Annotated in this window: 176 protein-coding genes, 6 tRNA genes, 9 rRNA genes, 1 other RNA gene, 1 pseudogene and 1 riboswitch (2 of these 194 running past the window's edge); of the genes and pseudogenes, 128 read left to right on the plus strand and 65 right to left on the minus strand. The window is 44.4% G+C overall.

The window, feature by feature from the left end:
• On the minus strand, positions 1-550 hold the 5' portion of the coding sequence (locus OCU90_RS01395; RefSeq protein ID WP_029224282.1) for an amidohydrolase. It extends 860 nt beyond the left edge of the window; 550 of the gene's 1,410 nt are visible here — the first part of the coding sequence; it begins with the start codon at positions 548-550; its stop codon lies beyond the left edge, outside the window.
• A gap of 248 nt (positions 551-798) precedes the next feature.
• Between OCU90_RS01395 and rnr the strand changes: the two genes are divergently transcribed.
• The 5 genes from rnr to rplI all read left to right on the plus strand — a co-directional run bounded on the left by rnr (position 799) and on the right by rplI (position 5,798).
• A complete protein-coding gene (gene rnr, locus OCU90_RS01400) occupies positions 799-3,297 on the plus strand; it encodes a ribonuclease R (protein ID WP_017078239.1) in 2,499 nt (832 codons plus the stop codon).
• Between the two features lie 203 nt (positions 3,298-3,500).
• Positions 3,501-4,241, plus strand: coding sequence for a 23S rRNA (guanosine(2251)-2'-O)-methyltransferase RlmB (gene rlmB / locus OCU90_RS01405; RefSeq protein WP_004735856.1), 741 nt, complete (start codon positions 3,501-3,503; stop codon positions 4,239-4,241).
• Between the two features lie 292 nt (positions 4,242-4,533).
• Positions 4,534-4,947, plus strand: coding sequence for a 30S ribosomal protein S6 (rpsF, locus tag OCU90_RS01410; protein WP_004735855.1), 414 nt, complete (start codon positions 4,534-4,536; stop codon positions 4,945-4,947).
• Positions 4,948-5,079: 132 nt separating this feature from the next.
• Positions 5,080-5,307, plus strand: coding sequence for a 30S ribosomal protein S18 (gene rpsR, locus OCU90_RS01415; RefSeq protein ID WP_000090472.1), 228 nt, complete (start codon positions 5,080-5,082; stop codon positions 5,305-5,307).
• 38 nt (positions 5,308-5,345) lie between these two features.
• A complete protein-coding gene (gene rplI / locus OCU90_RS01420; protein ID WP_004735854.1) occupies positions 5,346-5,798 on the plus strand; it encodes a 50S ribosomal protein L9 in 453 nt (150 codons plus the stop codon).
• 254 nt (positions 5,799-6,052) lie between these two features.
• Here the strand turns inward: rplI and OCU90_RS01425 are convergent, their stop codons facing one another.
• Positions 6,053-6,949, minus strand: coding sequence for a DUF481 domain-containing protein (locus tag OCU90_RS01425; RefSeq protein ID WP_061023877.1), 897 nt, complete (start codon positions 6,947-6,949; stop codon positions 6,053-6,055).
• Between the two features lie 176 nt (positions 6,950-7,125).
• Between OCU90_RS01425 and OCU90_RS01430 the strand changes: the two genes are divergently transcribed.
• From OCU90_RS01430 to OCU90_RS01440, 3 genes are read left to right on the plus strand one after another with little or no spacing between them, the layout of a single operon-like run.
• The gene (locus tag OCU90_RS01430) at positions 7,126-8,517 is read left to right on the plus strand and encodes a replicative DNA helicase (protein WP_004735852.1); all 1,392 of its coding nucleotides are present in this window, start codon (positions 7,126-7,128) and stop codon (positions 8,515-8,517) included.
• 6 nt (positions 8,518-8,523) lie between these two features.
• Positions 8,524-9,609, plus strand: a complete 1,086-nt coding sequence (alr, locus tag OCU90_RS01435; protein ID WP_017080826.1) for an alanine racemase — start codon at positions 8,524-8,526, stop codon at positions 9,607-9,609.
• A gap of 23 nt (positions 9,610-9,632) precedes the next feature.
• Positions 9,633-10,838, plus strand: coding sequence for a BamA/TamA family outer membrane protein (locus OCU90_RS01440; RefSeq protein WP_061023894.1), 1,206 nt, complete (start codon positions 9,633-9,635; stop codon positions 10,836-10,838).
• Between the two features lie 116 nt (positions 10,839-10,954).
• Here OCU90_RS01440 and OCU90_RS01445 read toward each other — a convergent pair whose 3' ends face one another.
• The gene (locus OCU90_RS01445; RefSeq protein WP_004735849.1) at positions 10,955-11,374 is read right to left on the minus strand and encodes a secondary thiamine-phosphate synthase enzyme YjbQ; all 420 of its coding nucleotides are present in this window, start codon (positions 11,372-11,374) and stop codon (positions 10,955-10,957) included.
• Positions 11,375-11,700: 326 nt separating this feature from the next.
• Between OCU90_RS01445 and pgi the strand changes: the two genes are divergently transcribed.
• Complete coding sequence (pgi, locus tag OCU90_RS01450) at positions 11,701-13,353, plus strand: glucose-6-phosphate isomerase (RefSeq protein ID WP_061023878.1); 1,653 nt, start codon at positions 11,701-11,703, stop codon at positions 13,351-13,353.
• 132 nt (positions 13,354-13,485) lie between these two features.
• Entirely contained in the window at positions 13,486-14,808 is a 1,323-nt protein-coding gene (locus tag OCU90_RS01455) for an IS4-like element ISVbsp1 family transposase (RefSeq protein ID WP_009845967.1), read from the plus strand.
• Positions 14,809-14,928: 120 nt separating this feature from the next.
• On the opposite strand, the gene OCU90_RS01460 is transcribed toward OCU90_RS01455, so the two are convergent.
• Together OCU90_RS01460 and zur are read right to left on the minus strand one after the other, a co-directional pair.
• Positions 14,929-15,390 carry a chemotaxis protein CheX gene (locus OCU90_RS01460; RefSeq protein WP_004735847.1) on the minus strand — a complete coding sequence of 154 codons (462 nt, stop codon included), beginning with the start codon at positions 15,388-15,390 and terminating at the stop codon, positions 14,929-14,931.
• A 17-nt stretch (positions 15,391-15,407) separates the two neighbouring features.
• On the minus strand, positions 15,408-15,866 hold the full coding sequence (zur, locus tag OCU90_RS01465) for a zinc uptake transcriptional repressor Zur (RefSeq protein WP_017078243.1): 459 nt from the start codon (positions 15,864-15,866) through the stop codon (positions 15,408-15,410).
• 247 nt (positions 15,867-16,113) lie between these two features.
• On the opposite strand from zur, the gene OCU90_RS01470 reads away from it, so the two are divergent.
• On the plus strand, positions 16,114-16,293 hold the full coding sequence (locus OCU90_RS01470) for a hypothetical protein (protein ID WP_061026058.1): 180 nt from the start codon (positions 16,114-16,116) through the stop codon (positions 16,291-16,293).
• A complete protein-coding gene (locus OCU90_RS01475) occupies positions 16,293-16,451 on the plus strand; it encodes a hypothetical protein (protein WP_167853064.1) in 159 nt (52 codons plus the stop codon). The genes OCU90_RS01470 and OCU90_RS01475 overlap by 1 nt, the downstream gene beginning before the upstream one ends.
• Positions 16,452-16,489: 38 nt before the next feature.
• Here the strand turns inward: OCU90_RS01475 and OCU90_RS01480 are convergent, their stop codons facing one another.
• Both OCU90_RS01480 and OCU90_RS01485 read right to left on the minus strand, forming a co-directional pair.
• A complete protein-coding gene (locus tag OCU90_RS01480; protein WP_061026056.1) occupies positions 16,490-17,497 on the minus strand; it encodes a DUF2806 domain-containing protein in 1,008 nt (335 codons plus the stop codon).
• A gap of 101 nt (positions 17,498-17,598) precedes the next feature.
• A complete protein-coding gene (locus tag OCU90_RS01485; RefSeq protein WP_061026053.1) occupies positions 17,599-17,907 on the minus strand; it encodes a tyrosine-type recombinase/integrase in 309 nt (102 codons plus the stop codon).
• 165 nt (positions 17,908-18,072) lie between these two features.
• On the opposite strand from OCU90_RS01485, the gene dusA reads away from it, so the two are divergent.
• The 22 genes from dusA to OCU90_RS01595 all read left to right on the plus strand — a co-directional run bounded on the left by dusA (position 18,073) and on the right by OCU90_RS01595 (position 42,712).
• On the plus strand, positions 18,073-19,074 hold the full coding sequence (dusA, locus tag OCU90_RS01490) for a tRNA dihydrouridine(20/20a) synthase DusA (RefSeq protein WP_061026051.1): 1,002 nt from the start codon (positions 18,073-18,075) through the stop codon (positions 19,072-19,074).
• 291 nt (positions 19,075-19,365) lie between these two features.
• Entirely contained in the window at positions 19,366-19,587 is a 222-nt protein-coding gene (gene pspG / locus OCU90_RS01495; protein ID WP_010434219.1) for an envelope stress response protein PspG, read from the plus strand.
• 114 nt (positions 19,588-19,701) lie between these two features.
• On the plus strand, positions 19,702-20,388 hold the full coding sequence (locus OCU90_RS01500) for a TIGR04219 family outer membrane beta-barrel protein (protein WP_017080082.1): 687 nt from the start codon (positions 19,702-19,704) through the stop codon (positions 20,386-20,388).
• Positions 20,389-20,579: 191 nt separating this feature from the next.
• Positions 20,580-20,810: a hypothetical protein gene (locus OCU90_RS01505; RefSeq protein WP_004735813.1), complete on the plus strand. Its 231-nt coding sequence runs from the start codon at positions 20,580-20,582 to the stop codon at positions 20,808-20,810.
• Between the two features lie 123 nt (positions 20,811-20,933).
• Positions 20,934-22,799 carry an assimilatory sulfite reductase (NADPH) flavoprotein subunit gene (locus OCU90_RS01510; RefSeq protein ID WP_099426178.1) on the plus strand — a complete coding sequence of 622 codons (1,866 nt, stop codon included), beginning with the start codon at positions 20,934-20,936 and terminating at the stop codon, positions 22,797-22,799.
• Positions 22,799-24,526 (plus strand): assimilatory sulfite reductase (NADPH) hemoprotein subunit, encoded by a 1,728-nt coding sequence (gene cysI, locus OCU90_RS01515; protein WP_061026048.1) that lies wholly within the window; start codon positions 22,799-22,801, stop codon positions 24,524-24,526. The genes OCU90_RS01510 and cysI overlap by 1 nt, the downstream gene beginning before the upstream one ends.
• Entirely contained in the window at positions 24,519-25,295 is a 777-nt protein-coding gene (locus tag OCU90_RS01520) for a phosphoadenylyl-sulfate reductase (RefSeq protein WP_017080080.1), read from the plus strand. The genes cysI and OCU90_RS01520 overlap by 8 nt, the downstream gene beginning before the upstream one ends.
• A gap of 676 nt (positions 25,296-25,971) precedes the next feature.
• Positions 25,972-27,526, plus strand: a 16S ribosomal RNA gene (locus OCU90_RS01525).
• 443 nt (positions 27,527-27,969) lie between these two features.
• Positions 27,970-30,863, plus strand: a 23S ribosomal RNA gene (locus tag OCU90_RS01530).
• A gap of 119 nt (positions 30,864-30,982) precedes the next feature.
• Positions 30,983-31,098: ribosomal RNA gene (rrf, locus tag OCU90_RS01535) — 5S ribosomal RNA — on the plus strand.
• Positions 31,099-31,523: 425 nt separating this feature from the next.
• A 16S ribosomal RNA gene (locus tag OCU90_RS01540) occupies positions 31,524-33,078 on the plus strand.
• A gap of 67 nt (positions 33,079-33,145) precedes the next feature.
• Positions 33,146-33,222: transfer RNA gene (locus OCU90_RS01545), tRNA-Ile, on the plus strand.
• A gap of 21 nt (positions 33,223-33,243) precedes the next feature.
• Positions 33,244-33,319: transfer RNA gene (locus tag OCU90_RS01550), tRNA-Ala, on the plus strand.
• A 335-nt stretch (positions 33,320-33,654) separates the two neighbouring features.
• A 23S ribosomal RNA gene (locus OCU90_RS01555) occupies positions 33,655-36,548 on the plus strand.
• Between the two features lie 98 nt (positions 36,549-36,646).
• Positions 36,647-36,762 (plus strand): 5S ribosomal RNA (gene rrf / locus OCU90_RS01560).
• Between the two features lie 409 nt (positions 36,763-37,171).
• Positions 37,172-38,726, plus strand: a 16S ribosomal RNA gene (locus OCU90_RS01565).
• Positions 38,727-38,793: 67 nt separating this feature from the next.
• Positions 38,794-38,870: transfer RNA gene (locus OCU90_RS01570), tRNA-Ile, on the plus strand.
• Between the two features lie 21 nt (positions 38,871-38,891).
• Positions 38,892-38,967, plus strand: a tRNA-Ala gene (locus tag OCU90_RS01575).
• A gap of 335 nt (positions 38,968-39,302) precedes the next feature.
• Positions 39,303-42,196, plus strand: a 23S ribosomal RNA gene (locus tag OCU90_RS01580).
• A gap of 119 nt (positions 42,197-42,315) precedes the next feature.
• Positions 42,316-42,431: ribosomal RNA gene (gene rrf / locus OCU90_RS01585) — 5S ribosomal RNA — on the plus strand.
• The 16S, 23S and 5S rRNA genes sit together here with 6 tRNA genes alongside, the layout of an rRNA operon.
• Before the next feature lie 67 nt (positions 42,432-42,498).
• Positions 42,499-42,575 (plus strand) — tRNA-Asp (locus tag OCU90_RS01590).
• A 60-nt stretch (positions 42,576-42,635) separates the two neighbouring features.
• Positions 42,636-42,712, plus strand: a tRNA-Trp gene (locus OCU90_RS01595).
• A 752-nt stretch (positions 42,713-43,464) separates the two neighbouring features.
• Here the strand turns inward: OCU90_RS01595 and OCU90_RS01600 are convergent.
• A complete protein-coding gene (locus OCU90_RS01600) occupies positions 43,465-44,745 on the minus strand; it encodes a cation:proton antiporter (protein ID WP_017061334.1) in 1,281 nt (426 codons plus the stop codon).
• Between the two features lie 169 nt (positions 44,746-44,914).
• Here OCU90_RS01600 and metH point away from each other — a divergent pair, with 169 nt between their 5' ends.
• Positions 44,915-48,592, plus strand: a complete 3,678-nt coding sequence (gene metH / locus OCU90_RS01605; protein ID WP_061025082.1) for a methionine synthase — start codon at positions 44,915-44,917, stop codon at positions 48,590-48,592.
• A 115-nt stretch (positions 48,593-48,707) separates the two neighbouring features.
• Here the strand turns inward: metH and lysC are convergent, their stop codons facing one another.
• The gene (lysC, locus tag OCU90_RS01610; RefSeq protein WP_061025080.1) at positions 48,708-50,075 is read right to left on the minus strand and encodes a lysine-sensitive aspartokinase 3; all 1,368 of its coding nucleotides are present in this window, start codon (positions 50,073-50,075) and stop codon (positions 48,708-48,710) included.
• 109 nt (positions 50,076-50,184) lie between these two features.
• Positions 50,185-50,362, minus strand: a riboswitch (Lysine riboswitch).
• A 176-nt stretch (positions 50,363-50,538) separates the two neighbouring features.
• Here lysC and OCU90_RS01615 point away from each other — a divergent pair.
• Entirely contained in the window at positions 50,539-51,684 is a 1,146-nt protein-coding gene (locus tag OCU90_RS01615) for a pyridoxal-phosphate-dependent aminotransferase family protein (RefSeq protein WP_061025078.1), read from the plus strand.
• A gap of 98 nt (positions 51,685-51,782) precedes the next feature.
• Here OCU90_RS01615 and OCU90_RS01620 read toward each other — a convergent pair whose 3' ends face one another.
• The 4 genes from OCU90_RS01620 to OCU90_RS01635 form a co-directional block, all read right to left on the minus strand.
• Positions 51,783-53,546, minus strand: a complete 1,764-nt coding sequence (locus OCU90_RS01620; protein ID WP_061025076.1) for a PglL family O-oligosaccharyltransferase — start codon at positions 53,544-53,546, stop codon at positions 51,783-51,785.
• Positions 53,547-53,657: 111 nt separating this feature from the next.
• A complete protein-coding gene (gene uvrA / locus OCU90_RS01625) occupies positions 53,658-56,489 on the minus strand; it encodes an excinuclease ABC subunit UvrA (RefSeq protein WP_061025074.1) in 2,832 nt (943 codons plus the stop codon).
• A gap of 222 nt (positions 56,490-56,711) precedes the next feature.
• On the minus strand, positions 56,712-57,584 hold the full coding sequence (gene galU / locus OCU90_RS01630) for a UTP--glucose-1-phosphate uridylyltransferase GalU (RefSeq protein ID WP_004735975.1): 873 nt from the start codon (positions 57,582-57,584) through the stop codon (positions 56,712-56,714).
• A gap of 157 nt (positions 57,585-57,741) precedes the next feature.
• A complete protein-coding gene (locus tag OCU90_RS01635; RefSeq protein ID WP_017084684.1) occupies positions 57,742-58,389 on the minus strand; it encodes a LuxR C-terminal-related transcriptional regulator in 648 nt (215 codons plus the stop codon).
• A gap of 278 nt (positions 58,390-58,667) precedes the next feature.
• Between OCU90_RS01635 and OCU90_RS01640 the strand changes: the two genes are divergently transcribed.
• The 27 genes from OCU90_RS01640 to OCU90_RS01770 all read left to right on the plus strand — a co-directional run bounded on the left by OCU90_RS01640 (position 58,668) and on the right by OCU90_RS01770 (position 89,683).
• On the plus strand, positions 58,668-59,234 hold the full coding sequence (locus OCU90_RS01640; protein ID WP_017078845.1) for a single-stranded DNA-binding protein: 567 nt from the start codon (positions 58,668-58,670) through the stop codon (positions 59,232-59,234).
• Between the two features lie 161 nt (positions 59,235-59,395).
• Positions 59,396-61,411, plus strand: coding sequence for an RNase E specificity factor CsrD (csrD, locus tag OCU90_RS01645; protein WP_061025071.1), 2,016 nt, complete (start codon positions 59,396-59,398; stop codon positions 61,409-61,411).
• A 2-nt stretch (positions 61,412-61,413) separates the two neighbouring features.
• Positions 61,414-62,856, plus strand: coding sequence for a hypothetical protein (locus OCU90_RS01650; RefSeq protein ID WP_061025069.1), 1,443 nt, complete (start codon positions 61,414-61,416; stop codon positions 62,854-62,856).
• Positions 62,856-63,503, plus strand: a complete 648-nt coding sequence (gene pilO, locus OCU90_RS01655; protein WP_061025067.1) for a type 4a pilus biogenesis protein PilO — start codon at positions 62,856-62,858, stop codon at positions 63,501-63,503. Before OCU90_RS01650 ends, pilO begins: the two co-directional genes overlap by 1 nt.
• Entirely contained in the window at positions 63,496-63,828 is a 333-nt protein-coding gene (locus OCU90_RS01660) for a hypothetical protein (RefSeq protein WP_004735948.1), read from the plus strand. The genes pilO and OCU90_RS01660 overlap by 8 nt, the downstream gene beginning before the upstream one ends.
• A 15-nt stretch (positions 63,829-63,843) precedes the next feature.
• On the plus strand, positions 63,844-65,481 hold the full coding sequence (mshL, locus tag OCU90_RS01665; RefSeq protein ID WP_017084687.1) for a pilus (MSHA type) biogenesis protein MshL: 1,638 nt from the start codon (positions 63,844-63,846) through the stop codon (positions 65,479-65,481).
• A 52-nt stretch (positions 65,482-65,533) separates the two neighbouring features.
• Positions 65,534-66,373: an ExeA family protein gene (locus OCU90_RS01670; protein WP_004735945.1), complete on the plus strand. Its 840-nt coding sequence runs from the start codon at positions 65,534-65,536 to the stop codon at positions 66,371-66,373.
• A gap of 2 nt (positions 66,374-66,375) precedes the next feature.
• Positions 66,376-67,527 (plus strand): tetratricopeptide repeat protein, encoded by a 1,152-nt coding sequence (locus OCU90_RS01675; protein ID WP_061025065.1) that lies wholly within the window; start codon positions 66,376-66,378, stop codon positions 67,525-67,527.
• Positions 67,517-69,241 carry a GspE/PulE family protein gene (locus tag OCU90_RS01680; RefSeq protein WP_017078837.1) on the plus strand — a complete coding sequence of 575 codons (1,725 nt, stop codon included), beginning with the start codon at positions 67,517-67,519 and terminating at the stop codon, positions 69,239-69,241. Before OCU90_RS01675 ends, OCU90_RS01680 begins: the two co-directional genes overlap by 11 nt.
• A gap of 12 nt (positions 69,242-69,253) precedes the next feature.
• Positions 69,254-70,477 (plus strand): type II secretion system F family protein, encoded by a 1,224-nt coding sequence (locus OCU90_RS01685; RefSeq protein ID WP_004735942.1) that lies wholly within the window; start codon positions 69,254-69,256, stop codon positions 70,475-70,477.
• Between the two features lie 3 nt (positions 70,478-70,480).
• Positions 70,481-70,936 (plus strand): hypothetical protein, encoded by a 456-nt coding sequence (locus OCU90_RS01690; protein WP_061025064.1) that lies wholly within the window; start codon positions 70,481-70,483, stop codon positions 70,934-70,936.
• 79 nt (positions 70,937-71,015) lie between these two features.
• Positions 71,016-71,591 (plus strand): prepilin-type N-terminal cleavage/methylation domain-containing protein, encoded by a 576-nt coding sequence (locus OCU90_RS01695; protein ID WP_061025062.1) that lies wholly within the window; start codon positions 71,016-71,018, stop codon positions 71,589-71,591.
• A gap of 35 nt (positions 71,592-71,626) precedes the next feature.
• Entirely contained in the window at positions 71,627-72,085 is a 459-nt protein-coding gene (locus OCU90_RS26080; protein ID WP_061025060.1) for a prepilin-type N-terminal cleavage/methylation domain-containing protein, read from the plus strand.
• Positions 72,086-72,229: 144 nt separating this feature from the next.
• Positions 72,230-72,721 carry a prepilin-type N-terminal cleavage/methylation domain-containing protein gene (locus OCU90_RS01705; protein WP_017096099.1) on the plus strand — a complete coding sequence of 164 codons (492 nt, stop codon included), beginning with the start codon at positions 72,230-72,232 and terminating at the stop codon, positions 72,719-72,721.
• Positions 72,718-73,287 carry a type IV pilus modification PilV family protein gene (locus OCU90_RS01710; protein WP_017086989.1) on the plus strand — a complete coding sequence of 190 codons (570 nt, stop codon included), beginning with the start codon at positions 72,718-72,720 and terminating at the stop codon, positions 73,285-73,287. Before OCU90_RS01705 ends, OCU90_RS01710 begins: the two co-directional genes overlap by 4 nt.
• A complete protein-coding gene (locus OCU90_RS01715) occupies positions 73,287-74,027 on the plus strand; it encodes a prepilin-type N-terminal cleavage/methylation domain-containing protein (protein WP_061025058.1) in 741 nt (246 codons plus the stop codon). Before OCU90_RS01710 ends, OCU90_RS01715 begins: the two co-directional genes overlap by 1 nt.
• On the plus strand, positions 74,017-74,445 hold the full coding sequence (locus tag OCU90_RS01720; RefSeq protein ID WP_061025056.1) for a hypothetical protein: 429 nt from the start codon (positions 74,017-74,019) through the stop codon (positions 74,443-74,445). Before OCU90_RS01715 ends, OCU90_RS01720 begins: the two co-directional genes overlap by 11 nt.
• Before the next feature lie 2 nt (positions 74,446-74,447).
• Positions 74,448-78,374, plus strand: coding sequence for a DUF6701 domain-containing protein (locus OCU90_RS01725; RefSeq protein ID WP_061025055.1), 3,927 nt, complete (start codon positions 74,448-74,450; stop codon positions 78,372-78,374).
• Between the two features lie 150 nt (positions 78,375-78,524).
• Positions 78,525-79,568 (plus strand): rod shape-determining protein, encoded by a 1,044-nt coding sequence (locus OCU90_RS01730; protein WP_004735928.1) that lies wholly within the window; start codon positions 78,525-78,527, stop codon positions 79,566-79,568.
• Between the two features lie 94 nt (positions 79,569-79,662).
• Positions 79,663-80,550: a rod shape-determining protein MreC gene (gene mreC / locus OCU90_RS01735; RefSeq protein WP_004735927.1), complete on the plus strand. Its 888-nt coding sequence runs from the start codon at positions 79,663-79,665 to the stop codon at positions 80,548-80,550.
• Positions 80,540-81,028, plus strand: coding sequence for a rod shape-determining protein MreD (mreD, locus tag OCU90_RS01740; RefSeq protein ID WP_004735926.1), 489 nt, complete (start codon positions 80,540-80,542; stop codon positions 81,026-81,028). Before mreC ends, mreD begins: the two co-directional genes overlap by 11 nt.
• Positions 81,029-81,035: 7 nt before the next feature.
• Positions 81,036-81,722, plus strand: coding sequence for a Maf family nucleotide pyrophosphatase (locus OCU90_RS01745; protein ID WP_061025053.1), 687 nt, complete (start codon positions 81,036-81,038; stop codon positions 81,720-81,722).
• Positions 81,723-81,742: 20 nt separating this feature from the next.
• Positions 81,743-83,212, plus strand: coding sequence for a ribonuclease G (gene rng, locus OCU90_RS01750; protein ID WP_004735923.1), 1,470 nt, complete (start codon positions 81,743-81,745; stop codon positions 83,210-83,212).
• Between the two features lie 10 nt (positions 83,213-83,222).
• Positions 83,223-87,092, plus strand: a complete 3,870-nt coding sequence (locus OCU90_RS01755; protein ID WP_061025051.1) for a YhdP family protein — start codon at positions 83,223-83,225, stop codon at positions 87,090-87,092.
• Between the two features lie 75 nt (positions 87,093-87,167).
• Complete coding sequence (locus tag OCU90_RS01760) at positions 87,168-87,980, plus strand: carbon-nitrogen hydrolase family protein (protein WP_061025049.1); 813 nt, start codon at positions 87,168-87,170, stop codon at positions 87,978-87,980.
• Positions 87,981-87,999: 19 nt separating this feature from the next.
• Entirely contained in the window at positions 88,000-89,445 is a 1,446-nt protein-coding gene (tldD, locus tag OCU90_RS01765; protein WP_017090478.1) for a metalloprotease TldD, read from the plus strand.
• Positions 89,432-89,683 (plus strand): hypothetical protein, encoded by a 252-nt coding sequence (locus OCU90_RS01770; RefSeq protein WP_061025047.1) that lies wholly within the window; start codon positions 89,432-89,434, stop codon positions 89,681-89,683. Before tldD ends, OCU90_RS01770 begins: the two co-directional genes overlap by 14 nt.
• 8 nt (positions 89,684-89,691) lie before the next feature.
• Here OCU90_RS01770 and OCU90_RS01775 read toward each other — a convergent pair whose 3' ends face one another.
• Complete coding sequence (locus OCU90_RS01775) at positions 89,692-91,071, minus strand: PhoH family protein (protein ID WP_004735919.1); 1,380 nt, start codon at positions 91,069-91,071, stop codon at positions 89,692-89,694.
• A 466-nt stretch (positions 91,072-91,537) separates the two neighbouring features.
• On the opposite strand from OCU90_RS01775, the gene rapA reads away from it, so the two are divergent.
• Positions 91,538-94,447, plus strand: coding sequence for an RNA polymerase-associated protein RapA (gene rapA, locus OCU90_RS01780; RefSeq protein ID WP_061025045.1), 2,910 nt, complete (start codon positions 91,538-91,540; stop codon positions 94,445-94,447).
• A 140-nt stretch (positions 94,448-94,587) separates the two neighbouring features.
• Here the strand turns inward: rapA and OCU90_RS01785 are convergent, their stop codons facing one another.
• A complete protein-coding gene (locus OCU90_RS01785; RefSeq protein ID WP_061025042.1) occupies positions 94,588-95,865 on the minus strand; it encodes an NRAMP family divalent metal transporter in 1,278 nt (425 codons plus the stop codon).
• A 158-nt stretch (positions 95,866-96,023) separates the two neighbouring features.
• Between OCU90_RS01785 and rluA the strand changes: the two genes are divergently transcribed.
• Together rluA and OCU90_RS01795 are read left to right on the plus strand one after the other, a co-directional pair.
• Positions 96,024-96,758 carry a bifunctional tRNA pseudouridine(32) synthase/23S rRNA pseudouridine(746) synthase RluA gene (gene rluA, locus OCU90_RS01790; RefSeq protein WP_061025040.1) on the plus strand — a complete coding sequence of 245 codons (735 nt, stop codon included), beginning with the start codon at positions 96,024-96,026 and terminating at the stop codon, positions 96,756-96,758.
• Positions 96,759-96,792: 34 nt separating this feature from the next.
• Complete coding sequence (locus OCU90_RS01795; protein ID WP_061025038.1) at positions 96,793-97,755, plus strand: D-2-hydroxyacid dehydrogenase; 963 nt, start codon at positions 96,793-96,795, stop codon at positions 97,753-97,755.
• Between the two features lie 134 nt (positions 97,756-97,889).
• Here OCU90_RS01795 and OCU90_RS01800 read toward each other — a convergent pair whose 3' ends face one another.
• The 4 genes from OCU90_RS01800 to argR form a co-directional block, all read right to left on the minus strand.
• Complete coding sequence (locus OCU90_RS01800) at positions 97,890-98,327, minus strand: universal stress protein (RefSeq protein ID WP_004735912.1); 438 nt, start codon at positions 98,325-98,327, stop codon at positions 97,890-97,892.
• A 104-nt stretch (positions 98,328-98,431) separates the two neighbouring features.
• Entirely contained in the window at positions 98,432-101,011 is a 2,580-nt protein-coding gene (locus OCU90_RS01805; protein WP_061025036.1) for a TRAP transporter permease, read from the minus strand.
• 255 nt (positions 101,012-101,266) lie between these two features.
• Positions 101,267-102,235 (minus strand): TAXI family TRAP transporter solute-binding subunit, encoded by a 969-nt coding sequence (locus OCU90_RS01810; RefSeq protein WP_017078819.1) that lies wholly within the window; start codon positions 102,233-102,235, stop codon positions 101,267-101,269.
• Positions 102,236-102,577: 342 nt separating this feature from the next.
• Positions 102,578-103,048 (minus strand): transcriptional regulator ArgR, encoded by a 471-nt coding sequence (gene argR / locus OCU90_RS01815; protein WP_004735909.1) that lies wholly within the window; start codon positions 103,046-103,048, stop codon positions 102,578-102,580.
• 332 nt (positions 103,049-103,380) lie between these two features.
• Between argR and mdh the strand changes: the two genes are divergently transcribed.
• On the plus strand, positions 103,381-104,316 hold the full coding sequence (mdh, locus tag OCU90_RS01820; RefSeq protein WP_004735908.1) for a malate dehydrogenase: 936 nt from the start codon (positions 103,381-103,383) through the stop codon (positions 104,314-104,316).
• Positions 104,317-104,444: 128 nt separating this feature from the next.
• Entirely contained in the window at positions 104,445-104,636 is a 192-nt protein-coding gene (locus OCU90_RS01825) for a hypothetical protein (protein WP_009847833.1), read from the plus strand.
• A 96-nt stretch (positions 104,637-104,732) separates the two neighbouring features.
• Here OCU90_RS01825 and ispB read toward each other — a convergent pair whose 3' ends face one another.
• Positions 104,733-105,704, minus strand: a complete 972-nt coding sequence (gene ispB, locus OCU90_RS01830; RefSeq protein WP_004735906.1) for an octaprenyl diphosphate synthase — start codon at positions 105,702-105,704, stop codon at positions 104,733-104,735.
• A 268-nt stretch (positions 105,705-105,972) separates the two neighbouring features.
• Between ispB and rplU the strand changes: the two genes are divergently transcribed.
• The 6 genes from rplU (at position 105,973) to folA (ending at position 109,990) form a co-directional block, all read left to right on the plus strand.
• On the plus strand, positions 105,973-106,284 hold the full coding sequence (gene rplU, locus OCU90_RS01835) for a 50S ribosomal protein L21 (RefSeq protein WP_004740823.1): 312 nt from the start codon (positions 105,973-105,975) through the stop codon (positions 106,282-106,284).
• Between the two features lie 19 nt (positions 106,285-106,303).
• Positions 106,304-106,561 carry a 50S ribosomal protein L27 gene (gene rpmA, locus OCU90_RS01840; protein WP_004735905.1) on the plus strand — a complete coding sequence of 86 codons (258 nt, stop codon included), beginning with the start codon at positions 106,304-106,306 and terminating at the stop codon, positions 106,559-106,561.
• Between the two features lie 326 nt (positions 106,562-106,887).
• Positions 106,888-108,060: an Obg family GTPase CgtA gene (cgtA, locus tag OCU90_RS01845; protein WP_009847831.1), complete on the plus strand. Its 1,173-nt coding sequence runs from the start codon at positions 106,888-106,890 to the stop codon at positions 108,058-108,060.
• A 169-nt stretch (positions 108,061-108,229) separates the two neighbouring features.
• Positions 108,230-108,997 carry a threonine/serine exporter family protein gene (locus OCU90_RS01850; RefSeq protein WP_004735903.1) on the plus strand — a complete coding sequence of 256 codons (768 nt, stop codon included), beginning with the start codon at positions 108,230-108,232 and terminating at the stop codon, positions 108,995-108,997.
• Positions 108,997-109,470, plus strand: coding sequence for a threonine/serine exporter family protein (locus OCU90_RS01855; RefSeq protein ID WP_009847830.1), 474 nt, complete (start codon positions 108,997-108,999; stop codon positions 109,468-109,470). Before OCU90_RS01850 ends, OCU90_RS01855 begins: the two co-directional genes overlap by 1 nt.
• A 40-nt stretch (positions 109,471-109,510) precedes the next feature.
• Positions 109,511-109,990: a type 3 dihydrofolate reductase gene (gene folA / locus OCU90_RS01860; RefSeq protein WP_017087003.1), complete on the plus strand. Its 480-nt coding sequence runs from the start codon at positions 109,511-109,513 to the stop codon at positions 109,988-109,990.
• A 136-nt stretch (positions 109,991-110,126) separates the two neighbouring features.
• On the opposite strand, the gene apaH is transcribed toward folA, so the two are convergent.
• The 6 genes from apaH to lptD form a co-directional block, all read right to left on the minus strand.
• Complete coding sequence (apaH, locus tag OCU90_RS01865) at positions 110,127-110,930, minus strand: bis(5'-nucleosyl)-tetraphosphatase (symmetrical) ApaH (RefSeq protein WP_061025034.1); 804 nt, start codon at positions 110,928-110,930, stop codon at positions 110,127-110,129.
• Between the two features lie 29 nt (positions 110,931-110,959).
• The gene (gene apaG, locus OCU90_RS01870; RefSeq protein WP_004735899.1) at positions 110,960-111,340 is read right to left on the minus strand and encodes a Co2+/Mg2+ efflux protein ApaG; all 381 of its coding nucleotides are present in this window, start codon (positions 111,338-111,340) and stop codon (positions 110,960-110,962) included.
• An 82-nt stretch (positions 111,341-111,422) separates the two neighbouring features.
• Complete coding sequence (gene rsmA, locus OCU90_RS01875; RefSeq protein WP_004735898.1) at positions 111,423-112,238, minus strand: 16S rRNA (adenine(1518)-N(6)/adenine(1519)-N(6))-dimethyltransferase RsmA; 816 nt, start codon at positions 112,236-112,238, stop codon at positions 111,423-111,425.
• Positions 112,235-113,224, minus strand: coding sequence for a 4-hydroxythreonine-4-phosphate dehydrogenase PdxA (gene pdxA / locus OCU90_RS01880; RefSeq protein WP_061025032.1), 990 nt, complete (start codon positions 113,222-113,224; stop codon positions 112,235-112,237). The genes rsmA and pdxA overlap by 4 nt, the downstream gene beginning before the upstream one ends.
• Complete coding sequence (surA, locus tag OCU90_RS01885; protein WP_061025030.1) at positions 113,214-114,509, minus strand: peptidylprolyl isomerase SurA; 1,296 nt, start codon at positions 114,507-114,509, stop codon at positions 113,214-113,216. The genes pdxA and surA overlap by 11 nt, the downstream gene beginning before the upstream one ends.
• A 43-nt stretch (positions 114,510-114,552) precedes the next feature.
• Positions 114,553-116,886, minus strand: coding sequence for an LPS assembly protein LptD (lptD, locus tag OCU90_RS01890; RefSeq protein ID WP_061025028.1), 2,334 nt, complete (start codon positions 116,884-116,886; stop codon positions 114,553-114,555).
• A gap of 149 nt (positions 116,887-117,035) precedes the next feature.
• Between lptD and djlA the strand changes: the two genes are divergently transcribed.
• Both djlA and OCU90_RS01900 read left to right on the plus strand, forming a co-directional pair.
• Complete coding sequence (gene djlA / locus OCU90_RS01895; RefSeq protein ID WP_048618173.1) at positions 117,036-117,890, plus strand: co-chaperone DjlA; 855 nt, start codon at positions 117,036-117,038, stop codon at positions 117,888-117,890.
• A gap of 58 nt (positions 117,891-117,948) precedes the next feature.
• A complete protein-coding gene (locus tag OCU90_RS01900) occupies positions 117,949-118,494 on the plus strand; it encodes a DUF924 family protein (protein WP_061025026.1) in 546 nt (181 codons plus the stop codon).
• A 101-nt stretch (positions 118,495-118,595) separates the two neighbouring features.
• Here OCU90_RS01900 and OCU90_RS01905 read toward each other — a convergent pair whose 3' ends face one another.
• The 5 genes from OCU90_RS01905 to leuA all read right to left on the minus strand — a co-directional run bounded on the left by OCU90_RS01905 (position 118,596) and on the right by leuA (position 124,456).
• Positions 118,596-119,378 carry a DUF547 domain-containing protein gene (locus OCU90_RS01905; protein ID WP_061025023.1) on the minus strand — a complete coding sequence of 261 codons (783 nt, stop codon included), beginning with the start codon at positions 119,376-119,378 and terminating at the stop codon, positions 118,596-118,598.
• A gap of 194 nt (positions 119,379-119,572) precedes the next feature.
• A complete protein-coding gene (leuD, locus tag OCU90_RS01910) occupies positions 119,573-120,175 on the minus strand; it encodes a 3-isopropylmalate dehydratase small subunit (protein WP_061025022.1) in 603 nt (200 codons plus the stop codon).
• Between the two features lie 14 nt (positions 120,176-120,189).
• Positions 120,190-121,602, minus strand: a complete 1,413-nt coding sequence (leuC, locus tag OCU90_RS01915) for a 3-isopropylmalate dehydratase large subunit (RefSeq protein ID WP_017088769.1) — start codon at positions 121,600-121,602, stop codon at positions 120,190-120,192.
• Between the two features lie 117 nt (positions 121,603-121,719).
• Positions 121,720-122,811, minus strand: a complete 1,092-nt coding sequence (leuB, locus tag OCU90_RS01920) for a 3-isopropylmalate dehydrogenase (protein WP_004735886.1) — start codon at positions 122,809-122,811, stop codon at positions 121,720-121,722.
• 97 nt (positions 122,812-122,908) lie between these two features.
• Positions 122,909-124,456 carry a 2-isopropylmalate synthase gene (gene leuA / locus OCU90_RS01925; RefSeq protein WP_004735885.1) on the minus strand — a complete coding sequence of 516 codons (1,548 nt, stop codon included), beginning with the start codon at positions 124,454-124,456 and terminating at the stop codon, positions 122,909-122,911.
• 568 nt (positions 124,457-125,024) lie between these two features.
• Between leuA and OCU90_RS01930 the strand changes: the two genes are divergently transcribed.
• The 10 genes from OCU90_RS01930 to OCU90_RS01975 all read left to right on the plus strand — a co-directional run bounded on the left by OCU90_RS01930 (position 125,025) and on the right by OCU90_RS01975 (position 140,098).
• Complete coding sequence (locus tag OCU90_RS01930) at positions 125,025-125,684, plus strand: TetR/AcrR family transcriptional regulator (protein ID WP_017077646.1); 660 nt, start codon at positions 125,025-125,027, stop codon at positions 125,682-125,684.
• Positions 125,684-127,021, plus strand: a complete 1,338-nt coding sequence (locus OCU90_RS01935) for an efflux RND transporter periplasmic adaptor subunit (protein WP_061025021.1) — start codon at positions 125,684-125,686, stop codon at positions 127,019-127,021. The genes OCU90_RS01930 and OCU90_RS01935 overlap by 1 nt, the downstream gene beginning before the upstream one ends.
• On the plus strand, positions 127,018-130,125 hold the full coding sequence (locus OCU90_RS01940; RefSeq protein WP_061025018.1) for an efflux RND transporter permease subunit: 3,108 nt from the start codon (positions 127,018-127,020) through the stop codon (positions 130,123-130,125). The genes OCU90_RS01935 and OCU90_RS01940 overlap by 4 nt, the downstream gene beginning before the upstream one ends.
• A gap of 310 nt (positions 130,126-130,435) precedes the next feature.
• Entirely contained in the window at positions 130,436-130,960 is a 525-nt protein-coding gene (locus OCU90_RS01945; RefSeq protein WP_004735880.1) for a phosphatase PAP2 family protein, read from the plus strand.
• A gap of 57 nt (positions 130,961-131,017) precedes the next feature.
• Entirely contained in the window at positions 131,018-132,073 is a 1,056-nt protein-coding gene (locus OCU90_RS01950; RefSeq protein ID WP_061025015.1) for an MJ1255/VC2487 family glycosyltransferase, read from the plus strand.
• 346 nt (positions 132,074-132,419) lie between these two features.
• On the plus strand, positions 132,420-133,379 hold the full coding sequence (gene leuO / locus OCU90_RS01955) for a transcriptional regulator LeuO (RefSeq protein WP_004735878.1): 960 nt from the start codon (positions 132,420-132,422) through the stop codon (positions 133,377-133,379).
• A 201-nt stretch (positions 133,380-133,580) separates the two neighbouring features.
• A complete protein-coding gene (locus OCU90_RS01960; protein ID WP_017087010.1) occupies positions 133,581-135,389 on the plus strand; it encodes an AMP-dependent synthetase/ligase in 1,809 nt (602 codons plus the stop codon).
• A 460-nt stretch (positions 135,390-135,849) separates the two neighbouring features.
• Complete coding sequence (locus OCU90_RS01965) at positions 135,850-137,607, plus strand: acetolactate synthase 3 large subunit (RefSeq protein ID WP_004735876.1); 1,758 nt, start codon at positions 135,850-135,852, stop codon at positions 137,605-137,607.
• Between the two features lies 1 nt (position 137,608).
• Positions 137,609-138,103, plus strand: coding sequence for an acetolactate synthase small subunit (ilvN, locus tag OCU90_RS01970; RefSeq protein ID WP_004735875.1), 495 nt, complete (start codon positions 137,609-137,611; stop codon positions 138,101-138,103).
• 111 nt (positions 138,104-138,214) lie between these two features.
• On the plus strand, positions 138,215-140,098 hold the full coding sequence (locus tag OCU90_RS01975; protein WP_019350505.1) for a sensor domain-containing diguanylate cyclase: 1,884 nt from the start codon (positions 138,215-138,217) through the stop codon (positions 140,096-140,098).
• A 637-nt stretch (positions 140,099-140,735) separates the two neighbouring features.
• Here the strand turns inward: OCU90_RS01975 and OCU90_RS01980 are convergent.
• The gene (locus tag OCU90_RS01980; protein WP_004735872.1) at positions 140,736-141,359 is read right to left on the minus strand and encodes a GntR family transcriptional regulator; all 624 of its coding nucleotides are present in this window, start codon (positions 141,357-141,359) and stop codon (positions 140,736-140,738) included.
• Between the two features lie 221 nt (positions 141,360-141,580).
• Positions 141,581-142,993, minus strand: coding sequence for a pyruvate kinase PykF (gene pykF, locus OCU90_RS01985; RefSeq protein ID WP_017077653.1), 1,413 nt, complete (start codon positions 142,991-142,993; stop codon positions 141,581-141,583).
• Between the two features lie 429 nt (positions 142,994-143,422).
• On the opposite strand from pykF, the gene OCU90_RS01990 reads away from it, so the two are divergent.
• The gene (locus tag OCU90_RS01990) at positions 143,423-144,193 is read left to right on the plus strand and encodes a DeoR/GlpR family DNA-binding transcription regulator (protein WP_004736011.1); all 771 of its coding nucleotides are present in this window, start codon (positions 143,423-143,425) and stop codon (positions 144,191-144,193) included.
• Between the two features lie 107 nt (positions 144,194-144,300).
• Positions 144,301-146,133 carry a glutamine--fructose-6-phosphate transaminase (isomerizing) gene (gene glmS / locus OCU90_RS01995; RefSeq protein ID WP_004736010.1) on the plus strand — a complete coding sequence of 611 codons (1,833 nt, stop codon included), beginning with the start codon at positions 144,301-144,303 and terminating at the stop codon, positions 146,131-146,133.
• A gap of 104 nt (positions 146,134-146,237) precedes the next feature.
• Here the strand turns inward: glmS and OCU90_RS02000 are convergent, their stop codons facing one another.
• The 9 genes from OCU90_RS02000 to OCU90_RS02040 all read right to left on the minus strand — a co-directional run bounded on the left by OCU90_RS02000 (position 146,238) and on the right by OCU90_RS02040 (position 159,454).
• A complete protein-coding gene (locus tag OCU90_RS02000) occupies positions 146,238-147,506 on the minus strand; it encodes an O-acetylhomoserine aminocarboxypropyltransferase/cysteine synthase family protein (RefSeq protein ID WP_017080208.1) in 1,269 nt (422 codons plus the stop codon).
• A gap of 429 nt (positions 147,507-147,935) precedes the next feature.
• Entirely contained in the window at positions 147,936-148,910 is a 975-nt protein-coding gene (locus tag OCU90_RS02005; RefSeq protein WP_017084725.1) for a reverse transcriptase family protein, read from the minus strand.
• Positions 148,894-149,118 (minus strand): helix-turn-helix domain-containing protein, encoded by a 225-nt coding sequence (locus tag OCU90_RS02010; RefSeq protein ID WP_231903755.1) that lies wholly within the window; start codon positions 149,116-149,118, stop codon positions 148,894-148,896. Before OCU90_RS02010 ends, OCU90_RS02005 begins: the two co-directional genes overlap by 17 nt.
• A gap of 82 nt (positions 149,119-149,200) precedes the next feature.
• Positions 149,201-149,452 carry a hypothetical protein gene (locus tag OCU90_RS02015; protein ID WP_017084727.1) on the minus strand — a complete coding sequence of 84 codons (252 nt, stop codon included), beginning with the start codon at positions 149,450-149,452 and terminating at the stop codon, positions 149,201-149,203.
• Positions 149,453-149,967: 515 nt separating this feature from the next.
• Positions 149,968-150,609, minus strand: coding sequence for a hypothetical protein (locus tag OCU90_RS02020; protein ID WP_061025013.1), 642 nt, complete (start codon positions 150,607-150,609; stop codon positions 149,968-149,970).
• Complete coding sequence (locus OCU90_RS02025; RefSeq protein ID WP_017084729.1) at positions 150,602-153,715, minus strand: hypothetical protein; 3,114 nt, start codon at positions 153,713-153,715, stop codon at positions 150,602-150,604. Before OCU90_RS02025 ends, OCU90_RS02020 begins: the two co-directional genes overlap by 8 nt.
• 1 nt (position 153,716) lies before the next feature.
• Positions 153,717-155,063: a tyrosine-type recombinase/integrase gene (locus OCU90_RS02030; protein ID WP_061025011.1), complete on the minus strand. Its 1,347-nt coding sequence runs from the start codon at positions 155,061-155,063 to the stop codon at positions 153,717-153,719.
• Between the two features lie 69 nt (positions 155,064-155,132).
• Entirely contained in the window at positions 155,133-155,726 is a 594-nt protein-coding gene (locus tag OCU90_RS02035) for a hypothetical protein (RefSeq protein ID WP_017084731.1), read from the minus strand.
• Positions 155,727-158,701: 2,975 nt separating this feature from the next.
• Complete coding sequence (locus OCU90_RS02040) at positions 158,702-159,454, minus strand: metallophosphoesterase (RefSeq protein WP_061025009.1); 753 nt, start codon at positions 159,452-159,454, stop codon at positions 158,702-158,704.
• 583 nt (positions 159,455-160,037) lie between these two features.
• Between OCU90_RS02040 and OCU90_RS02045 the strand changes: the two genes are divergently transcribed.
• Entirely contained in the window at positions 160,038-160,406 is a 369-nt protein-coding gene (locus OCU90_RS02045) for a phage protein (RefSeq protein WP_061025007.1), read from the plus strand.
• A 196-nt stretch (positions 160,407-160,602) separates the two neighbouring features.
• Here OCU90_RS02045 and OCU90_RS02050 read toward each other — a convergent pair whose 3' ends face one another.
• Positions 160,603-162,858 (minus strand): nSTAND3 domain-containing NTPase, encoded by a 2,256-nt coding sequence (locus OCU90_RS02050; RefSeq protein WP_061025006.1) that lies wholly within the window; start codon positions 162,856-162,858, stop codon positions 160,603-160,605.
• A gap of 912 nt (positions 162,859-163,770) precedes the next feature.
• Between OCU90_RS02050 and ltrA the strand changes: the two genes are divergently transcribed.
• Entirely contained in the window at positions 163,771-165,243 is a 1,473-nt protein-coding gene (gene ltrA, locus OCU90_RS02055; RefSeq protein ID WP_099426181.1) for a group II intron reverse transcriptase/maturase, read from the plus strand.
• A gap of 283 nt (positions 165,244-165,526) precedes the next feature.
• Here the strand turns inward: ltrA and OCU90_RS02060 are convergent, their stop codons facing one another.
• The 8 genes from OCU90_RS02060 to rpsU all read right to left on the minus strand — a co-directional run bounded on the left by OCU90_RS02060 (position 165,527) and on the right by rpsU (position 173,521).
• Positions 165,527-166,084, minus strand: a complete 558-nt coding sequence (locus tag OCU90_RS02060; RefSeq protein WP_017084739.1) for a hypothetical protein — start codon at positions 166,082-166,084, stop codon at positions 165,527-165,529.
• 50 nt (positions 166,085-166,134) lie between these two features.
• Positions 166,135-166,590, minus strand: coding sequence for a COG1361 family protein (locus OCU90_RS02065; protein ID WP_017084740.1), 456 nt, complete (start codon positions 166,588-166,590; stop codon positions 166,135-166,137).
• Positions 166,591-166,595: 5 nt separating this feature from the next.
• Complete coding sequence (locus OCU90_RS02070) at positions 166,596-166,853, minus strand: ECs_2282 family putative zinc-binding protein (protein WP_017084741.1); 258 nt, start codon at positions 166,851-166,853, stop codon at positions 166,596-166,598.
• Positions 166,854-167,689: 836 nt separating this feature from the next.
• Positions 167,690-167,950 carry a helix-turn-helix transcriptional regulator gene (locus OCU90_RS02075; RefSeq protein WP_017084742.1) on the minus strand — a complete coding sequence of 87 codons (261 nt, stop codon included), beginning with the start codon at positions 167,948-167,950 and terminating at the stop codon, positions 167,690-167,692.
• 1,071 nt (positions 167,951-169,021) lie between these two features.
• On the minus strand, positions 169,022-170,866 hold the full coding sequence (rpoD, locus tag OCU90_RS02080) for an RNA polymerase sigma factor RpoD (RefSeq protein WP_009847799.1): 1,845 nt from the start codon (positions 170,864-170,866) through the stop codon (positions 169,022-169,024).
• 99 nt (positions 170,867-170,965) lie between these two features.
• Positions 170,966-172,717 carry a DNA primase gene (gene dnaG, locus OCU90_RS02085; RefSeq protein ID WP_017080230.1) on the minus strand — a complete coding sequence of 584 codons (1,752 nt, stop codon included), beginning with the start codon at positions 172,715-172,717 and terminating at the stop codon, positions 170,966-170,968.
• Between the two features lie 119 nt (positions 172,718-172,836).
• Positions 172,837-173,280: a GatB/YqeY domain-containing protein gene (locus OCU90_RS02090; RefSeq protein WP_009847797.1), complete on the minus strand. Its 444-nt coding sequence runs from the start codon at positions 173,278-173,280 to the stop codon at positions 172,837-172,839.
• Between the two features lie 25 nt (positions 173,281-173,305).
• Positions 173,306-173,521, minus strand: a complete 216-nt coding sequence (gene rpsU, locus OCU90_RS02095) for a 30S ribosomal protein S21 (RefSeq protein ID WP_004396009.1) — start codon at positions 173,519-173,521, stop codon at positions 173,306-173,308.
• A 258-nt stretch (positions 173,522-173,779) separates the two neighbouring features.
• On the opposite strand from rpsU, the gene tsaD reads away from it, so the two are divergent.
• Both tsaD and OCU90_RS02105 read left to right on the plus strand, forming a co-directional pair.
• Positions 173,780-174,796 (plus strand): tRNA (adenosine(37)-N6)-threonylcarbamoyltransferase complex transferase subunit TsaD, encoded by a 1,017-nt coding sequence (gene tsaD, locus OCU90_RS02100; RefSeq protein WP_061025885.1) that lies wholly within the window; start codon positions 173,780-173,782, stop codon positions 174,794-174,796.
• A gap of 106 nt (positions 174,797-174,902) precedes the next feature.
• Entirely contained in the window at positions 174,903-175,718 is an 816-nt protein-coding gene (locus OCU90_RS02105) for an alpha/beta fold hydrolase (RefSeq protein WP_061025883.1), read from the plus strand.
• A 93-nt stretch (positions 175,719-175,811) separates the two neighbouring features.
• Here the strand turns inward: OCU90_RS02105 and plsY are convergent, their stop codons facing one another.
• Positions 175,812-176,408 carry a glycerol-3-phosphate 1-O-acyltransferase PlsY gene (gene plsY, locus OCU90_RS02110; RefSeq protein WP_004735970.1) on the minus strand — a complete coding sequence of 199 codons (597 nt, stop codon included), beginning with the start codon at positions 176,406-176,408 and terminating at the stop codon, positions 175,812-175,814.
• Between the two features lie 138 nt (positions 176,409-176,546).
• Between plsY and folB the strand changes: the two genes are divergently transcribed.
• From folB to OCU90_RS02125, 3 genes are read left to right on the plus strand one after another with little or no spacing between them, the layout of a single operon-like run.
• A complete protein-coding gene (folB, locus tag OCU90_RS02115) occupies positions 176,547-176,906 on the plus strand; it encodes a dihydroneopterin aldolase (protein WP_004735969.1) in 360 nt (119 codons plus the stop codon).
• Positions 176,903-177,385, plus strand: coding sequence for a 2-amino-4-hydroxy-6-hydroxymethyldihydropteridine diphosphokinase (gene folK / locus OCU90_RS02120; RefSeq protein WP_017088759.1), 483 nt, complete (start codon positions 176,903-176,905; stop codon positions 177,383-177,385). The genes folB and folK overlap by 4 nt, the downstream gene beginning before the upstream one ends.
• 15 nt (positions 177,386-177,400) lie before the next feature.
• Positions 177,401-178,204, plus strand: coding sequence for an undecaprenyl-diphosphate phosphatase (locus tag OCU90_RS02125; RefSeq protein WP_004735967.1), 804 nt, complete (start codon positions 177,401-177,403; stop codon positions 178,202-178,204).
• A gap of 100 nt (positions 178,205-178,304) precedes the next feature.
• On the opposite strand, the gene OCU90_RS02130 is transcribed toward OCU90_RS02125, so the two are convergent.
• The gene (locus OCU90_RS02130; RefSeq protein ID WP_061025881.1) at positions 178,305-179,621 is read right to left on the minus strand and encodes a multifunctional CCA addition/repair protein; all 1,317 of its coding nucleotides are present in this window, start codon (positions 179,619-179,621) and stop codon (positions 178,305-178,307) included.
• 36 nt (positions 179,622-179,657) lie between these two features.
• Here OCU90_RS02130 and OCU90_RS02135 point away from each other — a divergent pair, with 36 nt between their 5' ends.
• Both OCU90_RS02135 and OCU90_RS02140 read left to right on the plus strand, forming a co-directional pair.
• The gene (locus tag OCU90_RS02135; protein WP_206207891.1) at positions 179,658-181,328 is read left to right on the plus strand and encodes an ExeA family protein; all 1,671 of its coding nucleotides are present in this window, start codon (positions 179,658-179,660) and stop codon (positions 181,326-181,328) included.
• The gene (locus tag OCU90_RS02140) at positions 181,328-182,311 is read left to right on the plus strand and encodes a general secretion pathway protein GspB (protein ID WP_061025877.1); all 984 of its coding nucleotides are present in this window, start codon (positions 181,328-181,330) and stop codon (positions 182,309-182,311) included. Before OCU90_RS02135 ends, OCU90_RS02140 begins: the two co-directional genes overlap by 1 nt.
• Before the next feature lie 128 nt (positions 182,312-182,439).
• Here the strand turns inward: OCU90_RS02140 and OCU90_RS02145 are convergent, their stop codons facing one another.
• The 3 genes and pseudogenes from OCU90_RS02145 to OCU90_RS02155 all read right to left on the minus strand — a co-directional run bounded on the left by OCU90_RS02145 (position 182,440) and on the right by OCU90_RS02155 (position 185,327).
• Positions 182,440-183,051, minus strand: a complete 612-nt coding sequence (locus tag OCU90_RS02145; protein WP_017084748.1) for a TIGR04211 family SH3 domain-containing protein — start codon at positions 183,049-183,051, stop codon at positions 182,440-182,442.
• Positions 183,052-183,256: 205 nt separating this feature from the next.
• Positions 183,257-184,518, minus strand: a pseudogene (locus tag OCU90_RS02150) (inorganic phosphate transporter).
• 128 nt (positions 184,519-184,646) lie between these two features.
• Positions 184,647-185,327 carry a TIGR00153 family protein gene (locus OCU90_RS02155; protein ID WP_004735960.1) on the minus strand — a complete coding sequence of 227 codons (681 nt, stop codon included), beginning with the start codon at positions 185,325-185,327 and terminating at the stop codon, positions 184,647-184,649.
• Positions 185,328-185,534: 207 nt separating this feature from the next.
• Here OCU90_RS02155 and OCU90_RS02160 point away from each other — a divergent pair, with 207 nt between their 5' ends.
• A complete protein-coding gene (locus OCU90_RS02160; protein WP_017077663.1) occupies positions 185,535-187,052 on the plus strand; it encodes a CYTH and CHAD domain-containing protein in 1,518 nt (505 codons plus the stop codon).
• 51 nt (positions 187,053-187,103) lie between these two features.
• Here OCU90_RS02160 and OCU90_RS02165 read toward each other — a convergent pair whose 3' ends face one another.
• Entirely contained in the window at positions 187,104-187,853 is a 750-nt protein-coding gene (locus tag OCU90_RS02165; protein ID WP_004735958.1) for a potassium channel family protein, read from the minus strand.
• A gap of 97 nt (positions 187,854-187,950) precedes the next feature.
• Here OCU90_RS02165 and OCU90_RS02170 point away from each other — a divergent pair, with 97 nt between their 5' ends.
• The 4 genes from OCU90_RS02170 to OCU90_RS02185 all read left to right on the plus strand — a co-directional run bounded on the left by OCU90_RS02170 (position 187,951) and on the right by OCU90_RS02185 (position 195,363).
• Positions 187,951-189,207 (plus strand): methyl-accepting chemotaxis protein, encoded by a 1,257-nt coding sequence (locus tag OCU90_RS02170; RefSeq protein WP_017084751.1) that lies wholly within the window; start codon positions 187,951-187,953, stop codon positions 189,205-189,207.
• A gap of 253 nt (positions 189,208-189,460) precedes the next feature.
• Positions 189,461-192,310, plus strand: a complete 2,850-nt coding sequence (glnE, locus tag OCU90_RS02175; protein ID WP_061025875.1) for a bifunctional [glutamate--ammonia ligase]-adenylyl-L-tyrosine phosphorylase/[glutamate--ammonia-ligase] adenylyltransferase — start codon at positions 189,461-189,463, stop codon at positions 192,308-192,310.
• Between the two features lie 122 nt (positions 192,311-192,432).
• A complete protein-coding gene (hldE, locus tag OCU90_RS02180; RefSeq protein ID WP_061025866.1) occupies positions 192,433-193,863 on the plus strand; it encodes a bifunctional D-glycero-beta-D-manno-heptose-7-phosphate kinase/D-glycero-beta-D-manno-heptose 1-phosphate adenylyltransferase HldE in 1,431 nt (476 codons plus the stop codon).
• Positions 193,864-194,040: 177 nt separating this feature from the next.
• Positions 194,041-195,363 carry an IS4-like element ISVbsp1 family transposase gene (locus tag OCU90_RS02185; RefSeq protein WP_009845967.1) on the plus strand — a complete coding sequence of 441 codons (1,323 nt, stop codon included), beginning with the start codon at positions 194,041-194,043 and terminating at the stop codon, positions 195,361-195,363.
• 65 nt (positions 195,364-195,428) lie between these two features.
• On the opposite strand, the gene tolC is transcribed toward OCU90_RS02185, so the two are convergent.
• On the minus strand, positions 195,429-196,757 hold the full coding sequence (tolC, locus tag OCU90_RS02190; protein WP_017072793.1) for an outer membrane channel protein TolC: 1,329 nt from the start codon (positions 196,755-196,757) through the stop codon (positions 195,429-195,431).
• Positions 196,758-196,984: 227 nt separating this feature from the next.
• On the opposite strand from tolC, the gene nudF reads away from it, so the two are divergent.
• The 6 genes from nudF (at position 196,985) to parC (ending at position 203,932) form a co-directional block, all read left to right on the plus strand.
• Positions 196,985-197,614 (plus strand): ADP-ribose diphosphatase, encoded by a 630-nt coding sequence (gene nudF, locus OCU90_RS02195; RefSeq protein ID WP_061024494.1) that lies wholly within the window; start codon positions 196,985-196,987, stop codon positions 197,612-197,614.
• A gap of 4 nt (positions 197,615-197,618) precedes the next feature.
• Complete coding sequence (locus tag OCU90_RS02200) at positions 197,619-198,059, plus strand: DUF1249 family protein (RefSeq protein WP_008222561.1); 441 nt, start codon at positions 197,619-197,621, stop codon at positions 198,057-198,059.
• Positions 198,060-198,118: 59 nt separating this feature from the next.
• Positions 198,119-198,943 carry a 3',5'-cyclic-AMP phosphodiesterase gene (gene cpdA / locus OCU90_RS02205; protein ID WP_061024496.1) on the plus strand — a complete coding sequence of 275 codons (825 nt, stop codon included), beginning with the start codon at positions 198,119-198,121 and terminating at the stop codon, positions 198,941-198,943.
• A gap of 1 nt (position 198,944) precedes the next feature.
• Positions 198,945-199,550, plus strand: coding sequence for an esterase YqiA (gene yqiA / locus OCU90_RS02210; protein ID WP_061024499.1), 606 nt, complete (start codon positions 198,945-198,947; stop codon positions 199,548-199,550).
• Positions 199,551-199,789: 239 nt separating this feature from the next.
• Positions 199,790-201,670, plus strand: coding sequence for a DNA topoisomerase IV subunit B (gene parE, locus OCU90_RS02215; RefSeq protein ID WP_017077669.1), 1,881 nt, complete (start codon positions 199,790-199,792; stop codon positions 201,668-201,670).
• A 3-nt stretch (positions 201,671-201,673) separates the two neighbouring features.
• Entirely contained in the window at positions 201,674-203,932 is a 2,259-nt protein-coding gene (parC, locus tag OCU90_RS02220) for a DNA topoisomerase IV subunit A (protein WP_004736005.1), read from the plus strand.
• Positions 203,933-204,116: 184 nt separating this feature from the next.
• Here parC and degS read toward each other — a convergent pair whose 3' ends face one another.
• From degS to zapG, 3 genes are all read right to left on the minus strand, one after another.
• The gene (gene degS, locus OCU90_RS02225; protein WP_004736004.1) at positions 204,117-205,181 is read right to left on the minus strand and encodes an outer membrane-stress sensor serine endopeptidase DegS; all 1,065 of its coding nucleotides are present in this window, start codon (positions 205,179-205,181) and stop codon (positions 204,117-204,119) included.
• Between the two features lie 158 nt (positions 205,182-205,339).
• Positions 205,340-206,695, minus strand: coding sequence for a DegQ family serine endoprotease (locus OCU90_RS02230; RefSeq protein WP_061024501.1), 1,356 nt, complete (start codon positions 206,693-206,695; stop codon positions 205,340-205,342).
• A 126-nt stretch (positions 206,696-206,821) separates the two neighbouring features.
• Positions 206,822-207,277 (minus strand): Z-ring associated protein ZapG, encoded by a 456-nt coding sequence (gene zapG, locus OCU90_RS02235; protein ID WP_017077673.1) that lies wholly within the window; start codon positions 207,275-207,277, stop codon positions 206,822-206,824.
• A gap of 219 nt (positions 207,278-207,496) precedes the next feature.
• On the opposite strand from zapG, the gene zapE reads away from it, so the two are divergent.
• The 8 genes from zapE (at position 207,497) to sspB (ending at position 213,838) form a co-directional block, all read left to right on the plus strand.
• Complete coding sequence (gene zapE / locus OCU90_RS02240; RefSeq protein ID WP_061024504.1) at positions 207,497-208,600, plus strand: cell division protein ZapE; 1,104 nt, start codon at positions 207,497-207,499, stop codon at positions 208,598-208,600.
• A gap of 246 nt (positions 208,601-208,846) precedes the next feature.
• Positions 208,847-209,275 (plus strand): 50S ribosomal protein L13, encoded by a 429-nt coding sequence (rplM, locus tag OCU90_RS02245; RefSeq protein ID WP_010434689.1) that lies wholly within the window; start codon positions 208,847-208,849, stop codon positions 209,273-209,275.
• A gap of 15 nt (positions 209,276-209,290) precedes the next feature.
• On the plus strand, positions 209,291-209,683 hold the full coding sequence (rpsI, locus tag OCU90_RS02250) for a 30S ribosomal protein S9 (protein WP_004740758.1): 393 nt from the start codon (positions 209,291-209,293) through the stop codon (positions 209,681-209,683).
• Positions 209,684-210,014: 331 nt separating this feature from the next.
• Positions 210,015-210,605, plus strand: a complete 591-nt coding sequence (gene petA, locus OCU90_RS02255) for a ubiquinol-cytochrome c reductase iron-sulfur subunit (protein WP_017072804.1) — start codon at positions 210,015-210,017, stop codon at positions 210,603-210,605.
• A complete protein-coding gene (locus OCU90_RS02260; RefSeq protein ID WP_004729830.1) occupies positions 210,605-211,870 on the plus strand; it encodes a cytochrome b in 1,266 nt (421 codons plus the stop codon). The genes petA and OCU90_RS02260 overlap by 1 nt, the downstream gene beginning before the upstream one ends.
• Entirely contained in the window at positions 211,867-212,604 is a 738-nt protein-coding gene (locus OCU90_RS02265; protein ID WP_004729828.1) for a cytochrome c1, read from the plus strand. Before OCU90_RS02260 ends, OCU90_RS02265 begins: the two co-directional genes overlap by 4 nt.
• Before the next feature lie 97 nt (positions 212,605-212,701).
• Positions 212,702-213,337, plus strand: a complete 636-nt coding sequence (gene sspA / locus OCU90_RS02270; protein ID WP_010434700.1) for a stringent starvation protein SspA — start codon at positions 212,702-212,704, stop codon at positions 213,335-213,337.
• A gap of 21 nt (positions 213,338-213,358) precedes the next feature.
• Complete coding sequence (sspB, locus tag OCU90_RS02275; RefSeq protein WP_004729819.1) at positions 213,359-213,838, plus strand: ClpXP protease specificity-enhancing factor; 480 nt, start codon at positions 213,359-213,361, stop codon at positions 213,836-213,838.
• A 91-nt stretch (positions 213,839-213,929) separates the two neighbouring features.
• On the opposite strand, the gene OCU90_RS02280 is transcribed toward sspB, so the two are convergent.
• The 4 genes from OCU90_RS02280 to OCU90_RS02295 are packed head-to-tail and all read right to left on the minus strand — an operon-like array spanning position 213,930 to position 217,347.
• Positions 213,930-214,535 carry a BON domain-containing protein gene (locus OCU90_RS02280; RefSeq protein WP_061024506.1) on the minus strand — a complete coding sequence of 202 codons (606 nt, stop codon included), beginning with the start codon at positions 214,533-214,535 and terminating at the stop codon, positions 213,930-213,932.
• A gap of 16 nt (positions 214,536-214,551) precedes the next feature.
• The gene (locus OCU90_RS02285) at positions 214,552-215,142 is read right to left on the minus strand and encodes a phosphoheptose isomerase (RefSeq protein WP_004729817.1); all 591 of its coding nucleotides are present in this window, start codon (positions 215,140-215,142) and stop codon (positions 214,552-214,554) included.
• Positions 215,143-215,144: 2 nt separating this feature from the next.
• A complete protein-coding gene (locus tag OCU90_RS02290) occupies positions 215,145-215,543 on the minus strand; it encodes a YraN family protein (RefSeq protein ID WP_017084761.1) in 399 nt (132 codons plus the stop codon).
• A complete protein-coding gene (locus tag OCU90_RS02295; RefSeq protein WP_061024508.1) occupies positions 215,530-217,347 on the minus strand; it encodes a penicillin-binding protein activator in 1,818 nt (605 codons plus the stop codon). The genes OCU90_RS02290 and OCU90_RS02295 overlap by 14 nt, the downstream gene beginning before the upstream one ends.
• A gap of 61 nt (positions 217,348-217,408) precedes the next feature.
• On the opposite strand from OCU90_RS02295, the gene rsmI reads away from it, so the two are divergent.
• From rsmI to murC, 12 genes are all read left to right on the plus strand, one after another.
• Positions 217,409-218,275, plus strand: a complete 867-nt coding sequence (gene rsmI / locus OCU90_RS02300) for a 16S rRNA (cytidine(1402)-2'-O)-methyltransferase (RefSeq protein ID WP_061024510.1) — start codon at positions 217,409-217,411, stop codon at positions 218,273-218,275.
• 196 nt (positions 218,276-218,471) lie between these two features.
• An RNA gene (gene rnpB / locus OCU90_RS02305) (RNase P RNA component class A) lies at positions 218,472-218,911 on the plus strand.
• Between the two features lie 228 nt (positions 218,912-219,139).
• Positions 219,140-220,090 carry a 16S rRNA (cytosine(1402)-N(4))-methyltransferase RsmH gene (gene rsmH / locus OCU90_RS02310; RefSeq protein WP_004735996.1) on the plus strand — a complete coding sequence of 317 codons (951 nt, stop codon included), beginning with the start codon at positions 219,140-219,142 and terminating at the stop codon, positions 220,088-220,090.
• A gap of 3 nt (positions 220,091-220,093) precedes the next feature.
• Positions 220,094-220,411: a cell division protein FtsL gene (gene ftsL / locus OCU90_RS02315; protein WP_004735995.1), complete on the plus strand. Its 318-nt coding sequence runs from the start codon at positions 220,094-220,096 to the stop codon at positions 220,409-220,411.
• Entirely contained in the window at positions 220,408-222,165 is a 1,758-nt protein-coding gene (locus tag OCU90_RS02320; RefSeq protein WP_061024512.1) for a penicillin-binding transpeptidase domain-containing protein, read from the plus strand. Before ftsL ends, OCU90_RS02320 begins: the two co-directional genes overlap by 4 nt.
• 18 nt (positions 222,166-222,183) lie before the next feature.
• The gene (gene murE, locus OCU90_RS02325) at positions 222,184-223,668 is read left to right on the plus strand and encodes a UDP-N-acetylmuramoyl-L-alanyl-D-glutamate--2,6-diaminopimelate ligase (RefSeq protein WP_061024514.1); all 1,485 of its coding nucleotides are present in this window, start codon (positions 222,184-222,186) and stop codon (positions 223,666-223,668) included.
• Positions 223,668-225,041: a UDP-N-acetylmuramoyl-tripeptide--D-alanyl-D-alanine ligase gene (locus OCU90_RS02330; RefSeq protein WP_061024516.1), complete on the plus strand. Its 1,374-nt coding sequence runs from the start codon at positions 223,668-223,670 to the stop codon at positions 225,039-225,041. The genes murE and OCU90_RS02330 overlap by 1 nt, the downstream gene beginning before the upstream one ends.
• Positions 225,038-226,120, plus strand: coding sequence for a phospho-N-acetylmuramoyl-pentapeptide-transferase (mraY, locus tag OCU90_RS02335; RefSeq protein ID WP_004735991.1), 1,083 nt, complete (start codon positions 225,038-225,040; stop codon positions 226,118-226,120). The genes OCU90_RS02330 and mraY overlap by 4 nt, the downstream gene beginning before the upstream one ends.
• A 57-nt stretch (positions 226,121-226,177) precedes the next feature.
• Positions 226,178-227,494 carry a UDP-N-acetylmuramoyl-L-alanine--D-glutamate ligase gene (gene murD / locus OCU90_RS02340; protein WP_061024517.1) on the plus strand — a complete coding sequence of 439 codons (1,317 nt, stop codon included), beginning with the start codon at positions 226,178-226,180 and terminating at the stop codon, positions 227,492-227,494.
• Between the two features lie 22 nt (positions 227,495-227,516).
• Positions 227,517-228,713, plus strand: a complete 1,197-nt coding sequence (ftsW, locus tag OCU90_RS02345; protein ID WP_017087507.1) for a cell division protein FtsW — start codon at positions 227,517-227,519, stop codon at positions 228,711-228,713.
• A gap of 12 nt (positions 228,714-228,725) precedes the next feature.
• Positions 228,726-229,787: an undecaprenyldiphospho-muramoylpentapeptide beta-N-acetylglucosaminyltransferase gene (gene murG / locus OCU90_RS02350; RefSeq protein WP_061024519.1), complete on the plus strand. Its 1,062-nt coding sequence runs from the start codon at positions 228,726-228,728 to the stop codon at positions 229,785-229,787.
• Positions 229,788-229,800: 13 nt separating this feature from the next.
• Positions 229,801-230,686: the 5' portion of a UDP-N-acetylmuramate--L-alanine ligase gene (gene murC, locus OCU90_RS02355; RefSeq protein ID WP_017084769.1), read on the plus strand. The gene runs 575 nt beyond the window's last position; the window shows 886 of its 1,461 coding nt (coding positions 1-886); the start codon lies at positions 229,801-229,803; its stop codon lies off the right edge, out of view.

Consider the following 230,686-nt stretch of genomic DNA (forward strand, 5'->3'; position numbering starts at 1 on the left):
TAGCCGCATCAGCGACTGGGAACTTAATCACGGTTTCACCAAGAATGGCACGCATACCGATCTTATCGACAGTTTTCGCAACTTCATCTTCAAAGTAGTACATGTCGGCGTAAGTCGTGACACCGCCTTTTACCATTTCAACGTTACCGAGATTAGCGCCAATGCGTACCATGTCTCGCGATACCAGTTTCTTCTCTAGAGGGAAGATATAACGGTGAAGACGGTCAGGCACATCATCGGCCAACGAGCGGAAAACCGTCATCGATACGTGAGTATGAGTATTGATGAGACCCGGCATGACGATATCGCCATCCACGTCTAACACTTGTTTCGCTTGGTACTGCTTCTCTAGTGAAGCATCACCAACGGCAATGATTTTGTTGTCTTTTACGACAACAGTACCGCTCTCATAAACCGTTTTGTCTTGGTTCATGGTTAGAACCATTGCATCGGTAATCATCAGGTCAGCTTTTTCCATTGCTGAACTCGCAAATGGAAATAGAGCGAGGCTTGCCATTGCTGAAGCCAATAGGGTGCGTTTTAGTTTCATATCAATACTCAGAACAGGAGTTGGTAAAGTGTCGGGATAATAGTGTATTTCATTCATGGCGCAAACGTTTGTTTTATCGTTTGCTTGAAATTTTGATGATAGTCCGCCTCTATGAAGCGATGTTTCACAAAGTGAAGATATGTATCAATCTTAGGTTATTTTAGGCTTTTCCAAAGCATATCTGTAGCTTACCCCTAGCATCAGATATACTAGGGGTATATACATTCCTTGCTTAAGCAGGCCCGCCTATGTCAAAAAACACACCAATGTCAGAAAACACGACAGCGACAACCACTGTTGATCCTTTTGCCGACCGAGAGTCGAAAAATTACGAAAACCCAGTACCAAGCCGAGAGTTCATTATTTCGTTTCTAACAGACGCGAATATCCCAATGAACCGTAACGATCTATTCGAAGCTTTGGGTTTGGCTGGAGAGGAACAATATGAAGGGCTGCGTCGTCGTTTACGTGCAATGGAACGTGATGGACAGCTTATCTTTACCCGTCGTCAGTGCTATGCATTGCCTGAGAAGATGGAATTGATTAAAGGCTATGTGATTGGTCATAAAGACGGTCATGGTTGGGTTCGCCCAGACGGCAGTGTGGGTAAAGACAATGATATCGTGTTGCCGCATCACCAGATGAAAACCATCATGCACGGTGATTACGTACTGGCTCAGCCTACTGACAACAGTAAACGTGGTCGTCGTGAAGGTCGTTTGGTTCGTGTTCTTGAAGAGCGCAAAACGCCACTTGTTGGCCGCTTCTTCCTAGAATACGGCCATTCTTACGTGGTTGCTGATGATTCTCGTATTAGTCACGACATCCAGATCCCTACTGAGCATAAAGGCGGTGCTCGAATGGGTAATGTGGTTGTGATTGAAATTACGGATCGTGGTGGTCGTTCTCGTAACATGATGGGTAAAGTGACCGAAGTTCTTGGTGAAAACATGGCTCCGGGTATGGAAACGCAGATCGCGATCCGTACTCACCAGATCCCACAAGAGTGGCCTGAAGCGGTAGATAAGCAAATCGTAAACCTCGGTGAGCATGTTCCTGAAGAAGCAAAAGAAGGACGTGTTGATCTACGCAAACTGCCATTGGTTACCATTGATGGTGAAGATGCGCGTGACTTCGATGATGCGGTTTACTGTGAAGCGAAGAAAGGCGGAGGCTGGCGTCTGTGGGTAGCGATTGCTGACGTAAGTTACTACGTTCGCCCAGATACCGCGCTAGACAAAGAAGCGATTAACCGTGGTAACTCGGTATACTTCCCGTCACAAGTTGTGCCAATGCTGCCAGAAGTCCTTTCTAATGGCCTATGTTCATTGAACCCTCAAGTCGACCGTTTATGTATGGTGTGTGAGATGACTATCTCAGACAAAGGTAAACTGTCGGGTTACAAGCACTACGAAGCGGTAATGAACTCTCATGCCCGTCTGACTTACAACAAAGTTGGCGCTATCTTAGATGGCAATGAAGAACTTCGTGAGCGTTACGAGCCTGAAGTACCACATCTTGAAGAGCTTCATAAGATGTACAAGGTACTTAAGAAAACGCGTGATGAACGTGGTGCGATTGAGTTTGAAACGGTAGAAACTAAGTTTATCTTCAATGCGGATCGTAAGATTGACCGTATTGAACCCGTCATCCGTAACGATGCACACAAGATCATCGAAGAGTGTATGATTCTTGCGAACATCGCATCGGCATCTTACGTAGAAAAAGCGAAAGAACCTGCACTGTACCGTGTTCACGATACTCCGGGAGAAGAGCGCTTAACGGGCTTTAAGAGCTTCCTTAGTGAGCTAGGTTTAACGCTGGAAGGTGGCCTGTCGCCATCACCAGTAGACTATGCACAACTGATGCAACAGATTAATGAGCGTGAAGATCGTGAGTTAATCCAAACCATGCTACTGCGCTCGATGAAGCAAGCGGTATACAACGCGGACAACGCAGGTCACTTTGGTTTAGCTCTTAAACGCTATGCTCACTTTACCTCGCCAATTCGTCGTTACCCAGATTTGCTATTGCACCGCGCGATTAAGTACCTTATTGCGAAAGAAGAAGGCCGTCAGAGTGAGCGTTGGACGCCAACCGGCGGTTACCACTACACTTTCGATGATATGGACTTCTACGGCGAGCAGTGTTCAATGACTGAGCGTCGTGCTGATGATGCTACGCGTGAAGTGAACGACTGGCTGAAGTGTGAGTACATGCAAGACCATGTCGGCGAAGTGATGGATGGCGTAATTGCTAACGTGACTGGCTTCGGCTTCTTTGTTCGTCTCACTGAACTGCACATTGATGGCTTGGTACATATCTCAGCGCTAGCGAATGATTACTACCAATTTGATGCTGTTGGTCAGCGTTTAGTCGGTGAAAGCTCAGGTAACATCTACCGCTTAGGTGATTCGGTTAAAGTGAAGGTTTCTGCGGTTAATCTAGAAACTCGCCAAATCGACTTTGATTTAGAAGACACCGATCGTCAGCCTCGTGGTAAAGGTAAAACAGCCAAGAAGCGTGCAGCTGAAGCGATGAAAAAGGCGAAAAGCAAGAAGCGTTCAGCGGTGAAGAGTAATAAGCCGGGTGTACCTGCGACGCCTTTAGTTGAACCGACTAAGCGACCAGACGGTAGCTCTGAAAGTTCAGCTAAGAAGAAGTCAGCGAATAAAACCGGTGCTGCGAAGGCGCGAGCTAAGAAAAAGCGTACCGCAAGCCGTAAGCCAAAGGCTGATAAGTCTTAAGTTTATAAGCCTTAAGCTTAATAAGGCGCTTTGCTAGTTAGGTTTAGCACAGCGCTAGTTTAATGTGACATGGCTTTAACGCGAAAAGACTTTAATGCGAGAGTATCAGGCGCAAGACGCATACTCTCGAAATAAACAACACAGGGGTGGGTGCATCGGGTTTGATGTCATTCATCTCTGAGCAATAAGAGTAACCAGAGACAATGAGTAACGAATTTATTTACGGTATTCACGCGGTGAAAGCCGTACTAGAAAAAGATCCAGCGCGCTTTATTGAAGCGTACGTGCTTAAAGGTCGTCAAGACGATCGTCTTCTTCCATTACTGAATCAACTGCAGCAATTTGGTGTGTCGATTCAACAAATGGGCCGTAAGCCGCTTGATGAAAAAGCACAGGGTGCAAATCACCAAGGTCTTATTGCTAAGGTGAAGCCTGCTAAGCAGCTTAATGAAACTCACCTAGACGATATCCTAGCGCAGCACGAACAGCCTCTGCTGTTGGTTCTAGATGGTGTAACAGACCCTCATAACCTAGGTGCTTGTCTACGTAACGCGGATGCTGCGGGTGTGGCGGCTGTTATCGTACCTAAAGATCGCTCTTCACCGCTAACGGCAACCGTAAGTAAGGTTGCTTGTGGCGCAGCTGAAACCGTTCCTCTAGTACGCGTAACCAACCTAGCTCGTACAATGCGTGCACTGCAAGAGCAGGGTGTATGGTTCGTGGGTACCGCAGGTGAAGCAACGCATGATATCTATCAAGCGAAGCTAACGGGTCCTCTTGCCGTTGTGATGGGCGCAGAAGGTGACGGTATGCGTCGTCTAACGCGTGAAACCTGTGATGACCTGATTAAGATCCCAATGTCAGGCAGCGTGTCGAGCCTAAACGTTTCGGTAGCATCAGGCATCTGTCTGTTCGAAGCGGTACGTCAGCGCCTAGCTCAATAGCGTTAAGCTGAGTCAAAAGGCAAAACGACTCTAAGTCTATGAATTTATTAACGCTCACCACTTGCTGGTGGGCGTTTCTTTTTAGGGCGTAGAGTGACAAATTGACAGAATCACAGATGGCTAGATGGCGAAAGAAAAACTGTTTCATTATTAGCCAAATACCGCTTGCCAATACCGGGTTCTTTCTATAATATTTGCCGTCCTTAAAACTCGGTCATTTTTCTTTAGTTCCTTGCTTCCCTTGGACGACCGAGCCTTTCGTGGAAGCTAATAATCCGTAAGGAGCAACCAAATGCGTCATTATGAAATCGTATTCATGGTTCACCCTGATCAAAGCGAGCAAGTTGCTGGCATGATCGAGCGTTACACTGGTTCAATCACTGAAGCTGGCGGTACTATCCACCGTCTAGAAGACTGGGGCCGCCGTCAAATGGCTTACCCAATCAACAAACTTCACAAAGCTCACTACGTTCTTATGAACGTTGAAGCTGGCCAAGAAGTGATGGACGAGCTAGAAACTGCTTTCCGTTTTAACGATGCAGTTCTACGTAACATGATCATGCGCACTAAAGGCGCTGTGACTGAGCAATCTATCATGCTTAAGCAAAAAGAAGAGCGTGCAGAGCGTGCTCCTCGTCGTGATGACCGTGAAGAACGTGCACCACGTCGTGAAGAAGAAGCTAAGCCAGAAGCTGCTGCTGAGTAATTCTTTTTTGGCCTTTTAGGTCATTAAATTTTATTCAACTCGTTTAGGTATTTTCACTACAAGCATTTGCTTACGCTTATTTATAAGCCTGTGTTAATACCGCATTATTAAATTTAGATCAGGAGATAGCCCATGGCTCGTTTCTTCCGTCGTCGTAAATTCTGCCGTTTTACTGCAGAAGGCGTACAAGAGATTGACTACAAAGACGTAGCAACTCTAAAAAACTACATCACTGAAGCTGGTAAAATTGTACCTAGCCGTATCACTGGTACAAGTGCTAAATACCAACGTCAGCTAGCTCGCGCTATCAAGCGTTCTCGTTACCTAGCTCTACTACCGTACACTGACAAGCATCAGTAATCGGTAATAGTTAACAATAGTTTAAGAGGACTAAGATAATGCAAGTTATTCTACTTGATAAAATCGGTAACCTAGGTGGCCTTGGCGACCAAGTAAACGTTAAATCTGGTTACGCTCGTAACTTCCTTATCCCACAGGGTAAAGTAGTTATGGCAACTAAAGACAACGTTGCTATGTTCGAAACTCGCCGTGCTGAACTAGAAGCTAAAGTTGCTGAGCAACTAGCTGCTGCAGAAGCTCGCGCAGAGACAGTTAACACTCTAGAAGGCGTTACAATCGCTTCTAAAGCTGGTGACGAAGGCAAACTATTCGGTTCTATCGGTACTCGTGACATCGCAGATGCTATTACAGCAGCTGGTGTTGCAGTAGTTAAGAGCGAAGTACGCCTACCTGAAGGCGCTCTACGTAACATCGGCGAATTCGAAGTAAGCATCCAACTTCACTCTGAAGTTTTTGCTACTGCGAAAATCGCTATCGTTGCAGCTGAGTAATTTCAGTACCAAGACGAATTCTTTCTTTTGAAAGTTTTAAACACCAGCTTCGGCTGGTGTTTTTTTATGTCTGAAATATAGGAAAACATAGCGAAGGGGTTATGGTAAGTAAAAAGCTTACAGTGATCCAAAAGCTGTTATTGCTGAACAGGCTGTTCTCAAGGTTAGAAGTGGCCTTAAGATTAGAGCTGCTCTTGAGACTAGAATAGTTCTTAAGACTAGAATAGTTCTTGAGACTAGAATAGCTCTTGAGATTAGAACTGAAAGAGCAGGTTAATCGACAGCACAGAGTCTTCTTTGCTTAATCCGTGAGGCACTTTATCGTGGTATTGACGAGAGTGAGCAATCTTCAGTGCGATATTGTCAGTAATATCGTTGATCGCTTCTAATTCAGTATCAAATTTCAGGTTACTGTGGCCAGATACTAACGTCACATCAGCCTTGAGCTGCAAATTCTTCAACACCTGCCATGATGTATTCACATTGCCACGGAAAATCGCCTCTTCAACAATCTCTGGGAAGATGATGTCATCGTCGTCCAATTCATCGAGATTAGGTTCTTGGTAACGAAAACCCGGTCCGACTTCGACTTCCAACACAAACTCTTCAGTGTTCGAGAACTGATAACCCAAACCACTAGAGATTGTGTAGTCTTTAAAGTAAGCACTGTATCGTGAATCGACACCTTTAAAGCTGCCGTAAAGGTAGGTTTTAGGGCTTAACTTGTAGTCACTCTGAGCCGAGTAAGTCGATTGCCTTTTATCTTCTTCACCGTCTTTGTAGAGGTTGTAGTATTTCCATTCGCCACTGGTTCTATGACGGCCAGCCGTATACTCACCGTTTAGGCGGGCATTTAGCGATCGTGAATCAGAATTACCAGTATGCGACTGATACCCAAATTCGACTTCCGTCTTGAGTGGGTTCGGCAGTTCTGTGTCACTCGTATCACTTGGTGCGATATCCATATCTTTTTCAGGTGTCGGTGCAACGACGATCGGCTCAACAGTAGGTTCTGAAACTACTATAGAGTCGAGGATTGCATCGACAGAGGCTTTAGCATCATCAGCTAAGGCCAACGGAGAGCTCAGAAGGCTAGTGCTTAGAAGACCAGAGCTTAGAAGACCAGTGCTCAGAGCCAATAATTTGGACACGCATACCTCTAGTTATACAGTGAGTGAATGGCAGGATCGTAATGCTACCCTTGGTTAATTCCGTCAGCAATAGGTAAATTCTTCCTGAAGAATAAAACAAACGCTTAGGAACGGATTACAAATGAGTGTTCTTGGGTATAATGAACGATCATTATTAGTTATTGAGTGTAGTCATAGTGGATACCAAAAGTCAGAAATCAGCCAACGATCAGGTGGACGCCATCAAAGTCCCACCACATTCATTAGAAGCTGAGCAATCTGTTATTGGCGGTTTGTTATTGGATAACGAACGCTGGGATACAGTTGCTGAAAAGGTTGTGGCCAAAGACTTTTATAGCCGTCCTCACCGTCTGATCTTTGAAGCGGTAAAGGATATCCTTGAAGAAAGTTCTCCTCTGGACCTGATTACACTCTCTGAACATTTAGAGCTTCGTGAGCAGCTAGAAGACGTAGGTGGCTTTGCTTACCTTGCTGACTTAGCCAAAAACACACCCAGTGCCGCTAACATTAATGCGTATGCAGATATCGTGGCACAGCGAGCACTGGTTCGTAGCTTGATCGGTGTGGCGAATGAGATCGCCGATTCTGGTTATGACCCTCAAGGTCGTACATCGGAAGAGCTGGTTGATCTTGCTGAAAGTAAAGTCTTCGCGATTGCAGAAGGCCGAGCAAGTGAAAACGAAGGCCCACAAAACGTTGATAGCATTCTCGAGAAGACGCTAGAACGTATCGAAATCTTATATAAATCGCCACAAGATGGTGTTACTGGTGTCGATACTGGCTTTAACGACCTCAACAAGAAGACAGCAGGCCTACAGGGTTCTGACTTAATCATTGTTGCTGCGCGTCCATCGATGGGTAAAACCACCTTTGCGATGAACTTGTGTGAAAATGCGGCGATGAAACAAGATAAGCCAGTTCTGATTTTCTCTCTTGAGATGCCAGCCGAACAGCTGATGATGCGTATGCTTGCGTCACTTTCTCGTGTCGACCAAACCAAGATTCGTACCGGTCAATTAGACGATGAAGATTGGGCTCGTATTTCGTCGAGTATGGGTATTCTGATGGATAAGAAGAATATGTATATCGATGACAGCTCGGGTCTAACGCCAACCGAAGTTCGTTCTCGTGCTCGACGTATTGCACGTGAACACGATGGTATCTCTATGATCATGATAGATTACCTTCAATTAATGCGTGTTCCTTCATTATCAGATAACCGTACTCTTGAAATTGCCGAGATTTCTCGCTCATTGAAAGCGTTGGCGAAAGAACTGAACGTTCCGGTTGTCGCACTTTCTCAGCTTAACCGTTCCCTAGAGCAACGTGCTGATAAGCGCCCAGTAAACTCGGACTTGCGTGAATCAGGTTCTATCGAGCAAGATGCCGATTTGATCATGTTTATCTATCGTGATGAGGTTTATAACCCAGACAGTTCATTGAAAGGCATCGCAGAGATCATCCTTGGTAAGCAACGTAACGGTCCGATCGGTTCGGTTCGTTTGACATTCCAAGGTCAACACTCCCGATTTGATAACTATGCAGGCCCTGCATTTGATGATGAGTAATCGCTAATGACTTACATGAAAGCAGCGACGGCAAGCATTGACTTAAACGCGCTCGAACATAACTTGAACCAGATAAAGTCGAAGGCTCCACAGTGTAAAGTTATGTCGGTTGTGAAAGCGAATGGCTACGGGCACGGCTTACTGCATATCGCCAAGCACTCTAAAAACTCAGATGCTTTTGGTGTGGCGCGTATTGAAGAAGCCTTACAACTGCGAGCTGGTGGTATTGTTAAACCCATATTGTTGCTGGAAGGGTTTTACTCTTCGGGTGATTTACCCATCCTGGTGACCAATAACATTCAAACCGTGGTGCATTGTGAAGAGCAATTAAGCGCGCTTGAGAATGCAGATTTGGAAACACCCGTTGTGGTATGGCTTAAAGTCGACAGTGGCATGCACCGATTAGGTGTTCGCCCTGAGCAATACCAAAACTTTGTTGAGCGTTTGCATCAATGTGCGAATGTTGCCAAACCTCTACGTTACATGAGCCACTTCGGTTGTGCTGATGAACTTGATAGAGCAACCACCGTTGAACAGACTGAGCTTTTCTTATCTCTCACTGACGGTTGTGAAGGTGAGCGTTCACTTGCTGCCTCTGCGGGTCTATTGGCTTGGCCTAATAGCCACCTTGATTGGGTTCGTCCGGGAATCATCTCTTACGGTGTTTCGCCTTTTGCTGATAAATCAGCGCAAGAACTTGGCTTTAAGCCTGTGATGACTCTGACCTCACATCTGATTGCGGTTCGTGATGTTAAAGCGGGTGAAAGCGTTGGTTATGGCGCTAACTGGACCAGTGAACGTGATACCAAGGTTGGCGTGATCGCGATTGGTTACGGTGATGGTTATCCACGCATGGCTCCTAACGGCACTCCAGTGTTCGTTAATGGACGAAAAGTACCGATCGCAGGACGAGTGTCAATGGACATGCTAACGGTCGACCTTGGCCCTGATGCTGCAGATAAAGTCGGTGATGAAGCGACATTATGGGGTAAAGATTTACCTTCAGAAGAAGTCGCAGAACATATCGGCACTATCGCGTACGAGCTAGTCACTAAGCTGACTTCGCGTGTTGCGATGGAGTATGTGAAGTAGCTATGGATTTTGTAAACTAAATGATGTTCAAGCGAACTACTCGACACTGGCTAACGTCAGCCTTGGCGTTAGCCAGTGTCAGCTTTTCTTCTTCTGCCTTGAGCGAAGAAAAAGATTCAGCCTTTGTCCCTTTCTATTTTAGTACTGAAACTTTGGGCAATACCTTTGGGGTTGCGGGTGTCGCAAAGGGTGTTTGGCAACCTCAAGCCGCTCTGTTTGGTATGGCACTCTATTCAGACAAAGACAGTTATGTCGGTTTTCTATCGGCCTTTAACTACGCTTTGTCTGAGAATGTTTTATTCAGTACTCAGATGTACCAAGCGCGCTTCAACGACAATCCTTATTACATTGGCTCTCAAGGCGACAACGATTCATCTATTGATGATAAAACCATTGCCGATGGCTTAGAGCAAAACTATCAGTTTGAATTTAAGTATTTGCTACCTTGGGGCAATGTTGCAGAACATGGCTTGTTAGGGGCTTTTCAGCCAATCAAAGATGTGAGCTTTGCTTCGCCCGTCGAGTCGGGTGTCAGTTCGATTATCTTCACGCCTTTTTATACGGCTCGTGAGCTAGAAGGTTTAAATAATACTGAAGAGGCGACAGGCTTTAGTCTGGCATTGGATTGGGATAACCGTGATAGCACACGTAACCCAACCACGGGCTCTCATACTAACCTGGAATTCACGACCGGCGCAGAAAGCTGGTCTAACGATGATTTATGGTTGAAGTGGACGTTCCAAAACAGTCAGTACTTCGCATTAGGCCCTTTAGGTGACCTGTTCGACCAACAAGTCGTGGCACTCGATTTCTATACTGCTGATACACCAACCTGGGATAACTGCTCTGGGCAAGATTGTGCTCGTCCACCGGAAACTGAACAAGCTCGACTTGGCGGTTTATATCGCTTACGAGGCTATACCGGAGGTCGCTACCACGGACGTTCTGCGGTTCATTACTCTGCTGAGTACCGAGTGATTCCTGACTGGCAACCTTTGGGTGATATCCCGCTGATTAACTACTACGATTTGCCTTGGTGGCAATGGGTGGCGTTTGCCGAAGTCGGGCGCGTTGCGGATGAGTACGATATAAAAACACTGCACTCGGATATGAAATGGAGCCTAGGCGGCGCGGTTCGTTTCCAAGTAGAGGGTATTGTTGTTCGTGCTGAGTTAGCTCGAGGCGGTGATGAAGGGACCTTTAGGGTCATGATAAACCAGCCTTTCTAATCTGGTTTACTAACTCGAATATCTCATCTTTTTAAAGGGTGACTCATAACTGTGTCACCCTTTTTTGTTTTCTATCATTATGTTTTTAATGATGTTTTATAGCTGGTTACTTAAGGTTATTCACCTTGAATGGTCGCAATAACCGTACGGCTTCCACCACAATCTCGGTGTTCTCCTAAGTAAATGCCCTGCCATGTTCCTAAAGCTAAACGACCATTGCTAATTGGTATTGTCACACTGGTGCCAAGTGTCGATGCTTTAATGTGGGCTGGCATGTCATCATCGCCTTCATAGGTGTGTCTGTAGTAGGGTGCTCGCTCAGGTACAAACTTATTAAAGTGTGATTCCATATCGGTACGGACGGTAGGATCAGCGTTCTCGTTTAGCGTGAGGCTGGCAGAGGTATGTTGGATAAAAAGATGTAATAAACCAACAGATAGAGAATTGATATCGTGTATCTGTTGTTCAATTTCATCAGTAATGAGATGAAATCCACGCTTTCGTGCATTTAGGTGTATAGTCTTCTGAATCCACATACGCCATCCTTTATAATGTATTTGGAAAAAAAGTGGTTTAACGCTATCTTTTGAACTTGAATTTATCAGGTATCGCTCACATTTAATTATGTTAGAGCTAGAGTCTGTACCGATTCTTGTATCAGGAAATCGAATCCTGATTTATCTCAAGGTACAGCTCTTCATATGCGGCATAATACGTCGTGAAAAAAAATTACAAAGAATCTTTCAGTGGTGACGCGGTTTGGTCATCACAGAAAAATATAAACTTTCGCCTAATCGGGGGTTCTATTCATCACCCAGGTGACGTTTAGAATAAAACCTACAGTAACATCGGGATAGATACCATGTTGAAAAATATCAACCCAACGCAAACACAAGCGTGGAAAGCTCTAACTGCACATTTTGAGTCTGCTCAAGATATGGATATGAAAGAGCTGTTTGCTCAAGATGCAAAGCGTTTCGAGAGCTTTTCTACTCGTTTCGGTTCTGACATCTTAGTGGATTACTCTAAGAACCTTATCGATGCTGAAACGATGCAGCACCTATTTGCTCTTGCGAACGAGACTGAAGTTAAGTCTGCAATCGAAGCAATGTTCGGCGGTGATGCAATCAACAAGACTGAAGGTCGTTCAGTACTTCACACTGCTCTACGTAACCGTAGCGACAACCCAGTAATGGTTGATGGCAAAGACGTAATGCCAGCAGTGAACGCAGTACTAGCGAAAATGGAACTGTTCACGCACCGCATCGTTTCTGGTGAGTGGAAAGGTTACACAGGTAAAGAGATCACAGATGTAGTTAACATCGGTATCGGCGGTTCGGACCTTGGTCCATACATGGTGACTGAAGCACTTACGCCATACAAAACTCGCCTGAACATGCACTTTGTTTCTAACGTAGATGGCACTCACATTGTTGAGACACTTAAGCCTCTTAACCCAGAAACAACGTTGTTCCTAGTAGCATCTAAGACATTTACGACTCAAGAAACAATGACGAATGCACACTCTGCTCGTGATTGGTTCCTGGCTGAAGCGGGTGATGACGCACACGTAGCTAAGCACTTCGCAGCGCTATCAACTAACGCAACATCAGTTGCTGAGTTTGGTATTGATACTGACAACATGTTCGAATTCTGGGACTGGGTTGGTGGTCGTTACTCACTATGGTCTGCAATCGGCCTTTCTATCTCTCTTTCTATCGGCTTCGATAACTTCGCTGAGCTACTAGACGGCGCACACGAGATGGATAACCACTTTGCTTCAACTGAGTTTGAAAGCAACATTCCAGTGATTCTTGCTCTTATTGGTGTTTGGTACAACAACTTCCATGGCGCTGAGTCAGAAGCGATTCTACCTTACGATCAGTACATGCACCGTTTTGCTGCTTACTTCCAGCAAGGTAACATGGAATCAAACGGTAAGTTTGTTGACCGTGAAGGCAACCCAGTAGAATACCAAACAGGTCCTATCATCTGGGGTGAACCTGGTACTAACGGCCAACACGCTTTCTACCAACTGATTCACCAAGGCACTAAGCTGATCCCATCAGACTTTATTGCTCCTGCTATCAGCCACAACCCAGCATCTGATCATCACCAGAAGCTAATGTCTAACTTCTTTGCTCAAACTGAAGCACTAGCATTCGGTAAGACAAAAGAGACAGTGAAAGCTGAATTCCTAGCGGCTGGCAAAACAGCTGAAGAAGTGGCTGAGCTTGTACCTTTCAAAGTATTTGAAGGTAACCGTCCAACGAACTCTATTCTTGTTAAGCAAATCAACCCTCGCTCTTTAGGTAACCTAATCGCGATGTACGAGCACAAGATCTTTGTTCAAGGCGTTATCTGGAACATCTTCAGCTTCGACCAATGGGGTGTAGAACTTGGTAAGCAACTAGCAAACCAAATTCTTCCAGAGCTTGCTGACGATGCTCAAGTAACATCTCACGACAGCTCAACTAACGGTCTAATCAACGCATTTAAAGCGCTGAAAGCTTAAGACTGTTTAAGTAACACCAAGTAATAACTGTAAACGCCAACCTTTCGGTTTAATGCCGATCGTTTAAGAAGACTTGAACGATCTTGCAGTTAGCAGATAATCCCCATCAACAACGTTGATGGGGATTTTTTTATGCTTGAACAAGAATTAGCAATGGCACACGAGACCATTGAAGATGCCGACAATTATGAATCTGTCGTCGACGCCATTCAGATTGAGTGGATAGAACAAGCTCTTCTTGAAACCAATAAAGCGAGCATAAGACGACGTCGGCTTCCCGCTCAGCAAGCTGTCTGGTTAGTTATTTGGATGGGGCTGCAACGCAACATGTCTATCAAAGAGGTATGCAGTTCATTAGACATTGCGCTTCAGCCTAAACCTGAAGATAGCTGGTCTCGTGTTGCACCTAGTGTCCTAACTGATTCACGCCGACGTCTAGATGAGAGTCCATTAGCGGCTCTGTTTCACACAACGGTAAAGGCTTGGAACGGAGATATCCTTCAACAAGATAAAGACTTGGAGCTTAATGTTCTTGCTGTGGATGGAACAACATTTAGGTGCCAAGATTCCCCAGAGAACGCTGAAGAATTTGGGTTCATCTCTAAAAAATTGAAACCTTACCCTCAACTTCGTTTAGTCGCTTTGATGTCAACAGAAACTCGAATGATTATGGGGGCGGCTTTTGATGGCTGTCATGTCGGTGAAACGACCTTAGCTAAGCGTCTATTCAATGATATCCCCGCACATTCATTGACCTTATTTGATCGTTGTTATTTCTCGGCAGACCTCTTGTTGTCGTGGCAAGAGAGTGCGGAAAATGCTCACTGGTTAATGCCGGCAAAACGTAAGCTACGCTATGAAGTGTTGGAGAAATATGCGGAGAACGACATGCTCATCTCAATGCCCATATCTCCTCAAGCTCAACGGCAGAATCCGAATTTACCCGCACGTTGGGAAGCTAGATTAGTCCTATATCAAGAGCCAAAAGGTGAGATAAAAGGTTTTATTACTTCACTTACAGACCCTAGTAGATACTCGCTAGAAAGCCTGCTGCGTATTTATTGGCAACGCTGGGAGATAGAAGAAGGTTATGGTGAAATTAAACAGACTCAACTGCAAAGTCACGTCACTTTACGAAGTCGTTTTTCTGCCGGTGTGAAGCAAGAGCTTTGGGGCGTATTACTTGCCTATAACTTAGTGCGATTAGAGATGGTTAAGATAGCTTCAGAAGCCGGGGTTCGAGCGACTAGGGTCAGTTTTACCGCCGCAATTAACCTTATTGATGCGCAATTACGTTGGTTAGCTTTAAGCCCAGACGGAACTCTACCTGTAAAACTGAAAAGGATGAGAGACAGTTTGAGTCACTTCATTCTTCCAGATAAAAGAAAGGACCGAACGTTTCCACGTTCAGTCCTCTTTGTCCCAGCCAAATATCCGTTCAGGTTCAAGCAATAATGCTTATCCGAACGGCATTAAACCTTTCGGTTGGCGTTTTTTATGTCCGTTGATTCTACGGCAATAAAAAAGGCTGACGTATGTACGTCAGCCTTTCGTTTTTTATTTACTCGATTGTCTCTATTCGAAACAGATCTCTATGAAGGCGTTACCCCACTGAGATGTGAAAGGCATGATGATAATAGCACCTTCACACTTATGACGAATGGTGTGGCCTTTGCCTGATACGACGATTGGCGTTGCCATGTCGAAATCAAAGCCGCTTTCTGCAAGAATACGTTTTGCACCACCAGTCACCATATTAGTGATTTCACCCACCATATCGGTCACTTCTTCGTTCAAGCCATTTGGTCGTTCACCCAACATGTTTTCCATGATTTCTAGGGCAAGACCTTCATCAAAAGTGATCGACATTGAGCCACGAGATTGTGTGCCAACCATACCAATTAGGCCGGATACATCACCACGAGCGATCTCATCTTTCTTAACTCTTGGTTTTTGTGGCTTCAATTCAAGAGAAGCCATCGTTTTTAGTACATTCATCAAAGAAGCTAAAAACGGGTTTACAAATTCAGCGCGCATAATGTTCTTCTATAATCTTATTCTTTCATCTCGGAGGAGCAAGATTGGCAAATGCCATGCGATTCAATGACATGATTGGTCAATTGAAAGCCATGCTTCTCAGCGTTACTAGCGAGTAGAGTGACAAGCGCATCGTCTTGCAATTCTATCACAGTGCCACATTTATCGCAGATCAGTAGTTGGGAGAAATGTTTGTTTGCATTGCAAGAACAGCAACATATGAAGCTATTGGTTGATTCAACTCGGTGAATGAAACCTTGTTCCAACAAGAAATCCAAAGCACGATAAACTGTAGGAGGCTTGGCTTGCGGTTCACTGACTTTCAACTGCTCTAATAATTCATAAGCACTAGAGGCTTTTTTATTAGAGAAAATGAGCTCAAACACTCGCTTTCTCTGAGGTGTTAATCTAACGCCTCGAGATGCGCATATCCCTTCAACTTGCTCTATTAATGTGTGGTCCAAATTTTTCACCATTCAATCGGACATCCCTATTCAAACCCTATTTCTAGGTTACTACGTTTTGGGAGCCAATGATTTCTATTAAAGTCAGGTACAGAGCGTATTGTGACCCACGACTTTGAATAAGACAAGGTAACTCAAAATGACAGTGTGACTCAAGGCATAACTGATTAATGAGGCTGAATTAGAGATCTGGTGAATATGTTTATAAAAAAATGTGCAATAAGGTGCTTTTAATAAAAAGCTCTCAGTCGACATTAGCTTGTCATCGACTAAGAAAGGTTTAGCGTTACTTGGCGCAGGAGCGGCTTTGGTTGCTGGTCACCCTGAGCTTGTCACTGCAAGCGTATCGGCAGACGGTGTTCAATTCGGTGGCATTATTGGCGCAAGTGCTCCAATAGTATTTGGCCTATGGGAAACCCTACGCAATGAGTTCAAATAATGGCAGAGTATCAAACACTAATAATTGCCGTTGTCAGTGCATTGTCTAGTGGGGTTGGTGTAGGCATTACACTCAAAACTGATGTTAAGTGGTTGCGCTTAATGATGGAAAAGATGGATGAGCGTTTAACTCGGTTGGAGAGTAAAAGCCCTCAATAGGAGGGCTTTGTGAGGTTGTTTTTATATAAGTTTGATGGCTAAAGTTCTCGGGGGTTTGCGTAACTTATGCCTCCTTGATGGATATTAGTTATATCTGCAATTAGCACTTTAAGTTGACTTTGTTTTACATTCTGACCGATACATTCCAAATATTCATAATCTAAAGGGAACGTACCTAGCTTCAGAATTTCACTTCCTAGCTTAGTTAGCTTGTAAATTTTATATTTGGTCTCTTTGATAGTCTCACTTTCAAGCAGTAATATTTTGCCCCCATACGTAATGTTCGTATGGTATTTATCCTCTGTTAGCGAAGATAAGGTTCGTTGCAGACCTCCTGAGTTAACTCCGCTAATAATCCCTAAATTTTCCATTTCTAATAAGTATGAAAATATTAACCCTTTCTTATCTAAATACGGCAGCTTATGTACCGCCCCGTCTATAACATAGGGAGCGAGCCTTGCAATTTGTTCTGCCTCAAGTTGGGACAGGTTCTTGAGGAAATCTAACGTTCTTAGGGAGTATGAACCAGGAGTTGTAACTTCACCTGCGAGAGCTTTTGCCCATAGTTTTTGTAAATCTTCGTTGCTGACTTTTTCTGCGTTGTCGCGCCAGCGAGTAAACCAGTCTTGATCAACTTCAACATCATTAACGTCTTCGGTACTGCTTTCTAAGGCTTCTTCAGCCAGTAAAACAGTTTTAGTTAAGTTGATATGTTCTTGAACTATCTGAGCTTGTTGGCGAACTGTTGCTTCTTGTTCAAAAGATTCGAGGTTTATGTATGGCTCAATACGATTATCTTCTCCGTTTATTGATAGTTCGCCGCCTTCTGGGGTAATTGCCACTAATTTATGATCGTCAGTATATTTTTTCTTGCCAGATTTTATATCTTCAATATCATTTTCAGTCTGGGCAATCATAAGCATCTCATCTCGTTTAGCCTCTGAGTTTGCTTTTCCTTCCCTGCGTATACGCCATGGAGCTACGGCTCCGCCTGTGCCCTTCGAGACAGTTTCCCAGAACTTACCGTTAAAATTGAAATCGAACATATTAAAGAGCCACCTTCGCTACTTTTGTATCAATAATTTGAGATGGCACTGTAGCATGGTGAAAATATGCTAAATGCTATTTAGCTCAAAAATTCAGTTGTTTAGATGAGTTTGCTATGTAGTTTATGCGGAAACAATTGCGTATAAACCTGCCACAAAATGTTTAAGTTTCTATGTCCTGTTACTTGAGCCACTTCTTCAATTGAGTAGCCCTTTTCAAATAACCGACTAGCTCCTTCTCTTCTTAAGTCGTGGTACCTCAAATCTTCGATACCTAACTCGTTCCTAACTCTCTGAAATCCTGCGCTAACACTTCGTGAGTTGTACGGGAAAATAAGTTCGTCTTTGTTCCTGAATGTTTTCGATTCCCTGTGTATAATCGCCCAATTATTTTTGACTACAATGTCCACTGTGAAGCGTGATTCACCGCTTTGAAGTGTTCTTTTTTAATGCTAAATGATGCCTTCGTTTCACTTTATCAATACGTACTATAGGCGTACTGAGTGGGTGAGCTTGCGGCTGAACTAGCGAGTTTCTGTATATATATGCAGTGTATAGATTTTGAGTAACGCTTTATGAAACCTGACAATACCAGTAAATACGCGGCTAACCGCTTATCCGTCGCTCCAATGCTCGATTGGACTGACCGCCACTGTCGTTACTTTCACCGTTTGCTTTCTCAGCAGACGCTTCTGTACACGGAAATGATAACAACGGGTGCGATCTTACATGGTAAGGGCGACTTTCTAGAATATAACGAGCAAGAACATCCTCTTGCACTTCAACTCGGTGGTTTAAACCCGGTTGATTTGGCGGCGTGTGCCAAGCTTGCTGGTGAGCGTGGCTATGATGAAATCAACCTTAATGTTGGTTGCCCTTCCGACCGAGTTCAGAATGGTCGCTTTGGTGCTTGCCTAATGGCTGAGCCTGAGCTGGTGGCAGATTGTGTGTCGGCGATGAAAGAAGTCACTGATATTCCAATTACCGTGAAAACGCGTATTGGTATCGACGACCAAGATTCTTATGAGTTCTTAACTAAGTTTGTTTCGACGGTTTCTGAAAAAGGCGGCTGTGAACAATTTACTATTCACGCGCGTAAAGCGTGGTTGAGTGGTCTTAGCCCTAAAGAGAACCGAGAGATTCCACCGCTAGATTACGATCGTGCATACCAAATCAAGAAAGATTTCTCTGATCTTGTGATTGCCGTGAATGGTGGCGTGACTACTCTTGAGCAAACTAAAGAGCACTTGCAACACCTTGATGGTGTGATGATCGGTCGTGAGGCTTACCATAGCCCGTTTATCTTGGCTGAAGTCGATCAGCAGATCTTTGGTTTAGACACGCCAATTAAGAAGCGCTCACAAGTGGTTGAAGAAATGTACCCGTACATTGAGCGTGAGCTTTCAAATGGTGCAAGCTTAGGACACATCTCTCGTCATATGCTTGGTTTGTTCCAAAGCATGCCGGGTGCAAGACAATGGCGTCGTTACATCAGTGAAAACGCACATAAAAAAGGTGCGGGTATCGAAGTGATGCAGACAGCATTGGCTAAGATCCCTAAAGAGCTAAACGTATAATCTCCCTCGAGGTTAAAAGTTCGAGCTTAAAAGCCCAAGGTTAGAAACTTAAGGTTAAAAAACCAAGCTTAAAAACTTAAGCTTAAAAACCTAAGCTTAAAAACCTAAGGTTAAATTCGCCACTAGAGGCTAAATTTGCCATTGATAGTTTCTTTAAAAGCCACGCATTTAGATGTGTGGCTTTTTATTTACCTGATAAGTAAGGGTTTTATTGGTTTTACTAACTTGGTATGGAAGCTGCAATGTTAGAAAGTAGGAAAGATAGGTCATTAACTCATTAGGGAGACCATTATGTTTGAATTAATCTTTGTTCTTATTTTCGTCGCAACTCTACTTGTCACTGGTATCACGTTTATGACGGTATTGGCTGCAACCGGAATCGCGTTAGCAGTTATGTTGGTCTTGGGTATGATGGGGGTTGTGTTTAAGTTGCTGCCTTGGTTAATTGTGATTGCATTGGGTATCTGGTTTTTCAAAAACTTTGTACACAGTTCTAACCAAAGACGTTACTAAGGTCATGGTGTCGTCAAATCTTTGATCGTCAGCGGTTTATCGTTTGAGAATTTAAGATGTGTGATAGAATTTTCCCCAATAATCTATGAATGTGCATACAATTAGCACAACGATATGGAATTGGAGCTATCTCAAATGAATAAAATGCCATTAATTGCTTTAGTGGGAATGCTATCTTTAAGCTCGGCAGTGTCTGCTGAAGAAGAGTTTTCTTACACGGCTAAAGTCGGTGCCGATATGTGGTGGGGAAGTACAAAGCTAAACGAAGTTAGACAAGATGATGACTCTAACTCACCTTCGTTGTATTTCGCATTTGAGCATAATGCCCCGATGCTACCAAACGCTAGCTTTCGCTATACTTCTGTTGATGCAGATTCATTGGCCTTCGATAAGTACGACTACACCTTCTATTACACGTTGTTAGATCACAAGCTGATGAACTTCGATGCGGGTGTGACGTTTACTCAGTATTCAAACTCGAATTACATCGAGCCTCAAAATGGCACTCAAACGAGCTTCGATGAATTTACTTGGAGCTTCTACGGTAACGCAGAGATCAACGTTCCTGAGACCAATTTCGATATCATCGGTACGATGGAGTTCGGTGATAGCAGTGGTATTAAGAGCACGGATTTGATGGCGGGTGTTCAGTACCGAATTCCTGTAGCAGAAACTGAAGTGGCACTGCGTGGTGGTTACCGCGTGATCGACCTTGATTCGGAAGAGTTCTTCTCTTCAGAGGTTGGCAAAGAGTTTGTCATGGTTGATGGCTGGTTTGCTGGCGCTGAAGTGCGCTTCTAGGCCATATAAAGCAAATTTAGAACGAATTTTGAGAACGCCACTTTATTAAGTGGCGTTTTTTATATCTATTGGTTATATCCTTCTGGAATTAGTTAGCACATTCATCACTTTCGACCATCCTTTATACAGAGAGCTAATTAGCGTCTATTCTTATAAGGTCTATGTTGTGAGGTCAAAGCAAGGGATGGAATATGACACTCAATGAATTACGAAATTTATATAGAGAAAATCTGTTAGTTGAAGCGATCATAGAGCCCTCAATTCAAGAAGGGTCTTGGGTTGTGGAGTTTCGCCATATGGGAGGTGGCTTTGTTCTGCTTACTGATGTTCATGGTGAAGAGTGCCATTACGCGGATTTAGACCTAGCATCTAAGTCGGCAATGGCGGTTGGCTTTCAGCAAGTGCGTATTGAAAACCAGTAAGTCAATTTGCGTTTCAATCGGTTTTTACTTCCAAAAAGTTATAAAACATACTTTTCTATTCTTTCTTGTTATTAAAAGGAGTGGTTAATCTATCGTCACGCAATGATTAGGGATGTCGTGACCATGTCTTTAAATAAGAAAGAGTCTTCACAAAATAATAATGCACAGTCTGGGGCTAATGAGCTACCTGGACTAGCAGCACCACTTAATGACCAACAATTGGGTCATCTTCAACACACAGTTTCTGAGTTATCTTCACAACAACTGGCATGGGTCAGTGGTTACCTTTGGGGAGTGAGCCAAGCTCAGCCTGTCGGTGCAGCTGCGCCAATCGCTCAAGCGGCTGCTGCAGTAGCGGCTAAACCTGCGGGTAAGCTCAGCATTATCTTCGCATCTCAAACAGGTAATGCTAAAGGCGTCGCTGAATCGCTTGAGGCAGAAGCGAAAGCCTTGGGTATTTCTGTCGAGCTTTTCGATGCAAGTGATTATAAAGGTAAGAACCTAGCCAAAGAGACACACGTCATTTTTGTCGCTTCAACCAATGGTGAGGGCGAAGCCCCTGATAACGCTATTGAGTTGCATGAATTCCTACAATCGAAGAAAGCGCCAAAATTATCAAACCTACAATACGGTGTGATTGGTTTAGGTGACTCAAGCTATGAGTTCTTCTGCCAAACAGCTAAAGACTTCGATAATTTCCTCGCTAAGCTTGGTGCTAAATCGTTTGTCGACCGTCTTGATTGTGATGTTGATTACGAAGAATCAGCAACGGAATGGCGCGCTAAAGCATTAGAGCAAGTAAAAGAGACGCTATCGACAGGCAATGAAGCTGATGTGGTTCAATTACCAGTCGGTCAAGCGGCTGCCGGTCATTCGCAATACACCAAACAAAACCCATACACCGCGACACTATTGACGAGCCAAAAGATCACCGGTCGTGATTCGGGCAAAGATGTTCGTCACATCGAGATTGATCTTGATGAGTCGGGTATTACTTACCAACCGGGTGATGCGCTAGGCGTATGGTTTGAAAACAGTTCAGAACTCGCTAATCAGATCCTTTCTAAGGTTGGGTTATCTGGTATCGAAAGTGTTGATGTCGATGGTGACAACTTATCTATCCACAGCGCACTCGTCAGTAAATTCGAGATTACATCTTCAAACCCTCAACTTGTGACTAAGTTTGCTGAACTATCGGGCAGCAAGAAGTTAATCAAGCTGGTGGAAGATAAAGACAAGCTTCGTGAATACGCGGGTAATACTCAAGTTGTCGATGTTTTAGCTGAGAAGAAAACTAAGCTATCGGCTGATGAATTGATTGGTCTACTACGTAAGCTGACACCGCGTCTCTACTCTATTGCATCAAGCCAAGCTGAAGTGGATGAAGAAGTTCACTTGACGGTTGGTTTGGTTGAATACCAAAAAGGCGATGAATCTCGTTTAGGCGGAGCTTCTAGCTTCTTAGCTCAACGTCTTGAAGAAGGTGGTGAAGTGAAGGTGTTTGTTGAGAACAACAATAACTTCAAACTACCACAAGACGACAATACACCAATCATCATGGTTGGCCCTGGTACTGGTATCGCACCGTTCCGCAGTTTTGTTCAAGAGCGTGAAAACAATGATGCCGAAGGTAAAAGCTGGCTGTTCTTTGGTGACCGAACTTTCACTCAAGATTTCTTATATCAAGTTGAATGGCAGAAGTACCTTAAGTCTGGTGCACTAACCAAGCTTGATGTTGCCTTCAGTCGTGACCAAAAAGAAAAGGTTTATGTTCAAGATCGCTTAATCGAACAAGCAGCTCAGATTTGGCAATGGCTTCAAGAGGGCGCGTACCTCTATGTATGTGGCGATGCGACTCGAATGGCGAAAGATGTTCATGAAGCGTTAGTTACAATTGCGGAAAAACATGGCAATCAGAGCCGCGAGCAAGCTGAACAATATATTAATGATTTACGTAAAGCGAAACGTTACCAAAGGGATGTGTACTAATGAGCAAGCAAGTAATAGAGCAAGAAGTGCTAGGTCAAGTACTGGGACCTTTGGCTGATAACGAACGTCTGAAGCGTGAAAGTAAAAATCTTCGCGGTACGATTGAACAAGATCTCCAAGATAGAATTACGGGTGGTTTTACTGCTGATAACTTTCAGTTGATCCGCTTCCACGGTATGTATCAACAAGACGACCGTGATATTCGTAACGAACGTACCAAGCAAAAGCTAGAACCTTTACATAATGTAATGCTGCGTGCGCGTATGCCTGGCGGGATCATCACTCCGAAGCAGTGGCTCGCGATTGATAAATTCGCAGATGAAAGCACCTCTTATGGTTCTATCCGTCTCACAACTCGTCAAACTTTCCAGTTTCACGGTGTGTTGAAGCCGAACATTAAGTTAATGCACCAAACACTAAACAGTATTGGTATTGATTCCATTGCGACGGCGGGTGACGTAAACCGAAATGTTTTGTGTACGACAAACCCGGTTGAGTCTGAGCTACACCAAGAAGCCTACGAGTGGGCGAAAAAGATCAGTGAACATCTATTACCTAAGACTCGTGCTTATGCCGAAATCTGGTTAGATGGTGAAAAGCTAGCAACAACGGATGAAGAACCTATCTTAGGTAGCAACTACCTACCACGTAAGTTTAAGACGACGGTTGTAATTCCTCCGCAAAATGACGTAGATGTTCATGCTAACGATCTTAACTTCATCGCGATTGCTAAAGACGGAAAGCTGGTGGGCTTTAACGTATTAGTGGGCGGTGGTCTTGCAATGACGCACGGCGATACTTCTACTTATGCACGTAAAGCTGACGACTTTGGTTTTGTGCCATTAGATAAAACGTTAGATGTAGCAGCTGCGGTGGTAACGACTCAGCGTGATTGGGGTAACCGTTCGAACCGTAAGAACGCAAAAACCAAATACACACTAGACCGTGTTGGTATTGATGTATTCAAAGCAGAAGTAGAAAAACGTGCAGGCGTTGAGTTTTCTGAAAGCCGTCCTTATGAGTTTACTGGCCGTGGCGATCGTATCGGTTGGGCGGAAGGCATTGATGGTAAACACCACTTAGCGTTATTCATCGAAAATGGTCGTTTGCTTGATTTCCCAGGGAAAGCGCTGAAAACAGGTGTTGCTGAAATAGCGAAGATCCACAAAGGTGACTTCCGCATGACAGCGAACCAAAACCTCATTGTTGCAGGTGTACCTAAGAGCCAAAAGGCAAAAATTGAAAAGCTGGCACGTCAATACGGTCTGATGGATGATGCCGTTTCCGAGCAGCGTAAAAACTCAATGGCGTGTGTGGCATTCCCAACATGTCCTTTAGCAATGGCCGAAGCTGAGCGTTTTCTTCCTGAGTTTGTAACGGATGTTGAAGACATTCTGAAGAAACATGGATTACCAGAAGAAGATAACATCATCCTTCGCATCACGGGTTGTCCAAACGGCTGTGGTCGTGCAATGTTGGCTGAGTTGGGTTTAGTCGGTAAGGCGCCGGGGCGTTACAACATGCACTTAGGTGGCAACAAAGCCGGAACTCGTATCCCGAAGATGTATAAAGAGAACATCACTTCAGCTCAGATCTTAGAAGATATTGATTCGCTGGTGGGACGTTGGGCTACGGAACGTAACGACAATGAAGGGTTCGGTGATTTTACAATCCGAGCTGGCATCATCGAAGAGGTGATCATTTCAAAGAGGGATCTGCATGCATAATTCTGTCGCTTCAAAACTGAAGTTAGCAGAGCTACTCGCATTGACTAAGACGGAGCAAATACTTCGTCTTGGACAAATCAATGCTGAGTTAGAGCAGCTAACCGCATTAGAAAGAGTTAAGTGGGCACTAGAACATTTAGAAGGGACACATGTTGTGTCTTCTAGTTTCGGAATCCAAGCGGCGTTGATGCTGCACTTAGTGACTCAAGCAAAACCCGATATTCCAGTTATTCTTACGGACACTGGGTATCTATTCCCGGAAACGTATCGATTTATCGATGAGTTAAGTCAGAAGTTGACTCTAAACCTTCAAGTCTTTCGTTCTCAGCAGAGCCCTAATTGGCAAGAAGCGCAATATGGCAAACTTTGGGATCAAGGTATAGAAGGGATAGAGAAGTACAACAAGCTTAATAAAGTTGAACCGATGAGAAGAGCGCTGGATGAACTAGAGGCAGGCACTTGGTTTTCTGGGTTGAGAAGAGAGCAATCTCAATCGCGTGCAAACTTACCTATCTTATCTATCCAAAATGGTGTGTTTAAGTTCTTGCCAGTAATTGATTGGACAAATAAAGATGTTCATTATTACTTAGAGGAGCATGGTCTCAGTTACCACCCACTTCGCGAGCAGGGGTACCTTTCTGTTGGAGATACTCATACTACTAAGAAATGGGAACCGGGTATGACTGAAGAAGAAACCCGTTTTAATGGTCTAAAACGAGAATGTGGTCTCCATGAAGACGATGGAGAGCAATATGGCTCTGGGATTTAGACTCATTGCCATTTAAAAAGCTGCCATAAGGCAGCTTTTTTGTTTTCTAGGGTGAAAATTAGAGCAATTGTGGATAAGTCTGTGGTTATTCTGTAGGTACTTTGTAGTTAAACTTGCACAAATAAGGCTTTGAGTGTTTATTCATCATCTAACCGTTATTTTTACATTTTTCTTTAATAAACACTTGCCAATGTGAGGAACATCTCTATAATGCCGCCTCACTGACACGGTAGACGCCACAAGGCTTCAGCGAAGAATGTTAGTAAGGCAACTAGCTTTAAGCGATTATTCGCTTCTACTTTTTAAAAGTAGAAATTAATTTTCAAAAGTGTTTGACACTGAGAATTAAAACGCTAGAATGGCCGCCTCTTCCGAAGTGATGCAAGTCACAACGAAGAGAAGCTCTTTAACAATTTAAACCTATCAATCTGTGTGGGCACTCGTTGATGAATATCAAAACGTTTTATCTTCCCTTTTAATTAAGAGAAGTAAAACAGATTCCTCGGAATCAACTTTGGTTTCAATGAACTGAGTGACCAATACGAATAACTACTTTCTCTTGTAGAAAGAAAGTATTTGGCACAGTCAATTCATTATCTTTCTGTTGGAAAGATAATAGCTTTAAAATTACTTTTTGTAGTTTTGAAGTCAGTATTCATTGAGCCGACAAAATCTTAAATTGAAGAGTTTGATCATGGCTCAGATTGAACGCTGGCGGCAGGCCTAACACATGCAAGTCGAGCGGAAACGACAACATTGAATCTTCGGAGGATTTGTTGGGCGTCGAGCGGCGGACGGGTGAGTAATGCCTAGGAAATTGCCTTGATGTGGGGGATAACCATTGGAAACGATGGCTAATACCGCATAATGCCTACGGGCCAAAGAGGGGGATCTTCGGACCTCTCGCGTCAAGATATGCCTAGGTGGGATTAGCTAGTTGGTGAGGTAATGGCTCACCAAGGCGACGATCCCTAGCTGGTCTGAGAGGATGATCAGCCACACTGGAACTGAGACACGGTCCAGACTCCTACGGGAGGCAGCAGTGGGGAATATTGCACAATGGGCGAAAGCCTGATGCAGCCATGCCGCGTGTATGAAGAAGGCCTTCGGGTTGTAAAGTACTTTCAGTTGTGAGGAAGGGGGTAACGTTAATAGCGTTATCTCTTGACGTTAGCAACAGAAGAAGCACCGGCTAACTCCGTGCCAGCAGCCGCGGTAATACGGAGGGTGCGAGCGTTAATCGGAATTACTGGGCGTAAAGCGCATGCAGGTGGTTCATTAAGTCAGATGTGAAAGCCCGGGGCTCAACCTCGGAACTGCATTTGAAACTGGTGAACTAGAGTGCTGTAGAGGGGGGTAGAATTTCAGGTGTAGCGGTGAAATGCGTAGAGATCTGAAGGAATACCAGTGGCGAAGGCGGCCCCCTGGACAGACACTGACACTCAGATGCGAAAGCGTGGGGAGCAAACAGGATTAGATACCCTGGTAGTCCACGCCGTAAACGATGTCTACTTGGAGGTTGTGGCCTTGAGCCGTGGCTTTCGGAGCTAACGCGTTAAGTAGACCGCCTGGGGAGTACGGTCGCAAGATTAAAACTCAAATGAATTGACGGGGGCCCGCACAAGCGGTGGAGCATGTGGTTTAATTCGATGCAACGCGAAGAACCTTACCTACTCTTGACATCCAGAGAAGCCAGCGGAGACGCAGGTGTGCCTTCGGGAACTCTGAGACAGGTGCTGCATGGCTGTCGTCAGCTCGTGTTGTGAAATGTTGGGTTAAGTCCCGCAACGAGCGCAACCCTTATCCTTGTTTGCCAGCGAGTAATGTCGGGAACTCCAGGGAGACTGCCGGTGATAAACCGGAGGAAGGTGGGGACGACGTCAAGTCATCATGGCCCTTACGAGTAGGGCTACACACGTGCTACAATGGCGCATACAGAGGGCAGCAAGCTAGCGATAGTGAGCGAATCCCAAAAAGTGCGTCGTAGTCCGGATTGGAGTCTGCAACTCGACTCCATGAAGTCGGAATCGCTAGTAATCGTGAATCAGAATGTCACGGTGAATACGTTCCCGGGCCTTGTACACACCGCCCGTCACACCATGGGAGTGGGCTGCAAAAGAAGTGGGTAGTTTAACCTTTCGGGGAGGACGCTCACCACTTTGTGGTTCATGACTGGGGTGAAGTCGTAACAAGGTAGCCCTAGGGGAACCTGGGGCTGGATCACCTCCTTATACGAAGATACTTACGATGAGTGTCCACACAGATTGATGGTTTAGATTTAGTTAAAGCCAGAGCTTTAATTAATAACGTAAGTTATTGATTAAAGCTTTTTGCTTTATGCTCTTTAACAATTTGGAAAGCTGACTGATTGATTACTTACGAGTAATTCAATCAAATTTAAAAGTTCTCAATGTTTATCTGCTCTTAGTTAATAAGAACGGTATAAACACAACAAACACATTCAAGTGTCTTGTATTCGAATGATCAGAAATGATTGTTCATTTTTTGATTCTACTTTTTTTAAAAGTGGAAACAAAAAGTAAATTGAGTCCGGCAAACAGTTATCAGGAATTAACCCTTCTTGATGACAACCAAAAACCTTGGTTAGTTGCCATACGCTTATTTGTCTTCACTTTTTAAAGTGAAAGCAAATAGAGACCCTTTCGGGTTGTATGGTTAAGTGACTAAGCGTACACGGTGGATGCCTTGGCAGTCAGAGGCGATGAAAGGCGTAATAACTTGCGATAAGCCCAGATTAGGTAGTAATAACCTTTTGAGTCTGGGATTCCTGAATGGGGAAACCCACTTGCATAAGCAAGTATCCTGTTGTGAATACATAGCAACAGGAGGCAAACCGGGGGAACTGAAACATCTAAGTACCCCGAGGAAGAGAAATCAACCGAGATTCCGAAAGTAGCGGCGAGCGAAATTGGATTAGCCCTTAAGCTTTTAATGATGCAGGTGAAGAGTCTGGAAAGTCTCGCAACAAAGGGTGATAGCCCCGTAACCGACACATCATAATCAGTGAAAACGAGTAGGGCGGGACACGTGATATCCTGTCTGAATATGGGGGGACCATCCTCCAAGGCTAAATACTACTGACTGACCGATAGTGAACCAGTACCGTGAGGGAAAGGCGAAAAGAACCCCTGTGAGGGGAGTGAAATAGAACCTGAAACCGTGTACGTACAAGCAGTAGGAGCACCTTCGTGGTGTGACTGCGTACCTTTTGTATAATGGGTCAGCGACTTAATTTTAGTAGCAAGGTTAACCGTTTAGGGGAGCCGTAGGGAAACCGAGTCTTAACTGGGCGTACAGTTGCTAGGATTAGACCCGAAACCAGGTGATCTAGCCATGGGCAGGTTGAAGGTTGAGTAACATCAACTGGAGGACCGAACCGACTAATGTTGAAAAATTAGCGGATGACTTGTGGCTAGGGGTGAAAGGCCAATCAAACCTGGAGATAGCTGGTTCTCCCCGAAAGCTATTTAGGTAGCGCCTCGGACGAATACTACTGGGGGTAGAGCACTGTTAAGGCTAGGGGGTCATCCCGACTTACCAACCCTTTGCAAACTCCGAATACCAGTAAGTACTATCCGGGAGACACACGGCGGGTGCTAACGTCCGTCGTGGAGAGGGAAACAACCCAGACCGCCAGCTAAGGTCCCAAAGTATAGCTAAGTGGGAAACGATGTGGGAAGGCTCAGACAGCCAGGATGTTGGCTTAGAAGCAGCCATCATTTAAAGAAAGCGTAATAGCTCACTGGTCGAGTCGGCCTGCGCGGAAGATGTAACGGGGCTAAGCTATACACCGAAGCTGCGGCTACGTACCTTAGGGTATGTGGGGTAGGGGAGCGTTCTGTAAGCCGTTGAAGGTGGTCTGTAAGGGCTGCTGGAGGTATCAGAAGTGCGAATGCTGACATGAGTAACGATAAAGGGAGTGAAAAACTCCCTCGCCGGAAGACCAAGGGTTCCTGTCCAACGTTAATCGGGGCAGGGTAAGTCGACTCCTAAGGCGAGGCCGAAAGGCGTAGTCGATGGGAAACGGGTTAATATTCCCGTACTTCTTACAATTGCGATGGGGGGACGGAGAAGGCTAGGTGGGCCTGGCGACGGTTGTCCAGGTTCAAGTATGTAGGCGGAAAGTTTAGGTAAATCCGGACTTTCATTAACGCTGAGATACGATGTCGAGCTACTACGGTAGTGAAGTCATTGATGCCATGCTTCCAGGAAAAGCCTCTAAGCTTCAGATTGTAAGGAATCGTACCCCAAACCGACACAGGTGGTCGGGTAGAGAATACCAAGGCGCTTGAGAGAACTCGGGTGAAGGAACTAGGCAAAATGGTACCGTAACTTCGGGAGAAGGTACGCTCTTATCAGTGAAGTCCCTTGCGGATGGAGCAGACGAGAGTCGCAGATACCAGGTGGCTGCAACTGTTTATTAAAAACACAGCACTGTGCAAAATCGTAAGATGACGTATACGGTGTGACGCCTGCCCGGTGCCGGAAGGTTAATTGATGGGGTTAGACTTCGGTCGAAGCTCTTGATCGAAGCCCCGGTAAACGGCGGCCGTAACTATAACGGTCCTAAGGTAGCGAAATTCCTTGTCGGGTAAGTTCCGACCTGCACGAATGGCGTAATGATGGCCACGCTGTCTCCACCCGAGACTCAGTGAAATTGAAATCGCTGTGAAGATGCAGTGTACCCGCGGCTAGACGGAAAGACCCCGTGAACCTTTACTACAGCTTGGCACTGAACATTGAACCTACATGTGTAGGATAGGTGGGAGACTATGAAATTGCGTCGCTAGATGTGATGGAGTCGTCCTTGAAATACCACCCTTGTAGTTTTGATGTTCTAACGTTGGTCCCTGAATCGGGATTACGGACAGTGCCTGGTGGGTAGTTTGACTGGGGCGGTCTCCTCCCAAAGAGTAACGGAGGAGCACGAAGGTGGGCTAAACACGGTTGGACATCGTGTGGTTAGTGCAATGGCATAAGCCCGCTTGACTGCGAGAATGACAATTCGAGCAGGTGCGAAAGCAGGTCATAGTGATCCGGTGGTTCTGAATGGAAGGGCCATCGCTCAACGGATAAAAGGTACTCCGGGGATAACAGGCTGATACCGCCCAAGAGTTCATATCGACGGCGGTGTTTGGCACCTCGATGTCGGCTCATCACATCCTGGGGCTGAAGTCGGTCCCAAGGGTATGGCTGTTCGCCATTTAAAGTGGTACGCGAGCTGGGTTTAGAACGTCGTGAGACAGTTCGGTCCCTATCTGCCGTGGGCGTTGGAAAATTGAAAGGGGCTGCTCCTAGTACGAGAGGACCGGAGTGGACGAACCTCTGGTGTTCGGGTTGTCATGCCAATGGCATTGCCCGGTAGCTAAGTTCGGAATCGATAACCGCTGAAAGCATCTAAGCGGGAAGCGAGCCTTGAGATGAGTTTTCCCTGGCACTATAAGTGTCCTAAAGGGTTGTCGTAGACTACGACGTTGATAGGCAGGGTGTGTAAGTGCTGCGAGGCATTGAGCTAACCTGTACTAATTGCCCGTGAGGCTTAACCATACAACACCCAAGGGGTTTTGTGGAATCAATAGAAATACCAAACGCTTGAATGAGTTTGAAGAGAAATACTTTTATAGCTCTATTAAATAGAGAAGCAGCTTTCCGAATTTTAAAATTTGCTTGGCGACCATAGCATTGTGGACCCACCTGATTCCATGCCGAACTCAGAAGTGAAACACAATAGCGCCGATGGTAGTGTGGGGTTTCCCCATGTGAGAGTAGGACATCGCCAGGCTTTAATTTCGACTTTGTCTATTTAATAGACAAGTCACCATAGAGTTCTAAGTTTCTTAGAGTTTTATGTTGACTTTCAAAGTGGAAAGCGTATTGTACGCGTCCTGCTTAAGTGCTAAGGCACTGAAAGCGTTCTCTTTTTAGAGAACACGCTCTTTAACAATTTAAACCTATCAATCTGTGTGGGCACTCGTTGATGAATATCAAAACGTTATTGGTTCTTTTTCGAAAGAGCGTAATAACAGTTACTTCGGTAACAAACTTGATTTCAATGAACTGAGTGACCAATACAAAATTAAGTTTACTTAATTTTGGCACAGTCAATTCATTATCATTCTGTTGGAATGGTAATAGCTTTAGAATTACATGTTCATTTTCGAATGAATATTAGTTTTGAAGTCAGTATTCGTTGAGTCACAAAATCTTAAATTGAAGAGTTTGATCATGGCTCAGATTGAACGCTGGCGGCAGGCCTAACACATGCAAGTCGAGCGGAAACGACACTAACAATCCTTCGGGTGCGTTAATGGGCGTCGAGCGGCGGACGGGTGAGTAATGCCTAGGAAATTGCCTTGATGTGGGGGATAACCATTGGAAACGATGGCTAATACCGCATAATGCCTACGGGCCAAAGAGGGGGATCTTCGGACCTCTCGCGTCAAGATATGCCTAGGTGGGATTAGCTAGTTGGTGAGGTAATGGCTCACCAAGGCGACGATCCCTAGCTGGTCTGAGAGGATGATCAGCCACACTGGAACTGAGACACGGTCCAGACTCCTACGGGAGGCAGCAGTGGGGAATATTGCACAATGGGCGAAAGCCTGATGCAGCCATGCCGCGTGTATGAAGAAGGCCTTCGGGTTGTAAAGTACTTTCAGTTGTGAGGAAGGGGGTAACGTTAATAGCGTTATCTCTTGACGTTAGCAACAGAAGAAGCACCGGCTAACTCCGTGCCAGCAGCCGCGGTAATACGGAGGGTGCGAGCGTTAATCGGAATTACTGGGCGTAAAGCGCATGCAGGTGGTTCATTAAGTCAGATGTGAAAGCCCGGGGCTCAACCTCGGAACTGCATTTGAAACTGGTGAACTAGAGTGCTGTAGAGGGGGGTAGAATTTCAGGTGTAGCGGTGAAATGCGTAGAGATCTGAAGGAATACCAGTGGCGAAGGCGGCCCCCTGGACAGACACTGACACTCAGATGCGAAAGCGTGGGGAGCAAACAGGATTAGATACCCTGGTAGTCCACGCCGTAAACGATGTCTACTTGGAGGTTGTGGCCTTGAGCCGTGGCTTTCGGAGCTAACGCGTTAAGTAGACCGCCTGGGGAGTACGGTCGCAAGATTAAAACTCAAATGAATTGACGGGGGCCCGCACAAGCGGTGGAGCATGTGGTTTAATTCGATGCAACGCGAAGAACCTTACCTACTCTTGACATCCAGAGAAGCCAGCGGAGACGCAGGTGTGCCTTCGGGAACTCTGAGACAGGTGCTGCATGGCTGTCGTCAGCTCGTGTTGTGAAATGTTGGGTTAAGTCCCGCAACGAGCGCAACCCTTATCCTTGTTTGCCAGCGAGTAATGTCGGGAACTCCAGGGAGACTGCCGGTGATAAACCGGAGGAAGGTGGGGACGACGTCAAGTCATCATGGCCCTTACGAGTAGGGCTACACACGTGCTACAATGGCGCATACAGAGGGCAGCAAGCTAGCGATAGTGAGCGAATCCCAAAAAGTGCGTCGTAGTCCGGATTGGAGTCTGCAACTCGACTCCATGAAGTCGGAATCGCTAGTAATCGTGAATCAGAATGTCACGGTGAATACGTTCCCGGGCCTTGTACACACCGCCCGTCACACCATGGGAGTGGGCTGCAAAAGAAGTGGGTAGTTTAACCTTTCGGGGAGGACGCTCACCACTTTGTGGTTCATGACTGGGGTGAAGTCGTAACAAGGTAGCCCTAGGGGAACCTGGGGCTGGATCACCTCCTTATACGAAGATACTTACGATGAGTGTCCACACAGATTGATTAGGTTTAGAAAGTAAAAGAGACGATATTGGGTCTGTAGCTCAGCTGGTTAGAGCGCTCGCCTGATAAGCGGGAGGTCGGTGGTTCGAGTCCACTCAGACCCACCAATATCGACTGGATACAAAGATGGGGCTATAGCTCAGCTGGGAGAGCGCCTGCCTTGCACGCAGGAGGTCTGCGGTTCGATCCCGCATAGCTCCACCATCTTTAAGTGTTTTTATCTGAAAATATTTAAAAATGGTTTCGAAAGAAATCTAGCTCTTTAACAATTTGGAAAGCTGACTGATTGATTTACTTACGAGTAATTCAATCAAATTTAAAAGTTCTCAATGTTTATCTTTCATTAGATAAACACAACAAACACATTCAAGTGTCTTGTATTCGAATCAAACTTTAGTTTGATTCACAATTGAGTCCGGCAAACAGTTATCAGGAATTAACCCTTCTTGATGACAACCAAAAACCTTGGTTAGTTGCCATACTAGTTTGTTTTCACTTTTCAAAAGTGAAAGTAAAACAGAGACCCTTTCGGGTTGTATGGTTAAGTGACTAAGCGTACACGGTGGATGCCTTGGCAGTCAGAGGCGATGAAAGGCGTAATAACTTGCGATAAGCCCAGATTAGGTAGTAATAACCTTTTGAGTCTGGGATTCCTGAATGGGGAAACCCACTTGCATAAGCAAGTATCCTGTTGTGAATACATAGCAACAGGAGGCAAACCGGGGGAACTGAAACATCTAAGTACCCCGAGGAAGAGAAATCAACCGAGATTCCGAAAGTAGCGGCGAGCGAAATTGGATTAGCCCTTAAGCTTTTAATGATGCAGGTGAAGAGTCTGGAAAGTCTCGCAATAAAGGGTGATAGCCCCGTAACCGACACATCATAATCAGTGAAAACGAGTAGGGCGGGACACGTGATATCCTGTCTGAATATGGGGGGACCATCCTCCAAGGCTAAATACTACTGACTGACCGATAGTGAACCAGTACCGTGAGGGAAAGGCGAAAAGAACCCCTGTGAGGGGAGTGAAATAGAACCTGAAACCGTGTACGTACAAGCAGTAGGAGCACCTTCGTGGTGTGACTGCGTACCTTTTGTATAATGGGTCAGCGACTTAATTTTAGTAGCAAGGTTAACCGTTTAGGGGAGCCGTAGGGAAACCGAGTCTTAACTGGGCGTACAGTTGCTAGGATTAGACCCGAAACCAGGTGATCTAGCCATGGGCAGGTTGAAGGTTGAGTAACATCAACTGGAGGACCGAACCGACTAATGTTGAAAAATTAGCGGATGACTTGTGGCTAGGGGTGAAAGGCCAATCAAACCTGGAGATAGCTGGTTCTCCCCGAAAGCTATTTAGGTAGCGCCTCGGACGAATACTACTGGGGGTAGAGCACTGTTAAGGCTAGGGGGTCATCCCGACTTACCAACCCTTTGCAAACTCCGAATACCAGTAAGTACTATCCGGGAGACACACGGCGGGTGCTAACGTCCGTCGTGGAGAGGGAAACAACCCAGACCGCCAGCTAAGGTCCCAAAGTATAGCTAAGTGGGAAACGATGTGGGAAGGCTCAGACAGCCAGGATGTTGGCTTAGAAGCAGCCATCATTTAAAGAAAGCGTAATAGCTCACTGGTCGAGTCGGCCTGCGCGGAAGATGTAACGGGGCTAAGCTATACACCGAAGCTGCGGCTACGTACCTTAGGGTATGTGGGGTAGGGGAGCGTTCTGTAAGCCGTTGAAGGTGGTCTGTAAGGGCTGCTGGAGGTATCAGAAGTGCGAATGCTGACATGAGTAACGATAAAGGGAGTGAAAAACTCCCTCGCCGGAAGACCAAGGGTTCCTGTCCAACGTTAATCGGGGCAGGGTAAGTCGACTCCTAAGGCGAGGCCGAAAGGCGTAGTCGATGGGAAACGGGTTAATATTCCCGTACTTCTTACAATTGCGATGGGGGGACGGAGAAGGCTAGGTGGGCCTGGCGACGGTTGTCCAGGTTCAAGTATGTAGGCGGAAAGTTTAGGTAAATCCGGACTTTCATTAACGCTGAGATACGATGTCGAGCTACTACGGTAGTGAAGTCATTGATGCCATGCTTCCAGGAAAAGCCTCTAAGCTTCAGATTGTAAGGAATCGTACCCCAAACCGACACAGGTGGTCGGGTAGAGAATACCAAGGCGCTTGAGAGAACTCGGGTGAAGGAACTAGGCAAAATGGTACCGTAACTTCGGGAGAAGGTACGCTCTTATCAGTGAAGTCCCTTGCGGATGGAGCAGACGAGAGTCGCAGATACCAGGTGGCTGCAACTGTTTATTAAAAACACAGCACTGTGCAAAATCGTAAGATGACGTATACGGTGTGACGCCTGCCCGGTGCCGGAAGGTTAATTGATGGGGTTAGACTTCGGTCGAAGCTCTTGATCGAAGCCCCGGTAAACGGCGGCCGTAACTATAACGGTCCTAAGGTAGCGAAATTCCTTGTCGGGTAAGTTCCGACCTGCACGAATGGCGTAATGATGGCCACGCTGTCTCCACCCGAGACTCAGTGAAATTGAAATCGCTGTGAAGATGCAGTGTACCCGCGGCTAGACGGAAAGACCCCGTGAACCTTTACTACAGCTTGGCACTGAACATTGAACCTACATGTGTAGGATAGGTGGGAGACTATGAAATTGCGTCGCTAGATGTGATGGAGTCGTCCTTGAAATACCACCCTTGTAGTTTTGATGTTCTAACGTTGGTCCCTGAATCGGGATTACGGACAGTGCCTGGTGGGTAGTTTGACTGGGGCGGTCTCCTCCCAAAGAGTAACGGAGGAGCACGAAGGTGGGCTAAACACGGTTGGACATCGTGTGGTTAGTGCAATGGCATAAGCCCGCTTGACTGCGAGAATGACAATTCGAGCAGGTGCGAAAGCAGGTCATAGTGATCCGGTGGTTCTGAATGGAAGGGCCATCGCTCAACGGATAAAAGGTACTCCGGGGATAACAGGCTGATACCGCCCAAGAGTTCATATCGACGGCGGTGTTTGGCACCTCGATGTCGGCTCATCACATCCTGGGGCTGAAGTCGGTCCCAAGGGTATGGCTGTTCGCCATTTAAAGTGGTACGCGAGCTGGGTTTAGAACGTCGTGAGACAGTTCGGTCCCTATCTGCCGTGGGCGTTGGAAAATTGAAAGGGGCTGCTCCTAGTACGAGAGGACCGGAGTGGACGAACCTCTGGTGTTCGGGTTGTCATGCCAATGGCATTGCCCGGTAGCTAAGTTCGGAATCGATAACCGCTGAAAGCATCTAAGCGGGAAGCGAGCCTTGAGATGAGTTTTCCCTGGCACTATAAGTGTCCTAAAGGGTTGTCGTAGACTACGACGTTGATAGGCAGGGTGTGTAAGTGCTGCGAGGCATTGAGCTAACCTGTACTAATTGCCCGTGAGGCTTAACCATACAACACCCAAGGGGTTTTGTGGACTCAGATGTACCAGACCTTGAATGCGTTTGAAGAGAAATAACTTTTAGATAAGCTTTCCGAATTTTAAAATTTGCTTGGCGACCATAGCATTGTGGACCCACCTGATTCCATGCCGAACTCAGAAGTGAAACACAATAGCGCCGATGGTAGTGTGGGGTTTCCCCATGTGAGAGTAGGACATCGCCAGGCTTTAATTTCGACTTTGTCTATTTAATAGACAAGTCACCATAGAGTTCTAAGTTTCTTAGAGTTTTATGTTGACTTTCAAAGTGGAAAGCGTATTATACGCGTCCTGCTTAAGTGCTAAGGCACTGAAAGCGTTCTCTTTTTAGAGAACACGCTCTTTAACAATTTAAACCTATCAATCTGTGTGGGCACTCGTTGATGAATATCAAAACGTTATTACTTAGGTAATAGCAGTTACTTCGGTAACAAACTTGATTTCAATGAACTGAGTGACCAATACAAAATTAAGTTTACTTAATTTTGGCACAGTCAATTCATTACCATTCTGTTGGAATGGTAATAGCTTTAAAATTACACTCTTTATTTATAAAGAATAGTTTTGAAGTCAGTATTCGTTGAGTCACAAAATCTTAAATTGAAGAGTTTGATCATGGCTCAGATTGAACGCTGGCGGCAGGCCTAACACATGCAAGTCGAGCGGAAACGACACTAACAATCCTTCGGGTGCGTTAATGGGCGTCGAGCGGCGGACGGGTGAGTAATGCCTAGGAAATTGCCTTGATGTGGGGGATAACCATTGGAAACGATGGCTAATACCGCATAATGCCTACGGGCCAAAGAGGGGGATCTTCGGACCTCTCGCGTCAAGATATGCCTAGGTGGGATTAGCTAGTTGGTGAGGTAATGGCTCACCAAGGCGACGATCCCTAGCTGGTCTGAGAGGATGATCAGCCACACTGGAACTGAGACACGGTCCAGACTCCTACGGGAGGCAGCAGTGGGGAATATTGCACAATGGGCGAAAGCCTGATGCAGCCATGCCGCGTGTATGAAGAAGGCCTTCGGGTTGTAAAGTACTTTCAGTTGTGAGGAAGGGGGTAACGTTAATAGCGTTATCTCTTGACGTTAGCAACAGAAGAAGCACCGGCTAACTCCGTGCCAGCAGCCGCGGTAATACGGAGGGTGCGAGCGTTAATCGGAATTACTGGGCGTAAAGCGCATGCAGGTGGTTCATTAAGTCAGATGTGAAAGCCCGGGGCTCAACCTCGGAACTGCATTTGAAACTGGTGAACTAGAGTGCTGTAGAGGGGGGTAGAATTTCAGGTGTAGCGGTGAAATGCGTAGAGATCTGAAGGAATACCAGTGGCGAAGGCGGCCCCCTGGACAGACACTGACACTCAGATGCGAAAGCGTGGGGAGCAAACAGGATTAGATACCCTGGTAGTCCACGCCGTAAACGATGTCTACTTGGAGGTTGTGGCCTTGAGCCGTGGCTTTCGGAGCTAACGCGTTAAGTAGACCGCCTGGGGAGTACGGTCGCAAGATTAAAACTCAAATGAATTGACGGGGGCCCGCACAAGCGGTGGAGCATGTGGTTTAATTCGATGCAACGCGAAGAACCTTACCTACTCTTGACATCCAGAGAAGCCAGCGGAGACGCAGGTGTGCCTTCGGGAACTCTGAGACAGGTGCTGCATGGCTGTCGTCAGCTCGTGTTGTGAAATGTTGGGTTAAGTCCCGCAACGAGCGCAACCCTTATCCTTGTTTGCCAGCGAGTAATGTCGGGAACTCCAGGGAGACTGCCGGTGATAAACCGGAGGAAGGTGGGGACGACGTCAAGTCATCATGGCCCTTACGAGTAGGGCTACACACGTGCTACAATGGCGCATACAGAGGGCAGCAAGCTAGCGATAGTGAGCGAATCCCAAAAAGTGCGTCGTAGTCCGGATTGGAGTCTGCAACTCGACTCCATGAAGTCGGAATCGCTAGTAATCGTGAATCAGAATGTCACGGTGAATACGTTCCCGGGCCTTGTACACACCGCCCGTCACACCATGGGAGTGGGCTGCAAAAGAAGTGGGTAGTTTAACCTTTCGGGGAGGACGCTCACCACTTTGTGGTTCATGACTGGGGTGAAGTCGTAACAAGGTAGCCCTAGGGGAACCTGGGGCTGGATCACCTCCTTATACGAAGATACTTACGATGAGTGTCCACACAGATTGATTAGGTTTAGAAAGTAAAAGAGACGATATTGGGTCTGTAGCTCAGCTGGTTAGAGCGCTCGCCTGATAAGCGGGAGGTCGGTGGTTCGAGTCCACTCAGACCCACCAATATCGACTGGATACAAAGATGGGGCTATAGCTCAGCTGGGAGAGCGCCTGCCTTGCACGCAGGAGGTCTGCGGTTCGATCCCGCATAGCTCCACCATCTTTAAGTGTTTTTATCTGAAAATATTTAAAAATGGTTTCGAAAGAAATCTAGCTCTTTAACAATTTGGAAAGCTGACTGATTGATTTACTTACGAGTAATTCAATCAAATTTAAAAGTTCTCAATGTTTATCTTTCATTAGATAAACACAACAAACACATTCAAGTGTCTTGTATTCGAATCAAACTTTAGTTTGATTCACAATTGAGTCCGGCAAACAGTTATCAGGAATTAACCCTTCTTGATGACAACCAAAAACCTTGGTTAGTTGCCATACGCTTATTTGTCTTCACTTTTTAAAGTGAAAGCAAATAGAGACCCTTTCGGGTTGTATGGTTAAGTGACTAAGCGTACACGGTGGATGCCTTGGCAGTCAGAGGCGATGAAAGGCGTAATAACTTGCGATAAGCCCAGATTAGGTAGTAATAACCTTTTGAGTCTGGGATTCCTGAATGGGGAAACCCACTTGCATAAGCAAGTATCCTGTTGTGAATACATAGCAACAGGAGGCAAACCGGGGGAACTGAAACATCTAAGTACCCCGAGGAAGAGAAATCAACCGAGATTCCGAAAGTAGCGGCGAGCGAAATTGGATTAGCCCTTAAGCTTTTAATGATGCAGGTGAAGAGTCTGGAAAGTCTCGCAATAAAGGGTGATAGCCCCGTAACCGACACATCATAATCAGTGAAAACGAGTAGGGCGGGACACGTGATATCCTGTCTGAATATGGGGGGACCATCCTCCAAGGCTAAATACTACTGACTGACCGATAGTGAACCAGTACCGTGAGGGAAAGGCGAAAAGAACCCCTGTGAGGGGAGTGAAATAGAACCTGAAACCGTGTACGTACAAGCAGTAGGAGCACCTTCGTGGTGTGACTGCGTACCTTTTGTATAATGGGTCAGCGACTTAATTTTAGTAGCAAGGTTAACCGTTTAGGGGAGCCGTAGGGAAACCGAGTCTTAACTGGGCGTACAGTTGCTAGGATTAGACCCGAAACCAGGTGATCTAGCCATGGGCAGGTTGAAGGTTGAGTAACATCAACTGGAGGACCGAACCGACTAATGTTGAAAAATTAGCGGATGACTTGTGGCTAGGGGTGAAAGGCCAATCAAACCTGGAGATAGCTGGTTCTCCCCGAAAGCTATTTAGGTAGCGCCTCGGACGAATACTACTGGGGGTAGAGCACTGTTAAGGCTAGGGGGTCATCCCGACTTACCAACCCTTTGCAAACTCCGAATACCAGTAAGTACTATCCGGGAGACACACGGCGGGTGCTAACGTCCGTCGTGGAGAGGGAAACAACCCAGACCGCCAGCTAAGGTCCCAAAGTATAGCTAAGTGGGAAACGATGTGGGAAGGCTCAGACAGCCAGGATGTTGGCTTAGAAGCAGCCATCATTTAAAGAAAGCGTAATAGCTCACTGGTCGAGTCGGCCTGCGCGGAAGATGTAACGGGGCTAAGCTATACACCGAAGCTGCGGCTACGTACCTTAGGGTATGTGGGGTAGGGGAGCGTTCTGTAAGCCGTTGAAGGTGGTCTGTAAGGGCTGCTGGAGGTATCAGAAGTGCGAATGCTGACATGAGTAACGATAAAGGGAGTGAAAAACTCCCTCGCCGGAAGACCAAGGGTTCCTGTCCAACGTTAATCGGGGCAGGGTAAGTCGACTCCTAAGGCGAGGCCGAAAGGCGTAGTCGATGGGAAACGGGTTAATATTCCCGTACTTCTTACAATTGCGATGGGGGGACGGAGAAGGCTAGGTGGGCCTGGCGACGGTTGTCCAGGTTCAAGTATGTAGGCGGAAAGTTTAGGTAAATCCGGACTTTCATTAACGCTGAGATACGATGTCGAGCTACTACGGTAGTGAAGTCATTGATGCCATGCTTCCAGGAAAAGCCTCTAAGCTTCAGATTGTAAGGAATCGTACCCCAAACCGACACAGGTGGTCGGGTAGAGAATACCAAGGCGCTTGAGAGAACTCGGGTGAAGGAACTAGGCAAAATGGTACCGTAACTTCGGGAGAAGGTACGCTCTTATCAGTGAAGTCCCTTGCGGATGGAGCAGACGAGAGTCGCAGATACCAGGTGGCTGCAACTGTTTATTAAAAACACAGCACTGTGCAAAATCGTAAGATGACGTATACGGTGTGACGCCTGCCCGGTGCCGGAAGGTTAATTGATGGGGTTAGACTTCGGTCGAAGCTCTTGATCGAAGCCCCGGTAAACGGCGGCCGTAACTATAACGGTCCTAAGGTAGCGAAATTCCTTGTCGGGTAAGTTCCGACCTGCACGAATGGCGTAATGATGGCCACGCTGTCTCCACCCGAGACTCAGTGAAATTGAAATCGCTGTGAAGATGCAGTGTACCCGCGGCTAGACGGAAAGACCCCGTGAACCTTTACTACAGCTTGGCACTGAACATTGAACCTACATGTGTAGGATAGGTGGGAGACTATGAAATTGCGTCGCTAGATGTGATGGAGTCGTCCTTGAAATACCACCCTTGTAGTTTTGATGTTCTAACGTTGGTCCCTGAATCGGGATTACGGACAGTGCCTGGTGGGTAGTTTGACTGGGGCGGTCTCCTCCCAAAGAGTAACGGAGGAGCACGAAGGTGGGCTAAACACGGTTGGACATCGTGTGGTTAGTGCAATGGCATAAGCCCGCTTGACTGCGAGAATGACAATTCGAGCAGGTGCGAAAGCAGGTCATAGTGATCCGGTGGTTCTGAATGGAAGGGCCATCGCTCAACGGATAAAAGGTACTCCGGGGATAACAGGCTGATACCGCCCAAGAGTTCATATCGACGGCGGTGTTTGGCACCTCGATGTCGGCTCATCACATCCTGGGGCTGAAGTCGGTCCCAAGGGTATGGCTGTTCGCCATTTAAAGTGGTACGCGAGCTGGGTTTAGAACGTCGTGAGACAGTTCGGTCCCTATCTGCCGTGGGCGTTGGAAAATTGAAAGGGGCTGCTCCTAGTACGAGAGGACCGGAGTGGACGAACCTCTGGTGTTCGGGTTGTCATGCCAATGGCATTGCCCGGTAGCTAAGTTCGGAATCGATAACCGCTGAAAGCATCTAAGCGGGAAGCGAGCCTTGAGATGAGTTTTCCCTGGCACTATAAGTGTCCTAAAGGGTTGTCGTAGACTACGACGTTGATAGGCAGGGTGTGTAAGTGCTGCGAGGCATTGAGCTAACCTGTACTAATTGCCCGTGAGGCTTAACCATACAACACCCAAGGGGTTTTGTGGACTCAATAGAAATACCAAACGCTTGAATGAGTTTGAAGAGAAATACTTTTATAGCTCTATTAAATAGAGAAGCAGCTTTCCGAATTTTAAAATTTGCTTGGCGACCATAGCATTGTGGACCCACCTGATTCCATGCCGAACTCAGAAGTGAAACACAATAGCGCCGATGGTAGTGTGGGGTTTCCCCATGTGAGAGTAGGACATCGCCAGGCTTTAAATTAAATCTTTAGGTTGACCGACCTGGAGATATGGACGCTCACTTAGTGAGTTGACCACTGCGGAGTGGTAGTTCAGTTGGTTAGAATACCGGCCTGTCACGCCGGGGGTCGCGGGTTCGAGTCCCGTCCACTCCGCCACTTATTCGATAACCTCGCCTAGTGCGAGGTTTTTTCGAATCTGAAGTAATAAAAATTTTTAGGGGTGTAGCTCCAATTGGCAGAGCAGCGGATTCCAAATCCGCGTGTTGGGAGTTCGAATCTCTCCACCCCTGCCATATTTGAAGCCTCAGCAGAAATGCTGGGGCTTTTTTACGTCTGTTGCTTATTCGAAGCAATGTTGTGAGCTGGAACTCCAGCCCAGTCGAATCTCCGGAGTGCCGGCTCAGTCCAGTCCTACCATATTTAAGGCTCTAGACTGCGCGTCCCGGCAGAAATGCTAGAGTCTTTTTTATACCTGTCACCTTTAATGTAACGGTAGAAGTATTAAGTGCTCCTTTAGCTCCCCTATTTAATCGAATCGCTTGATACCTACTAAATACAACCTTGCCGTATTTAAAGGCTTAGTCGAACACTAGAAGCTTTCGTTCAGCACTTATCTCGCTCCGTAGTTTTTGGTAGTGACTAAAGCTATACCTGTTAGGCCTTGAGTCTCATTATTTTTCCGGAAGGAATGCTTATACAACTGAAGTTTGTTCTAGTGGGTAGACTCGCTAGTGTTGTAGAAGAACGAGTTCTTTGCATGCTTCACTTCTAGCAAGATTTTTGTCTAAGATCGCTGTTTATCATGTCGTCATGTATCATGATTCAACATCCTTTGTATTCATTTAGGCTCTGGCCAAATCTAGTGTCCAATCAACATTAAGGTTTCTGATTACTCTAGTACTAGTGCATAAAATATCGAAGTAAGTTCTATTGTTCATGTATACCTTTCAGCTAGATTTTCAGTGAGGAAATCGGTGAATCTGACTTTCATCAGGTATAAAAAAGGCCACCTAAATTAGGCAGCCTAGTTTGATATTTTGAGATGTTAATCTAACTCTTTCTCAGCTTGTTTCGCTTTCTCTATCATCGGAGTAATTGTTGAACCTTGGACTAAGATTGAGAACACAACAACAGCGTATGTCATGACAAGGATAATCTCTTTAACATCTATTGCCTTGTCTTCAATAACCCAGATACCTGAAGGGATTGAAAGTGCCATGGCTAGAGCTAGACCACCACGCAAACCACCCCAAGTTAAGATCTTGATTGACCAAGGGTTGTAAGTTCTAAAGCGTTTGAATCCGATATAAGACAAGAAAACACTTAGGTAGCGTGCACTTAGCACTAGAGGTACTGCGAACGCCATTAAGATCCAGTCTTCTTGGTGGAATTTGAATAGCAACATCGACATACCGATCAATAAGAACAATACGCCATTTAAGAATTCATCTATCAATTCCCAGAAGTGGTCTAGGTGATCCTCACTCTCTTTCGAGAATCCAATAAAGCGCGTCCAGTTGCCAATCATGATACCTGATACCACCATTGCTAACGGCCCTGATACATGTAGGACTTCAGCAAAGGCATAACCAGCTGTAGGAATACCTATGGTTAATAGCAACTCCATCGAGTGGTCATCGGTGTTGCTGATTAGGTAATGGAATACTAAACCTAGAACAAAGCCATACACGATACCACCGATAGCCTCTTGGACGAATAACATGGTCACGCTACCCACAGTCGGTGCTTCTGTACCGAACGCAATGGTAAATAGGGTAACGAAGATCACTAGGCCAAAACCATCGTTGAATAGAGATTCTCCCTCGATTTGAGTAGAGATTCGTCTGGGAGCATCGAGCTTCTTCACTATTGCTAATACAGCAATTGGATCGGTTGGAGATATTAGAGAGCCAAAAAGTAAGCAATAAATTAGGTCAAATTGAATACCGATAAACTGACAGAACCCATACAGTACAAAGCCAATAAAGAATGTCGAAAACAGTGTAGCGCCAAGAGCGAGTACCGTTATTTCCCATTTCTGATCTTTTAGATTAGGTAATTTAATCCCTAAACCACCTGCAAAGAGTAAGAATCCCAGTATTCCTTTCAGGAGGAAATCTTCAAAGTTGATACTGGCAACGGTTTCTGAGGCGATGTCAGCCAATTGGAACCAATTGTTTTGTCCCGCAATGATAATTAATAGAGATAACATCATTGAGCCAGCTGTAATGGCGATGGTTGTCTGCATTTTACCAATTTTGGTATTCACGAAAGCAATAAGCATGGCAGCTGCGGACAAGAAGCATAAGGTGTAATAGACCGACATTGGGATCCCAACATGTAACAAAGTATGAATATGAATTTTCGTTGTCTCATGCTCAAATAGCAAACATTTTTTTGTCATGACTTGGTAATCAATTTCATCTTTTAGACGTCTAGACTCCTTTTTAATGTGTGGTAGGATGGAGAGATAATTAAAGGAATGAGGTTGTACCGTGGGAAGTAATGTAAGGCAAAAGATTGACGCTCTGTTGAAGCAACGAATTTTACTGATTGATGGTGGCATGGGTACCATGATTCAGGATTATAAATTGGAAGAGCAAGACTATCGTGGTGAGCGCTTTGCTGATTGGCATAGTGATTTAAAAGGTAACAACGACCTTTTGGTACTTACACAACCTAAGCTTATCAAAGATATCCATATGGAATATTTGGAAGCCGGTGCTGATATCCTCGAGACCAATACCTTTAACTCTACAACCATCGCTATGGCCGACTACGATATGGAAAGCCTTAGCGAAGAAATTAACTTTAGAGCTGCAAAATTAGCTCGTGAAGCGGCAGACGAATGGACGGCAAAGACCCCAGACAAACCTCGTTTCGTAGCGGGTGTGTTAGGTCCAACTAACCGAACTTGTTCTATCTCCCCAGACGTTAATGATCCGGGCTATCGTAATGTTAGCTTTGATGAGCTTGTTGAAGCTTACTCCGAATCGACGCGAGCACTTATCAAAGGCGGCTCAGATCTTATTCTTATCGAGACTATCTTCGACACGTTAAATGCAAAAGCATGTTCTTTTGCGGTTGAATCTGTTTTTGAAGAGGTAGGCATCACGCTTCCTGTGATGATCTCCGGTACCATTACTGACGCATCAGGTCGTACGCTTTCAGGGCAAACAACAGAAGCTTTCTACAACGCCCTTCGTCATGTTAAACCTATCTCATTTGGATTGAACTGTGCATTAGGCCCTGACGAACTGCGAGAGTACGTTGGTGAGATGTCTCGTATCTCAGAATGTAACGTTTCCGCTCACCCTAACGCGGGTTTACCTAATGCATTCGGTGAGTATGACCTTTCTCCTGAAGATATGGCTGAACACGTTAAGGAATGGGCTGAGAGTGGCTTCTTGAACCTAATTGGTGGTTGTTGTGGTACAACGCCAGAACATATACGTCACATGGCTGAGGCCGTTGAAGGCGTAACTCCACGTCAATTACCTGATTTGCCAGTGTCTTGCCGTTTATCTGGTTTGGAACCATTGACGATTGCTAAGGAATCATTGTTTGTAAACGTCGGTGAGCGTACTAACGTTACCGGCTCTGCTCGATTTAAGCGATTGATTAAAGAAGAGCTTTACGACGAAGCCTTGAGTGTTGCTCGAGAGCAAGTTGAGAACGGCGCTCAGATCATCGATATCAACATGGATGAAGGGATGCTAGACGCTGAGGCGTGTATGGTTAAATTCCTTAATCTATGTGCGTCTGAGCCAGAGATCTCGAAAGTACCAGTCATGGTCGACTCTTCAAAATGGGAAGTTATCGAAGCGGGCCTGAAATGTATTCAGGGTAAAGGCATCGTTAACTCTATCTCATTGAAGGAAGGGAAAGAGAAGTTTGTCGAGCAAGCGAAACTGGTTCGTCGTTATGGCGCAGCAGTCATTGTGATGGCGTTCGATGAATTAGGGCAGGCTGATACCCGAGAGCGTAAAGTTGAGATTTGTACTAATGCCTACAACATTCTTGTTGATGAAGTCGGTTTCCCGCCAGAAGATATTATTTTTGACCCGAACATTTTCGCAGTGGCTACTGGTATTGATGAGCATAACAACTATGCGGTCGACTTCATTGAAGCAGTAGGGGACATCAAACGCGATCTTCCACATGCGATGATCTCGGGTGGAGTGTCGAATGTTTCATTCTCTTTCCGCGGTAATAACTACGTTCGTGAGGCTATTCACGCGGTCTTCCTATATCACTGTTTTAAAAACGGTATGGATATGGGCATTGTAAATGCGGGGCAATTAGAGATTTACGATAATGTGCCTGAGGATTTACGTGAAGCCGTTGAAGATGTGGTTCTAAATCGCCGGGACGATTCAACAGAGCGCTTGCTCGATATTGCGACTGAGTATCTAGAGCGTGCAGTTGGAAAAGTTGAAGATAAATCGGCTTTAGAGTGGCGTACTTGGCCAGTAGAAAAGCGCTTAGAACACTCTTTAGTGAAAGGTATTACCGACTTTATTGTTGAAGATACCGAAGAAGCTCGTGTTAATGCTTCTCGCCCTATTGAGGTGATTGAAGGTCCATTAATGGATGGCATGAACGTGGTTGGTGATCTCTTCGGTGAAGGTAAGATGTTCCTTCCTCAAGTGGTGAAATCTGCCCGTGTTATGAAGCAAGCGGTAGCCCATCTAGAACCATTTATTAATGCAACCAAAGACGTTGGTGCAACTAACGGAAAAATCTTACTGGCGACCGTAAAAGGCGATGTTCACGATATTGGTAAAAACATTGTTGGCGTTGTCTTGCAGTGTAATAACTACGAAATTATTGATCTGGGCGTAATGGTTTCATGTGAAAAAATCCTTAAGGTCGCTAAAGAAGAGAACGTCGATATCATTGGTCTTTCGGGTTTGATCACTCCTTCATTGGATGAGATGGTTCATGTGGCTAAAGAGATGGAGAGACAAGGCTTTAAACTGCCCCTTCTGATTGGTGGGGCAACCACATCTAAAGCGCATACAGCCGTTAAGATTGAACAGAACTACTCTGAACCTGTGGTCTACGTAAACAATGCCTCACGTGCTGTTGGTGTGTGTACTTCTCTACTCTCTAACGAACTGAAGCCTGCATTTGTTGAGAAGTTGGATATTGATTACGATCGCGTTCGCGATCAACACAACCGCAAAAAGCCGCGCACTAAGCCAGTCTCGCTAGAGAGAGCGCGTGCCAATAAAGTTGCTATCGATTGGAATGCGTATACTCCCCCTGTACCCGCTAAACCGGGAGTACACATCTTCAAGGACTTTGATGTGGCTACTTTACGTCAGTACATCGACTGGACTCCGTTCTTTATGACGTGGTCTTTGGTTGGTAAGTACCCGGCAATTTTTGATCATGAAGAAGTAGGCGAAGAGGCGAAGCGCTTATTTAAAGACGCCAATGATTTATTAGATCGAGTAGAAAGAGAGAAGTTGCTTGAAGCTCGTGGTATGTGTGCCATGTTCCCAGCGAACAGTGTTGGCGATGATATTGAAGTGTATACCGATGAATCGCGTACTGAAGTATTAAAGGTTCTGCACAACCTTCGTCAGCAAACCGAAAAGCCCAAAGGATTTAACTACTGTTTGTCAGATTACATTGCGCCAAAAGACAGCGGTAAAGCGGATTGGATTGGTGGTTTTGCAGTAACGGGTGGTATTGGTGAGCGAGAGCTGGCTGATGAATACAAAGCCAATGGTGATGACTACAACGCGATTATGATTCAGGCGGTTGCAGACCGATTGGCTGAAGCGTTCGCTGAATACTTGCATAAAGAAGTGAGAAAGGACATTTGGGGCTACTCACCTGATGAGAATTTGTCTAACGACGATTTGATTCGAGAGAAGTACCAAGGTATTCGCCCAGCCCCGGGTTACCCTGCTTGCCCAGAGCATACAGAGAAAGGCACGTTGTGGGAGTTGATGGACGTTGAAAAAGCAATCGACATGTCGCTAACCACGAGTTACGCAATGTGGCCAGGTGCCTCAGTGTCTGGTATGTATTTCTCACATCCTGATGCTAGATATTTTGCAATTGCACAGATTCAACAAGATCAAGTGGATAGCTATGCCGACCGTAAAGGTTGGGATATGTTGGAAGCTGAGAAGTGGTTAGGTCCAAACATTAACTAGTTTGAATCTATGACGAGCTTTGATTCGTAAAGTAAAAAAGAGAAAGGGTTGCTTAATAGCAACCCTTTTTGTATCTGTCGTTTGGTGATTTTAAACTAATCGAGCAACCGTCGTTTTATTCAAACAGCTCTTGATGCAGCTTTTGAATCGCTAACTTGGAGACAGATTCATCAAGCAAGAAGCACAGGTTATGTGGGCTCGCTCCGTAACAAATCATACGTAGGTTGAAGTCTTCAAGCGTGCCGAATACTTGCTTCGCATAGCCTTTGCTTTCACTCATGTTGTTGCCAATAAGAGCAACAAGGCATAGGTCGTGTTCAATATCCACAGAACACAGCTCTTCAAGCTCAATGCGAGCGGCTTCTGGTAGCTGAGGAGCACCACCCGATGTATCTGTTTGATCGAGGGTGAGTGATACACTGATCTCTGAGGTAGTGATAAGATCGACAGAGATCTTATGCTTAGCGAGGATCTCGAACACTTTTGCGAGGAAGCCATAAGCATGGAACATATTGGCGCTGCGTAGCGTAACCATGGTTTGGTTGCAGCGTAGGGCAAGCGCTCTGAACAGAGGGGAGCTTTCAACTTGTTGACGAATCCATGTGCCACCGAGCTCTGGTGCTTTTGATGAGCCGACAAATACCGGAATTTGGTGGCGTAGTGCCGGGACTAGAGTCGATGGGTGTAATATCTTCGCGCCAAAGTTTGCCATTTCCGATGCTTCGCTGAAGCTGATCTCTGGGATAGGAGATGCTTTCGATGCGATACGTGGATCCGTGGTGTAGATGCCCGGAACATCAGTCCAGATTTCTAAACCAATCGCTTGTACAGATTCTGCAATCAGTGCCGCTGAGTAATCACTACCACCACGACCTAACGTTGTGGTGTTACCTTCGCTATCGGCGCCGATAAAGCCTTGGGTAACGACAACTTGCTGCTGGCATAGTGGAATCAATTTCTGTTGTGCTAAAGCTGCAATATCTTTTAACTGTGGTTCTGCTTTGCCGAAGTCACCATTGGTGCGCATCACTTCTCTGATATCAAAACGGACAGCGGGTGTGCCACGCTCGAGAATGATTTGAGCGAGGATATGTGTCGACATCAGTTCGCCACATGCCACTAGGTGATCGGTGAGTTTAGTACTGGCTTGGAATGATGCCGCTTCGGCTGCACTCGCAATGTCATCGAGAATACAGTGCACATCTTTTTCAATGCTAATTGGGTCAGCTAGCTGATCAAGAATCGCGTTATGAATGTCAGTCAATTGCGTCAATAATTCCTGACGACGAGTTTTGTCTTGGACACCATTCGCTAGCTCAACCAGCAAGTTGGTGACGCCTGAGCACGCGCTGCTCACAACCAGTTTAGTATTCGAGTTATTTTCAATAATGGCAGCACAACGGCTCATTGCTTCAAAGTTGGCAACACTTGTTCCACCAAACTTAGCGACATTAAAAGAACCAGCTACATTAGATGCACTCACGATATATCTCCCACGACTTCCTAAAATAAAATTACGGTTGGGTAATCCAACGTCCGATGTTTTTCGAAGAGAGTATTTAGAGCAAAAAGAGAGGAATTATTAGAATAGTAACCTCAGAAGCTCTTCACCATATAGAAATGGCGACAGTTGCCGGGATTCAGCCCGCTCAACCGATAATAAAGGTCCTGCATCCTTTTATTATCTCGGCACTGCTCCCCCTTGATGCTTTGTATTGGAAATGCGGTTCCACAAAACATCTGCCTGGGCAGTGCTCCTCTTCTGCTAGATAGCCATTTCATTGAACGTGTTTGCGGTAACAATGTCAATCCGTAACTGGAGATATTTAAAAAATAATTTTAACAATTATGTGACACTGGTGTGACCTCAATACTTTTAGCTAATTGATGACGGTATCGATTTGCTTTAGGGTGGATTGTTCACAACATTAACGTAAGGGATGTACATGTCTAATTTAACACTCACTACTGCTATCGAGAGCTTTTATCCGCCACACCGAACGTTAATGGGGCCGGGGCCTTCAGACATTTCTCCTCAAGTTTTACAAGCCTTGAGCCGTCCAACTATTGGTCACCTCGATCCGTTATTTATCGCGATGATGGATGAACTGAAACAACTTCTTAAGTATGCATTCCAAACTGAAAATGAGTTTACGATTGCTGTTTCTGCGCCTGGCAGTGCAGGTATGGAAACCTGTTTTGTTAACTTGATTGAGCCCGGTGAGAAGGTAATTGTTTGTCGCAATGGCGTTTTTGGTGAGCGTATGCGAGAGAATGTTGTGCGCTGTGGTGGTGAAGCGATCCTTGTAGATGATGAGTGGGGTAAGCCCGTTTCTGTTGAAAAGGTAGAAAAGGCATTGGCAGAAAACCCTGATGCTGTTGCTGTCGCATTTGTGCATGCAGAGACGTCTACTGGAGCGTTATCGGATGCTCAAGCGATTTCAGCCGTCGCTCGTCAGTTTGATGCGTTAACGATTGTTGATGCAGTGACGTCTCTAGGTGGTGTGCCATTGCTAGTTGATGAGTGGCAACTCGATGCGGTGTATTCTGGCAGCCAAAAGTGTCTATCTTGCGTTCCTGGCCTGTCTCCAGTGACTTTCTCTCAACGTGCGGTTGAGAAGATGAAGGCGCGTCAAACTCCGGTACAAAGCTGGTTCCTAGATCAAAGCTTAGTACTGGGTTACTGGAGTGGAGAAGGCAAGCGTAGCTACCACCATACGGCACCCGTGAATAGCCTGTATGCTCTGCATGAGTCGTTGGTTTTATTGAAAAATGAAGGCCTGGATAATGCGTGGTCACGTCACCATGCGATGCACCAAGAGCTTAAAGAAGGCGTAGAAGCACTAGGATTAAAGTTTGTGGTTGATGAAGAGAGTCGTCTTCCGCAGCTCAATGCGCTTTATTTCCCTGAAGGAATCGATGAAGCCAAAATCAGAACACAACTTCTAGAAGAATATAACCTTGAAATTGGCGCGGGACTTGGTTCTTTGGCTGGCAAGGCTTGGCGTATTGGTTTAATGGGTTATGGCGCTCGAAAAGAGAATGTCGCTTTGTGCTTAAAAGCGTTGCAAGACGTTTTAAAATTGCGGTAATAAACTCAAGTTCAAAAGAAAAGCGCACGAGAGATCGTGCGCTTTTTTGTGTCTAGACTAAACGTTAATATGGTGCATTAACTCTAGATTCCGTGGCGTCATTTAGCAGAAGAAATGTTGTTTTCAGCTTCCGATATTTTCTTATATTGAACCTTGGAAAAGTCTCTATTTGGGAACAAGAAGCTCGCTTCACTACGAATTTGTTCTGCTTTACTGTGATCGCCCAATCCTTGATACGCAAGAATCAGGTTGCTGTAGAAAGCAGGTCTTGGCTTACGTTTTATGATCTCTAACGACCAATCTATATAAGGTTGGATCAAGCTAGGATCAGCTTTGTAGAGGCCGATATTTAGATAGGTGCTGTATACGTCCCAATCATAGCGATCTTTCCAGACTACAGGGTTCGTTACCTGCTTAAGAATATCCGGGTTTCTGGGTTTAGAAAGTTCAAATTGAGTCAGGACATAATTGGTATGCAGCGCGCTCAACATATAGAAACTCACCAAGATCGGAACCACCAAGCTAGACACTCTAAACAGGGTTTTACTAACGATACTAAACGGCTGTTGATAGTGACGAGAAGCTCGTTGATCGACCCAGTAAATCAAGATGATGAATGTTATCCAGTGAATCGCTGAGTGGTAAAAAGGGTACTCGAGCTGAGAATGTAAGAGTATCGGTATAAATAGCGCGAGTAGTGCTAGACGTGTTCCCTTCGCTGAGCTTGCTATGCGTGACATCACCAACACTGCAGCAAGCAAGATACCGATGATTGGTACTATTCCACCTTCAACCCCCCAAAACAGGAACTCATTGTGTGGGTGATCCATTGAAGGAAGGCCGGGATGATAATTTGGGTTGAGTTGATGCTGGCGAGCTGTGTATAGCGTGTACTCGGATTCGAACTTCCCGTAGCCATACCCTGTAAATGGCTTTTCGATCATCATATCGAGCGCTTGTGGGAAAGTGTATGCGCGTGCGCTTTCTAGGTCCGCTTTCTTACTTGCAATGCTATCAGCAGTGCTGAGGCTGATTACCGAAAAAGCGACCACGATACCGACTAGCACTGATGCGCACCATCCGTAGAAGCGTTTCTTGGTCGAGAATTTGTATAGATAAGGCAGAATGCAGACAAACCCAATGACGGCAGCCAACCATCCGGTACGTGATGCGATGATGATCAGCAAAGGTACGGTTAAGGTCGGGGTTAGATATAGTAAGAATGACTCGCTAATTTTGTGATTATATTTAGCGGGCTGTCTCGCTAAAAGATACGCTGAAAGCACAAAACCAGTAGCTAAAAAGCTAGCCATTACATTCGGTTGTTGGAATATCCCATAAGGTCGATTAGCTGTTGTGTTGTAACCAAATAGATTGCCGGGTTCCAGTAAGAAATATTGCACGTAACCAAAGAGTGCTTGTATAACCACAGCAAGCACAATGAACCACAACATGCGTTGTTTGTGTTTATTACTGAACTTAAATTGCTGTAGTACGACGAATAAAGCGAAGCCCGCCCACAATCCCAGTAGTCGACCAGATGCGGCTTGAGGAAAGGCGTTACTGTAGAGCGTGGGTAGCGTAAGTATCACGCAACTGATCAGCAAGCCAACGGTTAACTTGGAATATTTGAGCACTCGGTTAGTCGCGAGTTGGTAGAAGCCAATTGCTAACGTAAAGCTAAGAGCTAACCAAGTGGTTGGGTTAAACGATAACGCAAGGCCTGAGCCTCCAGGATTCGGCATGAAAAAATGCATGGCTAACAAGAATACAACTGCTAAAGAAGCCAGAAATGCTTTATTGAGTGGTAGCTGAGTTACCTGATTTTCTAGTTGGGTACCGCTAGTGTGTATTGTTGCCATAAATCCCTAACCTTATAAAAACAGAGCTTGTTCCTTCTGAAACAAGCTCTGTTACTTTAACATTTTTCTGTCTGCTCGCAGGGCGCTATTTTATATAGAGCTATTTTACACCTACTTCAAATTTAACATAGGCTTAAGGAAGCGAGCAGTGTGCGAACCTTCGACTAACGCCACATCTTCAGGTGTACCTTCTGCAACAATCTCACCACCACCTTGACCACCTTCTGGACCAAGGTCTAGGATCCAGTCTGCTGTTTTGACGACATCTAGGTTGTGTTCAATCACCACTACCGTATTGCCGTGATCACGCAATCTATGTAATACCGTCAATAGTTGCTGAATATCGTGGAAATGAAGGCCTGTTGTTGGTTCATCAAGAATGTATAAGGTTTTTCCCGTGTCTCGTTTAGACAATTCACGCGCTAATTTAACACGCTGCGCTTCACCGCCAGATAAGGTTGTTGCCGCTTGTCCTAGACGAATGTAGGAAAGGCCAACATCCATCAATGTTTGTAGCTTACGAGCGATAACAGGAACAGGGTTGAAGTATTCTCGAGCATCTTCCACTGTCATCTCTAGAACTTCGTCAATGGTTTTGCCTTTGTAGCGAACTTCTAAAGTTTCACGGTTATAACGCTTACCTTTACACACATCACACGGCACATACACATCTGGCAAGAAGTGCATCTCTACTTTGATGACACCGTCTCCCTGACACGCTTCACAGCGACCACCACGAACGTTAAAACTGAATCGACCTGGCTTGTAGCCACGAGATCGTGATTCTTGGGTACCGGCAAACAACTCACGAATTGGCGTGAAAATACCAGTGTAGGTTGCAGGGTTTGATCTAGGAGTGCGACCGATAGGGCTTTGATCAATATCGATCACTTTGTCGAAATGCTCTAAGCCTTTTATCTTTTTGTGCTTTGCCGGAACTGCAGTTGTTGCACCGTTTAATTGAGTGTGGGCAACTTTAAAGAAGGTGTCATTGATTAGTGTAGATTTACCTGACCCCGATACCCCTGTAATACAGGTGAATAAGCCTACAGGGATCGTCGCAGTGACATTCTTTAGGTTGTTCCCCGTTGCGCCAACGATCTCGACGACCTTTTTCTTGTCGATAGGCGTTCTTTGTTTTGGTATCGCAATTTCTTTGGCGCCGCTCAGGTATTGCCCGGTTAAAGAATTCGGGTTTTCGATGATGTCTTGCATGGTACCTTCTGCGACCACGTGTCCACCATGCACACCCGCACCTGGGCCGATATCGATAACATGGTCAGCACAACGGATTGCGTCTTCATCATGTTCAACAACAAGCACGGTATTTCCTAGATCTCTGAGGTGAACCAAAGTTTGCAGTAGACGTTCATTATCGCGCTGGTGGAGGCCAATTGATGGTTCATCGAGTACATACATAACACCCACTAAACCAGCACCAATTTGACTTGCTAGACGAATCCTTTGCGCTTCACCACCAGACAGTGTTTCTGCACTGCGTGATAAGTTCAGATAATTCAAACCAACGTTCACCAAGAAATGCAGACGATCATTGATCTCTTTCATTACTTTATCAGCGATCTGACCACGCTGGCCGCTGAGCGACAAGTTTTGGAAAAACTCTAGTGCATCAGCAATACTGAGCTGTACGATTTCTGGCAATGTGGTATCACCAATGAAGACATTTCGAGCTTCTAATCTTAAACGCGTACCATCACAGCTAGAGCATGATTTCGTTGATATGTACTTGGCAAGATCTTCACGTACCGCGCTAGATTCAGTGTCGCGGTAACGGCGTTCCAGCGTATTTAAAATGCCTTCAAATGGGTGACGCTTGACTCGGATATCACCACGATCATTGATGTACTTGAATTCCACTTCAGTACGCCCTGAGCCTTTAAGAATGATCTCTTGAGTCTTTTTCGGCAGAGAGTTGAATGGCACATACAGATCAAAACCATAATGGTCTGATAGCGACGTTAGCATCTGAAAATAGTAATAATTCTTCTGATCCCAGCCTTTTATTGCACCTTCTGCAATGCTTAGGTTCTCATCTAAAATCACTCGACTTGGATCAAAATATTGTTGAACACCAAGTCCATCACACGTACCACATGCACCTGCAGGATTGTTGAATGAGAATAGGCGCGGCTCAAGCTCTTGCATGCTGTAGCCACACTTTGGACAAGCAAAGTTAGCTGAGAACACGATCTCTTCTTGCTCTTTATCATCCATCCAACCGACAACAGCGATACCACCAGATAGCTCTAATGTGGTCTCGAACGATTCGGCTAAACGTTGTTGAAGATCAGGACGAACCTTAAATCTGTCTACCACGACTTCAATGGTGTGCTTCTTATGAAGTTCTAATGTGGGTGGATCGGACAAATCACAGGTCTCTCCATCAATACGAGCTCGGATAAAGCCTTGCGCAGCTAGGTTTTCCAGTGTCTTTACATGCTCACCTTTACGTTCTTTGACGATCGGTGCCATCAGCATCATCTTTGAGCCTTCAGGCAGTTCTAATACCTTGTCGACCATTTGGCTGATGGTTTGCGCTGCGAGGGGGATATTGTGATCAGGGCAGCGTGGCTCGCCGACTCGCGCGTAAAGCAGTCTTAGATAGTCATAGACTTCAGTGATGGTACCGACGGTTGAACGAGGGTTGTGAGAGGTCGATTTTTGTTCTATCGAGATGGCTGGAGATAAACCTTCGATGTGGTCGACATCGGGTTTTTCCATAAGAGATAGAAATTGACGGGCGTAAGCCGACAAAGACTCAACATAACGACGTTGACCTTCCGCATAGAGAGTATCAAACGCAAGTGACGACTTTCCTGAACCTGATAAACCAGTGATAACCGTCAGCTTATCACGGGGTATGGTTAGGTTAATGTCTTTGAGGTTATGCGTACGAGCGCCTCTAATTTCTATTTTATCCATCTCAATAGACCATGTAATTTTAAGTGGCTAAAGTATTACATAGAGTGAGATTTGTGCAAAGTTTTACTGGATAAAAAAACAGTAAACAAAAAAGGGCGACTCTTTTGAGTCACCCTTGGAATCATTTAATGTGCTGTTAACCAACCGCTCATTGCTATCAGTTAAATAACTAAATAGTTAAACAACTCAAGAGGTAAACAGCGAGTAAGCCAAAATTAGCGATTAAGCTTCTTTTGTTGTTGAGTGCTTACCTAGCTCGATTTGTTGTTGGTCTTTTTTGTATAGGTTTTCAAAGCAGTAATTTGTTGCTTCGATGTAGCCTTCAACACTACCGCAGTCAAAACGTTGACCTTTAAATTTGTAAGCCAATACACAACCTGCTTTTGCTTGTTTTAGCAATGCATCAGTGATTTGGATTTCGCCGCCTTTGCCTGGTTCAGTCTGCTCGATAAGCTCAAAGATATCTGGAGTCAGAATGTAACGGCCAATGATTGCTAGGTTGCTTGGCGCAGTGCCTGGTTCTGGTTTTTCTACCATGTCATCAACACGGAAAAGGTCATCTTTAATCATTTCGCCAGAGATAACACCGTACTTGTGTGTTTCGTTTTCAGGTACTTCCTGTACAGCAACGATTGAGCAACGGAACTGTTTGTATAGTGCAACCATTTGAGCCAGTACGCCTTGCTGTTCATTAACACAAAGGTCATCAGCAAGCACAACGGCAAAAGGTTCATCACCCACAAGCTCGCGACCCGTCAAGATAGCGTGGCCAAGGCCTTTCATTTCACGTTGACGAATGTACGTGAAGTTTGCTGCTTCAATCGTCTCACGGATATTGATCAGCAAATCTTCTTTATTGGTGCCGCTGATCTGGTGCTCAAGCTCGTAGTTCTTATCAAAGTGGTCCATCAATGAGTGCTTACCACGGCCTGTCACGATGCACATGCCGTCCATACCGGCTTCGATCGCCTCTTCAACGCCGTATTCAATCAGAGGTTTGTTGACGACAGGCATCATTTCTTTCGGCATTGACTTAGTTGCAGGTAAAAAACGTGTACCGTAGCCAGCTGCCGGGAAAAGGCACTTTTTGATCATGGTAAGACCCTTTATCTATAATAATTATGGATTCAACCTGAATGGTTGATATTTCTGAGGGCAACTCTAGCATAAGTTATGTCGAAAATTCAGCAACAATCCGTATGGTTCACTAGAGTTTTCCTCAAAATTATCGTCAGTTTAAGAGGCTGATCAATTATGCAAGCAAGTTCTGGTTTGCCCATGCAATAGCTTGGACTCTATTCTTAACGGCTAACTTACGAAATATTTGATAAAGATGAGATTTGACGGTGAATTCGCTAATAAACAAGTCATCGGCTATTTGAGTGTTTGATGAGCCTGATTGAAGGCAGCGAATCACTTGCAGCTCTCTAATGGTTAAGTCGACATTAGTAGGGGTGGTATTGGTGCTCACGATATTTCGATAGTAGAAGAGTAATTGGCTTGCCACTTTTCTAGGTAGCCAGTTGTCTCCATTAATGACCTCTTCAAGCCCCTTCGCTATTTTGGCTTTCTCTTCAGAGTTGTAAAAGAGACCTTTTAATACGCCAAACGTAATCAACTCCGATGTGGGAAGAGCTTTGGGGACGTTGAATAGAATGATCTCATGATTTTTCCACATCACAGGTAGATTTGGATGAAGGTTGATTAATCGAGGCACCTCTTTGTAATCAACCAGTAAAATTCGGTTGCTCTGCTTTCGATCAAATAACATCAAATCGTCCGGTGTCATTTTGTAGAGAATAATAGATAAGTGCTTTTCTATCTCTTTTACATGTAGATAGGTGTCGTTTGGGTCGATGCACAGAAAATGCAAAGTGCGAGCGTATCGAGATTTTCTCATTGAAATTCCTTGTTGAACTGGGATGAGATTTCACGTTGTCATGCATGCTTTCGCTTCTCTAGCGCCTTAATGGTGACTTGCGTTGAATATCAATTATCAAAGTAAATGAGTGGTTTGTAAGTGGAGAAAAAAGCAACATCGCTCTGAATATCATGATTTGTTACGTTTTTATTCTTTGTAGTGAGGCGAGAATAGGAATGCGATTTATCACTGCAGAAAAGCATGCTATTCTTGTGCGCTAAAATTTTCTGAGACTATGAATTTAGACGGAGCAAATCATGGCTAGCCGTGGAGTTAACAAAGTTATATTAGTGGGTAACCTAGGTAATGACCCTGAAATTCGTTACATGCCCAATGGCGGTGCAGTAGCGAACATTACCATTGCAACGTCAGAGTCATGGCGTGATAAAGCAACTGGCGAACAGCGTGAAAAAACAGAATGGCACCGTGTTGCTCTGTTTGGCAAGCTGGCGGAAGTTGCTGGTGAGTACCTACGTAAAGGTTCTCAAGTTTACATTGAAGGTCAACTTCAAACGCGTAAATGGCAAGATCAAAGCGGTCAAGATCGCTACACAACAGAAGTCGTTGTTCAAGGCTTCAACGGTGTAATGCAAATGCTTGGCGGTCGTGCTCAAGGCGGTGCTCCTGCTCAAGGTGGTATGGGTAACAACCAACAGCAAGGTAGTTGGGGTCAGCCACAGCAGCCACAACAGCAGCAACAAGCACAACAACAATACAGTGCTCCAGCTCAACAGCAGCCGAAAGCACCTCAACAAGCTCCTCAGCAGGCTCAACCTCAATATAATGAGCCGCCAATGGATTTTGATGATGACATCCCATTTTAAGCCCTGTTTTTAATATATGATAAAGACAGTATTAAATTGGAAAAAGCCGCGTTTATCGCGGCTTTTTGTTACCTAGAATTCTTAACGCTTTATTTACAACGTCAATTTATAGTATAAGTAGCAATACGGTATAATGTGAGTTGAAAAGGATTTCGTTATTCATGAGATATACCCCGACACTAAAATTGAGCACTCGATTGGTCGCATTTGTCACTGTGATAGTGATCAGTGCGATGTTCATTCTTTTTATTGGTGGCACACTTTCCTTTAAGCGTATCGGACAGGAATATTTAGACCATTATTTGGTTGGTATTGTCGACGTTGTAGATAAAGAGATGGAAGATCCCGACGCCGCGTATTCGATGCAGCGTTGGATGCCTAAGATGTTGCAGGCGAGCAATATTGTTGAGATGAAACTCTCAAACCAGACTGGCATCGTTTATCGTTTCAAAGATACCTCCCCACAAATTGATCCCAACCGTCTTTATGAAAGAAGCTTCATTTTAGAGCGCAATGAAGGTTATCGAATCGAGTTTAAAGCATTGCCTCCTTATATTGGTTATAGCTACTCAATGGAAGCAATGTGGTCAATTACTTTGGCAGTTGCATTGATCCTTTTCTGTCTGGCTCGTGGTGTTCGTTGGTTGAAGGAACAGTTGATGGGTTCTGAGATCTTGGAAGAGCGAGGAAGAATGATCCTCGCAGGGCAAGTTGAGGCTCATGCAAAGGGAGATGAACTTGAATGGCCATACACGGCAAGTGAAGCCTTGGATGTCTTGATCGAAGAGCTGCAAGATGCTCGTCAAGAAAGAAGCCGCTTCGATACCTTTATTCGTACCCATACCTTCCTAGACAAACTCACAGGCACGGCAAACCGAGTCTTATTCGATAACAAGCTTGAATCGGCTTTGCATGAAAGCGGTGCTCGAGGTGGTGTGTTATTGATACGTATCGACGAATGGGAGCAAGTTCGTGATGCTAATGACAAGCAAATCACTGACGGCTTTATTATTGAAGTTGGCGAAGTATTGTCGAATATTGTTCAACGCTATCCTGATGTTATTTTTTCTCGTTATTACGATGCTGATTTTGCCGTATTTATTCCGCATCAAGGGGCTAAAGATATTGGTACCTTGGCGGCTCAGTGTTTAAGGCAGTTAGACAAGCTAACCCCGCCAGAGCCTTTAGATTCTGATAATTGGTGCCATATTGGCGTAACCATGTATACCGAAGGTGAGCGTCACAGTCAGATCATGGATGAAACGGAAACAGCATTAAAGAGTGCCCAGCTGGAGCGTATTAATAACTGGAGCCGTTACCCTAAGCAGAATACAAATGAGTTGGATAGAGGCAGTGTTCGTTGGAGAACATTATTGGATAAAGCGCTGCTTCCTGAAAATTTAGTAATCTTTGCTCAGCGATGTTATCTTATGCCGGAATCTGGTCAAGCTAATGAATTACATAGAGAAATATTCACTAGAATTCAAGATCCTGATAAAGGTTTATTGAAATCGTCTCGATTTATGCCTGCGGTAGAGCAAGTGGGTTATCAAGCTCAAATGGACCAATCGGTTCTAAAGGTTTTGTTGAAATCGCTGAAAGAGTCAACTCAGCCTCTCAACTATTCGGTGAATCTGAATGTTACTCCATTTGCGAATAAACAGCATTTTAAGTGGTTTAGAAGTGAGTTGTTACAGCTCTCTGCTCAGCACCGCTCTCAGCTTGCGTTTGAGTTTCCAGAAGGGCACTTGATTGCCCATCTTGATTATATGAGACCGGTGGCAAAGATGCTGCGAGGTTTAGGGTGTAAAGTTGTGGTTGGCCAAGCTGGACGAACCATTGTTAGCACTCACTATATAAAAGACTTAAAGGTCAATTACATTAAGCTTCATCGAAGCTTAATAAAGAAAATCGATCAAAGGCATGAGAACCAACTGTTTGTCCGAAGCTTAATTGGGGCATGCGGTGACTCCCCAACTCAAGTTATTGCCGTTGGAGTCGAGACAAAACAAGAAAAGAACACCTTGATAGAGTTAGGCATTAACGGCTATCAAGGGAGATATTTCGACGAAGAACAACAAATTATCCCTTTGCCTAATCAAGCTGAAAAGGTCGCGAAAGCGGAATCTGTTGTGAAAGTTGGACGAAGAAATCGATGGCGTAAGAGTAGTAGTTAACAATGAATTTTAAAGCGATTTTAGACAAGATAAAGCCAACGAATAATAAAGGCAGCTCTCAAGTTGTCATGTTAGGCAACGATGCCATTTATATTTCATCGACAGAACAAGAACCTCAAGTAACCAGCATTCCCGTGGTTAATGGGGACTGGGAGAGTGCGCTAAAAAAATCGCTTAGCAGTGAGGCGTTTACCAGTAATAGCCTCCAGCTGATTGTCTGTGCTAACTACTACCAAACCTACCAAATTGATAAACCGGACATTCCAGAGAGTGAATGGTCGGTTGCCCTGCCTTTTTTACTCAAAGATCTTGTCTCTGAAAGAGTGACTGAAATTATCGCGAGTGCGGTCGCGTTACCGACGTCGAATAAGCTGCAAGTGTATGTTCTGCCTAAAAAGCTGTTAGACAAGCTTTTGAATATTGCTAACTCGGTTCAGGTTGAATTAATAGGCGTTGCTCCTGAAGATGAAATCTGGGGTTACAGTGCTGGCGAACTGTCTAATTTCATCCTTTTGCAGCGCAGCGCCAATTCACACTTTAAGCTGGGTGCGTTTGTTGAAAATACCGTTTGCTTTCAAAGAAGCATCCGTAGTGTTGTTCCACCTTTAACGGGTGTTGCATCAAGCGCTCTGCAGTTAGATGGTCTTGCTCTAGAACTCCAACGCTCGATTGATTACCTTTCTTCTCAAATTAAAGGTACTCAACTTCATCAGTTGAAAATCTGCTGTGATGAGGAAGATGAGTCTGAGTTACAAGGCGCGTTAAATAACACATTGAGTTCGACCGTTTCTCTGCTCGTTGAAGGTGAGCGTGATAATTCAGAGAGTTTGTTGGTTAAGCTCGCGGCTGAAAAAGAGGCTTTTAATGTCAATCTTTACCCTGAACATCTCAAGCCTAAGAAAGAATATTTTACGCTGACCAATGTTATTGCGAGCTGGGGGCTTGTTTGTGTGCTGCTACTTGGTAGTTACTTTGTAATGCAGTATCAAGCTTCTAATCTAGATAAAGCCCTAACAGCTTTGCAACATGACTCGAACCAGCTTAACAAGCAAGTTAACCAATTGAATAGTAAGTTAACTCAGCATAAACCGTCTCCAGAGAAAGTGGCGGCAGTTGCGCGTCTCAAACGTGAGACTCAGGCTGAAAAAGAGGCTTTGAAGGCGGTAGGACAATACGACGAATCACAACAAGTCGGGTATTCTGGCGTCATGAATTCCTTAGCTAAATTAGGCCGAAATGACATCTCTCTTTCGCACATCTACATGACTCACGATACTTTAGATCTTAGTGGCTTTGCTCGTAACGCAAATGTGGTTCCTAACTGGATTGGTCAGTTTAAAAGTGAGCTTAATTTAGTTGGACGTGCTTTTGAAAAACTAAAAATTGGTCGCAATGATCAGGATGTCGTGACGTTTGAGCTAAGTACTCGCAGGGAGAGTAAATAATGCAGCAGTGGAACCAGCTCAGCGATAAGTTTCTTGCATTAAGTCAGAGAGAAAAATGGCTACTTTTCGTGTGTGGTTTTGTTGGCCTATTCATGTTGTTGTTCACCTTGTTGGTTGAGCCTACGTATCTCGATTTACAGGCTAAAAATGCAAAGACGATGAATCTGACTCAGGCAAACCAGAGACAGCAAGGTGAGTTGCTCGTTCTTCAAGCTAAGTTAAACAAAGACCCAGACAAAGACATTAATCGAGAGTACAAAAAACTGCTGGTGGAGAGCCAAGATCTGTCACTTCAGCTTTCCCAGATTGTCGATGGACTGATCACGCCTTCTCAAATGTCTCAGCTATTGGAGAGTGTTCTTAATGCCGGAAATGGACTTAAGCTCGAATCGCTAGAGTCGTTAAAACCGGAAGCGATTTCGAATAATCAAGAGACCAGTGAATATTCAGGCTACTTTCTTCACCCTGTAAGAATGGAATTAACGGGCAGTTACTTTGATATTTCCGCTTATCTTCAAGCGCTTGAGTCTCTTCCTGTCAGTTATTACTGGCGCACATTTCAGTATTCGGTCGAAGAATATCCTAAAGCTCGACTGGTGTTTGAGGTTTACACACTAGGTACTAGACAGGAGTTTATCGGTGGTTAGAACTCTTTTGTTGTCATTACTTTTTAGTAGCCAAATGGCTTGGGCCGAACAGGATCCTACAGCGCCATTAGGCTGGTTGACGCCACAACAAAAAACAACGTCAGCTAAAAAGGCGCCAACTCGTTATCGCTTACCTTCTCTAGAAAGTATTGTGTGCAAAGGCGATACACCTTGCTATGCGATTATGAATGGTCAGATTCTCGGTCAAGGAGAAACGATCAGAGGGTACCGAGTTAAGAACATAGATCCAGAATACGTCACTCTGCAGAGAAGCTCTAAGCAGTGGAAATTAGAGATGTTCTCTTTAGATGTTAAGAATAATTAAGGTTAGAGTGAAGACATGCGTAAACTTGTAGTAGCAATCCTAGTGTCATCTTTAGTCGGCTGTTCGATGGGGCATCGAGATCCCGTTGAGATCAAAGAGTCTTTAAACGAATCGATTAATGAAGCGAATAGCAAAGCGCTTCGTGATCTTCCTTCTTCGGTACAAGATGACCTGATGCCTCAGCTTAATTCGGATACCATGTCTCCGGGTATGGAAACCGTTAAGCGTTTTCGTATTCAAGCTAAAGGTGTTGAAGCGAGAACCTTTTTTGCTAGCTTGGTAAAAGGCACTGAATACAGCGCGGCTATTCACCCTGGAGTGTCTGGAAACCTTACTCTTAACTTAACTGACGTGACGTTAGATGAAGTGTTGGCTGTTGCTCAGGATATGTATGGTTACGATATAGAAAAACGTGGCAAAGTTATTCAGATTTACCCTGCTGGTCTGCGTACGGTTACGATCCCGGTTGATTACTTACAAGTGAAGCGTTCAGGTCGCTCATTGACGACCATCACCACAGGCACGATCTCTAACTCAGATTCGAATTCATCGAGCTCTTCAAGCTCGAACTCAAACTCGTCAAATTCATCCAACTCTTCTAACTCATCGAATTCGACATCGAATGGCGGAACAGAGATTGAAACGACCTCTGAAAGTGATTTCTGGCCACAGCTTGAAGCGGCAGTGGCTCACCTCATTGGTTCTGGTGATGGGCAAAGCGTAGTGGTAACGCCACAAGCCAGTGTGATTACGGTTCGTGCTTACCCTGACGAAATTCGTGAGGTTCGAGAGTTCTTAGGCATTTCTCAGAAGCGTTTGCAGCGCCAAGTTATCTTGGAAGCCAAAATCATGGAAGTCACTTTGAGTGATGGTTACCAACAGGGAATTAGCTGGTCGAATTTGTCTAAGTCGATTGGCAGCGGTGGCGTTGTAATTGATCGTCCGGCAAGTACTTTACCGCCGTTAGATGCAATCAGCTCTTTGTTAGGCGGACAAACTAACGTAACGATTTCAGATGGCAGCTTTGAAGCAGTTTTGAGCTTTATGGACACTCAAGGTGACCTTAATGTTCTATCGAGCCCGCGAGTCACGGCGGCAAATAACCAGAAAGCGGTTATTAAAGTGGGTACCGACGAATACTACGTAACAGATTTATCAAGCTCGGTCGGTAGTGGTGATGACGCGAATGTCGCACCTGAAGTTGAATTAACTCCGTTCTTCTCTGGCATCTCTTTAGATGTTACTCCTCAGATAGACGATAAAGGTAGTGTGTTCTTACATGTTCACCCAGCCGTTATTGAAGTAGAGGAAGAAGTGAAAGAGCTCAACCTAGGTTCCACGACGGGCTTGGTGCAACTTCCTTTGGCGAAAAGTTCTATTCGTGAGTCTGATTCAGTGATTCGAGCCAAAGATGGAGATGTTGTGGTGATTGGTGGGTTAATGAAATCAAATACCAGTGATGTGACCTCTAAAGTCCCATTCCTTGGTGATATCCCAGCACTCGGTCACTTGTTCCGCAACACCAGTCAATTAACTCAAAAAACTGAGCTTGTGATTTTATTGAAACCGACCATTGTAGGCGTCAATACTTGGCAATCTGAGTTGGAGCGTTCTCGAGACCTTTTACAAGAATGGTTCCCTGATGAAGAGTAGCCACTCATCTTCTCCATGTAGATTGGCAGTATCTAACTAAGCTAGGTCACTGATGTATCAAGCTCACTTTGGTTTTGAACAACTGCCATTTACTTTAACGCCGAATACCGATTTATTTTATGGTTTAGCGCCTCATTTCGAAGCGATTCAGACGGTGATCTCAGCGTTAGAAATGGGCGAAGGCGTGATTAAGGTCACCGGAGAGGTTGGTACTGGAAAAACCATGGTTTGTCGGATGTTGGTCAATCACCTAAATGATTGTACGGCTCTTATTTACCTGCCAAACCCTGTACTTTCTGGTGCTGATTTACGCCAAGCCGTTGCTAAAGAACTGGGTTTGACTATCGATAATGAAGCAACCTTAGTTGATAACATTCAGCATAAGCTCATTGAGTTACACAACTCAGGTTTAAGAGTGGTAGCGATTCTTGATGAGGCTCAAGCTCTATCGGATGAAGCTCTCGAAACATTAAGGTTGTTCGGTAACCTTGAAACTGAAGATAAAAAACTGCTGCAAATTGTTTTATTAGGGCAGCCTGAATTGGATGTTCGATTAGAGGCTTATCACCTTAGGCAGTTTCGTCAAAGAATCACGTTTAGTTCAACACTGAGACCGCTGACTCTCGATGAAACGGTGGCGTATATTGATAATCGGATCGCTAAATCTGGTGGCAATCCTGAATTGTTCAGTTTGAATCAAAAAAAGGCGATTTGTCGCTCCTCGTTAGGTATTCCAAGATTGATAAATCAACTATGCCATAAGGCTCTTTTGCTCTCGTTCAGTGAAGATAAGAAAAGTATCGACAACCAGCACCTGTTTTCAGCCATGCATGAAACTTACGATGTATGTAAGCCTAAATTTAAAACGCCAATACTGTGGGGTTGGAATTAATTATGAGCGTCATAAATAACGCCTTGTCTGAATTGGCAAAGAAAAAGTCAGCGACTTCGATTGAAGCAGCAGTTGTACCTAAAGTAAAAACGCGTTCCCCATTGGTTTGGGTTGTTGCGGGCTTTACTTTGAGTTTAGCGATGGGCGGTTGGGCTATATCACAAGGGCCTACCGTTGAACATTCAATCTCAACTCGAGATGCACAAGTTCAGGTCTCTGTCGTAGAGAGTTCTGGAGAAATGCAGAATGTTGTTACTCAAACACTCTCATCGCCAACCAAGAAATTCGTGACGCTAGATTTAACGCCCCGTTCCGCAGAAAGCACAGTAGCGGCAAATAACGTTCAAGTTAAGCCAACGACAACGTCGAGTACTTCTAAAGCGAGAACCCCTGAGGTTACGCCTAAACCGTTAAGCACGGCTAAAGCGAGTAACATTGACATTCCAAAGCCGATTTACGTTGCTAGCGTTGCAAAAAAAGCTCCGGCTCCTATCTCTAATGAGAAAGAATCTTCTGACAGTTCAGAAAATAGCGAAATGTTGATTGAGCAGGTAGAGCTAACACCTGAGCAGTTATCAGTGAATGCACAAGGGCGAGCTCAGAAAGCGCTTGATGCGAATGATCTTACTGGTGCTTTGAAAGGTTACACCGAAGCCTTGCGTTATACGCCACGCAATGAAGATGTTCGTCAGAAACTCGCGATTCTCTATTTTGGTAAAGGCGATACTCGTAAAGCCTATGAGTTGTATCAGTCTGGTATCAAGCTCAACATCAACAGTGAAAAACTGCGATTAGGGTTATCTAAACTGCTGGTTAAAGCGAATCAAGCAGAAGCAGCTTTAAGCCCGTTAATCCATCTGCCACCAAATCCTACTCAAGATTATTTAGCAATGCGTGCGGCGTTGAGTCAAAAATCTCAGCAAGAAGACATCGCACTCGAGAGTTACCAAAAGTTAGTCGAGGTTGATTCAGATAATGCTCGCTGGTGGCTTGGTCTTGCGATTCAACAAGAGCGTCAACTTGATTTTTCTGCAGCAAAAGAGTCATACCAAGGTGCCTTAACCAGAATTGGAATCTCATCTCAATCGCAAAACTTTGTGCGTGACCGCTTAAAAATAATCAAAGCTTTAGAGGAGAGTGGCGATGCAAATTAGATTAAGAAAAAGGCTAGGTGATTTGCTCGTCGAAGAGGGAATCATCACTGAGGCCCAAGTTGAACAAGCTCTTTCTGCTCAAAAAAGTACCGGTCGTAAGCTAGGTGATGCGCTGATTGAACTTGGTTTCTTATCAGAACAACAGATGTTGAGTTTCTTGTCTCAGCAACTCGCTATTCCTCTCATTGATTTAAGTCGAGCCGTTGTTGATGTTGAAGCGGTACAGCTTTTACCTGAAGTGCATGCTCGTCGTCTTCGTGCATTGGTGATTGGACGCCAAGGCGATACGTTACGTGTCGCCATGAGTGATCCTGCGGACTTGTTTGCTCAGGAATCTTTGCTTGGCCAACTAGGTGACTACGCGCTTGAATTCGTTGTCGCTCAAGAAAGACAATTAGTGGATGGCTTTGATCGCTATTACCGCCGAACCAAAGAAATAGCGTCTTTCGCCGAGCAGCTTCATGCTGAACACCAAGTCAATGACGCCTTTGATTTTGATATTGCTGGTGAAGACAGTGACGAAGTTACGGTCGTTAAGCTGATCAACTCGCTATTTGAAGATGCAATCCAAGTCGGTGCATCTGATATTCATATTGAGCCAGATTCAAACGTATTGCGTCTTCGTCAGCGTATTGATGGCGTGCTGCATGAAACACTGCTGAATGAAGTCAATATTGCTTCTGCACTCGTACTGCGCTTGAAGTTAATGGCAAACCTCGATATCTCAGAGAAGCGTCTTCCTCAAGATGGTCGTTTTAACATTCGAGCCAAAGGTCAGTCTGTTGATATTCGTATGTCGACTATGCCCGTGCAACATGGTGAGTCTGTGGTTATGCGTCTTCTCAACCAATCAGCCGGCCTTCGTAAATTAGAAGCATCAGGAATACCAAGTGATCTGTTGGTTCGACTTCGTCAACAGTTACGCCGTCCACATGGCATGATCTTGGTCACTGGCCCGACGGGTTCAGGTAAAACAACCACCCTTTATGGTGCGCTAAGCGAATTAAACGAGCCAGGCAAAAAGATCATTACTGCGGAAGATCCTGTGGAATACCGCCTTCCTCGTGTGAACCAAGTTCAGGTAAACCCTAAGATCAATCTCGATTTCTCTACTATCCTCAGAACTTTTCTTCGTCAGGATCCCGATATCATCCTTATTGGTGAGATGCGTGACCACGAAACCGTTGAGATTGGTTTGAGAGCCGCACTGACTGGTCACTTAGTATTAAGTACGCTGCATACCAACGATGCAGTAGACAGTGCGCTGCGTATGATGGACATGGGTGCTCCCGGTTATCTCGTGGCAAGTGCCGTGAGAGCGGTAGTGGCACAGCGATTAGTTCGTAAAGTGTGTACTGATTGTAAGGTTGAGGATGAATTGGATGAACCTCGTAAGCAGTGGTTGAGCGTACGTTTCCCTAATCAAGTGGCTGTGCCATTCATGAAAGGTCGTGGTTGCCAGAACTGTAACCTAACCGGTTATCGCGGGCGTATTGGTGTCTTTGAAATGTTGGAGCTAGAGCAAGACATGATGGATGCACTTAGAGCGAACGATGCGGTTGGCTTTGCTCAAACGGCAAGGCGGTCTAAAAATTACAAACCGTTGTTGGCTTCTGCGATGGAGCTAGCTTTGCAAGGTGTCGTGAGCCTCGATGAGATCATGCACCTTGGTGAAGGCGATGCTTCCGGTGCCACTGACCCAATTTATCTGTAGGGGTAGAGTGATATGCCAACGTATCGTTATGTAGGTCGCAGTTCTGATGGCAGCCAAGTGACTGGCCAGTTAGATGCGAATAACGAAGATCTTGCTGCAGAAAGTTTGATGAGTAAGGGGATTATTCCGACCTCAATCAAGCTGGGTAAAAGTGGTGGTTCAGTGCTGGATATGGATGTATCGAGCCTGTTTTCACCCAATGTTCCGCTTGAAGTCTTGGTTCTGTTTTGTCGACAGTTATACAGCCTAACCAAGGCGGGTGTACCACTATTAAGGTCGATGAAAGGCCTGACCCAAAACTGTGAAAATAAGCAGTTGAAAGCGGCCTTAGAAGACGTGGTTGCTGAGCTAACCAATGGTCGTGGATTATCAGCATCGATGCAGATGCATCCCAAGGTGTTCAGCCCGCTGTTTGTCTCTATGATAGGGGTTGGTGAAAATACCGGTCGTCTAGATCAGGCTTTGCTGCAATTGGCTGGATACTATGAGCAAGAAGTAGAGACTCGTAAGAGAATCAAGACTGCGATGCGGTATCCAACCTTTGTGATCAGCTTTATTTTGGTCGCGATGTTCATTCTCAATATTAAGGTTATTCCACAGTTCTCTAGTATGTTTGCGCGCTTTGGTGTCGACCTGCCGCTTCCAACTCGTATCTTAATTGGTATGTCGGAGTTCTTTGTTAATTACTGGGGCTTAATGCTCGCCGTTATCTTTGGTCTTATCTTTGCTTTCAAAGCATGGGTTAAGACAGACAAAGGATTGGAAAAGTGGGACAGGTTACGCTTAAAAATACCCGTGATTGGTGGGGTAGTGAATCGAGCGCTACTTTCGCGATTTTCACGCACATTCGCCTTGATGCTAAAAGCCGGTGTACCACTGAACCAATCGCTGTCGTTGTCTGCGGAAGCGTTGGATAACCGATTCCTTGAATTGAGAGTTCAGGCGATGAAAGCCGCAATAGAAGCTGGTAGTACGGTTTCTTCAACAGCGATCAATAGCGAAATTTTCACCCCACTGGTGATACAAATGATTTCGGTGGGTGAAGAAACCGGCCGTATTGATGAGCTATTACTTGAGGTATCCGATTTTTATGATCGAGAAGTCGATTATGACTTAAAGACCTTAACCGCAAGGATCGAACCTATTTTATTGGTGGTTGTGGCTGGTATGGTGCTGATCTTAGCTCTGGGTATTTTCCTACCGATGTGGGGAATGCTGGATGCAATCAAAGGCTAGGGAATGCTAAATAACCTACAACGCTCACGTTTTGTTATTTGGAGTGTCGTTATTCTTTTTCTTATTGTGGGGGTGCTCTCTGCCTTTAAAACGGTAGAAGAAGAAGCAACTAACACGGCATTGATCGTCGCGAGCAAGCGGATTTTAGAGCAAGCAAATTTGTTCAAACAACAGTATTTGTTATCGAGTGCTGAGCAAAACAATAGCTCGGAACATCCTAAAAGTTATAGCCGAACAGGCTGGATAATGCCGATTCAAGGAGATGAGCGAGACTGTCATTATTGGCTTGAGGAATTATACCCTCAAGAGAGCATTTTAGGGCTCAGTTCACCGAGTATTGAAGATAAAAGTGATAACATACAGTTTCACTGTCGTTATCATTATAGTGATAAGTATCAGATAGATATATTACTCAAGAAAGAAAGGTTTAGTGTGAAAGCCAATATTTTGGCTTTGTGAAAATATTGACAGTTTTTGTATGGTTTTATACGTGCGCGAATGTATAATGCGCGTTAATAATTAGATGAGTAGGTAGAAAATGCTTAAGAATCAAAAGGGTTTCTCCCTTGTCGAATTAGTCATAGTGATCGTGGTCGTTGGTTTATTGGCGGTAGCTGCTTTACCCCGCTTCCTCGACGTGACAGATGAGGCTAAAAAATCAAGTATTGAAGGTGTCGCTGGTGGTTTTGCAACCGCCGTTTTGTCGGCAAGAGCACAATGGGAAGCTGAAGCTAGACCATCTGAGAAGATTGGTGTTGAAACATACAATACTGTAAATTATGATGGTGTTGATTTTTGGTTAACAAGATCAAAGAACAGTAATAATGTCGATACCGATTTTAGAGATGGCTATCCATGGACTCTGAACAACGATTCGAGCACTGCACCACAAGACATTTCAGATAAAACCTGTTCTGAGTTGATGGAAAACTTGCTGCAAAATCCACCTAAAGTTGGTGCGGTTTCAGATGTTGCTAGCGACTCAAATTACAAATATTCAGCGCAAGCGAATTCAGGTGATGCAACGTGTACTTACATTCAATTAGAAGGTAATACCGAGCACCAATTTGTTTACGAAATTAAAACTGGTCGTGTGACCGTAACTTTGCAGTAAGTCTGCGTAAAATTAAACATAGAGAGAGCTTAACTATGAAAAGACAAGGCGGTTTCACCCTAATCGAACTAGTGGTTGTAATTGTTATTCTGGGTATTCTTGCTGTAACTGCGGCACCACGTTTCCTAAACCTGCAAGATGATGCTCGTACGTCTTCTTTGGAAGGCTTAAAAGGTGCAATGGCTGGTGCGGCAGGTATTGTATATGGCAAAGCTGCAATTGATGGCTTAGAGGCTATTTCTTCAGGCCGAGCAGTCTCTGGCGCTAACGGAAATGATATTAATGTAGTGTTTGGTTACCCTGAAGCTACATCTGCTGGTATTGGCAATGCAGTATCAGGTTTAGCTGAAGATTGGACGGTAATTTCGTCTGCAACTGGTGCTATTGTATACGGCTTTGACAACAACACTACGTGTTTTGTAACTTACGCGATCGATGCTACAGCAACAACAGCTCAAGAGCCGAGAATTACAGTTACTTCTTGTACTGAGTAATTGATAGATACGATATTTAAGGCCAGCTCCTGCTGGCCTTTTTTCTATCCAAAGCACACAAAGATCAAAGCTATTCATATACATAATATCGTAAGCTTCGTTATCTTGTATAATCAGTATTCGCTAGGCAGTTAGAGGCTCATTATGGATAACAGCCCCATCTCCAAAGGCTTTACTCTGGTAGAGCTGATCATCGTTATCATTATCCTCGGTATTATTTCAACTTTTGCCGCGAGTCGCTTCGCTGGAACCTCTAGTTTTTCTACCTTTGCTGCCCAAGAGCAGGTCATCTCTGTTATCCGTCAAATCCAAGTTAATCGAATGCAATCAAACGTTTCCGCTGCTAATGACAGCTTTCGTCTTGCTATCAATAGTGATTGTCTAGGTTCAGTTACGGCATGCAGTCTAAATCTATCGAATAGCGCTCAAAAATCACAAGCTGATGCGCGTAGTGACTATGTACGTGAGTCCGATATTTCATTTTCTCCAGCGAATACAATTATCGATTTTGATTTATTGGGTAATCCTTCGGTGAGCGCTGGGGTTAATATTACTATTAATTCAAATGCCTCTAGTAATAGCGCTCAGGTGTGTATTAATTCTCAAGGCTATGTGCGTGAAGGGACGTGCCTATGATTCGCTCACGTGGCTTTACTCTAATTGAAAGCATTGTTGCGATTATCGTATTGGGCATTGCGATGGTCACTATTACCAGCTTTTTGGCACCACAAGTTGCAAGCTCGGCCGATCCACATTATCAAAACCGTTCAGTGGCGTTAGGGCAGAGTTTGATGAATCAAATTTTGGCGCGTGGCTTTGACGAACATAGTGACTTTGATGGTGGTCTGGTGCGCTGTGGTGATGCAGGTGCGACCGCTTGTTCTGCTCCCAATGAACTCGGAGTGGATGGTTCAGAGGCAACCCCCGCAGCTTTCAATGATGTTGATGACTATATCGGTTGTTGGTACACCGATACAACAGAGTCAGCGTGTGTCTCATCAACGAAGTACCCGCTCGCTAATATCCTAGACGAAAATATTGAAGACAGTTATGCCAATTTTCGTGTTGAGGTTTCCGTGTTTTATGATCAAAACATGGACGGTGTTAACGATAATACTATTGGTACGATGAAGCGCGTTGAAGTACAGATCTTTGGTGGTAATAACCGCTACAGCGTGATTGCCTATAAGGGGAACTACTAATGAAGCAACGTGGTTTTACTCTAATAGAAATGATCGTAACCATTGTTGTGGTTGCCGTCATCGGTCTCGCTATCGCAGGTTTTGTTGAATATGGCATGAAAGGGTATGTTGAGACTATTGACCGGCAAAAGGTGCAAGTGAAAGGGCAATTTGTTGTTGAGAAAATGTCGCGAGAAATCAGTCACGCGGTTCCCAACAGTTTTGATTCGAGTATTACCTCTACTTCGGCCTTTGCTCAAAAATGTCTCACCTTTTATGCTATTAAATACTCAGGCTTTTATCACCTTGATGAATCGACGGATGAGCTTGATTTTATTATCGGGCAAGACTCGCCCACGTTAGATGCCGGCGATTACCTCATTATTAATCCCACCACTTATTCTGAATTTGGATCTGGTTCGACTAAACGGATTTCAGTCTCAGGTTTAGTTTCCACGAGTCATGTGTTTACCGCTAACTCTGTTAGCCTTAGCAGCCAGTCTATTGCTCAACGCCATTATATTTACGATGAGAGTGCTTCGGTGAGTTACTGTTTAGTGAATGATACCGTTCAGAACCAAGGCCTAATTCAGCGCAATGGAATCACCGTTGCGGATAGCATCAATTATGCTCAAAGTAACTTCCGCTACGAAGAGCCAAGCTTGCAGCGAGGTGGCGTGATTCACATCGATCTTGTGCTTGAGCAAAACAGTGAAGTAAGCGTTTACCAACAAGATGTACAGGTACTCAATGCGCCATAGTAAATCATCCCAACAAGGCAGTGTTTTGGTCGTCGCGATATTTGTTATTGTGGTGATGGGCTTCCTTGCGACTTCTTTAGTACAAGTTCAGTGGTCAAATCACGATACATTGACACGTAAGCAGCTTGGAACTCAGGCTTGGCTGCTTGCACACTCCGCGAATGAGTGGGCACTTACTCAAGTTTATCCACTAACGGTTTCGCCTGCGGTTTCAACCAGTGTGAGCACTGTGTGTAGCAACTTAAACTCAAACCAAGTGAGTAGTGGTATGTCGACTATCTGTACCGTCGATGAGTTAACTTGCAGTCAGATCGGAGTGTTAGATGGTGTTGGCTTTTTCAAAATAGAATCTACTGCCATTTGTGGTTCAGGTATTAACCAAGTGCAACGAATTCAAGAAGTTTGGGTGAAGGAGTAGTTATGATAAAGCATTTCTCTGTATTGTTAGTTGCGCTTTTTTTATCACCATTAGTGCAAGCTAGTATTAATACAAACCCTCAATTTGAGTTTGGTACGATTTCCGCTGATAAATGTACTGTTTCCGGACCGTCAGTAAGTTGCGAGCTTGATTTTGGTAATACCTATACGTCACCTCCGCTTGTTTTTGTTATGGCAACTGTCAACTCTAGTCGCTCAAATTTTAATTCAAACACAACTGAATATCCTTCAGATTTGCGTGTTATGTCAGTATCGACATCTGGAGCATCTGTGAAGCAACTCCTCCCTCCTACCACAAAGGCGTGTGTAAGAATGAAACCCGGAGGGAAATGTGGCAACCCTAATAACAGTGGACATAAAGTAGTTACTTATGTTGATGCTCCCATGGAAAATATCGACTATTTGGTTATTGAACCGGGAGTGCTTGAATTCGATAACGGTGCAAAAATCGTTGCGGGTGAAGTTAGCTACGATAAAACATATTCTAATGCAGGGGGCTGGGGAAATAATAATAAGACAGTGCGTTTTAGTGATTTTGGATTAAACCAAAGCTTTAATAGCTCTCCTGGTGTGTTAGTTCAAATTCAAACCGTTCAGAATAACGTTAATGGTTCTCCATTGTGGTTGACTCCTATAGCGTTAAACCCCTCTCGCTCTTCGTTTTCTTTGGTACTTGACCGATCAGAGGTTAGTCGTAATGGCTATTCAATAACTCCAGAAAAGGTTGGTTTTGTCGCAGGATTAGGACAAGGTTTTGTTAATGGTCGTAAATTCTGGCTTGGTCAAGGCTCAACGAAACAAACAACAACCTTGAATGACAATATAATTAAACCGATTACTGAGGGGTGCAAACTTGTCAGCCCTTTTTCAGTATCAGGCTTTACTTCTACACCGACTTTGCTTGCATCTAAAAGAACTCGGAATGGTAACAATGGTGGCTGGCTGCGTAGATGTTCGGTAAGTAAAACGGGCGTCTCTCTTATCAACGAAGAGGATATGACTAAAGACCCTGAAAGAGGGCATGTTGTTGAACCTTTTTCTTACTTCTTATTTGATAAACCGCCATTGTCTGAAATCTGTGAGTTGTTTCCATCGCCCGCTCAAACATGGACTAGTAATAACCAAGCATCGATAACCATTGAAAATAATGCAAATATATCAGGAGCTCCTATATCGGGAGGCAAAAGATATATTGGCTTTGCTCAATCTGACGTAACTGATCGTAAAAGCAAAGGTTGTGATGGGACGGAGTGTTTTGGTGATACCGGGTTGCGTGTAACTAAACAGCAATTAGAAAGCTTTCAAGCTCCAGATTCTGGTTTGGAAACAGTAACGGTACAGAACAACCAAACGAGAATTTTTCAAAATAACGAATCTATTGGTACATTAACTATAAATAATAATGCGACATTGGTTTTTAAAACAGGGACGTACTGGATTGATAGTATTAATGCCATTGGCGACATAGAAATACCTCCGGGGAATACTGTTGAAATACATACGAAAGGCTTTGCTTTAAGTAATGGTTCTAACTTCTCGGCACTAGATAACGGTGAATTAACGGTTTACGTTCACGATCTTAGTTATAACGGTGGCGTTATCCATTCTTGGGTTGATTTAGCAAACAACTCCAAATTTGTCGGTTTATTGTACAGTGAAAAAAACGTTATCTTGAGTAATAACGCAGTGGTTGAAGGGGCTGTTACTGCGAAAAGCATAACCTTAAATAATGGTTCTGAGATCATAGCTACGAACAAGTGTTTTGAGCCCGCAGATGATTACGAGATAGATATCTCCCCGGCAACCGATTTAGCTTTGATGTGTGGCGACGACTCCCCTCAATTTACCATTAATACCTCTAATAATGGTGTGGCTGAAAGTCTAAGCGTTACCGTAGTTATTACGCCAGACGCTGATGAATTCGACGTTTCTGTACTACAAGGACAAGGACAAGGTTCAGGTACTTACCCTAATTATGTTTCAAATGATGATGGTGAATTAACTTTAAAAGTTGTCGCTAAAGATACTGCCAATATTGATTTTGATACAGGCTATAAGCTAACAGCGACATTAGTCGATGATTCTGGCAAAGAGGTCGAAAGTCAGTTCAAGTTCGTGCCATTTAAATTCTCTTTAGTGGATGGCAATACTCCAACAAATCGCCTTGACGTTATTGCGGGGAAGGCTACACCGACAGTAACTAAAGTTTTAGCGTGTGATTCTGGTGATTCAATCGTAGTTGCTGAAAACTATGTGGGTGAAGCTGGGGATGAAGTTACTATTGCTCATGAGCTTGATAGCTCTTGGAGTGGTTCCGATGGTTCGCTGACTTATTTACCTGAGTTCAAAAAAGGCAGCGCCTCAACAGACTTAACTATTTCTGAATCAGGTCTTTTCAATGTTACTTTAAAAGACAGTAGCTTTGATTGTACTGGTTTCGCTGGTTGTCCCGAAGATGGGAATTATGATGTAGAGGGAAGTTTCTCGGTCTACTCTCGCCCTTGGAAATTTGCGATTTGCACCAACAAGAGCTCAGATGGAAACAGCAACGAGAAAGACTCAGATAGTTTTGCTGCTGCCGGAGTGCCATTTGATGTTTATGCTCGTCCAATAAAGCATACCGATTCATCTGCAGTTTGCACTAATGATAACTTGTTGACGAACAATTACTTTAAGTCGACAGCAAGCGTCGAAGTTACAACGACTTTAGATACACCTCTAATTACGGTTTATCCTGACGCTAAGTTAGGTGATTTAACCCCTGTAGCTCAGCTAACTAAACAAATTTCGTCGAATGACCAGGCGAGTAAAGGTTATAAGTTCGATAGTTTGAAGTACTCAGAAGCGGGTAGCTTTAACTTTATTGCGACAGAAACTGGGAGTTTCTACGGTTCAATTTTAGGTGGCTTATCTGGCAGCAAATCGATAGGTCGCTTTTACCCTAAATACTTTGTGCAAGGTACTCCTGAATGGAATGTCGCCAATCAAAATGATATCGCATACCTAAGTCAATCTTATGACTCCGCAGTTCACCAAGTGTACCCAATGGCATCTGGTGAAAGTGATACGGATAATGTTCTTAATAATTACCGGTTCTTTAATACAGAGTTACAAGCAAAGTTTGGTGTTTTAGATGATAGCAACACTGATAACGGCTTCTTGCTAGATACGGGCTCTGGAACATGGTCAGCTGATCGTAAACATTGGTTGCTTAATGACAATGCAGCTGAGCTTCAACGAGTTGTGGATTCAGATGATGTTAGCCGCAGAGACACACCGTTTAATACGTCAGATGCTAACTCGACTACTACAAACTTTGGCTTAACAATCGAGGGAACAGATCCGGTGTCATTTACGGATTCTGACCCTGTTACCAGTTCGGTAGCTTTCCCAATTCAACCTCCAGCCCGCTATGGCCGAATGGCGCTTGATGATATTGGTGGTAATTCTGGTACTACTCTAACTATTCCACTTCGTGCTGAGTTTTGGGATGGCAGTGACTTTGTTGTGAATGACGATGATGATCGCAGCACCTTTAATGGTTCAAATTTCTGTAAGCAAGTCATTTGGACCAGTAATGCAGTCAAAACTACACTAGCTTCACTCAATGGCAGTGGAAGTGTTGATGATGGAGAGGAAAACGTCACAGCAAATCAAAATACGCTAACAGGTACAGATTCGCCACGTGAGCAAGTCCGTCTGTGGTTAAGAATGGATGACTCTGCACCAACGGCTAAAACTGGTGAAAACCCTGTTGTTTGTTCAGGTAGCGATCAAGATCAACCATGGCTACGTTACAACTGGCGCCAACTAGGTGATGAAGATCCCTCCACCGTTGTCACATTCGGCATCTACCGCGGTAACGATCGTGTGATCTACCGAGGTGAAAGTGGTTTAACAGGTCAGTAAAAATATAATTTTTGCCCCTTAAGTTAGGAATCTGTAAGAAATTGCGGGTTTCAGTCCATGTTTATACTTCAATGCCTTGCCGTGACAGCAAGGCATTGGTACATTTAGTGCAATTTTTGTCTTCTAATTCTTGCAGGATGAGCGAAGAATATGTTTAAAAAACTTCGTGGCATGTTTTCAAACGACCTATCGATTGATTTAGGTACAGCCAATACCCTTATATATGTAAAAGGCCAAGGCATTGTTCTTGATGAGCCTTCCGTTGTCGCTATTCGCCAAGATCGTACGGGGTCTGCAAAGAGTGTAGCTGCTGTTGGTCACGCTGCTAAGCAAATGCTTGGTCGTACGCCTGGTAACATTTCAGCGATCCGTCCAATGAAAGACGGTGTAATTGCTGACTTTTACGTAACCGAAAAAATGCTTCAGCACTTTATTAAGCAAGTGCATGACAACAGTGTGCTTAAACCAAGCCCTCGTGTTTTGGTTTGTGTACCTTGTGGTTCAACTCAGGTTGAGCGTCGTGCTATCCGTGAATCAGCATTAGGTGCTGGTGCTCGTGAGGTTTACCTAATCGATGAGCCTATGGCTGCTGCGATTGGTGCTGGCCTACGTGTATCTGAGCCTACGGGTTCAATGGTGGTTGATATCGGTGGTGGTACGACTGAAGTTGCGGTTATCTCACTAAACGGTGTGGTTTACTCGTCTTCTGTACGTATCGGCGGTGACCGTTTTGATGAAGCGATCATCAACTACGTTCGTCGTAACTACGGTAGCTTGATCGGTGAAGCGACAGCAGAGAAGATCAAACACGAAATCGGTTCAGCTTACCCTGGCGATGAAGTCGATGAGATCGAAGTACGTGGTCGTAACCTTGCTGAAGGTGTACCTCGTAGCTTTAGCCTGAACTCAAACGAAATTCTTGAAGCACTTCAAGAGCCGCTATCTGGCATCGTATCTGCAGTGATGGTTGCACTAGAACAGTGTCCGCCAGAGCTTGCTTCTGATATTTCAGAAAACGGTATGGTACTGACAGGTGGTGGTGCACTGCTTAAAGACCTTGATCGTCTGCTTACTGAAGAAACGGGTATCCCTGTTGTTGTGGCAGAAGAGCCATTAACGTGTGTTGCTCTAGGTGGCGGTAAAGCCCTAGAGATGATCGACATGCACGGCGGCGACCTGTTCAGCGAAGAATAATATCTAGTGTTAGGCTCTTTTCTTATCTAGTTTTATGTAAAGAGCCTAGGACCTTGTCTATAGGATCAAATGTAGCTCTAGGACCAAATATAGAATGAAGCCAATTTTTGGTAGAGGTCCCTCTCTACAATTGCGCCTGTTTTTTGCTGTAATTTTATCAGCCAGCCTTATGCTGGCTGATAGTCGTTTAGATGCTTTCTCAAATGTACGCTATCTATTGAACAGCATGGTTGCACCTATTCAATATGCAGCCAACTTACCTCGTACTATGTTCGATGGTGTCTACGATCGTTTTAGTACTCGTAAAGGCCTAATCGAATCCAACCATAATATTAAACGAGAAGTCTTGCGTCTGAAGAGCGAGCTGATTCTGCTTGAGCAATACCAAGAAGAAAACAAGCGCCTCCGTAAGTTGTTAGGATCTCCGTTTATCCGTGATGAAAAGAAAGTCGTCACTGAAGTTATGGCGGTAGACACTTCACCATATCGTCATCAAGTTGTGATAGACAAAGGTCAGATTGATGGGGTGTATGAAGGTCAACCGGTGATCAACGAAAAAGGCATTGTCGGCCAAGTGACTTTTGTTGCTGCTCACAATAGTCGTGTCTTGTTACTGACTGACGCAAACAACGCAATTCCCGTACAAGTTATTCGCAACGATATTCGAGTGATAGCTTCGGGCAATGGCATGATTGATGAGATCCAACTAGAGCACATTCCAACCAGTACCGATATACAAGAAGAAGATCTATTGGTGACATCTGGACTTGGTGGCGTATATCCAGAAGGTTATCCAGTCGCCTACGTTACTGCTGTTGATTACGACCCGAAACGTGAGTTTGCCGTTATCAAAGCGGAGCCTGTGGTTGAGTTCGATAAGCTCAGATACTTGCTGCTAGTATGGCCTGATGAAAACAAACAGATGCAAGCGGATCAATCCAGCATAGAACAAGCATTGTTAGAGGGTGAAGATGGCCAATAGCGTTTTAAGAAGCAAGGTAGTCATTGGCTGCTCATTTTTAGTAGCCCTTATTCTGCAAACGATTCCTTGGCCTGGTAGTTTGGATCTATTTAGACCATCTTGGCTGCTACTGGTTACCTGTTACTGGGTTTTGGCTCTACCTCACCGTGTTAACGTGGGTAGCGCTTTGATTCTGGGCTTATTGTGGGACCTATTGATAGGCTCGACGTTAGGTATTCGAGGCATGATGATGGCAATCGTTATGTACATTATTGCGATGAATTTCCTAGTCATTCGTAACATGGCGCTATGGCAACAAGCGATGATTATTGCCGCGTTAACGGTATTGTTTGAGGTGTTGATCTTCTTTGGTGAATATTTGATCCAAGATGTCGTTTTCAATCCACTATCGTTATGGAGTGCATTGATAAACTGTATACTTTGGCCTTGGATGTTTCTATTAATGAGACGCGTACGTCGTCATTGGCATGTAAGGTAGAGTGACAATGGAAAAGAAGCATTTAGTTTTGGCATCCGGTTCACCACGCCGCAAAGAACTGCTATCTCAACTTGGTTATGAGTTTTCTGTCCTTGTAACTGATGTTGAAGAGTGTAAACACGCCCAAGAAACCGCCGAAGAGTACGTTAAGCGACTATCTTTAGATAAAGCCTTAGCTGCGTTGTCTTTATTGAAAGATAACCCTTCTGAAAAGCAGCATGTCGTTCCTAGTTCTGATAATGTAGTTTCTAGTGTTGATAATGTAGCTGTTGGCTCTGACATCGTAGCTCTTGACTCTGATGCTATTTCTCTTGATTCTGAAACAGTCGTTCTTGGTTCTGACACAGTCGTCGTAAGCCAAGGGCAAGTGCTCGAGAAACCCACCGATTTTGCTGACTCTAAGCGCATGCTTACTCAGTTAGCAAACGAGCGTCACCAAGTGATGACGGCGGTTTCTGTGGTTTCAGAAGAAAAACAAAGAACAGAAATCATTATTACCGACGTATGGTTTAAACCCCTCAGTGAACAAGAAATAGAACAATACTGGCACACAGGGGAGCCATGCGATAAAGCCGGTAGCTATGGGATCCAAGGTTTGGGTGGGCGCTTTGTTACCCGAATCGAAGGTAGTTATTACGCCGTTGTCGGCTTGCCTTTATATGAAACGGACCAGCTACTGCAAGAATTCTTATAATTACTAATCTGAGGTGCACCATGAGTGCTGAATTGTTGCTGAACGTGACCCCGAGTGAAACTCGCGTGGCCATGATTGAAGGGGGGGCTCTTCAAGAGATCCATGTCGAACGAGATGCTCGACGCGGTATCGTAGGAAATATCTATAAAGGACGTGTAAGCCGTGTTCTTCCGGGAATGCAGGCGGCTTTTGTGGATATAGGCCTTGAGAAAGCAGCTTTTCTACACGCCTCTGATATTGTTCCACACACTGAATGTGTCGCTGAAAACGAAAAGAAGCAATTTCAGGTTCGTGACATCTCAGAGCTTGTTCGCCAAGGACAAGACATTGTGGTTCAAGTCGTCAAAGATCCTCTTGGTACCAAAGGTGCCCGCTTAACGACTGATATTACTTTACCGTCTCGTTATTTGGTCTTTATGCCGGGCGCAAGTCATGTCGGCGTATCTCAACGTATCGACAGTGAGTCTGAACGTAACCGCCTTAAAAAAGTGGTGTCTCGTTACTGTGACGAACATGGTGGCTTCATTATCCGTACTGCAGCTGAAGGCGCAGACTCGAATGAATTGGCACAAGATGCGGCATTCTTGAAGCGATTATGGCTAAAAGTGTTAGAGCGCCGCGGTAAACACAAAGCTCGTACTCGTCTATACGGTGAACTTTGCCTAAGCCAGCGTATCTTACGTGACTTTGTGGGTACTGAGCTGAGCCGAATCCAGGTCGATTCGCGTTTAGAATATGAAAACCTAAAAGAATTTACTTCTGAGTACGTGCCAGAGCTGACTGAAAAGCTTGAGTTGTATGAAGGCGATAAGCCTATCTTTGATATGTACGATACCGAGAACGAAGTTCAACGCTCTTTGGATCGTAAAGTCGAATTGAAGTCTGGTGGGTATCTGATTATCGACCAAACGGAAGCGATGACGACCGTCGACATCAACACCGGTGCCTTTGTCGGTCGTCGTAATCTAGAAGAGACGATTTTCAACACCAACGTAGAAGCGACGCAAGCCATTGCTCGTCAGCTGCGTTTGCGTAACTTAGGTGGCATCATCATTATCGACTTTATCGATATGCTGTCTGAGGAACATCGTAAGCGAGTACTAACTTCTTTAGAGGCGGCGCTAGACAAAGATCGTGTGAAAACCAATATCAATGGCTTTACACAGCTTGGCTTGGTTGAGATGACGCGTAAACGTACTCGTGAAAGTATTGAGCATATTCTGTGTTCGAGTTGTCCTGCCTGTGAAGGGCGTGGCAGTGTGAAGACAGTTGAAACCGTTTGTTATGAAATCCTTCGAGAGATCACACGAGTGAATCGTGCGTATGACGCTGATAAGTTTGTGGTCTATGCGGCAGCTGCCGTTGCCGAAGCACTAGAGGGCGATGAGTCACATGCGCTTGCGGAGCTTGAAGTGTTTATTGGTAAACAAGTTAAAATCCAAGCTGAGCCTCTGTACATACAAGAGCAGTTTGATGTTGTTATGATGTAATGGATATTTTGTGAGTTCAAGCGTTACTCTGATTCTTCGTGCATGTCTATGGTTAGTGGTTACTCTCTTAGTAACGCTAGCCATTGCTGTAACTACACTGCGTGTAGCCTTACCCAATTTAAATAAGTATCAATCTGAAATTGAGCTTTGGGTAAACCAACATTCCGGTTTTGAGTTTTCTATTCAAGATGTGGGCGGTTTTTGGCGTAACACTCACCCTTCTATTGCTCTACAAGGCGTTAAAGCCAGCCTCCCAAATGCAGAAGATGTGACCTTCTCTGTTGAGCGTGTTGAAGTCGAGTTTGACTTGATTCAATCGCTCGTTCAGATGCGTCCCGTTGTGGCCGATCTGGTCATGAATCAAATGTATCTTGATATTCGCTCAATTGATCTGTTTGCTGGAAACGGTACAGACGAACCTAAAGATCCCGGTTCTTCGAAGCGTGTGATGAAAGAGCTGGATAATTTACTATTGAAAACTTTGGTGGATGTGACCGCTAAAGACTCTTCACTTCTCTATCGCTCAGTTTCGGGCGAAGATCGTCAGCTCGATATCGACATTTTAAAATGGCAAAACACAGACAAACATCACCTTGCTGAAGGGGTTGTTAGCATTAAAGACGCCAATCTTAACTCGTTGTCAGTAAGTGCTAACTTTATCGATGGTGGCTCATTAACCGATGTAACCGGTGAGTTCTATGTGAGTGCAGATAACATCTCGGTTAAACCATGGCTAACCCGTTACATGCAGGCTGAGTCTGGTGTTGAAACCGGTACAGTGAGTTTGAATAGCTGGCTGACCTTGAGAAACAGCAAACCAGTGAGTGCGTATGTTGAGGTGTTACCTTCTGAATTGACTTGGAACGAAGATGGCCAACATGATCTGATGCTTGAGTCAGGGGTCTTTAAGTTGTCTCCAATTGATGATGGATGGCAAGTGAATGGTCACTCACTTAATCTCAGAACGGATGATAGGTCTTGGCCTGAGTTAGATGTTGCCTTCAAGTGGAATAAAGGCCCATGGGAACTTAATGTTTCTGAACTTGATGTAGAAACTATTACCCCGTTAATCAAGTTGATGCCAGATTCTGCGCAATCAACCAAAATGATCAATTCGTTGAAGCCTGGTGGCTCCGTTTCTGATATTCGGGTCTCAATGGATACTGGCATCGAAAGCTTACGTTATTCAGCGAGTTTTAGTGATCTTGCCATTGAGCAATGGGAGTTGGTTCCGGGCTTTAGCCAAGTTTCAGGCAGTGTGTTTGGCTCTGCATCTGAAGCGAAAGCCAGTCTGCATGTGATTGATGATGTGTTTCCTTATGGTGACGTCTTTCAAGCGCCTTTGAATATCAAACAAGGTCAGGTTGATATTGTTTGGCAGCAAGATGAAAACGGTTGGAAGCTTTGGTCAGATAAAATCACAGCAGCCACGCCAGATTTACAAGTACTAGGCGCATTTCGCTTGGACTTCCCAAAGGATGCTAGCCCATTCTTATCGTTCTACGGCGAAGCTGATGCTTACAATGTCGGAGAAACATGGCGTTACTTACCTACATTGGCACTAGGACAAGATCTTACCGACTACCTTTCTACTGCGATTCAAGCGGGTAAAGCGGATACCGTAAAACTGTTGTGGCATGGCGATTTGTCTCAGTATCCATACACCAACCACGATGGTATTTTCCAAGTTTGGGTTGGCTTAGAGGACGCTAAGTTCAGTTTTGATACTGCCTGGCCATTGATTACCGATCTTCAACTTGATCTGTTGTTTGAAAATGATGCGATGCATCTGGATTCTCGTTCCGCTCAATTGATGGATGTGACGGCAGACCGAATCACAGGACGCATTCCTTATTTAGGGGAAGGCGGCCATATTGAAATTGAAGCGAAAGCGACGGCTTCAGGTAATGCGGTTCGTGATTACATGACGGCTTCACCGTTGGTTGATTCTGTGGGTGCTGCCCTAACGGCGCTGCAAGTGAGTGGTGATGTATCGTCTGAATTCCAACTCAATATTCCTTTTGATTCCGAAAAAGAGCCAAGAGCGTGGGGTTATGCTGATCTCAAAGATAACCATGTAGAGATTGAAGCGCCGCCAATGGTGCTTGAAAATACCACTGGGCGTATTGAATTTGATAATGATGTGATTACGGCCAACGGTCTCGCTGCCGATTTATTAAAGCAAGGTATTTCCGTTGACTTTAAAGGGCTCAACGATGGGCCTGGATATGCCGTTGATATCGATGTATTGGGCGATTGGGACGTTAAGCCTTTAGAGCCTTATGTTGGTGAACAGTGGTTGAGCCGATTGTCAGGTCATGCGCAATGGCAAAGCCAGATTGATATTCAACTTAATGACATCGGGTTTACTTACCAATTAGATTTACAGTCAGATCTTAGATATTTGGCGAGTGATTACCCGTATCCATTGGCGAAAAAATCATTAGAAAGTGGTTCTGCAAGGCTTCAAGCCTCGGGCAACCAAGAGTCGATTACCGCGCGTCTGCAACTGCCAAACACTAAATACCAAGCTGAGATTGATATTACCGGCGATGTTCCTGAGTTAACGGCGACCAACTTAGTGCTGGGTCGTGGTGGCTATAAAATTAGCCCTGTCGTTGGGCATCATGCGTTGATTCGTACGGATAAATTTAATGCTGATGATTGGTTATCAGTGGTGATGGAGCCAGTGCAACCGTCAGATGCAATACTTAGCCAAATGAACACGCCAACCATTCCAGCGCCAAGCCGTATTACCTTTGAGAGTAAAGAGCTGATCTTAGGTGGTATTTCTTGGAATGATGTCGACTTTAGCGCCCGCAAGAACAAACAAGCGTGGCAAATGGAAGTGTCTAGCCAAGAGATCGAAGGAGATATTAATTATCTGCCTCCTTACGACTTAACCGTTTCTCTGGATCGCCTGCACCTGTTTGTTCCTGAATGGAGCGATAAGAAAAACCAAGAGCAACTACTGCAACGTAAAGAACAAGAAGCACCATTGATCTCTAAGCTAGATAGAGAGATTTATGATGCGATGCCTAATCTGAAGTTAGCGCTGAACGATTTTTGGCTACAAGGCTATAAGGTCGGTACCGTCGATGTTGAGTTAACTAGACAAGACGATCGGCTTGAGTGGAGCAAGATTCAAGTTCGTAGCGGGAGCAATAAAGCCGACGTGAGTGGCTGGTGGGCACTGAATGGTGACAAGAGTCACTCATCGCTAACCGTTGATATTGAAGGTGAAAACAATAGCGAACTCATGGAGCGCTTCGGCATTACATCCGGAATTCAAAAAGCGCCGTTCGAGTTAGAAGGTCAACTGAACTGGGATGGTTCGCCTTGGGGGATCAAAATGGATACCCTTGATGGCAACGTTAAAACCAAATTTGGTAAAGGTATAATCTCGGATGTCAGTGGCGCGGCTCGATTGCTGGGGTTGTTTAGCCTAGATTCCATTATCCGTAAGATGCAGCTCGATTTCTCGGATGTGTTTGATAAAGGCATGGCATTCAATAGCATCACAGGAACGGGCAAGATTCAAAATGGTATCTTCCTGACGAACGATCTGAATATGGATGCGGTCGCTGGTGAGATGAAGATCAAAGGAATCGCTAACCTCAACACGCGCTTGGTCGATGCTGAGGTGAACTTTACTCCTGATATTACCTCGGGCATTCCAGTATTAACGGCCTTTGCGGTAACGCCTCAAACGGCGCTGTATGTATTGGCGGTGACTACGGTTATATCGCCGGTGGTTGAAGTCTTTACTCAAGTGAATTACTCGGTAAAAGGCCCATTGGATTCACCTACGGTGAGTGAGCTTTCTCGTAGTTCTGGCGAGTTCCAGCTACCCGAAAAATTGAGAAAATTAGCTGAGTAGTTGATAACAAGCCAGTCGGTTAATATACGGTCAAATGCCGATTTCTGAATCATAATGAATAGAGGAGCGAGACACATGGATAGTGTTGGGTTGATTCAAATGACATCTGGCTCTAGCCCTGAATTGAACCTTGCTTACCTTGCTCAAGAAGTAGCAAAGTGCAAAGCGTTGGGGGCTAAGTGGGTTGTGTGCCCTGAAAACGCGTTAGTTTTTGGCAGTAAAGCCGACTATCACCAGTATGCTGAGCCTCTAAATGATGGCCTACTACAAAAGAAATTATTTGAGTTAGCCAAGCTTCACCGAATGTGGATCGTTGTCGGTAGTATGCCGATAAGCTCAGCTGAAGGCGTGACCACTACAACCCTAGTGATTGATGACTTTGGGTGCCTAGTTGCTCATTACGATAAGCTACACATGTTTGATGTGGATGTCGCCGATGCGCACAAGTGCTATCGAGAGTCGGATATTTTCACGCCGGGTGAACGAGTTGTGACGACGGAAACGCCTTTTGGTCGCTTAGGTTTGAGTATTTGTTATGATGTGCGCTTTCCTCACTTGTATTCAGAGTTACGCAAGCAAGGTGCACAAATCATAGTGGTACCAGCAGCGTTTACTGCGGTAACGGGTCAAGCGCATTGGGAAGCATTATTAAGATGCCGCGCGATCGAAACACAATCGTGGATTGTCGCGGTGGGGCAAGGGGGAAAGCACCCTTGTCAAAGAGAAACATGGGGACACTCAATGGTGGTTGATCCATGGGGACGAGTGGTCGCACAGCTAGACCAAGATCCTAAAAGTATGGTGGTTGAGATAGACACATCCAGTTGCGAATCAATCAGGCAAAATATGCCAATCGCGCAACACTCTCGATTTACCAATAAATTTTAATTACAAACAAGAGCCATTTATGAGCATTAATCAAATTGAAGAAGCGCTACTTACCCCAACAGGGCTGACGGAGCAAAATATCGCAGATACATTGGCGAGCATTGCTACCCGCCAAATTGATTATGCTGATATCTACTTTCAGTCAAGCTGGCACGAGTCATTAGTGCTAGAAGACAGCATTATTAAAGACGGCTCTTTCAATATCGATTGTGGTCTTGGTGTACGAGCAGTCTCTGGTGAAAAAACCGGTTTTGCTTACTCTGACCAAATCCAATTGGATGGCCTTAAACAGAGTGCAATCGCGGCTCGCGGTATCGCTAAGCAAGGCCAAAACGGCAAGGTACAAGCTTTCAAGCGCAACTCTAACCAAGCTTACTATGACGCGGTAAACCCGCTAGCAAGCTGGGAAAAGCAGCAAAAGACAGAATTGCTTAAAGCGCTTGATGCTTACATTCGTACTAAAGAGCCGATGGTGACTGAAGTATCGGTAAGCTTAAGTGGTGTACATGAGCAGATGCTGGTTGCGGCAACTGATGGTACTTTCGCTGGTGATATTCGCCCGCTGGTTCGCTTGTCTATTAGCGTACTTGCTCAGAAAGGCGATCGTCGTGAACGTGGCAGTGCTGGTGGCGGTGGTCGTTTTGGTTACGACTTCTTCTTAAGTGATGCTAATGGTTCTCAGGTTGCTTATCAATTTGCTGATGAAGCAATCCGCCAAGCGTTAGTTAACCTTGAAGCGGTTGCTGCACCTGCTGGTGCAATGCCTGTCGTTCTTGGTTCGGGTTGGCCGGGCGTTCTTCTACATGAAGCGGTAGGCCACGGTTTAGAAGGTGACTTCAACCGTAAAGAGTCTTCAGTATTTTCTGGCAAAGTGGGCGAGCAAGTCACATCAAGCCTATGTACGATTGTTGATGACGGTACATTAACGGATCTACGTGGTTCATTGAACGTCGATGATGAAGGCGTTAATGGCCAGTACAACACGCTAATCGAAAACGGCATCCTAAAAGGTTACATGCAAGATAAGCTTAATGCTCGTCTAATGGGTGTAGCGCCTACAGGTAATGGTCGTCGTGAGTCTTATGCACACCTTCCTATGCCGCGCATGACCAACACTTACATGTTGCCAGGTGAGCATACTCCTGAAGAGATTATCTCGACGGTTGAAAGAGGCATCTACGCGCCGAACTTTGGTGGCGGTCAGGTGGATATTACTTCTGGTAAGTTTGTGTTCTCCGCGTCTGAAGCGTACATGATTGAAAACGGTAAGATCACTCACCCAGTGAAAGGTGCAACGCTAATCGGTTCGGGTATCGAAGCGATGCAGCAAGTGTCTATGGTGGGTAACGACCTTAGCCTTGACCGTGGTGTTGGTGTGTGTGGTAAAGCCGGCCAAAGCGTACCAGTCGGTGTTGGTCAACCAACATTGAAACTAGACTCGTTAACGGTTGGTGGTACTGAGTAATTCAGACCAACTTCAGCAAATTTGTGATAGCAAGCTAGTTGAAATTACAGTTTCAGTTGCAGTTAAAGTTAAAGTTAAAGTTAAAGTTAAAGTTAAAGTTAAAGTTAAAGTTAAAGCTAAAGCTAAAGCTAAAGCTAAAGCTAAAGCTAAAGTTAAAAGCGCCTCCAATGTGAGGCGCTTTTTTGTTTCTGGGCTTTCTGTCTCTGGGCTTTTCTGTTTATGGAGTACGATTTACTAAACCGACCGTTACATGTTCTCTTCAGCAAACTCGGCCAGTCGACTTCGTACCACACCATTGAGGTGAATATTGGCACTGCCTTCGAAGTCTTTAAAACGCTCGACCATGTAGGTTAAGCCTGAAGTTACAGGAGTTAAGTAGGATGAATCTATCTGAGCGAGGTTTCCTGAACAGACGATCTTGGTGCCTTCACCACAACGGGTGATGATGGTTTTGATTTGTGAAGCGGTGAGATTTTGACACTCATCCAAAAGGACAAAGGCATTTTGAATTGAGCGGCCTCGCATGAAGTTAATCGATTTGAACTGGATATTGGCTTTGTCACAGATGTACTTCATTGACCCTTCGGTGCAGTGATCGTTCTTGTGCAGAGCTTCCAGTGTATCGGTCACCGCCGCTAACCAAGGCAGCATTTTCTCTTCCTCGGTGCCGGGAAGGAACCCAATCGACTCACCGATATCGGGCGTGTTTCGGGTTACGATGATCTTATCGAATTGTTTACGCTCTATGGTTTGTTCAAGTGCGGCAGCCATGGCTAACAGTGTTTTACCACTACCTGCAGCGCCCGTTAGAATCACCAGATCGATGTCAGGGTCGAGCAGTGCATCAATCGCCATCCCTTGATAGACATTCTTAGGTGTAATGTCCCATGTCTTGCGGTTCATTAACCTTTCTCTACTGAGATCTCTGAGCGTAATGCGTTCGGCCTCAATCTCTTCTACACGACCAGCAAAGTCACTTTCTTCGTCAATCACATATTGGTTGAGGAAGGTTGGGTCGAAAGGTGCTCTCGCTAGGGTGTGCAGCGTTTTTCCGCCTAAACTTCTACTCTCGACGTTATCGACGCCATCCCAGAATGAGCCTTCGAGTTGTTGAAAGCCTTTAGTGAGGTATTGGATGTCATCAATCAATTGGTCGGTTTGATAGTCTTCAACAAAGCGGACCCCAGCGCCTTTGGCTCGTAAGCGCATGTTGATGTCTTTAGTGATAAGAACCACTTCGCGTGGCGCGCGTTTGTTTTGAAGGTAGAGGACTGCGTTGAGGATTCGGTTATCGCCTGCCTTGTCATCGGCGAACGCTTTGATGCTTTCTTGAAGTTCGTAATCAGCGAGTATTGAAATACTGCCAGATGCGTTTATGTCTTTAGAAAAAGGAATGCCTTCCGATATTTGGTCTGGTGTGGCTTCCCTGAACAAGTCTTCGAGCGTTCGAATCGCAATTCTCGCATCTCGAGCAACGTCTCTTTTACTGTCTTTGATTCTGTCGAGTTCTTCTAGCACGGTCATGGGGATAACGACATCGTGCTCTTGGAAAGAAAATATAGCGAAGGGTTCGTGAAGTAGGATATTAGTGTCTAAAACAAATAGCTTCCGGTTGGTCTCGCCCATAGCATCTCCTTGCCGACGTGCGGCTTGCCTTGCATTCATTGAACGTAGATAAAGCTCATATAAAGATTAGTATCTCATTCCGGTGATAGTCAACTACTCACCTAAACTTCATCTAGAGAAATATCGCCATATCGTTGTGAATGAATATGGCGTATTCGTTTGAGAGCAGCAATCTGCTACCTATAGATTACCCATGATTTTTTGACAGTTTGATTGCACTGGCGAAAACAGAAAAAAAGTATGAAATCATCTCCTTTAGGCGTGACCTAAATCACAGCATCGAGTAAGATTAGCGACCTTTTTCTGCACCATTTTCTCGAGATATTTATTATTAAGAGCGCACTTAAAAAGTGGCTGCAAACTAGGCATCTTTAGCTATATTTTTAGTTCAAGCGCGATAACGCTCTTGTTTAAAACTGCAGTTAACATGACCAAATTCCAACTATAAGATTGAGGTAGTCGATTCATGACATTTGCTTTGGGGCAACGCTGGATAAGCGATACGGAGAGCGATTTAGGTTTAGGTACCGTTGTAGCAATGGATGCTCGAACAGTGGCAGTAATGTTTGCAGCATCAGAAGAGAATCGTGTCTATGCACGCACTGATGCTCCCGTAACCCGAGTAACGTTTAATGTTGGCGATGTCATCGAATGCCAAGAAGGTTGGTCTCTAACTGTCGAAGAAGTTATCGAAGATAAAGGGCTACTGACTTATTTGGGCACTCGTGAAGACACTCAAGAGACAGAGGTGACTCTGCGTGAAATATTCTTAAGCAACCAGATCCGCTTTAACAAACCGCAAGATAAGCTGTACGCAGGTCAAATCGACCGTATGGATAACTTTGTGCTGCGTTACCGCGCGTTAAGCAATCAATACCAACAACATAAGAGCCCGATGCGTGGCTTGTGTGGTATGCGCGCTGGTTTGATTCCTCACCAGTTGTACATTGCTCATGAAGTAGGTCGTCGTCACGCACCACGCGTTTTACTGGCTGATGAAGTGGGTCTAGGTAAAACCATCGAAGCAGGCATGATCATTCACCAACAGGTGTTGTCTGGCCGTGCTGAACGCATTCTGATTGTGGTACCTGAAACGCTACAACACCAATGGCTTGTCGAGATGATGCGTCGTTTCAATCTACACTTTTCTATCTTTGATGAAGAGCGCTGCATTGAATCTTTTGCTGAATCAGATAACCCATTTGATACTCAGCAATACGTTCTGTGTTCACTGGATTTCCTACGTAAGAGCCGCAAGCGCTACGAGCAAGCACTTGAAGGTGAGTGGGATCTGTTGGTTGTCGATGAAGCGCACCACCTTGAGTGGAGCCAAGATAAGCCAAGCCGCGAATATCAAGTGGTTGAAGGATTAGCTGAAAATACTTCTGGCGTACTGCTACTGACAGCAACCCCTGAACAGCTGGGTCGTGAGAGTCACTTTGCACGTCTGCGTCTGCTTGATCCTGATCGCTTCTACGATTACGAAGCATTCGTGGAAGAAGAAGACCAATACGCCCCTGTTGCTGATGCAGTAACGGCATTGTTCTCTGGCGTGAAGCTTGAAAACAGCGCGAAGAATCAGATCACAGAGCTTCTATCTGAGCAAGATGTTGAGCCTCTATTCCGCGTTATCGAGGGCGATAGCAGCGAAGAAGAGCAAGCGTTAGCTCGCCAAGAACTGATTGATAATCTTATGGATCGCCATGGTACAGGCCGTGTTCTATTCAGAAACACACGTGCTGCAATCAAAGGCTTCCCTAAGCGTAATGTAAACCTACTGCCGATGGATATTCCAACGCAGTACACTACCTCGATGCGTGTATCAGGCATGATCGGTGGCAAAATGGCCCCCGAAGCTCGTGCGATGAAGATGCTGTACCCAGAAGAGATCTTCCAAGAGTTTGAAGGTGAAGATTCAAGCTGGTGGCAGTTCGACTCACGCGTTAACTGGTTGATTGAAAAGATTCAAGATAAGCGTAGCGAGAAGATCCTAGTGATCGCGTCGCGTGCGAGTACGGCTCTGCAACTGGAACAAGCTCTACGTGAGCGTGAAGGAGTGCGTGCAACGGTATTCCACGAAGGCATGTCGATTCTAGAGCGTGATAAAGCGGCGGCTTACTTTGCTCAAGAAGAGGGTGGCGCTCAGGTTCTTATCTGTAGTGAAATCGGCTCTGAAGGTCGTAACTTCCAGTTTGCTAACCAGTTAGTGATGTTCGATTTGCCATTCAACCCAGACTTGCTTGAGCAACGTATTGGTCGTTTGGACCGTATCGGTCAGCTGCGTGATATCGACATTCACGTTCCTTACCTAAAAGGCACGTCGCAAGCGATTCTAGCGCGTTGGTTCGATGAAGGTCTGAATGCATTTGCAGAGACGTGCCCTACAGGTCGCACAGTTTACGATAAGTATTCTGATGTACTGATCGAAATGCTGGCATCTGGTAATACCGAGCAGCTTGATGAAGTGATTGAAGAATCAGCGAAGCTAAACCAAAGCCTGAAATCGGATCTAGAAAAAGGCCGAGATCGCCTACTAGAAATGCACTCAAATGGCGGCGAAAAAGCGCATGAGATTGCAGAAAAGATCGCGTCGACTGACGGTGATACTAATCTAGTGTCTTTTGCACTGAGTCTGTTCGATACCATTGGTTTGAACCAAGACGATAAGGGTGAAAATGCGCTAGTTGTAACGCCATCTGAGCACATGATGGTTCCAAGCTACCCTGGCCTACCTTATGAAGGTGCAACCATCACGTTTGATCGTGAAACTGCGCTGTCTCGTGAAGACATGAACTTCATTAGCTGGGAACACCCAATGATTCAGGGCGGTATTGATCTGCTATTGAGCGAAGGTGTGGGTGCGTCTGCGGTATCGCTATTGAAAAACAAAGCGTTACCTGTTGGTACTATCCTGCTTGAGCTGGTTTACCTTGTTGATGCACAAGCGCCAAAGCGCAGCGGTATCAGCCAGTTCTTACCTAAGACGCCGATTCGTTTGATGATGGATGGTCGTGGTAACGATTTATCTGCTCAGGTTGAGTTCGATAGCTTTAACCGTCAACTGAGCCCTGTGAACCGCCACCTGGCAAGCAAGTTGGTGAATTCAGTACAGGGTGAAATTCACAAGCTAATTGAAGCCGGTGAGACGCATGTGCTGCCGAAGGTTGAAGAAGTTCGTCAGCAAGCCCAGAAAGATATGCAAACCAACTTGAACGGTGAGCTAGAGCGTCTACAAGCGCTTAAAGCGGTAAATCCTAACATTCGTGATGAAGAGCTAGAAGTTATCGAAGCTCAAATCAATGAACTGACGGGTTACATCAGTAAAGCTCAGGTTCAGCTGGATTCGTTACGCTTGATTGTGGTTTCTCACAACTAAGCCAAGAACTCGAATATCGCTAGCTTGACGCTTTAACGAAATAAGGCCTTCATCACGAAGGCCTTATTTGTATCTGTAGCTTGGTTAACAGTTTAGTTCAGAGTTCGGTTAGCAGTTTGGCTAATAATTTGGAGAGCTGATTACATCAACCATTTCCACCAAACGAACAGAGCTAAGAAGCCAAATAGGTAAACCAGACCTGCTACAGACAACCATTTTAGCTTAGTGCCAATCGCAAGCGCTTTAGGTAGCTCTGCTTTGCTCACCAAAATGAAATTCAGTAATGCGAAGAAGGGGGTTGTGATAAAGGCGAGTATCATCGCGAAATCGAGCATTGGCATCAAGGCTGCACTAAAGAACATTACGATTGCTAGCGCAGCGATAGATACGATGATTATCCACCCTTGTAGCATTCTTGGGCTGCTCTCTTTTTTAAGCAGTAGACGCTGTGATTCAGCAAGTACGCGTGAGTAGCCATCGATAACGGTAATGGTACTGCCAAAAATACAGAAGAAGGCGACGATTGCGATCAGTGGACGAGACCATTCACCAATTGTCGAGGCGTAAATACCGACCAACTGATGAGTGAAGCCAACGCCAGAGCGAGACAATTCAACTCCCGAGCCGTGAAGTACCAGAGCACCTAAAGCAACGAATACCAATGCAAGCAATGCCGTACCAATGTAGCCTACATTGAAATCGAACAGTGCTGATTGAGCGGTCACGTCTTGTTTCTCTTTTTGGCTTTTTAGCCACATAGAAGTGATGCTTGAGATCTCGATAGGCGCAGGCATCCAACCCATAGTCACCACGATAAATCCGATAGCTGCCAATGACCAAGGTGATGGTGGCACAAAAGCGGCATCAGGTTCGACTGGAGAGCCAATAGCAATCGCAACAGCAGCTAAGGTTGTGATGGTCAGGATCGCCATGATCGCTTTAGAGAGAGTGTCGAGCGCGCGGTAATGGCCCGCAAAAAGAATGATCAAACAGGTCGCTAAAACGATCATGCACAAGGTGCTGGTGGCTAAATCGAAAGGAATAAAGTAACTGAGTAGGTTCGCACTGAATAACAGCAAGGCTGCGGTATTCACGACTGCGGAAATAGCACTCAGTATCGAAAAGATCACAAGGTATGGGCGGCCTAGGTTAGAGTAACCTTCCACCAAGCTTTGACCCGTTCCTAGTGTGTATTGGATACCAGCTTTGAAGAACGGGTACTTAAATATGTTTACGAGGATAATAAGCGCGGCTAGCTGCCAACCATAAATCGCACCAGCCTTGGTTGAGGCTACTAAGTGAGAGCCACCTACAGCTGCTGCGGCCATCATAATGCCTGGTCCAAGAGACTTAATTAAACTTGATAGGGGAGCTGAGGTTGGTGTTTTTGTGCTGGTAGTTTTAACCGTACTTTCCATCATTTTTCCTTTGATGCTGACTTCTTATTATCCGTTACCCTATCAATACCATGTTTTGTAAGGTCGTCAACTTTTATGTACAAAAATGTTGAAAATTGTATTTATTAATAAACGAATCAACCGTGAATTATTTGTTCACTAGTAATTAAGAGGCTTTAATGGCGTTAGAACAGTACACACCACCACGTGAACCGTGGATTGATATTGTTTATCAAGATGACGATATTCTAGTGGTGAACAAACCTGCTGGCCTACTTTCAGTTCCGGGGAGATTGCCTGAGCACTACGACAGTATGTGGAGTCGGTTGGTTGTCGAATTTGCGGAGATTCAGGTTGTGCATCGACTGGACATGTCGACATCGGGGTTGATGCTGCTCGCTAAACACAAACAAGCTGAGCGTCATTTGAAGAAGCAATTTCAATATCGACTGACACACAAACTCTATTACGCCCGAGTATGGGGTTCAGTAGAAGAAGCAGAAGGTTTGATTGATCTGCCACTCATTTGTGATTGGCCAAATCGACCAAGACAAAAGGTGTGCTTCGAGGATGGCAAGCCATCACAGACTCACTATGTGGTGGAGCAACAAGAGGCTCAAACGGCATTGTTGAAGTTGCTGCCGATCACTGGCCGCTCTCATCAGTTACGTGTTCACTGCATGGAACTAGGGAACCCAATCGTTGGCGACGAGTTTTATGCAACGCCAGATGCGTTTAACTATAGTGATAGGTTAGCTCTGCACGCGTGTGAACTGAGCTTTTATCATCCGGCTAATAATCAGCTTTTCAAAGCCTTTGTTCCGTGTGAGTTTTACCCTCAAGCATCACCGCAAATTGAACAGCACTTTGAAATTGCGCCAGAGCTTCCAGACTACAGCAAGCTAAAAGCTTAGAATGGTTAAATCAATACCAATGCAAGGACGTACAATGCCGAAGTTGAAAGTGGTCTTTCTCGACCGAGCCACCATCCCATCTCAAATTCATTTAAAACCTCTCCGCTTTGAACATCAATGGGTTGAATATGATTTCACTTCGCCGGAGCAAGTGTCTGAACGAATTGAAGACGCTGATGTGGTTATTACCAATAAGGTGGTGCTCAACGAATCGAATTTAGCTCAAGCAGAACAACTTAAGCTAATAGCCGTTTCAGCAACGGGTGTGAATAATGTCGATGTTGGCTACTGTAAGAGTAACAATATCGCAGTGACAAACGTGCAAGGTTACGCGACTCAATCGGTACCTGAACATGTTATAGCGATGCTGTTTGCGTTAAAGCGTAATCTCGTTGGTTACCATCAAGACATCGAAGCCGGCGAGTGGCAAAAGGATCAACAATTCTGCTTCTTTACTCATCCGATTCAAGATGTTGCAGGCAGTACATTAGGCTTAATCGGTAGTGGTGGCTTAGGACAAGCAACAGCGATATTGGCTAAAGCAATTGGTATGAATGTCATCTTTGCTGAGCGTAAAGGGGCTGACTCTTGTCGAGAAGGGTATCTGCCTTTTGATACGGTGTTGCAACAAGCAGATGCAATCAGCTTACATTGTCCATTGACCAAAGCGACTCGAGACCTGATTTCAGAGCGAGAGCTAGCAATGATGAAACCAAATGCGGTGTTAGTTAATGCTGGTCGCGGTGGACTCGTGGATGAACAAGCCTTAGTTGAAGCTTTGAAAAATCAAGAGATTGCGGGCGCGGGTATGGATGTGTTCACACAAGAACCGGCTGACAACTCAAATCCATTACTGGCTAATAGTCATTTGCCAAATTTACTATTAACGCCACATGTAGCGTGGGGCAGTGATAGCTCAATTCAAAAGCTGTCTGATATCTTAATCGATAACATTGATGCCTTTGTTTCTGGTAAGCCGCAGAATCTCGTCAGTTAATTCGCAGTAAGAGCGGTTATACACTCAGCTTCAGACATAAAAAAGGTTGGCTTTGAGCCAACCTTTTTAGATGTTTTGTCTTTAGTTCGACTTAGCTTATCTGCCAGAAGCCAGAAGCCAGAAGCCAGAAGCGATTAGCCTTGAGGTTTGATGACCAATACATTGATTGGTGAATTCTGTACGACTTTACTCGCCACTGAACCCAGTACCACTTTGTCGATTTTCGAGCGCTTATGACTAGGCATCACAATCAGGTCTGCCCCAAGCTTTTCTGCGTAATCTAGAATCGTTGTGTAGGTTTTACCTTCGGCAACGTGAACCTTATAAACCACTTCATCGTCGATGTACTTGTCTGCAAACTCTTTGAGCTGATTTTTCACATCGAGCTTCATTTGATTCGCTGCATCTTTCGGGAAGTAAGACGCCACCATCGACATGTGAATGCCCGGCAATACGTTCAAGATGTGGATTTCAGCATTACTGTGCTTTGCGTGCCATACCGCTAATTCAACAGCTTTGTCAGAAAAGCCTTTGTCGTTAAGGTCAACAGGAACAAGGATTTGTTTATACATGTGTTTTTCTCTTTTTTATCAGCGCTTAGTATTGACCAAGCGCTGTGATTATCCTTTCCATGTAATAAAGCCAAATAGAGTTGAGCGCTACTTGGCTCTATCCATTACGCGCTAATCTCATCCTTACGAGCACGCCTTCTTTGGTTCATCGCTAAGCCAATCAAAATGAGTAGGGATGGTAAGAATACCCACTCTTTCATTGGTCTTTCTGCGTCTTGGATAACTGATTTAATTTCCCAATCAAAGTCAATGCCAGCCGCTTCTGCTGGGCTACCGAACTCAACCATGTCGACAATCATCTTGCCTTCAGATTTCGTCAGCATTAAGCCCATTGAAGCAATGCGGTCTTCACTTGTTGTCGCAGAATCTTCAAATGGAAGGCGAACCGTCTTCTCAGAATAGTCACCTTCTAAGTTTTCGCCACCCACTCTTAACTCAAGAGATTGTCCCACAGATAGACCTTCTGTGATTTGAGCGATCTCAACTCCAGGTGAAAGAACTTTCTCTGGATAAATCATGTCCCACCAGAAGCCAGGGCGGAAGAAAGAGAAAGTTAGAACCAATAATAGGATCGTTTCCCACCATTTGTTCTTGGTAAACCACCAACCTTGCGTTGCAGCTGCAAAGATAAGTACCGCCGTCACAGAAGAGAAGATAGTGAGGAATAGATGCCACCAAGAATCAATGCCCATCAACAGTAGTTGGGTATTGAAGATGAACATGAATGGCAAGATCGCGGTCCGGATATCATAGGTAAAGCCTTGAATACCAGTACGGATCGGGTCTGATTTTGCAATCGCGGCGGCCGCAAAGGCTGCCAAGCCAACCGGAGGTGTATCATCGGCTAAGATACCGAAGTAGAACACGAATAAGTGAACTGCAATCAGAGGAATGATCAGGCCATGCGCCGCGCCTAAGGTAACAATTACCGGAGCCATCAGCGTTGATACAACGATGTAGTTCGCCGTTGTTGGTAAGCCCATACCTAAGATTAAGCTGATTACCGCAGTGAATAGCAGCATAAGAATGATGCTACCGCCTGAGATGAACTCAACGAAGTCCGTCATTACCAAGCCGATACCCGTCAGAGTAACCACGCCGACAACCGTACCCGCAGCAGCTGTTGCTACACCGATACCGATCATGTTGCGCGCGCCTGAAACCAAGCTCTCTAATAGGTCAATGAAACCTGCTTTAGTTTGTTCTGCAAGATCGTCAGATTTGTTCATCAGAGTCATCAAAGGACGCTGTGTGATCAAAATGAAGATCATGAATACCGTTGCCCAGAAGGCAGAAAGACCTGGAGAGAAACGCTCTACAGTCAGACACCAAACAAGAACCACGATAGGCAGTAGGAAGTGCAGGCCAGATTTAATGGTTGGGCCTGGATCGGGTACTTCTGTTAGCTCGGCATCGATGTCCATGCCACCTTCAGCGGCATATTTTGCTGATACTCGAACCAAGGCTACATAAGAGATCAATAGAGCAACGGTAACAATAGGTGTCGCTGCATCGCCAAAGACATCTTTCGTCCAGCCGACACCGTAGTAAACCGCAGCACTGATGACACATAGCCCAAGAATGGTACCAGTGAAAGACAGTAAGCTTTGTACGATAGTTGGTGTGTGGCGACGAGGTAGGCCAGTCATACCCGCTTTACATGCTTCTAAGTGAACAATGTAAATCAGGGCGATGTAAGAGATAAGAGCAGGCAATAGCGCCGCTTTAATCACTTCTACATACGAGATACCCACATATTCAACCATCAAGAATGCAGCAGCACCCATGATTGGTGGAGTTAATTGACCATTGGTTGAAGCGGCAACTTCTACAGCACCGGCTTTTTCACCTGAGAATCCGACTCTTTTCATTAGAGGGATCGTAAAAGTACCCGTGGTTACCACGTTAGCGATAGATGAACCAGACACAAGACCGGATAAGCCAGATGCAACAACGGCTGCTTTCGCTGGGCCGCCTTTCATGTGGCCAAGTAAAGAGAACGCAACCTTGATGAAGTAAGCACCTGCGCCCGCGCGTTCTAGCATTGCACCAAACAGTACAAACAAGAATACGAATGACGTAGAGACGCCAAGAGCAACACCGAATACGCCTTCAGTTGTTAGCCACAGATGCGACATTGCCTTGTTCAGGCTTGCACCTTTATGGGCGATAACGTCTGGCATGTGTGGACCGCCAAAGGTGTAAAGTAGGAAGACTGCAGCCACAACCATAAGAGGTGGACCTAAAGCGCGTCGTGTTGCTTCAAGCAGTAGAACCATACCAAATACAGCAGCAACAATATCGAATGTTGTTGGTGCGCCTGAACGTTCAGCGAGTTGAGTATAGAAAATATAGATATACGAAGCTGAAAAGCTACCAACCAGCGCTAATATCCAGTCGACCGCAGGAATTCTATCCCGAGGTGAATTTTTCATTGCTGGGTAAGCGGTAAAGGCTAGGAAGATGGCAAACGTAAGATGAATTGCTCGAGCTTCAGTGTCGTTTAAAATTGCGAAGTTAAAAATGAACGGCAGCGGAGATGCATACCAAAGTTGGAACAGTGACCAACATAGAGGCACAAACCATAAAATACGGCCTTGGATACCGCGAGGGCTACGCGCACCAGTGTCTGATTGTGCCACCATTTCTTGCACATCTGGAGACGGTGATGTTGTCTGCGTCATGTACTTTATCCTTATTATTGATGGTCTGCCTTTCTTACGAACAACGAGACGTTATTTATTTCCTATCTAGTGTAGCGAATGGATAGGGAAATGCGTTTTTTGTTCGTCTTTGTCTTAGGCTTGATACGAAGGTAAGTTCGCCAAATTGGAGAAACTTAAAGGTTTGTCTCTTTTCACTTGGGTTATTTTTATAAAACGTGAAAAGCCAATAAGGAGGACATGCCTCCTTATTGGTAGAGCAGGCTTAAAGTAGAATTACTTTAGAAGGCCTACTTCTTTGTAGTATTTTACTGCGCCAGGGTGAAGAGGGATTGAGATACCCGCTTTAACCATGTCTTCTTTCTTCAGGTTCGCAAATGCTGGGTGCAGGCGTTTGAATGTAGCGAAGTTTTCAAATACCGCTTTAGCAACGTTGTATGCGACTTCATCAGAAACGTCAGACGTTGTTACCATAGTTGCAGCAACACCGAAGCTGTTTACGTCAGCATCTGTACCACGGTACATGCCAGCTGGAACTGTGCTGTATGCGTAGTATGGGTTTTCAGCTACGATCTTGTCGATTTGTGGACCAGTTGCAGAAACCAGTTTTGCATCACAAGAAGTCGTTGCTTCTTTGATTGATCCGTTCGGGTGACCAACCATGTAGATGAATGCATCAATCTTGTTGTCACAAAGAGCTTGTGAACGCTCAGAACCTTTAAGTTCAGAAGCAAGCTTGAAGCTATCGTTAGTCCAACCCATAGCGTCCATTACAACACCCATCGTTGCACGGTCACCAGAGCCTGGGTTCCCAATGTTTACACGCTTACCTGCTAGGTCAGACACATTGTTGATACCAGCATCGGTACGAGCGATGATGTTGAACGGTTCTGTATGTAGAGAGAACATAGCGCGAAGTTTTTTGTATTCGCCCTGATCTTTGAATTTACTTGTACCGTTGTAGCCGTGGTATTGCCAGTCCGATTGAACAACACCGAAATCTAGTTCACCAGCACGGATGGTGTTAACGTTGTAGATCGAACCACCAGTAGATTCTACAGAACAACGAATGTTGTGGTCTTTGCGGCCTTTGTTCACAAGCTTACAAATAGCACCACCAGTTGGGTAGTAAACACCCGTTACTGAACCTGTACCAATTGTGATGAACTCTTGAGCGTTAACTGCGCCAGCGCCCATTACAGCAGCTGCAATAGCCCCAACTTTAATAAGTTTGGTAAATGCCATGAATTTCCCTTCCTTTATTCATTATTAACCCTGAAACAAGTGTAGTCGTTTCTGGAGTTTCCTATTTGGAAACGGCACCTTTTTCAATCCATGTGATGAAAAAGTGGCTGAATAATATCAAAAATTGGCAGAAAATTACTCAAATGTTAAAAGATATAGCTAAAAAATCTAACAAATGACGGTTAGATCTTGTGTTTGATTTGCTACTGAGTTTTTTAAAATCAATGGTTTAGTGGTGTTTGAGGAGGGGGAGATAGATATTCTAGGATGTGATTTGGATCACGAAGCGAATCGGTGTTCGTGATCCATTAATCAGGTTTATGGTTATGAAACTGTGACCAATTATCCTGCGTATTCAAACAGTTCGCACACAGAATCAAACAATTGCTTCGTGGTAACTGACAAGGTTGGCGTGATGAAGATAGTATCATCGCCTGCAACGACACCTAGTATACCTTCCGACTTACCTAATGAGTCCAATAAACGAGCAATAAGCTGCGCCGCACCTGGGCCGGTGTGTATCACCACCAATGCATTGTTGTGGTCGATATCTAATACTAATTCTCTCAGAGAGCTAGAAACTGTCGGAACACCAAGTTCAGCAGGAAGACAGTAAACCATCTCCATTTTTGCATTACGAGTTCGAACTGCACCAAACTTAGTTAACATACGCGAAACTTTAGATTGGTTGATACTTTCAAAACCTTCATGTTTGAGGGCATCGACAATCTCGCCTTGCGAACCAAAACGTTCTTCTTTTAGTAATGATTTAAAAGCACGAACTAAGTTGTCTTGTTTTTCTGTATTGCGCATATGTCATTCTTATTCATTAACAAAGATGTTTGCATATTCTCGCATACATATTCAATTTTAGCTAAAATATCACGGCAATTTGTTAGTCATATCACTGTAAAAATTTAATAGAATAATGTGTTATTAGTATCGACTTATTTTGTGATTTCAGTCGATTATCGCCATAATGCGAACTTGCTGTGTAGCACGGTTTTATTGACTTGCGCGAAGTCGCAAAGCTGGCGTTAATTGATTGTAATCACTTTGTGATTAATATATTTTTTTAACCATAATTTAGCTCAAGAACTACCCTACCAAGAATTTATAAGAGAAATCTCTCAAGGAGAATAACAATGAAAGTAGCTGTTATTGGTGCCGCTGGTGGCATCGGTCAAGCCCTAGCCCTACTACTAAAGAACCGCCTACCTGCTGGTTCAGATCTTGCACTTTACGACATCGCTCCGGTAACACCGGGTGTCGCTGCCGATCTTAGCCATATCCCAACACCTGTTTCGATCAAAGGTTACGCGGGTGAAGATCCAACACCAGCACTAGAAGGTGCGGATGTTGTGCTTATTTCTGCGGGTGTTGCTCGTAAGCCTGGTATGGATCGTGCGGATCTTTTCAATGTGAACGCCGGCATTGTTAAGTCTCTTGCAGAGAAAATCGCAGTTACTTGTCCTACTGCTTGTGTTGGTATCATCACTAACCCAGTAAACACAACAGTACCAATCGCTGCTGAAGTACTTAAGAAAGCGGGCGTTTATGACAAGCGTCGTTTATTCGGTATTACTACTCTTGATGTTATTCGTTCTGAAACGTTTGTTGCTGAGCTGAAAGATAAAGATCCAAGCGACATCCGTGTTCCTGTTATCGGCGGTCACTCAGGTGTAACGATCCTTCCTCTACTTTCTCAAGTTGAAGGCGTAGAGTTTACTGATGAAGAAATCGCAGCGCTAACGACTCGTATCCAAAATGCGGGTACTGAAGTCGTAGAAGCTAAAGCTGGCGGCGGCAGTGCAACACTATCGATGGGTCAAGCGGCTTGTCGCTTCGGTCTTGCTCTAGTGAAAGCGCTTCAAGGCGAAGAGAACGTAATTGAATGTGCATATGTTGAAGGTGAAGGCGAGCACGCACCATTCTTCGCACAACCAGTTAAACTTGGCAAAGAGGGCGCAGAAGCGATCCTTAGCTACGGTGAACTGAGCGACTTCGAACGCAACGCATTAGACAGCATGCTAGAAACGCTAAATGGCGATATTGAGATCGGTGTTGAATTCGCTAAATAAGCGGGACACCATTTAACTCAGCCAAAAGATAGTTAATAAGAGCCGGTCATTATGATCGGCTTTTTTGATCCTTGCATTCAACCCGCTCGTAATACTTTTATAACCACGAAGAATTAGGGTATTGAACGATGACTAGAGTACAAAAAGGAATGAATGTTAACTATCTAGGTCGCTTGGGCAAGATATTGGTTATCGATGAGCAAGAGCAGTTCGCTTTATTTGAGTCTTACAATAGTCATAAGCAATATGCGGTTCCATTGGAAGAACTTGAAGAGATCGAAGCGCAATTACCTTTATCATTAGAATCGAGTCGATATTGAAACCCGGAGTTATATCTAACAGGATCAAAAAAAGAGCCAACCGGCTCTTTTTTGTTATTTATATAGAAGCTAGAAGCGAGTTGTCTATTAACCTGCTTACTTGCTGCGTTTAACTGCTAAGTGTGCGAGCGTGGTTAGCGCTTGCTTATATTCAGAGTCAGGAAGAACAGAAAGCTCAGCAATCGCTTTATCTGCTTCTTCGTAGGCTTTATTTGTTGTGTACTCTAACGAGCCTGTCTCTTTCATAACAGCCATAATGTCGTCGAGACGCTCCATACCATTGGCTTTTTCAATCGCTTCTCGAATCATGCTGGTTTGTTCAGGAGAACCATTGTGCATTGCGTAAAGTAGAGGCAGTGTTGGTTTGCCTTCGGCTAGATCGTCACCAACGTTCTTACCCATCTCTTTACCATCAGCAGTGTAATCCATCACATCATCAATCAATTGGAATGCAGTACCGAGGTATTTACCGTAGTTTTGCATAGCCGTTTCGATTTCAGGTGATGATTCGCTAAGAATTGCACCGATTTGCGTTGCAGCTTCAAACAAACGAGCGGTCTTCGAGTAGATGACCTGCATGTAACTTTCTTCTGTAGTGTCCGGGTTATTACAGTTCATTAATTGTTGAACTTCACCCTCGGCAATCACGTTAACTGCTTCACTCATTAACTCAAGGATCTTTAAGGATCCTAGCGTTGTCATCATCTGGAACGAGCGAGTGTAGATAAAGTCACCCACCAAAACGCTAGCGGCATTACCAAAAGCTGCGTTGGCTGTCGCTTTACCGCGTCTCATGTCCGACTCGTCGACGACATCATCATGGAGAAGGGTAGCGGTGTGAATAAACTCGATAAAAGCTGCAGAGGTGATATGAGCTTCACCTTGATAACCAAGTGCACGAGCAGATAAAAGAGCAAGCAAAGGACGTAGGCGTTTGCCACCACCGCTAACGATATAAAAACCAAGCTGGTTGATTAAACTTACGTCAGAATTAAGTTGGGCTTGAATTGTTTCATTCACTTTTGCCATATCATTGGCAGTAAGCGTTTGGATAGCTTTAAAATCCATTGTTCATCCGGCTGAAGTTAGACCCTGTAAGGCTTATACGTTGTATTTAATTGTTGAATAATACACTAAAAAACGTTGATTAATACATCACTTAAAGGCATCATTGCCGCACTTTTCTTTGGCGAACATGTTTTCGCCAATATTTTAAAAATATGGCTTGTCATAGCGGCATGATTCCCGTAGAATCTGCGCCCTATTGATTAGTTTAGCGCACACCCGAGTTGTAGAATTAACAACCATAGGCTGTGCGGAAAAAGCGGAGTAAAATATGTACGCTGTTTTCCAATCTGGTGGCAAACAACACCGAGTAAGCGAAGGTCAAACACTTCGTTTAGAGAAATTAGACGTTGAAACTGGTGCAACTGTAGAATTTGATAAAGTTCTTCTTGTTGCTAACGGCGAAGAAATCGCTGTTGGTGCACCTCTTGTTGAAGGTGGCAAAGTTACTGCAGAAGTAGTACAACACGGTCGTGGCGATAAAGTAAAAATCGTTAAGTTCCGTCGTCGTAAGCACTCGCGTAAGCAAGCTGGTCACCGTCAGTGGTTCACAGAAGTGAAAATCACTGGCATTAACGCTTAAGTATTAGGAGAGTTTAACAATGGCACATAAAAAAGCTGGCGGTTCTACTAATAACGGCCGCGATTCAGAAAGCAAACGTCTTGGTGTTAAGCGTTTTGGTGGTGAATCTGTTCTTGCAGGTAACATCATCGTTCGTCAACGTGGTACTAAGTTCCACGCTGGCACAAACGTTGGCATCGGTAAAGACCATACTCTTTTCGCTCTTACTGAAGGTAAAGTGAAATTTGCAGTAAAAGGTCCTAAAAACCGTAAGTTTGTAAGCATCGAAGCTGAGTAATTTAATCTTTTATTAGATTATTTATACTAGCTTTCAAGCTGAATTCAAAAGCCCTGCCGATTCGGCAGGGTTTTTTATTTATAGCGAGAATAAAAAAGTAGACGCTCTTGTTTTGGTTTTGAGAAGCCGTTTTATTTTTGAGAAACAGTTTGGTTTTATTAAGAAGCCGTTTGTTTTTTAGGATACAGAAAGCAAAGAACCTCTCCTTATTTGTTCCTTGGTTGCAGATCGATCTAGATCTTAGGTGATCGATCTAAACACGGATCTGCTAGAATTTATATCACTCCTTGATGAGTGGTAACGCAACGTAAGTGCGGAGTTAAAAAATGAAATTCGTTGATGAAGCATCAGTAAAAATAGAAGCCGGTGATGGCGGTAATGGTACAGTAAGCTTTTGGCGCGAAAAATTCGTCGCTAAAGGTGGTCCTGACGGCGGTGATGGCGGTGATGGTGGTGATGTTTACATTCAAGCGGATGAAAACTTAAACACACTGATCGATTACCGTTTCCAACGTTTTTACAATGCTGAGCGTGGCGAAAATGGCCGCGGTGGTAACTGTACTGGTAAACGTGGTAAAGATATGACAATGAAAGTACCAGTAGGTACTCGCGCTGTTGATATCCACACTAATGAAATCGTTGCTGAAGTTGCTGAGCATGGCAAGAAAGTCATGGTTGGTAAAGGTGGTTGGCACGGTCTTGGTAACACGCGTTTTAAGTCGTCTGTTAACCGTGCTCCTCGTCAAAAGACAATGGGTACTAAAGGTGAAGTTCGCGAACTACGTTTAGAGCTTCTTCTGCTCGCGGATGTTGGTATGCTTGGCTTGCCAAACGCTGGTAAATCTACGTTTATTCGCTCAGTATCTGCTGCAAAACCAAAAGTGGCTGATTACCCGTTTACGACGCTAATTCCTAGCTTAGGTGTAGTAAGTGTTGTCCCTGAGAAGAGTTTCGTCGTTGCCGATATCCCTGGCTTGATTGAAGGCGCAGCTGATGGCGCTGGTCTTGGTATTCGATTCTTGAAGCACCTTGAGCGTTGTCGCGTTCTTCTGCATATGATCGATATTTTGCCGATCGATGGTTCTGATCCTATTCAGAATGCACTGACGATCATCGATGAGCTTGAGCAATACAGTGAGAAAGTTGCACAGAAACCTCGTTGGTTAGTGTTCAATAAAGTTGACCTAATGCCTGAAGAAGAAGCTGACGAAAAGATTCAAGAAATCGTCGAAGCTTTAGGTTGGGAAGGCGAGTACTTCAAGATCTCTGCTGTAAACAAGATCGGTACCAAAGATCTTTGCTTTAAACTGGGTGAGTTCATGGAGAACCTACCTCGTGAAGTTGAAGCAATTGAAGAAGAAGAAAAAGTTAACTTTATGTGGGATGACTACCATAAAGATGCGATGGCCGGTAAGAATGTCGTTACTGAAGATGACGACGACTGGGATGATTGGGATGACGAAGAAGATGACGGTCATGTTATCTATGTTCGTGATTAATCATCCTCGTAGTTTCTTATAAGCACTTTGGTCGCTTTTTCTAAGATACGCTGATAGTTTTATTAAACCGCAATGAAAATTGCGGTTTTTTTGTATCTAAATCATGACGTCTTGCTGTTTTTTATGCAAAATTTATCTTTAGATAATTAACGCCTATGGGAAGGAAATCATGGCATCAAAGCAAAGAGCGATCTCAAGGTTAGTCGCTCAATCAGGACAAATGTTATTAGCTCATGGCGCCGAGAGCACATTGGTCGGTGACATTATGCGCCGTATCGGTATTGCTTGTGGGGTGAATGAAGTTGAAGTTGCACTGTCAGCCAATGCGTTGGTTGTGACAACGGTAATGGATGATCATTGCATAACGACGACTCGAAGTTGTGCTGATCGTGGCATTAATATGCAGGTGATAACCGAGATTCAACGTGTGTGTATCATGATGGAGAAAGGGATTCTTGATTATGATTTAGCTTATAAGAAGATCCAAGGGATCAGTCCTGAACGCTACAACCGTTGGTTAGTTGTCGTAATGATAGGGCTATCGTGTGCTTCTTTTAGCCGTCTTGCTGGCGGAGATTGGCATGTCTTTATGATGACGTTTATAGCTTCGGCTTGCGGTATGATCGTGAGACAAGAGATCGGTCATCGCCATTTCAATCCGTTATTAAATTTCGCTATTACCGCTTTTGTCACCACCACGATTTCAGCTCAGGCGGTGCTCTACAATATTGGTGGTCAACCCACTATCGTGATGGCTTCGTCAGTATTGATGCTAGTGCCCGGTTTTCCTTTGATTAACTCCGTAGCAGATATGCTTAAAGGCCATATAAATATGGGTCTCGCACGCTTCACCATGGCCAGTTTATTAACGTTGGCTACAAGCTTAGGTATTGTCGCAGCGATGAGCCTATCTGACGTATGGGGGTGGGTGAACTAATGACTATTTTTGAACTTTTTGTTGGGTTACTCAACGACATGTTTTTTGCTGCGATTCCTGCGGTTGGTTTTGCATTGGTGTTTAACGTCCCGCAACGAGCGTTGATCTATTGTGCTCTCGGAGGATCCATTGGCCACGGTAGCCGTTACTTAATGATGCATTTCGGCATTCCCATTGAATGGGCGACGTTCTTTGCTGCTACATTGGTAGGCATGATAGGGGTGCATTGGTCGCATAAATTGTTAGCACACCCGAAAGTATTTACGGTTGCAGCCTTGATTCCGATGGTCCCTGGCGTGTTTGCCTTTAAGGCGATGATTGCCATGGTTGAGATTAACCGAGCAGGATACAACCCAGAACTATTGGCATTGTTGATGGAGAATTTTTTGAAATCGATGTTCATTATCGCAGGGCTTGCGGTTGGCTTAGCAGTGCCAGGGCTGTTATTCTACCGTCGTAGACCTATCGTCTAGCTTCAACTTCATTTTCAAGTAAGGACAGGACTTTCGATTTATGATCATCAGCATGATAGCGGCAATGGCAAACAACCGTGTAATTGGTAAAGACAATCAGATGCCTTGGCATTTACCTGCAGATTTCGCATGGTTTAAACGTTCAACTATGGGTAAACCTGTCGTGATGGGACGTAAGACTTACGATTCAATTGGTCGCCCTTTGCCGGGGAGGCTGAACGTTGTAATCAGCCGCGACGAGAGTTTAGAAATCGAAGGCGTAACGACGGTAACTTCGATTGAAAAAGCACTAGAGCTGGTAAGTGATGTTGATGAAGTGATGATCATCGGTGGTGGTTCAATCTATGAAACCTGCTTACCAAAAGCGAACAAGTTATACCTGACTTATATCGATTTTGATGTGGATGGTGATACTCAATTCCCAGACTGGGGAGAAGGTTGGAAGCAGAGCTTTAATGATACTTATCAAGCGGATGAGAAAAACAAGCACGATATGGAGTTTGTGGTTCTCGAGCGTTAACGGTGGTTATTAAGAGTTAGGCTCTGAAAATGCTTGCGTTACTGTGCCCAGTTAGCGCAAGCTTCTCGTATCTCGTATCTCGTATCTCGTATCTCGTATCTCGTATCTCGTATCTCGTATCTCGTATCTCGTGTTTCTATAGCGCTTTTTGAGTGAAAAACTGTTTGTCTTCCCAGCGAAGTATCGTCAAGTCTCCCCCCCACACACACCCAGTATCAAGTCCAATCACATCTTTTCCTGAGTAACCTTCTAGCGCAGCCCAGTGTCCAAAAATAACTGTTTTATCGAGCTTTATACGTTGTGGTAGGTCAAACCAAGGCACTAGCGGCTCAGTTGTAATTTCGTTTGGTGGAAGTTTACAGGCCATATCGAGACGACCATTAGTAAAACAGAATCGCATTCTAGTAAGGCTGTTGATCGCATAGCGATAGCGCTCAATCCCTTCTAAATTTTGACGCCATAAGTCAGGCGTGTTGCTGTACATATTCTCGATAAGCCATTGCCACTGATCGGATTTTAATAAATCAGCTATTTCCAGATTTTCAATCCGTGCTCGCTCTAGATCCCATTGAGGTGAGATACCAGCATGAGACATCACGAACTCTGGGTGCTCCTGAATTAAAGGCTGTTGTCTTAACCATTCGAGCAGCTGTTCACGGTCTTCTGCATCAAGAATAGGTTGAGTCTTATCTTTTGCTTTAGCTGGAAATAGCCCTAAGGAAGCCGCAAGTAGATGCAAGTCATGGTTACCTAATACAACCTTAGCTGCGTCACCTAGGCTACGAATAAAGCGTAGTGTCTCCAATGATTTAGGACCTCGAGCGACCAAGTCACCAGCGACCCATAAGGTATCTTGTTGTTTGTCAAAGTTGACGGTTTCAAGCAGTAATTGAAGTTCGTCGAAGCACCCTTGGATGTCTCCGACAATATAATTCGACACAATAATTTCCTGTAGGTACAGATGTACGGCTAATTAAGAATATTAGGGATCGCGAGTCTAAATGGATCCACTTCAGTTATGAAGTCGATGCCTTTGTTATCTGTCATCACATAATGACCTTGCATAACACCCACAGGAGTTTCGATGACGGTACCACTGGTGTAAGTGTATTCGTCGTTGGCCTCAATCACGGGTTGTTGCCCAACTACGCCATCACCTTCTATGGTGAGTTGTTTGCCGTTGGAGTCGGTAATCAGCCAGCGGCGAGACATGAGTTGAACCGTTGTTTTGCTGAGGTTTTTGATGGTAATGATGTAGGCGAAGACGTAGCGGTTCTTCGTTGGTTCAGATTGTTCCTCTATGTATTTAGAGTGAACCTGACATTTGATACAAGGCGTAGATATATCCATATTCGCACCTTTTGTTGTTGGTATACTTTAAAGTATTACATAAAAAACAGGCTCCTCACCGAAGTGTAGGAGCCTTTTAGAATTATTTGTCAGCGCTGTGAGTGTCGTACAACCAGTTTGCCATGTCGACAAACTGCTCGAGCGTTAAATTCTCAGGACGCATGCCAGGGTTAACACCCAACTCTTCAAGTACTTCCTTGTCGATTAGGCTCTTGTAGCAGTTACGAACCGTTTTACGACGCTGGTTAAAGCCTTCACGACATACACGATCTAGCCATTTCAGATCTTTTGCCGGGTAAGGTAGCACTTCGTATGGCTGCAGGCGTACTACTGCAGAATCTACTTTCGGTGGCGGAACGAAGGCCGTTGGTGGCACTTCTAGCACAGGCGTCACTTTACAGTAGTATTGAGCCATTACCGTAAGACGACCATAAGCTTTAGTACCTGGGCCGGCCGCTAATCGGTTAACCACTTCTTTTTGAAGCATGAAGTGCATGTCTTGCACGTCTTTATGGAACTCAAAAAGGTGGAACATCAATGGTGTCGAGATGTTGTATGGCAAGTTACCGAAAATACGTAGCTTGTTGTTTGGCTTAACAAGTTGTTCGAAATCGAACTTCATTGCATCGCCTTCATAGATCGTTAGCTTATCAGCCAGATCGGGATGGTTGCGAAGACGTTCAGCTAGGTCTCTATCCAATTCGATAACGGTAAATTTATCGACAAGCTTACCCACTGGCTCAGTAATTGCGCCTAGACCAGGACCGATCTCTACCAAGTTTTGACCTGGTAGTGGGTTAATGCTCGATACGATGCCATCAATAATGTATGGATCGTTAAGGAAGTTTTGACCAAAACGTTTACGCGCTTTGTGCCCTAAGTGGACATCATTTCTCATTGCTTTTTCTCTACTAATTCAATGGCGTGCGTGAGCGCTGTTCTAAAGCTCCCTGTATCGGCTTGGCCTTTCCCTGCCAAGTCTAAGGCGGTACCGTGGTCGACTGATGTGCGAATAAACGGTAAGCCAAGCGTGATGTTCACTGAGCGACCAAACCCTTTGTATTTCAATACCGGGAGTACTTGGTCGTGATACATACCTAAAACAGCATCTGCATCTTGCAAATATTTTTCATTAAAGATGGTATCTGCTGGCAATGGGCCAACTAAATTGATGCCATCTTTTTGGCGAATTTTTTCTAGCGTAGGGGTGATGGTTTCTATCTCTTCACGTCCCAAGCAACCATCTTCACCAGCATGTGGATTCAAGCCACATACGTAGATAGTTGGTTTCTCAATAGCAAATTTTTCAACCAAATCTTTATTCAGAATTGCAATAATTTGCTCTAATCTGTCTTCGGTCACTGCTTGAGATACATAAGCTAGTGGGATGTGCGTTGTTACTAGCGCAACACGCAGCCCTTCTGTTGCCAACATCATCACCACCAGTGGTGTATTGGACTTCTCTGCAAAGAACTCGGTATGGCCGCTAAAAGCAACGCCAGCTCGGTTAATTACACCCTTGTGAACAGGGCCGGTGACAATAGCATCAAATTCATCATTCATACAGCCAATTGCTGCGGTTTCTAAAGTATTTAATACGTAATGACCGTTCGCTTCATTGAGTTGGCCAGCTACGGCAGTTTCAGCAAGTGGAACGTGTTTCACAACTAGTGTTCCGGAGCGTTGAGGTTGCTTGGGCGCAGTTGAATCGTAATCCAACAGCTCAACCTCGATCCCTAACATTTCAGCTCGCTTTGCTAGTAGGGTTTTATCGGCACAAACGACGAGCTGATGTGGCCAGCTTTCCTGGGATAAGGCGAGAGTCAAATCTGGCCCAATTCCCGCTGGTTCACCTGCCGTAATGACAAGGCGTTTAGTTGTCATCTTGGTCATCCTCAACCATTTCAACAAAGGCACTTGCTCTTACTTCTTGCAGCCAAGCACCAGCTTCTTCGTTGAACTTACGGTTAAATAGAATTTGGTAAGCTTTGTTTTTCAAAGCTGAATCGGTACGGTCTACTTCTCGACGGTCTAGTACTTCAACAATGTGCCAGCCATGCACGGTTTTAAATGGTGCGCTGATCTTACCTTCAGGTAGCGTTTCTACTTGGTGCTTAAATTCAGGTACATACAAATCCGGTGTTTGGTAGCCTAGTTCACCATCTTGCACTGCAGAGCCTGGATCTTGGCTGTATTGCTGCGCAAGTTCACCAAAGCTCGCTTCACCCGCGTTTACACGACGCGTGATTTCTTCAAGTTGCTCCTTGGCACCGTCGTCACTTAAGATTACGGTCGGTTTAATTAGGATATGACGAGCATTAACTTCCGTCACCGCTACCGTTTCCAAGCCTTTCACATCTTCAATTTTCAGAATATGGAAACCAACGCCGCTTCGGAAAGGACCGATGATGCTGCCTTTATTCTGCATTTTGATTTGGTCTGCAAAAATGGTAGGCATCTCTTCTTTACGCATCCAACCCCAGTCACCACCTTGTAGTGCTTTAGGGCCTTTTGAATAAGTATAAGCCATGGTGCTGAAATCTTTGCCTGAGTTAAGCTCCTCAACCACTTCTTTAGCTTGAGCTTCTAGCTCTTCTTTGGTTTGGTCATCATTAAAGCGAAGTTGGATGTGGCCGATTTTGTATTGAACGGTCGCGTTAGTCTCTTGCGCCAAGATATCCGCAAGGTTATCGACTTCAGCTGGAAGAATGTTGATACGACGACGCACTAAGGCGTTACGCGCTTCACTTGCCGCAATCTCTTTTCTTACTTGTTCGCGAAATGCATTGTAACTAAGGCCTTCTTCAGCAACCGATGCTGTTAATTGTTCTACAGTCTGGTTGTTGTCTTTCGCGATGCCTTCGATTGCTTGATCAAGTCGAGCATCATCGATACGAACCCCAATACGCTCTGCTTCTTGTGTTTGAATGGTATCGATGATCAGCTTTTCAAGCACTTGCTCATTGAGCACGTCTTGCGATGGTAGTGTTTGGCCGTTTTTCTTAGCATTTGCGCGCAGCGTCTTCATTGAAGCATCGATGTCACTTTGTAAGATCACGCCTTCGTTAACGATAACTTTTACGCTGTCTAGTTCTACCGGCGCTGCGTAGCTTACTGATACAGTGCAAGCTGCTGCGATGGCAATTAATGTGCGTTTCCACAATGTCATGTGTAATCCTTTAAATTTACTGATGTTTTATCAGTAAAGAAAATTAGTTGTTTAAGAAGAATGGGCGGCCGTAGCTCAGAGAGTTATCAGAACTACTATCCCCAACAGCGCCAGAGTCAGAGCCGATATTAGTGCCAAAGCCGACAATACCGAAGTTCACACTGAAGTTATTTTCATATTCAGGCGTAGTATTTGGGTCACTAATGTTATTTGTTAAACGGTTACTATAGGTAAAGCCGATGTACCAACAATCCGATTTATAGTTTAACCGAGCTAACCACTCGAGATTCTCTTGTGTCGTCAAATCATAGAAATATTGAGCACTGGTATTCCATTTCGGTGAAATTTGGTAAGCGCCAAGTAAGCCTGCTTGAGAGATACCATCTCTTGTTATTGATGATACGTCAAAATCAACCGTTTCATTTATGTATTCTTCTGTAACGTAGCGATAGTTGGTTTGTATGTAACCACCACCAAAACGGTATTCAATAGTACTGTTTGCTAGCTGCATAGCCGAAGTGTCGATATCGTATTGCACGCCACCATGGTAGAACAGGTAATCATCGTAGTTGAAGTCCATTTCAATAGCCCAAGAAGAATAATTAGTTTTAGCATCAGAACCTTCACTACTCAGGGTTTGCTTTGTATCTTTATCAAAATAGAATATTTGACCAAATGATATATTTAGGCGTTCTTTGTATTCGTCATCAAAGAAACGAGAGGATGCGCCGTAACTCACTTGGTTTGCCGCTGCGATGCGATCTACACCACTGTATTTACGACTTCTGAACAGGCCGTAGTAATCAGTCTGCAGTAGTGTTGTATCGTAAAGGCCAATATCACTTTGATCTTCTTCTGGAACATACAAGTATTGGACTTGCGGCTCTAGTGTTTGAGTATAGTTGCCAACAATAGTGGTATCTCGTTCTAGTACGACACCCGCATGGCTTCTAAATTCAGGGATCACGCGACTTACTGATTCTTCCAAGCCTTCATAATCAGATCCTGCGCCTGTATCAACACCATCAAGATCTTGTTGGTAATACGTACCAAGTAAGCGAGCTTCTGTTGTCCATGTTCCCCATGTATTGCCTACCGGGATTGTAATTCCAGGTTCTACATGAATACGATTCGCAGAGGGTTTTCCACTTGCGTCGGTATCAAACATTGAGACATGGCTGATCATGTCAAAGTCTAAATATTCCATCACTTCAGGAGCATAATAGTTATACTCAAGTTGCGGCATTAGGCGATAAGGTAGATTGTTACTCGTAGTAAGAACTTGGAAATCTCGCACAAGTACAGAAGCATCCCAGTTCTGTGAACGGTATGTCGCTCGGCCTTCTTGAAGCAATTGACCATCTTCACGGTTACCAATACCAGAACTTAGATCGGTAAAGTAATCAATATCGCTGACTTTTGAGTAGTCGACTTCAAACAACCATGATTCCTGGAATATCCCTGAATGCTGTAGTTGAGCCCCCCAACGGTCGCCTTTCTCGGAGTATTTTTTGTCATCCGGTAAATATTCAGACTCGATACTACCTGAGCCAAAATCGCTCAAGTAACGGAATTTACTGTTAAGTTGGGTACCACGCTCTTGCATGTACTTGAAGGTAGTTTCCAAATCGTAGTTTGGCGCTAAGTTCCAGTAAACGGGGATTTCAGCTTCAAAGCCATCACTTGAACCGTATGAAACCGTTGGGTACAAGAAACCAGTTTTACGTGTGTCGCCGACAGGTACCGTTAAGTAGGGTAAGTAAAAGACGGGAACACTCTGGATTTCAAAACGTGGATTATAAAAGGTGGCTTGTTCTTCGTCTTGGTCGACACTGATGCTTGATGCTCTTAGGCGCCAAGCATTGTCGCCAATAGGGCAAGAGGTGATCGAACCATCTTCGATCTCATAAACCGCTTTACCTGTCTTCGATACATATACAGCATTTCCTCGGCCTGGTTCGCAAAGAAATTCGTAGTCAGTATTTTCTAGCGTCATTTCATCGGTCGTCAGATTGTTGGTTGCTCTGTCTGACACTGATTTGATTTGACCATCACTAAAGTTTACGTTGCCTTCAGCTACAACGATATTTTCTTGTTGGTGTAAGGTCACATTATCGGCAAGGATGGTCTTGTTCCCTTGCGTAACTCTTACGTCACCCGAATATATTGCCTTGTCACCATTGATAGCTTCTAAGCGATCTGACTCAACATGAGCGGGTAGCTGTGTCTCGTTTTCTGCAGCGGGCTCGATCAAGCATTGATCTATAGAGGGCATTTCCTGCACACTACTATCGGTGATTGTTTCAGCTTGAGTTGTCGACACGTATAATGCCGTACTTATAGACGCGGCTAACAAGGTGCGGGAAAAAGATTGCATGAAGTTGAACTATCCTGTGTCACTAGATGAAGGGTTGATCTAGTATCAATCCAATTAATAAAGCATTTTCCTTATGATAAAGGAAATATTAGCATTCAGCATCATCAGACAGCGTTACTCAGATAAAATTCATAGATAGAGAACACATAATGCAAATATTTGGCAAAATTTTGGGCGCGTTTTTTGGCTTTTTATTTGGAGGGCCGCTCGGTTTAGTTTTTGGTCTGTTTTTAGGGCATCAATTTGATAAGGCTCGACGTTTAAGCCAATCGGGCTTCAATAGCTCTGGTTTTGGCCGAGGTCCAAGCCAAGCTGAAAGACAAAACGAGTTTTTCAAATCTGCTTTTGCGGTTATGGGACACGTTGCTAAAGCTAAGGGGCAGGTTACACCAGAAGAGATTCAGCTCGCTTCTACAATGATGGAGCGTATGAACCTGCATGGCGAACAACGTAAAGCGGCTCAAGATGCTTTCCGTGACGGCAAAGAGAGTGACTTCCCGTTAAGCGATGTGCTTGAGCGTGTGAAAATCTCATCGGGTGGTCGTTTTGACCTTCTGCAGTTTTTTCTGGAGCTACAAGTGTCCGCAGCATTTGCCGATGGCAGCTTGCACCCGAGTGAACGCCAAGTTCTGCATAAGATAGCGCAAGGCCTTGGATTTTCGGCAGAGCAGCTAGAACGCCGCTTGCAGATGCAAGAAGCAGCGTTCCGTTTCCAACAGCAAGGTGGAAGCTTTGGTGGCCATCAAGGGCATGGACAATCATCAGGTTGGCAACAAGCTTCACAACAGAATCAGCTTGGCGACGCATATAAGGTTCTCGGTGTGAGTGAAAGTGCCGACGGTAAAGAGGTGAAGAAAGCTTACCGCAAGCTGATGAATGAGCATCATCCAGACAAATTGATGGCAAAGGGCTTACCGCCTGAAATGATGAATGTTGCGAAAGAGAAATCGCAAGAAATTCAGAACGCTTATGATCTGATAAAGAAAGTCAAAGGTTTTAAGTAATTGAATATAGACCGAGTCATGATATTAAATGACTCGGTTTTTTATTAAAGGGAATTATATGACGGTAACGTATCAGGATGTTCTAGAGTTTTGGTTCGATGAACTGACGCCAAAAGACTGGTTTACTGGCGGTGAAGAGATCGATACTTTGATTGAGTCTCGTTTTGCTAAACTGCACAAAGCCGCTATCCAAGGTGAGCTATTTGAATGGCGACAAAATGCAGAAGGGCGCTTGGCTGAAATTATCGTGCTTGATCAGTTTTCTCGAAATATGGGTCGAAACAGTCCAGTAGCATTTTTGGCTGATCCTATGGCGTTGGTTTTAGCGCAAGAGGCGGTAGCGGGTGGTTTTGATCACCAGCTTAACGAGCAACAAAAAAGCTTCCTGTATATGCCTTATATGCACAGTGAATCTTTGTTGGTTCATGAACAAGCCGTGGAGCTCTTTTCTCAAACGGGATTAGAACATAATCTTGATTTTGAGTTTAAGCACAAGGTCATCATTGAGCGGTTTGGTCGCTATCCGCACCGCAATGAAGTGTTAGGGCGAGCTTCGACTCCCGAAGAAATTGAATTCTTACAGCAACCGGGCTCAAGCTTTTAATCGTAGAAATACGGTCAAAGAATTGAGAAGAGGCTAGAGGTTAATAAAAACCTCTCGCCTCTTTTTTTGTTTAGCTTAATTCATGAGCTTTAACGTTAAAACTAGTTTGCTTGGTTAAGCGACCAATCATAGTCATAACTGGTTTTTTCAGTGTTCGTCACCGGCTTTGTTCGATACTGGTCTAAGTGTTGAATGAGTTGTTTCTCTGTACCAAAATCCACAGCAAACCATTCGTAAATCGATGATAGTTGGAGTTTGTTGTTTCCAATCAACACGCCCTTATCGCTATTTACAAAATCACTAGCAGCTTGTTCCAACAAGGCTGCAGTGTTGTCAGAGGTAAAAGCTTCAGGCTGCAAGTTAGGGCATCCCAAACTCGCACAATTCACTGCATAATGCGTACGTGGATCTTGCCAAATCGGTCTTAAGATTCGATGTTCAATATCATTGAGTGTTAGCGACTTCCCATTTACCTTCACTACATCATCTCCCCACGGTCCAAAACTAAACAGTCCGCCGAGCTTGGTGATGGATTTTATTGGGTAAGCATCGAGAATTAGATCGACAGTCACGGCGTTATATAAATTAACCCAGTAGGCATACTGTTCCGCTTTTGAATAGTCGAGTGGATTCAACTGTTCTAGTCTCTTGATGTACTGCTTGAGCTTTGCCTTATCTGCAGCGCTAACCGCTTGATAGCGAACTAGGGTGTTTTGCCCTTGTTTAATTAAGTAGCTATCGATAAATTGCTGCCAGTCTTGATGAGATACCTGTTCTTGATTGGTTTCATTACTTTGGTTCCAGTATGGCCAAAGATCAGATTTAGGCGCAGACCAAGCTAAGGTTGAGAAAAGTAGGCTGACAATAAAAAGTAGTTGTTTCATGGCATTCTCCTGATGACTGACTACTAAGACCTTATGCTTTACGATTTTCTTTCATAGCTCTTCAGTTAAATAGCGGAACTGCTCTAAATAAAGGGCTGAGCTTAATAAGCACATTAAGTTAAGCTAAAAGCTCAGCCAAATAAAAAAGGTTGGCACTAGGCCAACCTTTTATATGTACACAAAACTGTGTGATGCTATTTCAGGAAGCTAGGAATCTTAGCTTCAAACTCTGAAATTTTATCTGCGTGTTGAAGCGTTAGGCCGATGTTATCTAGGCCATTCAGCAAGCAGTGACGACGGAACTCATCAATTTCAAACGAGTATTCTTTTCCATTGGCAGCGACTTTTAGTGCTTCAAGATCAACTGTAATTTCTGCGCCTTCGTTTGCTTCAACGAACTGGAAGATTTCATCAACTTCCTGCTCTGTAAGACGAACAGGAACCATCTGGTTATTGATCGAGTTACCGTAAAAAATGTCTGCAAAGCTTGGCGCGATCATCACTTGAATACCGTAATCGGCAAGCGCCCAAGGTGCATGTTCACGAGATGAACCACAACCAAAGTTTTCACGAGCTAGGAGAATTGAAGCGCCTTTATAACGTGGGGCGTTCATTACAAACTCAGGGTTTGGCTGTTGGCCTGCGTCATCAAGGAAGCGCCAATCGTGGAACAAGTGCTTACCAAATCCAATACGGTTCACTTTCTGTAGAAACTGCTTTGGAATGATCGCATCAGTATCGATGTTGGCCGTATCTAGAGGAACGACTAATCCGGTGTGTTGTTGAAAACCTGACATGTTAAATCCTCTAATTAAAGTTCACGAATATCGACAAAGTGACCAGCGATTGCCGCTGCGGCTGCCATTGCTGGGCTAACTAGGTGCGTACGACCATCACGGCCTTGGCGACCTTCAAAGTTACGGTTTGATGTAGAAGCACAGCGCTCTTGTGGACCTAAACGGTCATTGTTCATAGCAAGACACATAGAGCAACCCGGTAGGCGCCATTCAAAACCTGCTTCGATAAAGATCTTATCTAGGCCTTCAGCTTCAGCTTGCGCTTTTACTTGCTCAGAGCCTGGAACGATCAATGCTTGAACATGTTCCGCTACTTGGCGGCCTTTCGCTACTGCTGCTGCTGCGCGCATGTCTTCGATACGAGAGTTAGTACAAGAACCAACAAACACTTTATCGACGTTGTAATCAGATAAAGATTTACCCGCTTCAAGTCCCATGTAAGCTAGCGCTTTTTCAGCCGATGCTTTTTCAACAGGGTCTGCGAAGCTTTCTGGCGCAGGGATTGGTGTGTCTACTGAGATCACCTGACCTGGGTTAGTACCCCAAGTGACTTGTGGTTTGATGTCAGCCGCTTCTAGCGTTACAACAGCATCGAACTCTGCATCAGCATCGGTTTTCAATGTGTTCCAGTATTCAATTGCCGCTTCTAAGTCTTCGCCTTGTGGAGAGAACTTACGACCTTTGATGTATTCGTATGTTGTTGCATCTGGAGCAATTAGACCCGCTTTAGCACCAAGCTCGATCGCCATGTTACATACCGTCATACGACCTTCCATTGTAAGGTCGGTAATCGCCTCACCACAGAATTCAACCACGTAGCCTGTACCGCCAGCCGCCGTTGTCTTGCCGATGATCGCCAGTACGATATCTTTTGCTGTAATACCTTCCGCTACTTGACCTTTGACTTCAATCTTCATGGTTTTAGCGCGAGCTTGTTTTAGTGTTTGCGTTGCTAGAACGTGCTCAACTTCTGAAGTACCGATACCGAATGCCAATGAACCAAATGCACCGTGTGTAGCCGTGTGTGAGTCACCACATACGATGGTCATGCCCGGTAGCGTAATACCTAGCTCAGGGCCCATTACGTGCACAATACCTTGGTATTTGTGGTTTAAGTCGTAAAGCGTGACACCAAACTCTTCACAGTTCTTCGATAGCGTTTCCATTTGGATACGAGCCATCTCGCCAGAAGCGTTGATGTCTTTAGTTTGTGTCGATACGTTGTGGTCCATGGTCGCAAAAGTTTTACCTACTTGGCGAACTTTACGGCCTTTTTCACGCAGGCCATCAAAGGCTTGTGGCGACGTTACTTCGTGGACTAAGTGGCGATCGATATAAAGAATAGGCGTTTCGCCCTTCGCTGCAACCGCAACGTGAGCGTCATAAACTTTTTCGTATAAGGTTTTTGCTTGCTGGTTTGTCGACATAGCTTTTCTTCCTTGGGAGCATCAGTCCCAGTGTTTGTTTCTAGCCAAGTCATGCTATTTAAGCTGACTTGGCTTGATATTATTCTTATGTACTTGCTTCTAATCTAAGCATCTAGCTTATGAAGCTAAGATGTACTCAGCGATCTTGTCACCCATTTCAGAGGTAGTCAGCGCTTGATTTTTGCCTGCAAGGTCAGCGGTTAGCTCGCCTGCAGAAAGTGCTTTAGATACCGCTGTTTCGATATCTTGAGCTGCGGCTTCTTCGCCTAGGCTGTAACGAAGCATTAGCGCTGCAGAAAGAATTTGCGCGACTGGGTTCGCGATGTTCTTGCCTGCAATATCTGGAGCGCTGCCACCTGCAGGTTCGTATAGGCCGAAGTTACTTTCGTTCAAGCTTGCAGAAGGAAGCATACCCATAGAACCCGTGATCATTGCGCACTCATCAGAGATGATGTCACCGAAGATGTTTGAACATAGCATTACGTCAAACTGAGATGGATCTTTGATTAACTGCATGGTCGCGTTGTCGATGTACATGTGGTTTAGCGTGACATCTGGGTAGTCTTTCGAGATTTCTTCAACCACTTCACGCCATAAGATAGAGCTCTGAAGAACGTTCGCTTTATCTATTGAGTACACGTTTTTGTTACGTAGACGAGCAGATTCAAAAGCAATCTTCGCAATACGTTCGATTTCGTAACGGTGGTAAACCTCAGTATCAAACGCTTTTTCAGTTGCGCCTTCGCCTTCACGGCCTTTAGGTTGGCCGAAGTAGATGCCGCCAGTTAATTCACGAACAACAACGATGTCGAAACCATTACCTGAAATGTCAGCACGCAAAGGAGAGAAAGACTCTAAACCTTTGTGGATTTGTGCAGGACGTAGGTTACAGAACAGTTGGAAGTGCTTACGCAGAGGAAGTAGGGCACCACGTTCTGGTTGATCGTTTGGTGGAAGGTGTTCCCACTTAGGACCGCCAACCGAGCCGAAAAGTACCGCGTCAGATTCTTCACAACCTGTTACTGTCGCTTCTGGAAGTGGACAGCCGTGGTTATCAATTGCGATACCACCAACATCATACTCTTCACGAGAAAAGCTAATCGCGTGCTTCTTTTCGATTGCGTCTAGCACTTTGTGTGCTTGCTGCATTACTTCTGGGCCAATGCCATCACCAGGTAGTACGGCAATCTTGTATGATTTATCAGTCATGTTAATCCTTTAATTCTTGTTACTGAGCTAGTTGGCTCGTTTTAAATTTTGTCCCTAAAGCCAACAACAGCGGCTCTAGGGCTCTGTTATTGGGTGCTTAAACTGTCGCGATTCTTTGCTGCTTCATTTCAGCGATGGTGTCTGCACGTTGAATGCTATTGATAACGTGCAATAGCGCTTGACCAGAAGCTTCAACGATATCCGTTGAAACGCCCGTACCGTGGTACTTACGGCCTTTATAGTTCGCAATAATATCGGCTTGACCTAAGCCATCTTCGCCTTCGCCTTTCGCGGTCAGGTCGAATTTATCCAATGCAATTTCGTAACCAGTTAAGCGGTAGATACATTGGTATAAAGCATCTACAGGGCCGTTACCGACAGCCGCTTCGCATTTCTCTTCATCACCACATTGCAGTTTGATGCTGGTGGTAGACATAACACTACCAGATTGTACGCTCAGGTAGTTAAGTTTATAGAAGTCATCTTCGTCGCGTAGGTTCGCGAAATGCATTAATGCTTCTAAGTCGTAATCGAATACTTGGCCTTTACGGTCAGCCAGCTTCAAGAAGTCTTCGTACAATGAATCTAGGTTGTATTCGTTGTCTTTGTAGCCCATCGCGTCCATGTGGCTCTTAACTGCCGCTCGGCCACTACGGCTTGTTAGGTTCAATGCCTTGTTCTTCAAGCCGATAGACTCAGGCGTCATGATCTCGTAAGTGTTCTTGTTCTTAAGCATGCCATCTTGGTGAATACCTGAAGAGTGGCTGAATGCGTTAGCACCGACGATTGCCTTGTTGTCTTGAATTGGCATGTGGCAAAGCTGGCTAACCAACTTACTGGTGCGGTGAATCTCTTTATGATCCAAGCCGGTGTGAACACCCAAAAGCTCTTGACGAGTTTTGATGATCATTGCGATTTCTTCTAAAGAACAGTTACCTGCACGTTCGCCAATACCATTGATTGTGCCTTCAATTTGACGAGCGCCCGCTTGCACAGCAGCAATTGAGTTTGCAACCGACATACCTAAGTCATCGTGACAGTGAACAGAGATGATCGCTTGGTCGATGTTGGGTACGCGATCGAATAGCGTTTTGATAATGCCACCAAACTCATTCGGTACTGTATAGCCAACGGTGTCTGGAATATTGATGGTTTTTGCGCCAGCGTTAATCGCGGCTTCAACCATACGACATAGGTTGTCGATAGGGGTACGACCGGCATCTTCACATGAGAACTCAACATCGTCAGTGTAGTTACGCGCGTGTTTGACGGCTTTCACTGCCATCTCGACAACATCGTCGTAGCTGCGGCGTAATTTGTCTTGTACGTGAACCGTCGATGTAGAGATGAAGGTATGAATACGGAACTGGTCAGCAACTTTAAGCGCTTCTGCAGCGGCGTCGATATCTTTCGCTACGGCACGAGAAAGTGCACAAATACGGCTGTCTTTGATGTGTTTAGCGATGGTTTGTACAGACTCAAAATCACCTGGCGAAGAGATAGGGAAGCCAGCTTCGATAACATCGACACCCAGTCTCTCAAGAGCATAAGCGATCTGTAACTTCTCTTTTACCGTAAGGCTTGCAGCCAATGCTTGCTCGCCGTCACGTAAGGTAGTATCAAAAATTATTACTTGATCGTTCATGGGTGCTTCCTTATATCGATAATGAATCGATTGCTATCCAAATTATTATTAAGAATGATGTTCTTTTAAAAGTGCCAGTTACAAAAAAACCCGCTCAGTGCGGGTTTTAATATTTGTGTAGTTCTTGACCCACAACTTACCCGCGCGATTGGTTCACGATAAGGAGAAGTTTCAGCAGTAGAGAAGAAGAAAAAATCATTACACAAATATCCGTAAATAAACTGTTAACACCATATTTACCGCAATTTATTCTGAGCGTCAAACAAGAAAATCCAATATCAGCGTACATTAGCAGTGTTTTGGTTTCGTTAGTGCTGTTTTTTGTTCTTTAATTGGCTAAATCGACTGATTGGTGGTTTTGTATTGGCGGGTTAGTTTATCGTTTGGTCGATGTGTAGGTTAAAACTTTGTAGTAAATCTTTTTGATGGAACGATTCACCAAAAAAATTACAAGCGTGACCCAGTTAATTAATCACTTGATTAAATAGTGAGTAATTAATCTTCTACTGTTACGCCTGTTTATCTCTATAATTAATCGGATGATTAATTATAGAGATGGATTTTGGCCATGACGGCACGAAAAGCGGGGCGACCTCAACAGAACTTAGATGTTCGACAGTTATTGATTGAGCATGCTCGCGATCTGTTTGTTGTTCAGCCATACGACAAGGTCTCGACACGTCTGATTGCTGATCGTGCGGGTGTGAACATTGCGATGATCCGTTATTACTTTGGCAGTAAGGCTGGGTTATTTGAGGCGATGCTACGTGAAACCCTACGACCGATGCAATTGCAGATGCAAAGGTTGGTTGAAGAAAGCAGTCATGAGAACTTTCTTGATCTAATGCGGACTTACTACAAAGAGATGGTCAAGGTCCCCAAGTTTCCACGCTTGATTGCCCAAGTAATGAATATGCCTCCCTCTGAAGTGCAAAGAGAGTTGCTCGAAAAGGTTTTCCTCGATGTGGCCAAGCCAGCCCAAGATGTCATTTTTGAAAAGTTGGTGGCACAAGGTGTCTTAAGAAAAGAGATGGATCCCAAGCTCTGTCGCGTGTCGTATATAAGTTTGATGGTATTTCCATTTATTGCGCCGCCCCCTCTATTAGCAATCCATGGTATTGAGATTAATGAAGAATTTCTTAACCGTTTAATCGAACACAACATTCAATTGATGACAGAAGGCTTTATAAACACGCCTAGCCCTTCTTCCGTGCAGGACCAAAGATAATGAAAATAAATAAAAAACTACTCTTCTTTCCGGCACTTGCGGTTGGTGTCATTGGCCTTGTGGTTGCGATTAACTTGAAGCCGGATCTTCCAACCAAGCCCGCGGGTGATAGAGCTCGCTTAGTTGACACAGTAAGCCTAAAGCAACAGCTGATAGCACCGTTAGCGGTTGGCTTTGGCAAAGTGGTGCCGAAAGTCGAATGGAAAGCGATTGCCGAGGTGACTGGACAGATCGTTTATCGTCATCCGGATCTTGAGAAAGGTCAGGTGATCCCTGCGGGAACGGTTGTGCTCAAGGTTGATCCATTGGATTACGAATTGAAACTGATACAAGCAGAGGCGGATCTAAAATCAAGCCAAACCTCATTAGCAAAATTGAATCAAGAAGAAGACAACCTGAATCAGACTCTTAAGATCGAAAAGAATCGCTTAGTGATCAGCAACAAAGAGCTACAACGTAAACAAGATCTGCGTAAGAAAGGGCTGACTTCTCAATCGGATGTCGACCTGCAACAACAAAGTGCACTGTCTCAACAGAAGCTAGTGTTGGATATCGCGAACCAAATCGCTTTAATGCCAGATGAAAAACGTGTTGCGGAAGCGGTGATTAAGGTCAATGTATCTAAAGTGAAAGAGGCGCAGCGCTCTCTCGATAAGACCACCATCATTTTGCCAAGAGCGATGCGAATTGCCCAGGTTGATATCGAACAAAACCAAGTGGTTAACCTTCAGCAAGAGATGTTTGTTGCTCACGGAATTGATGTCATGGAAGTGGAGGCGCAACTTTCTATTCACGATATGCAAACTTTAGCCTCGAGCTTTAATCAATTCCCTCGCGATGCTGCAGGTATCCCTAATCCTTATGAAGCGCCAATCAAAGCGACGATTCAACTTAACAGCGGCAACCTGAAACTGAGTTGGCCTGCGAAGGTGGCAAGAATCAGTGAGACGGTTGATGAAAACCAAGCGACAGCAGGAATTATTCTCGAGATCGCTCAAGACTATTCACAACTGCAGCCAAGCAATGCGACCCCTTTGGTCAACGGCATGTTTGTAAAAGCTGAGATTGAAGGTGTAGCCAATCTGAGTTGGGTGGTTCCTGAGCGAGCACTGCACGGTGATAAGGTTTACCTGATGGATGACAATCAGCGCTTGCAAGTGGTGAATGTTGAAGTGCTTTATCGCAGAGACAATCAAGTGGTTGTGAGTGGCGAGCTACAAACTGGAGATAAACTGGTTCTCAATGATGTTCTGCCAGCAATTGAAGGCATGTTACTGAAAGAGTCGAACTCTGAAGAGGCCAAGCTTGAATCGGATACTCAGGAGAGTGCGTCATGATCAAGTTCTTTTCTAGGCACCCAACAGCGGCAAACTTGTTGATGCTTGGGTTATTGATCATGGGTATAAGCTCATTATCAACCATCAAGCGTGAAACCTTCCCCGCTTATGATCCGCCTTACATTATGGCTGCCATCGTTTATCCCGGTGCATCACCACAAGAAGTGGAAGAAAGCTTGTGTGTACGAATGGAAGATGCCGTCGATGGCCTAGCTAACATTGAAGAGACTCAGTGTGAAGCCATCGAAGGTAGCGCACGTCTAATCCTGAAGTTGAATGAGAAAGCGGATATCGGTCGAATGCTGGTGGATGTGCAAACTCAAATCAACTCGATCAATGATTTCCCAACTGAGATTGAATCGCCTGTTGTTCAAGAACTGGATTGGAATGAACCGGTTGTTGATATCGCCATCACAGCAGAAACATCGTGGCCGGAGCTTAAGGCCTACGCTGAAGACCTCAAGCGTATCATGAAGCTTGATTATGATGTTTCACTGGTCGATGTTAGCGGCTTCTCTGATCATCAATACCGCGTTGAACTGGATACTCAAGCGATTCGCCAGCTGGGTTTGAGTGTCGGTGATATCGCAGACCAGATTGGCCGTCAGAATGTAAAACTGCCAAGCGGTAACGTTGAAACACCAGACAAGAATTTTTTGATTCGTTTTGATGAAAGACGAATTACACCGGTTGAGCTTGAAAGTATCGTGGTTGGATCTGCGCCCAATGGCTCTGTGATCCGTTTGAGGGACATTGCAAAAATAACCGACCGCTTTGAGCTTGATGAACAGAAGGTGTTGTTTGATGGCAAGCCATCGGCTCTGTTGAAAATCAGTAAGAATAAAGAAGATGATGCGTTACGAATCAAAGAGAACGTAACACGATTCGTTGAAGATCAAAGCGCGATTGCTCCTGATGGCGTGACACTACAAATGACCAACGATCTCTCGTCGGTACTTTGGGATCGCCTTACCATGATGGTTCGCAATGGCTGGCAAGGTATTGTGCTGGTATTTGCCACCATGTGGTTGTTCTTCAGTTTGCGTTATTCATTCTGGGTAGCTGCTGGCCTGCCGGTAGCCTTCCTTGGTGGTTTGTTCTTGATGGTTAACCTTGGTTTATCGATTAACATCATGTCATTGGTTGGCTTGCTAATGGCGATTGGTATCATGATGGATGACGCCATCGTGATTGCTGAATCGATAGCGTCCCATTTAGATCGGGGGCAAAACGTTGATGATGCGGTGTACAATGGCGTTAAGAAAGTGCTTCCCGGAGTCTTATCTTCTTTCTTAACTACAGTGTGTATTTTCGGTAGCTTGCTGTTTCTTGATGGGGAAATGGGCGCGGTGCTTAAGGCTGTTCCTCAAGTATTGATATTAGTGCTCTCGTTGAGCTTGATTGAAGCCTTCCTGATTCTGCCTAATCATTTGTCTCATTCATTACACAAAGAAAAGAATGACAAGCCAGCGCTGCGCTTCAAAGTTGTGTTGTTAGAGAAGTTTGAGAACTTTCGTAATACCACCTTGATGAACATGGTTGAGAAAGTGGTGACATTCCGCTACGCCTTTATGGGGGGAGTGCTGACCCTGCTGTTGCTTTCGGTAGCCTTGATTGCTGGTGGCGTTGTTAAGTTCCAACCTTTCCCTGAGCTTGATGGTGATATTGCCGAGGCGCGTATCATTCTTCCGCCGGGCGCATCATTGTCTCAAACCGAGAGAGTCGTAGACAAAATTGTCGCGTCGGCTGAGCGTTTGAACAAGCAATGGAGCGAAGAGGTTGAGGATGGTAATAAATTGGTTGAGCATATCACCAGCCAATTCAATGCCAACGCAGACGCCAATGAATCAGGCCCACACTTAGCCACTGTGCGCCTAGACTTACGCGGTGCAGAGAGCCGTAACACGGTTATCGATGATTTCATCAATGCATGGCGTGAAGATATCGGCGATTTGGCTGATCCTATCTCGCTGGTTTTTAAACAACCGACGATGGGGCCGGGTGGCCGTGCTATCGAGATCCGTGCCAAGCATGATGATCTGGCTGAATTGAAGTCTGCTTCTCTGGAGATTCAGGAATACCTCAATCAGTTTGACGGGGTGCATGGTGTACTTGATGACATGCGCATGGGTAAAGAAGAGATCTTAGTCAAGCTGCGCCCTGGAGCCGAAACCTACAATGTGAATGGGCAGATGATTGCGTCTCAGTTACGTGCAGCCTTTTTTGGACAAACAGCAGACGAGATTCAAATCGGTGTTGAGAACATCTCGATTGAGGTGCGTCTTAATAAGGAGCAAGCGGGCGACATACAGCAGCTGGCTAACTTCCCTATCATTACCGCAGATGGCAGTCAGATCCCGCTAGCAACCTTGGCTACACTAGATTTCCAACGTAACTACGTGCGAATTCAACGTATTGATGGGCTGAGAACCATCAGTATCTTTGGTGATATTGATAATAAGAAAGCGAGTTCATCCGCGATTTTGGCTCAGTTCCAAAAAGATGAAGCCGCCAAACTTATTCAGAAGTACCCGGGCTTACGCTTTGATTTCGAAGGGGAAGCCAAAGATGCAGCTAAGACTGGAGCCTCGATGGGCAAAGGCTTCTTGCTCGGCCTATTCGGCGTGTTTGCGATTCTTAGTTATCAGTTCAGAAGCTATTTAGAGCCTGTGGTCGTGATGTTAGCGATTCCACTCGCCTTTATTGGAGTGGTCGTTGGGCACTGGATACTTGGACACGCTTTGAGTATGCCAAGCATGATGGGCTTTGTATCGCTTGCCGGGATTGTGGTCAATGATTCCATTTTGTTGGTGCAGTACATTCGTCACCATGTCGATGAGGGAGATAGCGTGCATGACTCGGTGGTGAAAGCCAGTCGCGAGCGTTTCCGAGCGGTATTTTTGACCTCAATGACGACTGCAGCTGGTTTGCTCCCGCTGTTGACGGAAACCAGCTTGCAGGCTCAGGTTATCCAGCCATTGGTTATTTCGATTGTGTTTGGCATATTTGCCTCGACCTTACTGGTGCTGTTTATGATCCCTGCGGCCTACGCGATACTGGCGGACTTTGGTTTAGTGAAAAAGCATGAGCCATTAGCGCTATAATTTTTAGTGCTATAACCTTTAGCGCTATTATCATTAGTGAGCACTATTATCATTAGCGAACGCTATAACCATTAACACGATAGAAGTAGCGTTTGCTTGCTTATATAAAGAAGTAAAAACGTAGAAGAATAAAGCGGCCTTGGGTCGCTTTATTTTTATCTGCAGTTTCTAGCCCCCCCCCCATCAGCTTGCTAGCGAAAGCGGTCAATTCGCCTCAAAATTCATTTTAGTTCATTCAAAACGTCACTTAACTGTCATTTCAGGAGCATAACTTGAGCCTTAACTGAATAAGGATTGTTAAGGAGATTGTATGCGTACTATCGAACCTATTGTCCGCTGGGATGTGGCATTTTCTGTTTTCTGTTTAAAGAGCCGTTATAGCGGACAACAGGCGACACTCAGTAAGGCGGTGTCTCATACTGGAGATGGACACCTTTACGTTTTGATTGCTTTGGTTGCACTACTGGCTGACAGTTACACCGGTCGAGATTTTCTATTGGTGGGCTTAACTGCCTTTGCAATCGAGTTACCTATTTACTGGTTTGCCAAAAATACCCTCAAGCGTCGCAGACCCGCTGAATTCTCTTCATTGCTTTACTCCCATATTGTGCCATCTGATAAATACAGCCTGCCTTCTGGGCATTCCGCTGCGGCTTTTGTTATGGCGACTCTAATCGGACATTTCTATCCGAGCTTATATCTCTTTAGCCTGATTTGGGCGGCAGCGATTGCTGGCTCTCGAATCCTACTTGGTGTGCACTTTTTAACGGACGTACTGATTGGCGCAGCCTTGGGCATAGCTTGTACTAGCCTTGCTATCAGCTTCATCCTGTAATCATTTTGTTGGCAACAACCACAGCCGAGCTTAAGTGGCAAACATAAAGGAACATGCATGAAAATTTTATATGGCGTACAAGGCACAGGGAATGGGCACATCGCTCGAGCGAGGGCAATGGCTGTGGCTTTTCGTCAGCAAAATATCGATGTCGACTTTCTGTTCTCTGGGCGAGACGAGAGCAAGTACTTCTCGATGGAAGCGTTTGGTAATTATCAGACCCGCAGCGGCTTAACTTTTTACAGCGAGCAGGGGCAGGTTAAATACGGCAAGACATTCATCAAGAACAACATCTGGCGATTTCTCAGTGAGATTAATCAGATCGATTTGACGCCTTATGACTTAGTGTTGAATGACTTTGAGCCTGTGACTGCATGGGCAGCTAAGAGGCAAGGTGTGCCATGCATTGGCATAAGCCACCAGAATGCGTTCCGCTACGATGTACCTAAAGAAGGGGGCAACTGGATTGAACATTCGGTGATTCAACATTTCGCCCCAACTGAGCACTCGATTGGTTTGCATTGGTATCACTTTGAACAACCGATACTGCCGCCTATCGTTCACACGCTGGCTGGTGATCAACAAACAAAAGCAGCACAAAACTTTACGTTGGTCTATTTGCCGTTTGAGGATCTTGAGTCGATCTCCGAGCTGCTGATGAAGTTCATTTCGCACAACTTTGTCTGTTACCACCCAGATGTTATTGAGCATAGCCGAGTCGAAAATATTGAGTTCAAACCACTGAGTCATGCCGGTTTCCAATTCGACCTCAATCAATGCTCTGGTGTAGTGGCCAATGGCGGCTTTGAATTGCCATCTGAAGCCTTAACTTTGGGGAAGAAATTGCTTCTTAAGCCACTCGAAGGGCAGTTCGAACAACAGAGTAATGTGGCGACGCTAGAGGCTCTTGGGTTAGCTCAAACTATGAGCTTTTTAGACGCGGCTACCTTGCGTGGTTGGCTCGGTGAAAAACAGGCAGAAGTGGTCACTTATCCCGACGTGGCAAGTGCACTTGTTGAGTGGGTGTTAGCGGGCAATTGGTCCAACCAAGATGACTTGAGAAAGCAACTTTGGGACAAGGTAGATTTTCCTAGTTATGCATCGCTCACTTAACTCATAAGTGTTATTTCTGAATCAACTAGCCAAACAATTCATGGGTTCAATAAATTGTAACAAATGTAACCAAACGATAGAACAGCTAAATAAGTCGAAATGAAACTCATAAGTGATGCATTTTATGTTTTTTTATAACTCTATAAATAACTGATTTTTAGATGTTATTTAATCATTAAGGTAAAATAAAATTATTCTTTATCAATCTTGTTGGTAGCTCGAGATTTATTGGTTAATAGTAATGGTAATCCGAAAAACATCGGTCTGATAAATATAAGAATTAGTGGTTATCTATTCCTATACCATTACCAATTTAACGCTGTCGAACCGACAAGAGGCAACTTGAATGTTAGAGAAAAAAGACGCAATGAGTGCTATTGCAAGCTACAGAATGGAAAGCACACTTCGTGGAGTCGACTTAAATCTTTTGACTGTATTTGATGCAGTTATGCAAGAGCAAAACATTACACGTGCAGCTCATAATCTGGGTATGTCTCAGCCTGCTGTAAGTAACGCTGTTGCTCGTCTAAAAGTGATGTTTAACGACGAACTATTCATGCGTCAAGGTCGTGGTATTCAGCCGACTCAACGTGCTCGTCAGTTGTTTGGTCCAATCCGCCAAGCACTACAGTTAGTACGCAATGAACTGCCAAGTTCTGTGTTCTCTCCAGAGTCGTCTTCTCGTCTGTTCAAACTTGCGATTTGTAGCCCTTGTGACATGCGTTTTGCACCTAAGATCATGTCGACAATCAACGACCAAGCACCGAGCGTTAAACTGCACATGGATGCAGAATTCGATCGTCAACTTTCTGAGCGTATGCGCTACCAAGAAATCGACTTCGTTATTGATTACGCTCGTTTTGATGAGCAGGGCTTTTCAAGCACTGAGATCTTCCAAGACGAATTAGTTGTTGTTGCTTCTGCTTCTCACCCACGTATCAACGGTGAAGTTTCAGCGGCAGAGCTGCTTAACGAAAAGCACGCAAAACTGTCTCGCATCCATGGTCAACGCAGCTTCTCGGAGCAAGCTTACCGTGATCTAGATTGCACGCCTTTCTACGAAGGTACGAGCTTAAGCAACGTACTTTACGTTGTTGGTCAATCTGAGCTTGTGACGATTGCACCTCGTTGGATGGTTGAGCATGCAGCGAACAAAGATCAGCTTCAGATTTTAGATTTCCCATTCGATAATGCGGCAATTTCTGGCTTCCTAAGCTGGCACGAATCAAGTGAAAAGGATAAAGGACACATTTGGTTACGAGATCAGTTAATGATGATCTGTGGCGAAGTCGTGGCGCTTAACTAAGCACTAATCCCTATGATTTGTAAGCCCTAAGCTGGGAGTCTGGCTTGGGGCTTTTTTGTACCTGCTATTTTTGTTGATAGAAAACTTAGCGTGAGACGTACTATTACTTATAACTTTGAGCTTCATCAGTTGCCTTTTCCATGATCAGAGGTACACTTGTGCGCTCAAAAAAGCTTACAGGTGTAAGCCAAAGGTAAAGAGATGGCCAATTTAGATTTTCATATCGTAAAAAGACTTCGTGACCAAATTGCCCAAGGCGGCAACCGTACAGCTTTGAAGCATAAAGTCGACAATGTATGGCAAGGTATTAGCTGGGAACAGTTTGGACAACAAATCGATACGCTTTCATTAGCACTGTTGGCTAACGGACTGAGAGTTCAGGATAAGATCGGTATCTTTTCGAACAATATGCCTCAGTGGACTGTGGCAGATTTTGCATCTTTACAAGCGCGTCTTGTAACGGTACCAATCTACCCAACCAACACAGCGGCGCAGTCTTCTTACATTATCCAAAATGCAGATGTGAAGATCTTATTCGTTGGCGAGCAAGCTCAATTTGATGCGGCGGTTAGCCTTTTTGAAGAGTGTGAACAGCTAGAAGTTGTTGTGGCGATGTCTGATGATATCGATCTGCAAGGACATCGCTTTGCCGTCTCTTGGAAAGAATTCATGGCTCGTGGTGTTGAAGATCAGCAAGCTGAACTTGATGTTCGTCTTGCGGATGCCTGTATGGATGACTTACTGACGCTTATCTATACCTCTGGTACAACAGGCCAGCCAAAAGGCGTAATGCTTGATTACACGAACGTTGGCTATCAACTAAAAGGCCATGATGAGCGCCTTAGCTTAAGCAAAGACGACGTCTCATTGTGTTTCTTACCTTTATCACATGTATTTGAGCGTGCTTGGACTTTCTATGTCCTTTATAAAGGCGCAACCAACTGTTACCTGCAAGACACAATGCAAGTGCGTGATGCGCTGAGTGATGTTAAGCCAACGGTTATGTCTGCAGTTCCTCGTTTCTACGAGAAGATATTCTCAGCGATTCACGAGAAAGTATCTAAAGCACCGTTTATCCGTAAAGTCCTCTTTACTTGGGCGGTGAACATGGGAGCGAAGCTTTCTGTTTGTCACCAAGAAGGTCGCACACCATCATTCATGCTGAAGAAGAGCCATGCGCTTGCCGATAAGCTTGTGTTATCTAAACTGCGAGCTCTGTTAGGCGGTAATATCAACTTCATGCCATGTGGTGGCGCGAAGCTTGATGAAACCATTGGTCGCTTCTTCCACGCGATTGGTATCAACGTAAAACTTGGCTACGGCATGACAGAAACCACGGCAACAGTATCGTGCTGGGATGACCGTTGTTTTAACCCTGATTCGATTGGTATGTCGATGCCGGGCGCTGAAGTAAAAATTGGTGCTAAGGACGAGATTCTTGTTCGTGGTCCAATGGTGATGCGTGGCTACTACAAGATGCCAGAAGAGACAGCTAAGACGTTTGACGAGCACGGTTTCCTAAAGACTGGTGATGCGGGACATTTTGATGAAAATGGTAACCTGTTCATTACTGATCGTATTAAAGAATTGATGAAGACCTCTGGCGGTAAGTACATTGCACCGCAAGTGGTTGAAGGCGCGATTGGTAAAGATCACTTTATCGAACAGATTGCCGTTATCGCTGATACACGTAAATTCGTTTCTGCGCTGATCGTTCCTTGTTATGACTCGCTAGAAGAGTATGCCAAAGAGCTGAATATCAAGTATCACGACCGTGTTGAGCTTGTTAAGCACCACCAGATTGTCGAGATGCTAGAGAAGCGCGTGAATGACTTGCAGCAAGAGTTGGCTAAGTTTGAGCAAGTGAAGAAATTCAAGTTGCTGCCAAAAGCATTCTCTATGGATGATGGCGAACTGACACCTACTCAAAAATTGCGTCGTAAAGTTATCAACGATAAGTATCAAGACGAAATCGAAGAAATGTACAATGAAAAGCCTAAAGATAAGTAGTTTTCTGCTTAGATAAATTTTCAGTTGTTTAAAAATCCCCCTACGAATGTGATTGCATTTTTAGGGGGATTTTTTATGCCTGCTGACACAGCACAATGTGCGAAAGCGCACACCAATAAGGGCGTAATTAATCGATAAATCGTGATTCATTTGAATATTAAGCTCTTTTTTTTAGGTGTTAATTGGTTTTTAAATCTAACTATTGGGTTTGGTTTGGGTTTTATTTGATGCTTTCAGCTAATAGTTGGTTTTTTGACGTAATTATCGGATAACAGGTGTTAGACCAGATGATAATAAAGCGTTAAAGTTGTTTCGTATTACTGTTTGTTGTTATCACGACAGACAGCCATAGCCGAAAAAGTGGAAGTATTTCGAATTAGGCTACGAATAAGCCCTAGACTATGAAAAACCAGCCCAACATGTTCACCAAATATGGTTGGAAACTGGTGAGGAGAGCAATATGACAACAAAACCTGAAACAGCCATGTCATCCGGCGCTGAAATGTTATCCGGCGCTGAGATGGTGGTGCAGTCTCTAATTGAAGAGGGTGTAGAACAAATCTTTGGTTACCCAGGTGGTTCTGTACTTGATATCTATGATGCGCTGCATGCTAAAACTGCTGAAATTAAACACGTATTAGTACGACACGAACAAGCCGCTACCCACATGGCAGATGGCTATACTCGTTCTACCGGTAAGCCGGGCGTAGTACTTGTGTGTTCTGGTCCGGGTGCGACCAATACCGTTACTGGTATTGCCACCGCCTACATGGACTCAATTCCAATGATAGTTATTTCTGGTAACGTACCAAATAGCTTAATTGGTAATGACGCCTTCCAAGAGTGTGACATCGTGGGTGTATCCCGTCCGATCGTTAAACACAGCTTCCTCGTTAAGAAAGCGGAAGATATCCCTGAAGTCGTTAAAAAAGCATTCTATATTTCAACGACAGGACGTCCTGGTCCTGTGGTTATTGATCTGCCAAAAGACATCTTAAACCCACAAATCAAGCTTCCTTATGAATACCCAGAAACGATCAAAATGCGTTCGTATAACCCAACGGTTACGGGTCATAAAGGTCAGATCAAAAAGGCGCTAAAAGCCCTTCTTGAAGCGAAGAAGCCGGTACTTTATGTCGGTGGTGGTGCAGTTATTTCTGAGGCAGATAAGCCGCTGTTAAAATTAGCAGAGGCACTGAATTTACCCGTGGTAAGCACCCTAATGGGGCTTGGCGCTTTCCCTGGTACCCATAAGAACTCTTTGGGTATGTTGGGCATGCATGGTTTGTATGAAGCCAATATGGCGATGCACAATGCGGACTTGATCTTTGGTATTGGCGTACGTTTCGATGATCGAACCACCAATAACCTAGATAAGTACTGCCCTGATGCGAAGATCATGCACATTGATATCGACCCATCTTCTATCTCTAAGAACGTTAAAGTGGATCTACCGATTGTAGGTTCAGCGGAAAAAGTACTAGAGAGCATGGTTAACCTGCTTATTGAGCAAGGTGGAACTAACGATGCAGACGCGATGGAAAGCTGGTGGAGTGAAATTAAACAGTGGCAAGAGCGTGACTGCTTGGCATATGACAAAACGTCTGGTCGTATTAAGCCACAACAAGTTATTGAAACACTTCATAAAGTAACCAATGGCGATGCCTATGTTGCTTCTGATGTAGGTCAACACCAAATGTTTGCTGCTTTGTACTACCCGTTTGACAAGCCACGCCGTTGGATTAACTCTGGTGGTCTAGGCACGATGGGCTTTGGCCTACCTGCTGGTATGGGCGTTAAGTTTGCGAAACCTGATGAAGAAGTTGTGATTGTTACTGGTGACGGCAGTATTCAAATGAATATCCAAGAGCTGTCGACTGCGCTGCAATACAATATTCCCGTTAAGATTATTAACCTTAACAACCGTTTCTTAGGCATGGTAAAACAGTGGCAAGACATTGTTTATCAAGGTCGTTACTCTAATTCATATATGGACTCTGTTCCTGATTTTGCTGCGATTGCTGAGGCTTATGGCCACGTTGGCATGCGTATTTCATCTCCGGATGAACTGGAATCAGGTTTGGAAAAAGCACTGGCGATGAAAGACCGTTTGGTATTTGTCGATATCAGTGTGGATGACACCGAGCACGTATACCCAATGCAGATCAAAGGCGAGGGTATGGATAACATGTGGCTAAGCAAAACGGAGAGAACATAATATGAGACACATCCTTTCACTATTAATGGAAAACCAACCAGGTGCACTTTCTCGAGTGGTTGGCTTGTTTTCTCAGCGTGGCTACAACATCGAGTCTTTGAATGTATCTCCTACGGATGATCCAACGCTTTCTCGTCTGAATGTCACCACTAACTCGAGCGAAATGCAGCTTGAGCAGATCCAAAAACAGCTACACAAGTTAATCGACGTACTTAAGGTACAAGAAGTGTCTGAGCTTGAGCATATCGAGCGTGAACTATTGATGGTAAAAGTACGCGCTAGCGGCTTTGCTCGCGCCGAAGTGAAGCGCACCGCGGATATCTTCCGTGGCCAAATCGTTGATGTAACGGCTTCGCAATATACGGTGCAAATGGCCGGCACTAGCGAGAAGCTGGATGCTTTCATTCAGGCATTGTCTGAAGTAACGGAAGTACTTGAAGTGGCTCGAAGTGGGGTTGTTGGCATCGCACGTGGTGAACGAGCGTTGAAAGCCTAAACAAGAAGTATTTAAAAAATAGTTTTAAAGCCGCTTTTTTAAGCGGCTTTTATTTTGTTAATTTCCTAGAGTGCTATAATCTTGCGCTCTCTTTTTCTTCCTGAGCTAGTAATGCGAAATAAAAAATCAATAATTACATTACTAATCATCTCAATCACACTCTGTTCAGCTGTCGCTCTATATTACTTGCAGCGATATAAAGAAGTGAAGCAGCAGAGTTTTGACTACTCGGCTAAGCAAGCTGTCCATCAATTGGTGTACGCGAAGCGAGACTACGATCTTCTTAAGACTCAATTAGTTTCCGTAATGGGCCTCTTAAGCCACAGCCAAAGCTTGGTTAACTTTGCCTCTTCTCCCTCTGACCAAACCAAAGATCTACTTGAAGAGGTTTGGCAGTCTGTCCTCGTGAACCAAAAATGGTATACACAGATCCACCTGCTAGATATCTCGGGTAAAGAGCTGGTTCGTGTCAACTACTCCGCTGATTCAGGCCACATAACGGTACCGCAACAACTTCAAGATAAATCTGACTCGAGCTACTTTCAATACGCTCAAAAACTAGAAGCTGAACAAATTGGCGGCTGGGGTATTGAGCTTGAAATGGAACATGGTGAGATCACCTTCCCTTATATGCCGGTTATTCGTGTCTTTACCCCCGTAGAAACACCTGAGAAAAGAGTGGGCTACCTTGTTATTAATCTCGACGTATGGGGTTTATCGTCGCGTCTTAGTTTTTCACCTGATAATGATCTTAGAGCAGAAGTTCTTAATGAAGCGGGTTATTACATAGCGAGTAACCATAGCGGTAAGCTGTTTGGCGATTCTATTCCAGAAAGAAAAGGCTACAACCTGAAAAACATCGCACCAAAGGCATGGGAAGCGATCTCTAATGATCAGGTGGGGCACGTTTTTGAAGATGGCAATTTGTTTGCGTTTAACACGGTGATGCTCGCGAATAATCAAAAGGTCCATTTACTGATTCAACTTAATCAGAAACAACTGATGGATCGAGCTGAACCGAGCTTAAGTGACCTCTCTCAAGAAGAAGTGTTTGTGTTGCTAACGGTACTGGTTTTTGCGTTTCCGTTTGCTTATTTAGTGACTCATTACCGACGTCGAAGTCTAGAAAGTAAGTTGGCACGCGCCGCATTGAGCGGCATGTCGGCCGTCATGATCTCTGATAAGCAGCATCGTACTATGATGATCAACAACGAGTTTGAGAACATGACGGGGTACTGCAAAACTCAAGTTATCGGTCAAAATGCATTACAGCTGTTGCTTGAAAATACCGAGCAGGCACTCTCGAGTGATTCAATCTGGCAACACTTAGAGCAAGAAGAAGTATGGGAGGGGGAAGTTCTGTGTAAGAACAAGTTACGTATCCCTTTCACCGTCATCATGCGAGTACAAGCTGTTAAGAATCGCTCTGGAAAGATCAGTTACTATATTACGTCTTTGGTTGATATTTCTGTAAGGAAGGAGCTTGAGGTGCGTTTGAGGATCTTAAGTGAACGAGATTCTTTGAGTAACCTTTGGAACCGCCGAAAGTTCGAAGAGCAGCTCGCGTATTATTCTCGCTTGGTCGAGCGTTACCCTAATGAAGCGACCACTTGCTTAGCTTTAGTCGATATTGATAACTTCAAACGAATCAATGACGAACTTGGCCACGATGAAGGCGACCGAGTGATTGCAAGTGTTGCAAGGCTTCTACAAGACAGCCTACGCAATACTGATTTTGTTGCTCGCGTTGGGGGGGAGGAGTTTGCATTACTGATGCCACACACCTCACTGCCGGAAGCGAAACGTGTGTTGGATCGATTACGAATAGAAATAGAGCTATCCTCAGGGACTAAAGTGACGGTGAGTGTCGGTTTCACTGATTTGACAAGCAACAGCACTCGCTCATACAAATGTGCCGATGTTGGGCTCTACGAATCTAAATCGTCTGGGCGCAATACCGTCTCTATGTGCCCTAGTCATGCTGATGTAGCTTAATCTTTCACTTGGCTTTCAACAGACTTAGCCTTTAAAAGATTTACGTTTTAAGTCACTAACCACTTTCCTATCAAGCCATCTTCCTCGCTTCGTATCTTTTAAAGCTAGTCTTCAGCCGTTCCTTTCAACATCTATACTAGGAATCTCACTTTTGAGGCGACCTATGTCACAAGTCTTATGTAGTTAGACTAAAGTCTAATGCTGATGAAAATTTGAGCTAAAATAAACAATAAGTAAACTATCTTGCTTCAGGTTGCGTCGTGTTAAGCGAACCAATAAACAGAGTGTTTACCCGATATAAAAGGGATGACACCGTTAACTTAATTCAGCTGGTTAGCTCGCCTTATCAATGGCTTGAGAGATAATAGTAGAATTAGGTTAGCTGTAGCAAGAGTTTGGGGATCATACTGTCTGGTTAAAAGAGGCCTGGTATGTTTGTCGATTTTTTAGTGAGGTTAACCATAGGCACATTAGTCATTCTTGGCTTTCAACTGAGTGCACTGTATTTTTTACCTATGGTTGTACTGCTCAATACTCATCACAAAGAGTTTTTTGGGTGGTAGTTCAGTCGTGATACTGGAAACAAAAAACGGAGCCGTTGGGCTCCGTTTTTATTTGGTTAGAATCTATCTTGGCGTTATGCCGCTTCGATAACTTCTTCAATTCGTTTCATTGAACCTAGTAAATGTTGATCAAGTAACTCTGTTGCTTGTTCTGCATTCTTAGAGAGTACTAGCTTCATGATCATTTCGTGCTCATCAATATTGAACAGATCATCAGATGCTGTTTCAGCTGACATTGCTAAGAAGCGGTAACGTTTAACTTGGTTAATAAGTTCATCAAAGAACTTAAACATGTTCTCTGAATCAGCACCTTCAAGCAACGCGACATGGAACTGTTGGTGGCGTTCTTCCCATTCAACAGAATCAAATTCTTCTTCTACGTTCTGAAGGCGTGATAGCTTGTGGTAAGAGGTCAACACTTCTAATTCCCAGCTTTCATCGCCAGCTGAGATCGCTTTTTTAAGCAGAACGGAAGAGACCAGTCGAAGGCTTTCGTATAGGTCATTGAGTTCTTTCTTTGATACCGGAGATACCCAGCAGCCTTTCTGTGGCTCTAGCTTTACGTATTTACTCCAAGATAACTGCACTAAGGCTTCACGAATTGGAGATGCGCCTACGTTGTAGCGTGCTTTTAGATCAGCAACAACGAGTTTTTGGCCAGGGGTTAACTCACCATTAAGAATATCTTGGCGAATCATCTTTGATACTTTGTCTGTGAGCGTAGGACTAGACATTACAAACCTCATGTATATTTGATTCTAGTCTGCTAATCCGTCTCTTCGAAAGAGCCCATGGAAGTTAACAGTACGTAATTCTACTGTGATTGATAATACAGCGTACTGAAAAGTTAGGCAAGATTTGTTTCATAAAAAAAGAGGGCCGAAGCCCTCTTTTATATTTTATGCGTATCGGTTCATTCTTATAGAACGTGAACAGATGCCGTGTTTGTAGTACCAGAAGCGACTAGAGCACCAGAAACCATAACTACGATGTCGCCTTTGTTACCTAGGCCAGATTGTAGAGCGATTTCTTTACCGTTGATGTAAAACGCGTCTGTGTTCTCGATAGAGTCAACAAGAACTGGCTTAACACCTTTAGTTAGAACTAGCTGTGCAGCTGTCTTTTCGTTAGTTGTTAGAGCAAGGATGTTTGCAGTTGGGAAGTACTTACGTACTGAACGTGCAGACTTACCGCCTTCAGTTGCAACAACGATTAGAGGAGCAGCTAGCTTCTCTGCTGTGTCTACAGCGCCTTTACATACTGCTTCAGTGATGCGTAGACGTGGGCTGTCTAGACGAGAACCTAGCTCAGCTTTAAGAGCTGAATCAGTACGGTTCGCGATTTGAGCCATGATAGTTACAGCTTCAACTGGGTACTTACCTTTAGCAGTTTCACCAGAAAGCATTACTGCATCAGTACCATCCATGATTGCGTTCGCAACGTCACCCGCTTCAGCACGAGTTGGACGTGGGTTGCTGATCATAGAGTCAAGCATTTGAGTTGCAGTGATAACCATCTTACGTGCGCGGTTACACTTCTCGATCATCATCTTCTGAGCGAAGATTACTTCTTCAGCTGGGATTTCAACACCTAGGTCACCACGAGCAACCATGATGCCGTCAGAAGCTTCAAGGATTGAATCGAAGTTATCTACACCTTCTTGGTTTTCAATCTTAGAAATGATGTGGATGTTCTCGCCGCCGTTAGCGTTTAGAAGCTCACGGATTTCTTTAACGTCGTCTTCTTTACGGATGAAAGAAGCAGCTACGAAATCAACGCCTTGCTCACAACCAAACTTAAGGTCAGCTTTGTCTTTCTCAGAAAGAGCTGGAAGTTGAACAGAAACGCCAGGAAGGTTAACACCTTTGTTTTCGCCTAGAGCACCGTTGTTAAGAACTTTACACTTAACTTCAGTTTCTGTTGTTGCGATAACTTCCATTTCGATTAGGCCGTCATCAACAAGGATAGTGTTACCAGCTGTTAGGTCTTTAGCGAAACCTAGGTAAGTTACTGCTACTACGTCTTTGTTACCAACAACTGTTGCGTCAGTTGTGAAAGTGAACTCTTGACCAGCTACTAGATCTACGTCGTTACCATCTTCAAGTTTGATAGTACGGATTTCTGGACCTTTAGTATCTAGAAGGATAGCAAGTTGCTCACCTTTGTTTTCCATTACTGTACGGAAGTTCGCGATACGAGTGCCGTGTTCTGCGAAGTCACCGTGAGAGAAGTTAAGACGCATAACGTTCATGCCAGCATCTACTAGTTCAGTTAGCTTCTCTACAGATTCAGTTTTAGGGCCAATCGTACATACGATTTTGGTCTTTTTCATGGAAGGTACTCTCCGGTAAGTATTGTTACAATTTGAAATTTATTTAAGGTCTGAAGATTGGTCCGCTACATCAACATTTTGTGCCTGTTGTGTAAAAGCGCGGGACTTCCAATATGTCCTTCAGAGTTGTAAGTCTTTCATCAATTTTAGTCATTTTATGACCAAAAGATTTTGATTCAATATCGGTTTTATGTGACTTACCCCACTATATAAGAGGTAAGTTGCAAAAAAATAACAGTCAGTTTTGTAATTTTTTTTCTTTTCGGGTGCGGATTCTACCACCTAATCAGTTCAATATCACTGCTTAACAATTGTCTTAGGACAAGGTTTTATCGCTATTTATTAATTTTTTGGATCAAAATAAATGGACTAAATAGTTTCGTTGTAACTATAATATGTTTCAAATCGAAACTTACTGGCCTTTTTTAAATGTCGAAACGAAACACCCAGCTCAGAAGACATGCTATTTCTAACCTCGTTAATGAAAAGGGGGAGGTTAGTGTTGATGAACTATCCGCTAAATTCGAAACCTCAGAGGTCACGATTAGAAAGGACTTAGCGTCTTTAGAGAAAAACGGTCAGCTTTTGCGCCGTTATGGTGGTGCGATTTCATTACCGAAAGAGGTTGTCAACGAAGAACTGGGTCCACAAGTTTCGACTCGAAAGATTTCATTAGCGAAAGCCGCTGCAGATTTAATTCGCGACCATAATCGCATTGTGATCGATAGCGGTAGCACGACAGGGGCGCTAATTCAGCAGCTCAATAGCAAGCGTGGTTTGGTTGTGATGACCAACTCGTTGCATGTTGCTAATGCACTTAATGAATTGGAAAGCGAACCAACACTGCTAATGACCGGCGGCACTTGGGATACCCATTCGGATTCTTTTCAAGGCAAAGTCGCAGAATCAGTACTTCGAGCTTACGATTTTGATCAACTATTTATCGGGGCTGATGGTATCGACCTTGATAGAGGCACAACCACGTTCAATGAATTGGTTGGCCTAAGTAAAGTAATGGCTGAAGTGTCACGAGAAGTGATCGTGATGGTTGAGTCGGAAAAGGTGGGACGAAAGATCCCGAACTTAGAGCTGGCATGGGAACATATTGACATCTTAATTACCGATACAGACTTAGGCGAAGAATCCAAAGCAAGTATCGAATCACATGATGTTCGAGTGATCCTGACCGATCCAGCGTAAAAACAAATTTAAGTATTATGCATTTACCTTCCTATAATTGATCTTAATAAAGATCTGGCCTTTGCTTGCTGCCAATAGGAATAAAACGAAATTGATGGAGTGAAACTATGTGTGGAATTGTTGGTGCAGTAGCACAGCGTGATGTAGCTGAAATTTTAGTAGAAGGCCTTCGCCGCCTAGAATACCGAGGCTACGATTCAGCGGGTGTCGCTGTAGTTGATAGCGAATCTAACCTAACTCGTGTACGCCGCCTTGGTAAAGTACAAGAGCTAGCAGACGCAGTCGATCAACAACATGTCATTGGCGGTACTGGTATTGCTCATACACGTTGGGCGACACACGGTGAGCCTTCAGAAGCAAACGCACATCCACACATGTCTGGCGATATTGCTGTTGTACACAATGGCATTATCGAAAACCACGAAACACTGCGCGCTCTGCTGCAAGAGCGTGGCTACGTGTTTACTTCACAAACAGATACAGAAGTTATCGCTCATCTTGTTGAGTGGGAACTTCGCACGTCAGCTTCTTTGGTTGAAGCTCTGCAAAAAACAGCAAAACAATTAGACGGTGCATACGGCACAGTAGCGGTTGATCGTAAAGATCCTAGCCGTATCGTTGTTGCTCGCTCTGGTAGCCCAATCGTTATCGGTTTTGGTGTGGGCGAGAATTTCCTAGCCTCTGACCAACTTGCACTGTTAAGCGTAACTCGTCGCTTCATGTACTTAGAAGAAGGTGATGTTGCTGAGGTGACTCGTCGTGATGTAACAGTATTTGATGTGGCGGGCGAGCGTGTTGAGCGTGAAATCGTTGAATCAAACGCAGAACACGACGCTGGTGACAAAGGTCAATACCGTCACTTCATGCAGAAAGAGATCTTTGAGCAGCCAACAGCGCTGATCAACACAATGGAAGGCCGTATCTCTGACACTTCGGTTATCACTAACGCGATTGGTGTTAAAGCGGAAGAGATCCTAAGCAAGGTTGAACACGTGCAGATCATCGCATGTGGTACGTCTTACAACTCAGGCATGGCAGCTCGTTACTGGTTTGAATCTCTAGCAGGCGTAAGCTGTGACGTAGAGATTGCCTCTGAATTCCGTTACCGTGATTTCGTTGTTCGTCCGAATAGCCTATTGGTGACTTTGTCTCAGTCTGGTGAAACGGCGGATACGCTTGCTGCACTTCGTCTTGCAAAAGAAAAAGGTTACATGTCAGCAATGACTATCTGTAACGTTGCAGGTTCTTCGCTGGTTCGTGAATCTGATTTTGCCTTCATGACTCGCGCAGGAACAGAGATCGGTGTTGCTTCAACTAAAGCCTTCACAACACAGCTAGCGGCTATGCTGATGATGGTAACGTCAATTGGTCGTCTACAAGGTCGCATCAATGAAGAGAAAGAAGCTGAGATCGTTCAAGCACTGCATCAACTGCCTGCTGATATCGAGAAAGCATTGGCGTTTGATAAAGAGATCGAAGCGCTAGCACCTGATTTTGCTGATAAGCATCACACACTGTTCTTGGGTCGTGGTGAGTTCTACCCTATCGCGATGGAAGCGTCTCTGAAACTGAAAGAGATCTCTTACATCCACGCAGAAGCATACGCGGCTGGTGAGCTTAAGCACGGTCCTTTGGCTCTTATCGATGCAGATATGCCAGTCGTCGTTATTGCACCAAGCAACGACTTGCTAGAGAAGCTGAAATCAAACGTTGAAGAAGTACGTGCTCGTGGCGGTCTACTTTACGTATTCGCAGATGAAGATGCAGGCTTTGAAAGCGATGAGAACATGAAGATCATCAAGATGCCTCACGTAAGTGAAGTAACAGCACCTATCTACTACACAGTACCGATGCAGCTGTTGTCTTACCACGTGGCGCTAATCAAGGGTACCGATGTTGACCAACCTCGTAACCTTGCGAAAGCGGTAACGGTTGAGTAATCGTTAGCCTATCTAAGAAAATTAGATAATAAGAAGCCCATCCTGTGATGGGCTTTTTTGTGTCTGTTAGCTAACGATCAGCGTTAGATCTAGCTTTAACGGCGTTAAGCATTAAGTGCTTGCTCTAGGTCAGCCAGGATATCGTCAATGTGCTCAATGCCTACTGAGAGGCGAATCATTTCTGGTGACACACCTGCTTGCTTTTGTTCCGCTTCGCTTAATTGACGGTGTGTTGTAGAAGCAGGGTGACAAGCGAGAGATTTTGCATCGCCAATGTTCACCAAGCGCTTGAAGATTTGCAGCGCATCATAGAAACGAACACCGGCTTCATAACCATCTTTCAAGCCAAAAGATAAAATGGCAGACGGCTTACCTTGCATGTACTTCTCAGCCAATGGGTAGAACTCAGAGGTTGGTAACCCCGCGTAGCTTACCCAACTCACGTTCTCATGTTGCTTAAGGTATTCTGCTACTTTCAGTGCATTCTCGGTGTGTCGCTCCATGCGTAACGACAACGTCTCTAAGCCTTGCATTAGCATGAAGGCATTCATAGGCGACAGTGCTGCCCCCGTATTACGCAATGGAACGGTTCGAGCACGGCCAATAAATGCGGCTTCACCAAAGGCTTCGGTATACACCACACCGTGATAAGAAGGCTCTGGCTGATTAAAGACCGGGAAGCGATCTTTGTGCTCTGCCCATGGGAATTTGCCTGAATCGACAATCACTCCACCCAATGTTGTTCCGTGACCACCAACGTATTTGGTTAGCGAGTGCACCACAATATCGGCACCAAAATCGATAGGTTTACACAACACAGGTGTCGCCACCGTGTTATCGACAATCACAGGTACACCTTGTGCGTGAGCAAGCTCAGCAACACGTTCTAAGTCGATAATATTGCCTGCTGGGTTACCGATACTTTCGCAGTAAACCGCCTTGGTTTTTTCATCGATCAGTGCAGCTAAGCTTTCTGGTTTGTCGTCTTTGGCAAAGCGAACTTCGATCCCTTGGTTTGGTAGCATATGAGCAAATAGGGTGTAAGTACCGCCGTAAAGCTGAGGTGTTGAAACGATGTTGTCACCGATTTGTGCCAACGTTTGAATCGCGTAGTTGATCGCCGCGCTGCCTGCACTCACCACTAAGCCTGCAATACCACCTTCTAAGGCTGCCATGCGTTTTTCCAACACATCATTGGTTGGGTTCATTATACGAGTGTAGATATTGCCTGGCACCGCAAGGTTAAACAGGTCGGCGCCGTGTTGTGCGTCATCGAATTCGTAAGCAACGGTTTGGTAAATAGGAGTCGCAACCGATTTGGTTGTTGGATCAGTGTCGTAGCCGAAGTGAATCGAGAGCGTTTCGTCTTTCATGAGTCTTCCCTGAACTATTGAATGATTTGTGTACTATCATATTGCCGATTTTTTTATAAAAGAAAAGTATGTTTAGTCACATAGAAGAAACTGGACGAATGGGGCTGAGCGTTAAGCTAGAAGATAAAGGGCTAGAAAAGCAAAAAGCCAGAGCAGCGTGAACTGTTCTGGCTTTTCTAATTTGGTGGCCCCTCCCAGATTTGAACTGTTATGTGGGGCTCCTAATTTGAAGAGATAGCGGTCTTCTCTTGTTTTCTTTTGTAACTTATTGTTATTAATGGTGTTAATTGATTTTTTCTTCACCTTTCAAATATAACTCTGAAGTTGTATTTATTGGGAGCCACTCATGCCTATTTTTACAGTTTTGAGGGGCGCTTTGAATAGAGCTTCCAAAGGGGCGCTCTTGGATTTGGATAAAGCACTATCAGATCAAGTTAGGTTTTCAGCAGTGAGCCGTTTAATCGATGGTTTAATCGCGTTTAAAGCCTCCCTGTATTTTTTCCCTTGGTATGCATTGAGTTGTTGTAGCTTTCCTACTTGTGAACTCACGGAACTAAATACTTTAAGGTAATCTTCATATGCGCAGCGATCATCAGTAAATAAGGTGTTGAGATTGTGAACAGCACTTCTTATTTTTTTCTTCTCTTCTTTACCAAAGCTAGGACGGTTTCCATTAACCCCGACTCGATGCACGGTTTGGTGTGTACCATTGCCTAATACTTCATGTTTACTTTTATTTGGTTCAACACCGTAATAGCGAAGCATTCCATAGATTGAGGCAATCACGGCACTAATTTCTTGTTTAGTCATATAAGACTTAGAAGATACTGTAATGTCATCAACATATCTGGTGTAGGTAAGTTTTGCCTTTCTAAGGCGCAATACAAGAACCGATTCTTTCTCCCACATTATTAGGTTGGCTATGTAACTACTACAGATCCCGCCTTGCGGTACGCTACCGTTTAAAGTCACTAGGCTTGTTAAGGTTTGCGCCACATCTTGAGGAAAACGGAATAAGCGCATAAACATTTTTTCGACTTGATCGGCTTTAATCATAGGGAAATAGTTAGAAATATCCTCACAAATTAAAACTCTTCTTTTTGTGTGGTTTCTGACGTTTGTAATGTAGGAACGTCCACTGATTGAACCTTGTATATATTCAGGGTAGATGACTTTTTTGAATATTTGATGCTGAAGCGTTCGGTGAACAGATTTTAGGGCTATATAAGCATCGTAGGTGATGCGTTGACCACCAGATTTCTTTTGCTGAATTTTGGCAACTCGGTAAAAGTCAGATGTGTTATTGGCTAAATGCTGAACTCTGCTTAACGGAAGTCGTAGTAAACGAGCGAGAGCATTAATGCTACCGATCGATTTGAATTTGTATTCAGGAATCTGAGTCATCAATCAATTGATACATAAGTTTTTCTATCTTTGTAGTTAACTCATCACTCATAGGTAAATTTTGATCTTGAGAAGCAAGAAACATAAAAACAGATGTTGGAATGTCTAGTGCTGAGCACAAATCTTCAATAAGACTCAAGTTTGGCTCTCTCTTTCCTTGCTCTAAAAGAGTTATATAAGAGGCACTTTTGCCAATCTTATCAGCCAAGTCTTTCTTGGATAGTTTTCTGTGCTTACGGCACTTCTCTAACGTATTTGAAAAATTCATAATAAAAAATTAATGGTCTACTTTACGAATTGATGATTGAGAATATTTTTTCAACAAGTTCAGCTCCTTTACAGATAACACCTATTAACACTCCAAACGTTTCTAAAATCTGACGTTTCGTTGTTTTAGAAGGTGCTTTCCCTTCAAGTTCTGCATTGATCTGGTTAAGTAAATTCTCTACCTTAAGTTTCGTACTGCTATCTATATCATCATGTTTCTCACGTAAAACTAATTCTAGTACTTCACGTGAGTTCTTTAAAATTTGAGTATTCATAAAACAACCTTCTTATTCGATGTTGGGAAAATCCCCTCCAAAAAACTTACCGAACCGAATAAAATGATATAGATAGCGCAAACCACAATCTTTAGAACAATTTATTGCTCTCCCCTCCATTTTTACTAATATTTAGCTCGTTAGCTCGTTAGCTCGTTAGCTCGTTAGCTCGTTAGCTCGTTAGCCTATTAGCTTCATGCTACTAAATATAGTTGTGCTTAATCAGTACAATTCTAAGCAATTACTTAATGCAGCCGTGGCATATAGGCGCTTACTTACAAGTTCGATTGATGACTGCACTTGAGGTGTGGGTGACATAGATTATCACTGAGATAATCGGCATTACTGCCAGTTACGATTCGAAAAAGGTCATTATTTTAAAGAACATCAGGACGAAACATCCTGTGAGTCGAAGTATCTCCTAAGCGTGACAAATAGTCAATAGTTTACAAATAGTCAATTTTAATGGTGGGTGCTTTTCTAAATCAGTGATAGCCCATAAAGTTTCATACTGCTCATAACTTGCCTTCAAGAATATCAAAGTACGTACCGCTAACAGATTTAGATAGAACACCGTGGACATCAAGTGCTAGGTTCGTAATGGTTCTTTTTTCTTTTTCAATGGTGACAATTCCTTCTGTTGCTTTAACTAAGAAATCTATAGTCGCTATTAGATTATTGATGTCATTTGGAGAAATGATTTTTTCATCAATAGGTCTTTTGTTTTCGTTTTTTTTCGTTGAAATATGTTTTTTTAAGGCATTGTTTTCCAACATGAGCAGTCTGTTCTTTTGCTCCAGAACTTCAATTTTTTCCTGAGGATTTAAACTTTGTAGAGCTTCTTTTCTTAGAGAGTTTAGTGATTTAGAGTCATCTGAATCATAATATTTGTGGTAGACCGAGCCGACAATGACCCAATAGGTACTGTTGGTGGCTAACGTTCTATGAGTAATGGCTCTCATGTTTACAGGAAGGTTTTCGTTGAAAATCTCAGCGCACATTTTTTGATAAGTAGTTTTGTTAGGGAAGTGAACTGAGTCGCATAAGGCTTTCATTTTGGGAACAACTATATCTTTGATACGTTGAACTCTACCGTTGATCGTGGTTATTTGAGATGCTTTGAATCTATTCTCCCCCTTTAAGGCTCCTTTAGGCATTGTTTTCCCCCGGTGGCTTTAGAGTAAGGTTGAGGTTGTTTTTTAGTGTGTCTTGAGTGTTTTTCTCGATTCGTTTTAGCTCAGTAGGCAAGTCATTAATGCTAACTCCTGTAACATCACAGATGCTTTTGATTATGCCCTTGAACTCTGAAAGTAGGTCCCTTCCGGTTGGGACTTCGCCCATTAGAGCTTGAAATTGCCCTGTTTGTGCTAAAACTTTATTGCGAAGCTGAGTTACTTTTGCTTTTAGTTGAGGAGTGAGAAATTCATGGAAACTAATAGCCTCCTCTATGCGTATAAGGGTGTTAGTTAATTCGTTAGATGATTTTAACTTGGTCAGTTTATCCTGTATGAATTTAGGCTTACCGACTAACCATTTATCTTTTTTAGATAAGCTGTTAACCATTGAGTCTAAGCAAGTTAAAGATGTTGCCCATGCTGAGATTTCATCAGCATAAAACTTTTTTAAGGAAATATCATTTAAGTAAGCATCCATACTTTCGCCATTTTCTTTTGCTTCATTTATAGTGTCATCATGCTCTGCGGCTTTATCCGTTAATAACCTGATTTTTGCGCTTATCGCAGGAATGTGATCAACCGTTTTTATCGAGTATGGGCATCCAGCACATGGGAGTTCCCCGTTGATGCTTTTTCCCGTAATGTCTGATGGGCAGTCATTATTAAAAGGACAAATATGTGTAGAGTTAAATGCCAGTTGGTCTACGATTGTAAAACTGCTATCGGTACTAACATCTAATTCTTCTTGTTTCTTCTTAATAATCTGCATTCCGCTACAAGGAGATGTGGAATGACTATTTGTAAATGATATGGCCCCAAAATCATTCATTGCGATAGTTGCATTTCTAGAAAATGCTTGTTGTAAAGCTGATTGTTTGCTTTTGGCATCAACCATCATTGGAGCTATAAAGTCTTTAAACTCCGCTTCTTGGCCTGCTTTTTGAGTATCAAGATATTTTGTGTTGATTTGGGCATAATAGATTACTAGAGCTTCAGTTATGTGCCCAGTTACCCTTTGTAGGATTGAGGGAGGAAGTACAGTGATGTGTTCACTTACGAATTGAGAACGCATTGAGTGTGGAGTGATAGGTTTTTTGTTTTCATCTACATACCCCTTCAGGTGCTGTATGTTTTCATCAAGATTTTTGTCGTGATCAATTTTAATTGGAGGAATGTTGTTTTTACTTGATTTTGAGTAAGTGTATGAAAATCCAATTAAAATTAATTTGAAGGCCTTCCTGTAGCTCTTGTCAGAAACCACCGAAAACGATGGGTTGATTTCTAAGTAAGAGTCTACCTGTGCAAATAATGGCTTGATCATTTCGAAGCTAGTTTCTTCGTGGCTATCATAGTAGATAGGTACATCTTTGCCAGTGAGGAAAGTTCTTTTCCAGAATAGCTGTCTATCTAGTATTCCAATGACTGATTCGACAACATCGGCCTCCCAGGCGTCATGTGATTTGTCTGAATTTACCCATAGCTGAGTAATTAGATATGAATAATCAATGAAATGCTCTCTGTTAACATTTTGGGCGTATGTTTCTTCGTTTAGGAATCGTAAAGCTATTAACCGGATCCCTGTTTCTGCCATAACAATACTCAGGTGAATATAATGAGGGAGAAAGGTATGGGACTTAAGCTGACATTTTATATTTTGTCTAGTCCTAAACAGTGAGACAATTCTTTTCGGTATTTCCTCTATGGGGTAGTATTTATGATTGCATCGAAAGATAGGTATAAACCCAGTATCACTGGTATTTATTGTCCTATTTGTAACGCGCTCCTTACTAATGACACTGTCTTTATTGGGATTATGGTGGTTCATGTACCAAATCCATTCAGCAACTCCGTAAAGGTACGATAGATAGGAAGAAAAGCTATCCTCAGGGAGTAGTTGTTTGACTGTACCCTTATGCCTAGGGACTATAGGGATATCAAGTTGTTTACTTATTGGAATCGTAAAGTTCTTATAGTTCATGGCTATATATTCGAAAAAACTATAGAGCTTGTATAAGAGTTCTTGGTGAGTGCTTGCTTTTACATTAACCCCCAGTCCCTTGACTATAATCTTTGCATGATGACGCTTGATATCTTTTGGTTCTGGTATTGGCTTTCCTGAGACGATAAGGATTTGCATCGCCCTTCTTATTGCCGATTGATATTTATCATAGGTTTTAATTCCTTTTTCTCTAAGTTCGTTAATGTAGCTGTTTATATCTACTATCCAAGCTAGAATTGCTGGGTGTTGTTCAATTTCCTTAGGGTTAAAGTTCTTAGTTGATAACTTCCCTTTTATACCTGTAACCCCACTTCTGACAAAAACATTACCCGTATCAAACTGTACCCTATTAGGAAGACTCGCATGGATGGCAAAATACCAGTCAACAGTTCTAGGAACTCCTGTAGGAGATTTACTGGTGATCTCCTTGAGCAGGTCATTGGTGATGTCTTCTACATCCCAAGCGGCACATGCACGAACGTATTTATGTGCGTACCATTTAAAGTTAGGCATTGACGCTTCTGACATATGTTTGGTTATGTCAATTTCGCATTCGAGTTGCTTGAAAAAGGGTGAGCGAATTATTCTGAGAATCTCTGGATAAGCATCATCAGCGTACTCTTCCATTGAGCCATTTTTACCGTGTTTTCGCTTGGGGAGGTCTGTAAAAAAAATAGGAAGTAAAAGAAATCTTGATGCCCAACAACAATGAATAAATAGTCGCAAGTCAGAGCGTAAACCTCTGGCGTCATTCCGGGTTATGGTTGTGAACCTTGAGTATTTTGGTAAGACTTGATGAAAAATTTCTTTCGATTTTTGTGGGTCTTCATTCGCTAACTCATAGATTTTGTTTAGCCATGCGCTATCTAAGTTAAAGTCATCTTCAAACCCATCAAGGTATTTGAATATAGATAGCTTTGTATGGCCTAGACGAGCTTTCTCGTTTAACCCATCTTCCCGAGTTAGACTTTCGACGCCTTCTCTTTTACAGATCACTTTCTTAGTTAGATAAAGTGCGTTAAGAATATTGCCTCTTAATTCTGCTTTCTCACATATGACAACAGGCTTTCTTGTGTGGTTGAACAGCATATTAATTACCCTCTTGCTCTAGCCTTTGTTTTTCTTTCTCTAGCTCCTTAAGTTGACGTTTGTTGTATTGAAGAGCTAAGTCTGTCAATGAAATACTGTTATCACGAAGATAAGAATTAGATGCTGAGAGCATAAAGTTAATTAAATCAGTGTCTTGTTTGGCGTAGACCTCTGTGGATTTCATGTTTTGATGACCCAGCAATATTTTAACGTACGCCAAAGGTAAGCCTTGTCGACCGGTTAGCTCTCTGTTCTCATCAACTATCGGGAAGTAATTTAATGTATAGAATGCATAAGTGTGTCTGAAGCAGTGCAACCCTAAATGATTTAGTGTTATATCGAAGTTTCTAAGGTTTTTTTTTAGAGTTTTTGAGCGCTCAGATCTGTCGCTACAGAAGAAAGGGCGGCCATTTGCTTTTTGGAATAAGAAGCGGTGACTAACATTTATTTTGTAATGATGTTCCATGTATATCTTTAAGTAAGACCAAAAGATATGTGCGAACGGTTCAATCATAAAGGTGAGCTCTGTGGCTCGCCCTTTGTCAGTAAGCGCTTCAGCTTCTTTTTGGGTTAAGCCTGAGTTGCCGCGATTACTTGGAGATATTATGGAAACGCTTCTCTCATTCAAGTCGATGTCATCAACTGTTATTTGAAGAGCTTCTGATGTCCGAACACCTGTGGCGGCTAATAATGCATAGAGCAAAAAATTCCGAACTTTAGAGAAACAAGATGCAGGAGAGATGTTTGCACTAGATAAAAACCGAACACTTTGTCTGATAGGGAGAGATTTGCTTGCTTTCTTTTTAGTTATCTTTTTCAAAGCAGATCTACTATGTTTTTTGGCAGCTCTCCTAAATAATTTAATCTTACTTCGTTGTTTATTAGTGAAATTTCGCTTGGTTGCTTCAAACCATGAGTTCTTAATTATATGGTTTAGTTGATGGTGGCTAATATTGTATTGAGAAATGATTGCCTTCTTGAAGTTGTCATCATCGTTATTGAATGTCCTTAGTTCCATAAACATAGACAAGGAGGCTTCAATCCCACTAGCTATGCTTGTAAAGCTAGTTTCTTTATCTTTCTTAAGATTTTTAGCAATTTGAATTATAAGTTTTGAAGAAGAGCGTTGTCCCAAGGTCAAGAAGTCTTGATAGAGTTGAAATAACTTAAATGGTTCAAATTTAGCGTCAAGTTGATTTGACACTATCTTTAGCTCATATAAAAAATCAAGAAAACGACTAGTGTGACCTGCATATTGCTCGATTGTGTTGTTGGCGTACCCTTTGTCAATTAGCAGTTCGACATACTCTTCGAAGGGCTCATACATTTCGGAGGTGTTAATATTCATCAGTTGCATTCCTTGTCTGAGGGTATGACTTCGAATACAGGTGAAATTTTTCATCGTTATTGGACTCCCTTAAAGGTTACTCGAAGAGTCGAACAGTGCTGCTCGTGAGCTGGGCAGGCGAGTGGTTTCAGTTGCACTTTTCTTGAGTTGAGTAAGCCAATCAAAGTTGTAAATGTTGGTTACTATTACCGATTGGGTAGGCTCAATAGCTAGGAGCCCCTTCACTATTTTGGTGAATATCCCTTTTCTCTGAATTGTCGGATGTAGTTCAAGACGCTCAATTTGACAGACTTTAAGGGAGAGTTTTGTTCTCTCTTCACTAAATACCGTTACATAGTTAGAAATATTAACATCGCCATACGGAAGTAACTCATTTCCATGTGACATTTTATTTAAGGCGATAGAAATGCCCCTTTTTTGGCAATTAGTAATAAGTTCATCTCGAAGTGATTCAAAGTAGGAAAAATAGGAGACATCAGCTCTATAGCAAAGGTGAATTATTTCCTCATCATTAAAATCTGTAATTAGTAGGCAAAACTGCTCTTTTTTTTCTGCTTCTAAAAACAACTGATATAGATTTAGCGATAACTTAACTAAATTTGTAATCATTTGTTCTTCAGGAATATTTACTAATGGTTCGTTTGTTTTTTCTATGAAATCCATAATTCCTCTCAGAATAAAAAGCAATATCTTGGGTTAGGTAGTGGTATCAGCTTAGATTTATGTGTTTTTCATTAAGTTATTGGTAATTCGACTTATAAATATGCGATAGCATTTTGCTAAACATATGACTGCTATTTTAACGAACGTCACTCGTTTACTCAGATACTAAGCTGCGATACATGCTTGAGAGCAGAACTGAAAGAAGAATATTCTGTATCGAAAAGTTAACCCGCTTGTGGGTAAATCTAGGTGGTAAAAAGGCGATTTGCAAGGTGTTTTTTCATTTAAGTTATTGATTGGTAATGCAATGCCAAGTTCAGGTTCTAGCTTGTCATTGCAATGCCAATTTCTAAAGTTGTAGGAGTTTAGGGAGGCTAAAAGTGGAAGTGATATAGTTATTTATAGTGGCTAGTCAAGCGTTAGGAATATATTTACGGGGCGGTTTTATAGATCTTAATGGTTCTGAAAATGTTGTAAGTTGTTTTTGGACAAAAGTTTCTCTGTACCTTTGCTAATTTAACGAACTATGAATAATCACAGATATTGCAAAGTGAGTTTTGAAGAGCTGGTGCGATGAATAAAATCGCACTAGTAAAAAAGATTGTTTAGGTGCAGGCTAAGTGCGGTTACGTTAAATTAAGCGCCGATAAAGACTATTAGTCAAAATATCAATTATCATAAAAAGATCCCTCTTTGTTCCTTTGTAGTGAAACAAACGGCTCCCTTTTGGGGAGCCTTTCTTGTGTCTAAGTCCTAGGTTTACGCTAAATACAGCTACATTGAGTCTTGGTGTGCATAGGTACACACCGCCCGAAGAGCTCAATATCAAATTCTATGTTTACGAGCGATAGAGAAAGTCAGAGTATAGATCGGCCATGAACCTTACATCGATGTAAAAAGTGGAGTCAAAGCCAAACAAAACGAGCGATACCCGCCCACCTATCGATCGGCCATGGGGTTTACAACGATATTAATTCACCGAGAACCCTTACGTGATAAGGGCTCTAAGCATCAGCTCATAGATCAGCCATGAAACTTACATCGATGTAAAAAGTGGAGTCAAAGCCAAACAAAACGAGCGATACCCGTCCACCTATCGATCGGCCATGGGGTTTGCAACGATATCAATTCACCGAGAACCCTTACGTGACATGGGCTCTAAGCATCAGCCCATAGATCAGCCATGAATCTTACATCGATGTAAAAAGTGGAGTCAAAGCCAAACAAAACGAGCGATACCCGTCCACCTATCGATCGGCCATGGGGTTTACAACGATATCAATTCACCGAGAACCCTTACGTGACATGGGCTCTAAGCATCAGCCCATAGATCAGCCATGAACCTTACATCGATGTAAAAAGTGGAGTCAAAGCCAAACAAAACGAGCGATACCCGCCCACCTATCGATCGGCCATGGGGTTTACAACGATATTAATTCACCGAGAACCCTTACGTGATAAGGGCTCTAAGCATCAGCTCATAGATCAGCCATGAAACTTACATCGATGTAAAAAGTGGAGTCAAAGCCAAACAAAACGAGCGATACCCGTCCACCTATCGATCGGCCATGGGGTTTGCAACGATATCAATTCACCGAGAACCCTTACGTGACATGGGCTCTAAGCATCAGCCCATAGATCAGCCATGAATCTTACATCGATGTAAAAAGTGGAGTCAAAGCCAAACAAAACGAGCGATACCCGTCCACCTATCGATCGGCCATGGGGTTTACAACGATATCAATTCACCGAGAACCCTTACGTGACATGGGCTCTAAGCATCAGCCCATAGATCAGCCATGAACCTTACATCGATGTAAAAAGTGGAGTCAAAGCCAAACAAAACGAGCGATACCCGCCCACCTATCGATCGGCCATGGGGTTTACAACGATATTAATTCACCGAGAACCCTTACGTGATAAGGGCTCTAAGCATCAGCTCATAGATCAGCCATGAAACTTACATCGATGTAAAAAGTGGAGTCAAAGCCAAACAAAACGAGCGATACCCGTCCACCTATCGATCGGCCATGGGGTTTGCAACGATATCAATTCACCGAGAACCCTTACGTGACATGGGCTCTAAGCATCAGCCCATAGATCAGCCATGAATCTTACATCGATGTAAAAAGTGGAGTCAAAGCCAAACAAAACGAGCGATACCCGTCCACCTATCGATCGGCCATGGGGTTTACAACGATATCAATTCACCGAGAACCCTTACGTGACATGGGCTCTAAGCATCAGCCCATAGATCAGCCATGAACCTTACATCGATGTAAAAAGTGGAGTCAAAGCCAAACAAAACGAGCGATACCCGCCCACCTATCGATCGGCCATGGGGTTTACAACGATATTAATTCACCGAGAACCCTTACGTGATAAGGGCTCTAAGCATCAGCTCATAGATCAGCCATGAAACTTACATCGATGTAAAAAGTGGAGTCAAAGCCAAACAAAACGAGCGATACCCGTCCACCTATCGATCGGCCATGGGGTTTGCAACGATATCAATTCACCGAGAACCCTTACGTGACATGGGCTCTAAGCATCAACCCATAGATCAGCCATGAATCTTACATCGATGTAAAAAGTGGAGTCAAAGCCAAACAAAACGAGCGATACCCGTCCACCTATCGATCGGCCATGGGGTTTACAACGATATCAATTCACCGAGAACCCTTACGTGATAAGGGCTCTAAGCATCAGCTCATAGATCAGCCATGAAACTTACATCGCAGAAATAATGCTCGTTGAGTATTGGTGTGCATCGGTGTGCAGCAGTACACACCGCCTTCGAAGAGCTCAATTTCAGAGTCTATGTTTACGAGCGATAGAGAAAGTCAGAGTATAGATCGGCCATGGGGTTTACAACGATATCAATTCACTGAGAGCCCTTACGTGATAAGGGCTCTAAGCATCAGCCCATAGATCAGCCATGAACTATGATAACGAGAATCCGACTAACGCACACATTATAAGGAAATTAAAATTTTCTTTGATGGATCGAAACTCGAAACTTCTTCATAGCCAACGTATCCACGCTGGTTTGTATGGAATTTAATATTGAAATCAGAGAATTCCATACAATCATGGTTGTGTCCGTAGAACCAGACCGCAATTTTGTCAGCAAGATCTGAAAATTCATCACATTGAGAGGCAAATGCAGGACCAAGTGGGCTACCCAAGTATTCAAGTTGTATTCCTTCTCTAGATGGAAGGTGGTGGGTAACGACAACATTGACATCCTCTTTGGCTTGACTTATTGATTCGTAAAGGAAATGCCTAGATGTTTGGTGAAGTTCTCTCGCATCCAATGGTGAAAATGGCTTTCCATGATATTGAATTTTTCGATAGTCATTCAAGCCTGAACGAGCTAATTTCATAGAGTCTTTAGGGGTCTCATAAAGTTCGAAATCAGTCCACAAAGTACACCCATGAAATCTAACACCATTGATTACAACGCTATCGTTTTCAAGAAAGTATACGTTGGAATAACGTTCAGCTCTGCTCCTACATTCTTCTATCAATAGCTCTAGCGATGAAGCACCATAGGCCTCATGATTACCTAGGACATACACAACAGGCACATCAAATTGTGCCGCCCAATCAATTCCTTTAGTGCCGAGGTGAATGTCTCCACTAAGTACGACGACATCTGCGTCAGTTTGCGGGAACTCCATTGGACCAAATTCCAAATGAAGATCAGAGAGATGGCAGATTTCCATAAATTTCTACTTTGATAAAAATTGATGACCCCAGTGTAGTTCAGTGTTACAAATTCCTACAACCCGCAAATTGATACTTTTCAGGCGATACCATAACCTAAGGCTATACAGCTACAGAGCGTGCTGTAGTTATGTAACGTTAGTATGCTTTTATGGACAGTTAAATACTGAATGCTAGTGGTATTATTTATTTTTGAAGAAATCTGACAGACTTTCCTGACTGAAGAGATCAATTTCCGCTACTAAATCAATAACCTTACCATTCTTGATCCCGCAGGCCCCGTCACTACCGTTATTACTTTTCAGCTCTGGTTCTAATAGTGTTTCTATGATTTCAATAGCCTTGTTAAGCTGAATTCTGTCTAGCTTGTGTCCCAATGAGTGCTAGCACAGGAGAGGCGTAGCACGCCTTTGGACATAAATGTGTTTCAGGAATTCTAACATTAGCGATTAATGAATAACTTTTTATAAGGCAAATTTGCCAATTAGTACGCCTTCGTACAGTGCGCACTTTGTCTCATTATGTTTAATAGTGCATATCTTATAAAATCAATGCAACCTCTTGTATTTATAGGTTTTATCATTGAAGTATCGCGAAATGAGTAAGAATTACATTTTTCGAGAGTTAGAGTGCCAAATGACGAAAGAAGAGGTTGCTGAACTGTGTTTTAAAACTGTGAGGACTGTCACGGGGTGGGATGAAGGAAATCCAATTCCTCCGGAGTGTAAAAGACTTATGCGAATGGCAAAAGGTCGGGAACTCAGCATTAGTGAAGATTGGATCCAGTTCAAAATGTTATACGACAGGATGGAATTACCAACGGGGCAAGTGGTTAGGCCACAACAAATATTAGCAGGAATTGCGCTCTTAGGGATTCAGTCTGAGCTAGAGATTAAGACTTCAACACACTTACTTGGCATTGCAAGAGCAATTGCGAATATCAAGAAATAGTATTAGAAAAGTATGGTTTCTATAGAGCGGGTTCTGAGGTTAATGGACAAAATTAACGTGATGTAATTTTTATTGGTAGAGTAACTGCGACTGGAACATTGAAATTCCTTGTTTAAGTAGCCAGTCCTCCTTTTTGGTCATATCAAGGAGATAGAAGCCGAACCTTTATCGAGAGGGTTCGGCTTTTTATTTTTACTTAGTTCTTATCTCTAAAGTAATTAGTAATTTCTGTTGTAAAGTTGTTTTGACCTGAACCGTAACTTTGTCCATTTGAGCTGAATGGAGGGAAATCATGGCGTTCAACATTATATTCAACTATCGCTTCGAAATCACAAAGGTGCACTAGACCTGAAATTAAATCATCCAGATATTCACCTTGCGGAATTTTGATAGAATCTAAATCTTCTGACAAAAACTCAATTAATGGCTGTCGGCTAATTGAGGATATCTCGGTAAAGCTATAGTAGTTTGAGAAAATATCAGAATCGATTATCAAGTTGGTTAGCTCATCTTTATAATATTCATAGATATTTTTATACAAAGTGTCAAAATTCTCATCGTTTAAAATATTCATCTTATCCATAATTTGAGATAGCTCGATGAAATAAATGTCATCGTATTGTTCTGCTAGCACAGATAAAACAAAATCATGTAAGTTCTCATCATTACTATCAATTATTTTACAGTTTATTAGGTGAAATATCACTCTCAACTGTTCATCATTAACTAATTCATAATTAAATATAGTTGAAGCTAAATCTTCTAAATATTTAGAGAATATAGTTTTGGTATGAAAGTTTGGTGTCTTTATTATTAGGTTAGCAAGAGTTCTATGATACTTAGAATATACACTTTCTGGTTTAGCTAAAGAAGCAAGGCAAGTAATATATGCATCATGATCTATTATCTTATGAATTTTATACTCTTGAAGAGTAACCAGTGAGCGATCAGTTTTTAGTATGTTAAAAATTGAAGATAGATATTCAATGTTTTTTGAATACTCGCCTAATACAAAATCAGAAATAGAAGGGTTAAACAAATCATAATGAACTTGATTGTCATAACCAATATGTCTATTTATAAGTGAACCAATTACAAGTTTAATTGTAGTTTCGTATGACTCATCTATGTTTGGATGAACGTTTGAACCCAACAAGCGATAAAAATAATCTGTGCATTGCGCTGATGTCATTCTCCCACCGTTTAAGACTATACCAACGACTAAATGGTTACATAACTTGTTTGTCTGATTTGTGAAAACATGCCGCCAGATATCCTTTGGGTTCCTGAGGGTGTCTATTACATAATCCCAGTAATCATTTGGGCTAACCTCATCTAACCTGCAAGCGTCAGTTACGAACTCGATAAGCCGCGGGTTAAAGTTTGCATGGTCAATAACTTGAAAGTATCTTAAATCTTTTGTTAATTCTTCTCGGTATTCATGGGTTAAATCACTGAACCAAATATGGTTGTATAAAATTTTCGCTTTTTCAAACCTAGTTAAATTTCCAGCGTTTATTTGAATTTCATGAGTTGATATTTTAACTCTATCAAACAACTCTGTTAAAAGTTTACTTTGTTCGAAAATGTTTGTTCTAGTTGTAAGTATAAGTTTTTTAGAGGGATCTTGCCTAATTCTAGTTATGAGGTGACTAAGCGTAACATCTTCTTTGTTTTCAATTCTTTTTAAATAGTTGCTTCCAAGAAAATCGTCATATAAATATACTTGTTTTTGATTTTCATTATATATCTCATCAATCTCATCAATACTATTTAATATATAGAAAAATGCATATCCTCTGGTTGTGTATATTTTGCACATTTGCTCAGCAAGAGTTGTTTTTCCTATTCCAGCATTACCTGTTATTAATATTATGTTATTGGTGTCGAGTGTGCTTTCAGATTTCTCGTGAACCAATGTTTTCACATAAAAGCTACTTTTAGAAATGATCTCTTCTAATTTGAACTTACTTCTCACATGTGTTGCATTGTTAAGCATTCGATTTATAACATTTGTACTGTTTATCCAAAGGTTATAATATTTTAATTCTATACCTTCGTGTTGGCTAAGTAGGCTGTTAATATCCTCGTTTCCGATTATATCCTTAATATCTTTGATGTATGGTGCAAACGCTAACTTGATATCTAATTTGTTTTTGTGAGAAAGTTCGATAGACGTAGCTAAAATATACCTAGCAGGGTTAAGTTTGTTTACTTTATCAACTTCATTTTTTTTTAGTTCTTTGATTAATGCTGTGATCCCTGATTTTATCCAATGCTTACTTTGGATAATCGTAACGTCTCCATTGTTATCGACACTTCTTCCGTCAATACCTTGATCACGACCTTGCTTATATGACTCAACAAATTGCCCGTCTCTTTTTTCTATAAGATCATTAACTAACTCTTCAAATTCTTTATCATTGATTGTAGAAAAATCATAGTGCGACATAATATTTCCTTCGGTTTAATGCCATGTGCTTTGGAGTTGAAGCGCGGCATCTAGTCTTACAAATTCACGTAATCAAGCTCTTGATGTTAATCAGATAACACTCATATGCAAGCATGTTATCACAAGCTAAATGATCTATAGAATCAATTGGTTGTTAGTCTGTCAGTAGATAACATTTGAAGAGACAGTTCTTAGAGCGTTGTAGTACTGTCGAATTTACCCCCGTGATACAACACGGGGATTCACAACGAACAGCATTAGAAAAATGGATAACTTTTAGTAGGGCAAAAGCTCATGAACAGGATGCGAATGAGTAAAAGTTCTAAGCAACTTTGGGGCGTGCGACGTGAAGTCGTATGAAGCGCTGTTCACCGCTAAACGAGTGAACCATCTGTATCACCAGATGAACCTAGGAGCCTGAATAAAGTAGCGGCTTTGACAATGTAACGAAGGTTGGTATTTTCCAATCGGGATTGAAATCGTGAGAGAACGATCCTCCTGATAACCACAACATCGGGTGAGTGCTAGGTAGTCAGCATGATGAACAGAAGTGAATCCGCGTAAGGTGCGTTATGTTGTGAAACAGCGGAAGTGGTTAATACGCTGTAGCCAAAAGGCACGAGAGTCGGAAAGAGATTGCCCCATGCTCTTTCGTGATCATTGAACTCTCCGCACCATAGCGGGCATCTAAACTGACATTGCGTGACATACGGAACACGGTAAGCCTGTATCTCTCCCTACGGGAAAGCCCCTGTGGCCGATAGTGATGCGGGTAGAGGAGGTTGGAAAAAGCAAAGGCTGCATTGTAATGACGCAGATACAGGTTTGTGCCTGATCACGAAAGTGAGCCCACTTCCAACTGGTCTCTCGTTGCGAGAGAGTTTGAAGAACTTTATTAAGGAAGAAAAGCAAATGACGATTTCGAATGAGATTAGTGCATCTTCTGACAGTGCACTGTGGCAATCCATTAACTGGAAGGCCGCAGAGGCGAACGTCTTAAAGCTTCAAATGCGTATCGCAAAGGCAACTAGAGACGGTAAACACGGCAAAGCAAAAGCATTGCAGTGGATACTGACTCACTCTCGCTCAGCAAAACTTCTTGCTGTTAAGCGAGTTTCTCAAAATAAAGGCAGTAAAACGCCTGGAATAGACGGCGTTGTCTGGAATACAGACACGCGTCGTATGAAAGCAGTAAATCAACTGAGTCGGAAAGCTTACCAAGCGAAACCACTCAGGCGTATCTATATCCCCAAAAAGAATGGCAAGCTTCGACCTCTGGGCATACCATGCATGATAGACAGAGCACAACAAGCGCTACACCTATTATCGCTAGAGCCTATATCAGAAACAACTGCCGACCCGAATAGTTATGGCTTTAGAACAAATCGTAGCACGGCTGACGCTGTCGACCAGTGCTTCAAGTGTTTGGCTTTAAAGAAATCGGCTAAATGGGTTCTTGAAGGAGATATTAAAGCTTGCTTCGACAAAATAGGGCATCAATGGCTTATGGATAACATCGCCATCGATAAACGGATGTTGGAGCAATGGCTAAAGTCAGGCTTTGTAGACAAAGGGCTGTTTTACGACACCGACGAAGGCACTCCTCAAGGCGGAATTATATCCCCCACCTTGATGTTGATGACGTTATCGGGTCTCGAACAGCGCATTAAGTCTACCGCGCTTAAGAAAGGAGCAAGAGCTAACTTTATTGGATATGCCGACGATTTCGTCGTCACTTGCGCTTCAAAGGAAGTACTCGAGAACGATATCAAACCGTTGATTGCTGATTTCTTAGCGGAAAGAGGCTTAACATTATCCGAAGAGAAAACGCACATTACTCATATCAACGATGGCTTTGACTTTCTTGGGTTCAACCATAGGAAGTACAAAGGGAAACTGCTCATCAAGCCGAGTAAATCCAATACGTTGATGTTCTTAAGCAATCTGCGTGAACTCATCAAAAAGCACGTAACCCTTCCAGTGAATGATCTTATCAAACTGATAAATCCTAAACTCAGGGGATGGTCGAACTATTATCGGCACTGCGTAGCTAAACAGGTATTCGGATATGTCGGTCACAAACTATTCCATACGTTATGGCACTGGGCTAAAAGGCGTCATCCAACAAAGTCTAAAACTTGGATTGCCCTAAAATACTTCATCAACCGAAAAGGCCAATGGCAGTTTCACGGTTGGCAGAAGATCATGGATATGGATTGCCAGTTCAATCTCTTCCAAATAGCCAAAGTGCCAATAGAAAGGCATGTGAAAATCCGAAGTGCAGCGACACCCTTTGACCCTCTTTACCAAGAATACTTGGTAAAGAGAAAATCTAAAAGGCTAGCTCGTAACTCTTGGAACGAACCTGCTTCGACTGCTTTATAAGTTGCTGGGTATCAAACGATGCCTTCGTGGAGGCTTGAGCCTAGTGCAGTGAAAGTTGCACGCTGGGTTCTTAGGGAGACGGCACTTGGTAACAAGTGTCGTCCACCCGACAAAGGTATGTTTGCCGTGTTCGATACTGTTTGTGTTCGATACTGTTATGTGATCGATACTGTTACAGCTCTAGACAAAAATCATTTGGAGGTTTTGCTAATCGATTAAATAGCAATTTAAGTCAGGTATGACTGACCTCTATCTCTGTGGCCAAGTTTATCTAAGAACTGCATTAAGTATTTTCTTGTTCCGGAAAGGTGACTACCCATACTGAATGTTTATCCTTCAACGACGCTGTACCCTTGTTAATCATTGCTCTAAGTAGGGCAAAGCGACGATTACCTTCTAGTAAGTGTAAGGGTTTAAGCATGGGACCTTCATGTCCCGGATATCGAAACTCTAAAATTGGGTGGCTATGGTTAGAGGCATTTCGAGCAACAATTAGAGGAGCAGGGGTTGTACCCTGTTCAAGCATGAAATTACAAAATGCTGGCGCACTATGGCGGCCTGATCTTACCCACCATTCTCCTTTTTCTAGTAGCCGCTTTTCATCGTAAGGATAATGCTTGATGCTTTCAATTTCAGCGTTAGACAACTCTACCAACTGAAAGTCCCACTGTGACAAGTTTGGAATGAGATTAAGTGCGTCAACGACATCGCCATCTCCTTTTCCATGTTCATAAACCCATTGTCTTAAGACACTTTCTGGGAAGTTACTAAGTTCTTCTGGTATCAATTTGTAAAAATCATCAAAGCTAACTTCATGTCCAACCTTTGGAAAATGAGTCATTCTCTCTCCCTGTTGCCGTGTTGCAACTCAAGTTATATTTCTATCTTGATTTAGCCAAAAATATCTAATTGCTTTAGTTCTTTTTGTCTACCTGCACCAGAATCATCATCCCACACAATGGTTATATCTATATATTTCTGGCCACTCAGCGCGCCGGATGACAAGAAGTCCTTATTAGCCCCTGACTCAATGCAAGGGATCAGGTGGCCTTCTTCGATAATGACCCTATCATTACCATTTGGGAACGATAAGCGCACATTACGCGCATCAGCATCACCTTTATTAAAAACACGCAGTCGATATTTTGTTTGCCCTAGACTTATGAAACGAGCACTCAAATCAGCCTTGTAAGTACTCAGTATCTTTTGCTCTGCTTGTCTCAAATGTAATTTAGTAAGCCTGTCAGTTCTATCTAGTATATCTGCTTGCTTCTTGTAAAAACGCCAAGTCATGAACCATGTTGCAGCAGAAATAACTAAAGCGCCAAAAGCGATCCAATCACTCATATAACCTACCTGATTTTAATGTTTTTGGAGCCCTTAAGTGCTTTTCTTAAGTGTTGTTTGAACTCCTTTTCCAACTGCTTGCTAACATCTTTCTTCATGTCTTCTACTGTATTACTAATCAACTCTTGGTTAGCCTCAGTTAACTCATCTGTTGAGAAGGTTCGACCGCAATCAGTACAAGTATGCTCTTCACCTTCGGTCGCAAAATCAGAGTTACCACAAGTTTCGCATATCATCTGGACTTGTCTATTTTGCTCTTTCATTTTATCTCCTTATTGCAGTACTTAAACTCACTTAAGAGGCTCTATCGACATAAGGTAGTTTGTTTTGAAGTGAAGCAAACGGTTAGTTCTAATATGTGTAATTTTAAATGGCTTCAAATCGCTCTAATTAATCACCACAACGGCGATACACACTTTGTTGTATATTAATGGTTTTAGAGTAATTTAGTCAAAGAGTAGCTTGTTGAAATGTTACGAGTAGAGGCAAAAATGGGTTACGTTTGTTTGCTCAGGCATGTGATCACCAAGCGATTCTGTCGTTCGCTTAATTACTATTGCAGGGGAAGTGCCAGAGATAGCAAGAGTATGCAGCATAGCTAAGGTAGTCTAGAATCTGATTTAATGCTAATCCTGTTCAACCTAAATTTCGAAGCAAATTTCAGGTGATCACAAAAACGACTTTTATCAAATCTATGAATAGCGGTTACTTCAAACGTAGGTGATCATAAAAACGACTTTTCTCAAATCTATGAATAGCGGTTACTTCAAACGTAGGTGATCATAAAAACGACTTTTCTCAATTCTATGAATAGCGGTTACCTCAAACGTAGGTGATCATAAAAATGAGCGTTTGGTTAGTTGTCCATCGTTGTCCATCGTTGTCCATCGTTGTCCATCGTTGTCCATCGTTGTGCACCGTTAGACAACGTATTAAGAGGAGAGCCCCGTTAGTTTGTAGCTTGCTAAAAGATGAGCTGTTTTTTGGGGAACAGAATTAAAATCAGTTATGAAGAATACATCGATGTTTTAACTTACCCCCTCAACAAATAGATGATGAATTTTCAGTAAAGATCTCTCAAGAAAGGTTGTATTGATAGCTAATCATCATCTTCTGCAAAGAGTTCTTCGATCTCATCCCAATCAGGCAGTTGATGTGTTTTTTCTACGATCTCAAACTGCAAATTAACAGCATTCAATAACCTTTCAAATATATCGAATGAACCTGTAAAACGGCCATTCTCGATTTCTGAAATGGTAGTTTTATTAATTCTAGTCAACTTCGATACCTGTAATTGTGTCAGCCCCATATTGTTACGTGCGTGCTTAACTTTTAGCCCTATTTCGTACCTGCAAGCCATAGTTCATTCAACTTAGTATTAGCCATATAGCTAACACTATAGGTTATTTAGGGGGTGTTAGCTATATAGCTAATACGATAGTAGATCGTCATGTGTTGTCTACAACTAAGAAAGAATACAGCCACGATAGAGCGATTAGCTGAGGAGGTGTTTAGGAGATAAAAAGTAGCATTTATTAAAAAGATTCATTAAAGAGCAATTGAATCTTTTCAATCTATTCCAAATACAACTTCATCCGTTACAGATAGGGGGAGGGCAATACTTAAAATTATATACGTATTTAATCAAGTATTTCTATCAGAAGCATTTTTTAAAATAAGAGGTTGTGATAATAATTGGGTAAAAAAAAAGAAGCTCAAAGGCTTCTTCTTTTACCTCAATCAAATGACTTGAGTAAGGATATGTGTGGTGGCCCCTCGCAGACTTGAACTGCGGACCAATCGATTCAGTTTATCCAATACTTTCGTAAAGGGCTGGACTATATCATCATCCTCGCATTGCGGTGGGATGTCGGACGCTAGTGTTGTATTACACAGCAAGATCGTGCTGAACCAACTAGTCTCTGAACCTTCCTTTCACGCTTGAAAGGCTTGGCTGCTGATTGGCTTGGGATACTTATTTATCCGGTAGCTTTCCAGCAATTCATCCGATTTTTCCATATGTCATTACTAACATAGGTCACAACTTAATATGAGTCGACTGCTCTAACCACTGAGCTAAGGGGCCAAATTGTGTTGCTAATATACGCGGAGTATACCAGACTTTTTTATCATCCCTACAGACTCTTCTGTTAAGAAAGATATTCTCTATTATACGGGTTCCAAAGATAACCTTGAAACTACCCCCCAATAAGAACTGGGGACCGAACGATTATGAGTCGTGCGCTCTAACCACTGAGCTAAGGGGCCGTAGGGCATAGATTATAGGGGAACCAATCAATGGTGTCTAGACACTATGAGGGGCAATTCCGCTTACATCTTAGCCACTTAAATCACGTAGGCACAAAAAAGGTGAGCCAACGCTCACCTTTTTTATTTTATGCTTAAAAGCTAACCACACTAAAGCGTGTAATTACTCGTCTAGGAAGCTACGCAGAGTTTCTGAGCGGCTTGGGTGACGAAGTTTACGCAGTGCTTTTGCTTCGATCTGACGGATACGTTCACGAGTTACGTCGAACTGCTTACCAACCTCTTCAAGAGTGTGGTCAGTGTTCATGTCGATACCGAAACGCATACGCAGTACTTTCGCTTCACGAGGCGTTAGGCCTGCAAGAACGTCTTTAGTTGCGCCGCGTAGGCTTGTTGCCGTTGCAGAGTCTAAAGGCAGTTCTAGCGTTGTATCCTCGATGAAATCACCCAGATGCGAATCTTCGTCGTCACCGATTGGTGTCTCCATTGAGATAGGCTCTTTAGCGATTTTCAGTACTTTACGGATCTTGTCTTCAGGCATTTGCATGCGCTCAGCCAACTCTTCCGGAAGCGGTTCACGACCCATCTCTTGTAGCATTTGACGAGAGATACGGTTTAGTTTGTTGATCGTTTCGATCATGTGAACCGGAATACGGATAGTACGAGCTTGGTCGGCAATCGAACGAGTGATTGCTTGACGGATCCACCACGTAGCGTAAGTAGAGAACTTGTAACCACGACGGTATTCAAACTTATCTACCGCTTTCATCAGACCGATGTTACCTTCTTGGATTAGATCCAGGAATTGTAGACCACGGTTTGTGTACTTCTTAGCAATCGAGATTACTAGACGTAAGTTCGCTTCAACCATCTCTTTCTTCGCACGACGAGCTTTCGCTTCACCGATAGACATACGACGGCTGATATCTTTGATGCTTTGAACAGTAAGAGACGTTTCACGTTCGATGATATCCAGCTTTTGGATAGAGCGACGGATGTCGTGTTCGTTACGTTTGATCTTTTCTGCGTATGGCTTGTCTGAAGCAAGAACTTCGTCCAACCATGCTTCGCTAGATTCATTGCCAGTAAATAGAGCAATGAAAGATTTCTTCGGCATTTTGCCGTACTCAACCGTTTGACGCATGATTAGGCGTTCTTGAGTACGTACGCGATCCATTGAAGTACGCAGTTCGTTTACTAGGTAATCAAACTGTTTTGGCGTCAGACGGAATTCTTTGAATACGTCTTGCATCATTGTTGTTGCAAGCGTTGCTTTCGGGCTTTCGTGGCCGTATTCATTGATTGCTAGTTGACGGTTTTGGTAGCTAGTACGAAGTGCTGTGAACTTCTCAAGAGCAAGCTCAGGATCAATACCTGTATCTTCCTCTTCTTCTTCCTCGTCGTCTTCTGCTTCTTCTTTGTCTTCGTCTTCTAGATCAGTTTTAGCGAGCTCTGAACCGATGTGAGTCGCCGTTGGCGCAGCTGTGCCATCGTCGTCTGGGTCAACAAAGCCATTGATTAGATCTGTTAAGCGAATCTCTTCAGCGAGTACGCGGTCAAACTGTTCCAAGATGTATGGAATCGTGCCTGGGTACTCAGCAACAGATAATTGAACGGTATTGATACCATCTTCAATACGCTTCGCAATGTCGATTTCGCCTTCACGAGTCAGTAGTTCAACTGTACCCATTTCACGCATGTACATACGAACTGGGTCAGTTGTACGGCCAATCTCGCTTTCTACGCTTGAAAGCGCAGCAGCAGCAGCTTCAGCTGCATCTTCATCTATATTGGCATCGTCATCATTAAGAGCTAGATCATCAGCGTCAGGTGCAGTTTCTACTACCTTGATACCCATGTCATTGATCATTTGAATGATGTCTTCTACCTGTTCAGAATCCACGATTTCTGCAGGTAGGTGGTCGTTTACTTCGGCGTAGGTCAGATAGCCTTGTTCCTTGCCTTTAATAACAAGTAATTTTAGCTGTGACTGCGGATTTTGATCCATAGATGATATCCAACTTCAGGTCTGGTGAAGGACGTTGCATTCTCAAATGCAAACCAATTATGTTAACAAATTTATTAAATGCTGACTAATCAAACAGGGTTACGCTTTTAGATCTAGCATTAAAGCTAGTAGCTCCCTTTTTTCTTCGGCTGATAAACCGACACTTCTTGCTTTGGCCTGCAGGTTTTCAATTTGTTTTTCAACGCACTGGGCAAGGATGTTGTCCAATGAGTCTAAAAATATATCTTCTTGATTGTCTTCGTCGAGGGGGATTTCCCAGCTCGCGAGACGAGACAGAAGTGCCTCATGTTTGTTCTCTCGCCAATGTTCTAATAATTGGCCTGTGCTGATATGGGGGTTCACTCGGCAGATATCAAGTACTTCGACGAATAAACTTAGTCCAGGCAGCTGTAAGCCTTTGACACTTGATAAATCCGGTACCATATCAGCATAGCTCGGATTTTGGATAAGCAAAGCGATAACTTCACGCATTGGAGTGCGCTTGAGCTCTTTATGCGGTTGAGGTGTCGGGTTCTTTGTGTGAACGCGAGCACGCCTCAATTGGTTATCAAATCCAGTTCGCTCATCGAGCAATTTTTCGAGCAGTTCTTGGAAGTAACTGTCAGGAATTTTACTAATCAAGGCGCTCGCGTGTGCACGCAGTGCCGATTTTCCTTCTGTTGTTCCTAAATTCAGCTTGTGTATTTCTATCAGGTTATCGAACAAATAGGTCGAAAGCGGCGTCGCATTGTGGACGAGCTGTTCGAAAGCAGCCTGACCGTGTTCTCTAATATAGCTGTCTGGGTCTTCACCGTCTGGCAAGAACAGAAACTTGAGTGTGTTACCTGTTTTTAGGTATTCAAGCGCATTTTCTAGTGCGCGCCACGCGGCCTCTTTACCTGCTCTATCACCATCGTAACAACAAACCACAGTATTGGTCTGGCGGAACAACATCTGAACGTGATCACCGGTTGTTGAGGTGCCCAGTGATGCCACTGAGTAATCGACACCGTACTGCGCTAGTGCGACAACATCCATATAACCTTCAACCACAAGTACTTGAGGTGGTTCACGGTATGCTTGTAACACTTCATAAAGGCCGTAAAGTTCTTTACCTTTATGGAAGATCGGCGTTTCTGGCGAGTTTAGATACTTTGGCGTGCCGTCTTCTAAAACACGACCACCAAACCCGATCACTCGGCCTCGACGGTCACGAATTGGGAACATCACGCGTCCACGGAATCGATCGTATCGGTTGCCTTTATCGTTTTCTATCAACATGCCGCCAGTAACGAGCATGTCTTGGGCTTCTTTTTGTTGGCCAAAGTTCTTACGAACCAAGTCCCATTCATCAGCGACGTAGCCAATGCCAAACTTCTGTACGATTTCACCAGAAAGGCCGCGATTTTTTAGGTAATCAATCGCAGGTTTGTTCGCTGAGATTTTCAGCTGAGAGCGGTAAAAATTACTGATGCCGCCCATCAAATCGTAGAGGTTACGTTTTTGTTCGCTGTTGGCTCTTGGCGCCGTGGATATTTCACCGCTGCGCTGTTCTCTAGGAACATCAAGTCCTAAAAATGAGGCCAGCTCTTCAATCGCTTCAACAAAATCGAGACGTTCGAACTCCATAATGAAGTCGATAGCATTGCCGTGTACGCCACAACCAAAGCAGTGATAAAACTGTTTTTCTTGGCTTACGCTGAAAGAAGGGGTCTTTTCGTTGTGAAATGGGCAACAAGCACCATAGTTTTTGCCTTTTTTCTTAAGTTTCACGCGTGCGTCCACAATATCGACAATGTCGAGACGCGCTAGGAGATCATCGATGAAACTACGCGGGATGTGTCCTGCCATAAAACCTTAGAAAAATGCACTAACTGAGAGTGTGGATAATAATAGTTTGAATAGGTTACAGATACAAACAAGCCGTGCGTTCCGAAGGATTGCACGGCTTGTTGCAATTTGATTTGGGATTAAGCGAGTTTAGAACGAACTAAACCACTAACTTTACCCATATCTGCACGCCCTTGAATTTGTGGTTTCAAGATAGCCATTACTTTACCCATGTCTTGCATGCCCGCAGGTTGAGCTTCTGCAATTGCGCTATCAAGTAGTGCAATAACTTCTTCTTCAGTTAGCGGTTGAGGCATAAAGCCTTCAAGTACCGTAATTTCTGCTTTTTCCACGTCAGCAAGATCTTGACGATTTGCCGATTCATATTGAGCAACAGAATCGCGACGTTGCTTAACCATTTTAACTAATATAGCAATAATGTCGTCGTCGTTCAGAGTGATCCGTTCGTCAACTTCACGTTGCTTAATTGCTGAAAGAGCTAAGCGGATAGTGCCAAGGCGCGGTTTGTCCTTGGCTTTCATCGCTAATTTTTGCTCTTCTTTGAGTTGTTCAATAAGAGCCATAACTCAGTCCTTATGGATTAAGTTATTAGTACAGACGAACGCGACGTGCGTTTTCGCGAGCTAGCTTTTTAGCGTGACGCTTTTGAGCTGCTGCTTTAGCGCGTTTGCGAACTGTAGTTGGCTTTTCGTAATGCTCACGACGACGCACTTCAGAAAGGATACCTGCTTTTTCACAAGAGCGCTTGAAACGACGTAGTGCAACGTCGAACGGTTCGTTTTCACGTACTTTAACTATTGGCATATGCCTTTCACCTCAGGGGTTATTCATTATCGCTGGTTACTCAGTACCAAATCAGAGAAGTTACCCATCGAGCTAACTCTCTATTCGCGTTTGGCCATTAACCAGCTTGATCAAAAATGGTGCGGAATTTTAATCCGATCACAGTGGCTTTGTAAAGCACTTTGTCGATTATAGTCTGTACAATATTTGTTTGAAGAGCTTAGGCAGGGTAATATTGCGCTAATTTCCCATTTTAGACGAAAGCGTGCCGAGAAAATTATGCGCATTATTGGTATTGAAACCTCTTGTGATGAAACAGGAATCGCAATTTATGATGATGAGCAAGGGCTGCTTTCTCATCAGTTATACAGCCAAGTAAAACTGCACGCCGATTACGGTGGTGTGGTACCTGAGCTAGCGTCGCGTGACCACGTAAAAAAAACCATTCCACTGATTAAAGCGGCATTGGCAGAAGCGAACCTAACGTCGAAAGACATTGATGGCGTGGCTTACACAGCTGGTCCCGGTTTGGTTGGTGCATTGCTTGTGGGTGCAACAATTGGTCGCAGTATTGCTTATGCGTGGGGCGTGCCTGCTGTGCCAGTACACCATATGGAAGGTCACCTTCTTGCGCCAATGCTAGAAGACAATCCTCCACCATTCCCATTTGTTGCTCTGCTGGTTTCTGGCGGTCATACCATGATGGTCGAAGTAAAAGGCATTGGTGAATACCGAATCCTTGGTGAATCGATTGATGATGCGGCGGGTGAAGCGTTTGATAAAACCGCGAAGCTGATGGGCTTAGATTACCCGGGTGGCCCGCTGTTATCTCGACTTGCAGAAAAAGGGACTCCGGGGCGCTTTAAGTTCCCACGTCCAATGACCGATCGCCCAGGGTTAGATATGAGCTTTTCTGGTTTAAAAACATTTGCGGCAAATACCATTCGCGCTAATGACAATGATGACCAAACTCGTGCTGATATTGCTTACGCGTTCCAAGAAGCTGTTTGTGCGACTTTGGTAATCAAGTGTAAGCGTGCCTTGGCGGAAACGGGCATGAAACGTATCGTGATTGCTGGTGGCGTAAGTGCCAACAAACAGCTACGTATTGAGCTTGAAGCGCTGGCGAAGAAAATCGGTGGTGAGGTTTACTACCCACGAACTGAGTTCTGTACAGATAACGGTGCGATGATCGCTTATGCGGGCATGCAGCGCCTGAAGAATGGCGAAACGGCTGATTTGTCTGTTCATGCCACACCGCGTTGGCCTATTGACCAGCTAGAGCCCATTGTGTAATTGACTGTAGTGTTTCGATAAACGGTCGCCTTGTGCGGCCGTTTTTATATCCTAGCTTACCGACTATGTGTCGATAAATAATTGCTAATAGAGATTAGGGAAGAAAATGAACAAGTTTACAGTAGACAACCAGTCGATGGCGTACCTAGATGAAGGTCAAGGCCCTGTTGTTGTGTTAGGCCACAGCTACCTTTGGGATAGTGCAATGTGGAAGCCGCAGATCGATGCATTAAAAACTCAGTATCGCTGTATTGTTCCAGAGCTTTGGTCTCATGGTGAATCACAAGCCGCGCCGAGCTCGATGCGTAACTTAAAAGATTACGCTCAGCACGTTTTGGCTTTGCTTGATCATTTAGATATCGAAGAATTCTCCGTAGTAGGTTTATCGGTTGGCGGTATGTGGGGAACAGAGTTAGCGGAACTTGCACCTGCTCGTATTAAATCTTTGGTTCTAATGGATACCTTTGTCGGTTTAGAGCCAGAAGTTGCTCATGCTAAATACTTCAGCATGTTAGACACCATTACTCAAACCAAAATGGTTCCTCAGCCGATTGTAGAAGCGGTTGTTCCACTGTTCTTTGCTAATGATGCTCAAACTAACTCACCAGCTTTAGTGGAAGGTTTTACTCAGCAGTTATCATCACTTGAGGGTGAGAAAGCAGAAGAAGTCGCACGAATCGGTCGAATGGTGTTTGGGCGTCGCGATATGATAGAAGCGGTAGAGAACTTTGCACTGCCAGTTTTGATTGCCGTTGGACAAGAAGATAAGCCGCGTCCGGCACTTGAGTCATACCTAATGCATGATTGCATTACGGGCAGTGAGTTAGTGGTGATTCCTGGTGCTGGTCATATTAGCTCGCTTGAGCAACCAGAGTTTGTGAACACAATGCTGAAGACGTTTTTAGATAAACATCTACAGTAAGAGCTCTTAAATACTGAATAGTATTGATCGACTGAGACTTGTGTCGTTTAAATTTATCTCGGTTTAAAAATGGTTCGGCTTAGACATGACAGTTTAAGCCGATTTTTTTTGCCCGAGTTTTGGTTCACTGCCATCGAGTAGGCGACGAATATTCTGATGGTGACGTAGGACGATCAAACAACACAACATGGCCACAGGCAGTGTGTATTGAGGTTTGACTAACCAAGCGTAGAAAGGTGCGAGCAACACAGTAACCAGTGCCGCTAGAGAAGAATAACGAAACAAAAATGCCACAACCAACCAAGTCGCCATGATCATGCCCGTTAGATCGAACCCAATTGGGGCGATGGCTCCGAGTGCCGTTGCGACGCCTTTACCGCCTTTAAAGTGGAAGAATATTGGGTACATATGACCAAGGCATGCAGCAATCGCCACGACGCCTAAAATGATCGAGTCGATGTTGAGGTAGTAGCCAAGCCAGACTGGAATGGTGCCTTTAAGCATGTCACAAAGTAGCACGGCTGCAGCGGCGCCTTTGCCGCCCACACGCAGTACATTGGTGGCCCCTGGATTGTTGGAGCCTACCGTTCTTGGATCAGGAAGTCTTAAGACTCGGCATATCAAGACCGCACTCGAAATTGAACCTAGCAAATAGGCTGCAATGATCATGATAAGTGCCAAAGGGGTCATGTTTTTCCTTAAACGGTTATAAGTCTAACGATGGGAAAATAATGCTCAATCCAAGAGTAATTGATATCATATCTGGAATTACACGAATAATACGTTTTTTTCCCCCATATGGGTATCCGACCTCTAAAAGGACAAGTCATGGCACTGGATAAAGTTTTCATTGAACAGCTAGAAGTAATTACAACGATCGGTGTTTACGATTGGGAACAAGAGATCAAACAAAAACTTGTGCTTGATATTGAAATGGCTCATGACAACCGCCCTGCAGGTAAGAGTGATGATGTTGTCGATGCTTTGGATTACTCGACAGTCAGCACAGCCGTACTTGACCACATTGCGAATGGCCGATTCCTTTTGGTTGAGCGTGTGGCAGAAGAAGTCGCTGAATTAATCATGACTCAGTTCTCAGTGCCTTGGATTAAAATCCGTTTAGCTAAGCCTGGCGCAGTGCCACAAGCAAAAGCCGTCGGTGTGATCATCGAACGAGGTCAAGCATGACAATAGCCTATGTTGGTGTTGGCACGAACATAGACCGCGACAAGCATGCAAGGGTGGCATGGACAGAGCTTCAATCGTTAGGGACTAACCTTAAATGCTCTAAGATCTATCATTGTGAGCCTGTAGGGTTTGAAAGCCATTCGTTTTATAACTTTGTGATAGAGCTCGACACATCACTCTCATTGACTGAATTTTCACAGCAACTTCGTAAAATTGAGTTTAAATGGGGTCGCTCTCAAGATGCTCATAAACTTCAAGATCGAAAGCTCGATCTTGATATTGTGCTGTTTGGAGACGTGGTTTCTGAAAGCGATCCAGAATTACCACGCAGTGATATCTATAAATATCCTTTTGTAACACAACCACTTTATGATCTGTGTCCTGCGAGAGTGATCCCGCAAGATGGAAGAACCGTCAGTGACATATGGCAGAAGATGCAGCAATTAGATTCGCTCTCTGTCGTAGATATAACACTATAATTTTTAAGGTAAGTAATGAGTTATTTTGAAGCGTTTATGTTGGCGTTGGTGCAAGGCTTTACTGAGTTTTTACCTATTTCCAGTTCTGCACACTTAATCCTTCCTTCTGCTGTATTAGGTTGGGAAGATCAAGGCTTGGCTTTTGATGTGGCTGTCCACGTTGGTACTCTGGCTGCCGTCGTTATCTATTTCCGCAAAGAAGTGGTCTCTCTGTTGAGCGCATTCTTTGGTTCCGTGTTTAAAGGTGATCGTAGTAAAGAAGCGAAGCTCGCGTGGATGATCATTCTCGCGACGATTCCTGCGTGTATCTTTGGTTTGTTGATGAAAGATATTGTTGAGCTTTACTTGCGCAGTGCATGGGTGATCGCGACGACCACGATTATCTTTGGTCTGTTGCTATGGTGGGTGGATAAGAACTCAAGCCTGCGTGATGACGAATACCAAGCGGGTTGGAAAAAGGCGCTGTTTATTGGCCTTGCTCAAGCAATGGCGATCATCCCTGGCACGTCTCGCTCTGGCGCAACGATTACCGCAGCACTTTACCTTGGTTTCACACGTGAAGCGGCGGCTCGATTCTCTTTCTTGATGTCTATCCCAATCATCACTCTGGCTGGTGGTTATTTGGGCCTTAAGTTAGTGACCAGTGGTGACCCTATTCATGTTGGCACCTTACTAACGGGTATCGTGGTTTCTTTCATCAGTGCTTATATCTGTATTCACTTCTTCTTGAAGCTGATCTCACGTATGGGTATGACACCGTTTGTTATCTACCGCCTGATTCTAGGTTTTGGTCTATTTGCTTTCTTGATGATGCAGTAGCACTCGACTTACGTAGACAAATGTTTCGTCCTACAGATTGAAACGGAAAAACCCGCCTAGTCGCGGGTTTTTTAATGCATGGTAATCAGCGCTATGGCGATTAACTATCAGCGAGCTCTAATAGGGCGCTCTCAATCGCGATAGCTCTGCGTTTCTCTTGTTCTTCTCGAATATCTTTGCCTTGAAAACCATCGGCAATAATCGCTTTAACTTCGACTTGAAGCGCTGCTTGGTAAGCCACTTCAAAACGCGCTTTCTGAGGGTAAGGCTGATCTTCTAATCCTTTACGGCCAGCGTGATCAGCGTGGCAGCAAAGCAGTATATCGTTGAGCCTGTCTGGTTTACGCCAAACATCAAACTTATTGAGAACCTTGAGAAAGGTGGTTGGCTTGAGCTCGCCTGCGCGGTGTATATTAGAATGTTGCTCGCAAACTAACAGTGCGAGATCTCTGAATTCATTGGGCACTCTGACTCTTTCACACAGCTTCTTAATGATTTTTAAGCCTGTATGGCAATGCATTTTGTGGCTTGGCCACTCGCTTTCTGGCGTGACGCCTTTACCTAAATCATGTACTTGAGCGGCAAAACGCACGGGTAACGATGAGCTTAATCGCGCAGCTTGCTGAGCAACCATCAGAGTGTGAATGCCCGTGTCGATCTCAGGGTGCCACTTTTCAGGTTGAGGTACACCAAACAGCGCGTCAATTTCAGGCAGCACAACAGCCAATGCACCACACTCTTTCAGTATCGAAAGGAATACTTCAGGATGCGGAGTGCTAAGGGATTTATGCCACTCTTGCCAAACTCGTTCGGCAGTGAGGTATGCCAGTTCACCGGATTGAACTATCTCACTCATCATCACCATGGTTTCTGGTGCAACCGTAAAGTTGAGATGATGGAGTTTGGCGGCGAAGCGAGCCACACGTAGCACACGCAGAGGATCTTCAACAAAAGAATCCGAGACGTGTCTTAGAACACGATCAGAGAGATCTTTCTGGCCATGGTAAGGATCGTAAAGTTGGCCCTTATCGTCTTGAGCAATGGCGTTGATGGTCAAATCTCGACGCATGAGATCTTTTTCCAAACTCACATCTGGTGCAAAGTAACATTCGAAACCTGTGTAACCCGAACCTGACTTTCTTTCGGTGCGAGCCAGTGCGTGCTCTTCTTTCGTCTTTGGGTGTAAGAATACGGGGAAGTCTTTGCCCACTGCAGTAAAGCCAAGGTTTTCCATCTCTTGAGGGGTACTCCCTACCACGACCCAATCTCTATCATAGCTATCAATGTTGAGCAGCTTATCGCGCACCGCTCCACCGACTAGGTAGCGTTGTAGCCCATTGTCTTTTGGTAGGCTATCGTATATTTGCAACTTATCACCTCGAAATGTTTTATCACTGCTGGACTTTACTGCAAGCAATGGTACTTTCCATTAATCGTAATTATAGGGCAGCACATGTATAAGGAATATTTTGGCTTCGTTGAGATGCCATTTTCGATTGTACCAAATTCTCGCTACTTGTTTTTAAGTCAGCGCCATCAAGAAGCGATGCAGAACCTACAAGCCGGTTTAGGCGAGGGTGGGGGCTTTGCGATGCTTACTGGTGAAGTCGGTACAGGAAAAACAACGGTCGCCAAAGCGATGTTGTCATCACTCGATAATCAGACTCAAGCTGGCCTTATACTTAACCCTACGTTTTCGAATACGGATTTACTGGAAGCTATCTGTGATGAGTTTGAGGTCGAGTACCCTGAACAAGCATCGTTGAAACAGCTGAGTCAGGCCATTCATCACTTCCTGCTCGATAGTCATGCTGAAGGCATTCAAACCTTATTGGTGATTGATGAAGCCCAACATCTCGCAGCTGATGTGCTGGAGCAGTTGCGCCTTCTGACCAACTTAGAAACTGACAGTCGCAAGCTGTTAAAAGTACTGTTGGTCGGCCAACCGGAATTACAACAGCACTTACAAACCACTCAATTACGTCAGCTAGCTCAGCGCATTACAGGTCGCTATCACCTACTGCCTCTTAATACTGAAGAAACTGGCAAGTACATCGCGTTTCGTTTGGAAACGGCGGGTGGCGAGCAGATGCTGTTTTCGAATCGTTCAATCAAGCTAATCGCCCAATATACTCATGGTATTCCAAGGCTCATTAACTTGGTGTGTGATAAAGCCCTGCAATTGGCTTTTCATGATGGTGAGCCATTACCGAACAATGAAACGGTTAACCGAGCGTGTCAGCAAGTTATGTCGTTTCAGGCCGATGTGTATCATGTCGAAAAGCCTCGATCTTTTCACGTAGTACCCAAGTTATTCCAATATGCTGGGATTGCTACATTAAGTGTCGGCCTCGCAATGGCGACCTTTAATTTTGCTCCAAGCTATATCAATTCATGGCAGTCGGCTGAGACTTTAAGTGAAATGAAAACAGAAGTGTCTGCACAGGCTCAGCGCTCTTTGGTGGCGAATGAACCTCAGTTGGTTGCTGAGCCAAAACCTTCCAAGTTTGCTTTGCCACAAGATATTCAACAGCACTTGATGCAGGGAACCAATCGTTCTCTCGCTATCAAGGACTTGTATACGCTCTGGGGGTATCAGTCTTCACTGCGTGATGGCTTGTGCTTAAGTGAGCCGCAAAGTGTCTTTGTGTGTGAGCAACAACAGTCAAATTTGGATACATTGTTAGAGCTTGGCGTACCCGTGGTTCTTAATCTGGATATCGATCAAGAGCCAGTGTTTGCTGTGCTTTATGGTGCGTCTGAGGAGTCTGTCGAGCTCCTCGTTAACGAAAAGCTCTTGGTGATGCCTAAGCGTACCTTAAAGAAAATCTGGCAAGGTGATTATGTCGCGATTTGGAAACAGCCACTCAGAGATACGCTCAAAGAGGGTTATCAAGGTGAGGCGATTGCACTACTTGATCTGCTATTGTCTGAAGTTTTGGGTGAAGACGTATCGGGCAGTGATGTATTTGATTATGAGTTAAAAATGAAAATTGAAGCGTTTCAAATGTGGCAAGGGATGTCAGTCGATGGCATTGCAGGAAAACGCACGCTGGCAAGATTACAAAGATTGGCTCAACTCGATTCGCCTAAGTTGATGTCACTCGATGGAGGCGCAAGTTAATGTCACGCATTATGCATGAGCTTAATCAGTCGTCTGCTAAGCAGCCGCCTCTTAACCAAGCGTCTCTTAAACAATCATCTTTTAATAGCCCCAGCTTCAAAGGCTACCAAAACCATCATGTGCCAAGTTCTGTTAAAGGGATTAGCAATAAACGAGGCTCATCGTTAGCCATGGGGCTACTGCTTATCTTGGTGCCTTCTTTGTTGGTGGGTGGTGTTCTAGCTTATCAATCGTATAACCAACAACAAAACTCGGCTAGCCAAGCTGCGTTGGTGATTCTGCCTGAATCAAAACCTCAATCAGGCCTTGAGTCTCAAATCGCTGGTGCTGATATAGCCAATGTGGATGCTGTGTCAGTGGATGCAGAAGATGAAGTATTATTCGCCGTTCGCCCAGCGCCGGCAAGTCAACCTTTGAAAGCACTGCCACGCCAAGAGGTGTATGCGCAGATTAGCTCTGAAAGTACGAATGTCGCTGGTGGATCTATTGTGCCTGTGGCTAGTTCAGAGAGTAGTGCGCGAACATCAGAAGAGTCAGAGTTATCACTAGCTCAGCAAGAGGTTCAGCCAGGTGTAAGCAATGAGAATACGGCTCTGCAATCGGACAGTGATTTACTGCAAGGGCTAGACCTCAGTGAGTTACCCCCCGATTTGGCCTTAAAGCTTGAATCAATGATGGGTGAGCAACAAAGCGCACCTGAGCCAATGGACTCGCGTCCAGCAGGACAGGTAGGGTCTCAGGTCATTGAGTTGGAAACGCACACCAATAGCTTATCAGGGGTATTACCTAAGTTAGATCTACAAACTCACATGTACTCGAGTAGCGAAACCAAGCGCTGGGTCAAAGTGAATGGTCAAGAAGTGGCGCAAGGGGATTGGATTGGAAGAGACATTCAGTTACTCGAAATTAAGCCGCAATCAGTGATTATCGAGTTCAATCAACAGAAAATAGAAATCCCCGCTCTGTACGAGTGGAAAGGCTAAAAGCTAGAAGTCCAAAAGACTTAGAGAACAGACAAATAAAAAGGAGCACCGAGGTGCTCCTTTTTGATATTCGATACTGAATTTACTCTGTATAGCGCAAGATAAGCCAAACAGGAAAAGCGGTCAGCTTACGACCAGCCGTTTGGTGACTTTCTGCGACGAGGCATGATGTGCGGCAGGATAAGGCCAAGAAGTAGACCAATACCAGCAACACCACCACCGTACATGAAGTACTTCAGCAATAGATCATCTTTTTGTGTGTCTAGCTTAGCGCGTAGCTCACGGTTCTCTGTTTGAGAGCTCGTTAGCTGCTGGCTAATCTCGCTGTAGTTTTGCTCAAGTTCAGCAATTTGCTTGTTACGAGAGTCTAGAGAGCTCGCTAGGCCTGCTTTCTCGCTGTCTGCGCTTTGGCGTGCATTTGCTAGCTTGCCTTTAACTTCAGTTAGCTCTTTCTCTAGCTTGGGCATACGCAGAGCCATGCTTTCTTGTGTGCTTACAAACTTGCTTTCAACCCAGCCTTTACGGCCACGGTTATCTTGAACCTGGGTGTAACCCGTGCTCTTGTTAGTTTGCAGGTAAGTAATCTTTTCACCAGCATCAACACTACCGATGATACGGAATGTGTTGTTTGGGCCAGAATGCATATAAGTAAATAGTTTGTCAGCAATATAACGGTCTTGTGCAAAGGCAGCTGGAGCCGCAAGCATTGCGAGCAAAACTAAGCTAATCAGTTTTTTCACAGTAAATCCCTTAACGATTCAAATTGGGTAGGCGTATGAGTCAGCCTCAATGAGCAAATAATATTTAGTTTCTTTATGCGGTGCAACAAAGAAGGGAGGCAAAGCCTCCCTTTCTGTGCGTTTGAGTCAATAATGACATGGTATTTACATATCATTACCGAAGCTCACCGTTTTCTGACGCTAATATTTACTAACGCCAAGGCTATTACATAGTAAACATAGCCTGAATTGCGTAGAAGAACACAACAGCAAGTAGAGCACCTGCAGGTAGCGTTACAATCCACGAAGCAACGATGTTACGCACAACGCCTAGGTTGAGTGCTGCGATACCACGAGCAAAACCTACACCTAAAACCGCACCAACCAATGTTTGCGTGGTTGAAATCGGAAGGCCAGTACCAGAAGCAAGTACAACTGTACATGCTGTCGCTAGTTGAGCGGCAAAGCCACGGCTAGGTGTTAATTCTGTAATACCAGTACCCACAGTCGCCATTACTTTATGACCCATGGTAGCAAGACCAACAACGATACCAATACCACCTAGTGGAAGAATCCACCATGCGATAGTGCTCTTACCTGAGATTTCACCCATGTGCTCAACCGTTGATACAACAGCAGACAGTGGACCAATCGCGTTAGCTACGTCGTTTGAACCGTGTGCGAATGCCATTGCACAAGCTGTGATAACCATAAGTACGCTGAAGATACCTTCAACGCCAGCAAAGCCATGGTCTTCTTCACGGTTAGCAAATTTCTTTTGAATGTATAAGTAACCGCCAATCATGACTAGAGCAGAAACACCAGCTGCCCATAACCAGGCTTCAGTACCGGTTAGTGAAGGCCAACGTGCTTAAGACCTTTCTTGATTGTTACAAGTGCAATGACCATGGTAGTAATGAACATGTACACAGGCACAAAACGCTTAGCGTTAAACAACGGATTTTCTGTATCGAATATCAGTCGTTGGGCACTGACAAAAATGAGATAGGCGAAGATGCCGGAAATCAACGGTGTGACAATCCAACTACCCACAATACCTTGAACGCTGTTCCAGTCTACAGCTTCTGTACCTACAGACACACAAGCGAAACCGATGATTGCACCGATGATTGAGTGAGTCGTTGATACTGGCCAGCCCATGTATGATGCTAGAAGCAACCATGTACCAGCAGCTAGTAGCGCCGACATCATGCCGTACACAAGTACGTCAGGTTGATGAGCGAATAGAGACGTTTCGATAACACCTTTACGGATCGTGTCTGTTACTTCGCCGCCCGCAAGATAAGCACCTGCGAATTCAAAGATCATTGCGATAATGATCGCTTGTTTAACGGTTAGAGCTTTAGAGCCTACTGAAGTGCCCATTGCATTCGCAACGTCATTTGCACCAATACCAATAGCCATCAAGAAACCGAAAGCTGCTGCAACAATAATCAGGACAGTGCCGTAGTTAGCAAGGATATCCATCGTAATACCTAGTTGTTTGATAACAAGCGGAACAAATTTAGACGCAAAAAACCGCTCAGCGAGAGGAATACTCAGCGCATAAGTGGTTTGGTTAAAAAATGCTCTTCGTTATATAGTTAGCGTATGATTTAAGATCGAGAAAGCATTACTTCAAGACGAGCGCCTACACGCTGTGCTTGATCTGCAATACCACCAACCCATTCAAGAATTTTGTATAAGAACATGATGTCAACTGGATTCATATCGTCTTCAATCGCCATTAATTGTTGGCGTAATTCGATCTGCATCGCGTCCGTGTCATCTTCAATTACATCTAACTGATGAATCATTTCAGCAACGAGTGTTACTTCACGGCCCTTAAAGCCAGTCTCAAGTAATTCGTCTAATTCATTGATTACGTTTTGTGCTTGGTTCGCTGCATCTAGACAACGTTTAACGTAAGCGATGAAGTTTTCTTGCATTGGAGCAGGAATGACAAGTTGACGACCATATACACGGCCAGCAATGTCTTTCGCTAGGTTTGCGAGTTTGTCTTGTTGAGTTAATAGCTCCAACATATCGGTGCGATCAACTGGCATAAACAAACCACGAGGAAGTTTAAGGCGAATTTCACGTTTTAGTACGTCAGCTTCTTTCTCAAGGTGAGAAATCTGAGCTCGAATTTCTGATGCTTTCTCCCAGTCACCTTTTGAAGAAACTTCAAAGAAATTAACTAGGTGAGAACAACATTCGTTCACGCATACTACGTGACGCTGCAAAGGTTTAATTGGGGACTTTGCAAATAACCCCATAATTGTATTTACTGGCATGGTCATCCAACCTAATAAATAATAACCTTAAAACAACATACACCATATTCATGGTGAAATGTTAAGCGATGGCTACAAAGTCGCGCATGTTAACCTAATCAATGTCTCATTAAAACTGTTTTAGATCATCATAAGGGCGATATTTCTGACTTGCTGAGTTTTCAAATTGGCAATATCCTGTCCCTATCTTCACAGAAAGGTATAACTATGGAAACCGAGATAGAACTGAAGTTTTTTGTTTCTCCTGATTTTTCAGAGACTTTACGCAATAAAATTGCTGAAACTAAAGTACTTCAGCACAGTTGTCGCGAGCTAGGTAACATCTACTTTGACACCCCTGACAACTGGCTACGTAAGCACGATATTGGCTTGCGTATTCGACGTTTTGATGACGTATTTGTACAAACCGTAAAGACCGCTGGTCGTGTGGTTGCTGGTCTGCATCAAAGGCCTGAATACAATGCAGAACACGATAGCAATGAACCTAAGCTAGCCCTACATCCAGAGGATATCTGGCCAGCGGGTAAAGACATCGAAACGTTGCAAGCTGAGCTGACTCCTCTGTTCTCTACCAACTTCACGCGTGAGCAGTGGTTGATTGGTATGCCAGATGGCAGCCAGGTTGAGGTTGCGTTCGACCAAGGCTTTGTTGAGTCAGGCGATCTGCAAGAACCGATTTGCGAAGTCGAACTGGAACTTAAATCGGGTCAAACGGATGCTCTATTTACATTGTCTCGTCAATTCTGCGAACAAGGTGGCATGCGCTTGGGGAATCTCAGCAAAGCTGCTAAGGGTTACCGCCTTGCTCAAGGTTATCAAGGAGATGAAGTCACTCCTTTGACCTTAGTTGATACTGACAAAAGTGATACTGTTGAATCGTGTTTCATTCAATCTTTAGAGCATGCTCTCGCTCATTGGCACTCTCACGAGCAGATTTTTACTGAGCGTCAATCGATTGAAGCGTTACATGAGATAAGCCATTCGCTAAGTTTTATTCGTCAAACCTTCACTATCTATGGTGACATTGTTCCAAGACGCGCGAGTGCTATTTTACGCCAAGAACTTAAGTGGCTTGAGCAAGAACTTGATTGGCTAAAAAGTTATGACCACTTCGAAGATTTGCTCGAAGATAAAGGCCACGTGCTGCGTAAGCTAGATGCACGTAAGTTCTTGGTCGCTGAGCTTAAAGAAATGCAAGAGCAACTGCCAGATCGTGAAGACTTGCTGACCTTATTGAGTTCTGCTCGATACACTGGGTTATTATTAGATCTGAGCCGTTGGATCTTGTCTCGTGGCTGGCAACCTTTCTTAGATGAAAAGGCACGTGAGCAAATGGCTCGTGGTATCGAATGGTTTTCCGTGCAGCAACTCGATCGCACATGGGCCGATTTGATGGAAGCTTTCCCGCCAGAGCGAGTGATGACTAGCCAAGCGTATATTGATCAGCAATACCGTTTGATGCGTAATCTGTATTCTGGCGTTGGTTTCGCGAGTTTGTATGATGACGATGAACGAAATAGCTTCCGCTTGCCATGGGCCGATATGGTGCAAGGCATTGATGACTTGCTGGCACTTAAAACGTTAGAGCCTTTGACTGAGAAATTGGAAGGCGATGAGAAGGTTCAGCTAGAGCGTTGGTTGGCTCGCCAAGAAGTGTCTATTCTGCATGCGATGGAACAGACACGCCAAATCAGTGTTGAGGTTGAGCCATACTGGCAAGACTAAACTCAATACCGGCATCAGTATAAGTATGAATTTGAAAATAGGGCTTCGGCCCTATTTTTTTGTTTGTTGCTCTAGCTTTTCTAGTCGCTCTAGTATTTTCTGTTGTTGCTCTATGATCTTTTCAAGATGCTTCTCTTTGTTTTCTGCTCGTTGATTCTCATGGTGAGTTGGGGAGGTGATCAGAGAAGTAATCAAGCCTGAAATCATACCGAAAACACCCACACCACAAATGATCACCAGAGAGGCGACTAATTTCCCTGAGTTCGTCACGGGGTAATGATCGCCGTACCCTACGGTACTGATGGTAACGAAAGCCCACCACAAAGCATCTTGGCCAGTGGTAATATTGGCATTGGGATCTTTGTGTTCTAACAGAAGTATTGTTCCAGCTCCTATGGTCAGGAGAATGACCAGCAGCAATATAATCGAGGCGAGCGTGGTTTCTTTGCGATTGCGAAACAGCTCTCTGAAAACACGTTTACCCGAGCGGAGCACAAGAATGACACGCAGGATCTGAAAAATGCGAGCGAAACGAAGTGGTTCGATCATTGGGATGCTTGCTAAGAAATCGATCCAGTGTACTTTTAGATATTCTTTCTTATTTTGTGATCTCAATAGATCAATCGTGAGCTGAAAAAGAAAAACACTACAGATTATAAAATCGAGGCCGATAAGAACTTGTTTTGATTCTTTATCAATCGGAACGAACAATAAGCCTGAGATCACAAATAACGCTAAGAAAGAGAGAATCAGTGACAATAAGCTCATCGGCTTGGTGGCGTCTTTGGTATTATTCAACATTCATACGAGGCTCAAAATAAATCGCGAACTTTGACTGACATAGCCACCTCGCGGATATAGAAGCCATCAATATATAAGAATTAATGGAGAACTGACAATGACTAAACTGTCATTCAAGCCGTGGGAAAGGATAATCTCTGACGTTCGTCTCGTTCCAAAAATGGTCATGCTGATGATATTCAGCACTATCTTGATCATTTCGAAGCAGTTATGGGACGCAAGTACGTTTTACGATTCATTGCTTGCTGTAACCAATAATGCGCAAGTTGCACAGCAGCATTATGAGACTTACCTAGTTCAAGTGGCTTGGCAAACAGCCTTGATGATCATTGTGTTTGTGGTTCTTCTATTAGCGGCGGCGCGAGTTATGCTTCGCCAAACTCAGTACCTTAATGACGCCATTAAAACCATGGCCGATAAGAATCTATCAGTGCCGATTGAAATGGACTGTAAAGATGAATACGGCGATGTGGCACGCGAACTTGAAAAAACTCGCGTCCAACTGAACGACATGATCAAAACTCAAGTGGCCTCTTCAGACGAGTTATTTGCTCTGACAGAAGTGATGACCATTAGCATGTCAGAGACCAAAGATTCGGCTCAAGAAGAGTTCAACGAGATCGATCAGCTAGCGACAGCAATGAGTGAGATGACGTCTACCGTGCAAACTGTCGCTGAGCATGCGCAAAGTGCGTCTTCATTGACTGAACAGGCATCAGGCCAAGCATTGACCGGTCAGAAGTTCGTTCAAGGCTCAGTTTCTAAGATGAGTGAGCTATCTTCAGATATCGCAGCATCTGCAGCAGCGGTAAACCAAGTAGAAGAACGCGTTGATTCGATTGGCAGCGTTGTGGGCACTATCCAAGGCATTTCAGAGCAAACTAACCTACTGGCACTGAACGCAGCGATTGAAGCCGCGCGTGCAGGTGAAGCGGGACGTGGTTTTGCGGTTGTTGCCGATGAGGTTCGTAACCTTGCGCAGCGTACTCAACAAGCGACAGTCGAGATTCAAGACATGATCAGTCACCTACAAAGCAGCGCTAATTCTGCCGTAGAGCTGATGGAGAAGAGTGTTGTAGAAGCGGCTGAAGGCGTTGATCTGGTAACCAATGCTGGTTCTGAGCTGGATGGCATCGTAAGTCAAGTCAACCAAATCAATGATATGAACTTCCAGATCGCGACCGCTGCAGGCCAACAGAGCAGTGTTGCTGAAGAGATGAGTGTTAACCTAACGAATGTTCGTGAGCTTGTCGAAGCTTCTGTAGTGGTGGTTGGTGAACTGTTAGAGACTTCTCAGCTCATGGAAACCAACGCGCAAGAACTGGACGGTAAGATTAAACAATTTAAGGTTTAATCATGGGGTCTTGGTCTTTACTCCTCAGAAGTACTTCTAGTATTCGATAGCTAGGAAAGGCCCGATTCGATAAGTTAACCGATAAAACGCCCACATTGCTAATGTGGGCGTTTTTTATTGGCGTAACTTTGGTATAACTTATCCTTAGGTATTAAAACGGGTTCTCAAAGCTCGTTGTTAAACTTGCCTGTTAAAACTATTTACTAAAGAACAGAACCAATTGTTCGGCGCGCAGCTTACACAAGGAAGAAACATGCCATTGCCTTCTCAACTCACCACGCATTCCCAGTCTGCTTTTGAGCAATTATTAGAGCATCAAAGTGAAGCTATCAATGCTTGGCCAGAGCCAATGATTGAAGATCTTAAACGTGTACTCGGTTTAAGTTGTTTTGTTGCTGATTGCTTACAGCGTGATACGGTTTTATCCAACTCCCTACCTGATATGCTGGCATGTGAAGAGCGTGCTGAAGGGTATCGTCAGCGATTAGCCGAGTTACTTTCAAGTTGTGCCGATGAAATGAGTGGCCAGCGTGTGCTGCGTCAATTCCGTAATCGAGAAATGACCTACATTGCTTGGCGTGATTTTTTGGGCGAGTGGGAGCTAGAGAAGAGCTTAAGCCATCTATCGATGTTGGCAGAGGCGATGATCTTCGAGACCTATCAGTGGCAGTACGATATTTGCTGTAAAGAGTGGGGCACACCTTGTAATGATCAGGGTGAAGCGCAGCCGATGTTGATCATCGGTATGGGCAAGCTTGGTGGCGGTGAGCTTAATTTCTCGTCTGATATCGATCTGATTTTTACCTACCCTGAGAATGGTGAAACACAAGGTGCGCGACGAAGTATCGCCAACGCCCAATTTTTCACGCGTTTAGGGCAACGGATTATCAAAGCGCTTGATCAGCAAACCTTTGATGGATTCTGTTATCGAGTAGACATGCGTCTGCGTCCATTCGGTGAGAGTGGTCCACTGGTCATGAGTTACGCTGCGCTAGAAGATTATTATCAAGAACAAGGCCGAGATTGGGAACGCTACGCGATGGTTAAGGCGCGAGTGATGGGTAGTGAAATGTACCCTGAATATCAAGAGCTTCGCCAGATGTTGCGCCCGTTTGTTTTTCGTCGTTATATCGATTTCAGTGCCATTCAATCTCTGCGTCGAATGAAGTCGATGATCAGCAGTGAAGTTCGCCGTCGTGGCCTCTCCAATAACATCAAGCTTGGTTCTGGTGGTATTCGTGAAGTTGAATTTATTGCGCAAGTTTTCCAATTGATTCGTGGCGGGCGCGAGCCTAGCCTGCGTGGTCGAGGGTTACTAGAAACGTTAAGTGCTATTGAGTCTCTCAATTTATTAGAGACCAAAGAAGTCGGTCATTTGCGTGAGGCCTACCTGTTTTTACGTCGCCTTGAAAACCTATTGCAAGCGATGTCTGACAAGCAAACTCAAACCTTACCAGATGGTGAGTTCGAGCAACTGCAGCTCGCTGTCGCAATGCAATTTGCTGATTGGGATAGTTTGATTACGGCAACTCGTGTTCATATGGCGAATGTACATACTGTGTTCGAAGATCTGATTGGTGTCGATGAAGACGACGCCAATCCAATCGCGAGTCACTTTAGTGAACTGTGGGATATGGCCCATAAACAAGACGTGATTGAGCAGGTTCTTGAGCATGACATCGCGATTGCTAACCCGCTGGAAGCGGCGAAAACCATTATCCAATTTAAAGCGGATTTAGCGAAGAAAACCCTTGGCCCACGTGGACGGGAGGTTTTAAATCGCTTGATGCCTAAAGTGTTCCAAGCGTTGTACACCGCCAAGGATGCAGAGTTTGGTTTATCTCGAGTGTTGCACCTTCTCCATAAAATAGTCACGCGTACCACTTACCTTGAGCTATTGGATGAACACCCTGCCGCGTTAACTCAGTTAGTTCGTTTATGTACTGCGAGCCCGATGATTTCGGAGCAGCTTGGCCGTTATCCTATTCTATTAGATGAACTTATTGACCCTCAGCAACTCTATAATCCAGTACCTTTAGAGTCTTACAAGACTGAGCTGAGAGATTACCTAGCTCGTATTCCTGAAGATGATATGGAGCAACAGATGGAAGGCCTGCGTCAGTTTAAGCAGACTTGTATCTTGAGGATTGCAGCCGCGGATATTGCAGGTGCTCTGCCAGTCATGAAGGTCAGTGATCACCTTACCTATTTAGCAGAAGCGATTGTTGAGGCGGGTATTAACCAAGCGTGGCTGCAAGTGTCAGCTAAGTTCGGTGAGCCCACTCATGTGAAAGACCGAGAAGGCCGTGGTTTTGCGGTTGTCGGCTATGGCAAGGTCGGCGGTTGGGAGCTGGGCTATAACTCAGACCTTGATATTGTGTTCATGCACGACTGCCCGGTACACATCTATACTGACGGTAAGAAAGAGATTGATGGACGCCAGTTTTATCTAAGATTGGCACAGCGCATCATCCATATTTTCTCGACAAGAACCGCTTCTGGTATTTTGTATGAGGTCGATACTCGTCTGCGCCCTTCAGGTGCCTCTGGTCTGTTGGTTAGTCCAACGGATGCCTTTGACGAGTATCAGCACAATGATGCGTGGACTTGGGAGCACCAAGCTCTAACTCGCGCTCGCATGATTTACGGCGATGACTTATTGGCTTCGGCATTCAACAAAACTCGTCATGAGGTCCTGTGCTTGGCTCGTGATGAGGCAACACTCAAAAAGTCCGTTGTGGATATGCGTGAAAAAATGCGCGGTCATTTAGGCGGTAAGAAAGCCGATCGATTCATGTTGAAACAAGATGCGGGCGGTATTACTGATATTGAGTTCTTGGCGCAATACTTAGTGCTGAGATACAGCAGCGAAAAACCTAAGCTCACCCGTTGGTGTGACAATGTACGAATCTTTGAAAGCCTGTTGTCACAGGGGATTATGGACGAGCAGCAAGGCATGGCATTAACCAACGTCTATACGACGTTAAGAGATGAAATCCATCACCGTAATCTACTCAACCTTGATGCGGATGTGGCGATTGAGAAGTTTGAGATGGAAAGAGAACATGTTGTTCAAGCATGGAAGCAGTGGATGGAAGCTTAACCCTAGTTATGGCTTGTATGACACAGCCCTTATTTCGGTAAGCGTTTGCTAATTTTTCTATGGTTTAGCCTCTGTAATCAGTGTGCTAGACTCTAGCCAGATTTGATTTTTGGAGATCAATAATGAAACCAATTCTACCTGACTACAGCCAATCAGGTGTTCTTATTGTCGGTGATGTAATGCTTGATCGTTACTGGTATGGTCCAACTGGCCGTATTTCACCAGAAGCACCTGTACCCGTTGTGAAAGTAGAAAATAACGAGGAGCGCCCTGGTGGTGCTGCCAACGTAGCAATGAATATTGCTTCTCTTGGTGGTCATGCTCATGTCGTTGGTTTAACTGGTAAAGATGAACCCGCTGAGGTGTTAAAAAACACCTTAGGAGCGCTCAATGTTAAGTGCGACTTTGTTGAGTTGGACGATTACCCAACTATCACTAAACTGCGAGTAATGAGCCGAGGTCAACAGCTGATCCGTCTTGATTTTGAAGACAAATTCGAGAACACGGATCCTGAGTTAGTTCTGTCTCGCATGGAACAAGCGCTTCCTAATGTACGTTCGGTGATTCTATCTGATTACGCAAAAGGTGCCTTGGAGCATGTGCAAAGTTTTATTCAAAAAGCACGCGCAGCAAAGGTTCCGGTATTTATCGATCCGAAAGGTGCTGATTTAGAGCGATACCGTGGTGCAACTTTGCTTACGCCAAATATGGCTGAGTTCGAGCTGGTTGCAGGTAAGGTCAAATCAGAAGAAGATCTTATCGAGAAAGGCATCGCCTTGATCGAAAAATACGACTTTGAAGCTTTGTTAGTGACTCGCAGCGAGCATGGTATGACGCTACTTCGTAAAGATCAGGCACCATTCCACTTACCGACTCAAGCGAAAGAAGTGTATGACGTGACAGGTGCGGGTGATACGGTTATCTCGGTACTCGCGGCTTCTGTTTCTGCTGGTAAGCCACTGGATGAAGCGTGTGCATTAGCAAACGCTGCTGCAGGTGTGGTAGTTGGCAAACTTGGTACATCGACCTTGTCTACGATTGAATTAGCGGAAGCGATTCATGGTAGCCAAGACACTGACTACGGCGTGATCTCTGAAGCCGCACTGGTTGAAGCGGTGAAGCGTGCTCGTGCGAAAGGCGAGAAAGTGGTTATGACCAATGGCTGCTTTGATATTCTGCATGCCGGCCATGTTTCTTACATGAACCACGCGGCTGAACTGGGTGATCGTTTGATCGTTGCCGTTAATACGGATGAATCAGTCAAACGTTTGAAAGGTCCTGGTCGCCCTGTCAATCCAACCGATCGTCGTATGGCGGTATTGGCTGGCTTAGGCGCAGTCGATTGGGTGGTTCCATTCTCTGAAGATACACCGCAACGTTTAATCTCTGAGGTATTGCCAAGCATTCTTGTGAAAGGTGGTGATTACAAACCTGAAGAGATTGCTGGTGGTGAAGAAGTGATTGCGGCTGGTGGTGAAGTGAAAGTACTTAACTTTGAAGATGGTTGCTCTACGACTGAAATCATTAAAGCGATTAAAGGTGGTCGAGGCTAACTCTTAGCCTTCTCGTTTTCTAGCCTCAAGGCTTAACCTTTGAGTTAGGTTTAGAATTAGCTTTCCATAGATAATAAAAATGCCGCTCAATGAGCTAATGCCGATCGTTTAAGAAGACTTGAACGATCTTGCAGTTAGCAGATAATCCCCATCAACAACGTTGATGGGGATTTTTTTATGCTTGAACAAGAATTAGCAATGGCACACGAGACCATTGAAGATGCCGACAATTATGAATCTGTCGTCGACGCCATTCAGATTGAGTGGATAGAACAAGCTCTTCTTGAAACCAATAAAGCGAGCATAAGACGACGTCGGCTTCCCGCTCAGCAAGCTGTCTGGTTAGTTATTTGGATGGGGCTGCAACGCAACATGTCTATCAAAGAGGTATGCAGTTCATTAGACATTGCGCTTCAGCCTAAACCTGAAGATAGCTGGTCTCGTGTTGCACCTAGTGTCCTAACTGATTCACGCCGACGTCTAGATGAGAGTCCATTAGCGGCTCTGTTTCACACAACGGTAAAGGCTTGGAACGGAGATATCCTTCAACAAGATAAAGACTTGGAGCTTAATGTTCTTGCTGTGGATGGAACAACATTTAGGTGCCAAGATTCCCCAGAGAACGCTGAAGAATTTGGGTTCATCTCTAAAAAATTGAAACCTTACCCTCAACTTCGTTTAGTCGCTTTGATGTCAACAGAAACTCGAATGATTATGGGGGCGGCTTTTGATGGCTGTCATGTCGGTGAAACGACCTTAGCTAAGCGTCTATTCAATGATATCCCCGCACATTCATTGACCTTATTTGATCGTTGTTATTTCTCGGCAGACCTCTTGTTGTCGTGGCAAGAGAGTGCGGAAAATGCTCACTGGTTAATGCCGGCAAAACGTAAGCTACGCTATGAAGTGTTGGAGAAATATGCGGAGAACGACATGCTCATCTCAATGCCCATATCTCCTCAAGCTCAACGGCAGAATCCGAATTTACCCGCACGTTGGGAAGCTAGATTAGTCCTATATCAAGAGCCAAAAGGTGAGATAAAAGGTTTTATTACTTCACTTACAGACCCTAGTAGATACTCGCTAGAAAGCCTGCTGCGTATTTATTGGCAACGCTGGGAGATAGAAGAAGGTTATGGTGAAATTAAACAGACTCAACTGCAAAGTCACGTCACTTTACGAAGTCGTTTTTCTGCCGGTGTGAAGCAAGAGCTTTGGGGCGTATTACTTGCCTATAACTTAGTGCGATTAGAGATGGTTAAGATAGCTTCAGAAGCCGGGGTTCGAGCGACTAGGGTCAGTTTTACCGCCGCAATTAACCTTATTGATGCGCAATTACGTTGGTTAGCTTTAAGCCCAGACGGAACTCTACCTGTAAAACTGAAAAGGATGAGAGACAGTTTGAGTCACTTCATTCTTCCAGATAAAAGAAAGGACCGAACGTTTCCACGTTCAGTCCTCTTTGTCCCAGCCAAATATCCGTTCAGGTTCAAGCAATAATGCTTATCCGAACGGCATTAGCTCAATGAGCGGCATTTTTGTAACGGTAACTGAGTAATTAAGAATTACTTACTTGCTACTTTTAGACCTGCGTTTACATCAACAATGTCCTGTTCGCTTAGTGTACCAACCGCTTGACGAAGCTGAAGAACACTTAGGATGTAGTTGTAACGAGCATCTGAAAGGTTTTTGTTCGCATCGTATAGACGACGAGTTGAGTCTAGTACGTCAACGATAGTACGAGTACCTACATCAAAACCGGCTTCTGTTGCTTCTAGAGCTGACTGAGCAGAAACAACAGACTGTTCGTAAGCGCGTAGAGCACCAATCGAAGCTGTGATGTTGTTGTTGAATGCACGAACGTCTTTTACAACGCTGCGGTAAGTTGCTTCTAGATCTTCACTTGCTGCAACGTAGTTGTATTCAGCCTGTTTAGTCAAAGAAGTTGTGCTACCACCGGTGTATAGAGGTACATTTAAGTTAACGCCAACATTGAAGTTGTTTGTTGTACCGTCAGAAGTATCACTTGAACCAATATCAGTGTAGTCATATCCACCATCAAGAGTTAGCGATGGTAGGTGACCTGAACTCTGTAGGGAAATATTGTCTTTAGCTATATCTTGCGAGATACGTGAAGCTAGAAGGCTCAGGTTCTTTTGTTCTGCTTGTTCAACAAGTGCTGCTGCAGATTCAGAAGATTTGCTTGCTGAGAAACGATCAGTATCTAGGATGCTTAGGTTAGAGTGTTCCTGACCTGTAATCTCACGTAGACCTTCGTAGTTATTAATCAGAGTGTTCTCTGCTAACACTTCGTCAGCCAATACGCCATCGTACTGAGCTTGCGCATCATGTACATCGGTGATTGCTGAAAGACCTACTTCAAAACGTTGCTTAGTTTGCTCTAGTTGACGAGCAACCGCGGCTTTTTCTGCACGAACAAACTCTAGGTTATCCTGAGCTCGAAGTACTTCGAAGTATGCCGTTGCAACACGAAGGATCAAAGCTTGTTGCTCTGCTGCGTACGATGAATCAGATTGACGAGCAGTTTTCTCAGCAGTATCTAGCGTGATCCAAGAAGAGCGTTGGTACAGTTCTTGAGAAAAGCTAATGCCGGCTGTCAGAGCATTTTGATCATTATCTCGCGTTGGTGATGAATCTAAATCTGTCTCACCACGAGTAAGGTTGTATCCCGCAGTCAAATTGATTTGCGGTAATAAAGAGCTACGGCTTGACGTTACTGCTTCAAAAGCGGCATCGCGCTGCGCTGCTGAACGAAGAAGTTGTGGATCGTTCTGTTTTGCTTGGTCGTAAACTTCAGCTAGCGTATCAGCAAAAGCTGACGAACTCAGGCTGCCAATTGCTGCACTGATAAATAGTGGAAGCAGTTTTTTCATTTTCCTATTCCTGCCTTTTATGGAATTTTCTTTAAAAGAGTTTAACCCAGTTTGGTGGTAATTTACTCGAAACTTTGCACTTTTTTACAGTTAACTGTCCGCTTGTGCAATATTTATTTTTTAAAACTTAACTTTAATTATAAACTTTATATAAAAAGTTGAACCTTATCCTTGGTAGTTAACTCGGACAATGAGTAAACTATAAAGATCACTTAGTGAGGTACCAAATGCAACAGTATGACAATCAACGACATGAGTTTACTCCGCAAGATGTGGAAATAGTCTCAAAAGAGACGCTGTTTCGTGGTTTTTTCAAAATGGTTAAGTACACATTTAAACATAGACTGTTTGAGGGCGGCTGGAGCCAATCAATAGAACGAGAGATGTTTGAGCGTGGACATGCTGCCGCTTTGCTACCTTACGATCCTGTGCGTGACGAAGTAGTGATCGTCGAGCAGATCCGTGTCGGTGCCCTAGAGCATGAGAACCCATGGCAATACGAAATTGTTGCTGGGATCATTGATACCGATGAATCACCGCAAGATGTCGCTCGTCGTGAAGCAATGGAAGAAGCTGGAGTCGAAGTCGGATCTGTATTGCCGATTACTTCGTATTACCCTTCATCTGGCGGTTGCTCAGAAAAGCTCGATGTCTTTGTTGGCTGTGTTGATGCAACGACAGCCAAAGGGGTACACGGATTGGACTACGAAGGTGAAGACATTCGTGTGCAAGTGATGAGTCGTGAAGCGGCTTATCAGTTGGTAAAAGACGGTGTGTTTGAAAATGGTGCCACGATCATTGCGCTACAGTGGCTACAATTGAACTACCAAGAATTACAGTCAGAGTGGATAGATTAACGTCATGCCAAATATAGCAGTCAAAAAACCGTATCATGTTGATCTTGCTGAATTGATGCGAGTTTACGAGACTAACTATGCCAAACTTAACGCTCTGTTACCGGTTGGGCATGAGGTTGGTGACGTTCGCTGTTACCAAGCCGTTAATATGGTGTATCAATTGACAGTGAATGAGGTCACAAAATACACCACTTTAATAGATATATGTCAGAGTGACGCGATGCCAGTGTTTCCTTTGCCAAAAATGTCTGTCAGGCTATATCACGACGCTCGAGTTGCAGAAGTGTGCGCTAGCGGGGATTTTTCGCGAGTTAAAGCGAAATATGACTACCCCAATACTAAGCTTTTGCAAAAGGACGAGAAATTTCAATTGAATAAATTTCTTGGGGAATGGTTAACGTTTTGTTTAAAAACGGGTATCAGCCGAACCCCAATTGCCTTTTAATTGAACCTATTTAACAACACTTTTAAAGTCTAAACAGTAACGTATCTGGATTTGTTATTTTGGAATTATCACACACTTCAAAATTTGATGAGAGCACTATTAAGCTTGTGCAGCTAACGGACACGCATTTATTTGCGCCGAGCAATGGCAGCTTATTAAGCATCAACACTCAAGATAGCTTTCGTGCTGTAGTCGATGGCATTGTTAGTCAGGACTTTGACTATCAAGCGATTCTAGCAACTGGTGATATCTCTCAAGATCACAGTGCTGAGTCGTACCAGAAATTTGAGTCAGGTATAAAGCCTTTGGAAAAGCCATGTTACTGGCTACCCGGGAACCATGACTTCAAGCCTAATATGGGCAGTGTTTTACCATCACCACAAATACAGTGTGTTGAACATGTCTTGCTAGGCGATAACTGGCAGATGGTTATGCTGGACTCGCAAGTGGTGGGTGTACCTCACGGGCGCCTTAGTGATCAACAACTTGATCTACTAGAACAAAAGCTGACTGAATTCCCTGAGCGTAACACCTTGGTTTTGCTGCACCACCACCCTTTACTGGTCGGTAGTGCGTGGCTTGATCAACATAACCTGAAAGATGCTGAGCAGTTTTGGGATGTGGTTCAACAGCACACTAATGTGAAAGCGGTACTTTGTGGTCATGTTCATCAAGATATGAATCGCAATCATCATGGTGTACAAGTCATGGCAACCCCATCGACTTGTGTTCAATTCAAACCAAACTCGAACGATTTTGCGGTTGATACTTTATCTCCTGGCTGGCGAGAGATTGGATTGCACCAAGATGGTACGGTAACTACGCAGGTTCGCCGCTTGCCTAATGGGCAGTTCTCGCCAGACTTTGATGCAGGTGGTTACTAATATGCCGGATTTTAATCAGCAAACCGCTAAGCCATCGCTGCTTCTCTATATTCACGGTTTTAACAGTTCATCACGTTCTCACAAAGCGAATGTGATGGCAGATTACTGTGCGGAGCATCGCGCTGATATTAAAGTCGTGACGCCTCAACTACCGAGCTTCCCTCAGCAAGCAGCTCTGCATTTACAGCAGCTGGTGGAGCAATATAAAGATCAATATCAAATCGCGTTAGTCGGTAGCTCGTTGGGTGGCTATCTTTCAACATGGCTAAATAGTCATTATGGTTTCAAGGCGGTGGTTGTAAATCCAGCCGTGAAGCCGTATGAGCTTCTTGCTGATTATTTAGGTGAGCAAGTAAACCCATACACAGATGAACGATATGTGCTGGAAACAAAGCATATCGATGAACTGAAGGCGTTAGAGGTTTCGGCTATCGCTAAGCCGAGTGACTTCTGGTTACTTCAGCAAACGGAAGACGAAGTTCTGGATTACCGACAAGCGGTAGAGAAGTACCAAGGTGCGAGACAGACAGTAGAAGAGGGCGGGGATCATAGCTTTGTTGATTTTGAACGTTACCCACAACAAATCGTCACTTTTCTAAACCTCTAATCTGTTTCATCAACAGAGTGATTTTCTCTTGTTTGCCTGTTATTTCATCTATCAATGGTGAAATATCATAGTTTGATGTCTTAGTTTTTGAACTAGCTTGACATCATTACTCAGCTTCCAGACTATATTCCCCAATACTTCGCTCGTTCGCTCTACTATGAAGGTTCATAGTAATGATTCTGCTTTAGTGAAACTAGAGCCAGTGAACAGACGCAAACTTTTTGAGTAAACTCCGTATTATGACTGAACAATATAATGCAAAAGACCTCGAGGTACTTGAAGGTCTCGATCCCGTGCGACACCGCCCGGGAATGTATACAGAGACAGAAAGACCAAACCACCTTGCCCAAGAAGTCATTGATAACTCGGTCGATGAAGCACTAGCGGGACACGCTAAAAAAATAAAAGTTGTGCTTCATGCTGACCAATCGTTAGAAGTTACCGATGATGGCCGTGGTATGCCGGTTGATATCCACCCTGAAAAAGGCATCTCGGGTGTTGAGCTGATTTTAACTAAGCTCCACTCAGGCGGTAAATTTTCAAACAACAACTATAAGTTTTCAGGTGGTTTGCACGGGGTAGGTATCTCGGTGGTAAACGCGCTGTCAAAACGCGTTGAAGTAACGGTTCGTCGTGACGGTCAGGTACATGAAATCGCCCTTGAGGGTGGTCATGCCGTAACCGACCTTACGGTTACGGGGACTTGTGGTCATCGCAATACCGGTACTACCGTGCATTTCTGGCCAGATCCAAAATACTTCGATAGCTCTAAGTTCTCTGTTTTACGCCTTATTAATAACCTGCGAGCTAAAGCCGTACTTTGCCCTGGTTTAGAAATTACCTTTATTGACAAGGTTGGCGGTGAAGAACATAAATGGTTCTATGAAGACGGTCTAAAAGACTACCTTGCTGAAGGTGTGAAAGGTTATACCTTATTGCCTGAAGAACCTTATGTTGGCGAATTCGTTGCTGAAACGGAAATGGCGAACTGGGCGATCATTTGGCAGCCAGAAGGCGGTGATATGATCACCGAAAGTTACGTGAACTTAGTACCAACTAAGCAAGGTGGTACACACGTAAACGGTCTTCGACAAGGTCTGCTTGATGCAATGCGTGAGTTCTGTGAATTCCGTAATCTTCTCCCTCGTGGCGTTAAGTTGACGGGTGATGACATCTTTGACCGTTGTTCTTACGTTCTATCGGTGAAGATGCAAGATCCACAATTTGCAGGTCAAACAAAAGAGCGCTTATCTTCTCGTCAAACTGCTGCGTTTGTTTCTGGTGTAGTGAAGGATGCTTTCAGCTTGTGGCTGAATGAAAAGCCTCAACTAGCAGAATTACTTGCAGAAGCTTGTATTGCTAACGCGCATCGTCGTATGCGCGCAAGCAAAAAGGTAGTACGTAAAAAGATTGCTTCTGGTCCAGCACTGCCGGGTAAGCTAACCGACTGTTCGGTTCAAGATTTAAGCCGTACCGAAATCTTCTTCGTGGAAGGGGACTCGGCGGGTGGTTCTGCTAAACAAGCACGTGATCGTGAGTTCCAAGCGGTTATGCCACTTCGCGGTAAGATCCTAAATACGTGGGAAGTGTCAGCAGACCAAGTATTGGCTTCACAAGAAGTACATGATATTTCAGTTGCTCTGGGTATCGACCCAGATAACGATGATTTGTCAGGCCTGCGTTACGGTAAGATCTGTATCCTTGCCGATGCGGACTCGGATGGTCTTCATATCGCGACACTGCTATGTGCACTATTTACTCGTCATTTCCATGCTTTGGTTGAAGCGGGTCATATCTATGTGGCAATGCCTCCTCTGTATCGTATCGATTGCGGTAAAGAAGTGTTCTACGCACTCGATGACTCAGAGAAAGATGGTGTGCTTGAGCGACTGTCGCAGAAGAAAGCCAAAATCAACGTGCAACGATTTAAAGGTCTGGGTGAAATGAACCCACTTCAATTACGTGAAACCACTATGGATCCAAATACTCGTCGTCTTGTCCAATTAACGATTGATGACAACGACGCGACCAACGAGATGATGGACATGCTGCTTGGTAAGAAACGTGCAGATGATCGCCGTACATGGCTACAGACTAACGGTGATATGGCCGAGGTATAATGGATGTCTAACGAAATTACATATGATGGCGTTGAACAGTTGCCAATGCGCAAGTTCACCGAAGATGCCTACTTAAATTACTCAATGTACGTGATCATGGATCGTGCATTGCCGTATATCGGTGATGGCTTGAAGCCAGTACAGCGTCGTATTATCTATGCGATGTCTGAGCTAGGCCTATCCGCTGCATCGAAATATAAAAAATCAGCTCGTACCGTTGGTGACGTGTTAGGTAAATATCACCCACACGGTGATTCTGCTTGTTACGAAGCGATGGTACTGATGGCGCAACCCTTCTCTTACCGCTACCCATTGGTGGATGGTCAAGGTAACTGGGGTGCACCGGATGACCCGAAATCGTTCGCTGCGATGCGTTATACCGAAGCAAAACTGTCGAAGTTTGCGGAAGTCCTACTTGGTGAATTAGGTCAGGGAACCGTTGATTGGCAACCCAACTTTGATGGCACGATGAAAGAGCCTCAGATGTTGCCTGCACGCCTTCCTCATATCTTGCTTAACGGCATCACAGGTATTGCGGTTGGTATGGCGACCGACATCCCGCCTCACAATGTACGTGAAGTGGCGAACGCGGCGATTCATTTGATTGATACGCCTAAAGCTGAACTTCCAGATGTGATGGGTTTCATTCAAGGCCCAGATTACCCGACAGAAGCTGAAATTATTTCGCCGAAGTCGGACATCGAAAAGATCTACCGTACAGGCCGTGGCAGCATCAAGATGCGCGCGGTATGGCACAAGGAAGGCTCTGATATCGTTATCACGTCTTTACCTCATCAAGTGTCAGGTGCGAAGTTACTTGAGCAAATCGCTAACCAGATGCGAGCTAAGAAGCTGCCTATGGTTGACGATCTGCGTGATGAATCAGATCACGAGAATCCAACGCGTATCGTCGTGGTTCCTCGTTCAAACCGTATCGACTGTGACCAACTGATGAGTCACTTATTCGCGTCGACGGATTTAGAGAAAAACTTCCGCGTTAACTTGAACATGATTGGTTTAGATAACCGTCCTCAAGTTAAAGGCTTAGTTCAAATCCTGAAAGAGTGGATTGAGTTCCGTCGTACGACCGTTCGTCGTCGTTTGCAGTACCGTTTAGATAAAGTACTGGCTCGTTTGCACATCTTAGAAGGCTTACTTGCTGCTTACCTCAACATCGATGAAGTGATTGAGATCATTCGAACAGAAGACGAGCCGTGTCCTGTTTTGATGAACCGTTTCAACATTTCTGAAATTCAAGCCAATGCGATTCTCGATATTAAACTTCGTAACTTAGCTAAGTTAGAAGAATTTAAAATTCGAGCTGAGCAAGAAGAGCTTGAAGCTGAACGTGAAAAGCTTGAAAAGCTACTCGGTTCAGAGCGTCGCTTGAATACGCTGATCAAAAAAGAAATCCAAGCAGATGCAGATAAATACGGCGATGATCGTCGCTCACCGTTGATTGAACGTGCTGAAGCAAAAGCGTTGACTGAGCGTGATTTAGTTCCAAGTGAGCCAATTACCGTCGTGCTTTCTGAAAAAGGTTGGATTCGTCATGCTAAAGGGCATGAAGTTGACGCTGAAGGCTTGAACTACAAATCAGGTGATAAATTCTTAGCAAGCACTAAGGGTAAGAGTAACCAACAAGCGGTGTTCCTCGGTAGTGATGGCCGAAGCTACTCCCTTGAATCTCACTCACTGCCATCGGCACGAAGCCAAGGTGAGCCAATTACAGGCCGCTTGAACGTCAGCCCTGGTACTTCTATTCGCCAAGTGGTGATGGGAGAGAATGAACAGCTATGGTTAGTCGGTTCTGATGCGGGTTATGGTTTTGTTTGTAAAGGTAGCGATCTGCTGTCTAAGAACAAGAGCGGTAAAGCGTTGGTTAACTTGCCACAAGCTTCTGAAGTGATGTTGCCAAGCCCGATTGCTGACTTGGACTCTAACCAGATTCTGGCGATTACTAACCAAGGTCGTATGTTGTTGTTCCCGATTAAAGACCTACCTCAGTTGAGCAAAGGTAAGGGTAACAAGATCATCAACATTCCTTCTGCGAAAGCAAAAGAGCGTGAAGAGTTTGTCTCGCATCTAATGGCTATCCCAGAGAATGCGACGCTGACCATCTATGCGGGTAAACGCAAACTTGGCTTGAAACCTGCGGATCTTGAAAATTTCCGTGGTGAACGTGGTCGTCGTGGTGGTTTACTACCTAGAGGACTACAACGAGTGACGCGCATTGATATCGATGAACCTAGCGACGCTTAGCTATGACACTCTTAGCTATGACACTTAGCTATGACGCTTAGTTATATAGTCAGTTTTAATTGAGTTTATAATTCGCTTTGATTGATAAAAGAAAACCCAGCTTAAGAGCTGGGTTTTTTGTGTCTGGAAGTTTAACCGTGTGGGGTCGCTAACTTCATGTTAGCAATCAACATACGTATATAGGCTACAGGCGTGTATCTTCAGCGATAGTCACCTTGAGGGTCTTGTTTTCACCTTTGCGTAATACACCAACATCAATGACAGTACCTGGGCGCAGGTCAGTAACAATGTCCATTACGCTCTGTCGTCCGCTAATCTGGGTATTATTGATACTGACAATAATATCTTGTGCTTCAAAGCCTGCATCAGCCGCAGGACCGTTCGGGTCTATCCCTAGTACCACAATACCGCCGATATTCTTATTGCCGAGTAGGCGTGACGTCACCGAGTTGATGTCTTGTCCGTCTATGCCAATATAACCACGAATCACACGACCATCAGCGATGATTTTTTGCATGATTTTATTCGCTAGTGGGTAGGGGATAGCAAATGAAATCCCGTAGGTTTCCATGTCGGTAGCTTGTTGGAAAGACGCGGTATTGATACCTACTAACTCACCTTGTGAATTGACAAGTGCACCACCGGAGTTACCTTCATTGATTGCCGCATCGGTCTGGATAAAGGCTTGATGACCATCTGCACTGATTGAAGAGCGACCGGTTGCCGAGATAATACCAAAGGTTGTGGTTTGACCTAGGTTATACGGGTTACCGATAGCGAGAACCACATCTCCGACATTTGCAGTGTAATCTTGGTTCAGTGGAATCACTGGTAAGTTGTCACCGCTAACTCTGAGTATCGCGATATCGGTGCGCTTGTCTGAACCGACAAGCTGTGCGGCGGCTACTCGTCCGTCTTGAAGTGCCACAACTATTTGGTCGGCTTGAGCAACAACGTGAAAGTTGGTAATGATGTAGCCTTTTTCGCTAACAATGACCCCTGAACCCAAACCTTGAGTCAGTAGCTTATTGCGATCGCTTTCTGCGTATTTACGACTATAAATATTGACCACAGCGGGTGCAGCACGTCGCACCGCTTGGTTAAATGAGATCTGAAGAGAGCCAATATTATCGACTTGAGGACTAGTGACATCTGAAACTATAGCTGGCCTTAAGCTCGGAAAGGCGAGAAGAATAAGTGCCGCTGAAACGAGTCCAAGGGAAATAGAACGAAATAGAAAGGACAGCATGTTTCCCTCTTCAACAAGTAAGGTATGGAGCATCCGTCAATGGATGACTGACTTGATTACGAGTGAAGCATAGCATTTTGATTGATCTAAAGAAAAGGGAGACTGAGTAAGTTTAAAGCAAACTTACTTAGCCTCCCTGTAATTGCGCTGACGTATGACTATCGAATAACTAGATAGATAGTCCTGTCGCCTCTTTGGATATTAAGCGCCAACACGCCAGGTTGTTTTTCAAGAATCTTTCTAAATTCAGCAAGGTTCTTAACGGGTTGGCGGTTTACCCCGATGATGATGTCACCTTTAAGAAGTTGATAGGCTTCTGCTGGCGAACCTTGAGCGACACTTGATACCTTGACGCCTGTCGTTGAGTCGCTGTCTGTTGTGTTGGTGAGCTCTGCACCGGCAAGTCCTTCATGGAGCTTTTCAGCTTGTGTCTTATTATTGGTGGATTCACCCAGAGTCACATCAAAGGTCATATTCTTTCCGTCACGAACGACACCAAGTTCGATCTGTTTACCTGCGCCGAGGGTTGCGACTTTGGCTCTTAACTCGCTAAAAGTATCAATACGCTTACCATTAATAGAGACAATGACATCGCCCGCTTTCAGTCCGGCTTTGTCCGCAGCGCTGTCGGGTACAATTTGGCTGACAAAGGCACCTTTGCTGGATTCATAACCAAGCGCTTCCGCTAATTCAGAGGTGACCTCTCCGCCTTGAACACCCAGCATACCGCGTTTTACTTCACCGAAATCGAGAATTTGTTCTGTCAGGTTTTTCATCATATTGGATGGGATTGCAAAGCCGATACCGACATTGCCTCCGTTAGGGCCAAGGATAGCCGTGTTGATACCAATCAGCTCACCGTTGAGATTCACTAACGCACCACCAGAGTTACCACTGTTGATAGCGGCATCGGTTTGAATGAAGTTTTCAAAGTTCTCTAGATTTAGGCCGCTACGACCGAGTGCAGACACGATGCCGGATGTCACGGTTTGACCGAGTCCAAATGGGTTGCCGATAGCGACACTGAAATCACCGACTCTTAACTTGTCAGAGTCTGCAACTTTTATCTGGGTAAGGTTCTTGGCTGTTTCAAGTTTTAATAGCGCGATATCCGACATCTGGTCGCCGCCGATGAGCTCGGCATCGTACTCTCGACCATCATGAAGTTTTACTTTGATATCGTCGGCACCATTGATGACATGGTAATTGGTAACAATATGGCCTTTCTTGGCATCAATGATCACACCAGAACCTAGCCCGCGGAATGGGCGTTCTCGTGTTTGTTCTGGACCAAAAAAGAATTGAAATTGTTCAGGGATTTGCTGACGTTGTACCTGTTTGCCTTCTACGGCAATACTAACCACAGCGGGGGTCACTTGTTCAAGCATAGGTGCAAGGCTTGGTAATTGTTCATTACCCACACTTAATGGCAGTGCGGCCGTTGCTTGAATGGGGGTGATGATTGAACTTAAGCTTAAAGTCAGTACTGATAAAGCAAGCAAAGGTTTTTTCATCATAAACTCCTCTCTAGTTTAGGTCTTAACCCTCTTATACGTTTAATAAGTATGAGAAGTTTCAAATGACCTGAGTGAAAGTTATGACTCAAAAACCTTTGTAAAGTTCACAGAAGTGTTAAATGTTTACGATGCTTTTGCTGTTACAACATCGGGAGCATCCATGATTTCTTTCTTCTGCTCTGTAAATAAACCCGTTGCGCCATTAGCGTAATCTTTCGGTTGTTCTTCAAGTGTCGCCTCTTTAACTGAAGGCTTGTCTTGTGATTTGTCCGAATGGGCTGCGGCTGTTTTCACAAATGGATTATCTTGCTCTGGCAGATTAGGGATCAGCTCTGAGCTTGTTTTTTCCATGTGTTGGTACAGTTTTGTGTAGTCCTTACCTAAGGTGTCCAACATTTCTGCTGATTTCGCAAAGTGGTCAGCTAGCTCTTGTCGCTGCTGTTCAAGGGCAAACTTTGCGCTATCTAATTCTTTCTGTACGTTCTTTTGTTTTTTGTATTCAGGCGTCATGAGACGAGAAATAGCGACCCCTAAAATAACTCCGACTAGTAAACCGGCAACGGCATACATCCAAGGCATAACAGCTCCTTATTATTGTTTTTTAACATGTTTGTTACTGCTTAGTTACACGTGATACGGCTCCATGGTACTATGAGAAAGCCGCAGTATAAAGAGAAATGCGTGTGCGCTAGTTAGCAGTTTGATGCTGCATTATTCACCGCATAGCGACATGTCTCGTACTGTTTGGGCTCATTTTTATTTGCTGTCTGATATTGCTTTCATTGTGGAAATGTCGTCATGAATCCCATTAAAAAATACGAACAAGATATAAAAGAACATGGATTTCAAAGAGATCCAGCACAAGAGCAAGCCGTTAAATCTTTAGATGAACTCTTTCATCAATTCCAAGATTACATGAATACGCCTATTCCTCAACTGACTCGATTCCAGAAATTAATGGGCAAAAAGCCAGAACTGCCAGAGCCACCAAAAGGCCTCTATTTTTGGGGTGGCGTCGGGCGCGGTAAAACGTACTTAATGGATACGTTCTACGATGCCTTACCGACCACAAAAAAAATGCGTGTTCACTTTCACCGCTTTATGTATCGAGTCCATGATGAGCTAAGGGTGCTAGGTAATGTTAGCGACCCGTTGCCTTTAGTCGCAGATAAGTTGAAAGAAGAAGCGGATATTATCTGTTTTGATGAATTCTTTGTTTCAGACATCACGGATGCCATGATCTTAGGAACTTTGTTCCAAGAGTTATTCGCTCGAAACGTTATCTTAGTTGCAACCTCTAATATTCCACCTGCGGATTTGTATCGTAACGGGTTGCAGCGAGCTCGCTTCTTACCCGCTATTAAGCTTATTCAAGGCAATTGCCATATTCTTAATGTCGATAGTGGAATCGATTATCGTCTTCGTACTTTAGAGCAGGCTGAGATCTATCATCACCCGCTGGATAGCCAAGCGAACATTAACCTCGAAACATATTACGCGCAGCTCGTTGGTGAAGATAAAGAGAAACTCAAACAGATTGAGGTCAATCACCGTCAACTGGATGTAGTCGAAGCAAGCGATGGTGTGCTACATGGTACGTTTGCTCAGCTTTGTCAGTCGGCTCGCAGCCAGAATGACTATATTGAGCTGTCTAGGGTTTATCACACGGTTCTGCTGGCTGATGTGTTGCAAATGGGTGCGACTTCAGATGACGCAGCAAGACGCTTCATTGCGTTAGTTGATGAGTTCTATGAGCGTAACGTGAAATTGATTATTTCAGCGGAAGTGGAGCTAGAAAAGCTATATACCCATGGTCAGTTAGAATTTGAGTTTAAACGTTGTCAGTCGCGTTTAATCGAAATGCAGAGCCATGAATATTTGGCAAAAGAACACTTAAGTTAGCTTTGATTATCTCGAATAAGAAAGAGAATTAAAAAAATCGTGATTTTGTTCAAAAAGAGGTGATTTTTTCTTCGCTCTTCTCTATAATCCTGCGACCTACCGTTACTGCGGGCCTCTAGCGATGAGTAAAATCACGTTATGCCAAGAGTTTTCCAACACTCGAAGGGGTGATGATGGTAACTCTTAGACAGTGGGAATACGCGAGTATTCCTTAAGTGTAAATTTTTTAAATAGGTAATTATTAGCATGAAAACTTTCGTTGCTAAACCAGAAACTGTAAAACGCGACTGGTATGTTGTAGACGCTGAAGGCAAAACTCTTGGCCGTCTAGCAAGTGAAATCGCTTCTCGCCTACGCGGCAAGCACAAAGCAGAATACACTCCTCACGTAGACACTGGTGATTACATCATCGTTGTTAACGCTGAGAAAGTAGCTGTGACTGGTAACAAAGCTAAGGGTAAGGTTTACTACCGTCACTCTGAGTTCCCAGGTGGTCTTAAGACTATCACTTTTGAAAAGCTAATTGCTAAGAAACCAGAAATGGTTCTTGAACTAGCAGTTAAAGGTATGCTTCCACGTGGTCCTCTAGGCCGCGCGATGTACCGTAAGCTTAAAGTATACGCTGGTACTGAGCACAACCATGTTGCTCAACAACCACAAGTACTAGACATCTAATTGGGGATTAAGACAATGGCAGAGAATCAATACTACGGCACTGGTCGTCGCAAAAGCTCAGCAGCTCGTGTTTTCATCAAACCAGGCTCTGGTGAGATCGTAATCAACAAGCGTAGCCTTGATGTTTACTTCGGTCGTCCAACTTCTCGTATGGTTGTTAAACAACCTCTTGAGCTAGTTGAACTAACTGAGAAACTTGACCTTTACATCACTGTTTCTGGTGGTGGTATTTCAGGTCAAGCTGGCGCAATCCGCCACGGTATCACTCGTGCTCTTATGGAATACGATGAAACTCTACGTCCTGCTCTACGTGCAGCTGGCTATGTTACGCGTGACGCTCGTTGCGTTGAACGTAAGAAAGTTGGTCTACGTAAAGCACGTCGTAAACCTCAATTCTCTAAGCGTTAATTTTTCCTTACCGAAAAATACACGCGACCAGTTTTATTACTGGAATTGTGGTTCAAAGCTCGGCTATATGCCGGGCTTTTTGTCTTTCTGGCCCCCGCTAAACGCTTCCCCCTCCTCGTTTTATTCCTAAATTCTTATATTTTGAAAGCTTTTGTAACCCAATGTGCGCTTTGCCTCATGATTGTTACAAAAAGGTAGCTTTATCTTGTCAAAAAGTAGGGTTTTATTTATCATTTGCCGTCAATAAATAGAACTAAATACATATTTTGTTAGCCATGCTCTTTAATCGGAATTATTTCAATCCATAAGGAGCAAATGGGAGAATGTTTGGATGAGCAACGCGCCTTTAAATAACGGTCGCAGGCGTTTCTTAACCGCAACAACAGCCGTTGTTGGTGGTTTGGGAGCAGCTGCTGTAGCCGTGCCTTTTATTAAATCATGGAACCCGAGTGCCAAAGCGAAAGCTGCGGGCGCGCCGGTGGAAGTGGAAGTCAGTAAGTTAGAACCGGGACAAATGGTTCGTGTCGAGTGGCAAGGTAAACCTGTATGGGTTGTACGCCGTGCTGAGTCGGTACTAGAGAACCTAAAAGCGATCGGTGGTCAACTTCGTGACCCTCAATCTGAAACTGAACAACAACCAGACTACGCACAGAACGAGTTTCGTTCTATTAAGCCGGAGTTCTTCATTGCTGTTGGTTTCTGTACGCACTTAGGTTGTTCTCCAACTTACCTGCCAGATTCTTTTGCAGAACAAGTTCAGGGCGTTAAGTCTGGTTTCTTCTGTCCTTGTCATGGTTCAAAGTTTGATATGGCAGGTCGAGTATTCCAAGGCGTACCAGCCCCATTGAACCTTGTAGTGCCAAAGCATATGTATTTGAGTGACACTAAGATCATGATCGGTGTGGACGAGGGAGACGCATAATGCAAGGATTGCTTGATTGGGTAGAAAAACGTCTACCCGCAATGAATGCTTATAAAAAGCATTTATCTGAATACCCAATGCCTAAGAACTTTAACTTTTGGTACCTTTTCGGTTCTTTGGCAATGTTGGTACTGGTTAACCAAATCCTTACAGGTATTTGGCTAACAATGAACTACGTTCCGTCTGGTGATGGCGCGTTTGCATCTGTTGAATACATCATGCGTGATGTGGAATACGGCTGGTTACTGCGTTACATGCACTCGACAGGTGCTTCGGCATTCTTCGTGGTTATCTACCTGCATATGTTCCGTGGTCTAATCTACGGTTCTTACCAAAAGCCTCGTGAGCTACTTTGGCTCTTCGGTATGCTGATCTTCTTAGTGCTTATGGCTGAGGCTTTCATGGGTTACTTACTACCATGGGGGCAAATGTCTTACTGGGGTGCTCAGGTAATCATTTCTCTGTTTGGTGCGATTCCTGTTATTGGTGATGACCTAACGCTTTGGATCCGTGGTGATTACATCATCTCTGGTGCAACGCTGAACCGTTTCTTCGCTCTGCACGTTATCGCTCTACCAATCGTACTTCTGCTGCTTATCGTACTTCACGTACTAGCACTGCACGAAGTGGGTTCGAACAACCCAGACGGTATCGAGACTAAGCTTCCTAAAGGCACAATGGGCGACGACTACAAAACTCAGTTCCCATTCCATAAGGATTACACTAAGAAATACGACATCATTGACTCTGTTCCTTTCCACCCATACGGGACGGTGAAAGATATGGTCGGTGTTGCTGGTTTCCTATTCTTGTTCTGTTACGTGCTGTTCTTTAACCCAGAGATGGGTGGATACTTCCTTGAGCCGCCTAACTTCGAAGCTGCTAACCCACTGAAAACACCTGAGCATATTGCTCCAGTTTGGTACTTCACGCCGTTCTACGCTGTACTTCGTGCTGTTCCTGATAAGCTGATAGGTGTAGTTGCAATGGGTGCATCTATTGTTGTGCTATTCCTACTGCCATGGTTCGACCGTTGTAAAGTGCGTTCTTACCGTTACCGTAGCAAACTGCATTTGATTAACATCATCCAATTCACAATAAGCTTTATTGCGCTTGGTGTACTTGGTGCGCTTCCAGCAACGCCAACGTATACGCTACTGGCTCAGATCTTTAGCTTAGGTTATTTCATGTTCTTCGTTCTACTGTGGTTCTACAGTAAAAATGAAGCGACGAAACCATTACCAGAAAGGGTGACATTCAAATGAAAAAGTGGATTGTAATTTTATTTGCTATGTTGCCGTCACTGGCGATGGCAGCGGGTGCAGGCGTACCATTAGATAAAGCAAACAATGATTTAACAGATAAAGCCTCATTGCAAAATGGCGCTAAGATGTTCATGAACTACTGTTTTGCTTGTCACTCAACGCAGTACCAGCGTTATGAACGTGTTGCGAATGATTTAGAGATCCCTGTAGATCTAATGAAGGAAAACCTGATTTTCGACCCTGAAGCGAAAATCGGTAGCTTGATGGTTAATGCTATGCCCTCTGATCAAGCGGCAAGTTGGTTTGGTGCTCCACCACCAGATCTAACTTTGGTTGCTCGTGTTCGTGGCGCAGATTGGCTATACACGTACCTTCGTACCTTCTATGAAGACCCATCTCGTCCGTTTGGCGTGAACAACATTGTTTTCCCAAGTGTTGGTATGCCGCACGTTCTTGAAGAGCTGCAAGGTATTCCAACACCAATCTACGATACTCATATGGTAGATGGCGAGGAAGTGACAACTGTTGTTGGTACTGAAACTGACGGTTCTGGCGAATTAAGTGCTGGTGAATACGATGAAGCAGTTCGTGACCTTGTTAACTTTTTGGTTTACTCGGGCGACCCAGTTCAACTTGAGCGTCATGCAATGGGTTGGTGGGTAATGGCCTTCTTAGTAATCTTCACTATCATCGTGATTTTGCTGAAGAAAGAGTATTGGCGTGATGTGCACTAATTGTGCTATAATACCGTGCTAATTCCCAAATTATGTTAATGTTCAATGGAGGCTTTAGGCCTCCATTGTTTTTATTTAAAGTGTACTGGAGGGCTCCATGGCTGTAGCTGCCAATAAACGTTCTGTAATGACTCTTTTCTCAAGTGCTTCTGATATGTATAGCCATCAGGTGCGCATTGTTCTTGCTGAAAAAGGCGTAAGTGTTGAAGTTGAGTTGGTTGATGAAAAAAATCTACCAGCAGAGCTTGTTGAACTGAACCCGTACAAATCAGTACCTACTCTTATTGATCGTGAGCTTGCTTTGTATGACTCAAAGATCATTATGGAGTACTTAGATGAGCGTTTCCCTCATCCACCGTTGATGCCTGTATACCCGGTTGCTCGTGGTAATAGTCGTCTAATGATGTACCGCATTGAGCGTAACTGGTATTCAGTTGCAGAGAAGATCGTTAAAGGCAACGCTGAAGAATCTGAAGCAGCTCGCGTTAAACTGCGCAACGACCTACTAACTCTTGCTCCTATCTTCGCTGAGTATGAATACTTCATGAGCGAAGAGTTTAGCCTAATTGATTGTTACCTAGCTCCGCTACTATGGCGTTTACCTGAGCTTGGTATCGAATTAATTGGCCCTGGTTCTAAAGAGCTTAAGATTTACATGAACCGCGTATTCGAACGTGATTCATTCCTAGCTTCTCTAACTGAAGCTGAGCGTGAGATGCGACTCGTTCGCTAAGCGTTTATGGATATTTCAAATATGACTCCACGCCGACCATATATGCTTCGTGCATTTTATGAATGGCTGGTTGATAACGAATTAACTCCACACCTTGTTGTTGAAGCAACATTACCGGGTGTAAGAGTTCCAGAAGAGTTTGTTCAAGATGGTCAGATCATTCTGAACATCGCGCCTCGTGCGGTTGGACAACTTGAACTGGGTAACGAAGCTGTGACGTTTAGTGCTCGCTTTAGTGGTCGCCCACACTCTGTGATCGTGCCGCTTTACGCAGTACAAGCGATTTATGCTCGTGAGAATGGTGCTGGTACCATGTTTGAACCTGAAGAGGCTTACATGGAATCTTTTGAAGAAGGGATTGAAGAAAGTCCTTTTGAAGAACAAGAGAAAGGCCCATCTTTGAGCGTAGCAACGGCAGACGTAGATGCTGAAGAGCCTGACTCAGATCCTGAGCCTCCTCGTCCAGCAAAAGGTCGCCCAAGCCTTCGTGTTATCAAATAACGTTAGCTAAATAACGACTCAAATAAAAAAGCAGCGACTCGTCGCTGCTTTTTCTTTTCTGCTAAATAGCATTTAATTGGCTGGCTTAAGGCTAGTTAACGGCCGTCTCTTCTTCGCCATATTCAAACGCTCGAATCACCTGCTTTACGCCTGAAACATTACGCGCAACTTCTGTCGCGATATCAGCATGCTCTCGAGATACTAACCCAAGTAAAAACACCTCTGAATCTTCAGTGATGACTTTAACCTTGATGCCGTTGAGATCAGCGTTTGCTAGAAGAGCTGATTTCACCTTGGTAGTAATCCAGCTATCGTTACTAATAGCACTGATGGTCAATGGCTCTTTTACTCGCACCTGATTGTGGATGCTTTCTACGCCTGCCACTTCTTTGGCTTGGTTTTCAAACGCGCGGCGCTCTGAGTCAGTGGTCGCTTGCCCCATCAATACAACTGAACCTCGGTAAGAGCTCGCTGTGATACGAACGTTGCCACGATATGGCTGCTTGTTGGTGATGGCCGCGACTTCAAATTCGATATTGTTATCGTTCCAGATTTGTTTGGTGGTTCGTGTGTCAGTGACTAAGTTCGCTGTGGTTGCAGCACCAGCAATGAAAATGCCAGCACAACCAGACAGGGACAGTGTAAGTAGCGAAACACTAATCAGCTTAAACAGCCTCGTAGAGGTTAATGATTTCATTGTGATGCTCCGTATATCACTCTTCGTGAGCAGGGAAGAGTACTTGATCGATTAGGTCACATAAGCAATGCAGTGTCACCATGTGTACTTCATGAATGCGTGCTGTACGGTGTGAAGGGATACGAATTTCTACATCGTGTTCGCCCAGTAAGCCTGCCATTTCACCACCATCTTTACCCGTAAAGGCGATGATCGTCATGTCACGTGTTACCGCTGCTTCCATCGCTTTGATGATGTTTTTGCTGTTACCGCTAGTAGAGATAGCCAGTAAAATATCGCCAGTTTGACCAAACGCACGTACCTGCTTAGAGAAGATCTCTTCGTAGTGATAGTCGTTGGCTACTGCCGTTAGCGTGGTGTTGTCTGCTGTGAGAGCCATTGCTGGCAGGCTAGGGCGCTCGGTTTCAAAGCGATTAAGTAGGCACGATACAAATTGCTGAGCATTCGACGCCGAACCACCATTACCACAACAAAGAATTTTGTTTCCGTTAAGCAAGGTCGCAACCATTGCTTGAGCGGCATGCGTGATTGCGTCTGGCAGTGCTTCTGCAGCCGCAATTTGGATCTGAATACTTTCTGTAAAACTTTCTTTAATGCTGTCTAGCATGTTTATCCTTGGGTAATCGCGTTTTGAATCCAGTCGATATTGTCATTCGGCCCTTCTATGGCAACGATATCAAACCTGAAATCTGTAGAGTGCACCGACAAGCCTTGCTGCATAAGCCAAACATTGGCTGTTTTGAGCAGCTTCTGTGACTTCTTTGCTGTCACCATTTCGGCGGCATGTCCGTAGCGGGTTTGCTTGCGGTATTTTACCTCAGCAAACACAACCGTATTGTTATGGCGCATTATAAGATCAATCTCGCCACATTTAGCTATGAAGTTTTCTTGAATTAACGATAATCCGTGGCCAACTAAATAATTTTTAGCCACGGTCTCGTATTTATCACCCACTTGTTTGTGGGTGATTGTTGGTTTGGACAGGAACTTTCGGCTAAAAAGCCCCATGCTCTGCCCAGCTGATTTCACGTTGAACAACACAGTTGTTGTCGATGGTTAACACGCCGGTTTCACCTGGAATGCTGTAACCCTGTACGGCTTTCATCTGTGGCAATGCATCCATTAGGTAGTAGGCATCCATCCCCAGTGCTTGCAGACGTTTTTGGCCGTTTGAATGTGCAGGCCATAGGTCGTTTAGCTCTTTGTTAAGCTCGTTTTTGCTCTCAACCAATAGTGGGATGTCACTGTAGAACACACCCGTTAGATCTTCGTACTGCTTGTCACCGCTGTTGCTGCGTGAGTTTGAGAACAAGGCTGGTTGGTCAGCGTCTGGGTTAATCGCGACTTCAATGAAAGGCTTAATCAACGTAAGCTCTGAGTTCTTCGCCACAATGTAAACAGAGTCGATATCACGACGGCTGCGCGGTTCAGTTTCTAGGTCTAGGTTAAGTAGCCCATCCATTTGAGCGATACGTTGTTGGCTCTCTTGTAAGCCGAATACCTGATTCACATTGCGCTGAAGTTGGCGCTTGTCAGAGAATAAGGTAATCGCGACTTCGTTGTTGCTGTATTTTTTCCACTCTTTCTCAAACGCTTGCTTAACGCGGTCACCTAAACGCCCTTTTGGCGCCAGAATAAGCGGGTACTTGTAGCCTTGAGCAAAAAGGTGTTTCGCTGCCTGAGCGACTTCTTGCTCTGGCGATAGAGCGAGATAGCAAATATTGGTATCAGGTTCTAGCTGCGTCGGAATATTTAGAGCTAAAGCTGGAATCGAATTTTCGTGGTTTTTCTGCGCTTGCTGAAGCTTGGTAATATTGCTCTTAATCAGCGGGCCAACGATGAAATCTACCTTGTTCTCTTCCAGTGTCGCTTTAATTTCAGCGGCACTTTGTACGTTGGTGTCCATAACCGTTAGCGTTGCGTTTTCTTCGCGCTCTTTGTCATTCATCATCGCAAAGATGAAACCATCACGCACAAGCTGTGCTTGCTTGCCGTACTTACCCGTGAGCGGCAGTAATAGCGCAGTGCTGGTTGGTTTGCTGATCTCTAGCGCCAATATGTCAGTGATCGCCTGAGGTGTGTATGTTGCTGCAGGGTGACGAGGGTTCTCAGCCAGCCAATCAGACAGAGTTTTCTGTAGGTCTGGAAGGTTAGAGTTCAGCGTCTTCATATAAATAGCCAGCTGTAACCAACCTGCTAGAACGTCTTCTGTCGGAGAAGTCTTAAGTTCTAGAATCTCATATTGAGAGTAGCTATTCAGGTTCTGCCAAATACGGTCGGCAGTTATCTGTTGGCTTTCGTCATCAGCGTCTACGTATTCTGAATAAAGGACTAACTCACGGCTTGCTTCGAAATACTCGCTTTGCATCTCAGAAATGTTAGCGCGTAGCTCGTGATAATCTTTCCATTGCTCGTTAGGCAGTTTCCACCACGGTTGGAAATTCAGTTGGCTATAGGCTTGATCTGGTTGCGAGTTATTCACTAATAACTGAGCACGAGCCAGTTGCCATTCTGCTTGTTGTACTTCGCTAAGCTCTTGCTTTGCTAAACGTTTGATCAGCAAAGTCGCTTGATCGGTTTTTCCAGCTTGCACAGAGGCTTTCAGTGCCATGATTAGCCAATCGTTTTGCAGGCTTCCTTTGCTGCTATCCGCTTGCATCATGTAACTTTCAGTTGATTGCGCTGGATCTAGTGTAATATCAACACGCGTTGGTGCTTGAGGGCCTGAAGAACAAGCCGCCAACGTAATTGCTAATGCAATTGGAGTGAGTAAGCGTGGTACACTGAGTCTCTTATGGTTCATCGTTGCCATGAGTTCTTTAAATTCCGTATCAATTTGTATCTATATTAATCGTTGAAGTGATGGTAAACAAATGACAGATAACAAAACCTTGCTCACAGAGAGCCCAACTCTCTATATTGTGCCAACCCCAATCGGAAATTTGGGAGATATCACTCAAAGAGCAATTGAAATTTTATCAAGTGTCGATGTTATTGCAGCCGAAGACACACGCCACACGGGTAAGCTGCTTGCTCACTTCAATATATCCACCAGAACGTTCGCTTTACATGATCATAATGAACAAACTAAAGCGCAAGTTCTAGTCGAAAGGTTATTAGAAGGTCAGTCTATCGCATTAGTCTCTGATGCGGGTACTCCTTTAATCAGTGACCCAGGTTACCATCTTGTATCACAATGTCGTCAAGCGGGTGTGAGAGTTGTGCCACTTCCTGGTGCTTGTGCAGTGATTACCGCACTTAGTGCGTCTGGTTTGCCGTCTGATCGTTTCAGCTTTGAAGGCTTCTTACCGCCAAAGAGCAAGGGTCGCAAAGACAAGTTCTTAGAGATTGCAAAAGCAGAGCGCACATGTATTTTCTACGAATCACCGCACCGTATTACGGATTCTCTGCAGGACATGTTAGAGATCTTAGGACCCGACCGTGAGGTCGTGTTGGCTCGTGAGCTAACCAAGACATTCGAAACCATTCAAGGATTACCATTAGGTGAGTTGATTGAATGGATAGAAGAAGACTCGAACCGCAAACGTGGTGAGATGGTGTTGCTGATCCATGGTCACCGTGAAGAAGCGAGCACCGATCTGCCAGACGAAGCAACTCGCACACTAAGCATTCTAACCAAAGAGCTACCCCTTAAAAAAGCGGCGGCGATGACAGCAGAAATTTACAATCTGAAAAAGAACGCTTTATACAAATGGGGCTTAGAGCATCTAGACAACTAGAGAACTCTTTATAGGCTAGATACCTATTTATAGAGTAGATAACCTTTATTGAAAAAGCTTCTGAGGAATGATGGTATTACCGTTATTCCTCTTTTTTTGTCTAGATTGTGTAAAAATCATGCATTCGATTAGAGGTTTGCAGCATATTTGTGATCTCGCTAGACACTGCTCACTAATCTCTATACAATCCGCCCTCGGAGTTGAACGGGTAATCGCTGCTTTGCTGATGTCCTTCGGGAGACTGACGTTGAGGTCCTTCGGGAAACTGACGTTGAAGTCCTTCGGGAGACTGGTAGAGGGGAGGAACGTCCGGGCTCCATAGAGCAGGGTGCCAGATAACGTCTGGGGGGCGCGAGCCCACGACAAGTGCAGCAGAGAGAAGACCGCCGATGGCCTCATTTCTTCGGAAGAGGCACAGGTAAGGCTGAAAGGGTGCGGTAAGAGCGCACCGTGCGACTGGCAACAGTTCGTAGCAAGGTAAACTCCACCCGGAGCAAGATCAAATAGGCCCTCGCATTGCGCTGCTCGCGTATGGGGGCGGGTAGATTGCTTGAGCCTGTGAGCGATTGCAGGCCTAGACGAATGGTTACCGCCGCGCAAGCGGAACAGAACCCGGCGTATGTGTCAACTCCACCTATATAAAGAACCCATCATTACTTAACGGTAGTGATGGGTTTTTTGCTTTATATTGACGTAAATGATTTAGATTTCCTTAGAATCCTTCACCCTGATATGAGCTTGGGTCAAAAATTCCCAAAGCCTATACACAATATGGTGGAGATACGGCGTGAAATCAGTACACTAAAACGTTAATAGAACAAATTATTGCCGAACTAATGGCTCAATCCACTCACTGAGAAGACTATGACAGAAGCATTCAAACATATTTCAGTATTGCTTAACGAATCTATTGACGGACTTGCGATCAAACCTGACGGTACCTACATTGATGGTACTTTTGGCCGTGGTGGTCACAGCCGTACAATCCTGTCTAAACTGGGCGAGAATGGACGACTCTTTAGTATCGACCGCGATCCACAAGCGATTGCTGAAGCTCAGAAGATTGATGATCCTCGTTTTACGATTATCCATGGTCCATTTTCGGGTATGGCTGAATATGCAGAGCGTTATGACTTAGTCGGTCAAGTGGATGGCGTATTGCTGGATTTAGGTGTTTCTTCACCACAGTTGGATGATGCTGAACGTGGCTTTAGCTTTATGAAAGATGGTCCGCTGGATATGCGCATGGACCCAACAACAGGTGTTCCTGTCTCTCAGTGGTTAGTTGAAGCGGATCTTGATGACATTACATGGGTTATTCGTGAGTTCGGTGAAGACAAACACGCTCGTCGTATCGCGAAAGGCATCATCGCTTATCAAGAGAATGAAGAGAACGAACCGCTAACGCGTACTGGTCAACTGGCTAAGCTTATCTCTGACGTCGCTCCAAAAAGCTTCAAAGAGAAAAAGCACCCAGCGACACGTGCTTTCCAAGCATTCCGTATCTACATCAACAGCGAACTTGAAGAGATTGATACCGCACTGAAAGGCGCAGCAAGCATTCTTGCTCCTCAAGGTCGTATCTCTGTTATCAGTTTCCACTCGCTTGAAGACCGTATGGTGAAGCGCTTTATCCGTAAAGAGAGCCAAGGGCCACAAGTTCCTCACGGTTTACCGCTAACAGAAGATCAAATTAAAGCTTTAGGCAGTGCCGATCTAAAACCAATTGGTAAAGCGATCAAGCCTTCTAAAGATGAAGTGGATGAGAATACTCGTTCGCGTAGCTCAGTACTACGAATCGCAGAAAAGCTATAGTCAATGAAGACCTCCAAGCCTAACTTAGCCAAGATAATATTTTTTGATTTGATCTCCGTGGGCAAGGTTCCATTGGTACTTCTTATCTGTATCTTTGCGAGTGCGATGGGGGTCGTTCTTACGACACATAATTCACGTCAGGCGATCACGAAAAAAGACATGGCATTAGTGGAACGAGAACAGCTTGATGATGAGTGGCGAAATTTAATGCTTGAAGAGACGGCTTTGGCTGAACATAGCCGCGTTCAAGCATCGGCAAAACGAGAGCTAGACATGAAACGTCCAGACTCTGACAAAGAAGTTGTGATCACACTGAAATGACCGGTAAAAAGGAAAAAGCACCCGCCAAACCCGTTAATAAATCAACGAAAGAGCGAGTGAAGAGCGAAAAGGATTCGGGTCCAATTCTTATTAAATGGCGTTTCAACGTCGTTATTGCTTTCGTATTTCTTGCCTTTGCTGCACTCGTTGGTCGTGTGGCTTACATCCAAATTATTGAACCAGATAACTTAATCCGTCAGGGCGATCTTCGCTCGGTACGTGTTAAGGCTATTCCTTCCGCCCGCGGCATTATCTCAGACCGTAATGGCGAACCACTTGCTGTGAGTGTTCCAGTTGAGGCGGTATGGGCCGACCCGAAAACGATTTTCGATAAAAATGGCATGGCCCAGATTGATCGTTGGTATGCGTTAGCTGATGTACTTGGCTTAGAACGACAATCGATGATCGACAAGATCTCTAGCAACAAATCCCGCCGATTTGTTTACCTACAAAGACAAGTTAGCCCAGCGATGGCTAAGTATATTCGTGAACTAAAGCTGGTGGGTGTTGGCCTGAAAGCGGAATCTCGACGTTACTACCCCGCAGGCGAAGTCAGTGCACACCTTATCGGTGTTACCGGAATTGACGGGCACGGTTTAGAAGGCGTTGAACGCAGCTATGACAAATGGCTCACGGGTGAAGCAGGTAAGCGGACGATTCGTAAAGATCGCTATGGACGCGTTGTTGAAAACATTGCTTTAGAAGAGCGTGAAGAAGGCAAACCACTCGAATTAACGATCGATCAACGATTACAAGCCATTGCTTATCGAGCGATTAAGCAGGCCGTGGCCGATCACAAGGCGACTTCAGGCTCTGCTGTACTACTCGATGTGAAAACGGGTGCCGTGTTAGCCATGGTTAATGCCCCTTCTTATAATCCGAATAACCGCGCTGACTTACAAAGCTTCAAAATGCGTAACCGCGTGCTCACCGATGCAATGGAACCTGGCTCGACCGTGAAACCTTTTGTGGTTTTGGCGGCGCTAGAGAACGGCACTGCAGACCCAGATATCGTGATTGATACTGGCAATGGCATTATGCAGATCGGTGGCAGCCGCGTACGAGATTCTTCTAAAGTCGGTAAGGCTGACTTAGCGCTGATCCTCAAGAAGTCGAGTAACATCGGTGTTGCTAAATTGGCGCTTAACATGCCACTTGAAGCCTTGCTTGGGATGTACAGTTCAGTTGGTCTAGGCGAGATGTCTGGGCTGAATTTGGTTGGTGAAACGAGCGGTATTTTCCCGAATCGCCGTCGTTGGTCAAAGTTTGAAATTGCCACCTTAGCGTTCGGTTATGGCTTGTCTGTTACGCCGATGCAGTTGGCACATGCCTATGCGACGTTAGCTAATAAAGGTTTGTATGAGCCGATTCATATTATTAAGAGTAACGACCAAGATTTTTCTAAGCAAATCATCAAGCGCGAGAACGCTGAACTGGTTTTGAATATGCTAGAAGGGGTGACTCAAAAAGGCGGTACGGCGACAAGAGCGGCCGTTCCGGGTTACCGCGTTGCAGCCAAAACGGGTACCTCTCGTAAGGCTGAAGCTGGCGGCTACAGTGATGAATACATCGCGGTTACCGCAGGCTTTGCTCCAGTTAGTGATCCAAGAGTGGCATTGGTTGTTGTGGTCAATGAGCCTCAAGGCGACCTTTACTATGGTGGTTCAGTCGCAGCCCCCGTCTTTTCTGAAATCATGAAGGGCGCACTGCAAATAATGAACGTCCCTGCTGATGAAAATAAGTTTCAAGAATAGAGTTAATCAGGATTCAATATGAGCAATCGCCTTACGCTGTCATCTTTACTTTCTCCCTGGGGAGACTTTAGTTCACCTGAACTGGAGTCGATTGCTGTTGAGCAATTGGAGCTAGATAGCCGAGCCATCAAGGACGGTGATATTTTTGTTGCCGTAGTCGGACATGCTGTTGATGGCCGTCGTTTTATCGACAAAGCGGTCGCACTGGGAACTCATGCTGTTATTGCACAGGCCGATGCTGAAAAGCCTCATGGTCTGATTGAATGGTTGGATACTGTCCCTGTTATTTACATTAACAACCTTAACTTGGTGCTATCTGAGTTAGCTGGTCGTGTTTACTTGTCTCAAGCGACTAAGTTGATTGGTGTTACCGGCACCAATGGCAAAACCACCATCACCCAGCTGATTGCTCAATGGCTTGATCTCGTCGGCCAACGCTCAGCGGTTATGGGCACGACAGGTAATGGTTTCCTAGACAATCTAAAAACCGCAGCGAACACCACAGGCAGTGCCATCGAAATACAGCGCACGCTGAGTGAGTTAGCTGCAGAAAAAGCGGTTTATACCGCAATGGAAATATCTTCTCATGGTTTGGTGCAAGGTCGAGTAAAGGCTTTGGACTTTGAGGTAGGTGTATTTACTAACTTGAGTCGTGATCATCTTGATTACCACGGCACGATGGAAGAGTACGCATTGGCTAAGAAGAGCCTGTTTACTCAACACAAATGCAAGCACGCAGTGATCAATGTGGATGACGAAGTGGGTAAAGCTTGGATGCCGGACTTATCCAATGCCATTGCAGTCTCACTGTTACCGCTAACGGGCTATCAACAGTCGGTGTGGGCGTCTGATGTCGCTTATGCAGAAACTGGTATCAAGCTCTCTTTCGATGGTAGTTGGGGACAAGGGAAGCTTTCTGTTCCATTGATTGGTCAGTTCAACGCATCAAACGTACTGGTTGCTTTTGCTACTTTGCTTTCTTTGGGTATCGAAAAGCAAATCTTGGTCGACACTGCGCCTCAGCTTCAACCTGTGATTGGCCGAATGGAGCTTTTCCAAGTTCCCAACAAAGCAAAAGTAGTTGTCGATTATGCTCATACGCCCGATGCGCTAGAGAAAGCATTGGCAGCACTGCGCGTGCATTGCTCCGGTAAACTGTGGGCAATCTTTGGTTGTGGTGGAGATCGCGACACTGGTAAGCGCCCAATGATGTCTGCGACCGCAGAGCAGTTCGCCGATAAAATCATTATTTCAGATGATAACCCTCGTAGCGAAGAACCAGCACTGATAGTCAAAGACATGCTGGCTGGCTTAAGTAAACCTGAAGCTGCGTTTGTCGAACACGATCGCTATCAAGCCGTTAAGTTTGCGCTTGAGCAGGCAGGCAGCGATGACATTATTCTTCTGGCTGGTAAAGGCCATGAGGATTACCAAGTATTGAAAGATAAAACGGTACATTACTCAGACCGAGAGTCTGCGCTTCAACTTTTAGGTATTTCATAATGATTGATGTATCACTTGAGCAAATCTGCTCCGTGGTCAGTGGTGAGTTGATTGAAGCGGGCAACTCGAATAATAACGTAATCAATGCAGTTTCAACGGATACTCGTACCGTTGAAGAAGGCGCCTTGTTTGTCGCTATCGTTGGAGATCGTTTCGACGCGCATGACTTTTGCCATCAAGCCGTTGAAGCAAACGCGAGCGCGTTGTTAGTCGAACGAAAACTTGACTTAAATATTACTCAAGTTGTTGTCGAAGACACTAAACTTGCTTTAGGTGAACTAAGTGCTTGGATTCACAAACAATGTGACGTGCCAACGATGGCGATTACAGGCAGCTGTGGCAAAACGACCGTTAAAGAGATGGTGGCGAGCATTTTACAGCAGCGTGGCAAGGTGCTGTTTACGGCGGGTAACTTCAATAATGATATTGGTGTGCCTTTGACCTTGTTACGCAGTGAATCAAGTGATGACTATGCTGTGATCGAATTAGGCGCTAACCATATTGGTGAAATTGCCTACACCACTCAGCTAGTGAAGCCACAAGTTGCCTTAGTTAATAATGTAGCCGCGGCTCATTTAGAAGGCTTTGGTTCGATTGATGGTGTGAAACAAGCGAAAGGTGAAATTTTTCAGGGGCTTGCTGCTGGTGATACTGCTATTGTTAATTTAGAGAGCAACGGTGGTGACTTTTGGAATGAAGTACTTGCGGATAAAACGGTTCTGACATTTTCTGAAGGTAGTCGTGAAGCCGATTATTTTGCTGAAAATATCGAAATCAACGACCAAGGCGAAGCTTGCTTTGATATGCAAACACCACAAGGTGCTACGGCTGTTGAACTTGGTATTATTGGTCAGCATAACGTGGCGAACGCGTTGGCGGCTGCAGCGTTGAGCATTCAATTTGGCGCAACGCTTGAGGAAACAAAAAGTGGTTTAGCGAATCTTATCTCGGTTAAAGGACGAGTTGAGGTTCAACAATTAAGTCAGAATATCAAGCTGATAGATGACAGTTATAACGCCAGCGTACCCGCGATGAAGGCGGCAGCCAAACTGCTGTCGAGCTTCAAAGGTCAACGTTGGTTGATTTTAGGCAATATGGCTGAATTAGGCGACGAAAGTCTTGCACTTCACCGTCAAGTCGGTGAATATGCTGCCCCATTCGCTTTTGAGCATGTACTCACTTACGGTGATGATACCAAAGTGATTAGTGAGGTCTGTAACGGTACCCACTTTGCAACGCATCAAGCGATGATCGCGCACATAGAGCAGCACTTACGCTTGCCAGAAAACGCGTCACATACCTTGTTGGTAAAAGGCGCGAATAGTGCTGGAATGAGTAAAATAGCCGCTGCTTTAAAGGAGAACTTTTCATGATAATTTGGCTTGCAGAGCTACTACAGCCACACCTTTCTTTTTTCCGTTTGTTCGAATACCTATCGTTTCGTGCAATCGCGAGTATTTTGACGGCTTTATGTCTGTCGCTGTGGATGGGACCTCGTTTAATTGAGCGTCTGCAAATGCTACAAATTGGCCAAGTTGTTCGTAATGACGGCCCTGAATCTCACTTTAGCAAACGTGGTACACCAACCATGGGTGGCGTGATGATCCTAGCTGCGATCATTATTACGGTATTGATGTGGGCTGATCTTTCCAATCCTTATGTTTGGGCTGTATTAGTTGTACTTGCTGGTTATGGCGCGGTCGGTTTTGTTGATGACTACCGTAAAGTGGTTCGTAAGAACACCGATGGCTTGATTGCTCGCTGGAAGTACTTCTGGCAATCGGCTATTGCATTGGTTGTGGCATTTGCTCTGTATGCTCACGGGCACGATACTGCAGCAACTCAATTGGTGGTTCCTTTCTTTAAAGATGTGATGCCACAATTGGGTTTATTGTACATCGTACTGACTTATTTTGTTATTGTGGGTACCAGTAACGCGGTGAACCTAACAGACGGCCTAGATGGCTTGGCCATTATGCCAACGGTTATGGTTGCTGCTGGTTTTGCTGTGATTGCTTGGGCAACAGGTAACGTTAACTTTGCAGCATATCTACACATTCCATACATTCCATACACCTCTGAACTGGTTGTGGTATGTACTGCTATCGTCGGTGCCGGACTTGGCTTCCTATGGTTCAACACTTACCCAGCGCAAGTATTCATGGGCGATGTTGGCTCACTAGCGCTTGGTGGTGCACTGGGTGTGATCGCGGTGTTAGTTCGCCAAGAGTTGGTACTGGTTATCATGGGCGGTGTGTTTGTAATGGAGACCTTGTCAGTTATTCTGCAGGTGGGCTCTTACAAATTGCGTGGTCAGCGTATTTTCCGCATGGCTCCGATTCACCACCACTATGAACTGAAAGGTTGGCCAGAGCCGCGCGTAATCGTGCGCTTTTGGATCATCTCAATGGTATTAGTACTGGTTGGCCTAGCGACACTGAAAGTTCGTTAATCTTATGTGAGCCTCTGATTAGAGGCTCTTTAAAACTATTAAGAGCATCTTGTTTAAATGGAACGTTGGCAAAATATTCAAAATGTAGTGGTTGTGGGGCTCGGTATTACCGGGCTCTCTGTCGTTAAACATCTCGTAAAATATCAGCCTCATACTCATGTGAAGGTGATTGATACTCGAGAGCTACCACCAGGAAAGGAATCTTTACCTGAATCGGTAGAACTGCATTCTGGAAGTTGGAATAGCCAATGGTTAGCGGAAGCTGATTTGGTGATTGCTAACCCAGGTATCGCCTTAGCGACGCCTGAAATACAAGATGTTATTCAAGCGGGAACTCCGGTTGTTGGCGATATTGAACTGTTTGGCTGGGCGGTAGAGAAACCTGTTGTGGCTATCACGGGTTCCAATGGCAAGAGCACAGTGACAGATCTAACGGGTGTGCTTGCTAAAGCTGCCGGTCTTAACGTTGGCGTTGGTGGCAACATCGGTATTCCTGCCTTAGACCTGCTTGAGCTTGATGCCGACTTGTATGTGCTTGAGCTTTCAAGCTTTCAGCTAGAGACAACATCCAGTCTAAATCTTGCAGCAGCGGCCTTTTTGAACTTGTCAGAAGATCATATGGATCGCTATCAAGGCATGGCCGATTACCGTGACGCTAAATTAAGAATTTTTAACAATGCTCAGTACGCGATTGTAAACCGCGAAGACAAAGAGACTTATCCTGACCACAGTATGCCATTAGTGACATTCGGACTCGACGACCAAGAGTTTGGTGTGGCGACGATTGATGGTACTGAATGGCTGGTGGATAACAGCAAGCCAGTATTTCCTACTCAAGATTTAACATTGGTTGGACGTCACAATGTGGCAAATGCGCTAGTCTCGCTAGCACTGCTTAAACAAGTCGGTATTGATTACAGCAAAAGCCTTGAAGCTCTGAAGGCCTACAACGGTTTAACACATCGTTGCCAAGTGGTGGCTGATAAGCGTTCTATTAAGTGGGTTAACGACTCGAAAGCAACCAACGTAGCCAGTACATTAGCGGCTCTGTCGGGCTTAGAATATCAAGGCACCTTGTATCTTCTGGTTGGTGGTGTAGGTAAGGGCGCTGATTTTAGTGAGCTTGAACCTGTGTTGTCACAGCTAGAGCGTGTTCAACTGTGTTGCTTCGGTGAAGATGCCGCGCAATTTATGCCATTGCATCCATCGGCTAAGACGTTTGATACCATGCGTGACATTATCGAGAGTGTCTCGAAGCAGTTAGTTGCCGGTGATATGGTGATGTTGTCTCCAGCGTGTGCGAGCTTCGATCAATTTAATAACTTCATGGCGAGAGGTGATGCGTTCACTGATCTTGCCCATGAGTATGCCTAACGTGTAGAAGGACTAACATTCAGTGCAAAGAGTGAAAGAGATTAATCAATCCATTTGGCAATGGCTAAACCGTGCCACACCAGAGGCGCTCTACGATCGTCAGTTGGTATGGATTGCTCTTGGACTGATGCTGACGGGCTTGGTAATGGTAACGTCGGCTTCGTTCCCAATCAGTGCTCGTTTAACCGATCAGCCGTTTCACTTTATGTTCCGTCACGCCATTTTCCTTGTGTTGGCGTTAATCGTATCCAGCGTCATATTGCAAATTCCAATGAAACGTTGGTTTCAATACAGTATGTATTTATTGGGTTTATCCTTCTTTTTGCTGGTCGTGGTATTGGCTGTCGGTAAGTCGGTTAACGGTGCATCGCGCTGGATCCCTCTTGGATTATTTAACTTACAACCCGCTGAAGTCGCTAAGTTGTCGCTGTTTATCTTTATGGCGGGTTATTTAGTTCGTAAACAAGACGAAGTGAGAAAAACCTTCTTCGGTGGCTTTGGTAAACCGATCATGGTATTCGGTGCTTTTGCTGTGTTACTACTTGGCCAGCCCGATTTAGGTACAGTAGTTGTAATGCTGGTGACCTTGTTCGGAATGCTATTTATCGCAGGAGCCAAGCTTTCACAGTTTATTGCCTTGATGGTGGCGGGTATTGCTGCGGTCGTTGGCTTGATTGTTATAGAACCTTATCGTGTTCGACGTGTTACCTCATTTTGGGAACCGTGGAATGACCCGTTTGGCAGTGGCTACCAGTTAACTCAATCGCTAATGGCATTTGGTCGTGGTGATTGGATGGGGCAAGGCCTTGGAAACTCGGTTCAGAAGTTAGAATATTTACCAGAAGCACATACCGATTTTGTTTTTGCGGTATTGGCTGAAGAGTTGGGTTTTGTTGGCGTGACCTTAGTGCTGATCCTTATTTTTAGTTTGGTGCTTAAAGCCATTTTAATTGGCAAAAAAGCCTTCGAGAACGACCAGTTATTCAGTGGTTATCTTGCCTTTGGTATTGGTATTTGGTTTGCTTTTCAGACGCTTGTTAACGTAGGTGCTGCATCGGGTATTGTTCCGACCAAAGGTCTAACCCTGCCGCTTATCAGTTACGGTGGTTCAAGCCTTATCGTCATGTCAGTCGCGGTTTCTATGCTGCTGCGTATCGATCACGAATGCCGAATGCAACAAAAAGAACAAGCCGACAATCAAAACGAATTAGTAGAATAAGAATCTAACGTGATGAAACAAAACAAAAAACTTTTAGTGATGGCTGGTGGAACTGGCGGTCATGTTTTCCCAGGGTTAGCGGTGGCGAAAAAGCTTCAGCAACAAGGTTGGGAAATTCGCTGGTTAGGAACTGCGGACAGAATGGAGGCGGATCTGGTACCAAAGCATGGTATTGAGATCGACTTCATTAAGGTGAAAGGCCTGCGTGGTCAAGGCATTAGCAAGCTAATTAAAGCGCCATTCCAGATTATTAATGCCATACTTCAAGCAAGACAGCACATCAAAGCATGGCAACCAGATGTGGTGCTTGGAATGGGTGGTTACGTGAGTGGTCCCGGTGGCATCGCGGCATGGTTATCCGGTATTCCTGTAGTTTTGCATGAACAAAATGCAGTGGCAGGTTTAACCAACCAATGGCTATCTAAAATTGCTAAAAAAGTATTCCAAGCTTTCCCTGGTGCTTTTCCAACGGCTGACGTTGTTGGTAACCCTGTGCGTGAAGATGTTGTTGGCTTAGCTGAACCCGAGCAACGCATGGCAGAGCGTGACGGCGATATTCGTATCCTAGTTATGGGTGGCAGCCAAGGTGCTAAAATTCTTAACGATACTCTGCCTGTAACATTGGCTCAGCTAGGCGCTGGTTTTACTGTGATGCACCAAGCTGGTAAAAACAATCAACAGCAAGTGATTGAACAATACAAATCACATTCTGTAGATAATGTTCAAGTGACTGAATTTATTGATGATGTGGCGCAAGCTTATGAGTGGGCAGATCTATTAGTGTGTCGCTCAGGTGCATTAACCGTATCAGAAGTGTCTGCAGCCGGTGTGGGTTCTATCTTCGTTCCGTTTATGCATAAAGACAGACAGCAAGCGTTGAATGCCGATCACCTAGTTGAATGTGGCGCAGCGTTAATGATTGAACAGCCTCAATTGACGGCTGATAAGCTAGCGAACACGATTGCTCAGCTTGATAGAAATGAATTAAAAATGATGGCAACAAAAGCTCGTCAAGCAGCCAAGCTTGATGCTGATGTGACCGTCGCTGAAGCGATTAAAGCTTTAGCAAAATAATGAGATTGAATTGATGACGATTGAACATACCCAAGACTTAGCGCAAATCCGTGCAATGGTGCCAGAGATGCGCCGTGTTAAATCTATCCACTTCATCGGTATTGGTGGCGCAGGAATGAGCGGGATTGCTGAAGTCTTGCTTAATGAAGGCTACCAGATCACGGGTTCTGATATTGCTCAAAACCCAGTGACCGATCGTTTAGTTAGCAAGGGTGCTACCGTTTACATCGGCCACCAAGCAAGTAACGTTGCTGATGCAAGTGTGGTGGTGGTTTCAACCGCTATCAACGAAGAAAACCCAGAGATTATTGCTGCTCGTGAAGCGCGTACACCTATCGTTCGTCGTGCAGAAATGCTGGCTGAACTGATGCGTTTTCGTCATGGCATTGCTGTGGCAGGTACGCACGGTAAAACCACGACGACCGCGCTAGTGACACAAATATATTCGGAAGCGGGTTTAGATCCAACTTTCGTAAACGGTGGTTTGGTAAAAAGTGTTGGTACCAATGCTCGCTTAGGTTCGAGTCGTATTCTTATCGCTGAAGCCGATGAAAGTGACGCGTCATTCTTACACCTGCAACCAATGGTTAGTATTGTGACTAACATTGAAGCGGATCATATGGATACCTACGGCGGCGATTTTGAAACGCTAAAGCAGACGTTTATTGATTTCTTACACAATCTGCCATTCTACGGTCAGGCTGTGATGTGTGTGGATGATCCGGTAGTACGTGAGCTTATTCCTCAGGTGAGCCGCCAAGTGATTACCTACGGCTTCTCAGAAGACGCTGATATCCGCATTGAAAACTATGTACAACAAGGTCAGCAAGGCAAGTTTACGGTTGTTCGCAAAGGTAAAGCCAATCTCGATATTACGTTGAACATTCCCGGTCGCCATA

Source organism: Vibrio splendidus, assembly GCF_024347615.1.
In the GTDB taxonomy this organism is placed as follows: Bacteria; Pseudomonadota; Gammaproteobacteria; order Enterobacterales; family Vibrionaceae; genus Vibrio; species Vibrio splendidus.

Coding starts and splice junctions, on each gene's coding strand:
- rnr (WP_017078239.1), top strand. CDS start 799: ATGTCAAAAAACACACCAATGTCAGAAAACACGACAGCGACAACCACT.
- rlmB (WP_004735856.1), top strand. CDS start 3,501: ATGAGTAACGAATTTATTTACGGTATTCACGCGGTGAAAGCCGTACTA.
- rpsF (WP_004735855.1), top strand. CDS start 4,534: ATGCGTCATTATGAAATCGTATTCATGGTTCACCCTGATCAAAGCGAG.
- rpsR (WP_000090472.1), top strand. CDS start 5,080: ATGGCTCGTTTCTTCCGTCGTCGTAAATTCTGCCGTTTTACTGCAGAA.
- rplI (WP_004735854.1), top strand. CDS start 5,346: ATGCAAGTTATTCTACTTGATAAAATCGGTAACCTAGGTGGCCTTGGC.
- alr (WP_017080826.1), top strand. CDS start 8,524: ATGACTTACATGAAAGCAGCGACGGCAAGCATTGACTTAAACGCGCTC.
- OCU90_RS01440 (WP_061023894.1), top strand. CDS start 9,633: ATGTTCAAGCGAACTACTCGACACTGGCTAACGTCAGCCTTGGCGTTA.
- OCU90_RS01445 (WP_004735849.1), bottom strand. CDS start 11,374: ATGTGGATTCAGAAGACTATACACCTAAATGCACGAAAGCGTGGATTT.
- pgi (WP_061023878.1), top strand. CDS start 11,701: ATGTTGAAAAATATCAACCCAACGCAAACACAAGCGTGGAAAGCTCTA.
- OCU90_RS01455 (WP_009845967.1), top strand. CDS start 13,486: ATGCTTGAACAAGAATTAGCAATGGCACACGAGACCATTGAAGATGCC.
- OCU90_RS01460 (WP_004735847.1), bottom strand. CDS start 15,390: ATGCGCGCTGAATTTGTAAACCCGTTTTTAGCTTCTTTGATGAATGTA.
- zur (WP_017078243.1), bottom strand. CDS start 15,866: ATGGTGAAAAATTTGGACCACACATTAATAGAGCAAGTTGAAGGGATA.
- OCU90_RS01475 (WP_167853064.1), top strand. CDS start 16,293: ATGGCAGAGTATCAAACACTAATAATTGCCGTTGTCAGTGCATTGTCT.
- OCU90_RS01480 (WP_061026056.1), bottom strand. CDS start 17,497: ATGTTCGATTTCAATTTTAACGGTAAGTTCTGGGAAACTGTCTCGAAG.
- dusA (WP_061026051.1), top strand. CDS start 18,073: ATGAAACCTGACAATACCAGTAAATACGCGGCTAACCGCTTATCCGTC.
- pspG (WP_010434219.1), top strand. CDS start 19,366: ATGTTTGAATTAATCTTTGTTCTTATTTTCGTCGCAACTCTACTTGTC.
- OCU90_RS01500 (WP_017080082.1), top strand. CDS start 19,702: ATGGAATTGGAGCTATCTCAAATGAATAAAATGCCATTAATTGCTTTA.
- OCU90_RS01505 (WP_004735813.1), top strand. CDS start 20,580: ATGACACTCAATGAATTACGAAATTTATATAGAGAAAATCTGTTAGTT.
- OCU90_RS01510 (WP_099426178.1), top strand. CDS start 20,934: ATGTCTTTAAATAAGAAAGAGTCTTCACAAAATAATAATGCACAGTCT.
- cysI (WP_061026048.1), top strand. CDS start 22,799: ATGAGCAAGCAAGTAATAGAGCAAGAAGTGCTAGGTCAAGTACTGGGA.
- OCU90_RS01520 (WP_017080080.1), top strand. CDS start 24,519: ATGCATAATTCTGTCGCTTCAAAACTGAAGTTAGCAGAGCTACTCGCA.
- OCU90_RS01600 (WP_017061334.1), bottom strand. CDS start 44,745: ATGTCGGTCTATTACACCTTATGCTTCTTGTCCGCAGCTGCCATGCTT.
- OCU90_RS01615 (WP_061025078.1), top strand. CDS start 50,539: ATGTCTAATTTAACACTCACTACTGCTATCGAGAGCTTTTATCCGCCA.
- OCU90_RS01620 (WP_061025076.1), bottom strand. CDS start 53,546: ATGGCAACAATACACACTAGCGGTACCCAACTAGAAAATCAGGTAACT.
- uvrA (WP_061025074.1), bottom strand. CDS start 56,489: ATGGATAAAATAGAAATTAGAGGCGCTCGTACGCATAACCTCAAAGAC.
- galU (WP_004735975.1), bottom strand. CDS start 57,584: ATGATCAAAAAGTGCCTTTTCCCGGCAGCTGGCTACGGTACACGTTTT.
- OCU90_RS01635 (WP_017084684.1), bottom strand. CDS start 58,389: ATGAGAAAATCTCGATACGCTCGCACTTTGCATTTTCTGTGCATCGAC.
- OCU90_RS01640 (WP_017078845.1), top strand. CDS start 58,668: ATGGCTAGCCGTGGAGTTAACAAAGTTATATTAGTGGGTAACCTAGGT.
- csrD (WP_061025071.1), top strand. CDS start 59,396: ATGAGATATACCCCGACACTAAAATTGAGCACTCGATTGGTCGCATTT.
- OCU90_RS01650 (WP_061025069.1), top strand. CDS start 61,414: ATGAATTTTAAAGCGATTTTAGACAAGATAAAGCCAACGAATAATAAA.
- pilO (WP_061025067.1), top strand. CDS start 62,856: ATGCAGCAGTGGAACCAGCTCAGCGATAAGTTTCTTGCATTAAGTCAG.
- mshL (WP_017084687.1), top strand. CDS start 63,844: ATGCGTAAACTTGTAGTAGCAATCCTAGTGTCATCTTTAGTCGGCTGT.
- OCU90_RS01670 (WP_004735945.1), top strand. CDS start 65,534: ATGTATCAAGCTCACTTTGGTTTTGAACAACTGCCATTTACTTTAACG.
- OCU90_RS01675 (WP_061025065.1), top strand. CDS start 66,376: ATGAGCGTCATAAATAACGCCTTGTCTGAATTGGCAAAGAAAAAGTCA.
- OCU90_RS01680 (WP_017078837.1), top strand. CDS start 67,517: ATGCAAATTAGATTAAGAAAAAGGCTAGGTGATTTGCTCGTCGAAGAG.
- OCU90_RS01685 (WP_004735942.1), top strand. CDS start 69,254: ATGCCAACGTATCGTTATGTAGGTCGCAGTTCTGATGGCAGCCAAGTG.
- OCU90_RS01690 (WP_061025064.1), top strand. CDS start 70,481: ATGCTAAATAACCTACAACGCTCACGTTTTGTTATTTGGAGTGTCGTT.
- OCU90_RS01695 (WP_061025062.1), top strand. CDS start 71,016: ATGCTTAAGAATCAAAAGGGTTTCTCCCTTGTCGAATTAGTCATAGTG.
- OCU90_RS26080 (WP_061025060.1), top strand. CDS start 71,627: ATGAAAAGACAAGGCGGTTTCACCCTAATCGAACTAGTGGTTGTAATT.
- OCU90_RS01705 (WP_017096099.1), top strand. CDS start 72,230: ATGGATAACAGCCCCATCTCCAAAGGCTTTACTCTGGTAGAGCTGATC.
- OCU90_RS01710 (WP_017086989.1), top strand. CDS start 72,718: ATGATTCGCTCACGTGGCTTTACTCTAATTGAAAGCATTGTTGCGATT.
- OCU90_RS01715 (WP_061025058.1), top strand. CDS start 73,287: ATGAAGCAACGTGGTTTTACTCTAATAGAAATGATCGTAACCATTGTT.
- OCU90_RS01720 (WP_061025056.1), top strand. CDS start 74,017: ATGCGCCATAGTAAATCATCCCAACAAGGCAGTGTTTTGGTCGTCGCG.
- OCU90_RS01725 (WP_061025055.1), top strand. CDS start 74,448: ATGATAAAGCATTTCTCTGTATTGTTAGTTGCGCTTTTTTTATCACCA.
- OCU90_RS01730 (WP_004735928.1), top strand. CDS start 78,525: ATGTTTAAAAAACTTCGTGGCATGTTTTCAAACGACCTATCGATTGAT.
- mreC (WP_004735927.1), top strand. CDS start 79,663: ATGAAGCCAATTTTTGGTAGAGGTCCCTCTCTACAATTGCGCCTGTTT.
- mreD (WP_004735926.1), top strand. CDS start 80,540: ATGGCCAATAGCGTTTTAAGAAGCAAGGTAGTCATTGGCTGCTCATTT.
- OCU90_RS01745 (WP_061025053.1), top strand. CDS start 81,036: ATGGAAAAGAAGCATTTAGTTTTGGCATCCGGTTCACCACGCCGCAAA.
- rng (WP_004735923.1), top strand. CDS start 81,743: ATGAGTGCTGAATTGTTGCTGAACGTGACCCCGAGTGAAACTCGCGTG.
- OCU90_RS01760 (WP_061025049.1), top strand. CDS start 87,168: ATGGATAGTGTTGGGTTGATTCAAATGACATCTGGCTCTAGCCCTGAA.
- tldD (WP_017090478.1), top strand. CDS start 88,000: ATGAGCATTAATCAAATTGAAGAAGCGCTACTTACCCCAACAGGGCTG.
- OCU90_RS01775 (WP_004735919.1), bottom strand. CDS start 91,071: ATGGGCGAGACCAACCGGAAGCTATTTGTTTTAGACACTAATATCCTA.
- rapA (WP_061025045.1), top strand. CDS start 91,538: ATGACATTTGCTTTGGGGCAACGCTGGATAAGCGATACGGAGAGCGAT.
- OCU90_RS01785 (WP_061025042.1), bottom strand. CDS start 95,865: ATGGAAAGTACGGTTAAAACTACCAGCACAAAAACACCAACCTCAGCT.
- rluA (WP_061025040.1), top strand. CDS start 96,024: ATGGCGTTAGAACAGTACACACCACCACGTGAACCGTGGATTGATATT.
- OCU90_RS01795 (WP_061025038.1), top strand. CDS start 96,793: ATGCCGAAGTTGAAAGTGGTCTTTCTCGACCGAGCCACCATCCCATCT.
- OCU90_RS01800 (WP_004735912.1), bottom strand. CDS start 98,327: ATGTATAAACAAATCCTTGTTCCTGTTGACCTTAACGACAAAGGCTTT.
- OCU90_RS01805 (WP_061025036.1), bottom strand. CDS start 101,011: ATGACGCAGACAACATCACCGTCTCCAGATGTGCAAGAAATGGTGGCA.
- OCU90_RS01810 (WP_017078819.1), bottom strand. CDS start 102,235: ATGGCATTTACCAAACTTATTAAAGTTGGGGCTATTGCAGCTGCTGTA.
- argR (WP_004735909.1), bottom strand. CDS start 103,048: ATGCGCAATACAGAAAAACAAGACAACTTAGTTCGTGCTTTTAAATCA.
- mdh (WP_004735908.1), top strand. CDS start 103,381: ATGAAAGTAGCTGTTATTGGTGCCGCTGGTGGCATCGGTCAAGCCCTA.
- OCU90_RS01825 (WP_009847833.1), top strand. CDS start 104,445: ATGACTAGAGTACAAAAAGGAATGAATGTTAACTATCTAGGTCGCTTG.
- ispB (WP_004735906.1), bottom strand. CDS start 105,704: ATGGATTTTAAAGCTATCCAAACGCTTACTGCCAATGATATGGCAAAA.
- rplU (WP_004740823.1), top strand. CDS start 105,973: ATGTACGCTGTTTTCCAATCTGGTGGCAAACAACACCGAGTAAGCGAA.
- rpmA (WP_004735905.1), top strand. CDS start 106,304: ATGGCACATAAAAAAGCTGGCGGTTCTACTAATAACGGCCGCGATTCA.
- cgtA (WP_009847831.1), top strand. CDS start 106,888: ATGAAATTCGTTGATGAAGCATCAGTAAAAATAGAAGCCGGTGATGGC.
- OCU90_RS01850 (WP_004735903.1), top strand. CDS start 108,230: ATGGCATCAAAGCAAAGAGCGATCTCAAGGTTAGTCGCTCAATCAGGA.
- OCU90_RS01855 (WP_009847830.1), top strand. CDS start 108,997: ATGACTATTTTTGAACTTTTTGTTGGGTTACTCAACGACATGTTTTTT.
- folA (WP_017087003.1), top strand. CDS start 109,511: ATGATCATCAGCATGATAGCGGCAATGGCAAACAACCGTGTAATTGGT.
- apaG (WP_004735899.1), bottom strand. CDS start 111,340: ATGGATATATCTACGCCTTGTATCAAATGTCAGGTTCACTCTAAATAC.
- rsmA (WP_004735898.1), bottom strand. CDS start 112,238: ATGAGAAATGATGTCCACTTAGGGCACAAAGCGCGTAAACGTTTTGGT.
- pdxA (WP_061025032.1), bottom strand. CDS start 113,224: ATGACAACTAAACGCCTTGTCATTACGGCAGGTGAACCAGCGGGAATT.
- surA (WP_061025030.1), bottom strand. CDS start 114,509: ATGACATTGTGGAAACGCACATTAATTGCCATCGCAGCAGCTTGCACT.
- lptD (WP_061025028.1), bottom strand. CDS start 116,886: ATGCAATCTTTTTCCCGCACCTTGTTAGCCGCGTCTATAAGTACGGCA.
- djlA (WP_048618173.1), top strand. CDS start 117,036: ATGCAAATATTTGGCAAAATTTTGGGCGCGTTTTTTGGCTTTTTATTT.
- OCU90_RS01900 (WP_061025026.1), top strand. CDS start 117,949: ATGACGGTAACGTATCAGGATGTTCTAGAGTTTTGGTTCGATGAACTG.
- OCU90_RS01905 (WP_061025023.1), bottom strand. CDS start 119,378: ATGAAACAACTACTTTTTATTGTCAGCCTACTTTTCTCAACCTTAGCT.
- leuD (WP_061025022.1), bottom strand. CDS start 120,175: ATGTCAGGTTTTCAACAACACACCGGATTAGTCGTTCCTCTAGATACG.
- leuC (WP_017088769.1), bottom strand. CDS start 121,602: ATGTCGACAAACCAGCAAGCAAAAACCTTATACGAAAAAGTTTATGAC.
- leuB (WP_004735886.1), bottom strand. CDS start 122,811: ATGACTGATAAATCATACAAGATTGCCGTACTACCTGGTGATGGCATT.
- leuA (WP_004735885.1), bottom strand. CDS start 124,456: ATGAACGATCAAGTAATAATTTTTGATACTACCTTACGTGACGGCGAG.
- OCU90_RS01930 (WP_017077646.1), top strand. CDS start 125,025: ATGACGGCACGAAAAGCGGGGCGACCTCAACAGAACTTAGATGTTCGA.
- OCU90_RS01935 (WP_061025021.1), top strand. CDS start 125,684: ATGAAAATAAATAAAAAACTACTCTTCTTTCCGGCACTTGCGGTTGGT.
- OCU90_RS01940 (WP_061025018.1), top strand. CDS start 127,018: ATGATCAAGTTCTTTTCTAGGCACCCAACAGCGGCAAACTTGTTGATG.
- OCU90_RS01945 (WP_004735880.1), top strand. CDS start 130,436: ATGCGTACTATCGAACCTATTGTCCGCTGGGATGTGGCATTTTCTGTT.
- OCU90_RS01950 (WP_061025015.1), top strand. CDS start 131,018: ATGAAAATTTTATATGGCGTACAAGGCACAGGGAATGGGCACATCGCT.
- leuO (WP_004735878.1), top strand. CDS start 132,420: ATGTTAGAGAAAAAAGACGCAATGAGTGCTATTGCAAGCTACAGAATG.
- OCU90_RS01960 (WP_017087010.1), top strand. CDS start 133,581: ATGGCCAATTTAGATTTTCATATCGTAAAAAGACTTCGTGACCAAATT.
- OCU90_RS01965 (WP_004735876.1), top strand. CDS start 135,850: ATGACAACAAAACCTGAAACAGCCATGTCATCCGGCGCTGAAATGTTA.
- ilvN (WP_004735875.1), top strand. CDS start 137,609: ATGAGACACATCCTTTCACTATTAATGGAAAACCAACCAGGTGCACTT.
- OCU90_RS01975 (WP_019350505.1), top strand. CDS start 138,215: ATGCGAAATAAAAAATCAATAATTACATTACTAATCATCTCAATCACA.
- OCU90_RS01980 (WP_004735872.1), bottom strand. CDS start 141,359: ATGATTCGCCAAGATATTCTTAATGGTGAGTTAACCCCTGGCCAAAAA.
- pykF (WP_017077653.1), bottom strand. CDS start 142,993: ATGAAAAAGACCAAAATCGTATGTACGATTGGCCCTAAAACTGAATCT.
- OCU90_RS01990 (WP_004736011.1), top strand. CDS start 143,423: ATGTCGAAACGAAACACCCAGCTCAGAAGACATGCTATTTCTAACCTC.
- glmS (WP_004736010.1), top strand. CDS start 144,301: ATGTGTGGAATTGTTGGTGCAGTAGCACAGCGTGATGTAGCTGAAATT.
- OCU90_RS02000 (WP_017080208.1), bottom strand. CDS start 147,506: ATGAAAGACGAAACGCTCTCGATTCACTTCGGCTACGACACTGATCCA.
- OCU90_RS02005 (WP_017084725.1), bottom strand. CDS start 148,910: ATGACTCAGATTCCTGAATACAAATTCAAATCGATCGGTAGCATTAAT.
- OCU90_RS02015 (WP_017084727.1), bottom strand. CDS start 149,452: ATGAATACTCAAATTTTAAAGAACTCACGTGAAGTACTAGAATTAGTT.
- OCU90_RS02020 (WP_061025013.1), bottom strand. CDS start 150,609: ATGCCTAAAGGAGCCTTAAAGGGGGAGAATAGATTCAAAGCATCTCAA.
- OCU90_RS02025 (WP_017084729.1), bottom strand. CDS start 153,715: ATGCTGTTCAACCACACAAGAAAGCCTGTTGTCATATGTGAGAAAGCA.
- OCU90_RS02030 (WP_061025011.1), bottom strand. CDS start 155,063: ATGAATATTAACACCTCCGAAATGTATGAGCCCTTCGAAGAGTATGTC.
- OCU90_RS02035 (WP_017084731.1), bottom strand. CDS start 155,726: ATGGATTTCATAGAAAAAACAAACGAACCATTAGTAAATATTCCTGAA.
- OCU90_RS02040 (WP_061025009.1), bottom strand. CDS start 159,454: ATGGAAATCTGCCATCTCTCTGATCTTCATTTGGAATTTGGTCCAATG.
- OCU90_RS02050 (WP_061025006.1), bottom strand. CDS start 162,858: ATGTCGCACTATGATTTTTCTACAATCAATGATAAAGAATTTGAAGAG.
- ltrA (WP_099426181.1), top strand. CDS start 163,771: ATGACGATTTCGAATGAGATTAGTGCATCTTCTGACAGTGCACTGTGG.
- OCU90_RS02060 (WP_017084739.1), bottom strand. CDS start 166,084: ATGACTCATTTTCCAAAGGTTGGACATGAAGTTAGCTTTGATGATTTT.
- OCU90_RS02065 (WP_017084740.1), bottom strand. CDS start 166,590: ATGAGTGATTGGATCGCTTTTGGCGCTTTAGTTATTTCTGCTGCAACA.
- OCU90_RS02070 (WP_017084741.1), bottom strand. CDS start 166,853: ATGAAAGAGCAAAATAGACAAGTCCAGATGATATGCGAAACTTGTGGT.
- OCU90_RS02075 (WP_017084742.1), bottom strand. CDS start 167,950: ATGGCTTGCAGGTACGAAATAGGGCTAAAAGTTAAGCACGCACGTAAC.
- rpoD (WP_009847799.1), bottom strand. CDS start 170,866: ATGGATCAAAATCCGCAGTCACAGCTAAAATTACTTGTTATTAAAGGC.
- dnaG (WP_017080230.1), bottom strand. CDS start 172,717: ATGGCAGGACACATCCCGCGTAGTTTCATCGATGATCTCCTAGCGCGT.
- OCU90_RS02090 (WP_009847797.1), bottom strand. CDS start 173,280: ATGGCTCTTATTGAACAACTCAAAGAAGAGCAAAAATTAGCGATGAAA.
- rpsU (WP_004396009.1), bottom strand. CDS start 173,521: ATGCCAATAGTTAAAGTACGTGAAAACGAACCGTTCGACGTTGCACTA.
- tsaD (WP_061025885.1), top strand. CDS start 173,780: ATGCGCATTATTGGTATTGAAACCTCTTGTGATGAAACAGGAATCGCA.
- OCU90_RS02105 (WP_061025883.1), top strand. CDS start 174,903: ATGAACAAGTTTACAGTAGACAACCAGTCGATGGCGTACCTAGATGAA.
- plsY (WP_004735970.1), bottom strand. CDS start 176,408: ATGACCCCTTTGGCACTTATCATGATCATTGCAGCCTATTTGCTAGGT.
- folB (WP_004735969.1), top strand. CDS start 176,547: ATGGCACTGGATAAAGTTTTCATTGAACAGCTAGAAGTAATTACAACG.
- folK (WP_017088759.1), top strand. CDS start 176,903: ATGACAATAGCCTATGTTGGTGTTGGCACGAACATAGACCGCGACAAG.
- OCU90_RS02125 (WP_004735967.1), top strand. CDS start 177,401: ATGAGTTATTTTGAAGCGTTTATGTTGGCGTTGGTGCAAGGCTTTACT.
- OCU90_RS02135 (WP_206207891.1), top strand. CDS start 179,658: ATGTATAAGGAATATTTTGGCTTCGTTGAGATGCCATTTTCGATTGTA.
- OCU90_RS02140 (WP_061025877.1), top strand. CDS start 181,328: ATGTCACGCATTATGCATGAGCTTAATCAGTCGTCTGCTAAGCAGCCG.
- OCU90_RS02155 (WP_004735960.1), bottom strand. CDS start 185,327: ATGCCAGTAAATACAATTATGGGGTTATTTGCAAAGTCCCCAATTAAA.
- OCU90_RS02160 (WP_017077663.1), top strand. CDS start 185,535: ATGGAAACCGAGATAGAACTGAAGTTTTTTGTTTCTCCTGATTTTTCA.
- OCU90_RS02165 (WP_004735958.1), bottom strand. CDS start 187,853: ATGTTGAATAATACCAAAGACGCCACCAAGCCGATGAGCTTATTGTCA.
- OCU90_RS02170 (WP_017084751.1), top strand. CDS start 187,951: ATGACTAAACTGTCATTCAAGCCGTGGGAAAGGATAATCTCTGACGTT.
- glnE (WP_061025875.1), top strand. CDS start 189,461: ATGCCATTGCCTTCTCAACTCACCACGCATTCCCAGTCTGCTTTTGAG.
- hldE (WP_061025866.1), top strand. CDS start 192,433: ATGAAACCAATTCTACCTGACTACAGCCAATCAGGTGTTCTTATTGTC.
- OCU90_RS02185 (WP_009845967.1), top strand. CDS start 194,041: ATGCTTGAACAAGAATTAGCAATGGCACACGAGACCATTGAAGATGCC.
- tolC (WP_017072793.1), bottom strand. CDS start 196,757: ATGAAAAAACTGCTTCCACTATTTATCAGTGCAGCAATTGGCAGCCTG.
- nudF (WP_061024494.1), top strand. CDS start 196,985: ATGCAACAGTATGACAATCAACGACATGAGTTTACTCCGCAAGATGTG.
- OCU90_RS02200 (WP_008222561.1), top strand. CDS start 197,619: ATGCCAAATATAGCAGTCAAAAAACCGTATCATGTTGATCTTGCTGAA.
- yqiA (WP_061024499.1), top strand. CDS start 198,945: ATGCCGGATTTTAATCAGCAAACCGCTAAGCCATCGCTGCTTCTCTAT.
- parE (WP_017077669.1), top strand. CDS start 199,790: ATGACTGAACAATATAATGCAAAAGACCTCGAGGTACTTGAAGGTCTC.
- parC (WP_004736005.1), top strand. CDS start 201,674: ATGTCTAACGAAATTACATATGATGGCGTTGAACAGTTGCCAATGCGC.
- degS (WP_004736004.1), bottom strand. CDS start 205,181: ATGCTGTCCTTTCTATTTCGTTCTATTTCCCTTGGACTCGTTTCAGCG.
- OCU90_RS02230 (WP_061024501.1), bottom strand. CDS start 206,695: ATGAAAAAACCTTTGCTTGCTTTATCAGTACTGACTTTAAGCTTAAGT.
- zapG (WP_017077673.1), bottom strand. CDS start 207,277: ATGCCTTGGATGTATGCCGTTGCCGGTTTACTAGTCGGAGTTATTTTA.
- zapE (WP_061024504.1), top strand. CDS start 207,497: ATGAATCCCATTAAAAAATACGAACAAGATATAAAAGAACATGGATTT.
- rplM (WP_010434689.1), top strand. CDS start 208,847: ATGAAAACTTTCGTTGCTAAACCAGAAACTGTAAAACGCGACTGGTAT.
- rpsI (WP_004740758.1), top strand. CDS start 209,291: ATGGCAGAGAATCAATACTACGGCACTGGTCGTCGCAAAAGCTCAGCA.
- petA (WP_017072804.1), top strand. CDS start 210,015: ATGAGCAACGCGCCTTTAAATAACGGTCGCAGGCGTTTCTTAACCGCA.
- OCU90_RS02260 (WP_004729830.1), top strand. CDS start 210,605: ATGCAAGGATTGCTTGATTGGGTAGAAAAACGTCTACCCGCAATGAAT.
- OCU90_RS02265 (WP_004729828.1), top strand. CDS start 211,867: ATGAAAAAGTGGATTGTAATTTTATTTGCTATGTTGCCGTCACTGGCG.
- sspA (WP_010434700.1), top strand. CDS start 212,702: ATGGCTGTAGCTGCCAATAAACGTTCTGTAATGACTCTTTTCTCAAGT.
- sspB (WP_004729819.1), top strand. CDS start 213,359: ATGACTCCACGCCGACCATATATGCTTCGTGCATTTTATGAATGGCTG.
- OCU90_RS02280 (WP_061024506.1), bottom strand. CDS start 214,535: ATGAAATCATTAACCTCTACGAGGCTGTTTAAGCTGATTAGTGTTTCG.
- OCU90_RS02285 (WP_004729817.1), bottom strand. CDS start 215,142: ATGCTAGACAGCATTAAAGAAAGTTTTACAGAAAGTATTCAGATCCAA.
- OCU90_RS02290 (WP_017084761.1), bottom strand. CDS start 215,543: ATGGGGCTTTTTAGCCGAAAGTTCCTGTCCAAACCAACAATCACCCAC.
- OCU90_RS02295 (WP_061024508.1), bottom strand. CDS start 217,347: ATGGCAACGATGAACCATAAGAGACTCAGTGTACCACGCTTACTCACT.
- rsmI (WP_061024510.1), top strand. CDS start 217,409: ATGACAGATAACAAAACCTTGCTCACAGAGAGCCCAACTCTCTATATT.
- rsmH (WP_004735996.1), top strand. CDS start 219,140: ATGACAGAAGCATTCAAACATATTTCAGTATTGCTTAACGAATCTATT.
- ftsL (WP_004735995.1), top strand. CDS start 220,094: ATGAAGACCTCCAAGCCTAACTTAGCCAAGATAATATTTTTTGATTTG.
- OCU90_RS02320 (WP_061024512.1), top strand. CDS start 220,408: ATGACCGGTAAAAAGGAAAAAGCACCCGCCAAACCCGTTAATAAATCA.
- murE (WP_061024514.1), top strand. CDS start 222,184: ATGAGCAATCGCCTTACGCTGTCATCTTTACTTTCTCCCTGGGGAGAC.
- OCU90_RS02330 (WP_061024516.1), top strand. CDS start 223,668: ATGATTGATGTATCACTTGAGCAAATCTGCTCCGTGGTCAGTGGTGAG.
- mraY (WP_004735991.1), top strand. CDS start 225,038: ATGATAATTTGGCTTGCAGAGCTACTACAGCCACACCTTTCTTTTTTC.
- murD (WP_061024517.1), top strand. CDS start 226,178: ATGGAACGTTGGCAAAATATTCAAAATGTAGTGGTTGTGGGGCTCGGT.
- murG (WP_061024519.1), top strand. CDS start 228,726: ATGAAACAAAACAAAAAACTTTTAGTGATGGCTGGTGGAACTGGCGGT.